General features: G+C 35.4%; 150 protein-coding genes and 2 tRNA genes. 78 read left to right on the top strand and 74 right to left on the bottom strand.

Features of this window, described 5'->3' with window-relative positions:
- Positions 1-144 precede the first annotated feature (144 nt).
- On the bottom strand, positions 145-1,287 hold the full coding sequence (locus tag NCE97_RS14005; protein WP_353779903.1) for an acyl-CoA dehydrogenase: 1,143 nt from the start codon (positions 1,285-1,287) through the stop codon (positions 145-147).
- A 93-nt stretch (positions 1,288-1,380) separates the two neighbouring features.
- On the opposite strand from NCE97_RS14005, the gene NCE97_RS14000 reads away from it, so the two are divergent.
- The 10 genes from NCE97_RS14000 (at position 1,381) to NCE97_RS13955 (ending at position 9,531) form a co-directional block, all read left to right on the top strand.
- Positions 1,381-2,442 carry an anhydro-N-acetylmuramic acid kinase gene (locus tag NCE97_RS14000; RefSeq protein WP_353779902.1) on the top strand — a complete coding sequence of 354 codons (1,062 nt, stop codon included), beginning with the start codon at positions 1,381-1,383 and terminating at the stop codon, positions 2,440-2,442.
- Between the two features lie 75 nt (positions 2,443-2,517).
- On the top strand, positions 2,518-3,744 hold the full coding sequence (locus NCE97_RS13995; protein ID WP_353779901.1) for a Glu/Leu/Phe/Val dehydrogenase dimerization domain-containing protein: 1,227 nt from the start codon (positions 2,518-2,520) through the stop codon (positions 3,742-3,744).
- A 10-nt stretch (positions 3,745-3,754) separates the two neighbouring features.
- Entirely contained in the window at positions 3,755-5,146 is a 1,392-nt protein-coding gene (nhaD, locus tag NCE97_RS13990) for a sodium:proton antiporter NhaD (RefSeq protein WP_353779900.1), read from the top strand.
- Between the two features lie 72 nt (positions 5,147-5,218).
- Positions 5,219-5,914, top strand: a complete 696-nt coding sequence (locus NCE97_RS13985; RefSeq protein ID WP_353779899.1) for a MotA/TolQ/ExbB proton channel family protein — start codon at positions 5,219-5,221, stop codon at positions 5,912-5,914.
- Positions 5,914-6,306, top strand: coding sequence for an ExbD/TolR family protein (locus tag NCE97_RS13980; protein ID WP_353779898.1), 393 nt, complete (start codon positions 5,914-5,916; stop codon positions 6,304-6,306). The genes NCE97_RS13985 and NCE97_RS13980 overlap by 1 nt, the downstream gene beginning before the upstream one ends.
- A gap of 1 nt (position 6,307) precedes the next feature.
- Complete coding sequence (locus NCE97_RS13975; RefSeq protein ID WP_353779897.1) at positions 6,308-7,153, top strand: energy transducer TonB; 846 nt, start codon at positions 6,308-6,310, stop codon at positions 7,151-7,153.
- A 3-nt stretch (positions 7,154-7,156) separates the two neighbouring features.
- Complete coding sequence (locus tag NCE97_RS13970; RefSeq protein WP_353779896.1) at positions 7,157-8,374, top strand: bifunctional folylpolyglutamate synthase/dihydrofolate synthase; 1,218 nt, start codon at positions 7,157-7,159, stop codon at positions 8,372-8,374.
- Between the two features lie 61 nt (positions 8,375-8,435).
- A tRNA-Val gene (locus tag NCE97_RS13965) sits at positions 8,436-8,510 on the top strand.
- Positions 8,511-8,546: 36 nt separating this feature from the next.
- A tRNA-Val gene (locus NCE97_RS13960) sits at positions 8,547-8,621 on the top strand.
- Positions 8,622-8,676: 55 nt separating this feature from the next.
- Positions 8,677-9,531 carry a zinc-dependent peptidase gene (locus NCE97_RS13955; protein WP_353779895.1) on the top strand — a complete coding sequence of 285 codons (855 nt, stop codon included), beginning with the start codon at positions 8,677-8,679 and terminating at the stop codon, positions 9,529-9,531.
- A gap of 26 nt (positions 9,532-9,557) precedes the next feature.
- Here the strand turns inward: NCE97_RS13955 and NCE97_RS13950 are convergent, their stop codons facing one another.
- From NCE97_RS13950 to NCE97_RS13920, 7 genes are all read right to left on the bottom strand, one after another.
- Positions 9,558-10,127, bottom strand: a complete 570-nt coding sequence (locus NCE97_RS13950; RefSeq protein ID WP_353779894.1) for a hypothetical protein — start codon at positions 10,125-10,127, stop codon at positions 9,558-9,560.
- 114 nt (positions 10,128-10,241) lie between these two features.
- On the bottom strand, positions 10,242-11,276 hold the full coding sequence (locus NCE97_RS13945) for a nucleotidyltransferase family protein (protein ID WP_353779893.1): 1,035 nt from the start codon (positions 11,274-11,276) through the stop codon (positions 10,242-10,244).
- Positions 11,277-11,308: 32 nt separating this feature from the next.
- Positions 11,309-12,442: a phosphoenolpyruvate carboxykinase (ATP) gene (locus NCE97_RS13940; protein ID WP_353779892.1), complete on the bottom strand. Its 1,134-nt coding sequence runs from the start codon at positions 12,440-12,442 to the stop codon at positions 11,309-11,311.
- A 19-nt stretch (positions 12,443-12,461) separates the two neighbouring features.
- Positions 12,462-12,623 carry a hypothetical protein gene (locus NCE97_RS13935; protein WP_353779891.1) on the bottom strand — a complete coding sequence of 54 codons (162 nt, stop codon included), beginning with the start codon at positions 12,621-12,623 and terminating at the stop codon, positions 12,462-12,464.
- A 69-nt stretch (positions 12,624-12,692) separates the two neighbouring features.
- Complete coding sequence (locus NCE97_RS13930; protein WP_353779890.1) at positions 12,693-17,174, bottom strand: T9SS type A sorting domain-containing protein; 4,482 nt, start codon at positions 17,172-17,174, stop codon at positions 12,693-12,695.
- A gap of 170 nt (positions 17,175-17,344) precedes the next feature.
- Entirely contained in the window at positions 17,345-19,945 is a 2,601-nt protein-coding gene (locus NCE97_RS13925) for a DUF8693 domain-containing protein (protein WP_353779889.1), read from the bottom strand.
- 206 nt (positions 19,946-20,151) lie between these two features.
- Positions 20,152-23,676: a DUF8693 domain-containing protein gene (locus NCE97_RS13920; RefSeq protein ID WP_353779888.1), complete on the bottom strand. Its 3,525-nt coding sequence runs from the start codon at positions 23,674-23,676 to the stop codon at positions 20,152-20,154.
- Positions 23,677-24,196: 520 nt separating this feature from the next.
- Here NCE97_RS13920 and NCE97_RS13915 point away from each other — a divergent pair.
- The 16 genes from NCE97_RS13915 to NCE97_RS13840 all read left to right on the top strand — a co-directional run bounded on the left by NCE97_RS13915 (position 24,197) and on the right by NCE97_RS13840 (position 44,905).
- Positions 24,197-25,633, top strand: coding sequence for a lipopolysaccharide biosynthesis protein (locus NCE97_RS13915; RefSeq protein ID WP_353779887.1), 1,437 nt, complete (start codon positions 24,197-24,199; stop codon positions 25,631-25,633).
- 26 nt (positions 25,634-25,659) lie between these two features.
- Positions 25,660-26,757 carry a glycosyltransferase family 4 protein gene (locus NCE97_RS13910; protein WP_353779886.1) on the top strand — a complete coding sequence of 366 codons (1,098 nt, stop codon included), beginning with the start codon at positions 25,660-25,662 and terminating at the stop codon, positions 26,755-26,757.
- An 8-nt stretch (positions 26,758-26,765) separates the two neighbouring features.
- A complete protein-coding gene (gene asnB, locus NCE97_RS13905) occupies positions 26,766-28,664 on the top strand; it encodes an asparagine synthase (glutamine-hydrolyzing) (protein ID WP_353779885.1) in 1,899 nt (632 codons plus the stop codon).
- Positions 28,655-30,340, top strand: coding sequence for a glucosamine inositolphosphorylceramide transferase family protein (locus NCE97_RS13900; protein ID WP_353779884.1), 1,686 nt, complete (start codon positions 28,655-28,657; stop codon positions 30,338-30,340). Before asnB (NCE97_RS13905) ends, NCE97_RS13900 begins: the two co-directional genes overlap by 10 nt.
- A gap of 2 nt (positions 30,341-30,342) precedes the next feature.
- Complete coding sequence (locus tag NCE97_RS13895) at positions 30,343-31,437, top strand: glycosyltransferase family 4 protein (protein WP_353779883.1); 1,095 nt, start codon at positions 30,343-30,345, stop codon at positions 31,435-31,437.
- Positions 31,430-32,596 carry a glycosyltransferase family 4 protein gene (locus NCE97_RS13890; RefSeq protein ID WP_353779882.1) on the top strand — a complete coding sequence of 389 codons (1,167 nt, stop codon included), beginning with the start codon at positions 31,430-31,432 and terminating at the stop codon, positions 32,594-32,596. Before NCE97_RS13895 ends, NCE97_RS13890 begins: the two co-directional genes overlap by 8 nt.
- A complete protein-coding gene (locus tag NCE97_RS13885; RefSeq protein WP_353779881.1) occupies positions 32,593-33,051 on the top strand; it encodes an acyltransferase in 459 nt (152 codons plus the stop codon). The genes NCE97_RS13890 and NCE97_RS13885 overlap by 4 nt, the downstream gene beginning before the upstream one ends.
- A complete protein-coding gene (locus NCE97_RS13880; protein ID WP_353779880.1) occupies positions 33,048-34,274 on the top strand; it encodes an O-antigen ligase family protein in 1,227 nt (408 codons plus the stop codon). Before NCE97_RS13885 ends, NCE97_RS13880 begins: the two co-directional genes overlap by 4 nt.
- Positions 34,275-34,279: 5 nt before the next feature.
- Positions 34,280-35,239, top strand: a complete 960-nt coding sequence (locus tag NCE97_RS13875) for an acyltransferase family protein (RefSeq protein WP_353779879.1) — start codon at positions 34,280-34,282, stop codon at positions 35,237-35,239.
- 15 nt (positions 35,240-35,254) lie between these two features.
- On the top strand, positions 35,255-37,393 hold the full coding sequence (locus NCE97_RS13870) for a Gfo/Idh/MocA family oxidoreductase (protein WP_353779878.1): 2,139 nt from the start codon (positions 35,255-35,257) through the stop codon (positions 37,391-37,393).
- Complete coding sequence (locus tag NCE97_RS13865; protein WP_353779877.1) at positions 37,386-38,588, top strand: glycoside hydrolase family protein; 1,203 nt, start codon at positions 37,386-37,388, stop codon at positions 38,586-38,588. The genes NCE97_RS13870 and NCE97_RS13865 overlap by 8 nt, the downstream gene beginning before the upstream one ends.
- On the top strand, positions 38,578-39,276 hold the full coding sequence (locus tag NCE97_RS13860; protein ID WP_353779876.1) for a WecB/TagA/CpsF family glycosyltransferase: 699 nt from the start codon (positions 38,578-38,580) through the stop codon (positions 39,274-39,276). Before NCE97_RS13865 ends, NCE97_RS13860 begins: the two co-directional genes overlap by 11 nt.
- Positions 39,277-39,309: 33 nt before the next feature.
- Positions 39,310-40,404: a non-hydrolyzing UDP-N-acetylglucosamine 2-epimerase gene (gene wecB / locus NCE97_RS13855; RefSeq protein WP_353779875.1), complete on the top strand. Its 1,095-nt coding sequence runs from the start codon at positions 39,310-39,312 to the stop codon at positions 40,402-40,404.
- A gap of 191 nt (positions 40,405-40,595) precedes the next feature.
- Positions 40,596-41,711, top strand: coding sequence for an MraY family glycosyltransferase (locus NCE97_RS13850; RefSeq protein WP_353779874.1), 1,116 nt, complete (start codon positions 40,596-40,598; stop codon positions 41,709-41,711).
- A 75-nt stretch (positions 41,712-41,786) separates the two neighbouring features.
- Positions 41,787-42,554: a polysaccharide biosynthesis/export family protein gene (locus NCE97_RS13845; protein WP_353779873.1), complete on the top strand. Its 768-nt coding sequence runs from the start codon at positions 41,787-41,789 to the stop codon at positions 42,552-42,554.
- Positions 42,555-42,559: 5 nt separating this feature from the next.
- A complete protein-coding gene (locus tag NCE97_RS13840) occupies positions 42,560-44,905 on the top strand; it encodes a GumC family protein (protein ID WP_353779872.1) in 2,346 nt (781 codons plus the stop codon).
- Positions 44,906-44,918: 13 nt separating this feature from the next.
- On the opposite strand, the gene rpe is transcribed toward NCE97_RS13840, so the two are convergent.
- The 3 genes from rpe to NCE97_RS13825 all read right to left on the bottom strand — a co-directional run bounded on the left by rpe (position 44,919) and on the right by NCE97_RS13825 (position 47,704).
- Positions 44,919-45,581 carry a ribulose-phosphate 3-epimerase gene (rpe, locus tag NCE97_RS13835; RefSeq protein ID WP_353779871.1) on the bottom strand — a complete coding sequence of 221 codons (663 nt, stop codon included), beginning with the start codon at positions 45,579-45,581 and terminating at the stop codon, positions 44,919-44,921.
- 166 nt (positions 45,582-45,747) lie between these two features.
- On the bottom strand, positions 45,748-46,611 hold the full coding sequence (locus NCE97_RS13830) for a sigma-70 family RNA polymerase sigma factor (protein WP_094967995.1): 864 nt from the start codon (positions 46,609-46,611) through the stop codon (positions 45,748-45,750).
- 124 nt (positions 46,612-46,735) lie between these two features.
- On the bottom strand, positions 46,736-47,704 hold the full coding sequence (locus NCE97_RS13825) for a hypothetical protein (RefSeq protein WP_353779870.1): 969 nt from the start codon (positions 47,702-47,704) through the stop codon (positions 46,736-46,738).
- Between the two features lie 118 nt (positions 47,705-47,822).
- Between NCE97_RS13825 and NCE97_RS13820 the strand changes: the two genes are divergently transcribed.
- The 3 genes from NCE97_RS13820 to NCE97_RS13810 are packed head-to-tail and all read left to right on the top strand — an operon-like array spanning position 47,823 to position 49,653.
- On the top strand, positions 47,823-48,488 hold the full coding sequence (locus NCE97_RS13820; protein WP_353779869.1) for an LA_2272 family surface repeat-containing protein: 666 nt from the start codon (positions 47,823-47,825) through the stop codon (positions 48,486-48,488).
- Between the two features lie 9 nt (positions 48,489-48,497).
- Positions 48,498-49,025, top strand: coding sequence for a hypothetical protein (locus tag NCE97_RS13815; RefSeq protein WP_353779868.1), 528 nt, complete (start codon positions 48,498-48,500; stop codon positions 49,023-49,025).
- A 4-nt stretch (positions 49,026-49,029) separates the two neighbouring features.
- Complete coding sequence (locus NCE97_RS13810; protein ID WP_353779867.1) at positions 49,030-49,653, top strand: hypothetical protein; 624 nt, start codon at positions 49,030-49,032, stop codon at positions 49,651-49,653.
- Between the two features lie 54 nt (positions 49,654-49,707).
- On the opposite strand, the gene NCE97_RS13805 is transcribed toward NCE97_RS13810, so the two are convergent.
- Complete coding sequence (locus NCE97_RS13805) at positions 49,708-51,966, bottom strand: polyribonucleotide nucleotidyltransferase (protein WP_353779866.1); 2,259 nt, start codon at positions 51,964-51,966, stop codon at positions 49,708-49,710.
- Between the two features lie 188 nt (positions 51,967-52,154).
- The gene (gene rpsO, locus NCE97_RS13800) at positions 52,155-52,424 is read right to left on the bottom strand and encodes a 30S ribosomal protein S15 (RefSeq protein ID WP_353779906.1); all 270 of its coding nucleotides are present in this window, start codon (positions 52,422-52,424) and stop codon (positions 52,155-52,157) included.
- A 181-nt stretch (positions 52,425-52,605) separates the two neighbouring features.
- Between rpsO and NCE97_RS13795 the strand changes: the two genes are divergently transcribed.
- Positions 52,606-53,448, top strand: coding sequence for a hypothetical protein (locus NCE97_RS13795; protein ID WP_353779865.1), 843 nt, complete (start codon positions 52,606-52,608; stop codon positions 53,446-53,448).
- Between the two features lie 62 nt (positions 53,449-53,510).
- Here NCE97_RS13795 and accD read toward each other — a convergent pair whose 3' ends face one another.
- The 3 genes from accD to tamL all read right to left on the bottom strand — a co-directional run bounded on the left by accD (position 53,511) and on the right by tamL (position 58,117).
- Positions 53,511-54,368, bottom strand: a complete 858-nt coding sequence (gene accD / locus NCE97_RS13790) for an acetyl-CoA carboxylase, carboxyltransferase subunit beta (RefSeq protein WP_353779864.1) — start codon at positions 54,366-54,368, stop codon at positions 53,511-53,513.
- A 38-nt stretch (positions 54,369-54,406) separates the two neighbouring features.
- Positions 54,407-55,474, bottom strand: coding sequence for a class II fructose-bisphosphate aldolase (gene fbaA / locus NCE97_RS13785; protein WP_353779863.1), 1,068 nt, complete (start codon positions 55,472-55,474; stop codon positions 54,407-54,409).
- Between the two features lie 108 nt (positions 55,475-55,582).
- Positions 55,583-58,117: a translocation and assembly module lipoprotein TamL gene (tamL, locus tag NCE97_RS13780; protein WP_353779862.1), complete on the bottom strand. Its 2,535-nt coding sequence runs from the start codon at positions 58,115-58,117 to the stop codon at positions 55,583-55,585.
- Positions 58,118-58,232: 115 nt separating this feature from the next.
- Here tamL and NCE97_RS13775 point away from each other — a divergent pair, with 115 nt between their 5' ends.
- Positions 58,233-58,961, top strand: a complete 729-nt coding sequence (locus NCE97_RS13775) for a TrmH family RNA methyltransferase (protein WP_353779861.1) — start codon at positions 58,233-58,235, stop codon at positions 58,959-58,961.
- Here the strand turns inward: NCE97_RS13775 and porT are convergent.
- Positions 58,948-59,661 carry a type IX secretion/gliding motility protein PorT/SprT gene (porT, locus tag NCE97_RS13770; protein ID WP_353779905.1) on the bottom strand — a complete coding sequence of 238 codons (714 nt, stop codon included), beginning with the start codon at positions 59,659-59,661 and terminating at the stop codon, positions 58,948-58,950. The genes NCE97_RS13775 and porT overlap by 14 nt on opposite strands.
- A 7-nt stretch (positions 59,662-59,668) precedes the next feature.
- On the bottom strand, positions 59,669-60,409 hold the full coding sequence (gene ubiE, locus NCE97_RS13765) for a bifunctional demethylmenaquinone methyltransferase/2-methoxy-6-polyprenyl-1,4-benzoquinol methylase UbiE (RefSeq protein WP_353779860.1): 741 nt from the start codon (positions 60,407-60,409) through the stop codon (positions 59,669-59,671).
- 153 nt (positions 60,410-60,562) lie between these two features.
- On the opposite strand from ubiE, the gene trkA reads away from it, so the two are divergent.
- From trkA to NCE97_RS13745, 4 genes are all read left to right on the top strand, one after another.
- Positions 60,563-61,912, top strand: a complete 1,350-nt coding sequence (gene trkA / locus NCE97_RS13760) for a Trk system potassium transporter TrkA (protein WP_353779859.1) — start codon at positions 60,563-60,565, stop codon at positions 61,910-61,912.
- Between the two features lie 3 nt (positions 61,913-61,915).
- The gene (locus NCE97_RS13755; protein WP_353779858.1) at positions 61,916-63,409 is read left to right on the top strand and encodes a TrkH family potassium uptake protein; all 1,494 of its coding nucleotides are present in this window, start codon (positions 61,916-61,918) and stop codon (positions 63,407-63,409) included.
- A gap of 163 nt (positions 63,410-63,572) precedes the next feature.
- Positions 63,573-63,827, top strand: coding sequence for a hypothetical protein (locus tag NCE97_RS13750; protein ID WP_353779857.1), 255 nt, complete (start codon positions 63,573-63,575; stop codon positions 63,825-63,827).
- Positions 63,828-63,930: 103 nt separating this feature from the next.
- Positions 63,931-64,206 carry a hypothetical protein gene (locus tag NCE97_RS13745; RefSeq protein WP_353779856.1) on the top strand — a complete coding sequence of 92 codons (276 nt, stop codon included), beginning with the start codon at positions 63,931-63,933 and terminating at the stop codon, positions 64,204-64,206.
- A 24-nt stretch (positions 64,207-64,230) separates the two neighbouring features.
- Here the strand turns inward: NCE97_RS13745 and NCE97_RS13740 are convergent, their stop codons facing one another.
- Together NCE97_RS13740 and NCE97_RS13735 are read right to left on the bottom strand one after the other, a co-directional pair.
- Positions 64,231-65,415 (bottom strand): pyridoxal phosphate-dependent aminotransferase, encoded by a 1,185-nt coding sequence (locus tag NCE97_RS13740; protein WP_353779855.1) that lies wholly within the window; start codon positions 65,413-65,415, stop codon positions 64,231-64,233.
- Between the two features lie 14 nt (positions 65,416-65,429).
- Positions 65,430-66,533, bottom strand: a complete 1,104-nt coding sequence (locus NCE97_RS13735) for a fatty acid desaturase family protein (protein WP_353779854.1) — start codon at positions 66,531-66,533, stop codon at positions 65,430-65,432.
- A 107-nt stretch (positions 66,534-66,640) separates the two neighbouring features.
- Here NCE97_RS13735 and rsmG point away from each other — a divergent pair, with 107 nt between their 5' ends.
- Positions 66,641-67,270 (top strand): 16S rRNA (guanine(527)-N(7))-methyltransferase RsmG, encoded by a 630-nt coding sequence (rsmG, locus tag NCE97_RS13730; protein WP_353779853.1) that lies wholly within the window; start codon positions 66,641-66,643, stop codon positions 67,268-67,270.
- Positions 67,271-67,307: 37 nt separating this feature from the next.
- On the opposite strand, the gene NCE97_RS13725 is transcribed toward rsmG, so the two are convergent.
- Both NCE97_RS13725 and pruA read right to left on the bottom strand, forming a co-directional pair.
- Positions 67,308-68,948 (bottom strand): T9SS type A sorting domain-containing protein, encoded by a 1,641-nt coding sequence (locus NCE97_RS13725; RefSeq protein ID WP_353779852.1) that lies wholly within the window; start codon positions 68,946-68,948, stop codon positions 67,308-67,310.
- Between the two features lie 108 nt (positions 68,949-69,056).
- Positions 69,057-70,682 carry an L-glutamate gamma-semialdehyde dehydrogenase gene (gene pruA, locus NCE97_RS13720; RefSeq protein WP_353779851.1) on the bottom strand — a complete coding sequence of 542 codons (1,626 nt, stop codon included), beginning with the start codon at positions 70,680-70,682 and terminating at the stop codon, positions 69,057-69,059.
- A gap of 164 nt (positions 70,683-70,846) precedes the next feature.
- Here pruA and NCE97_RS13715 point away from each other — a divergent pair, with 164 nt between their 5' ends.
- On the top strand, positions 70,847-71,875 hold the full coding sequence (locus NCE97_RS13715) for a DUF6695 family protein (protein ID WP_353779850.1): 1,029 nt from the start codon (positions 70,847-70,849) through the stop codon (positions 71,873-71,875).
- On the opposite strand, the gene apaG is transcribed toward NCE97_RS13715, so the two are convergent.
- Positions 71,844-72,230 (bottom strand): Co2+/Mg2+ efflux facilitator ApaG/CorD, encoded by a 387-nt coding sequence (apaG, locus tag NCE97_RS13710; protein WP_353779849.1) that lies wholly within the window; start codon positions 72,228-72,230, stop codon positions 71,844-71,846. The two genes, NCE97_RS13715 and apaG, sit on opposite strands and share 32 nt — an antisense overlap.
- A 100-nt stretch (positions 72,231-72,330) precedes the next feature.
- Positions 72,331-73,689, bottom strand: coding sequence for a pyridoxal phosphate-dependent decarboxylase family protein (locus tag NCE97_RS13705; RefSeq protein ID WP_353779848.1), 1,359 nt, complete (start codon positions 73,687-73,689; stop codon positions 72,331-72,333).
- A 111-nt stretch (positions 73,690-73,800) separates the two neighbouring features.
- Between NCE97_RS13705 and NCE97_RS13700 the strand changes: the two genes are divergently transcribed.
- On the top strand, positions 73,801-74,340 hold the full coding sequence (locus NCE97_RS13700; RefSeq protein ID WP_353779847.1) for a cysteine dioxygenase: 540 nt from the start codon (positions 73,801-73,803) through the stop codon (positions 74,338-74,340).
- Here the strand turns inward: NCE97_RS13700 and NCE97_RS13695 are convergent.
- Positions 74,337-75,584, bottom strand: a complete 1,248-nt coding sequence (locus NCE97_RS13695) for a type IX secretion system plug protein (protein ID WP_353779846.1) — start codon at positions 75,582-75,584, stop codon at positions 74,337-74,339. The genes NCE97_RS13700 and NCE97_RS13695 overlap by 4 nt on opposite strands.
- 168 nt (positions 75,585-75,752) lie before the next feature.
- On the opposite strand from NCE97_RS13695, the gene NCE97_RS13690 reads away from it, so the two are divergent.
- The 7 genes from NCE97_RS13690 (at position 75,753) to NCE97_RS13660 (ending at position 82,843) form a co-directional block, all read left to right on the top strand.
- Entirely contained in the window at positions 75,753-77,105 is a 1,353-nt protein-coding gene (locus NCE97_RS13690; protein ID WP_353779845.1) for a Na(+)-translocating NADH-quinone reductase subunit A, read from the top strand.
- Positions 77,105-78,307 (top strand): NADH:ubiquinone reductase (Na(+)-transporting) subunit B, encoded by a 1,203-nt coding sequence (locus tag NCE97_RS13685; protein ID WP_353779844.1) that lies wholly within the window; start codon positions 77,105-77,107, stop codon positions 78,305-78,307. The genes NCE97_RS13690 and NCE97_RS13685 overlap by 1 nt, the downstream gene beginning before the upstream one ends.
- A 3-nt stretch (positions 78,308-78,310) precedes the next feature.
- Positions 78,311-79,054, top strand: coding sequence for a Na(+)-translocating NADH-quinone reductase subunit C (locus NCE97_RS13680; protein WP_353779843.1), 744 nt, complete (start codon positions 78,311-78,313; stop codon positions 79,052-79,054).
- A 1-nt stretch (position 79,055) separates the two neighbouring features.
- The gene (locus NCE97_RS13675; protein ID WP_353779842.1) at positions 79,056-79,700 is read left to right on the top strand and encodes an NADH:ubiquinone reductase (Na(+)-transporting) subunit D; all 645 of its coding nucleotides are present in this window, start codon (positions 79,056-79,058) and stop codon (positions 79,698-79,700) included.
- A 27-nt stretch (positions 79,701-79,727) separates the two neighbouring features.
- Entirely contained in the window at positions 79,728-80,450 is a 723-nt protein-coding gene (nqrE, locus tag NCE97_RS13670; RefSeq protein WP_353779841.1) for an NADH:ubiquinone reductase (Na(+)-transporting) subunit E, read from the top strand.
- A gap of 1 nt (position 80,451) precedes the next feature.
- A complete protein-coding gene (gene nqrF / locus NCE97_RS13665) occupies positions 80,452-81,762 on the top strand; it encodes an NADH:ubiquinone reductase (Na(+)-transporting) subunit F (protein ID WP_353779840.1) in 1,311 nt (436 codons plus the stop codon).
- Between the two features lie 208 nt (positions 81,763-81,970).
- On the top strand, positions 81,971-82,843 hold the full coding sequence (locus tag NCE97_RS13660) for a DUF4846 domain-containing protein (RefSeq protein WP_353779839.1): 873 nt from the start codon (positions 81,971-81,973) through the stop codon (positions 82,841-82,843).
- Here the strand turns inward: NCE97_RS13660 and NCE97_RS13655 are convergent, their stop codons facing one another.
- Positions 82,844-84,211 carry a flavin monoamine oxidase family protein gene (locus tag NCE97_RS13655; RefSeq protein WP_353779838.1) on the bottom strand — a complete coding sequence of 456 codons (1,368 nt, stop codon included), beginning with the start codon at positions 84,209-84,211 and terminating at the stop codon, positions 82,844-82,846.
- A gap of 120 nt (positions 84,212-84,331) precedes the next feature.
- Between NCE97_RS13655 and NCE97_RS13650 the strand changes: the two genes are divergently transcribed.
- A complete protein-coding gene (locus NCE97_RS13650; RefSeq protein ID WP_353779837.1) occupies positions 84,332-85,393 on the top strand; it encodes a helix-turn-helix domain-containing protein in 1,062 nt (353 codons plus the stop codon).
- Here the strand turns inward: NCE97_RS13650 and NCE97_RS13645 are convergent.
- From NCE97_RS13645 to NCE97_RS13630, 4 genes are all read right to left on the bottom strand, one after another.
- Positions 85,390-85,836 carry a Na(+)-translocating NADH-quinone reductase subunit F gene (locus tag NCE97_RS13645; protein WP_353779836.1) on the bottom strand — a complete coding sequence of 149 codons (447 nt, stop codon included), beginning with the start codon at positions 85,834-85,836 and terminating at the stop codon, positions 85,390-85,392. The genes NCE97_RS13650 and NCE97_RS13645 overlap by 4 nt on opposite strands.
- 49 nt (positions 85,837-85,885) lie before the next feature.
- The gene (locus tag NCE97_RS13640) at positions 85,886-87,301 is read right to left on the bottom strand and encodes an MBOAT family O-acyltransferase (protein ID WP_353779835.1); all 1,416 of its coding nucleotides are present in this window, start codon (positions 87,299-87,301) and stop codon (positions 85,886-85,888) included.
- Positions 87,302-87,303: 2 nt separating this feature from the next.
- Positions 87,304-88,347: a hypothetical protein gene (locus tag NCE97_RS13635; RefSeq protein WP_353779834.1), complete on the bottom strand. Its 1,044-nt coding sequence runs from the start codon at positions 88,345-88,347 to the stop codon at positions 87,304-87,306.
- Between the two features lie 85 nt (positions 88,348-88,432).
- A complete protein-coding gene (locus NCE97_RS13630) occupies positions 88,433-89,872 on the bottom strand; it encodes an SLC13 family permease (RefSeq protein ID WP_353779833.1) in 1,440 nt (479 codons plus the stop codon).
- Between the two features lie 78 nt (positions 89,873-89,950).
- Between NCE97_RS13630 and NCE97_RS13625 the strand changes: the two genes are divergently transcribed.
- The gene (locus NCE97_RS13625) at positions 89,951-90,328 is read left to right on the top strand and encodes a DUF8840 domain-containing protein (protein WP_353779832.1); all 378 of its coding nucleotides are present in this window, start codon (positions 89,951-89,953) and stop codon (positions 90,326-90,328) included.
- A complete protein-coding gene (locus tag NCE97_RS13620; RefSeq protein ID WP_353779831.1) occupies positions 90,329-91,312 on the top strand; it encodes an FAD:protein FMN transferase in 984 nt (327 codons plus the stop codon).
- 52 nt (positions 91,313-91,364) lie between these two features.
- On the opposite strand, the gene NCE97_RS13615 is transcribed toward NCE97_RS13620, so the two are convergent.
- Complete coding sequence (locus tag NCE97_RS13615) at positions 91,365-92,357, bottom strand: T9SS type A sorting domain-containing protein (protein WP_353779830.1); 993 nt, start codon at positions 92,355-92,357, stop codon at positions 91,365-91,367.
- 238 nt (positions 92,358-92,595) lie between these two features.
- Here NCE97_RS13615 and NCE97_RS13610 point away from each other — a divergent pair, with 238 nt between their 5' ends.
- The gene (locus tag NCE97_RS13610) at positions 92,596-93,954 is read left to right on the top strand and encodes a glycosyltransferase family 2 protein (RefSeq protein ID WP_353779829.1); all 1,359 of its coding nucleotides are present in this window, start codon (positions 92,596-92,598) and stop codon (positions 93,952-93,954) included.
- Positions 93,951-94,757, top strand: a complete 807-nt coding sequence (locus tag NCE97_RS13605; protein WP_353779828.1) for a YaiO family outer membrane beta-barrel protein — start codon at positions 93,951-93,953, stop codon at positions 94,755-94,757. Before NCE97_RS13610 ends, NCE97_RS13605 begins: the two co-directional genes overlap by 4 nt.
- A gap of 10 nt (positions 94,758-94,767) precedes the next feature.
- Here the strand turns inward: NCE97_RS13605 and NCE97_RS13600 are convergent, their stop codons facing one another.
- From NCE97_RS13600 to gpmI, 5 genes are read right to left on the bottom strand one after another with little or no spacing between them, the layout of a single operon-like run.
- Entirely contained in the window at positions 94,768-95,535 is a 768-nt protein-coding gene (locus NCE97_RS13600; protein ID WP_353779827.1) for a class I SAM-dependent methyltransferase, read from the bottom strand.
- A gap of 6 nt (positions 95,536-95,541) precedes the next feature.
- Entirely contained in the window at positions 95,542-95,859 is a 318-nt protein-coding gene (locus NCE97_RS13595; protein ID WP_353779826.1) for a cupin domain-containing protein, read from the bottom strand.
- Complete coding sequence (map, locus tag NCE97_RS13590; protein ID WP_353779825.1) at positions 95,859-96,677, bottom strand: type I methionyl aminopeptidase; 819 nt, start codon at positions 96,675-96,677, stop codon at positions 95,859-95,861. The genes NCE97_RS13595 and map overlap by 1 nt, the downstream gene beginning before the upstream one ends.
- Before the next feature lies 1 nt (position 96,678).
- Positions 96,679-97,092 carry a BT0820 family HAD-type phosphatase gene (locus NCE97_RS13585; RefSeq protein ID WP_353779824.1) on the bottom strand — a complete coding sequence of 138 codons (414 nt, stop codon included), beginning with the start codon at positions 97,090-97,092 and terminating at the stop codon, positions 96,679-96,681.
- A 48-nt stretch (positions 97,093-97,140) separates the two neighbouring features.
- On the bottom strand, positions 97,141-98,661 hold the full coding sequence (gpmI, locus tag NCE97_RS13580; RefSeq protein WP_353779823.1) for a 2,3-bisphosphoglycerate-independent phosphoglycerate mutase: 1,521 nt from the start codon (positions 98,659-98,661) through the stop codon (positions 97,141-97,143).
- 261 nt (positions 98,662-98,922) lie between these two features.
- Between gpmI and NCE97_RS13575 the strand changes: the two genes are divergently transcribed.
- A complete protein-coding gene (locus NCE97_RS13575) occupies positions 98,923-99,327 on the top strand; it encodes an ankyrin repeat domain-containing protein (protein ID WP_353779822.1) in 405 nt (134 codons plus the stop codon).
- Between the two features lie 58 nt (positions 99,328-99,385).
- On the opposite strand, the gene NCE97_RS13570 is transcribed toward NCE97_RS13575, so the two are convergent.
- The 8 genes from NCE97_RS13570 to rsfS all read right to left on the bottom strand — a co-directional run bounded on the left by NCE97_RS13570 (position 99,386) and on the right by rsfS (position 106,289).
- The gene (locus tag NCE97_RS13570; RefSeq protein ID WP_353779821.1) at positions 99,386-100,156 is read right to left on the bottom strand and encodes a M48 family metalloprotease; all 771 of its coding nucleotides are present in this window, start codon (positions 100,154-100,156) and stop codon (positions 99,386-99,388) included.
- Positions 100,157-100,211: 55 nt separating this feature from the next.
- Complete coding sequence (locus NCE97_RS13565) at positions 100,212-101,372, bottom strand: M20/M25/M40 family metallo-hydrolase (RefSeq protein WP_353779820.1); 1,161 nt, start codon at positions 101,370-101,372, stop codon at positions 100,212-100,214.
- 56 nt (positions 101,373-101,428) lie between these two features.
- The gene (locus NCE97_RS13560; RefSeq protein WP_353779819.1) at positions 101,429-101,695 is read right to left on the bottom strand and encodes an acyl-CoA-binding protein; all 267 of its coding nucleotides are present in this window, start codon (positions 101,693-101,695) and stop codon (positions 101,429-101,431) included.
- Positions 101,692-102,345: a phosphatidylserine decarboxylase family protein gene (locus tag NCE97_RS13555; RefSeq protein WP_353779818.1), complete on the bottom strand. Its 654-nt coding sequence runs from the start codon at positions 102,343-102,345 to the stop codon at positions 101,692-101,694. Before NCE97_RS13555 ends, NCE97_RS13560 begins: the two co-directional genes overlap by 4 nt.
- The gene (locus NCE97_RS13550) at positions 102,335-103,156 is read right to left on the bottom strand and encodes a phosphatidate cytidylyltransferase (protein ID WP_353779817.1); all 822 of its coding nucleotides are present in this window, start codon (positions 103,154-103,156) and stop codon (positions 102,335-102,337) included. Before NCE97_RS13550 ends, NCE97_RS13555 begins: the two co-directional genes overlap by 11 nt.
- Positions 103,157-103,158: 2 nt before the next feature.
- Positions 103,159-103,764 (bottom strand): LUD domain-containing protein, encoded by a 606-nt coding sequence (locus tag NCE97_RS13545; RefSeq protein WP_353779816.1) that lies wholly within the window; start codon positions 103,762-103,764, stop codon positions 103,159-103,161.
- 118 nt (positions 103,765-103,882) lie between these two features.
- On the bottom strand, positions 103,883-105,907 hold the full coding sequence (ftsH, locus tag NCE97_RS13540) for an ATP-dependent zinc metalloprotease FtsH (RefSeq protein WP_353779815.1): 2,025 nt from the start codon (positions 105,905-105,907) through the stop codon (positions 103,883-103,885).
- Between the two features lie 10 nt (positions 105,908-105,917).
- Positions 105,918-106,289, bottom strand: a complete 372-nt coding sequence (rsfS, locus tag NCE97_RS13535) for a ribosome silencing factor (protein ID WP_353779814.1) — start codon at positions 106,287-106,289, stop codon at positions 105,918-105,920.
- 95 nt (positions 106,290-106,384) lie between these two features.
- Here rsfS and NCE97_RS13530 point away from each other — a divergent pair, with 95 nt between their 5' ends.
- Positions 106,385-107,116: a biotin--[acetyl-CoA-carboxylase] ligase gene (locus NCE97_RS13530; RefSeq protein ID WP_353779813.1), complete on the top strand. Its 732-nt coding sequence runs from the start codon at positions 106,385-106,387 to the stop codon at positions 107,114-107,116.
- Here the strand turns inward: NCE97_RS13530 and NCE97_RS13525 are convergent.
- Both NCE97_RS13525 and pyrE read right to left on the bottom strand, forming a co-directional pair.
- Positions 107,113-107,508 (bottom strand): SRPBCC family protein, encoded by a 396-nt coding sequence (locus NCE97_RS13525; protein WP_353779812.1) that lies wholly within the window; start codon positions 107,506-107,508, stop codon positions 107,113-107,115. The genes NCE97_RS13530 and NCE97_RS13525 overlap by 4 nt on opposite strands.
- A gap of 27 nt (positions 107,509-107,535) precedes the next feature.
- A complete protein-coding gene (pyrE, locus tag NCE97_RS13520) occupies positions 107,536-108,180 on the bottom strand; it encodes an orotate phosphoribosyltransferase (protein ID WP_353779904.1) in 645 nt (214 codons plus the stop codon).
- Between the two features lie 109 nt (positions 108,181-108,289).
- On the opposite strand from pyrE, the gene NCE97_RS13515 reads away from it, so the two are divergent.
- Positions 108,290-108,871: an NUDIX hydrolase gene (locus NCE97_RS13515; RefSeq protein ID WP_353779811.1), complete on the top strand. Its 582-nt coding sequence runs from the start codon at positions 108,290-108,292 to the stop codon at positions 108,869-108,871.
- Positions 108,872-108,874: 3 nt separating this feature from the next.
- Here NCE97_RS13515 and NCE97_RS13510 read toward each other — a convergent pair whose 3' ends face one another.
- A complete protein-coding gene (locus NCE97_RS13510; protein WP_353779810.1) occupies positions 108,875-109,351 on the bottom strand; it encodes a hypothetical protein in 477 nt (158 codons plus the stop codon).
- Positions 109,308-111,041, bottom strand: a complete 1,734-nt coding sequence (locus NCE97_RS13505; RefSeq protein ID WP_353779809.1) for a M14 family metallopeptidase — start codon at positions 111,039-111,041, stop codon at positions 109,308-109,310. The genes NCE97_RS13510 and NCE97_RS13505 overlap by 44 nt, the downstream gene beginning before the upstream one ends.
- A 112-nt stretch (positions 111,042-111,153) precedes the next feature.
- Here NCE97_RS13505 and ctlX point away from each other — a divergent pair, with 112 nt between their 5' ends.
- Positions 111,154-112,089: a citrulline utilization hydrolase CtlX gene (gene ctlX, locus NCE97_RS13500; RefSeq protein WP_353779808.1), complete on the top strand. Its 936-nt coding sequence runs from the start codon at positions 111,154-111,156 to the stop codon at positions 112,087-112,089.
- Here ctlX and NCE97_RS13495 read toward each other — a convergent pair.
- Positions 112,086-112,730 (bottom strand): chromophore lyase CpcT/CpeT, encoded by a 645-nt coding sequence (locus NCE97_RS13495; RefSeq protein WP_353779807.1) that lies wholly within the window; start codon positions 112,728-112,730, stop codon positions 112,086-112,088. The two genes, ctlX and NCE97_RS13495, sit on opposite strands and share 4 nt — an antisense overlap.
- Before the next feature lie 38 nt (positions 112,731-112,768).
- Positions 112,769-114,817 carry an ATP-binding protein gene (locus tag NCE97_RS13490; protein ID WP_353779806.1) on the bottom strand — a complete coding sequence of 683 codons (2,049 nt, stop codon included), beginning with the start codon at positions 114,815-114,817 and terminating at the stop codon, positions 112,769-112,771.
- 475 nt (positions 114,818-115,292) lie between these two features.
- Here NCE97_RS13490 and argS point away from each other — a divergent pair, with 475 nt between their 5' ends.
- Positions 115,293-117,065 (top strand): arginine--tRNA ligase, encoded by a 1,773-nt coding sequence (argS, locus tag NCE97_RS13485; protein WP_353779805.1) that lies wholly within the window; start codon positions 115,293-115,295, stop codon positions 117,063-117,065.
- 4 nt (positions 117,066-117,069) lie between these two features.
- Here argS and NCE97_RS13480 read toward each other — a convergent pair whose 3' ends face one another.
- The 7 genes from NCE97_RS13480 to NCE97_RS13450 all read right to left on the bottom strand — a co-directional run bounded on the left by NCE97_RS13480 (position 117,070) and on the right by NCE97_RS13450 (position 123,725).
- Positions 117,070-117,246, bottom strand: a complete 177-nt coding sequence (locus NCE97_RS13480; protein WP_353779804.1) for a hypothetical protein — start codon at positions 117,244-117,246, stop codon at positions 117,070-117,072.
- Positions 117,247-117,733: 487 nt separating this feature from the next.
- Positions 117,734-118,090 carry an RDD family protein gene (locus NCE97_RS13475; RefSeq protein WP_353779803.1) on the bottom strand — a complete coding sequence of 119 codons (357 nt, stop codon included), beginning with the start codon at positions 118,088-118,090 and terminating at the stop codon, positions 117,734-117,736.
- Positions 118,090-118,638 carry a YfiT family bacillithiol transferase gene (locus NCE97_RS13470; RefSeq protein ID WP_353779802.1) on the bottom strand — a complete coding sequence of 183 codons (549 nt, stop codon included), beginning with the start codon at positions 118,636-118,638 and terminating at the stop codon, positions 118,090-118,092. The genes NCE97_RS13475 and NCE97_RS13470 overlap by 1 nt, the downstream gene beginning before the upstream one ends.
- A gap of 1 nt (position 118,639) precedes the next feature.
- Positions 118,640-119,905 (bottom strand): acyloxyacyl hydrolase, encoded by a 1,266-nt coding sequence (locus tag NCE97_RS13465; protein ID WP_353779801.1) that lies wholly within the window; start codon positions 119,903-119,905, stop codon positions 118,640-118,642.
- Between the two features lie 30 nt (positions 119,906-119,935).
- Complete coding sequence (locus tag NCE97_RS13460) at positions 119,936-122,239, bottom strand: TonB-dependent receptor plug domain-containing protein (protein WP_353779800.1); 2,304 nt, start codon at positions 122,237-122,239, stop codon at positions 119,936-119,938.
- Positions 122,232-123,137: a FecR family protein gene (locus NCE97_RS13455; protein WP_353779799.1), complete on the bottom strand. Its 906-nt coding sequence runs from the start codon at positions 123,135-123,137 to the stop codon at positions 122,232-122,234. The genes NCE97_RS13460 and NCE97_RS13455 overlap by 8 nt, the downstream gene beginning before the upstream one ends.
- A gap of 72 nt (positions 123,138-123,209) precedes the next feature.
- Positions 123,210-123,725 carry an RNA polymerase sigma factor gene (locus tag NCE97_RS13450; protein ID WP_353779798.1) on the bottom strand — a complete coding sequence of 172 codons (516 nt, stop codon included), beginning with the start codon at positions 123,723-123,725 and terminating at the stop codon, positions 123,210-123,212.
- Positions 123,726-123,762: 37 nt separating this feature from the next.
- On the opposite strand from NCE97_RS13450, the gene NCE97_RS13445 reads away from it, so the two are divergent.
- The 5 genes from NCE97_RS13445 (at position 123,763) to NCE97_RS13425 (ending at position 138,107) form a co-directional block, all read left to right on the top strand.
- On the top strand, positions 123,763-126,132 hold the full coding sequence (locus tag NCE97_RS13445; protein WP_353779797.1) for an FIDD domain-containing protein: 2,370 nt from the start codon (positions 123,763-123,765) through the stop codon (positions 126,130-126,132).
- 150 nt (positions 126,133-126,282) lie between these two features.
- Positions 126,283-127,611 (top strand): signal recognition particle protein, encoded by a 1,329-nt coding sequence (ffh, locus tag NCE97_RS13440; RefSeq protein ID WP_353779796.1) that lies wholly within the window; start codon positions 126,283-126,285, stop codon positions 127,609-127,611.
- 59 nt (positions 127,612-127,670) lie between these two features.
- Entirely contained in the window at positions 127,671-128,558 is an 888-nt protein-coding gene (locus NCE97_RS13435; protein WP_353779795.1) for a bifunctional 5,10-methylenetetrahydrofolate dehydrogenase/5,10-methenyltetrahydrofolate cyclohydrolase, read from the top strand.
- Positions 128,559-128,772: 214 nt separating this feature from the next.
- Positions 128,773-137,295 carry a T9SS type A sorting domain-containing protein gene (locus NCE97_RS13430; protein WP_353779794.1) on the top strand — a complete coding sequence of 2,841 codons (8,523 nt, stop codon included), beginning with the start codon at positions 128,773-128,775 and terminating at the stop codon, positions 137,293-137,295.
- Between the two features lie 113 nt (positions 137,296-137,408).
- Positions 137,409-138,107 carry a YwaF family protein gene (locus tag NCE97_RS13425; protein ID WP_353779793.1) on the top strand — a complete coding sequence of 233 codons (699 nt, stop codon included), beginning with the start codon at positions 137,409-137,411 and terminating at the stop codon, positions 138,105-138,107.
- Here NCE97_RS13425 and NCE97_RS13420 read toward each other — a convergent pair.
- The 8 genes from NCE97_RS13420 to NCE97_RS13385 form a co-directional block, all read right to left on the bottom strand.
- Positions 138,100-138,519: a VOC family protein gene (locus tag NCE97_RS13420; protein WP_353779792.1), complete on the bottom strand. Its 420-nt coding sequence runs from the start codon at positions 138,517-138,519 to the stop codon at positions 138,100-138,102. The two genes, NCE97_RS13425 and NCE97_RS13420, sit on opposite strands and share 8 nt — an antisense overlap.
- Before the next feature lie 53 nt (positions 138,520-138,572).
- Positions 138,573-139,148, bottom strand: coding sequence for a hypothetical protein (locus tag NCE97_RS13415; RefSeq protein ID WP_353779791.1), 576 nt, complete (start codon positions 139,146-139,148; stop codon positions 138,573-138,575).
- Between the two features lie 203 nt (positions 139,149-139,351).
- Positions 139,352-140,224, bottom strand: a complete 873-nt coding sequence (locus tag NCE97_RS13410) for a LytR/AlgR family response regulator transcription factor (RefSeq protein WP_353779790.1) — start codon at positions 140,222-140,224, stop codon at positions 139,352-139,354.
- Between the two features lie 5 nt (positions 140,225-140,229).
- Positions 140,230-140,991: a 23S rRNA pseudouridine(2604) synthase RluF gene (gene rluF, locus NCE97_RS13405; RefSeq protein ID WP_353779789.1), complete on the bottom strand. Its 762-nt coding sequence runs from the start codon at positions 140,989-140,991 to the stop codon at positions 140,230-140,232.
- A gap of 17 nt (positions 140,992-141,008) precedes the next feature.
- Positions 141,009-141,836, bottom strand: a complete 828-nt coding sequence (locus NCE97_RS13400) for an alpha/beta fold hydrolase (RefSeq protein WP_353779788.1) — start codon at positions 141,834-141,836, stop codon at positions 141,009-141,011.
- Positions 141,836-142,207 carry a cupin domain-containing protein gene (locus NCE97_RS13395; protein ID WP_353779787.1) on the bottom strand — a complete coding sequence of 124 codons (372 nt, stop codon included), beginning with the start codon at positions 142,205-142,207 and terminating at the stop codon, positions 141,836-141,838. The genes NCE97_RS13400 and NCE97_RS13395 overlap by 1 nt, the downstream gene beginning before the upstream one ends.
- Before the next feature lie 20 nt (positions 142,208-142,227).
- The gene (locus tag NCE97_RS13390) at positions 142,228-142,782 is read right to left on the bottom strand and encodes a hypothetical protein (RefSeq protein ID WP_353779786.1); all 555 of its coding nucleotides are present in this window, start codon (positions 142,780-142,782) and stop codon (positions 142,228-142,230) included.
- 22 nt (positions 142,783-142,804) lie between these two features.
- On the bottom strand, positions 142,805-144,334 hold the full coding sequence (locus tag NCE97_RS13385) for a helicase HerA-like domain-containing protein (protein ID WP_353779785.1): 1,530 nt from the start codon (positions 144,332-144,334) through the stop codon (positions 142,805-142,807).
- 57 nt (positions 144,335-144,391) lie between these two features.
- On the opposite strand from NCE97_RS13385, the gene NCE97_RS13380 reads away from it, so the two are divergent.
- Together NCE97_RS13380 and NCE97_RS13375 are read left to right on the top strand one after the other, a co-directional pair.
- Entirely contained in the window at positions 144,392-144,835 is a 444-nt protein-coding gene (locus NCE97_RS13380; protein ID WP_353779784.1) for a Rid family detoxifying hydrolase, read from the top strand.
- 36 nt (positions 144,836-144,871) lie between these two features.
- Positions 144,872-145,504 carry a 7-carboxy-7-deazaguanine synthase QueE gene (locus tag NCE97_RS13375; RefSeq protein ID WP_353779783.1) on the top strand — a complete coding sequence of 211 codons (633 nt, stop codon included), beginning with the start codon at positions 144,872-144,874 and terminating at the stop codon, positions 145,502-145,504.
- A 73-nt stretch (positions 145,505-145,577) separates the two neighbouring features.
- Here NCE97_RS13375 and NCE97_RS13370 read toward each other — a convergent pair whose 3' ends face one another.
- The gene (locus tag NCE97_RS13370; protein ID WP_353779782.1) at positions 145,578-146,117 is read right to left on the bottom strand and encodes a DUF2911 domain-containing protein; all 540 of its coding nucleotides are present in this window, start codon (positions 146,115-146,117) and stop codon (positions 145,578-145,580) included.
- A 230-nt stretch (positions 146,118-146,347) separates the two neighbouring features.
- Between NCE97_RS13370 and asnB (NCE97_RS13365) the strand changes: the two genes are divergently transcribed.
- The 7 genes from asnB (NCE97_RS13365) (at position 146,348) to NCE97_RS13335 (ending at position 154,839) form a co-directional block, all read left to right on the top strand.
- Positions 146,348-148,018 (top strand): asparagine synthase B, encoded by a 1,671-nt coding sequence (gene asnB, locus NCE97_RS13365; protein WP_353779781.1) that lies wholly within the window; start codon positions 146,348-146,350, stop codon positions 148,016-148,018.
- 210 nt (positions 148,019-148,228) lie between these two features.
- Positions 148,229-148,795, top strand: a complete 567-nt coding sequence (locus tag NCE97_RS13360; protein ID WP_353779780.1) for a magnetosome magnetite crystal formation protein family — start codon at positions 148,229-148,231, stop codon at positions 148,793-148,795.
- 24 nt (positions 148,796-148,819) lie between these two features.
- Positions 148,820-149,524, top strand: a complete 705-nt coding sequence (locus NCE97_RS13355) for a CPBP family intramembrane glutamic endopeptidase (RefSeq protein WP_353779779.1) — start codon at positions 148,820-148,822, stop codon at positions 149,522-149,524.
- A gap of 11 nt (positions 149,525-149,535) precedes the next feature.
- On the top strand, positions 149,536-150,351 hold the full coding sequence (locus NCE97_RS13350; protein ID WP_353779778.1) for a CPBP family intramembrane glutamic endopeptidase: 816 nt from the start codon (positions 149,536-149,538) through the stop codon (positions 150,349-150,351).
- A 253-nt stretch (positions 150,352-150,604) separates the two neighbouring features.
- The gene (gene gyrB / locus NCE97_RS13345) at positions 150,605-152,542 is read left to right on the top strand and encodes a DNA topoisomerase (ATP-hydrolyzing) subunit B (RefSeq protein ID WP_353779777.1); all 1,938 of its coding nucleotides are present in this window, start codon (positions 150,605-150,607) and stop codon (positions 152,540-152,542) included.
- Positions 152,543-152,708: 166 nt separating this feature from the next.
- A complete protein-coding gene (locus tag NCE97_RS13340) occupies positions 152,709-153,755 on the top strand; it encodes a DUF6588 family protein (protein ID WP_353779776.1) in 1,047 nt (348 codons plus the stop codon).
- A 103-nt stretch (positions 153,756-153,858) separates the two neighbouring features.
- Complete coding sequence (locus tag NCE97_RS13335) at positions 153,859-154,839, top strand: PLP-dependent cysteine synthase family protein (protein ID WP_353779775.1); 981 nt, start codon at positions 153,859-153,861, stop codon at positions 154,837-154,839.
- 61 nt (positions 154,840-154,900) lie between these two features.
- Here NCE97_RS13335 and NCE97_RS13330 read toward each other — a convergent pair whose 3' ends face one another.
- A complete protein-coding gene (locus NCE97_RS13330; protein ID WP_353779774.1) occupies positions 154,901-155,401 on the bottom strand; it encodes a hypothetical protein in 501 nt (166 codons plus the stop codon).
- Positions 155,402-155,506: 105 nt separating this feature from the next.
- A complete protein-coding gene (locus tag NCE97_RS13325) occupies positions 155,507-156,361 on the bottom strand; it encodes a helix-turn-helix domain-containing protein (RefSeq protein WP_353779773.1) in 855 nt (284 codons plus the stop codon).
- An 86-nt stretch (positions 156,362-156,447) separates the two neighbouring features.
- Between NCE97_RS13325 and NCE97_RS13320 the strand changes: the two genes are divergently transcribed.
- The 7 genes from NCE97_RS13320 to secDF all read left to right on the top strand — a co-directional run bounded on the left by NCE97_RS13320 (position 156,448) and on the right by secDF (position 165,322).
- Complete coding sequence (locus NCE97_RS13320; protein WP_353779772.1) at positions 156,448-157,257, top strand: AraC family transcriptional regulator; 810 nt, start codon at positions 156,448-156,450, stop codon at positions 157,255-157,257.
- A gap of 59 nt (positions 157,258-157,316) precedes the next feature.
- Positions 157,317-158,636: a YCF48-related protein gene (locus NCE97_RS13315; RefSeq protein ID WP_353779771.1), complete on the top strand. Its 1,320-nt coding sequence runs from the start codon at positions 157,317-157,319 to the stop codon at positions 158,634-158,636.
- Between the two features lie 124 nt (positions 158,637-158,760).
- Positions 158,761-159,687 (top strand): malate dehydrogenase, encoded by a 927-nt coding sequence (mdh, locus tag NCE97_RS13310; RefSeq protein ID WP_353779770.1) that lies wholly within the window; start codon positions 158,761-158,763, stop codon positions 159,685-159,687.
- Positions 159,688-159,704: 17 nt separating this feature from the next.
- On the top strand, positions 159,705-160,367 hold the full coding sequence (locus NCE97_RS13305; RefSeq protein ID WP_353779769.1) for a DUF4412 domain-containing protein: 663 nt from the start codon (positions 159,705-159,707) through the stop codon (positions 160,365-160,367).
- 135 nt (positions 160,368-160,502) lie between these two features.
- Complete coding sequence (locus NCE97_RS13300) at positions 160,503-161,417, top strand: SecDF P1 head subdomain-containing protein (RefSeq protein WP_353779768.1); 915 nt, start codon at positions 160,503-160,505, stop codon at positions 161,415-161,417.
- A 37-nt stretch (positions 161,418-161,454) separates the two neighbouring features.
- Positions 161,455-162,078: a hypothetical protein gene (locus tag NCE97_RS13295; RefSeq protein WP_353779767.1), complete on the top strand. Its 624-nt coding sequence runs from the start codon at positions 161,455-161,457 to the stop codon at positions 162,076-162,078.
- A gap of 232 nt (positions 162,079-162,310) precedes the next feature.
- A complete protein-coding gene (gene secDF, locus NCE97_RS13290; RefSeq protein ID WP_353779766.1) occupies positions 162,311-165,322 on the top strand; it encodes a protein translocase subunit SecDF in 3,012 nt (1,003 codons plus the stop codon).
- A gap of 55 nt (positions 165,323-165,377) precedes the next feature.
- Here secDF and NCE97_RS13285 read toward each other — a convergent pair whose 3' ends face one another.
- From NCE97_RS13285 to folE, 6 genes are all read right to left on the bottom strand, one after another.
- A complete protein-coding gene (locus tag NCE97_RS13285; RefSeq protein ID WP_353779765.1) occupies positions 165,378-166,235 on the bottom strand; it encodes an alpha/beta hydrolase family protein in 858 nt (285 codons plus the stop codon).
- Positions 166,235-166,681 carry a DUF192 domain-containing protein gene (locus NCE97_RS13280; RefSeq protein WP_353779764.1) on the bottom strand — a complete coding sequence of 149 codons (447 nt, stop codon included), beginning with the start codon at positions 166,679-166,681 and terminating at the stop codon, positions 166,235-166,237. The genes NCE97_RS13285 and NCE97_RS13280 overlap by 1 nt, the downstream gene beginning before the upstream one ends.
- A 36-nt stretch (positions 166,682-166,717) precedes the next feature.
- The gene (gene lgt, locus NCE97_RS13275) at positions 166,718-167,539 is read right to left on the bottom strand and encodes a prolipoprotein diacylglyceryl transferase (protein WP_353779763.1); all 822 of its coding nucleotides are present in this window, start codon (positions 167,537-167,539) and stop codon (positions 166,718-166,720) included.
- Positions 167,540-167,608: 69 nt separating this feature from the next.
- On the bottom strand, positions 167,609-167,842 hold the full coding sequence (gene yidD, locus NCE97_RS13270; protein ID WP_353779762.1) for a membrane protein insertion efficiency factor YidD: 234 nt from the start codon (positions 167,840-167,842) through the stop codon (positions 167,609-167,611).
- A gap of 2 nt (positions 167,843-167,844) precedes the next feature.
- Positions 167,845-169,326 (bottom strand): cysteine--tRNA ligase, encoded by a 1,482-nt coding sequence (gene cysS / locus NCE97_RS13265; RefSeq protein WP_353779761.1) that lies wholly within the window; start codon positions 169,324-169,326, stop codon positions 167,845-167,847.
- Positions 169,327-169,378: 52 nt separating this feature from the next.
- Complete coding sequence (gene folE, locus NCE97_RS13260) at positions 169,379-170,056, bottom strand: GTP cyclohydrolase I FolE (protein ID WP_353779760.1); 678 nt, start codon at positions 170,054-170,056, stop codon at positions 169,379-169,381.
- Positions 170,057-170,244: 188 nt separating this feature from the next.
- Here folE and NCE97_RS13255 point away from each other — a divergent pair, with 188 nt between their 5' ends.
- Both NCE97_RS13255 and NCE97_RS13250 read left to right on the top strand, forming a co-directional pair.
- On the top strand, positions 170,245-170,709 hold the full coding sequence (locus NCE97_RS13255; RefSeq protein WP_353779759.1) for a hypothetical protein: 465 nt from the start codon (positions 170,245-170,247) through the stop codon (positions 170,707-170,709).
- Between the two features lie 10 nt (positions 170,710-170,719).
- Positions 170,720-173,537, top strand: a 2,818-nt coding sequence (locus NCE97_RS13250; protein WP_353779758.1) for an FIDD domain-containing protein, incomplete at its 3' end; no start/stop codon positions are given.

Here is a 173,537-nt window from a genome sequence, read left to right as displayed (position 1 = left end):
ATAGTAAGGGTTTTTTGCTTTTTGTATATAATAATATAATGAGTTTTTTATTTGATAACTATATACTGTAATATATGTGGTAGAAACATATAAAAGCCCGGCAATATGCCAGGCTTTTATATATAATGAGAAAAATTAAATTAACTAACCTTTAATCACACCCCTAGAGATTACAATTTTCTGGATTTCAGTTGTTCCTTCATAAATCTGAGTAATCTTAGCATCACGCATTAAACGTTCAACATGATATTCTTTTACAAAACCATTACCGCCGTGAATTTGAACGGCTTCTACAGTTTGTTCCATAGCAACTTTACTTGCATATAATTTTGCCATGGCACTAGACATATCATAGTTGTTGCCTTGATCTTTATCCCAAGCAGCTTTCATAACTAACATTCTGGCAGCTTCAATTTCTGTTACCATATCTGCTAACTTAAAGGCAATTGCCTGGTGGTTGCAAATTTCTGTGCCAAAGGCTTTACGTTCTTTAGAATATTTTAGAGCTAATTCATAAGCACCAGAAGCAATACCAAGAGCTTGAGCTGCAATACCAATTCTACCTCCAGATAAAGTCTTCATAGCGAATTTGAATCCAAATCCATCGTCTCCAATCCTATTTTCTTTAGGAACTTTCACATCATTGAATTGAAGTGTATGTGTATCACTTCCTCTGATTCCAAGCTTATCTTCTTTTGGACCAATATCAAATCCTGGCATACCTTTTTCAACAATAAAAGCATTAATTCCTCTATGCCCTTTTTCTTTATCAGTTTGGGCTATTACTAGATATACATCACTACGACCACCATTAGTAATCCAGTTCTTAGTACCATTAAGTAAGTAATGATCACCCATATCAATGGCTGTAGTTCTCTGTGATGTTGCATCACTACCAGCTTCAGGTTCACTCAAACAAAACGCTCCAATGAATTCTCCAGTAGCTAATTTTGTTAGATATTTTTGTTTTTGCTCTTCAGAACCAAAAGCTTCTAAACCATAGCAAACCAGGGAGTTATTTACTGAAACCATAACAGATGCAGAGGCGTCTATCTTAGAAAGTTCTTCCATAATAAGAACATAGGATATCGCATCCATACCACTTCCACCATATTTTGGATCTACCATTATTCCCATAAATCCTAGCTCTCCCATTTTTCTCACCAATTCATCTGGGAAAGATTGTTTATCATCGCGTTCTATAACTCCTGGAAGAAGTTCTGTTCTTGCAAAATCTCGCGCTGCATCGCGAATCATAATATGTTCTTCAGTTAGTGTAAAATCCATATGGTTTTATTAATTGTTGATTTGTTAAAAAAGAGGCTCAAAGATACGCCTTTGTTGGGATTTTTTCAACAGGATTAACTAATTTTACAGAATATGCTAAATTCTGTGTACAAGGTTATAGGTGTTATGTCTGGTACTTCTCTAGATGGTATTGACCTTGCTTATATAATTTTCACTAAAACAGAACAAAACTGGTTTTTTGATATTCAAAAAAGCGAAACCATATCCTATGATTCTCAATGGAAAGAAGATCTTGAGAAACTCATTTTTTTATCAAAAGATGAATTAGAGGTCTTAGATAATAACTACACGCTTTTACTCGCTAATACTATTAATGCGTTCATAAATAAACATGACCTTACTAATATAGATGCGATATGCTCACATGGTCATACAGCATTACATACCCCAGAGCAAGGATTTACCTATCAGATTGGAAACTTATCCAATTTAGCTGACCAATTAAAACAGACAGTTGTGTGCGATTTTAGAGTACAAGATGTAAAATTAGGAGGTCAGGGAGCGCCTTTGGTTCCAATAGGAGACGAATTGTTGTTTTCGGATCACGACTACTGTTTAAATTTAGGAGGATTTGCCAACATTTCAACTAAAAGAGGAAGAGATAGAATTGCTTATGACATCTGTCCTGTAAATATTGTAATGAATCATTACACAAAGCAAATTGGGCTAGAATATGATGACAAAGGTAGCTTAGCCTCGTCTGGAGAGATAAATGAACAACTACTCAATCAATTGAATGCACTAGAGTTTTACAAGGAATCTTTCCCGAAATCATTAGGACTAGAGTGGGTTACAGATTATATTTTTCCAATTACGAATTCCTATGAATTATCTGTAAAAGATATACTGAGAACTTTTGTGGAACATATTGCTTATCAGATTTCAAATGTTATTGAAGACAATAAAAAAGTATTAATAACTGGAGGAGGCGCTTACAATGAGTTTTTAATTCGCAGAATAGAAACACTTTCAAGTTCAGAAATTAGTATTCCAGATAAATCTATAGTAGAATATAAAGAAGCTCTGATTTTTGGTTTATTGGGTGTGTTAAAATTGCGAAATGAAACCAATTGTTTGAGTAGTGTAACTGGCGCAAAACACGACCATAGTACAGGTGTAATATTTCAACCTTAAAAATATCGTAAATTTAACTTTAGCCTATCAGAGTTTTTTATATTTGTTACTATCCTAAAACCAACTAACTAATAGATGAAAGATCTCCTTACGAAGTATGAAAATAAAGAACCCGAAATAGTTTTTAATTGGAAAGACCCTGAAACAGATGCAGAGGGATGGACTGTTATTAATTCTTTGAGAGGAGGCGCTGCTGGAGGCGGAACCAGAATGCGTAAAGGTCTGGATATGAATGAAGTATTGTCTTTAGCTAAGACTATGGAAGTAAAATTCACAGTATCAGGACCAGCTATTGGAGGTGCAAAATCGGGAATAAACTTTGATCCAAAAGACCCAAGAAAGAAAGGCGTTTTAGAACGTTGGTATAACGCTGTTTCTCCATTATTAAAAAGTTATTACGGAACAGGTGGAGACTTAAATGTTGATGAAATACATGAAGTAATCCCGATAACTGAAGAAAGTGGTGTATGGCATCCTCAAGAAGGTGTATTTACAGGGCACTTCAAACCTACCGAAGCAGATAAAATCAATCGTATAGGGCAACTTAGACAAGGTGTTATAAAAGTGATTGAAAACCCTAATTATTCACCAGACGTTAATAGAAAGTATACAGTAGCTGACATGATTACGGGTTATGGTGTTGCTGAAGCTGTAAGACATTATTACGAAATCTATGATGGATCAGTAGAAGGCAAACGTGCTATTGTTCAAGGGTTTGGTAATGTAGGTGCCGCAGCCGCATTTTATTTGGCTCAAATGGGAGCTAAGGTAGTCGGGATTATTGATATCGTAGGAGGCTTAATAAAAGAAGAAGGCTTTTCTTTTGAAGAGATAACCGAATTGTATCTTAAGAAATCTGGGAATAATCTCAATGCGGATAACTTGATTCCTTTTTCTGAAATCAATGAAAGAATTTGGTCTTTAGAAACTGAGATTTTTGCACCTTGTGCTGCTTCTAGGTTAATTACCCAAGAACAAATAGATAAGATGATAGATACTGGTTTAGAGGTCATCTCTTGCGGAGCCAATGTGCCTTTTGCTGATAAGGAGATTTTCTTTGGGCCAATAATGGAGCACACTGACAAGAAAGTGAGTCTAATACCAGACTTTATATCCAACTGTGGAATGGCAAGAGTATTTGCTTATTTTATGGAGCAGCGTGTGCAAATGACTGACGATGCCATTTTTGAAGACACTTCTAATACGATAAAAGAAGCTATTCAAAAAGTATATAATAAAAATCAATCCTTAAAAGGAATAAGCGAAACCGCTTTCGAAATTGCATTAAAACAACTTATATAATTAACACTATATGGAAACTGTAATTATTCTTGTATTTGCTTTTGGCTATTTGGCCATTACTTTGGAACATAGTATAAAGATTGACAAGCTTATTCCAGCTTTAGTAATGATGGCTATTAGTTGGGCTTTAATTTCTTTAGGAATAGACAGTTTCCCGCAATGGTTTGATTCAGCAAAGCATAGTCTGCTAGAGAATTTTGGAGCCCTTGGACATGAGGATAAAATGCACCTCATGGAAGAAACTTTATTGCACCATCTAGGTAAGACTGCAGAGATATTGGTATTCCTTTTGGGAGCCATGACCATAGTTGAAATCATTGATTACTTTGATGGATTTTCAACCATTAAAAGAGCAGTAAACTTTAATAGTAGACGAAAGTTACTTTGGTTGTTTTCGATTTTAGCATTTATTCTATCGGCTATCATTGATAACTTAACTGCTACAATCGTATTAATATCGATACTTCAAAAAATAGTTAAAGAACGAGATATTCGTATATGGTATGCAGGTTTAATAATCATTGCTGCCAATGCTGGAGGAGCTTGGTCACCAATTGGAGATGTAACGACTACTATGTTATGGATTGGAAATAAAGTGTCTACAGGTAACCTATTCTTGTATTTGTTCATTCCTTCAGTGTTATGTATGGTAGTGCCTACAGTTATTGCTTCTTTCTTGCCACAGTTTAAAGGAGAATTAGAGCTTCAGAGTGATGGAGATAAACCAAAAAACAAGTTTAGCTCTACAATGTTATTTTTAGGATTAGGTGCTATTGTATTTGTTCCGTTTTTCAAAGTAATAACACATTTACCTCCTTATGTAGGTATGATGTTATCGCTAGGAGTTGTAGCCGTTTTTGCTGAAATATATAGTAACTCTAAATTTAGTATCACAAGCATTGATAATGAAGAAAGTGCGGCACATGCAAGTCATAGTCCGGTACATCATTCACTATCTAAAATAGAATTGCCAAGTATTTTATTTTTCTTAGGAATTTTAATGGCTGTAGCAGCTCTAGAATCTCTTGGTATTTTATTTGGATTTGCTAATTCTTTACAGGATACTATGCCAATGGTAGGTACTGAGCTAGACGGAACAGCAGTTTCAGATTTAGTAGTCATCTTACTTGGAGTTGGTTCAGCAATTATTGATAATGTACCATTAGTAGCTGCAAGTTTGGGAATGTTTTCTGAGCCATTAGATAATCCTTTATGGCATTTCATAGCCTACTCTGCAGGAACTGGAGGAAGTATGCTTATTATCGGTTCTGCAGCTGGAGTTGTTGCAATGGGAATGGAGAAGATTGATTTCTTTTGGTATTTAAAAAAGATATCATGGTTAGCATTAGTTGGGTTCCTTGCAGGAGCAGGAGCATTTGTAATAATGAGAGCCATCTTATAGCGTTGCATATACTTAACCATCAAAAGCAACGTTATTACAATAGCTAAAAATTAATCATTAACATATTAAAATATGATGTTACTTAGTAATATTCAGGAAGGTGCTGAATTATTATCTGAAGAAGAATCTGTTGAAAAAACACTTTCTATAATAGAATTAATTAGTAGTGGAGGTACAGCAGGAATGTTCATTATTGCACTTTTGTTTGTGCTTTTGGTTGTAGCCATCTATATATATTTTGAACGTCTTTTTGCAATAAAAGCTGCTTCAAAAGTAGATGCTAACTTCATGAACCAGATTAAAGATCACGTTAGTAATGGTAAAATAGACTCTGCCCAAATGCTTTGTGCACAGGTAAATTCACCTGTATCAAGATTAATTAGTAAGGGCATTACTAGAATAGGAAAACCATTAGAAGATATCAATACAGCTATCGAAAATGCTGGGCGTTTAGAAGTTTATGGCCTTGAAAAGAATGTGAGTATTTTGGCAACAATTTCTGGTGCTGCACCAATGATAGGATTTCTTGGTACGGTAATTGGAATGATATTATCAATATTTGAATTGGCCAATGCAGGCGGAACAATTCAAATAGATGTTTTAGCTAGTGGTTTATATACCGCTATGACTACAACAGTAGGAGGACTAGTTGTTGGTATTGTTGGTTACATCGCTTATAACCATTTAGTTGTAAGAACTAATAAAGTGGTTTACCAGATGGAAGCAAACTCATTAGAGTTTCTAGATCATTTAAATGAGCCGATATAATGAACATTAGAGGAAGAAATAAAGTCACTCCAGAATTTAATATGTCGTCAATGACAGACATAGTATTTCTGTTATTGATCTTCTTTATGTTAGCCTCTACCTTGGTAACAACAAATGCAATAGACATTATATTACCAAAGGCAAGCGGAAAGACAGAGAATAAAAGATCTGTTGCTGTAAGTATCAAAAAAGATCTAACATATTATATAGATCAAAAACGAGTAGGTCTAAGTGTATTAGAAGGAGAGCTAATAAGTGCTTTAGCAAGTCAGGATCAACCTACTATAGTATTGAGAGCTGAAAAATCTGTACCTGTGGATAATGTCGTAAAGGTTATGGATATAGCAAATAGAAATAAATTTAAAGTCATTTTGGCTGTAAAGCCTAACTAAAATGAAATATTTTAAAACCATACACGAAAAAAACTCTGCCAAACTCACTGGTTTAATTGCCGTGATTTTGCTGCTGTTGTTTTTTGTAGTAGGGATGAACTATCTAGATCCTCCTGAAGAGTATGGTGTTGCGGTAAATTTTGGAACGACAGATTTTGGGAGCGGGAGTAAGCCTTTGAGTCAGCCAAAAAAGGCACCAGTTACTAAAACTGTTGAAGAATCTAAGCCGCAAGAAACAAAATCTGAACCTACTGAATCTTCTAAGGCTGAAGACGTAATTACTCAAGAAACAGCAGAATCTATTGCAATAAAGAAGCAAAAAGAAGCTGAAGCCAGAGCTAAAGCAGAAGCAGAGCGTATAGAGCGAGAAAAGCGTGAAGCAGAAGAACGTAAGAAAAGAGAAGAAGAAGAGAAAAAGAAAAACCTCGATAACCTCATAGGAGGCGTTAAGAATTCTAATAGCAACGATGATGGAGGCGAAGGTCCAGACAGTGAGCCTGGTAATAAAGGTCAGTTGGATGGTGATCCATATGCACCAAGTTATTTTGGAGGTTCAGGTCCTGGTAAAGGAGGCGTTGGCTATGGACTCAATGGAAGAGGGAGACCAACGAAGCAAATCTTTAGACAAGAGTGTAATGAGTTTGGGTTAGTAGTAGTGCGTATCGAAGTAAACAATCAAGGAAAAGTTATTAAAGCTGAACCTGGAGTTAGAGGAACAACGAATACGCATCCTTGCTTGCTAGCACCTGCAAAAAAAATAGCTTTGTCACACAAATGGCCTTCGGATCCTAAAGCACCTGCTAGGCAAGTCGGGTTTGTAAGTATTAATTTTGATGTTAGTCAATAACTGATGACCTATACGGAAACTGTAAACTGGATGTTTAAGCAGTTGCCTATGTATCAAAATCAAGGTAAATCTGCATACAAAGCAAATCTTGATAACACAATTCTTCTAGCTAATTATCTTGAAAACCCACATCGAAACTTCAAATCAGTTCATGTAGGTGGAACAAACGGAAAAGGTTCTACAAGTCATATGATTGCTTCTATTTTACAAGAAGCTGGTTATACTGTTGGCTTATACACATCACCACATCTTAAGGATTTTAGAGAGCGTATCAAGATTAATGGTATTAATATTAGTAAGCAGTTTGTAATAAGCTTTATAAAAAAGCATAAGTCATTTTTTGAAGCCAATGCTTTGTCATTCTTTGAAATGACTGTAGGAATGGCTTTCGAATATTTCTCGAAGAAAAATGTTGATATAGCTATTATTGAAGTAGGTTTGGGAGGACGATTAGATTCAACCAATATTATTACACCAGAGGTTTCTGTAATTACTAATATAGGTTTAGATCATACTCAGTTTCTTGGAAATACCCTCGAGGCTATTGCTAAAGAAAAGGCTGGGATTATCAAACCAAATATTCCCGTTGTTATAGGTGAAACTCAGAAAGAAACGAAGCAAGTTTTTATAGAATATTCAGAAATGAATAAATCACCTATAGAATTTGCTGATGTTTCTGAAAATGAGGTTTATGATACAGACCTTAAGGGTAAATATCAAAAGCTTAATGTCAATACAGCGGTTTCAGCAATCAAACATTTAAAACAGAAAGAGTTTAGCATTACAAAGCAAAACATTGAAGAAGGCTTGAAGAACGTAGTAAAAAACACTGGTTTGCTTGGACGTTGGCAAATACTTCAGGAAGAGCCAAAAATAATTTGCGATACAGCACATAACAAAGAAGGGCTAAAACTGGTTATGAGTCAGCTTAGATCCGAAGTTTATGATAACCTTCATATCGTCATAGGCGTAGTAAAAGACAAAGATCTATCAACCATAATTCCATTATTACCAAAAGATGCAGTTTATTATTGTTGCAAACCATCTGTTGAAAGAGGGTTAGATGCTACGAGTCTAACGCAAGCATTAAAAGATTATAACTTAAAAGCAAAGCACTTTTCTAATGTTAGAGAGGCTTTTATTATGGCCAAAAATAATGCTGAGTCAAATGATTTAATCTATGTAGGAGGCAGTACATTCACGGTGGCAGAAATATTATGATTTTTTCAGCAAAAAGTTTTTGAGGTATCAAAAACTAATTTATATTTGCAATCCAATTCGAGGGCGCGTAGCTCAGTTGGTTCAGAGCACTTGGTTTACACCCAAGGGGTCAGGGGTTCGAATCCCTTCGCGCCCACAAGAGCTTCTCAAATAGAGAAGCTTTTTTTATTTAGGACTGTTAGCTCAGTTGGTTTAGAGCGCTGCCTTGACAGGGCAGAGGTCACTGGTTCGAATCCAGTACAGTCCACATCGATAACAGGAAGCTAAGTTTAGCTTCCTTTTTTTATCTTTATATAATGATAATGATTATCTACGCTCTTATACAAGAAGAGCAATCCATTAGCCCAACAGCCCGAATTATATTGCTCTTAGCCTTTTTTCTAGGAATAGGATTTATTATAATTAGCAGATTCTACACCTTTTTTGAACAACTACACGCTAAGAAACATCGGAAACCTTTTTTTAGAGCATTTCCTTTTTTCAGAAGAAAGCTAGATGCGTCGCAAAAGCGAGTACTTGATAGAGAGTTTACGTTTTATCAAAAGCTTAACGATAAGCAAAAACTACTTTTTGAGCACCGCGTAGCTAGTTTTATTAATGATAAGACATTTGTAGGGAGAGACAATCTTACTGTAGATGGTAAGATGAAAGTACTTATAGCATCTACTGCTGTAATGCTTACGTTTGGTTATAGGGATTATATTATCAAAATAATATCTACTATCATAATATATCCTGAAGCGTTTTATTCAAACACAAATAGAGAGCTCCACAAGGGAGAATTTAATCCACATCTTGGAGTCTTAGCACTGTCTTGGAAGGACTTTGTTGAGGGTTATGATATCAGTAATGATAACTTAAACCTTGGAGTTCACGAATTTGCTCATGCTATTCACTTAGAAAGCATACACAGACCAGGAATAAATGCAATTATTTTTAGCGAAAGCTTTATAGAACTAACAGAGTACTTGGATCGTCATGAGGGAGTTAAGGACAAATTAATTGCCTCTCGCTATTTCAGAGAGTATGCCTATACTAACCAATATGAATTTGTAGCTGTAGTTATCGAAAACTTTATAGAAACGCCACTAGAATTTAGGCAACAGTTTCCCGTTGTTTTCAAAAGTGTAAAACAAATGCTAAACTTTCAATTATAACTTAGGGTAATACTTTGACTATTTATTTAATCAAAGTTATAAACTAACTCTACAAAGTGTTGGAAATGGTTAGATAAGAAGAACGTATCTCCTTGACCAAAAGCAAATTTACCCATAGATTTTAGAGCAATTCCCCAGCTGTCATCAAACCAAATAATAGCATCCAAGCCTACGTTTCCAGTAGTATTCATACCTTGCCCTTCGATTGTAAAAATACCTACACCACCAGAAAGTGCTAAATCAAACCAATCTGATCTTCGAGGGAAAATGTAATCATCAAAATACCATTTAACTTTGGTATTGGTAGAAAAGTAAAATAGATCTGTACCCAATTCAGCATTTCCATCAATTTTATTACCATCGTTAAATTGATTAATACTTATTGATTGCTCAATAGAGAAAGGCTTAGTCCAGTTATGTTCCAGACTAATACTGATTGGAATCCCAAAAGCCCAATCTTCAGGGCTATTAAATGGAGAGTTTTTACCGTTACTGTTCACTGTATTTACGCCGAAGCCTAAAGTCCAGTCTCCTCGATCTCTTTGGGCAGTAACTATCAAGGAGCAAAACAAAAATAATAAGGTTAATTTTTTCATAGGTTTAAGTCAATGTTGGACCAAAGGTAAACTTTGATTTATTATAATGCAAATTAAAAGTAAATCTAATTAAAATACCCAATTTGTGTTAAAAAATATTAGAATTACTAGTCATTAAAAGCGGATTTTACTACTCAAGAGACGATTTCGATATGATTTATTAGAGATTATCAATAAGAATCTATCAAAATATACTCTAACCATTCTAAAACCATTTAACCAGTTATGCCATAAGCCGTTAAATATCCTATTGTTGGTCTTAAACAAAAAGAGGAATCTGTAAATTTTATGTTTTATAGTTAAAAAAGAGTAAGTAAAGTCTTTAAAAAAAATGCTTGCTAGTGCGAAGTAATTCTTAAAAGTCTTATTTGAAACTTCACTAATTACGTGATGATGCTTTTTTACAATAGAGACGCTGTCATAAATGTTTTTCAATGAAATAGAATTATAGTAAGCACCAAGGTCATCATACTGATAGCTAAGTATGTTATGCCTCAAAAGATAGATTTCGTTAGGAGTTGGGTGACCGTTCGAATATACTTTATTTGAAAGAATATCATCTTCATTAAGAATTAGATTAATAGAGGATTTCAATACCTTCTTATGTATTTCTACCGCTCCTAAAGCAGATTCTGGTAATAATCTGGGCAAATGTTTTTGTTCTATATAATCAAAGCTCAAAGACTTTTCTAAAGGTTTATAGCCAGACTTAATCAATAAATCTTGAGCAATATGAGCTTGATCTTCTTTGACCAAAATATCAATGTCCCCAATCATGCGCTCAGCAATATCTTCATAATAACCACCTATTATTAAAGCCAAACCTTTAAGGAAGACATAATCAATTTTAGCAGCATTAAATGTTGAAGCTATTTGATAGGCTTCGTTTACTAAGGATTCGTTCCTATTTCGATTTATTTGGGTAATTTCATGTAAAAAACTTTGTAGGTCTTTTGGCAAGAAATCTAATAGATTTTTAGAGTTAAGACGGCAGTAAATGGCAGGTAAAACCAAATGGTCACTTCCTATTTTAACAAGATTGTTCCAATCCATTTTTTCACTCAGAATAGTAGTTTTGAGGGCTTCAGAATTAGAATCAAAACTGAGAATGTCTGCTATGACCTGATATGTTTCTTTTTTACTAGACATCAAGATTATACAAAGTGAAGATACAATTTATTCTAACTAAAAACCTCTTTCAAGATATCACCAACATCCTTATTATTACTGTAGGTTATTTTGTAACAATCTATTGTCTCTAGCCAATCTAAAAATCGCTTGGCATTATCTGGTTTTGGAGATAGCCAAGATTCTGGGATTAAAAATTTCAAAACCTCTTCCTTTGGAATAATTTCTAAATTGGTTTTTTCACCATCTCTATAATTGATCCAAAGTATGGTATTGCATGAATAACAATGTTTGTCAATATAATCTCTAGAAGGTAAATACCTTATTTTACCTTTAGAAGGATTAAGATTGTGGGTGTTATATGTATCCAGATCCGAAAAATAGTCTTTAAGTACATTATAGCTGCCTTCTTTTATAGAAATCCCAGCAGGATAACTATAAATATTAAGATTTTCAGACAATAAAGCCGAAATATCGTCGGCGACAAGTTTATAGCCATTATGCATGGATAATGCAGCGAAAGTACTTTTTCCACTTCCAGAATTCCCTACAAGCAGGACAGCTTTTTTACCATCACTAATCGTAGAGCCATGAAAAGTTCCAATCCAATCTTCTTCATATTTATGATGCAAAAAATTGATTAGAAGCATAGCAAACTTCCCTTGGATCATGTGGTAATCTCGTTGGGGATATTGTATTATGAGCTCATCGTCTTGATATAATGAGAGTTTATTGTCTAAATGATCGATACTAAATACAATGGTTGAAGGTGTAAACTCACTTTTAATACACAAATGCTCTAATAAAGGGTGGATTAGTAATTTTACTTTATCTGAAGCATAATTTATTCTGAAAACTTTTTTGTTATAACGATAAAGCTCAGAAGGGTAAAATTCTTTAGAACATGTGGTGTTTATTGTTTTTTGACCTTCATTCGATTCTTTAAGACTATTTTCATTTAATAATTGCTGAAAGTCATAAAAGTAATGCTTGGCAGAAGAAGAAGAAATATTATGGTAATTAATTGACTTTTCAATGAACTCAATTTCAGAGTTGCTCTGAAGAAAGAGATCAAAGATTACCGCGAGAATATTATCAAGGAGTATATAATTATTGGTGTTTTCAAACCATACAATGGTTAAGTCTCCAATTTTACGGATATATTTTGGAGCCTGTAATTTATTCAAACCAAGTTATTTATACAACTTAATCAAATGGATTTCCTCCTGGATCAGGAGGCGAAGAAGCTTGTGCCTTATGTGGGTTTAATACTAAAAATGTACCCGCTGCAGTTAATGCAGCGTATTTACCCATTTTTTTCAGCGCTTCTTTACGCGTAATGGTATTCTGTTTGGAGCTTTTGTTCATGGTTTAATTATCACTATGAATGTCCAAAAATAATAAAATTATTTATTTTCAAGCAAAATTAAGTAAAGATTACTTTAAAATAACCTTTTTAGTCATTTTAAAGTAATCATTATTAACCACTACAATATATACTCCAGAACTTAGTTGATTTGTATCAATACTCTGAGAAATATTGCCAGAAGCCAAGTATTTACTAGTAATTAGGCGTCCATGAAGGTCGTATAGAGAAGCTACAGAATCCGTGTTCAATTGTCCTTCAATAACAATTTCTTTGGTTTGGTTTTTGGTGAAAATATTTAAAGTGTCAAAATTATTCTCGTTAATAGACAATGCATCTTCACTAAAGCGTAAGAAGAAACGACCAGTTCCACTCAAATTAGTGCTAGGACTTAGTATATAGTCTCCATCGTTTAATAAGAAAGCAGTACTATTTTGAGTATCGTCTAAGTAAACATTGACAGTGTCTGGTAAACTAGATTCAGCAATAGAAATAGCAAACTGCTCTCCTTGATTTGCATGTATACCTAAAGGAATAACAACATCTGCAAGGTCAATAGTATTCAAAGACTGTAAGGCAATTGCTTTACCTTGATTATCTTCCACTAAATGTGAATAGATTGAAAAATCTGGGGTTTCGTTACTAAAGTTTGTTGCATCGTAACCAGGATCTAGACCTAAACTTGAATTATCATTAAAATAAAATTCTGTTTTGAACAGTTTAGTATCACTAGTCATTTCTAATTTTAAGTACTGACTATCTTCATTAGAAGATCTGCCTAATATGAAATCATCAGTGCCAGAAACACGTTGCATTGCAGGAGTGAAAGATATATTTCCAGATGCAACACCGGCTGCAACAAACAATCCTTGTCCAGGAGCTAAGTTTGCCGCTGCATTAGCATTTGCAAAGTTAATAATCGTCCAGCCATCGGTTGCAGAACCGTCATAGCCATAGATTGCTACAGCACTCAAATCTAAAAGTCCGCTATTTTGTGTAAGGAAATCTTCCGGATTTAGATAAGTTGTAAAAGGATTACCTATGGCGTTCCAAATGCTAGTATCCATGTCGATAGCAACATCGACAGTAGTTGTTTCTAAATCACCATCAAAAGTAAATGTAGAGTTATCGGTAGATCCTGTTCTGTAACCAGTTCCAGCGGTTAAAATATGGCTGTCATCTGAAGTCGAGAAATTTAAATATTCAGGAACGCTATTGTCAAAAGGACCAAATAAAAATGCTGGAGAACCACCAATATTTCCTGAAGGTATATTACTATTTGCAGCTCTAAACACTCCAAAAGTCTGGCTAGAATTTGTAACAGGAGGTGAAATAAGATCATTAGACCCTGTTGAAGACCCACCTGGAGCAAATACATTTACATGTCTATTATATGTGGCACTACCTGTTGCAGTTCCATCAACTTTTAGAACAGCATAATTCTGAGAAGTAGAATTCATTGTAATAGTACTTCCTATATTAGAATAATTACCTCCAACTGTCAAACTCTTTGTTGGATCTATATTTAAAGCAGCTCCATTCAATAAAGAAAGATTGAACCCTATGTTAAAGTCTTCGTCAGTTGTATTTCCAGGAGGGTTGCTTAAATCTAAAGTGGCATTATCAATGATAACATTATCAGGTACTCCAGCACCAATTGTAGCACCAACTCCCCATTCATTAAAGCGATTATAGGTGCCAGAAATATCTTTATACTCCAGTGTAGAACCAAAACCATAAGTTGGGATAATATCTGTAAATCCACCCTCATTTAGTGAGAGACTACCATCTAATGTAAAAGTTCCAGGTCCAGTGATGCCGCTAAATGTAAATAATGAGAAACCTGAAGGGATTACCAAAGAACCATTTATTGTCATTGTCTGGCGATTAGTATAATTAATATCCTGAGTAATATTATTATTGATAGTAACTTCATCACCTTCTAACGGCGGATTACCATTTACCCAAGACGCATCATCTGTCCAGTTACCATCAGAGGCTGATGGCGCTCTACCACCCTTTTTATGACTGGAAGCTTGGTAGAATGTATTTATATCTACTAAAAGATACTCTGGATTTATTAATGCATTAAGATCATAATCACTATCGCCAAAAAATTCGTTAGAGCGGAATGCATTACTAGAGTTTAAGTAAGTAGCAAGGAATTTACAACTTTCGGCACCAGGGGATGTGTTAATATCAGAAAAATCAAGGACCATACTATAAACACTTGCAATAGCTGTACCTGTAGGGCTTAAACTTGCGCTAGAAACAAATATATGAGATCCACCTTCTACTATTTCGAATACACCTGCAAAGTTTTGGTCTACTGCGATTGCAAAATCAGCCTCGAAGCCTGGAGGGAAATTGAGTATTGATCTATTAGTGCCATCAAAACCAGAAACAGCACGTCTGCCAGCATCAGCAGTGTCTGTTAATCCTGCAGTTGAAGTAACACCACCTGGTTGACTATCAATATAGATAACCATATGATCGTTAAAATCACCAGTTCCTTTAATGAAATCTATATCTAGTGTTGGTCCAGAGAATGCAGAAACCTCAAGGTCTCCCTCGCCTACTGCGCCACCAAAACCGTTGGAGTCGTTTCCTTCATATACAATTGAAGGTAAGAATCCAGTAATTTTAAAGTTATCAAAACCTGAATAACCAGTTGAACCATTGTCACGTATTTGTAATTGCAGGCTCACTGTACTGATTACATTTGGTACATTGATAGACACTGTACCATTTCCGTTCGCAGGATCTACACCTCCGTCTACGAGAAATTCTACCCCTTGTCCTATTCCGTCAAAGAATATTTCATACCTAGCGTCGTCATTATTGGCATTGTAACCAATAACTTCCCAATCAAATGATACCACAACATTGTTGTATAAGCTTATATCTACTGGGTCAAAGGTTGTCGTAGCAAAGCCACTAGTTCCGTTCCCCTCATCATCTAAATCATTTTCACCTAAAATATTACCACTCATGTTAGCAAATGTGATTGGTGCCGCAAGACCTATGTCTATGAGACCAAAATAGCCGTCTATCCCCCAGCTATTATCAAAGAAAGCGACATCACTTGCATTTGGCCAATTTGGTGTTGAGCCATCAAAGTCTTGAATAGCAATACATGTTGGTAATACAATAACGTCGAATGGATCACTTATAATTGGAGGTAGTAGAGTATCATCAGCAGTTAAGGTGAGGCCTACTCCTAGTGCTGTGTGAGTTACAGTAGTAAATGTAGCTACACCGCTTACTGCGGCTTCTATAACTGGAGACGTACTTAAAGTACCAGTTGATGTAATGCCTACGTTTTGATTGTAATCTGTATCTAGATTTCCATTGGCATCTAGAGCTTGTACGCCTAAACTTGGTATCGGAACATTTAATCCAACCAGTGGTGGTGGTTGTGGCAGAAATTGTAATTCGGTTGCAATAACATCAATAGGCATTTGAGGACCTAAGACTGGTGCTAAAAACGGATCTGCAAAACCAGAACCAGTAGGGTCAGCTAGGAAACCAGCTCCAGGCTGTGGGATTTCCATTTGCATAATACCTCCGTCTGCAATATTGTTTGGATTTAAAAATACACCTAAAAGAAATTCTAAAGAATTACCATCTGGTACTGGAATAGGAAGCCCAAAATCTAAAATAAGCTCCGTATCCAATATGGTTAGAGTAGGTGTATATATATTAAGATTTCCATCAATCAAAGTAACTCCCTGTATAAAATCTGTCCAATCAGCAGTGTTATTTGGACCAGGAATAAAGCGCATTCTGGTGACATTGGTGGGTAATCCATCCGCAGTACCTTGATCTGCAATATCAAAACCGATGATATCAAAAGCAGTACCGCTGGTTGTCGCATTCGCTGCTGTAATTGTAGATGAAGTAACTTGCCCAGAAGTAGGACCTACTACTTGCGTATCGGTATCATTAGATGCAACAGCATTAACGTTCCCGATCAATCGTATTCCGGGGTCAGCAATACCTAAAGCACCTGCCCAGCCAGGAACACCTTCTACATCAAATGTACCACCGCCAGACGATGCACCCCAAGCGTAAAGCCTGAATGTAATTGTACCTGCAGTACCAGAATTGATACTTAGTGAATTAAAATTAAAAGCAGCACCAGAACTACCTACAGTTTGAGCCCCAGTAATATCAATACCTGCAGTTGCAAAATTATCTAGACTGTAAAATATTTGCCAGTTCCCTGGGCCACTATTACTTCTATCCAATCGTATATCAAATTCAGTCAATACGATTTCAAACCCTGAATCAGCTGTAATTGACCATGTTAAATACTCATCATTGGTGTTAGCATCCGCAAAGGTAGAAGACCAACCGTTAGAATTGTAATCTGATCCCGTAGATTGGGAAATACCTGAACCTCTGGTTAATCCAGTAGCAGATATATTAGCCACTGTCCCTGTAGCTGTAGGTCCAGCACCATTAGCTCTGTCTATTGTAGTAATATCAGATTGCCCAAATGTAAATGCAAAAAATGATAAGAATGAAAGGAAAAAGTAGAATTTTTTCATGCTAAAGGGGTGTTGTGAATTAAAATTTGAGCATCAAATATAACAAACAAGATTGGATTTTTTTAAGTTGAAGTTTAAGAAACTGTAAATTAATTTGTTCTGTATTAGGTTTTAACAAAAAAAAGCGCCTCCTAAATGGAAGCGCTTTTTTTTTGGCTTGGTTTATAAGACTATTTCAAAATTACTTTTTTAGTTGTTCTGAAATTATTATTAGAAATTACAACAACATACACGCCACTGCTTAGCCCGTCCGTACCAATGCTATGTGAGATATTGCCGGTAGACAAGGTATTGTCCGTGATTAATCGTCCATTAAGGTCATAAAGAGATGCAACAGATTCTGCATTGAGTTGCCCCTCAATGACAATCTCCTTGGTCTGGTTTCTGGTGAAGATATTTAGAGCATCAACATTGTTTTCAGGAATGCTCAGTGCATCTTCGCTAAAGCGCAAGAAGAAACGTCCCGTACCATTTAGAGTTGTGCTAGGAGTTAATATAAAATCTCCATCATTTAACAAGAACGATGTACTGTTTTGGGTATCGTCCAAGTATACATTGGTAGTACTCGGTAAGGTAGACTCATCAATAGAGATCGTGAACTGTTCTCCTTGGCTTGCATGAATACCCAAAGGCACCACAACATTAGAAAGGGCATCGATGTTTAGGGATTGCATTGCGATGATGTCTCCTTCATTGTTCTCCACTAAATGCGAATAGATGGAAAATGCAGGAGCTTCATTATTGAAGTTTATGGCATCATAACCAGGATCTAATCCCAAACTCGAATTATTATTGAAATAAAACTCAGTAACAAATCGCTTATCAGTAGCGGTCATTTCCAATTTTAAGTAGTGGTTGGTTGCATTAGCAGCTCTACCGGCGATAAAATCATCACCACCAGATGAACGTCGCATAGCAGGTGTAAATGTAATATTGCCTGCTGCTTCTGCAGAAACGAAGAATCCTTGTCCAGGGGCTAAGTTTGTCGCAGTATTTGCATTATTGAAGTTTATTATAGTAAATCCATCTGTTGCAGCACCATCATAACCATAAATACCTGAGGCATTTTCATCAAGAAGCGAAGCATTTTGTGTTAAGAAATCTCCAGCGTTGATATAAGCAGTATATGGGTTCCCAATTAAATTCCAAGGGCTACCTGCACCAATAGTTATAGGAACATTGACGTTAGAGAATAATATATCACCTTGAAAAGTGAATGGAGCGTTATCGGTTGAGGCTGTTCTATAGCCAACACCAGCTGTTAAAACATCACTATCGTTTGCTGTAGTATAGTTGACATATTCTGGGATACTATTATCGAAATGACCAAACAAAAATGCTGGAGAGCCTCCTATCGTCCCAGAAGGAAGATTGCTATTAGCAGTTCTAAATGCACCAAAAGTTTGGCTCGCATTGGTTACTGGTGGTGAAATAAGGTCGTTAGACCCTGTAGTAGATCCGCCAGAAGCAATAGTATTAACATGTCTACTATAGGTGTTTGTGCCTCCAAAAGAGATTCCACTATCAATTAACAGACTAGCATAGTTTTGGGAGTCAGATTGCATTGTAAGATTACCAGCATTGGTTAAATTGCCATTAACAGTTAGGCTTTTGGTTGGTTCTATGATTAAATCGCCACCAGAAGGAATAGTGAGCAAATCGCACAAGAAGTCTTCGTCGGCATTATCGGCTGCGGGAGGATTGCTCAAATAAAAGTCACGAGCTCCAATACTTACAGAAGAAGGACCGCCAGGTTGACCAACAGTAGTATTTGGTAGCCATTCGTTACCGGGACCACTTACGGAAGTACCAAAGTACCTTAAGATTCCATTTGTTGCATACGTTGGAGATATTGAGGTAGAGCTACCGTCATTTAATTGCAAAGCACCACCGTCTCCTACAGTTATAGTTCCTGTACCAGTTATCTCAAACCCAGTATCTAAAGCTAGTGTGTTTGAGGATGTAATTTCAATTGTATTATCTAATGTCACATTAGTATCTAAGGTAACGTTGTTGCTAATGGTAATCTTGTCACTCACAAAAGGTGGGTTACCATTAAGCCAAGTGGCATTATTGGACCAATTGCCATCAGCTTGAGAAGGTGCCTCGCCTCCTTGAAACCCAGTAGAAGCTTGAAAGTAGGTTTGCATATCCACTGTTGTAAAACCTGGATTTGGTAACGCATCTCCATCATAAATGGTACGCCCTATAAACTCATTGGATATGTCGGTAAAAAAACCTACAGCACTCGCTACAAATTTCAAGTCTGATAAATTTGATAAATTAATATCCATATCATTAACGCTAAAGTTATGAGAAGCAGCGAATTGATCATTGAAAGGATTAAGCCCTGGATCGGCAACGAAGGGTAAGCTAGAGTTTTCTACAAGTTCGTATACAGCCGCATCATTAAATATTATTACAATAGCATAGTCTGGTTCAAAACCAGTAGGGAAATTAAGAGTTGATCTTAGTGAGCCGTTGAATCTAGAAATAGCACGAGTCCGAGGAATAGAAGCGTCTGTTAAGTTTGCAGTAGATGTAATGCCACCTGGTTTACTATCGAGATAAAGTACAATATATTTATTGAATACACCAGATCCTGATCCCTTAGAGAAAGTGAAATCTACTGTTGCGCCTCCATCACTGATGGTTATACTACCGTTTCCTAAGGTTCCATCTAATCCAGTGGAACCGTTACCATTAAAAGTCTGTGCAGATACAGAACAACATATCATACAGACCCATAAATAAATGTAAAAATGTTTCATTTTAGGTTAAATTTTTTGGGTGAAAAAAAATGTATGATAAAAAAGGTGGTATCTAGACGGAATCTAGTAAGAAAGATTAATGAGGCAAATATAATAAAAATATTGTGTAGAGAACATGTTACTTTTATTTTAATAGTTTCTGACTTAATGAGCAAACAAAAAGCGCATCCAAAGGGATGCGCTTTTTGTTTTAAAAAAGTTGACTGTTATCTGAGTATAAGCTTTTCTGTTTTTACAGTATTATTACTACTGATAGTCGTAATATATACTCCAGAAGTTAAGTGCGCTACATCTACAAACTGAGACGTTACATTGCTTTCTAAAGATGTAGACATCACCTGTCTTCCCTGGATATCATATAAGGTAAATGTAGCTGTATCATTTAACGAACCTTTTATATAGACACGCTTCGGATTGGCTGTGCTGTAAACCTGTAAACTAGTAAATTCATTATCAATAACAGATAGAGCTTCTGCTTCAAATCTCAAGAAGAAGCGACCTGTACCAATGAGTTGAGTGTTTGGTGTAAGGGTATAGTCACCATCGTTGAGTAAGGTAAATGTATTGGTAACGGTATCTTCTAGATATACGTTGATACCCTGAGGTATCGTGGACTGTGATATACTAATGCTTAATTGTTGACCTTGAGTCGCATTAACACCGATCGGAATAACAACATTGTTATTTACATCGTTGTTGTGTATTGCTTGTACAGCCATATCCTTCCCTTCATTGTTGTCTACTAAATGAGAGAAGATAGAAAATGCAGGTGCAATATCACCAAATGTAGCTGCATCGTAACCGAAGTCTAGTCCTGTTGAGGCATTATCACTGAGGTAAATGGTAGTGTTGTAAGACTCCATATTACTGCTAAGGTTTAATGTCACAAAACTAGTGTTGTTTGCGATGCCTTGTCTACCTACAATAAAGTCATCAGAACTACCAATAGCTCTCATACTTGGTGTGAAGGATACAGTTCCGCCTCCTGAAACAGAGGCTACCAAGAAACCTTGGCCTGGCGTTACTACAGCTCCTGGGTTAGCATCTGAATATGCGAGATTCCAAATAGTCCAGCCATCAGAGGCGTCGCCATCATAGCCATAAATACCTGTGGCGGCAGGCTCGAATTGAGCGCTATTAGTCGCTAAAAAGTCTGAAAGACTCAAGTATGATGGATACGGGTTTCCTACTAAATTCCATTCAGGGTTAGTAGGGCCTGTCGTAACAATAGGCACGTCTACATTACCATTGTTAGCTTCTCCTGTAAACGTAAAGTTTAAATCATCTGTAGATGCTGCTCTATATCCTGTACCAGCATTTAATGTAGCGGTTTCAGTATTTGAGTATAGCAAATAGGTGTCTGTAGCTTTATCGAAAGGGCCAAACAAAAATTGTGTGTCTGTATCGTTACTAACAATATTACTATTGTTTGCCAAGAAATCTGTAAAGCTTTCGCCAGAAACTGGAGGCGCAATAAGATCATTACCACCTGTATTAGTGTTGACATGACGGTTGTAGATTACATCACCAACGATATTTCCATCTACAATTAAACTTGAATATTCATCTGAATCAGAGTTCAATACGACACTTTCATCAGTGGCAACTAGATTTCCGTTAACTGTTAATGACGTTGCTTTCTCTATATCAATTCCAGCTGAATTTACTACAAAAATATCATTGATAATCACATCACTGTTAACAGAATAAGTACCATTGATAACCAGTGCATCATCGGATCCTGTGCTCCCGTCTGGTTCATTTGGCGACCATACGGCATCTTTATATATAAGACCATCGAATGTAGTGGAGAGCATAAAGTTGTCGAATCCAGAATATCCTGTAAGACCATTGTTTCGCACTCTTATTTCTAGAGCTACAGTCGATACCGAATTTGGAATATTGATTGATATTGTACCTTCATCATCTTCAATAGGTCCGTTTCCATCTAGAAGAAATACTCTTGGCTCATTAGATCCATCATATATTAAACGATATTGTGCGTCATCTGCATTTCTGTCATAACCTTGAATATCCCAGTCAAAAGACAAAACAACATCGTCGTAGTTACTAATGTCTACTGTGTCGAAAGTGATTGTTGCCCAACCTGGTGCACCACCGCCTTCATCATCTAAGTCATTTTCACCTAAAATATTTCCAGAGAAACCTCCAAAATCTAATGGTGTTGCTGATGCGAAATCAATAATACCATAGTAGCCATCGGTTCCCCAGCCATTATCAAAGAATGGTGTGTCATTAGTATAAGTCCATTCTGGGGTAGAGCCATCAAAATCTTGTATAGCAATAACAATTAATGGGCCAACAACGTCAAAAACGGTACTAGTGCCTGTGACTAAACCTGTTGAATCTGCATTTAAAGTAATCCCAATATCCTGTACTGAAAATGCTAAATTATTGAAGGTTGCTTCACCATTTGATGCGGAAGCAGAAGTTGTTGCGCTAGCATCGAATGTGCCAGTTGTTGTGATATCTATAGACCCAGTAAAATCCAAATCTACATTACCATTAAGATCAACAGCGATAACTTTAACACTAGGCTTAATGGCTTCGAATTGATTTACATCTGTAGGCTCAACTGAGAAATCTAATTCAGTTGCAGTAACTTCGATCCTGTTATCATCTCCTGCAATTGAAGTATTAGCTCCGCCTGCATCGAATTCTGCAAAGGAAGAACCAGAGGCTACATCGGCAGTAGCAGAATCTATAGTAAGTTGTATTTGTTCATTGTCTTCAACAGCAGTATTGAATGTGGCATAAACATCAAAAGTTTTGGTGCTTCCATCACTTGCTGAAAGTCCAGTTAAACCATTAAAGGATACGCTTGATGATACTGAAGTTATTTCATTGATATTAGTGGAACCATCAAAGATTGCAATAGCAGCCAAATACTCTGACCCTGTTATCGAAAATTCGATATCAGTAAGAATAGTACTTAGTGCATCTGCATCTGTAAGGTCGTCTCCACCATCTTGGATTACAAATTCTCCAATCTTTATAGCATTAACGTCTGTAAGTCCAGAGGTAGAAGTGTACATCGTGTAGTCAATGTTGTCTGGTTCGTCAAAAGTAGATTCAACAATATTGGATTCAATACTGTTTGGAGCTGTAGTTGTAACTGTTCCCCAGAGTCTCAAACCAGGGCTATCAATTCCAAAATCTGACCAAGCATTTCTTCTGGTAATTCTAAACCAACCATTACTAGTGGTTGCTCCCCAAGCATAGAGCCTAAAGGTTATAGTGCCACCAGACCCAGATACTATACTAAGACCATTAAAGTTAAAATTTGTTGCTGTGGTTGAAGCAGATTGAATTGATGTTACAGCAATTCCGGGTGTTGTAAACTTATCTAGGCTATAGAATATTTGCCAGTTGGCAGGGCCGTTTTTGATACGCGATCTGATATCAATTTCGGTGATTTCAATACTATTAATAGCACTTGCAGATACATTCCATTCAATGTATTCGTTATTAGTAACAGCTTCGGCTTGCGAAGTAGCATCCCATTGAGAACTAGTAAAATTTTGGCTATTAGTTGCCAAAACTACACCAGAACCTCTGGTAAGACCAGTTGATGAGATTTCGGGCGGGTTTCCAGTATCTGTTGGACCAACTATGTTGGCTCTGTCTACAGTTACGATTACAGATTGACTAGAGCTAACAGCAATGCATAGCAAAGCCAGTAGCACCAGTAGGGGGTACTTTTTATTCATAACATTAGCAATTATCTCTTACGAGCGTTTATTAATTCTGAGGGTGATCCAAATGTAGGAAAATGAGGTAGTTAGCAAAAAAAACTAGTTGTATGGTTTATAAAATGGGAAGAAAGAACGCTTTTATGCTTAATTCACTACTTTATAATAGAATATTTTATAAGATTAACAGTGGTTTTTTGTAGGGAATAACTGATTTTAACAATGTTATATTGATTATTTATGAAGTAATTTTTGAATTAGGGTCTTTAAAGATGAAATTGATTTTTTTAGTCTTTAGAATTGGTTAGTTTTGCCTCGACAATTTAAAATTATTCAACATAAAACAGCCATGTGCATAAAAGCTATATGTGTAACATTACTGTTTTAGGTATTAGGGATTTACGTATGAAATAGAAAAATTGTTATCGCTAATTAATCCAAACATTTATTGTAAAGAGAGATGATATAAGAATTGCAAAGAGAGATAGTAACAACATATTTTCTTAATTCTTATTAGATTATTTAAATTTTAATTTCATTGCACGATTTAAAATCCAAGACTGTAAAAGGAGGTTTTTTTCTGACAATAACTAGTGTTCTAAACCAGGTTGTTGCCATAGTTTTAAATATTGTCTTGGCTAGACTATTACTAGCAGAAGATTTTGGTATTGTTGCTTTATCAACAACGTATATAGGATTTATAGCCGTATTCACGAATATAAGTTTTGGTTCCTCGGTTATCCATTTTGCCGACATGAATAAAAACCAAATTTCTACATTATACTGGTTGGATTTAATGACCAAGGTGTTTTCATTTTTAATAGTATTTTTTACAGCTCAATTTGTAGCTGACTACTATGAAAAGCCTGAGTTAACCAATATTATTAGAGCGACTTCTCTTTTCATTTTATTGTATCCTTTCTTTATTGTACAACATAAAATTTTAGAACGCGATTTAAAGTTCAATATTACGAGTAAAATAATAGTTATTGCAACAGTTTTAAGTGCTGTGGTTGCTATTGTTGGTGCTTTTTGCGGTTTAGGTGTTTATGCTTTGGTTTTACAAGTTTTGAGCCTTACTTTTTTTAGATTAATATTTACTCTAAAGTACTGTAAATGGAGACCTAATTTTTACTTCAAGTTTAATGAGGTGCGAGAGATGTTTTGGTATTCATTGAAATATGACTTAGGTAATGGATTTCAGTATATCACCAGAAATATAGATTATCTAATTATGGGGAAATTGTTTTCATCTAAAATAATTGGATATTATGCTTTTTCTTATAACATAATGTATACTCCTGTGAAAAGAGTCTCTAATGTGTTTAATGATATACTTTTTCCATCACTCTCTAAAGTAAAAGATGATTTACAGAAGATGAAGATTGGATATTTTAAGTCCAAACAATTGGTAGCTATGATTGTTTTCCCTGTAATGACTCTTGTTGCATTAAATGCTGAGTTAATCATTGAATTTGTTTTTGGGTCAAAGTGGTTAGAAGCTGTTCCAATTATACGAATTTTGTGTTTTGCAGGCGCATTTCAGTCTATTACGCAATTTACAAGTGCTGTATTTGCCAGTCTTGGTAAACCAGAAATCACTACCTACATTTCTGTCGTTAGGACAATAATGACTATTGCAGCTATAGTTATAGGATCATTTTACGGAATACTTACAGTAGTGTGGTTATTGCTTATAAGTAAAATAGTAGATTGGATATTAACTCATATCCTATTGAGGCTGTATTTGAAGTTTGACTTGAGAGATTTTTGGAAATACTTAAAAGGAATCTTAGTATGTGTGTTATTCCTTTTTATGTTGGAATACGTATTTACATTTAGTCAGTTTACAGAATTGCACATAAATGCAACGCTTAAGTTAGTTTTTGAAACACTTCTAGCATTTTTAATCACCATGTTATTTTATAAGTCTATTATAATTGACCTGTATAAAACCATAAGAAAAAAAGTATAAATAGATGGATAAAACAACCAATATCTATGAAGATTTTACATTGTATAAATAGTCCAAGTGTAGGAGGTTTGGAGCGCACAACTATTGAGTTGGCGATTCAGCAAACCAAAAAAGGTATTGATACCAGTATTATGGTTGATCGTGTTGAAGGAGAATACTACGATTATTTAGTCGAAAACAATGTGCCTTTGATTATTTCAAATATTAAAGGAGGTTTTGATTTTAATCCAAAAACCTACAATCGTCTAAAGAAAATTTTTGATGACTTTGATATTGTTCATCAATACAATTTTTCTCCAATACGAGCATATGCTTCTTATAGAAGTAAGGCAGCTAAAGTATACACGATTTGTGGTTTATCTAAAGGTGTAAGAAAGGAGAATGCAATAAAGTATTTTACAAGAGAAACCTTGAAGAAATGGTTTTTACATAAAGTAGATGCTTTAGTGACAAAATCTAGACACCTGATAGAAAAATCTAAAGAACATTATGGTTTAAAGCATATCAATATTAGCATAGTATCCAACGGGTCAACTTTAGATAAGCAGCTTGCTGAGTTGAAGAAAAAGAGTGCCAATGAAGAGTTTACAATTGGTTTGGTTTCTAGATTCATCCCAAGAAAACGTGTGGATAGATTACTAGATGGGTTTAAGATGTTTTTAGATAAAGGAGGTAAAGGGCAAGTGCTTTTAGTAGGAGATGGACCGTCCATGCCAGATATTAAAAAACAAATCGAATATCTTGAGATAAAAGATTATATTAAACTACCTGGATATCAGTCTGAAATGGCTCAGTTTTATGAAGTTTTTGATATCGTAGTACACCCCAGCGACGATGAAGGAACAGGTAATGTCGCAATAGAATCCTATTTATTTGGGAAACCGGTAATTGCGTTTAGTGATTCAGGAGGGTTTAAGGAAGTTTTGGAACCTATTGAGCCCGAAAATATAGTTAACACAAATGAAGAGCTATCAGAAAGGTTGCTTTTTTACTATAAAAACAAAGATTTAATTTTTGATGAGTCTCAAAAAAGACGCAACTATGCAAAGGAAAATTTCAGTATTGAAAGCATGGAAAAAAACTATCGTAATATATACAATCAAATAGTAAACGAAAAAAATTAGAAAAGAGCATGTGTGGTATAAGTGGAATATTTCGGTTGTCATCAACTAATCTGGATTTATGTAAATCAGTAACAGATATGAATAAAGCGATGGAACATCGCGGCCCAGATGATAAAGGAATTTGGGAGAATAGTCAAGGAAATTTATGTATGGGGCAGACAAGATTGAGCATCATAGACCTTTCCCAAGCTGGACATCAGCCAATGATTGATACTGCGACAAAGAATGTGATTACTTATAATGGAGAGGTTTTCAACTTCAAGATTCTCAATAATGAATATTTGAAACAAGAAGAATTCTTTTCTAATTCGGATACCGAGACCATATTAAAGCTTTATAAAAAGTATGGTCTAGATATGATAGCAAAATTGAATGGAATGTTTGCTTTTGCAATTTGGGATGAAGCTAGGCAGGAATTAATATTAGCCAGAGATCGTTCAGGAAAAAAACCACTCTATTATACCGAAATGAACGGGTGCTTTATGTTTTCATCAGAACTTAAAGCTCTTTTTAAATTACCTTGGATTACTAAGGAACTAGATGAAAAGGTATTGTATGATTTCTTAACATTCAATACAGTTTCTACTCCTAATACTATGTTTAAGGGTATATCTAAGTTCAAACCTGGCTACTATATGGTGGTTAACAAGGATGGTATACAAAAGTATGAGTCCTTCAATGACTTAAAATATAGAAAACTCAACTTCTCAACCGAAAATGAGTTGGCAGATATGGTGTACGATAAGCTTGAAGAATCTGTAGGCTTACGAATGATCTCAGATGTTCCAGTTGGAGCTTTTTTAAGTGGAGGTGTAGATTCTTCTGCTATTGTTGCTTTAATGCGTAATAATACGCAAAATGAAATTAAAACCTTTACGATTGGTTTTGAAAATCAGCCAGATTATAACGAATTAAAATATGCTGAAAAAATAGCATCTCGCTACAATACCAATCATTTTATAAAAACAGTTACACCAAACGATCTTTTAGATTTCATACCTAAGGTAACTGATATTTATGACGAACCTCAAGCAGATACTACAGCAATCCCAATTTACTTTATATCTCAATTAGCTCAAGAAGAGAATATTAAAGTTGTGCTCAATGGGGATGGTCCAGATGAGCTTTTTAGTGGATATAGCAACTATGAGCGCTATGTTAAAATGTATCAGTACTATAAAGTAGCCAACAATGCACCAAAATTTTTGAAACAAGTATCTAAGCAAGTTGCCGATGCTATTTATCCAGGGAAACCACTTTCCGAAATGGCAAATCGATTAGTAAAAGGAGAAGATTTTTATTGGCCAGGTGCAGGAGGTATGAAAGAGGGAGCAAAGCACAAACTACTGTCTAGTGAGTTTAAAGATAGAGTGAACGGGCACTCATCTTATGAGTATGTCAAAAGATTGAAGGAAGACTACAATAAGTTTTTAGATGGTAATAAATTTGATTATATAAACTGGCTCTGTTATTCAGGTTATAGGCAAGCTGTTACAGAACGATTCTTGTTTAGGGCAGATAGATTGGGTATGGCCAATTCTATAGAAGCACGCAGCCCTTTTTTAAATCATGAAATGGTTCAGTTAGCACTTTCGATACCTGGAGAGTACAAAATCAAAAATGGAGTTAATAAATACATTCTCAAAAAAGCATTAGAGCGTATATTGCCTGATGACATTTTATACCGAAAAAAGATGGGATTTTGTTTGCCAATTAGAGAGTGGGCAAGCGAAACCATATACAATGGAGTGAAGGATGAGGTTGTGCAATTCAATAAAGAAACCAATCTATTTAATCTTGAAATGGTAAATTCGCAACTTCAGTTATTAAAGGACGGAAATACACAATACACAAACTCCGTATGGACAATTTACTTTTTGATTAATTGGTATAAAAAATGGCTGTAAAGGATAAAAGTGTGAAAGATAAAATCAAAGTAGGAATCCTAGTTAATTCTCTCATTCTTGAGGAATGGAAAAGAGAAATTATTAAAGAGATAAACGCATCCTCTTATGCTGAGGTTGTACTGTTTATAAAAAGAAAGGAACCGAATCCACTGACAAAATCCGAAAAGCTTTGGAAGTATAGAGGCAGTATATTTTATAAAATAATAGAAACACTTGACGCTTTCTTGTCAAAAAAGCTTACCAAAAAGCACGTAAATGCTTTTGCTAAAAAAGATTATAGAGACAGTAATGTTCCTGTTATTGAAGTAGAGCCAAAGACGACTAAGTTTAGTGATATAATAGTTGATGAAGATCTAGATAAGATCAAAGATTATGATTTAGATATAATTTTAAGGTTCGGATTTCGAATTTTAAAAGGAGGAATATTAAATAGCGTCTCAAAGCAGGGAGTTTGGTCTTTTCATCATGGTGATAATAAAGTAAACAGAGGAGGCCCACCAGGTTTTTGGGAAGTCTTGCAAGGATGGAAAGAAACAGGGTGCATCTTACAAAGATTGTCAGAAGATTTGGATGGCGGATATGTGTTGAACAGAACATGGGTTGCCACATATAAATATAATATTCGTGAAAATAAAAACAGGATATACTGGAGAGCAATAAAGATAATCCCGAGGCTCTTAAAAGAACTACATGAAGAAGGAACAGATGTATTCTATAGTAATAAAAAAGTGTTAAATCCTGCAAATGATTTTTATACCAGAAAAATATACAAAGCACCTGGCAATTGGCAAGGATTACTTTTACTGATTAAATACATAAGGATAGTAGTTGCACAGATTATAGATGTTACTTTTTACAAGGATCAATGGTTTTTACTTTATAGAAAAGGTAAACAAACTCCTGAAACCTCATTCAGGAGAATGAAGAAAATAACCTCAAAAAAGTCAATGTTTTGGGCCGATCCTTTTCTTGTACATGAAAATAATAGAGACTATATTTTTGTAGAAGAATATGATTGGTCTATTAGCAAAGGACACATTTCTGTTTTAGATATCGTTGATAATAAGGTTGATAAAATAACCAAGGTAATTGATAATGATTATCATTTTTCATATCCATTTATTTTTCAATATGAAGGCGATTACTATATGATACCTGAGACTGCTTCAAACAGAACAATTGAACTCTATAAATGTGATAACTTTCCGTATGAATGGTCTTTTCAAAAGAATCTTTTTGAAAACATTGCTGCTGTGGATACCACACTCTTTTATCATAATGAATTATGGTGGCTATTTACGTCTGTAGACGAAACTGCTAAAAGTACGAAGCATGATGAGCTGTTTGTGTTTTATGCAACGAATCCTATAACTGGGAACTGGACACCTCATAAGAAGAACCCTGTGATTACAGATGCAAAAGTGGCCAGGCCTGCAGGAAATTTATTTGTTTCTGATGGTAAGATGTTTAGGCCATCACAAAATTGTACAGGAATTTATGGATCATCAATCAATATCAATGAGATAAAAGTTTTGACTAAAGACGAATACAAAGAACAGTTGATCGATAATCTAAAACCAGATTGGGATAAGAAATTAAGAGGAATTCATACCATTAATTTCAATGAAAAGATAACTGTTTTAGATGGATTTGAAAAAGTATCTAAGTTTTTCTAAAGATGAAAAAAAAACAGATTCTCTGGATTCTACCGAACTATAACTTTTACAATATTCAAAGACTGAATTTATTGCACTCCTTTTTTGATATTCTGGTTATGGCTGGGAAGCAAAATGATAAACTTGGTTTTAAAACAGGTAAAGTAGTTTCCAAATCTGAGGTTATCTATGTCGATAAACACAAAAAAGAATTCTGGAGATCCCTTAAGGTCATAAAACTAATATTAAAGAATTTGAAGGATAAGGACTTTGTTTACCTAGCCGTAGAAAACAAGAACCTTGTCATATTACTTGTGCTATTATTTTACAGGCGTTTAAAGAGTTTAAAATTCAAGATATTTTCATACAACCATATGTATTTAAAGTCTGGTAATAAATATGTAGCGAAAATTAACAAGCTGCTTACTAGGTTTTATTTTAACAAACTGGATATTATCATTTTTTATACTCAGAAAAGTTGCGAAACTGCTCTTGAGCAAAAGATAATAAGCCCAGAGAAAGCATTTTGGGCAAATAATACGATTGACACAAATGAAGTGAAGAAATATTATGAATTTATTCCGCCACCTGCAAACCCAAGCATATTATTTATAGGCCGCCTTATCCCATCTAAAAGAGTTGGTGATTTGATTAAATATTTTGATTCACTAAAGTCAGTCATTCCAAAATTGAAATTAGAGATCATAGGAGATGGACCAGACAAAAATATAGTTGAAGAAGCTGCATCTAAAGATGAAAATATTACATGGCATGGAGCCATAATTGATGAACAATACATAGCCCCAATAATGGCTAGAAATAGTATAGTCTTTATTCCAGGTCTCTCAGGTTTATCTATTAACCACGCTTTTGCTTATGGTAGGCCTTATATTACTTTGATAGCAGATAAGCATGGGCCAGAGATTAGTTACATTACCCAAGGTGAAAACGGGTATGTGCTAAATAATAAATTCCAAGAAAATATTGATAAAATTACAGACCTATTAAACAATAATGAAAAGCTACTAGAGTTTAGCCTGAAGGCGAAATCTAAAGGAGAAGATTTATCTGTTGAAAAATGGGTGCAACAAGTAAAACATATTCTGCAAAGTGCATAAACAAAGACCAAAGATATTATTTATAGGACCTGCGCCACCACCATACTCAGGTCCTGAGTTAAGTATGCAACAGTTCTTGGAGTCAAAAACTCTGAATGAAGCTTTTGAAATCAAGTTTTTGAAAACTAATTTTAGGAAAGACAACACGAAAAAAGGAAAAGTAGATGTTTCTATGATTTCTTATTTCTTTATTTTCTTTTTTAAATTAATTAAGCTGTTGTTTACAAATCGTATACAATGTGTTTATTACCCAATAACACCAACTCAAGTAGGTTGGCTAGGAAGAGATATATGGGTGATACTACTAAGTAAGTTACGAGGAACAAAGGTTGTTATTCATTTAAGAGGTAGTCATTTTAAACTCAACTTTCAGCAGTTCAAAGGAGTTGTTAAATCTTTAATAGGGTTTAGTTTGAGACGAGTAGATAATGCTATTGTTCAGGCAGAATACTTAAGAGATCAATTTGAGCCTTATGTTAAGCATTCAAAAACAGCTGTTCTTTACCAAGCTATGGATATTGATCAATATTCATTTGATAAATCCGTAAATGTAGAACAAGGTAAAATATTAGTAATTGGACATATGACAAAAGCCAAGGGGTATACCGATATCCTAAAAATAATTCCTGAGATTTGTCAAGAATTCCCTTATGTTAAGTTTTATTTTGCAGGAAATATGCGCAAAGGTGAGCGAGGTGTGTTTTATAATCAATATACTGGAGAGCGAATTACTTATGAAGATCCTTTTGAAGCCGAAGATAGAATTCTACAATCAGTTTATAAAGGGAATTATGTAAACCTTGGAATTATTACTGGGCAAGACAAAATAAAACATTTACAGACAACAGATATATTTTTAACAGCTTCTTATTCTGAAGGATTTTCGAGATCTTTGTTGGAATCCATGTCTGTTGGAAAGCCTATATTGTTTACGCCAGTAGGCGCACATCGCGAAGTGTTTAAAGATGAGATACATGGATACTCATTTAGACCAGGAGAATTAAAAGAGTTTAAAACAGCATTGAGAAAAATATTGTCAGATAAGCAAAAAAGAAATGAAATGGGATATCGTAACAGACAATACGTAGTCAATGAGTTTTCTATTGAAAAAATATCTGAAAATTTTAAAGAAATCATTTCAAATACATTGGCTTCATGAAAATAATTATTAGGAAAATGGTACATTATCTGGGAAATATTCTTAGGTTTTTTCAATTGACATTTTTGAGAGCTTCAGGAGCCAAAATAGGAAAGAATACTATGATTAGCTTAGGGGCTAAGATAGATGTAAGACGGGGTAAAATATCTATAGGAGATCATTGTCTAATTACACACGGTTGTTATATTTTATCACACGATGGAGCAGCACATGTTATTAACCCAGAAGATGATGGTACTGGATATGTAACTATTGGAGATCATGTTTTTATTGGTGTTAATACTGTAGTAATGAGGAATGTTACTATTGGGAATCATGCAATAATAGGAGCAGGGTCTGTAGTAAACAAAGATATACCTGAAGGTGCAGTAGCCGCAGGTAACCCAATCAAAATTATAAAACAACTAGAACCACCATATAGGGCTCTACCCAAAGTGATTAAAGACGTATCATGATTATAATTCCACTAATAATCATTTTAGTGATTTTCTTAATAAGAATTCAAAAAGGGATGTTCGCAGCACTCCTACTAGTAGTTGCGACAAAATCCATTATTGATGCGTTTTGGGAATATAGGGTAGGACCACTCTCTTTTAGTTCTTTTGGAGGGATTATAATTCCATTAATCTTCTTTCCAGTTCTAAAAAAACAGAAAATTTTTCCGAATTTTTGGAAGAAAAACTCTTACCTGTTATTAGCGGCTTTATCTCTAGGTTTCATCTTTGCATTGCCAATAAAACCTTTAGAAACCATTGAGCTAATGCTTATTGTCATAAATATCTTTTTCGCATTTTACATAATTCCTTATTTGGTTAGAGATTCAAAAAAATTGAAACAGTTATTATTGGCTATCATCATTAGTGGAGTTTTTCCTATTGTAGTAAGCTTATATCAATTTCAAACAGGCGTAGTTTTTCAAGAGAGAGAAACGGTAGGACTTACTAGATATGTTGGGTTCTACCATGATGCTTTTCCTGTACGATTTTATGGACTCTTTACATTATTTTCAATCATAGCTTTTTTTCATTTATTTAAACCGAAGAATAAAATCTTTTCCTATGGACTTATGCTCGTTGGCTTAGGTGCTTTGTTTTCTGTCTACTTAGTATTTAGTAAAGCAGCTGTTGCTATCATCGGACTTTGGGTTATTCTAATATTAATATTTTCTAGATTAAGATTTAGAGCAGCATTTACTATTATGGCTGTAGTTATTGTTTTAGGATTAGTTTTTGGGGACACACTTTTCTCAAATATTGAACAACTCTTTAGTAAAGAAGTAGGATATCAAACAGGAGAGATAAAAGATGCAAGATTTACCTTGGCAGGTAGAGGATACATTTGGCAAGATTATTGGCAGTTTTGGGCTACAGAACAAGCAACCCTTTTTCAATGGTTTGGAGATGGCATCGGAAGACCATCTCATAATGAATATTTTAGAATTCTTCTGTTAAACGGTATTGTTGGATTATTTTTCTTTTTAGTTTACTTGTTTTCTACAGTTAAAATTGTTTTTAAGTCTAACAAGAAAGTGAAAGTACTTTGTTTTATGCTAATGGGAATGTATTTAATAGATTGTATTGGTTTAGATACAGGGTATTATTACTATTATAATATATTACTTTGGGGTATAATAGGATTATTTGTTACTCGGAAAGAATCTTTTTTTTATCAATCCTAAACGCTGTGCATAGAAAAAGATTGATTGATATAGACATAGCCGTCGGAATTACTATAATTCTAGTAGTTTATGGACATTTACAGTTTACTGAAGACATGACGTCAATGTACTTAGTGTCTAGAGACATAGTCTATAAATTTCATATGCCTTTATTTATGTTCCTTTCAGGGTTTTTAATGTCGTATACCTATAAACCATTAATATCTTCGGAAGACTATAAAAGGTTTATTAAAAAAAAGGCAATTAAGTTTTTACCGCCTTATATTTTATTCTCTATCATTTTTATTGTTCTAGAAGGTGTTTTGAATCGTTCAACAAGAGAGGGGATTTTACAAGACTTTATAGATATGCTACTATACCCATCAAAGTCTCCAGCTGGCTTTTTATGGTATATTTATGTCTTATTTCAGTTCTACATCATCCTTCCTTTGTTGATGAAATTAGCCAACAATAAAATTCACATCCTTTTATTAATCGCTATAGGATTACAATTCTTCAAAGAAGTAGAACTATTCAATATTAATTTGTTTTCTTTTTATTTTTTGTTTGTTGTGTTAGGTATAATTGCCACCAAATATTTAGATCAATATTATAAACTCATCTCTAGGTTTGGAATTTTGTTTGTAGTGTTATTTGTAACCGCAATTGTTTTTAGCTTTTATTATGGAATCAATAAACTAAGTTTAGGATTATTGTCAATACCTACTATGGGTTTTATGTCTATAATGATAGAAAAAACAAGGCTCAAGGATCATCTAGGAAAGATAGGGAGACATTCCTTCTATATATATTTAATGAACACTTTAGTTATGGGAGCATTATATGTCGTTTTTACTAAATATTTAAAGTTTGAATTATCTCCTTTTTTACTAGTTATTTTTCTTATATCAGGAGTATATTTGCCAATGATAATTTATAATAGAATTATAAAAAGAAATAAACTTTTAAATAAAATAATCCAATAAACATTCAGGATTGAAATGCAGCAACTTACACAAAAGTTAGGATCAGGACAAATGGTAATTCAAGAGATACCATATCCACAGGTAGGAAAAGGAATGATTGTTGTCAAAAATCACTACTCTATTATTAGTGCAGGTACAGAAGGTTCAACTGTACAAGCAGCACGAAAAAGCCTTATAGGAAAAGCTAAAGAGCGACCACAACAAGTAAAGCAAGTTATAGATACCCTAAAAAAACAAGGGCCAGTTCAGACGTATAGAGCTGTTATGAAAAAGCTAGATGCTTACTCACCACTAGGATATAGCTGTGCTGGAGAAGTAATAGAGGTAGGAGATGACGTCACTGAGTTCCAAATAGGAGATAAAGTAGCATGTGCAGGTGCTGGATATGCTAATCATGCTGAGATTGTTTCCGTACCAATAAATTTATGTGTAAAACTAGATGAAGATTCTAGTCTAAAAGACGCTGCCTATAATACACTTGGAGCAATTTCTATGCAAGGAGTAAGGCAAGCCGATATGAGACTTGGGGAAACTTGTGTCATTATTGGTTTAGGATTACTAGGACAATTAGCAGCTTTGATTTTGAAAGCTTCTGGAGTCAATGTAATAGGGATTGATGTATCTGAAAATGCAATAAACCAAGCTGTAGAAAATAATGTTGTAGATTTTGGATGGACACGTAACACTCCTGGAATTGAAGAAAAAATTAATACTGCTACTAAGGGTGTAGGAGCAGATGCAATAATAATTGCTGCAGCGACCTCGAGTACCGACCCAATAAATTTTGCAGGATCCATAGCCAGAAAAAAAGGTAAAGTAGTTATACTTGGAGCAGTACCAACAGGTTTTGATAGAGATCCTTATTGGTATAGAAAAGAGTTAGAACTCAAAATGGCTTGCTCTTACGGTCCAGGGCGTTATGATCTTAATTACGAAGAAAAAGGTATAGATTATCCTGTAGCCTATGTTCGCTGGACAGAGAAACGTAATATGCAAGCGTTTCAAGAACTTCTGTCAAAAAATCGAATCGATATTGGTTACTTAACCACACACGAATTTGCCTTTGATGATGCACCAAAAGCATTTGATTTAGTTGTTAACAGAACAGAACCCTTTACTGGAATTGCACTAAAATATAATATAGATAAAGCACAAAACAAAGAGGCGATTACCACTTCAGAAGATACCAAGTTGGGTAAAATCAATGTTTCTTTTATTGGAGCAGGGAGTTATGCGCAAGGTAATCTACTTCCTAACATACCAGAGTCTGATGAGGTAAAACGTATAGGTGTACTTACGAATACTGGTACTACTTCCAAGCGTGTAGCTGAAAAGTTTAAGTTTCAATTTTGTGCAACACAAGAAGCAGATATACTCAGTGATAAAACAAATACTCTATTCATTGCAACCCGACATGATTCTCATGGGGAATATGTCCTCAAGGGATTAGAATCCAATAAACATGTGTTTGTAGAAAAACCACTATGCTTGCTCGAAAGTGAGTTAGAAGATATTATCAAAGCTCAAAAAACTTCAGGTAAGTCTGTAATGGTAGGATTTAACAGACGATTTTCTCCTTTAACTAAAAAGATAAAATCTACCTTAGGAGATGGTCCTATGAGTATGATTTACAGAATTAATGCAGGAGCAATACCAAGAGATACGTGGATTCAAGATATGGAGATAGGAGGAGGAAGAATTCTAGGAGAAGTATGTCACTTCATAGATTACCTAACTTATCTTAACGGAAGCTTACCGATGAAAGTTTCAGCAAATGCATTACCAGATCCACATGGATTAAATGATACCGTAAATATTTTGATTCAGTTTGAAAATGGTTCCACAGGAACTATTGGTTATTATGCCAATGGTTCTAAATCTTTAGCGAAAGAATATGTCGAAGTATATGCTTCTGGTACCACAGCCATACTTAGTGATTTTAAAGAACTAAAGATTTATGGTAAAGGAAAGCCATTTAAAAAGAAACTAATCAACCAGAACAAAGGGCAGAAAGAAATGGTAGAGTCCTTTATCAATGGCTTACTCAATGAAGCAAAGGCACCAATTAGTTTTGAGGATATTGTTGCAGTTGCTAAAGCTTCTTTTAAAGTACTGGAATCAATAACAGAAGGAGGTCAACAGATTGATGTCTAATTTCGAAGAAAACTTTTTAAGGCTAAAAAAATACTGTGAGCAAGAACAGTTCAAAGGATGGGATCCTTATGATGGATTAAACTCTAAAGTATTTAGAGCACTGCCTCTTAAACAATGGGATTTAGCTAGGTTAGCCTGGATTCAAGGATTTAAAAGAAGTCCTATAAATTTTAGAAGCCTACTGGCAGTTCCAAAAGAATATAATGCAAAAGGTATAGGGCTATTTTTATCTGGCTATTGCAATTTGTATAAAGTGGCAAAAGCAGGCAATGAATCTTTTGGTAATTCAGAAGATATTTTAAAACAAGTTGAAGAATTAGCAGAGTTATTATTATCGCTTCAAACTAAGGGATATTCTGGAGCGTGCTGGGGATATAATTTCGATTGGCAAGCCAGACGGTTATTTTTGTTTCCAAAAGAAACACCTACAGTTGTAGCAACAACATTTTGTGCCGAGGCTTTGTTTGAAGCTTATGAAATAACCAAGAACAAAAATTATTTGGATGCAGCATTAAGTGCAGCGGAATTCATAATGAAGGATCTGTCCAGAACACCTCATAAAAGTGGCTTTTTGTTTTCTTACAGTCCTTTAGATGGAAATAATACAGTATTTAACGCATCATTATTAGGAGCAAAACTGCTGAGTATAGCTTATAAGTATTCTAGTAATGAGACATATCTTCAAACTGCAAGAGAAGCGGTTTTGGCTGCATGTGAATCTCAAGAGCAAGATGGCTCTTGGGTGTATGGACTTCTACCAGTACAATCTTGGATCGATAGTTTTCACACAGGCTATAATTTGGAAGCCATTCAAATATATCAATCTATTTCTGGTGATCAATCATTTCAATCTAATATTGAAAAAGGATTAGATTTTTATATTGAACATTTTTTTGAAGATAATGGCATGCCTAAATATTATCATAATAAGACATACCCAATAGATATTCATTGCCCAGGGCAGTTATTTGTAACGCTAAGCAAACTAGGAGTTCATACAAATCACAAGGATTCAGCTAATCGCGTATTACAATGGACATTGGATAATATGCAAGATAAAAAAGGGTATTTTTATTATCAATTAAAAAAAGGTATAAGCTCCAAGATACCTTATATGCGTTGGAGTAATGCCTTTATGTTTAATGCCATGTCATTTTATTTTCTTGAAACCCAAAATCTGAAAGATGGACTATAAATTGCTTAATGGAGTAAAGACCTACGCACCTTCATCAAGGAAACAACTAATAGAATTTGCTTTTGAGAATCAAAGCATTCTTGTTGCAGTAAACGCAGAAAAAATTCTTCATGCTACAGATGAAAGCAGAAATTTAATCAATAGGAATGTAGGCTATCCAGATGGCATTGGAGCAGTATGGGCACTAAAGAAGAAAGGAGACAAAACTGTAGTAAAAACTCCAGGATGCGAATTATGGTTGGATATAGTTTCGGCTTACCAAGAGGATAAGACATTTTATTTTGTAGGCGGCAAGCAAGAAGTAATTGAAGCTACTATAGACAAGCTAAAATTTGAATTCAAGAATATTAGAATTAGCAATTTTAGAAATGGTTATATAAAGACCAAAGAAGAGGAGCTAGCATTGATTGAAGATATTAAAACCCATAAACCAGATGTAGTTTTTGTAGCCATGGGATCACCAAAACAAGAATTATTAATGGAACGTATACAGAAAGAACATTCTGCATTATACCAAGGTTTGGGAGGAAGTTTCGACGTCTACACAGGAAATGTGAAAAGAGCTCCAAAATGGTGGGTGAAAAATAACTTGGAGTGGGCATACCGCTTAATTAATCAGCCATCAAGGATAAAACGACAAATACACTTAGTCCGATTTTTTGCCAATTTGCATCTTAATCGGTATTAAAATGCAATCTTTGTAAAAATTATAAACATTAACATGTATAAAGTTACCATTGTAGCAGGAGCGAGACCAAATTTTATGAAGATAGCTCCAATCATTCATGAAATTGAGCGTGTTAAAGCAGAAGGAGCGCAAATTGATTTTCGCTTAGTGCATACAGGTCAACACTATGACAAAAATATGTCTGGAAGCTTTTTTGAACAGCTTCAAATCCCAAAACCTCATGTAAACTTAGAATCCAGCGGAGGAAGTCAAGCTGAACAGACAGCCAGCATCATGATTAGGTTTGAGCAAGATTTAATTGAAAATCCTGCAGATCTGGTCCTAGTGGTTGGTGATGTAACTTCAACAATGGCTTGCGCTATAACAGCTCAAAAGCTAAATGTCAAAGTTGCACATGTCGAAGCTGGAATACGTTCTGGTGATTGGACTATGCCAGAAGAGATTAACCGAATGGTGACAGATAGTATAACCAATTATTTCTTTACTACCTCTGAGCTTGCAAACGATAATTTGAAAAAATCTGGTGTTTCCGATGACAAGATTTATTATGTTGGAAATACGATGATAGACACACTTGTTAAGCAACGTCCTAATTTTTTGCAGCCTTCTATTTGGGATGAATTAAATCTATCCAAAAAGAATTATATAGTTATGACATTGCATAGACCTGCAAATGTCGATGAGGAACATGTCTTAAAGGAATTGATTGATGAAATTGTACAGAATACAAAAGACTTACCGTTAATCTTTCCTGTGCACCCAAGAACAGCAAAAATTTTAGATAGGCTAGGGATAAATCATGCTAGGTTGCATAAAGTTCCGCCGTTAAGTTATTTAGAATTCAATTATTTGGTTGAACATTCAAAAGCAGTTATTACAGACTCTGGAGGGATTACTGAAGAGACAACTGTAATGAGAGTGCCTTGTCTTACGCTAAGAGATAATACAGAACGTCCCGAAACTATTTCATTAGGCACCAATGAACTGGTTGGAACTAACCCCAAAAATATAAAACCGTTTTTGGATAAGTTGTTTTCTGATGATTGGAAAAAAGGTAGTGATATACCGCTTTGGGATGGCAGAACTGCTCATAGAATTGTCGATGAATTGCTTAAATTATCCGATTAAGAATAATTTTACTATCTTTAAAAACCCAAACCATAAATGATATTTAAAACCTATTCCCCTTTAAGTATTTGTTAAGTTAGCTATTAATATGTGGTTTGTTAATAGAAAATGGCGATATTTGCATAAAATATTAATAATTAACTAACTGAAATACTGTATTTTAAGTAAAGTGTTTCTCAATTGTTGCCCCCATGATACAATTTTTACAAAACTTCTCACCTGAAGATCATTTAGTTATATGGTTAATTGGAGCTTTCCTTATGGCTTTTTTTATATCATATTCTACTTTTCCTACCATACTTTATGTTACTAAGCAAAAACATTTATTTGATGAGCCAGATAATCGAAGCATGCATTCATCCAAAGTTCCTACTCTGGGAGGGATAGGAATCTTTTTTAGTTTAGTAGTCGTTATTACTATAGTTGGAGCTTTATTAAATACCAAAATACTATTGTTAGTACTCGGAGCTCAAACAATTCTTTTCTTTTTAGGTCTAAAAGATGATTTAACAGTGCTATCTGCTAGAAAAAAGTTTTTTGGTCAATTACTAGCCGCTTTGCTATTGATTATTTTTACGGATACTAGGATAATTGGCTTTTCTAAAATACTGGATGTAGATATTTTGCCTTATTGGGTGTCAGTTATTTTCACATTGTTTGTGTATATATTAATTGTCAATGCATACAATTTAATAGATGGCATTGATGGTTTAGCAGGGACAATAGGTCTTTTAGCTAGCGGTGTTTTTGTATTACTGTTCGTTAAAGCTGAGGAGTATAGTTTAGCAACAGTTGCGGTGGCATTAATGGGTGCATTAATTGCATTTTTGAGGCTTAATTTCTCAAGTAAGAATAAAATATTTATGGGAGATACAGGGTCAATGATAGTAGGGTTTTTGTTAGCCTTTTTTACCATAAGTTTTATATATAAGGCTCAGACCGATGTGTTAGCCCAATATCACAAGGCTGCACCAGCATTGGCTTTAGCTATACTATTTTATCCTTTGATGGATACATTTAGAGTCTTTTTTATCAGAATTTTTATTTTAAAAGTAAGTCCATTTAAAGCAGACAAAAATCATATACACCATAGATTTATTGATCATGGCTTCAGTCATTTATCAACAACATTGATAATAGTTTTACTCAACTTACTTATTATTTTTATTGCTTTTAATTGTCTAGGATGGAATCTCAACACACAAATTTTTGCGCTTTTGGGCTATGGAAGTGTATTATATTGCCTTCCTTTTTTAGCAAAGAAAAAGCTTGTAAGTAAGCCCTTTAGTAGAGAGTTAAAAGTATAGTATATTTTAATAGTTAAGCAAGCTTTGTTCTTGTTTATATTGAAGTTATATTTGCGTCAAATCAAATAGGATTTAATGAATAGAAATATAGCGTTTATTTGCTTGTCCTTGTTCTTAGTTTTCTCTTCTTGTACTTCAAAAAAAGAAATACTGTATATGCAGGACGCTGAGAAATACAACAATACCGAGTTAGAGTATTCACAGTCAGTAATACAACCCAACGATATTTTAAGAATAAGAGTTGAGACTTTAATACCAGAAGCTGCTCTGGCCTACAATAAATCTTCTAATTTTAATATGCAGGCTAATGATCTAGAATTAATGAAACTAGACGGATACCTAGTTTCAGAAGAGAATACCATTAAGTTTCCTGTTCTAGGAGAAATTTCTGTAGAGGGAAATACTACTCAAGGGTTAGAGGAAAAACTGAAAAAACTATTAGTTGATGGAGGGCATTTGGTTGATCCTACAGTTTATGTAAGGATAATTAATTCAAAATTCACAATAATTGGAGAAGTTAATTCACCTGGTACATACAATTTTACCGAGCAAACAATCACTATACTTCAAGCTTTGGGATATGCAAATGACCTTACTATTAACGGTAAAAGAGAAGATATATTAGTGATTAGAGAAACTAACGGTGTCCGTAATATTTCTCATATGGATCTTACTTCTGCAGATTTATTCAATAGTCCATATTACTTAATAAAACCAAATGATGTTATAGTCGTTAATCCAAATGACACCAAGGTGAAATCTGCTGGCTTCATTGGAGAAGTAGGGACAATATTAACTATTGCTTCACTAGCATTAAGTGTTACAATACTACTCACACGTTAGAACTTATGAATAAACCACAAAATAACGACATGAGTAATTTTTTGGAAGACAATGAGAGTATAGATTTTGCTCTTGAAGCAAAAAAATACTTAAGGTTTTGGCCTTGGTTTGCTATAGCTTTATTTGTATGTCTGGTAGGTGCTTATGTTTATTTACGTTATGCTACACCGATTTATCAGACAACTGCCAAGATTAAAATTTTGGATGAGTCTGAAGGACTGGAGCTTCCTACTTCGGCTTTTGTATTCAAAAGAGTTAATATAAATCTGGAAAATGAAATCGAGATATTAAAATCTTATTTAATACTAGAGAGAGTAGTTCAGAAGCTAAATCTTAATGCCAATATATTTGAAGAAGGTAGGATTAGAACATCTAGAGTGAAAGAACCTCCTTTTCAGTTTGAACAACTTATAAAGAGCGATAATATTAATAGAGCTCTTAATTTTGAAGTTGAAGTAAATAAGACTGGGTTTGAAATCTTAGATGTAAAGAATGATAAAACATTTTCAGTTCCAAATCACAATACCTATTTACTAGATCACAATCTTCCATTTGAGATTAGAATATCAGGAGAGGATCAACTTTCTAGAGTTTTGGGTAAAAAGTTTTTAATAAAGCTAAATACAGTTAAGTCTGAAGTCCTAAAATTAAAGTCATCTATCAAGATTGAGGCTATAGGAGAGCAAAGTGATTTATTACAGCTGACATTAAAAGGGCAAAGTAAAAAGAGGACTGAGCAAATTATTAATACCCTAATCAATATTTTTGATCAAGATGGTATTAATGATAGACAATTAGTTTCCAAAAGGACATTAGACTTTATTGATGAGAGATTTGTCTTTTTAGCAAAAGAACTAGATTCAATTGAAATTGATAAAAAGGATTTTAAGCAAGATAATAATATTGTTGACCTAGTTAGTGATGCTCAAATAGGACTAGAGCAAAGGGCTCAATCCGATGAGCAGGTGTTTAACATAGAACGCCAAATTGAATTAACATCATTATTGCAAGAAACGCTTAATGATGAATCAAAAAATAGTAAGCTACTTCCAGCCAACATTGGCTTAGAAAATAATAACATAAATGCAATTATCTCTGAATACAATATTGCTGTTCTTGACTTAGAAAAGTTAGTTGCTAGTGCAGGAAATAATAATCCATCAGTTAAATTACTAGAGTCAAAAATAACTACTCTAAGGTTCAATCTTGATCGATCTCTTATAGCTTATGATAAGCAATTGAAATCGTCTGAAAACCAATTGGTGAATAGGAATCAAAGATTTAAAGGACGAGTTTCAAGTATCCCACAAAAGGAAAAACTCCTAAGAGCTATAGAAAGGCAACAAAAAATAAAAGAAAGTCTGTATTTATTATTGTTGCAAAAACGCGAAGAAGCTGCGATTAATCTGGCGATTACAGAGCCTTCAATCAAGGTTGTGGAATTTGCTTTATCTGGTATAGGCCCAATATCACCTAAAACTAAAATCATTTATTCTGGAGCAATATTAGCCGGACTCCTTTTGCCTTTTGCGATACTTTATTTAATGTTTATGTTAGATACAAAGCTGCATAGTAAAGAAGATATAAGTAAGCTGAAATCTTCAATACCTATTGTAGGAGAAATTCCAAGTATTAAAAGTAAAGGTTCAAAGATTTTTGAAGACCCTAATGATAGAAGTATTTTGGCAGAATCCTTTAGGATTTTGAGTTCAAACGTAAATTACATGCTTCCAACATCTAAGGATACAAAAGGAAAAATTATTTATTGTACTTCAACAATTAAGGGTGAAGGAAAAACTTATGTAAGTGTAAATTTATCTCTGGCGTTATCTAGTATAAACAAGAAAGTACTCCTTATAGGTTCGGATCTTAGAAATCCACAAGTTCATACGTATATGGATATTGATAAATCTCAAGAAGGGTTAACGAATTATTTGCACGATAAATCAGTAAACTGGAGAGATATACTAATTAAAGGATTTGATCTTCATGCTAATCATCATACAATAATTTCTGGTCCAATTCCACCAAATCCAGCACATCTATTAACAAACGGAAGGTTTAATGAGTTGATTGAAGAAGCAAAAGAAGAGTATGATTATGTTATTGTCGACACAGCACCTACCATATTAGTTACAGATACAATGCTTATTTCTCAGCTTGCAGATACAACAATATTTATTACTAGAGCTAATTTTACACAGAAGAACTTACTGAATTTCTCTAAAGAGCTTAGTGAATCTGGTAAGCTAAAGAATATGGCTTATGTACTCAATGGTGTTGGCGCAAGTAAGTCCTATAATTATAGCTATAACTATGGTTATGGATACGGCTATGGAAGTAAGGAATAAGAAGCTTTAAACACTAAGAGTTTACTAAAGCTTTGAGGTCTTTAATAGTTTGTAATTGATCTTCACTTCTAAAAATGTAGCTGCCCGATACTAAAACATCGGCACCAGCATCGATAAGAGCTTTGGCATTTTTGTTTGTAACACCGCCATCAATTTCAATCAAAGTATCTAAACCTTGATCATCTATCATTTTGCGAAGTTTCTTGATTCTATTGTAAGTCATCTCTTCAAACTTTTGACCACCAAACCCAGGGTTGATAGACATAAGTAATACCATATAACATTTGGGAAGAATATCTTCTAAAACAGAAACAGGAGTCGTTAGGTTTAATACAACACCAGCCTTGCATCCAGCATTTTCAATTTGAGATAATGTTCTATGCAAATGCACTGTAGACTCATAATGTACAGTAATAATATCTGCCCCAACATTTTTGAATTCTTCAATATAGCGCTCAGGTTTTTCAATCATTAAGTGAACATCCAATGGTTTGGTAGCATGCTGTTTTATAGCCTTTATTACAGGCATACCATAAGAAATGTTTGGCACAAAATGACCATCCATAACATCGATATGAAACCAATCGGCATCACTCTGATTAACCATTTTCACATCGCGTTGTAAATTGCCAAAATCGGCCGCTAAGATTGAAGGAGCAATAAGTTTAGAAGACATAGTTAGTTTTAGTTTTGGCAAAGATAATTAAAAGTCTTTCCTTTTTTAAAAGAGATTTTAAGATAAAAACAAACCCCCGGTAATCAGCCGGGGGTTCTTTCATCAATCAAAAAACGAACAGTTATGTGTAACTGTTGTAACGTTTATTTAGGTCGTAAAAGCGTTACTAACCTAAATATGTTTTTAATATTTTACTTCTAGACGTATGTTTTAATCTACGAATAGCTTTTTCTTTAATTTGTCTTACACGCTCTCTGGTTAAATCAAACGTCTCTCCAATTTCTTCTAAAGTCATTGGGTGTTGATTACCTAAACCAAAGTAAAGACGAATAACATCAGCTTCACGAGGTGTTAGAGTCTCAAGAGCACGCTCTATTTCAGTACGTAGAGATTCATGTAATAAATCTTTGTCTGGGTTTGGAGACTCACCACTACGTAAAACGTCGTATAGGTTAGAATCTTCACCCTCAACTAATGGAGCATCCATAGATACATGACGACCAGAGTTCTTCATAGACTCTTTAACGTCGTTGATTGTCATATCCAACTCTTTTGCAATTTCCTCTGCACTAGGTGGACGCTCATGACTTTGCTCTAAAAAGGCAAAAGTCTTATTAATTTTATTTATAGATCCAATCTTATTTAATGGTAAACGTACAATACGAGATTGCTCAGCTAATGCTTGCAAGATCGACTGACGAATCCACCAAACAGCGTAAGATATAAATTTAAAACCACGTGTCTCATCAAAACGTTGAGCAGCTTTAATCAAACCAAGATTACCTTCATTAATTAAATCTGGTAATGTTAAGCCTTGGTTCTGATATTGCTTTGCAACAGATACAACGAAACGTAAATTGGCTTTGGTCAACTTCTCTAAAGCAATTTGATCACCAGCTTTAATACGCTGTGCCAACTCTACTTCTTCATCGGCTGTAATCAAATCTACTTTACCAATTTCTTGAAGATATTTATCTAAAGAAGCAGTTTCTCTATTCGTAACCTGCTTCGTGATTTTCAGTTGTCTCATGTAATATGTTTACTATTTAATTTAAGGCAGAACAATTAGGTGTTCTGTTATTATACGTAATAAGTCGCAAAAATGTTACAAAAATTTAATAAATATTAAAAAATAATTTCATATGGCATAATTTTTATTCAAAGTCTAATGTTTGTGAGGCTTCGATGAGTTGGCTTAAAGCACTAATTTTCAATATTATCTTGTTAAAAAAAGTGCGTTGTTCTTTTTCTCCAGCTGTATTCAACAATTTTGAACTTTGTAATTGTTTGTTCAAAAAAGATTCAGCTTGGGTACATGTCAGCTTATCTTGAGTTTGATAATAAGACAGTACAGTAAAAGGTACAAAAAGTGATTTTTGAGTTGAAGTTTTTATGAGCACATTATTATTCATCAAAAGAAGCTCATTATAGTATAGTTGATAATTGTCTCTGTTGCTTTTTACTTTTTTTGAAACTGAGTGTACTAATGACTTAAGATTGCCGCATATTTTTAAAGCTGAATCAGAATTCATCAAACCAGCCTGAAAGTAAAAGTTAATTTGCTTTAAGGTGCTGTTTATAGTTGTGATGTCCCAAATTTCAACAATGTTTAGATCACTGTATAATTTTTGAAGCGCTTTGGAAGCCTCTATAGTTGTTGTTTTTGGAGCATATTGCTCAAAAGAAAGCGTATCAAAACCTGAATCGAGAAGCTTTAACCATACATACATCTTGAAGCGACTCAGAATATCATCACCAATTGTATAGAAAAGGGGTAAGTCTTTTGCAGAATATATCACAGAACTGTCCTTTTGTTGTACTAGCCCTTTTAGAGAATTGTAAGAAGCTAGAAAATAATCCTTCAAACTCTCTTCGTCAACAACCATTTTGGTTTTTTCAACAGAAATATAATTCTCACTAGTGGTTTCAAACAACTTATCTAAAGATAGATTGAAATATTTTGAAAGTAGAATGCCCTCTTCTAACGAAAACTTACTCTTTAGACTTGTTCTTCTATGTGCAGCGTCATAGCTGATGTCCAAAGCGGTGGCAATAGCTTCATTTAAGGAGTGTCCATCAGGTAATTCTTTCTGCAAATTGTCTAGAAATGTTGATTGTAGCATAAAGTGAAGTTATATTTAATTTGTGAAAATCACAAATAATATTTTTAGAAGTAATGGTTAATACAATTATAAATGTGATTATAGCAATAGTTTTGAATAGAATTTTAAACGTATTATCATGAAAAATTATTTGTTACTAATCCTAATGTTATTAGTCCAGATACCAGTTGTCGGACAAGATGTAAAGGATACTATTTATGTGAATAAGGTAAACTTTAAAGATGTTAAATTCACCCAAAACACAACAATCATTGAGCGTAATGTTTTTGCATTTTCACCTTCAAAAGCAAACAAAATTAATGGGCTCAACTTGAACTATTGGTATGACGAATCTAGTGCTACCATGACCAACGGAATAGAACTTGGACTAAATCCCTTAGGTGTGTTTTTTCCTTTCTTAACAGTAATACATTCAATACCTCCATTCATACATGACCCTAATACCTACAAACAATCTTATGTGGATGATATGGTGTTTGATAAGGTCAATGGTATACGTGTTGGAATTTCATTTTTAGAGCCAGCTATTATCAATGGGATTGAACTCAATCTTACTGGAGGGTTTGATACTAAAGTTAACGGGTTATCCATGTCTCCAATAATTCATAAGCACATGATGGTTAATGGTGTCGGGATAGCTTTATTAGGAAACTTTGATACACAGGTCAATGGCATTCAAATAGGATTATTCAACAAGTGTAGTAACCTCAGAGGCTTGCAATTTGGGCTATGGAATAAAAATTCAAAGCGATCATTGCCTTTTGTTAACTGGAATTTTAAATAAGAACTAATTATGAAAACGATAGTGTATTTAATTCTAGGATTACTACTCTGCAATTGTGGAGGAATTCCAAAATACAAAGATGGAAATCAAAGATTTTTGACAAATCCCAAGCTTATTGAAGGCGAGTACAATAACTATAATAATGATAGTTTGAAATTGCGTGGAAATTCAATAAACAGTAAGATAAATTGGAGGAAAAAGCGATTAGACACGACAAGATATACATCAGTTAAAATTAAAATATTAAATGAAAAACAGCTGAGATTTGATTTTATAAAGAATGATTCGACATTGAAAAGTCAAACATTTAAATATAGGCTTAGGAAAGATGGTTTTATAAAGTTGAGAAATAATAATCTTCAAGTCGTTGGAGTGCCTTGGCTATTTGGAGGGTATAAAAATGTTATGTATGATTTGGGTCTTACGAAAACTGATGATTTAATCTTACATGGATATAGTGAAGAAGCTGCAGCTGTAATGGTAGCCCTTTTTGCTGGAAGACGATACGATATTAAAAACATATATAAAAGAAGATAATAAGATGATACCTATTAGAATATTTACATTACTACTCTTAGCTTTTGTATGTACTAGTTGTGGCGTTTCGTTCTCTAAGAAAGAATTCCGAAAAGATTATGTAAAGCTCACAGAAAGTAACATTAATCAATTAAATGGTGAGTATCTATTTTATCCATCAAAACGATATGGAAAGCCATCTAAGAATAAAAGAGCATCGGATATTCGATATGCAAATCTGTATCAGGAAATCGTAAATGAAAGCTATAACAATAAAAAGCAGTTTGACTCAGCAAGATCAGACCGCAATGTGTATAAAGTGAAATTGGACCTTATCAATAAACAATTAATAAAATTGCAGGTTTATGAAAATGATTCCATAATAAGAGACACGATGTTAGTAGGGAAGTTAAAGAAAGGCATGTTTTATTTAGATAATAAGTACTTTAAATGCCATGGTGTGCCATACATTTTTGGAGGTTGTCAAAGTAGTAAAAGACGAATTGGGCTTTCCAAAAATAAAACTCTAATTGTTAATGAAGCTGCGAGTAATGAAGGTGCTTTATTAATCGTTTTAGCAGCAGGGTATTCGTATAATGCGTCTTATGAATATAGTAGAGCAGTGGACGTGTCATCCTTTTATAATTAAAAATAAAAAACCGCTTCAATTGAAGCGGTTTTTTGTTCTTATGATAATTGAAGATTAGTTATCCCCATTATTATTATTTTGATCACCTCTCGGTTTTCTATCATCTCTACGATTGTCGCGGTTTCTGTTGTCTCTTCCACGATTATCGCGATTTCCGCCTCTATTGTTATTGTTTCTTGGACGATCTTCCCAACCTTCAGGTTTTGGTAAGATAGCTTTTCTAGATACTTTCTCTTTTCTGGTTCTTGGGTCTACCCCGAAGTATTTTACATCGATAACATCACCAATGTTAACAACATCAGTAACGTTGTTTGTACGTTCCCAAGCCAATTCACTAACATGAAGCAATACCTCGTTACCAGGAGCTTCAGTATATTCTACAACAGCACCAAAGTCTAGTATCTTGATAACTTTTACTTCATATACGCTACCTTTTTCAGGCTTGAAACACAGCGAATCAATTTTAGCTAATACAGCATCAATACCAGCTTGATCAGTACCAAGGATTTCTACAATACCTTCTTCAGTTACAGGATCTTCATTGATAACAATTGTAGTTCCTGTTTCTTTTTGTAATTCTTGAATCACTTTTCCACCAGGACCAATAAATGCTCCAATAAGATCATTTGGTAAAGTTGCGTTAACCATTTTTGGTGCATGTGGTTTAACATCTGCATTTGGTTGTGCGATTGTATCTGTAAGCTTTTCTAAGATGTGTAAACGTCCATCTCTAGCTTGCTTAAGTGCATTCACTAAGATTTCATACGATAAACCTTTAATCTTGATATCCATTTGGCAAGCCGTAATACCGTCAGCAGTACCAGTAACCTTAAAGTCCATATCACCTAAGTGATCTTCATCTCCAAGAATATCTGAAAGTACAGCATAACGCTCACCATCTGAGATCAATCCCATTGCGATACCAGACACAGGCTTCTTTAATTGGACACCAGCATCCATTAATGCCATAGTACCAGAACATACAGTAGCCATAGACGAAGAACCGTTAGATTCTAATACTTCTGACACCACACGAACAGTATATGGACAATCATCAGGAATCATCCCTTTTAAAGCACGCTGTGCTAAGTTTCCGTGTCCAACCTCACGACGAGACGTTCCTCTAAGAGGTCTTGCCTCACCAGTTGAGAAAGGAGGGAAGTTATAATGTAAGTAGAAGGTTTCTTCACCTTGCATTGTTGGTAAATCAATTACATTAGCTTCTCTAGATGTTCCTAGAGTTACAGTTGCTAATGCTTGAGTTTCTCCTCTTGTAAAGATTGAAGAACCATGTGTAGATGGTAAGTAGTCTACTTCGCACCAGATTGGTCTGATGTCTGTAGTTTTTCTTCCATCTAGACGTAAACCTTCGTTTAGTGTTAAATCTCTTACTGCCGATTTGTGAGCTTTACCAAAGTACTTATGGATTAGTTTCCCAAGTTCTTCTTGCTCTTCTTCTGTAAACGATTCGAAGACTTCTTCTTTTAATTCGCTGAACGCTAAACCACGTTCTTGCTTAGAAGAACCACTTTTAGCAATGGCGTAAGCTTTGTCATACACCATATCATGAATCTTCTTGTTAAGATCTTCATCTTCTACTTCTGGATCGTATTCTCTGGTTTCTTTCTTACCGAAAGCTTCAGCTAGTTTTACTTGAGCCTCACACTGAACTTTAATAGCGTCGTGTGCAAACTTAATTGCATCAGCCATTTCTTCTTCAGAAATCTCATCCATTTCACCTTCTACCATCATTACAGAATCTGCAGAAGCTCCAATCATCATATCGATATCAGCTTCTTCTAATTGAGCGAAACTTGGATTGATAACGAATTCACCATCAATACGTGCCACACGAACTTCAGAAATTGGAGTTTCAAAAGGAATGTCACTCAATTGAATTGCTGTTGAAGCAGCTAAACCTGCTAATGCATCTGGCATTACATTTTCATCGTGAGACATTAACTGAATCATCACCTGAGTTTCTGCGTGGTAATCCTTAGGGAATAACGGACGCAATACTCTATCTACTAAACGCATCGTAAGGATTTCTTCGTTACTTGGTCTTGCTTCACGCTTAAAGAAACCACCTGGATAACGACCAGCGGCAGCAAATTTTTCTCTATAGTCTACCGTTAATGGTAAGAAATCTACATCTGCAGCATGATAGTTAGATACTACAGTACATAACAACATGGCATTACCCATTTGTACAACAACCGAACCATGTGCTTGTTTGGCCAGTTTACCTGTTTCGATGGAAATCTCTCTTCCATCGCTGAGAGTGATTACCTCTCTAAAAGTTTTTGGAATCATAAAATTTTAATTCTATTTCCGATCGTTTTTTTACACATCGGAATACTGTTAAACATTGGTAGTTGTGTTGTTGTAGTTGTTGTTGTGAACCAATGAAAAACTATAGTAGCTTCTTTAATAACCTGCATTTTATCCTCTTTGCATGAGCTTATATAAAAACAAAAAGAGGCTCGGAAGCCTCTTTTAAATTATTTTCTTAAACCTAATTCTTTAACTATGGCACGATATCTTAAGATATCTTTCTTAGTTAAGTAATCTAGTAATGCGCGACGCTTACCTACTAATTTTACTAACGAACGCTCAGTGTTATAATCTTTACGATTCTTTTTTAAGTGCTCAGTTAAGTGGTTAATTCTGTAAGTGAATAACGCAATTTGTCCTTCAGCAGAACCGGTATCATTCTTTCCTTTACCGTGTTTTGTGAAGATTTCTTCTTTTGTTTCTTTAGATAAATACATTCTAATATTATTGTAAATGATTGTTATGTACTTTGAAAGATTTTCTTTCAAGCGGCAAAGATAATCATTTTTTGTGATTTACAAGGAATTGTGAGGTTTCTTTGATTTTTTCCATTCCCATTTTAAACCTTTTCCAACTACTTCGGTCTTAACATCATATTAACAAATAAAATAATTAGTAATGAAAACAATTAAAGTTACAACAAAGCTATTGTCAATGCTTGTGGTTTTAGGCTTGACGTTTACAGGATGTAGTGACAACGAATCTGTTGAGCCAGAAGCAGAGTTACAAGATGTTACTGAGATGAGACTAGCGGCCGAGATCGATGAAGCTTCGGGGACTATGGATGACATTGCCATCGAAATCTATGAAAGACAGGAGCAAAGCGAACTTGGACGCACAGAACCAAACTTTGGTATGCCAGATTGTGTTACCATTACGGTGGTATTTGAGCAAAACTTCAGAGAAGTAACGATCGACTTCGGAACGGAAGGGTGTTATATTAATGAGAACCTACTCAAAGGAAAAATTATCTTATCATGGGAGCGAAACCCAGAAGCGCAACAAGTATTTATTTCTAAGAGCTTAGAAGACTTCTACTTCAACAACAAAAACATCTTAGGAAGCAAAACAATACTGAAACAATTATCCAATGATAACGGAAACCCTCAATTTACTCATGAACTTAGCCTAACTGTCATCTGGCCAAATGGCGCACAAGCATCTCGCGAAGGGACTAAGATTAGAGAATGGATCGAAGGGTTTGGTAGCGGAATCTTTAGTGATAATGTATTTAAAGTCACAGGAAACTGGACGTCTACGTTTGTAAATGGCAATACACATACTTACGAAGTAATGACGCCTCTAAGAAGAGAAGTGATTTGCTACTACTTTGTTAGCGGTAGTGTTGATGTGCAACGCACTAACTTCGGAGGATTGTTTGATTACGGAGAAGGGAATTGTGATAACCAAGCCACATTTACGTTCAATAATGGCGAGACAGTTGATATAACACTTAATTAGTTTTGAGTTATTTTTTGGTTGGTTTTTAATGAAAAAGCCTCAGGATTTCCTGAGGCTTTTTTTTATGCTCTTAACGGTTGATTTGTAATCAAATCGATATACTGATTGATCTTGTTCTTAAGATTTTTTCTATGAGAAATAAAATCTAAGAATCCATGTTCTAGTAAGAATTCAGCGGTTTGGAATCCTTCAGGGAGTTCCTGCCCAGTCGTGTCTCTTACAACACGTGGTCCTGCAAAACCAATTAATGCTCCTGGCTCACTAATATTAATGTCTCCCAACATTGCAAATGATGCTGTAGTACCTCCTGTAGTAGGATCGGTACAAAGAGATATGTAAGGAATTTTGGCTTCTGCCAGTTGCGCTATTTTAGCTGAGGTTTTTGCCAACTGCATTAAGGATAATGCAGCTTCCATCATTCTGGCACCACCAGATTTTGAGATCATTACAAAAGGCATCTCATGTTTTAGTGCATAGTCAGCAGCTCTGGCAATTTTCTCGCCTACAACGCTTCCCATGGAACCACCGATAAAACTAAAATCCATACAAGCAATGACGAGGTCTTTGCCTTTAGATTTTCCAACTCCTGTACGAACTGCATCTTTGAGTTTTGTTTTTTCTTGAGCGGCTTTTAAACGATCTGGATATTTTTTATTGTCCTCAAATTTTAATGGATCTTTAGACGTAAGATTAGCATCGAGTTCTTTGAACTCTCCATCATCGAATAAGATTTCAAAATACTCTTTACTCCCTATTCTTACATGATAACCATCCTCTGGGCTAACATAGAAGTTCTTTTCGAGTTCTTCCGTGTCGATTATTTTTCCGGTAGGAGACTTATACCAAAGACCTTTTGGTGTGTCTTTTTTCTCCTCGGTAGAGGTTGTTATTCCTTTAGTCTTTCTTTTAAACCAAGCCATATTGTTGGATTATTTTTTTAGTTAGTTAGAATGCAAAGTTATAAAGTATTTACATTATTTAAATCCTCAAATGCTTTTTTGAGTCTTTCAATGAATGCATTCTCTGCTTCACGCAACCATTTTCTTGGGTCGTAGTACTTTTTATTTGGTACGTCGTCACCATCAGGATTTCCGATTTGAGACTTAAGATATTCCGATTTGTCATTGAAGTAATCTCTAACACCACTCATAAATGCATACTGCATATCGGTATCGATATTCATCTTAATTACACCATATCCAATAGCTTCTCTGATTTCTTCAAGTGTAGAACCAGAACCACCGTGGAATACAAAATCGATATGGTTGTGACCTACATTATATTTTTCAGAAATGTACTCTTGTGAGTTCTTCAAAATCTTTGGTGTCAGCTTTACATTTCCTGGCTTGTATACACCGTGAACATTACCAAAAGCAGCAGCTACAGTAAATTGATCACTAACCTTACTTAACTCTTCGTAAGCATAGGCAACTTCTTCTGGTTGTGTATATAATTTTGAATCGTCAACGTCTGTATTATCTACACCATCTTCTTCACCACCAGTAATACCTAATTCTATCTCTAGAGTCATGCCCATTTTGCTCATGCGCTCTAAGTACTGCTTGCAGATTTCAATATTCTCCTCTATTGGCTCTTCAGAAAGATCGATCATGTGAGAGCTATAAAGTGGCTTACCAGTTTCTTTAAAATGTTGCTCACTAGCATCCAATAAACCGTCAATCCAAGGCAGTAATTTTTTCGCACAGTGATCTGTATGCAATATCACAGGAACACCATAAGCTTCTGCCATAAGGTGAACATGTTTTGCTCCTGCAACAGAACCTGCAATAGCAGCTTTTTGATCTTCATTACTTAGTCCTTTACCAGCATTGAACTGTGCACCACCATTAGAAAACTGAACGATAACAGGTGCATTCAAAGCTTTTGCAGTCTCTAGCACACCATTGATAGAGTTAGATCCAACAACGTTTACTGCTGGAAGTGCAAATCCTTTTTCTTTAGCCAATTTGAAGATTTCCTGAACCTCTCTACCTGTAGCTACACCTGGTTTTATATTGTGACTCATTTTGTTTGGTTTTAGTATGAATTTAGAGGGTTCAAAAATAAGGTTTTTTCATAAGGAAAAATAGATCCTTTTGAAAGAAATATAGCTAACAAATGTTAGCATGTTTTGCTAGAAAGGATAGTTGATACCGATATTATAAACGGCATTTCTGAAATTGTAATCGTTGAGCCAGCGATTGCCCAATTCGTAGGACGGATCGTAGGTCTTGAAACCGATATCGAAACGTACTATAAAAAACCTGAAATCGTACCTCAATCCAAAACCAGACCCAATGGCAATATCTTGAAGCGAGTTGAAACCACTAAACGTTGCTGCTTCATCTTCAACATCATCTAAAACATTCCAAATGTTTCCTGCATCGACAAATAAAGCACCTTTAAGGCTTCCAAAAATATTGAAACGCTGCTCAGCACTAAGATGAATCTTGAGGTTTGCTTCATTAAATTCATTCGCATTTACTGAGCTTCCAGGACCTAAGTTATAAGCTGTCCAGGCTCTGTTATCGTTTGGTCCACCTCCAAAGAAACTTTTTGCAAACGGAATGTTATCCGAGTTGCCATAAGGAATCGCAATACCAAAATAACTTCGCAATGCGAACACACTGTTTCGTCCCAGATCCCAATATTTAATATAATCTACTTCACCTTTAGCATACTGAGAAAAGGCAACACCAAAAATCTTGTAACGATCATCAGCGTTTTTATCTAAGTTGAAAACATTAGCAATGTTCGATAACAGATTTCCCGCAAACTCTAATCTGAATTTGAATGTAGAATAGTCATTATCAAAGATGCTTTCTTTTCGATCTTTGACATAGTTAAAGCTCGAAGCGAAAATAAGGTTGTCTTCCGTCAGTCTATCTTTTCGTTGATTGATACTCGTTACAGCAACTATATCATCAGTAGTAGGATTGAGAGTTGTGTTTGGGTCGAGAACATCATTGATAAACATATCTGCACCATCAGGAATGCTCAATGTTTCATCCTCCGGAATATAGTCTAGATCTCTGGCAATATCTACAAGTCGATTAAATGAATTGTTATAGACATTGAAATAATTGCTCGTATTTAGATTTTTTACATATTGAACATTAAAGAGATCTAATGTATTGGTAACTTTTTCTGAAGGAAACCAATTGTAACTAATCGATCCAGAGAACGTTTGCTTGTCTAGACCAATATTTCTTTGACTTGTAGCAGCTAGATTAATTCTTGTACTTGGTGACATAAACTTAGGAATGATCTTTTCCGTATTAAACGGGAAGAACATACGTGGTATCGTTAACTTAGCTGTTGCACCAAGCTCATTGATATCGAAGAAGGGATCATCCGATTCGCCACCATCTTTTGAAGCACCAATAGTATATATTCCAGAAATGTCCAGAGTTTCAGCACCTCTAAAAATATTCCTGGTAATCAGTCCAATACTTCCAGAGAATCCGACAGTTTGAATATTACTTTGAGAGATGTTGAATTCGAATCCTAAATCATATTTCTTCTTTGGAGATAAAAAGATGTTAGCGGTTAGTGTTGAATCTTCTTCATTCTCTACGTATCTAATTTCAGGATATCTAAATGTTTGTAACTGACTCAACGACTTATACGTTCTCGTTCTATCAATATCTCTGAATAGACTCCCTTTTTCAATAAATATAGCATCAGTCAGGGCATTTGGTCTATACTTCAATTTGTCATAGCTGTACAAGTTGTAATTGTCGTACGTGGTACTATCAGTTATCGCATTGTTTCGATTTTCGAAACGATAATCGGTGAAGATGTTTACATCCTTAATCGTATAGGGTTTGAATGGGACTCTATTAGTAGAATCACCATATCTAATAGAGCGATCTGCAATATTAAGTTTTGTGTTTACTTTTTTATCAGTTCCAATCGTGTCGATTTCAAAGGTTACATAGTCCTGCGCAAAATGATAGATTCCCGAGTTTCGCATATGTTCGTTGATACGCTCACGCTCTTTGGTATAATTATCTTCTTCGAATTGCTCGCCAGTTTTTAATAAAGACTGTGCTTCAATAGAATTATATAACGAATCAATAACAGGTGAAGCTATCGTTTTGGTTATGGAATCTAGCATATATGGTGTGCCACGGTCTACAGAATAATCTATTGTAGCACGTTGGTTATCCTGTAAATTGATGCTATAATCTGCCTTAGCATCAAACCAACCTTTTTTAAAGAAATATCGCCTTAGCTGATTTGCCGATTTTTTAGTTTTTTCTTCATCAACAACTACAGGAGCTTCGCCAGTACGTTTTAGCCAAGCATTGAATTTTTTACGAGATCGTAGATACGCGTCTAACTGTTTTTTTGACAATAGCCTTGTCTTACGTCTTACTTTCAGGGTGTCGCTTAGTATTTTGGCATTGAGAATAGAATCAATATTCGGTCTCGCTAGATTGTATACATTGAGACGAACAGGAACTCCTAATAATGGAATCTTAGAATTAGGTTTCTGTACAAGGATATTGTTTATGGTTTCGGAGTTTTCCTTTTTCCCGTCAACAGTAACTTTGTTTTCAGTAAGTAAATGTTCATCAGCCTTAATTCGTTTTATTGGATTACAAGAACTAGAGAACACAACTATAATTGTAAGTGCGAGTATGTAAACAGAGTTATGTTTCAAATATATAGGTAACAATTACATCAAACTAAAGCAAAAGCACAAGATTCTAAAGTATAACAAAAATTAGTCCAAAAAGGTTTACTTTGTACTATACAACAAAAGTAAAGACATTTTAATGTTATCAAAGAATCAGCTAAAATTAATTAAAAGTTTAGCGCTGAAAAAATATAGGACTCAGCATCGTTTATTTACGGTTGAAGGTATAAAAGGGATTACCGAGTTTTTGAATTCAGACTATACCTTACATCATTTATACACAACCAAAGCCATCTTTGATACTGAAAACTACACATTAATTTCGGAGACTGATCTTAAAAAAATAAGCAGCTTAAAATCACCAAATACTGCTTTAGCCATATTCGAAATTCCTGAACCTAAGCCTGTAAAATTAGATGGTTTAATAGTTGCTTTAGATAATGTTAGAGACCCAGGGAATCTAGGGACAATCATCAGGCTTTGCGATTGGTTTGGAATACCAGAACTAGTTTGTAATCTGGAAGCAGTTGATTGTTACAACTCAAAAGTGGTACAGTCTACTATGGGATCTTTAACTCGTGTTAATGTCTCTTATCTCGATCTCGAAGCTTTTATTGATGAGCATAGTATCACCTCTTTTGGAACCTTTATGGATGGTGAGAATGTTTATCAAAAACAATTACCAAAGAGTGGGATTATTGTGTTAGGAAATGAAGCGAACGGAATTTCAGGAACCTTAGAAAAGATAATTGATGAGCGAATAGCAATTCCCAGATTTGGAACACTAAAAGCTACCGAAAGTCTAAATGTAGCTACAGCTACAGCAATAATTTTGAGTGAATTTAAAAGAGGATCTACTGAAAGGTAAAGTTGATAAAAATACCTCGTGTCTTCATTCTGTTGACATTGCCAGTCCATGGACTATTTGGATCCACATCTCTAACGATTTCATCATTAAATGCGAAAACACCTCGTATTGAAGGCGTGAACTTAAACCAGAACAAATAAAAATCTACACCAAAACCTAATTCGTAGAAATACATGTTACGTTTAGATCTAAACTCGCCAGCACTATTATCATCTGGGTTTTTTTCGTTACTCGATAAATTCAAAGCAGTCGATACACCACCAACGATAAATGGTTTGAAGTTATTTAATCGTTTCGTAGAAACCTTCAAAAGAAGCGGGAAGTGTATATACGTTGCTTTAACCTCTCTTAGTAAATCAGAGTCATTAAACTCTAAACCTTGAAAATAAGACTCATCATATACAAGGTTTCTTTGCGTAATGTAAAGTCCAGGCTCAAAGCGAAGATCTAAATGATCATTAATACGTAGATTGGAAATAAGCCCAACATTAAAACCAAGAGTGGTTTCTGTAAGGATATCTTCCAAATCCTGCTCGTACTGAAACTTATAATCATAACTATTAAAACCAAGGAAAAATCCCCATGACCAACGTTTTTTGTCAAAGTTTTCATTGTTTTTAATACGCTCTTTACTAAATAGTTGTGCAGAAGCTGTTTGTCCAGCAATGAGCAGCGCTAATATGATAAGTAGTTTCTTCATTGATATCTTAAGCATTAAGGGCTTTTGACGCTTTATAAATACTTGCCACACCAAATGTTTGCGGCATATCTTCGACATCTATAAACCCAATTTGGCGCAAAATATTGTTCAAAGCTTCACCAAAAGGGAATACTGAGGCAGAATCACCTAAATATTTATAAGCACTCTTGTCCTTAGAAAACAGTTTGCCAATATTAGGCAAAATATATTTGGTGTAAAAGTTATATCCCTGTTTGAAAGGCGTTTTCGTAGGATTTGAAGTTTCCAAAATCACAAAAATACCATTAGGTTTAAGTACTCGAAGTATTTCTGAAAGCCCTTTTTCTAGGTTTTCAAAGTTGCGAATTCCAAAAGCTACAGTAATGGCATCAAAGCTATTATCTTCAAAAGGGAGGTTTTCAGAATCTCCAATAATCATTTGAATAGTGTCTTGCAGGTTTTGCTTTTCTATTTTCTCGCGACCGACCTCTAACATTCCTTCACTAATGTCGAGACCAACGATAGAATTTGCAGCAGATTTAGATAAGTTTATAGCCAAATCTCCAGTTCCAGTGGCAATATCTAATATGGTTTCTGGATTGGTTGCTGAGACAATATCAACAACTTTTTTTCGCCATTTCACATCTATTCCAAAAGAAATAACACGATTTAATCCATCGTATTCCTTTGAAATATTATCAAACATTTGAGCAACTTGTTGTTTTTTATTCAAGTCACTGTCTTTATAAGGCTTTACTTTTGAGGACATTCAAAATTTTTGACAAATATAGGATATTGCTTCTGCAATAAGTAATTTGCCAATGCAATTTTAAGCAAAGGGGAAACGCACTCTAAGAGCCGAAAATGTGCTATATTTGCCTGTTTTTCCGCTTTGTTTATTGCAAAGCGCAAATTTTTTTAGATGAAAATCATTATAGCTGGTGCTGGAGAGGTGGGGTTTCATTTGGCAAAGTTACTGTCTTTTGAATCCCAGGAAATAACGCTAATAGATACCAATAAGCATAGTCTAAGCTATGCAAACGACCATTTAGATATTAAAGTAATGAGAGGTGATACCACCTCTTTATCACTTTTAGAGGAAGCACGAATTCAGGATACTGAATTGTTTATTGCGGTTACCTCTTCTGAGACTACGAATATTACGGCTTGCGTTCTTGCAAAGCAATTGGGTGCTAAACGTACTGTTGCTAGAATCGCTAATACTGAGTTTATTGAGCACAAAGATGCGGTTGGATTTTCCAAGTTTGGAATTGATGAATTGATTTCGCCCGAATCTTTAGCGGCTTCAGAAATTGAATTACTACTTAATCAGTATGGGTTTAATGAAAGTTACGAGTTTGAAGAAGGTGCGTTAACCATGCTTAGTTTAAAGCTTTCTCGTACGGCATCTTTCGTAGACAAGACTGTAAAAGAAGCAGCCGAGATTTTTCCAGAGCTGCATTTTATTCCTATTGCAATACAGCGATTTGGGACTCAGTATACCATAATTCCTAGAGGAGACACTCAGTTTAAGGAAGGAGATAAGGTAGTATTTATCACTTCAAAAGGAGGTGATGATGAATTGCTGGAACTATCGGGAACCGTTAAGAGTGAGATTAAGAATGTAATGATTCTTGGTGGTAGTAAGATAGGTCTCAAAACTGCAAAAGACTTGTGTAAAGGTAAGTTCAATGTGAAGCTTATTGAGAGTAACAAAGATATAGCCTTCGACCTCGCAGACGATTTGCCAAATGCTTTAGTGATTCATGGAGATGGTCGCAATGCTGAGTTACTTGAAGAAGAAAGCATAAAGAACATGGACGCTTTTATCTCAGTTACCGGAAATTCTGAAACGAATATAATGTCTTGCTTAGTTGCAAAATCTAAAGGCGTTAGAAAAACTATAGCATTGGTTGAAAATATGGACTATTACCAGCTTTCAGAATCTATAGGTATCGATACCTTAATTAATAAGAAACTATTAGCGGCTAATAATATTTTTAGGTATGTGAGACGCGGAAAGGTTGTAGCCATGACTAAGTTGAACAACATGAACGCCGAGTTACTCGAGTTTGAAGTTATCAATACGTCATCTATAGCCAACAAGATGATTAAGGATATAAAATTCCCAAGGTCGGCGATTATTGGAGGTGTTATCCGAGACGAAGAAGGATTGATTCCTCTTGGAAGCTTTAAGATTGAAGTAGGAGATCGCGTAGTGGTATGTTGCTTACCTAGATCTATTTCAGAAGTAGAAAAGTATTTTTACTAATCGATGAGACTCAACTACAAAATTATCTTTCATTTTTTAGGATTGCTTTTGCTGTTCAACGGCGGCTTTATGCTATTTGCAGCATTGTTTAGCCTTATTTATCAAGATGGAGTAACGATGCAGTTAGTACTTTCTGGTTTAATGGTGCTTCTCATTGGTATTTTTGTAATGGTAGCTACAAGAAAGCATAGAAAGGAGATGAACAAGCGCGAAGGGTATATTGTAGTGACCTTCGGCTGGCTTATTATGGCACTGTCTGGAACCATTCCTTATATGCTTACTGAAGCCATACCCGTTTTTTCAAATGCTTTTTTTGAAACCATGTCTGGTTATACCACGACAGGTGCTACTATTCTTAGTGATATTGAAAGCTTACCGAAAGGTGTTCTGTTTTGGAGAAGTATCACACATTGGATTGGTGGTATGGGAATCATTGTATTGGCAGTTGCTATTTTACCATTATTAGGTATTGGAGGAATGCAGTTGTTTGCAGCAGAAGCTCCAGGGCCAAATGCAGACAAGTTGCATCCTAGAATAACAGATACTGCAAAGCGTTTATGGTTGATCTATTTTGGATATACTGCTGCGGAAACCATATTACTGAAAGTAGCTGGAATGTCCTTCTTTGATGCTATTAATCATGCGATGTGTACTCTATCTACAGGAGGATTTTCTACTAAAAATGCGAGTGTAGCACACTGGAATGGACAGCCTATAATTCAATATATCATTATTGTTTTCATGTTCTTAGCTGGGACTAATTTTGTATTGAGCTATTTTGTGTTCAAAGGAAAAGTACAGAAGGTACTGAGAGATGAAGAGTTTAAATTATATGCCAAATTTATTGCTGTCTTTACGATAATAGCATCACTGATTATTTACTTCAATACCGATCCTTCGACATCTACTGTAGACCATCCGATGGTTTGGGGAGAGCTAGAAAGTTCTATAAGGCACGGATTATTCCAAGTGCTTGCCGTAGTAACCACTACAGGTTTTGTAACAGCAGATTTTACGGCATGGACGCCATTCTTGGTAATCTTCTTCTTCGGGTTGATGTTCCTGGGAGGTTCTTCTGGAAGTACATCTGGAGGTGTTAAGGTGGTTAGACATCTTATATTGATAAAGAATGGATTCTTGGAATTCAAACGTGCGTTGCATCCCAATGCTATATTGCCAGTGCGTTATAATCAAAAGTCCATTTCTGGAGGTATTGTATTCAATGTTCTAGGTTTTTTCATTCTGTATATGCTTTCCTTTATAGTTGGTGCATTGGTGTTTTCTATGTTTCAAATAGATTTTGAATCGGCTATCGGTTTATCAGCATCAAGTTTAGGGAATGTTGGTCCTGCTTTAGGAGATTTTGGACCAGTGAATAATTACGCAGCGTTACCTTACGCAGGAAAATTATGGGCTGCTTTTTTGATGCTTTTAGGTAGGTTAGAATTGTTTACCGTACTTATTTTATTGACACCTTTCTTCTGGAAAAACAGATAATTTTTACGATTTTTTTCAAAATATTGAATTTTGAAATTTCTTAGAATCCATGAGCCTTCCCAGAAATTTATACCTTGGTTTTTAATGGTTTAGTGCAAATATCGCTGTAACATTTTTGCGCTATATGCGTCATATCTGTGTAACCAATTAAAAAAAACCAATCATGGAATTAGTATTATCAGCAACAGATTTAGATCCTTTACCTAAACGTAAATCGGTATCAAACGTTATTAAACCAGAAGGTATTTTAAACTCTAACTACAAGCAAGTAGTTAAGGAAAACTTCAACAAGAAATCGTCTCAATCCATTTTCGGAATTAGACAACGCATCAAAAGCAGACGTTACCAATTTACTCCAGGTATAGATGTTATCCTAAAAGTGTCTGTGTTCGTAATTGCATTAGCCGTAATTTTTTAGAAACGGTATCTAGAACTCCTTTTACTTCAAAAAGTATAAGTGTAATCAATAAGCTTGATCTTATTGGGTGGTAGTGTATTGTCTAACTTTTAATTTGAATGTTATGCATAGTGCTGGAATGAGAGCTATTTTGAAGAATAACAGAAACCTTCTAAGAAAGAATAGAAGAGGGTTTAAGGAGAATTATGAGGCAAAATATGTATTCAAAGGAAAGGCTAAACGAAAGTTTGAAAGCAATGCACCAGAATTACACGAAAGGACGATTGCACTAATAGGTGAGCGTATAAGAAGAGAAAATCGACGAATACTCTATAAAACAATCCTTGTATTTGCCTTATTGGTGTCTGTAATCGTAGGAGTGATCCTATACTATCTATAAAAAAAGCACTCATTTGAGTGCTTTCTAGTTTAATATATTTTTAATGCGTTTAATGGCATCAATAATTTGTTCGTTAGAAGCCGCATAGGATATTCGTATACAATCAGGGTTTCCAAAAGCGTCACCAGTTACAGTAGCCACATGTGCTTCTTCCAATAAGAACATAGAAAAGTCCGTGGCATTATGTATCGTTTTGCCTTTTATAGTTTTTCCAAAGTAATATGAAATGTCTGGGAATACGTAAAACGCACCTTCAGGTTCATTGGTTTTAAAACCATTAATGTCCTTAAGTAGATCCAGAATCAAAGCTCTACGAGATTTGAATTCATCAATCATGTATTGCACTTTAGAAGGAGGCGCATTTAAAGCTGTAATCACTGCACGTTGAGCAATACAATTGGCACCACTCGTAATCTGACCTTGCATTTTGTTACAAGCTCTGGCGATCCATTCAGGAGCACCTATATAACCAATCCTCCAACCAGTCATTGCAAATGCTTTTGAGACACCATTCACTGTAACAGTACGATCGTACATATCATCGAATTGAGCCATACTAACATGGCCTCCTATAAAATTGATATGCTCGTAGATTTCGTCAGAAACCACATAGATATTCGGATATTCTTGTAAAACATCTGCTAATGCTCGCAATTCTTTTCTACTATAAACCGATCCACTTGGATTGCAAGGAGAGCTTAACCAAAGCATTTTAGTTCTAGGTGTTATAGCACTTCTAAGTTGCTCGGCGGTCATCTTAAAATCAGTATCGATAGAAGTTTCAACCTGCACTGGAGTACCTTCGGCTAGCTTTATCATTTCAGCGTAGCTCACCCAAAAAGGACAAGGCAAAATGACTTCGTCTCCCTTATTGATCATAACCATAGCCACATTAGCCAGAGATTGCTTTGCGCCAGTAGACACAACAATTTGAGGTAATGTGTAATCTAGATTATTATCCCTTTTGAATTTTGTAATGATGGCTTCTTTGAGTTCAACATAACCATCTACAGGAGTGTACGAATTGTAATTGTCATTGATGGCTTGTATAGCAGCATCTTTAATGAAATCGGGAGTATTAAAATCGGGTTCACCAAGGCTTAAGCCTATAATATCCTTTCCTTCAGCTCGTAACTCTCTAGCTTTAGCCGCCATAGCTAAAGTCTGAGAAGTCGATAGATTATTTATTCTATCAGATAGTTGGTTCATTGATCAAAACGTAATTAAGCCTGTAAGGCTGCTGGTTTCATTCCCATTTCTTTCAAAAATCTGAAATGAGCTGCAATTGCTTTTCGAGTTGATTTGTATTCTTTATATGGAAGATTAAACTCTTTAGCGGTTTCCTTAACAATTTTAGAAATCTTAGTATAATGAATATGGCTTATGTGTGGAAAAATATGATGCTCCACTTGGTGATTTAAACCTCCAGTAAACCAATTCACGATTCTATTATTTGTAGCGAAATTCACAGTAGTTTTTAACTGATGTATAGCCCATGTATTTTTCATGACACCATCTTCTTCTGGCAAATGCATCTCAGCTTCATCCATAACGTGAGCCAATTGAAATACTACACTAAGTATAAGACCAGCCGTGTAATGCATTATAAAGAACCCAAGTAATATTTTCCACCAAGCAATGTCCAAAATCAACATTGGTAGCACAATCCAAATTCCAACATAGATTATTTTAGAAATAACTAATTTACTCCAGTTCCAAACAGGATTAGGGAATTTGCCATAAGAGAGCTTACGCTTCATGTAGCGCGTCATCTGCTGCCAATCTGTAGTAATAGCCCAGTTTATCGTTAACAATCCGTATAGTAAGATTGAATAGTAATGCTGAAATTTGTGATGCCACATCCACTTCGAATGTTGCGTAAAACGTAAGATTCGACCAGCTTCAAGGTCTTCATCATGACCATGAATGTTTGTATAAGTATGGTGGAGAACATTATGCTGTACTTTCCAGTTGTAAACGTTTCCAGCTAAAATATATATGCTACTTCCCATTAAACGGTTAATCCATTCTTTGTTGGAATACGAACCATGATTACCATCGTGCATTACATTCATACCAACTCCAGCCATTCCAATCCCCATTACGATTGTCATTAACAATTGTACCCAACCAGGTATGTCTAAGGTTAGAATGAGGAAATATGGAGCTAAGAATAAGGAAAACATTATGACGGTTTTGAGCCATAGTTTCCAGTTCCCTGTACGCTTAATGTTATTTTCTTTGAAATAGGAGTTTACACGCTTATTCAAGGTTTTGAAGAACTTTGCTGAGTCAACTCTCGAAAATGCTAAAGCCTGTCTTGACATAGTGAAAAATTAAAGGTGTAAATATAAATAATAAAATAAGGCAAAGGGTTAAGTCTTTGCTAAAATAATCCACACTAATTTGGCTATTTTTGTTGAAAATTTTGAAAATGGATATCATCCTGAAATATTTCCCAAACCTCACAAATACTCAGATAGAACAGTTTAAGTTGCTAGAAGATTTGTATCAAGACTGGAATCTAAAGATTAACGTTGTCTCCAGAAAGGATATTGATGAGCTGTATATACGACATGTATTACATTCATTAGCAATTGCAAAGGTTATACAATTTAAGGATGGAAGCTCTATTATGGATGTAGGTACTGGTGGAGGTTTTCCAGGTGTACCGCTTGCGATTCTTTTTCCTGAATGCCAATTTCATTTGGTAGACAGCATTGCAAAAAAGCTTAAAGTAGTTAATGAAGTTGTTGATGGTTTAGGAATAGAAAATGTGAGAACAACCCATTCGAGAGTAGAAGATATTGATGAGCAATACGATTTTATTGTGAGTAGAGCTGTGGCAGCCATGCCGACTTTTGTGCATTGGGTTAAAGGAAAAATTGCCAAAAAACAAAACCATGATTTAAAGAATGGGATACTGTATTTGAAGGGTGGTGATTTGACAGAAGAGTTACAATCCTATACTACCGCAACCATTTATAATCTAAGCGATTTTTATTCTGAAGATTTTTTCGATACAAAAAAGGTGGTGCATCTTCCACTAAAATATAAAGGCTGAACAAACGTTCAGCCTTTTTTATACTATTTAACTTGAATTATTTTACTGCTACTTTAGTAATAAAGTTGAATCCTTGATCATTAGTAATGCTGAAAATATAAATACCAGATTGCATATTTACAGGAATACTAGTTCTATTACTAAGATTCATAGTGTTTGAATATACAACTTTACCTGTAAGATCAACCAAGCGAATTTGAGCATTGTCTATAGGTTGCTCATTAAGTACAACAATCTCATTCTTAATTGGGTTTTTTTCCAATTTTATTGTGTTTTCAGCAAATGTGCTAACACTCAATGGGGGAGATGTAATTTCCGTATAAGCAAAGTTTACATTACCAGGCGTTAAAGAAATGTGAGGCTCATTATTATCTGGAATATATGTAGCTGCAAATGGGCTCGATGCTAAAACAGGTGCAGCATACCAATTAGGCTCTGGGATTGATAAAGCACTTAATGTTGGAATAAAATCAAAATATTGGATCCCTAGATTATTTACGAAGTCAGTTAAAATAGGATCGCTTCCATCATCAATATTAGTAATATCAAACTGCCCTCCTGGAGCACTGTCTAATCCATCAGAAACAGCTGGTGATTCTGCAGATGCAGTATAAGAAAAAATGGTTGTCCACCCGGGAAAAGGAACAATATTAATTTGTACTTCAACACTCGTTACGGTATTTGTGTTGCCTGCTGCAGGTGTGAAATTTAAGTTGATAACAGCTCTTGTGTCAAAACCAGCAAAGTTTCCAAGATCAACAATGGCATTGTTCATGAAAGACATGCCTGGAGTTCCATTTGTGGCTTGAAGACCGCTTCCATTAATCATAGCAACATTACGGCAATCTTGAGGAAACCCTTTTGTATTTAACTCGTTTTGGAAAGCATCTCTAAAATCTGGAGCCCCAATAGGCAGAGTAAGGCTAGGGTCTTGCAAAAAATTTGATCCTCCTTGTAAATGTCCTAAATAATGATCGACCAGCATTTGTTTTGCTGCAGGGCTGTTAAGTAAACCATTAACGGCAGGCTCAAGAGTTGTTACGGGTGCATCATCATTATTCACTAAAAAATTCAATAAATATTGTAATCCTATAGGAACATTTGCTCCATAATGAGGTGAGTCAAAAGAAATAAACAAGCGAGTTTCGTGATCAACTAAGTCTTCCTCCATATCTCTTAATGCATATCGAGAAATTAAGCCCCCCATACTTGGTCCAATAACTACGTTTTCTTCAGAGCCTACTTTAGAAGCATTAATGATATCAATTAAATTTCTAAGAGTGTAAGCATTACGCTGAATAAAATCTACCCCTCCATTAATAGTGTAACTATTGTCAGAAGCACTCATATATACTGGAAAGTTCAGAATAACAATATCAAAACCTTCGTCACGAATATCTTCTCCAAAGTTTTCAGCACCTAAGTAGTTGAAAATGTCAGGAATTTTCCTTCCATCATCAGGATCGAACCCATCTACAAAAAAGACAGGTTTATCTAGAACACCATCTACATTATCGTAGTAGATTTTGTATTCACCAGTCCCAAGGTGAGGCATAGCTTCTCCAAACCCTTGATATGTAAGAACTGAGTTAATAGGTGTTATAGCACTTTCACTTCCAGGTTGGGCAAATAATAAAAAAGGAAGAAGGCTAAAAATTAAAAAGTAATTTATTTTCATAGAAATTGATTTTCAGGTTTCTACATAAAAGTACAAAAAATAGAGCGTTGTAAAGCAAAAAAGCCTCAAACTTAACGTTTGAGGCTCAATTATAATGATTGCTTAATCTTATCCCAAGAAAGGATAGCGATAGTCTGTTGGAGTCACAAAGGTTTCTTTAATTAATCTTGGTGAAACCCAACGTAATAAGTTTTGAGCAGAACCTGCTTTATCATTGGTTCCAGAAGCTCTGGCACCACCAAAAGGCTGTTGCCCTACAACTGCACCGGTTGGTTTGTCATTGATATAGAAGTTGCCAGCAGAATTCTCTAAAGCTTTAGTAGCTTCATTAACAGCATATCTATCAGTAGCTAGTATAGCACCTGTAAGTGCATACTCACTAGTTTCATCAACTAATTTTAAAGTTTCAGAATAGTCATCATCTTCATAGACGTAAATAGTAATTACTGGTCCGAATAACTCAGTACACATTGTTGTGTATTTAGGACTTGTAGTAACAATCACAGTTGGCTCAATAAAGTAACCTTTTGATTTGTCATAGTTACCACCTGCGATAATCTCTGCATCACTATCTTGTTTAGCTTGATCAATATAAGATGCCAATTTATCAAAAGACCCCTCATGAATTACGGCAGTGATGAAATTGCTCATATCTTCTGGAGAACCCATTTTGAACGAATTGATATCATCAACAAGATATTGTTTTACATCACTCCAAATTCCTTTAGGAATGTATGCCCTAGATGCTGCACTACACTTTTGCCCTTGGAATTCGAAAGCACCACGAGCAATGGCTGTTGCAACTTGCTTAGCATTAGCCGACTTGTGAGCAACAATAAAGTCTTTTCCACCAGTTTCACCTACAATTCTTGGGTAGGTATTATAGTTGTGGATGTTGTTTCCTATTTTTTTCCAAAGTTCTTTAAAGATGAATGTAGAACCAGTAAAGTGTAGTCCCGAGAATTCAGGATGCTCAAGAACAGTATCTGTAATCATTACAGGATCTCCCATAACCATATTGATAACACCATCTGGTACACCAGCTTCTCTAAATACATCCATGATTACTTTTGCAGAATAAACTTGGCTGTCACTAGGTTTCCAGATTACAACATTACCCATTAGTGCCATACATGATGGTAAGTTACCAGATATAGCGGTAAAGTTAAAAGGCGTTACGGCATAAGTAAATCCTTCTAATGGACGGTATTCTACACGGTTCCAAGCATCACTTGTACTTTCTGGTTGCTCCATGTAGATGTCAGTCATAAACTGCACATTGAATCGTAAAAAGTCGATAAACTCACAAGCAGCATCAATTTCTGCTTGGTGAATCGTTTTAGATTGTGCGATCATTGTAGCCGCATTAATCTTTGCTCTGTAAGGTCCAGCAATTAATTCAGCAGCTTTTAAGAAAATACCTGCCCTTTGTTCCCAAGGCATTTGAGACCAAGATTTTCTAGCTTCTAAAGCACTTGCTATAGCATCTTCTATATGCGATTTTTCAGCAAGGTGATATTCACCTACAATATGCTGGTGATCGTGTGGAGGAGACATGGTTCTGGTATTTCCAGATTTTATATCTTTTCCATTGATATGTAATGGTACTTCTGTATTACTATTGAATTGCTTTTTGTATTCAGCAAGAACTGCTTCACGTTCAGGTGATCCAGGTGCATAACCTTTTACAGGTTCGTTAACCGCTACTGGTACATTGAAGAATCCTTTTCCCATGTCTTTAGTTATGTTTTATATGGTTAAAAATTGAGCACAAATTTACGACTTTTTTAGAGGATATCGATATTTTACATTTTATGATTTTACAGGGATAAAATGATATTTTTTTGTAAGTTTCAGGACATAAACAGACTGAAAAATATCTCATTGATTTCTGACAATTGAAAAATAATGCTTTCATACTAACATTAGCTTACCCAGAAACTGTTGTAATGCATGCAAGAGAATGGTATTCACCATTGCTCAAATATGTTGGTATAGGTAACAAAACACACGTTAGGGCAGGGCATGCAGCACTCGTTTTAATTGATAAGGATAGTGGTGTTTTAGAATATCATGATTTTGGGAGATATATTACCTCGGAACCACACGGAAGAGTGAGAGATAAAAGCACCGATCCTGAATTGGATTTTCCTCTTAAAGCTAAAATTGATAAGGATACCATTTCTAATCTAGATGAGGTTTTAAAGTTTTTGGGAACTAACGCCAAGCTAACCCATGGAGAAGGTAAATTAATCGCTTCTGTATGTAGTGCTATAAATTATGATGTTGCGAGAGCCACAATAGATGATTTTAAAGCCAAAGGTTTTATGCGTTATGGAGCGTTTATTAAAGGTGCGAGTAATTGTGCACGTTTTGTGACATCGGTTTTGATTGATGCTGTTACAGATAAGAACATGAAGAAACGTTTGGTGAAATCGACTCGATTTACACCAAGCACGATAGGTAATGTTATACTTTCTGATACTGAAGATTTTATATATGAAGTGTCTGAAGATGGAAAGATTTCTCGATTCGACTCTTCGGTAAGAAAGACTAATATAAAATGCTTTTTAGATCGTTTGAAGGATCATGAAGCTAATTTTGAAGGCGCCTTGGAACCAAAGCACAATAGTATTAAAGCACATCATGCACAATGGTTGCCTGGTGTTGGAGTTGGTGCTTGGTTTGAGTTGCATGATTTGGGAACAAACGATCGTTACCGATTTAGACGAATTTCACCTTACGGCGATATTGATATTGATGCTGAATATACAATCGATGATTTGAGTTTCGATATTAATGGCAGCTACACATTTATGCACAATTCAAATTGCGAATTTTTCCACGTCGAACAGAATGGAAGTGAATATAAGTTTGAATTTGATAGGTTGACGATTAATTCAGTGCAAAAGGAGCGCTCAGCTTAAACGAAGGAATAATTACCTTAAACTTATTTGTAGTGGTAAAGTTTACCATATTATAGTGACCTTGCATGGCACCAAAAGGTGAAGTCAATAGACATCCAGAATTGTAAGTGTGGGATTCACCGGGTTTTAGTACAGGTTTTTTACCGATTACACCTTCTCCTTCAATAATGTCTACATTATTCAAAGCGTCTAAAACTTTCCAATATCTAGAATTAAGTTGTACAGAATCTTTACTTTGGTTTTCAATAGTCACTTTATATCCAAAAGCAAAATGCACTTTATAATTTTTATAAAATGTGCCTTCGAATGATGTTTCTACAGAAATTTTTATTCCACTTGTGACTTGCTGTACCATCTACAAAATCAAATAAGTATGCTAAAATAACATATTTTTAAATACGAGAATCAAATTTCGGATTAACGATAGAATTTTTAACATAAAAGGAACTTTATCCTCAATTTTGGCGCTCTACAAAGGATTCTAGCCTTTTAAAGAAGTTTATAATGTCTTCCTCTTCCAAGATAGAATTTATTGTTACTAGTCTAACGAATTCTTCACCCTTAAAATTGCCATAACCCACCATAAGTTCTGCATTGTCGTATAATGCAGTGCAAAGATCTCTCGACGGAATATCCTTATAACTAAAGCAAACAGAGATAGAATCATCAAAGCTATATATCTGATAATCACTATTGGATCTAATATAATTTCTGGCAACATCTGCTAAATGAAACTGCTTGTCAACCAAATTTTCTAAGCCTTTGGTGCCGATAGATTTCCACAGAGTCCAAAGCTTTAAAGCATCATTTCTACGACCACATTGTAGTGAGGTTTTTCCAAGATTAAAATCATCTCCATCGGTTTGGTATAGATACTCTGCTTCATTAGAAAGAGAGTCATAAAGGTGTTTCTTGTCCTTCACAACAATAATTGAGCAGGTTAGAGGCGTGCCAAGCATTTTGTGCGCATTCACACTGAATGAATCCGTAAGCTCAATACCATCAAGTAGATACTTATATCTTTTGCTAAACACAACAGAACCACAATATGCACCATCAACATGAAGCCATAGGTTATGATCTCTACATACTTTGCTTATGCTTGTTACATCATCAAAAGCACCAAGGACAGTAGTGCCAGCTGTTGCATTAACAAAAAAAGGAAGAAATCCGTTTGCAATATCTTCTTCGACTTGCTTTCTGAGTTCGTCAACAATCATCACGCCTTTATCATCAGCTTTAATCTGTCTTACATGATCTCTACCAAGACCCAAAAATGAAGCGTTTTTTGCAATGGAGTAATGTGAGGTTTCGGACGTATATAGTGTAAGTGGTTTGGTAACACCTTTATATCTTACATTAGGATCAATACGATCTCTGGCCATCAACATTGCCATGTAATTACTCATGGAACCACCTGGAGCAAAAGTACCATCGCTATTCTCATCGTAGCCTATAAGATTGCAAATAGCTCTAAGAACTGTTTTTTCAATACCTACCTGCGGACCAGCCACCTTGTAGGTGTACATACTATTATTAAAAAGTACAGCTAATAAATCTCCAAGCGCAGCACGACCTAATCTACCACCAAATAACTGATTAAAGAATGATTTGGAAGCTGTTTTGGGTGTGTACTTTACAATCTCTTTCAGGTTGTTTTTGAAAGTTTCATCCAAAGTAGGATCGTCATTCAGGCTCAAATCTAATCGACTGTAAAGCTCATTTGTGGGGATTGGTTTTGCAACCGGATTTGCGGTTTCTTCTTCTAAGAGTTGTTCCGCAAGTTCTATAAAAAGTTTTAGGTCATTGTGCATAAAACCTTAAGATGAAAATTAGTATTAATGACTTGTGTAAAATTATTCTTATTTTCGCTGATATCTAAATATTTCTCTTTTAATATTATAACAACGAAACCTTAGTCGATTTTGAATTCTTTACTTACAGTACAAGATTTAGTAAACAAATTAATTGAGTCTCCGAAGACAGAGTATACCTCAATATTAGAGCAGTTGAAGGATTGCGAGACGCTCTTTTCTGAGTTCGAAAGTTGGTCTGAGAAAAAGTATACCCGAAATTGCATTTACCGATGTGATGACTTTGAATTGATTTTATTGTGTTGGGAAGAAGGTCAGAAAACATCAATCCATAATCATGGAGGAGAAGAATGTTGGTTGTATGTCTTAAATGGAAAAGTCGTAGAGCACAATTTTATTCAAAATAGTGACGAAAGTCTTACACTAGTTAATACTGAAACTCTAAACGCTCGTCAGGTATCTTATATTAACGATAGAATAGGATTGCATCGATTGGGTAATGGTTCTACAGGAAGAACAATGAGTTTGCATCTTTACGCCAAACCAATAGAACGATGTGACTTTTATTGTGAAGACAGCGAAAAGTTCGTAAATAAAGAACTTAAGTACGATACTTTTAAAGAGATTGAACAAACTTCGGTTCAGTCCTAGTTGGAAATATTTACTGAGTTTCCTTCTCCGAAACCAATCAGGCGATCGAACCTAGCGCCAATATCCCTGTAATATACTAAGACTTTGTAGTTGTTTTCCGTTTGCCAATAGTTGCCACTAATAGCGCCTTCATCAATGTTGCCATCAGCATCTACGATCACATACTTATAATTATAAAACCCTTGTTTTAGCTTCATAGTGCATTCATAATTATTTGTGTCTGGATTAAAGGCTAGTTTAGTCTCTTCTGTAATTGCATAATTATTGAAATTACCATAAACATGAATACTTTCACCTGCTTTCAAATCGGGATATAAAAGAGAAAAGTGAATCATAGCATAATCAGCTTCTACTCTTGGATCTCTATCCAGCACATTAACTAAAAAGTTTCCATTAATATCTGGATTATAGGTATATGGTTGCTCACTTCTGTTTATGTCCAAAAACAGATAGTTGTGATAAATATCTTGTAAATCAGTAAACTGTACACCAACATTTGCAGCTCTAATATCCTTGTTTTCAAAGAACATAAATTCATTACCAGCCCAAAAGCTAGATTCCGTATTGTAACGATAAATCAGTTCGTTGCCAAGAGTATATTGAGGTCTTAGATTAGAAATAACAGTGTTGAGGTTATTATTCTGAATAATTACAGTTTTTATATTCTCCATCGGATTGATGAAGTTGATGCTATTGGTAGACACTACATAGTCCACAGACTGCTTTTCGTTAACAAAGCGAACATCTCTAGAACGCTTAATGGAAACACCAACATTGACTAGGTCTTCGTAGATCATAAATTTTCTACTGAACATCAATTCATCATAATCATCATAAATGGAAATAATATAGTTACCGCTTTTCAGTAAACCTCTTGTTTGCTGATTCGGGATTTTGAGCATATAATGTGAATAGATTTGATAGGTATTGAACGAATTCTCATAATTAAAAATTCGCTGATTATCCATGCCTCTCAAGTATTCACCCTTTACCAAGTTGGATTTAGTCCAATCAAAATTATAATGTTCAATGACGTAATAGAAATCTTCCTCATTACCATTAACGGCATCAAACTCCAAATACAAAGGTTCTCCTAGTCTAATAACAGGAAGCTGTCCCTCATTGGTGGTACCTCTAAAGGTTATGGTCTTGATAAAATCTGGAGGATTAACTTCTTGTACTTGAGCTAAACCGATTAATGGAAATAGCGCAAAACACAAAAAATGTTTAATGTTTTTAATCATTTATAGTGTTGATTTGTGGTAAAGATAAACAAAATCCATGCCTAAAGAGGAAGTCTTATTTAGAATTAATATAAATAGATGATATGCCCTGTTGTAGACGTTTCATTTCGTGTTTTTAATTTGTAAATTTGCACGGATTTTTAGACAACTAATTACAATCATTTACATATGTCCAACGACATTAAAATTAAAAAAGGTCTGAACATAAATCTTGTAGGTGAAGCTGAAAAGTCGATAGAGAATGCGATTATCAGTAACTTTTACACCATCAGACCTGAAGATTTTCACAGTATTATTCCAAAAATGGTTACTAAAGTTGGTTCTAAATTAAAGGCAGGTGAAACTGTTTTTTATGATAAGAACGACGAGAATGTAAAATTTGTTTCGCCTGTTTCTGGTGAAATCATTGAGATTAATCGTGGTGAAAAGCGTAGAATTTTAGAGATTAAAATTCAAGCAGATAAAGAACAAACTTACCAAGATCATGGTAAGCTAGATGCAAGTTCAGCTTCAAAAGAGGACATACAAGCAAAGCTTCTAAGCTCTGGTTGTTGGCCATTTATCAAGCAACGTCCATACGATGTTATTGCTAAACCAAATTCAACTCCTAAAGCTATTTTCATTTCTGGTTATGCCAGTGCACCACTAGCTGCTGATTTAGACTTTGCACTTCAAGGAAAAGAGGCAGAGATAAAGGAAGCAGTTACCGCATTATCAAAGCTTACTGACGGAAAAGTTAGAATAGGCGTTGGCTCTAACAATTCGCCTCTGGCAGGATTGAACAATGCAATTACGCACAGAGTATCTGGGCCACATCCTTCAGGAAATGTAGGAACTTTGATCAATAAATTAGATCCAGTAAATAAAGGAGAAGTTGTTTGGACAGTTAATGCTCAGGACTTAGTAATCATTGGAGAATTATTATTAACTGGTAAGTTCAATGCTGAGCGCGTAGTAGCGTTAGCAGGTTCAGAAGTTAAGAAGCCACGTTATTTCAGAACTAAGATAGGCGCTGAGGTAGCCACAATGATCTATGATAATGGTATTGAAAAAGATGCCAATGCTAGAATTATTTCTGGAAATGTGTTAACTGGAAAGCAAGTAAAACCAGATGGAAATTTAGATTACTACAGCAATGTGATTACTATAATTCCTGAAGGTGATGATTACGAATTTTTCGGTTGGAACAAACCAATCTTCAATAAAATATCAACATCAAGAGCATTAACATTCTCTTGGATGAAGCCAAAGAAGAAATACGATCTCAACACCAATACAAATGGTGAGCATCGTGCTTTTGTAACTACAGGAACTTACGAAGAAGTATTTCCTTTAGATATATACCCAATGCAAATCTTGAAGGCTTGTATGTACAAGGATTTAGATGAAATGGAAGCTTTAGGAATGTACGAAGTTGCTCCAGAAGATTTTGCGTTGACAGAATTTGTATGTGTGTCTAAACAACCACACCAAAAAATAATAAGAGACGGTTTAGACTTAATGCTTAAAGAGATAGGATAATGGGTTTAAAACAAAATTTACATAAGCTAAAAGAAAAGTATAAAGGCACTAAGATGGCGCCTGCATTTAATGCATTGCACACGTTTTTATACTTGCCAAATGAGACCACTCATGGCGGCACTCATATCAAAGTAGCAGATGATCTAAAGCGTACCATGAATACAGTGATCATGGCTATGGTGCCATGTTTGATTTTTGGAATGTTCAATGCGGGATATCAACATTATGCTGCATTTGGTACACCAGTAGACTTTTTGTCTTGGGATGCATTCTATATCGGAATGATTAAGATATTACCATTAGTTGTAGTGTCTTATGGTGTTGGTCTTGCTATCGAATTCGTATTCGCAGTGATCAAAGGGCACGAAGTAGAAGAAGGATACTTAGTTACTGGAATGCTTGTGCCACTAATTGTTCCTGTAGATACTCCATTATGGATGCTTGCAGTTGCTGTAGCATTTGGAGTTGTAATCGGGAAAGAAGTTTTTGGAGGTACAGGGATGAATATCCTTAATCCAGCATTAACGATTAGAGCATTCTTATTCTTTGCCTATCCTACTTGGATGTCTGGAGATAAAGTATGGGTACATGGTGCAGTAGAGCGTGCTAACGATATTGCAGCAGGAGCAAAAGAATTAGATGCAGTTTCAGGAGAAACTATTTTAGGAGCGTATGCACAAGGACAAGATGTCACCTATAGTACTATGGATATGTTTATGGGATATATACCTGGTTCAGTAGGGGAAACGTCTACCTTATTAATATTGTTAGGAGGATTGTTCTTAATCTTCGCTAAGATTGGAAGTTGGAGAATCATGTTGTCTTCTGTATTAGGAGCACTAGCAATGGGATTAATCTTCAACGGAGTTGTAAGTGCAGAATGGATTTCAGAAAGTAGTAAATTCTACACGCTAATGAGTACAGAGTTCTGGCAACACCTAATTATTGGTGGTTTTGCCTTTGGTACTGTATTTATGGCAACAGATCCTGTAACAGCGTCACAAACAAACAAAGGAAAATGGATATATGGATTCTTGGTTGGATTTATTTCAATATTGATTCGTGTATTTAACCCTGCATATCCAGAAGGTGTAATGTTAGCAATTCTATTAATGAATGTGTTTGCACCAACTATTGACCACTACGTGGTTCAAGGGAACGTGAAAAAACGAATGAAACGTCTAAAAGCTAAAGTAGCCTAAGTTATGAGTAACAGGACAGATTCAAACTTATATACAGTACTATTTGCCATAGGAATGGTAGTAGTCGTAGGTACGTTGTTGGCATTTACAGCATCGTCACTAAAAGATAGAATTACAGAGAATAAGCGTTTAGAAAAACAACAGAACATTCTTTACGCAATGGGTGTTAATGAAAATGATGAAAGTAGTGCAACCTTTGTATCTACAGAAAAAGCACCAGAATTATTCGAACAATATATCAAGAAGCAATTAGTCATCACCAACGGTACCAATGTTGAAGAAGATGACAAAGCATATTTGATTGAAGTAAAGAAAGAACAAGCTAGAGCCAAAGATGGAGAAGAAAGACGTTTGCCATTATTTGTTGGAGAAAAAGATGGCGAAACCTATTACATCGCTCCAATTAGAGGAAAAGGACTTTGGGATGCGATTTGGGCTTATGTAGCTATGGATAAAAATATGGTGGTACAAGGTGCTTACTTTGACCACAAAGGAGAGACACCAGGTCTTGGTGCTAACATTAAAGAGCGTTTCTTTATGGACGACTTTATTGGAGAGCACTTAATGAAGGATGGTGTTTTTAAAGGCATTAATGTTTCTAAGAGTAATGCCGACCCAACAAACATAGATAAAGTAGATAACGAGGTTGATGCTATTGCTGGAGCAACAATTACTGGTGATGGTGTTGCTGCCATGATCAAGAAAGATTTGGCATTATATGTACCTTATTTTAAAACCTTAAATTAATATGGGCTTACTTTCAAAAAAAGACGCAGCACTAATAAAAGATCCTTTAGCGGATAATAACCCAATTACGATTCAGGTATTAGGTATTTGTTCTGCTTTAGCGATTACTGCACAGTTGAAAGCTTCGATTGTAATGGCAATATCTGTATTGTTTGTAATGGGAGTTGGAAACGTGGTGATTTCAGCAATAAGAAATATCATTCCATCAAAAATTAGAATTATCGTTCAGCTTACAGTTGTAGCGGCATTGGTAATTATCGTTGATCAGGTACTAAAAGCCTTCGCTTACGAATTGAGTAAGGAACTTTCTGTTTTCGTAGGATTGATTATTACGAACTGTATTATTATGGGACGTTTCGAAGCCTTTGCGCTTGGTAATGGTTTATGGAGATCGTTCCTAGATGGTATAGGAAACGCCTTAGGTTATGGTGTTATCTTAATCATCGTAGGATTCTTTAGAGAGCTTTTAGGTTCTGGTACATTACTAGGTATTAAGGTTCTTGGAGACCCAATTGCAAAGACTGGGTTATACAGTATTGGATATGAAAACAACGGGTTCATGTTATTGTCACCAATGGCATTGATCGTCGTAGGAGTTATCATCTGGATACAGAGACATAGAAATAAAGCATTAATCGAAGACTAAGCGCTTAGCGTTTCAAGACTATAGACTATGGAACATATAGAATTATTTTTCAAATCAATATTTATAGATAACATGGTATTTGCCACGTTCCTTGGAATGTGTTCTTACCTAGCAGTATCTAAGAAAGTAAGTACAGCTGTAGGTTTGGGGGCTGCGGTAATCTTCGTATTAGCGATCACTGTACCATTAAACTGGTTGTTAGACCAATATATATTAAGAGAAGGCGCGTTAGTTTGGTTAGGCCCTGAGTATGCGGATTATGACCTAAGCTTCTTATCCTTCATTATGTTTATTGCTACTATTGCAACAATGGTACAGTTGGTAGAAATTATTGTAGAGAAGTTTTCACCTTCATTATATAACTCATTAGGGATCTTCTTACCGCTTATTGCTGTAAACTGTGCAATCCTAGGAGGTTCATTATTTATGCAATCTAGAGAAATCGCTACACTTGGTTTAGCATTCAACTATGGTATTGCTTCAGGAATCGGATGGTTCTTAGCCATTTTAGCAATTGCAGCGATTCGTGAAAAAATCAGATACTCTAACGTTCCTGCGCCACTCAGAGGATTAGGAATTACATTCATTATCACTGGTCTTATGGCTATTGGTTTCATGAGTTTTGGAGGAATGTTAACTGGTGGAGATGATGAAGCTCAAAAGGAAGAAGAGACTGTAAAAGTTGAAGAGAAGGAAGACGATAAAGAGACTAAAACATTAGCTGATAACACAACTAAAGTAATCGAATAACATGATATTAGCAGCAAGCACAACAGGAGTAATCATAGCAACAGTAGCAGCATTTTTGCTAGTAACGTTGCTATTGGTTGCATTGTTATTATTTGTAAAGCAAAAGCTTTCACCATCTGGTCCTGTGAAGATTAAGATCAATGGTGAACGTGAGATAGAAGTAGCTTCGGGAGGAACGTTATTAACGACTTTAGGAGCACAAAAGATATTTTTACCATCTGCTTGTGGTGGTGGTGGAACATGTATTCAGTGTGAATGTCATGTATTATCCGGAGGTGGTGAAGCGCTTCCAACAGAAACACCTCACTTTACACGTAAAGAGTTACAACACGGAGCACGTTTATCTTGCCAGGTGAAGGTAAAGCAAGATATGGAGATTACCATTCCTGAAGAAGTATTCGGAATTAAGAAGTGGGAAGCTACCGTTGTTAGAAATTATAATGTAGCATCATTTATTAAGGAGTTTGTTGTTGAGATTCCAGAAGATATGGGTTACAAAGCAGGAGGTTATATTCAGATTGAAATTCCTGAATGCGAAATAAAATACTCAGATATTGATATTACTGCTCACCCAGAAGAGCATGAAACACCAGATAAGTTTCAGGCAGAATGGGATAAGTTTGGGCTTTGGCCTTTAGTAATGAAGAATACTGAACCAGTAGAGCGTGCATATTCGATGGCTTCTTACCCTGCAGAAGGAAGAGAAATTATGTTGAATGTTCGTATTGCTACACCACCTTGGGATAGAAATAAAAATGCTTGGATGGATGTAAATCCAGGTATAGCATCTTCATACATATTTGCTCAAAAGCCAGGAGACAAAGTAACGATTTCTGGACCTTATGGAGAATTCTTCATCAATGAGTCTGAAAGCGAAATGCTTTATGTTGGTGGTGGAGCAGGAATGGCACCAATGCGTTCGCACTTATACCACTTGTTCAGAACCATTAAGACAGGTCGTAAAGTAACATACTGGTATGGTGGACGTTCTAAGCGAGAGCTGTTCTACATTGAGCACTTTAGAAAATTAGAAAGAGACTTCCCTAACTTCAAATTCTACATGGCATTATCAGAACCATTAGAAGAAGATAACTGGAAAGTTAAAACAGATATCAATGATGAAGCTGGAGATGGATTTGTTGGATTTATTCACAATTGTGTGATCGATAATTACCTGAACCATCACGAGACACCAGAAGACATAGAATTATATTTCTGTGGACCTCCATTAATGAACAAAGCAGTTCAGAAAATGGGAGAGGATTTTGGTATTCCAGATGAACACATCAGATTCGACGACTTCGGAGGATAATATTCCTGCGAAGGCAGGAATCTGTTAAATAATACTTCAAACCAGCTCTAGTTTTAGTGCTGGTTTTTTGTTTTTAATATTCCCACTGATTTGATGATTTATTGCATACTAAAGTGGCAAAGCAAATTTCAGAATAGATAAGATTCCTGTTTTCACAGGAATTATTAAAACCCAATACGAAAGTGTTGGGTTTTTTCGTTTTAGTGCTATGAAAAAACTATTACTCTTCTTACTATTCTTAGTAGCGGTCTATTTTGTAGCCATTCAAATTAAACCAGTTAAAGACGTCTCGCAAGCAATTACTAACAGCGTATTAAAGCCTAAAGAGTATGTCAATAAAGAAGGACTTACCGTAAAGAGTAGGATAAAAATACCAGATGGATTTACAAGAGTAGACTATGAAGACGGTTCATTTCAGGAGTATATAAGAAACTATAAATTGAAACCCTATGGAGCCAAAGTGATTAATTATGATGGTAGCCATTATTTTAATCAGATAGGACATTTTGGAATTTTAGAAATCCCTGTGCCTAAGAATGGGTTACAGCAATGTGCGGATGCATTGATTAGGATTCGAAGCGAATACTTGTGGGACAACAATAGAAAAGATGAAATTGGCTTCAATTTTACTAGCGGCCATTATTGCTCATGGAAAAAATATGCAGAAGGTTATAGGCCTAAAGTAAAAGGAAGCAAAGTAACATTTCATAAAACAGCAAGAGCAAATAACTCAAAAGAAAACTTTTATAAGTACTTAAATCTTATTTACATGTATTCTGGGACTATTTCGCTCTATAGTGAACTTCCCAAAATTAATGATACCAATAAGCTAGATGTTGGTGACATGCTCATTATAGGAGGTTCGCCAGGTCATGTCGTTATGATTGCTGATGTTATAAAAAATGAAGCAGGAGAAAAGCGCTTTACATTGCTGCAAGGCAATACTCCTGCTCAAAGTGTTCATTTGCTCAAAAATCTTGAAGACAGTTCTATGTCTCCATGGTATGATTTGGGGCTCAATACTAGAATTGATATTCCAGGATATACATTTTACAAATCTAAATATGTTCGCTTTAAATAATTAAAATGAGTTCATAACATTTATAGCTTCGCGCTCACCAGTTTCCAAAGCACCTTGTACTGTTGAGTTATGACCATTTTGATGTGTAGCTTCACCAGCGAAAAATACTTTGTTGTTAATTGGCTCAGCTAATACTTCTCTTGCATTTCCCATACCAACTGTTGCATAAGAATAGGCTCCACCAACAAAAGGCTCTTTAGCCCAGTCTTGCATAATGTATTCGCCAGTATAATTTGCTGTTGCTTGTCCGTTGTAAATCAGATCTAGCTCAGCTAGGATAGCAGCTATGGCATCCGATTCTTCCATGTCACTCAACTCTTGTGCGTTAGTTCCGGTAACGAAAAGCCCTAGTATTGGAACACTGGAAGGTTTTCCGTGACCAGCATCATAATAATAAGGTCCTACACTTCCTCCAGATATGTTTTGATCTTCAAAGAAGTTTGTATTGAACTTTAAGTAAACCTTCATGCCAGCTTCCATGCCTATGGCATTTATTGCTTGCTGCTTGTTACTGCTAAGTGCAGGAACAAATTCTATGTATTCAGCTTGAAGTATTTTTAAAGGAACCGTTACAATCACTCTGTCGGCTTCATAAGTATTACCGCCAGCCGTAACAATGATTTTATCATTAGTGTAATCTATTTTGGTAACAGGAGCGTTGAGAATGATGTTTTCTTCTATTTGAGGCACCAAAGTATTGTGGATAAGGTCAAAATAAGTTTGGTTTTTGAATTTATAATCGTTTTCACCAGAGGACCAGTTTTGCTCTCCAGCAATCGCATTTGGTACACTGACATTATCAGCAGAGCCGCCAACGCCATTAACAGATGCTTCTAACATTGGGTATGAGCTTTCGTCATATCCATTAGCGATTGCCCAATTTTTTAAAGATTGATCGGTGTCTCCCAGAGCATCAAACATCATGTAGCCGAGAAGTGGATAGAACGTTTCAGGAATTTCCTCTTCAGTATAAACTTGATTGTTATACCAAAAGTAATCATCTGATTGATCTTGATAAATGTCGATGCCTTGCGAGGTAGCCCATTGATGTGTTAGAGCTTGATTCCCATGAATCCATTCTGCTCCCATATCTAGCGGAAAGTCTGTAAAGGTTGAATTCTTTTTTAAGCGACCACCAACAGTATTTGAGGCCTCAAGTATTGTAAAATCTATATTGTTGTCATTTAATATTTTTCCTGCGTGTAACCCTGAAGCACCAGCTCCTATCACAATCACTTTGGCGTTATCTGGAACATTAGCACTGTTATTGTCATCATTTTTATTACAGGATTTAAATAATGAGCCAAAAATTACCATTAGTATTGTACAAGCCATTAGTTTCATATTATTTCTTTTTTTTAACTGCATTTTATTTACTTTTAGTTGCAAATAAAGTGTACCCCTGTCGATGAATAGTATATATACCACACCTTTAGTGTCGATTCATGAATTAGGACGTGTCAAAACAAAAAATGTGTAATATAGAGTATGGATATTCTTGCGATTATAGAAATTATTGCCATTGTTGTTTTGATAGGTTTTTTGGTTTTTAAACCAAAGCATAAAACATCTGACTTCTACCTTACTTTATCGTTGGTGTTGATATTGGTTTTAAGTATAGAAGAGTTTTTTGGGTTTGCTATTATTGATGCCGAAGAGGCATATATCACTACCTCGCATTTGCCAACAGTTTTAGGGTTTACCTTACTGGGACCAATGATTTATTTTCACATTAAGCATATCGTAAAGAATGAAAAAATTCCTTACAAATATGTCCACTTAGGATTGCCCATTATCAATGGAGTTATACTCACATTGATTTTAGCATTGTATGATAATCTCAATGTTCAAAACATCCTATTTTACCTCCAAGTTTTCTTTATAGTGTTATCATCAGTTGTCTATGGAATTTATATGATAACCTTTTATCAAAAATTATCATTCATAACCAATGCTTTAGGATCTAATATTAAACTATGGATAAGAGTAATTATTAGTGTTTATCTAGCTTATGCTGCTATAAATTTTTTATCCATGGCACTTTGGAATGTGGATATTATTGATGAATACGTTGTGTTATGGATGATTTCTGTGATTATCTCAACTACTATTACAATTATCATGTTTTATTTTGCTTTTAAGTGCGGTATTGTTAGCACAAGTAGAGAAACACTAGACGATACTATTGATAGTGAATCTAAAAAATGGGAAACCCTATTCAGTAAGATCAACGAAACTGTTACTAATGAGCACTTGTATTTAAACCCTCAAATAACCATAAATGATATTGCTAAAACTTTAAATAGTAATAATAGGTACATTTCTAAAGCTGTGAATGTTGGTTTTGGAGATTCTTTTACGAATTATATTAACTCGCTACGCCTTCAATTGTTTAAAGAAAAGTTATTAGAAACGAGTAATGCACATCTTAGCATTGATGCTATTTCTTTGGAGTGTGGATTTAACTCCAAATCGGCATTTAATAGATTCTTTAAAAAGGTTGAAGGGATCACACCTTCAGAATTCAGGATGAAGTATAAAGTGGATTAAAGTTCAACTAAATTAACTGTTCTTTGCTTAGTAAATAAGCTAGAGTAATCCATGATATTTCTAATACCGTCTAGCTGGCAAAGAAATTCTATTACCGCCTTTAGACCATTAAAAAGGACATCTTTGCTTTCAGGATATTCAGGTCTAATACCTTTGTGATGTAATGGTAAAGAATACCCACAGCCTTTCAAAAATTCAGCTTCTATTTGAAGTAATTCCATAGGTGTATAACCATTGAAACGCTTGTCAAATTTTTGATTTACCAATCCGACATAATTCAATTGTAAAGAGCCATGCTTGTCAGATAAGTTTTTCCAAGAATCTGTATTGTCCAAAATATTCCCAACAGCACATTGTTTAGAACATTCAGGGTTTAGATGATTGTTATGAAAAGCTGTGTATAGCTTTTGGATGGCATTATCGAAACGAGCAGTGGTCTTCATAACAAATCCTTTTTCTTTTAAAGATACAAAAGAATTTAATCATGATTCTTTAGAATTGAAAATAAATGAACTGTTCACCACTACCTTGCGATATTAATATCAAGAACACAAGTATTGCCCAAAAAACACCCAAAACAACTGGTGATGTCTTTTTTGAAACCTCTTTCATAGAGGTGTTTCGCATTATCCAGTGACAGATGAAAAGAATCGTAATGACTACGCCCACTTTTATGACTTCAAAAGTTTGTAATACTTTAGTACCTTCATCATTCATAAAAAACATAGACGTTATCATGTTCTTAGCAGTGCTAAATTCTCTAGCTCTAAAGAACACCCAAGTGATGTTTACACAAGTATAAGTGAGTAGAGCTAATAATATGCCTTGAATCCCAACAGTTTTTACGTTAACCTTTCCTCTAAATTGGCGTTCAATTACTAAATACAATCCATGCAATGCACCCCAAATCACAAAGGTCCACGCAGCTCCATGCCAAAGACCACCCAAAAGCATGGTAAGCATTAAGGCAATGTAGAGTCTTACAATACCGTGTCTATTACCACCTAAAGGAATATAGAGATAATCTCGCAACCAGCTAGAGAGTGAAATGTGCCAACGTTTCCAGAGGTCGGAAAAGCCAATGGCCGCATAGGGATATTTAAAGTTATCTGGGAGTACAATCCCAAGCATTAGAGCTATACCAATAGCACAGGTTGAATACCCAGCAAAATCAAAGAAAATTTGTCCAGAGAACGCTAAGGTTCCCATCCATGCATCTGTAGCATGCAATATATCTTTGGCACCAAAAACAGTATCCGCACTGCTCGATAGCAAAGTATCTGCCATCACAACTTTTTGAAATAACCCAATAGTCAATAAAAAGGCTCCCCATAAAAACTGATTCATTGTGGCTTTTTTGGGTTCGTAAAATTGAGTCACCAATTCCTTAGCTCTTACAATTGGACCAGCAACTAATTGTGGGAAGAACGTCACGTACAAGGCAAAATCTAAAAATGTTCGAGCACGTTCTGTCTTTCTATTGTACATGTCAATGGTATAAGACATGGTTTGAAACGTGTAAAATGAAATACCCATTGGAAGAATAATGTCCATAGGTTTCGCCTCGAAATTAATTCCAATAGCATTCACCAAATTGGTAAAGTTTTCTAACAAAAAGTCTCCATATTTGAAGAACCCGAGAAAACCTAGATTGACAGCTAAGCTTAATAGTAACCAAAGCTTACGCTTCTTTTGATCAGTTAAAACAGCTAGTTTTTTTCCAGCGGTCCAGTCGACCATTGTTGAAATCCATAACAGAATGACCAAAGGTGGATTCCACATGGCATAAAACAAATAACTAGCCATTAGCAACATGAATTTTTTCTGTTGCCATTTGAAAATTGGGCTATAATACAGTACCAAAACTATAGCCAGAAATACGAAGAAACTTAATGAGTTAAACAGCATGATTAATCGGCTTTAGTAGTTGGTAAAACATTATCGTTGAGCATTATCTTCACCAATTCTTTTGTGAAAGTATCCGCATTCTCAGCAGATAGGTGAGACCATTCTGGACAGCAATCTATAGTTTTTAATTGCTCATAGTCTTGATAATGATAACCAGGTGAATTGACTACAGTCAATAAACTGTCATAAAAGCGTTCTCTTGGTAAGAACATCGCTTCACCTTGTTCAAAAAACCCAGAAGATGGTGATCTTACAAAAATGATTTTCCCACCACGGGCTTTAAATGTTTTAGCATCTTGTTCAAAAAAAGCGGTTGTGCTGTTTTTATCTGGCGGCGGATTTTCACCACCCAAAATAAACTTCCAAGCCTTTTTAATCTTGTTGGCGGCAACAGTATCTGTAGAAGTTTCAACAGTCATTCTTACATTGCGATCTCTTCTCACGCTTCCAAATTCAAAAAACTCAGGATATCGAGGTCTACCAGTTCTGTTATTGATCTCTACATTATTGAGTAAAGTTTTCAAGTCTACATTATCGTCCAAAACTTCGCCATGAGTTGCTATAAACACAAAGTTTTCCTGTAGAGGAATCGATAACCAGTGATTAAACCGTTCGGACAAAGTCCTTTTATGAAAATAATCTACACGGGATTGTGGCCACTCAATAGGTGAGGCTTTGGGGTAAGTTGTTGAGAAAAACAAACCGGGAGTTACACCAACGATGACAGTGCCTTTAAAATCAGTATTGTTCACAATATCATGGAAAACAGGAAGAGGTGAACTTCCGACATTAGCCAGTTGTATTGGTTTTACACCTGTTAGTTTTTCAAACTCATCTAGTTGAATATTGAACATCACTCGAGACGATCCTACTATAATAATATCATCTGAGGTTAGTTTATCCACTTTTGCCCTAGAGGCTGCAAAGAGATATTTGTCGTCATCTACAGTAGGAACTCGACCTTGTGATCGCCAATAAAATTCCCATGAGGTTATAAAAATAAGGGTTAGGACTAGAGCAATAATTGCTGAAGTTTTAAGATTCATATGCTTACAATTGTAAACAGATCAAGCTTGGGGAGTAGTTTGGTTGGTTGTTAGATTTTCAGCTTAAAGGTACAATTTTGTATGATTAAAACACTAATGGTATAAAAAACTTAAACATAAGAATGAGCAGAGCCACTGCGATAAAGTTAAGAATAATCCCAGCTCTGGCCATTTCCTTCACCTTTATATAACCACTGGCAAAGACGATAGCATTTGGTGGTGTGGCCATCGGTAACATGAAAGCACAACTACTTGCTATAGTGACAGGGATTAATAGATACAGCATGTTAATTCCTAGCCCAATAGCTATACCAGCGACTACTGGAGCAAGTACAGCTACTAGTGCTACATTGCTCATCAACTCTGTCATAAAGAGCATTAGTACAATCAAAAGTGACGCCGTCAATAAGATGCTAATGTTGCTTCCAGCTATTCCATTAGCAACCATATCTACGATACCAGTACTAGACATGCCTTTGGCTAATGCTAAACCGCCACCAAATAAAATTAGAATTCCCCAGGCTAGTTTTTGGGTGTCATTCCATTGTAGTATGAAATTCCCAGATTTTAGATTATGCGGAATTACAAATAATGCTAACGCTCCAAAAATACTAATCATAGTATCCGTTAAATTCAATCCTGGTATAAGTGAATTAATCAATGACCTAAATATCCATAAGAATACAATAACTCCAAAAGTGATTAGTACTTGTCGCTCTTTGGGTGAAATAGATCCAAGTTTTTGTAATTCGTCATCAATGACATCAGCAGAGGTTCTAAACTCTAAACCATTATTTGGGAATAACCATTTTACCAAAACAAAATAGATAATCGTAATCAGCACAGCTGAAAATGGGAAGCCTATGAGCATCCATTTATAAAACGAGATTTCTGTGTTGTATTCATTTTCTAGTAAGCCAATTAATACTGAGTTTGGAGGTGTTCCAATAACAGTAGCAATTCCTCCGGCGTTAGCAGAAAATGCTATCCCTAGCATAATACTTAGTGCAAAGTTTTTGTCCTTTTTGGTAAAGCCATCTTCGTCGTCAATTAGTAATCGTATCACAGACAATGCAATAGGAAGCATCACTACTGTACTCGCCGTATTGCTAATCCACATGCTCATAAAGGCTGTGGCAATCATAAACCCAAGTATGACTCGGTTTGGTGTAGTGCCAGTACGTTTTACAATGGTTAAAGCAATGCGTTTGTGAAGATTAACCTTTTCAAGCGCTAATGCTAAAACAAAACCACCAAAGAACAGGAACACAATCGGGCTTCCATAGTTAGCACCAACATCTCCCATTGGCATTACTTTAAAAAGTGGAAATAGTAGCAATGGCAATAAAGATGTTACAGAAATAGAAACAGCTTCGGTAATCCACCAACAGACCATCCAAAGTGCAGTTGCGATGACTGTGTCTGCAGTTTCAGAAATAATTTGAATCGATGAAAATTGAAGGATTGCAAATAATAAAGGTCCCAAAAACAGACCTAATTTTTTTGAAGTAGGATAGTCTTTCATTTGAAGTAAAAATAGAAATTTAATTCGGAAATATCTGCGCCACGCAATACCTTTGCAAACAAGATTATTATTTATTTAATGTCAAAAGCACTCACCAAGCAAGAGTTACACAATCTTGCCATGAATCATGTTGGGAAAGACCTTGAACAGCGAGGTTTCGAATTCGTGGCAATAAATAGTCAGTTAAAGAAGCATCCACAATTTGTATGTATCGATAAGAACAATCAGTACTTCTTTGTTATTGTAAGAGCTGTAATGTTACCAGAAAATCCAAATAATTATGATGTGGTTTGGATGGAAACTTTCAAACAACATGCTAGAGACAAGGATGTTAAGGTGCTTTATGCAGGTGTTGGATTGGGGAATCCTAATGGAGAAGATTTGCCAGTTTATCTGAATGAAGATTATTTGATCGAATATAATGGCATTCAAGTCATTGAAACGAATTTGAATTAGATGAGACAGTTTTTAATAGGATTCTTAGCATTAGGATTGTTGTGGTCATGTAAGTCAGAACCAAAGAATACAAAAAATTCAAAGATTGGAGGTGCAGTATTTGGGACTACGTATTCTGTAATTTATGATTCTGCTGTAGATTATGAAAAGCAGTTTGATAGCTTATTCTATGTCATTAATAAATCCATGTCTACTTATATTCCAGATTCTGATATTTCTAAGTTGAACAGGAATGAAAATAATGTCATTGACAGTCATTTTAAAAAGGTTTTAGAATCATCATATTCTATTTTTGATAAAACTGAAGGTGCTTTCGATCCTACAATTGGTGCTGTGGTTAATGCTTGGAGCTTTGGTCCTGAGGGTAGAATAGTTGATCTTGATAGTCTAAAGATTGATAGCTTGATGCACTCTGTTGGATTAAAAAAAGTAAAGCGAATAGAACATACTGTCGTAAAACCAGAAGGTACCTTTATAGATTTTAATGCTATTGCTAAAGGTTATGCTGTAGATGTTGTTGCTGAGTTTTTAGAGTCTAAATCTATTGAGAATTATCTGGTAGAGATAGGAGGGGAGATAAGATGTAAGGGATATAATGCCGAAAAGCAATCGTCATGGACTGTAGGTATAGACAAGCCTAATTTTGATGGTAGTCAATCGGTGTTGAAGGCAATTAATTTGGAAGATGCTGCGATGGCAACTTCCGGAACCTATAGAAAATTCAAAGTGGATGAGCAGGGTAATCGCTTTGCACATATTATTGATACAAAAACTGGTTATCCTTCTAAAACCAATGTACTCAGCGTCTCAGTAATTGCTTCGGAATGTATGGTGGCTGATGCTTATGCTACGGCATTTCAAGCTATGGGGATAGAAAAAGTTATGGCGCTTTTAAAGAACAATTCAGAAGTAAAAGTATTCTTTGTATTTGAAAATGAAAACAACGAGTTAGAGACTTTAGCCTTGAATGGTTTTCCAGAATGAATATAAAATAAAAAAGGGAACTTGCTCCTAGTTCCCTTTTTATTAACTTCTACTATTTACTAATAATAAACTTTCCTTGATAAGTTTTTCCGACATCATCTATTAACCTGTAGAAGTAGATGCCATTAGATAGTTTAGAGCCATCATAAATAAAATCTCTACCATGAGGTCTTCTTAAATGCTGTTCGTTAACAAGAACACCTCTCATATCATAGACTTTTATACTTAAACTACTAATGTCGTTTGTTGAAGCAAATGAGGTTTGGGTTGAAAATGGATTAGGATAATTAACCATTTGCGTATTTAAAGGTTGTGATAAAGTATCTTCTCTTTTTTGAGTAAACGCAACATCATCAACTTTTAAGGTAAATGGTGCGTAATCTACTTGATTTCCTTTTATTGAAAACAGAATTGTCTTGATGTTACTTATGCTTATTGAGTTATCAAAAGATTCAAAATCAGTAAATGGGATTGAATAGAATGTCGCTTCATCGTTCGCTACGATAGTGTAAGATAATCTGTTGTCCCAAGACACTCCTTCTGGTAAAATAATGACTTCAACATCTCTGCTAGTATTGATAGAGAACTCTAAGTTTTCGTACTCTGAAACATCTAGTGATAAGTCTCCAGGCATGATATGTCTGAATAGGTTCATAGTTCCTTTAACTTGTCCAGAAACTATAGGATTTCTCTCAACATGGTATGTGTTATCTTTATATTCAACGTTTTTTTGAGCGACTTCATAATTATCTATGGTAGCGTCACTAGAGTCATAATCTAAAGCCCAAGGACCATCAGCTAAATACAGTAAATCTGGTATTGGTTGAGAATCGACTGCTAATGAGATGCCTACATCGAAAAGGTTATCGATATCTAGTTCGATGGTTTCTGTTAGTTCGCCAGATAAAGATTGTGTAACATTAAACCCTTCTCTATCTTCGGTTTCAGTAGCTGCAATTGTGCCATAGAATATTGCTTCTTCTGCACCAATAGTATTGGTAATGGTTAGATTTAATTTCCCGTTCGAATAATAACCAGATTTCACATAGACTTTTGGTATTCTGTTTTCTTCAGGGCTACTTAATAAGGGCTTTTGAGTTTCTAACTTAGATATTATAAAGACTTCAATATGTATTTGTCAAATGAAATTGAAAACATTGAGAAAGATTATGGTCACACTATTTTAACTCTTAACTCTTAGTATTATGTATATAGGTCAAAAAATATTCGAATTTTACTTTTACTTTTTTACGGCATATAGCGTTTCAATATTTATACTCTACATGAGCATAATGTTTGTTTCTCTAAGAGACATTAGGAGGTATTTCAGACGTAATAGTTATATCAATTATGTGAGCATTTTGTCTTCACCTTTTGCACCTTCAATTTCAATACTTGCACCAATGTATAATGAAGAAAAGAATGCTATTTCCTCAATACGATCGCTACTATCAAATCATTATGTGAACTACAATATCATTATCATTAATGATGGTAGCACCGACAGTACATTAGAGCTACTGATTAGTACATTCTCTTTAAAGAAAATTGAACACACAATAAACCAGAAGATTGAAACTAAAAAAGTAAAAGCCATTTACAAATCAACCAATGGAGCCTATGAAAAATTAATAGTAATAGATAAAGAGCAAGGCGGAAAGTCTGATGCCTTAAATGCAGGCTTGAATTTTTCTGAGAGTGATTACGTTTTAAGCATTGATGGTGATTGTATTCTGGCAGAAGACTCGTTACAGAAAATGATAAAACCGTTCATGGAATATACTGATAAAACAGTAGTGGCATCAGGTGGAGTAGTAAGAATTGCCAATGGTTGTGAAATAAAAGATGGGCGCTTAGTAGAGAAGAGATTGCCAACCCCATTTGTGTTGAGGTTTCAGATACTAGAATATCTGCGATCATTTCTATTAGCAAGGGTTGGCTGGACGCGTTGTAAGGGTCTGATGCATATTACTGGAGCTTTTGGAATTTTTGAACTAGAGAAAGCTATTATTGTTGGAGGTTATAATAAAGACACTTTGGGGGAAGACATGGATATCATTGTCAAAATCCAAAGATACATGTACGAAACCAAGCAAAAATTTAAAGTAGCATACATCCCTGATCCATTGTGCTGGACAGAAGCACCGTCAGATTATAAGAGTCTCTCTAGGCAGAGAAAACGTTGGACGCGTGGAAATATAAAAACGCTATGGGATCACAGAAAGATATTTTTTAATCCTAAATACGGATTAATGGGTATGCTTGGCTATCCTGTTTGGATACTTTATGAGCGTTTTGGGCCGATTATAGAACTTATAGGTATTGTCTACTTTATATGTGCTTCTTATTTGGGTCATGTCAACTGGCTATATACTATTTCATTTTTAATAGCTACATATCTATTTGCAATAATGTACTCGCTTTTGGCAATATTGACTGAAGAAGTAACCTATCATCAGTATAAGAAAAAAGGGGATTTAACCAAGTTAATACTTACAATATTTATGGAGCCTTTTACATATCATGTTTTTCTCCTATACCCAGCTTTACTTGGAAATATTGCGCAATTATTTAAGTTCAAAAAGAAGTGGGGGAGAATTGAAAGAGAAGGATTTCAAACTACAAATATTGGTCAGCTATGAAGAAATTAAATTCGTTACTATATCTAGTCTTCCTATGCTTTTGCACGACATTGACGGCACAAGATGACATTATCTTATATAAGGTAGATTCATTAAGAAATCATAATGCCATAAGTCTCAATTATTGGCTAGATACGTTCAGCGAAGTATATAAGCCAAGACACTTCACATCACTAGATTATAAGAAAAAAATAAAAGCAGGAGCCTTTATTGCTCGATTAAATTATGTGAATCGATTTAACATGGAAGACTATTCTTTTGAAATAGAAGCCTATCCAAAAATAAACGATAAAATGTACGCCCTTGTTAATTATGCTGGCTCCTTTAATAATACATTGTTACCAAAAAACCGATTTGGTTTGGAGCTTTTTCATATCATATTTAAAACTTACGAAGCCTCTTTCGGTTACCGATACTTAAAATTTGATAGTCGGGAGAATAACATCTATACAGTGTCATTGGGTAAATATTATAAACACTACTGGTTCAATTTTAGAACTTACATAACCACTAGTAATGGAAGCACTTCGTATTCGCACAATGCAATAGCAAGATATTATTTTAATGGTTCGCCAATGACTCACTTGTCATTCAATATTGCATATGGAACCTATTTCGAGCAATTGAACTTAGGCGATGTTTTCGGAGATTCGTTTGGACTAGAAGCCAATAGCCAGTTGAGGTTAAGTAACAAGCTATTCTTAAGGCTTGCATTATCATATAGAAGGGAGGAAATTTTATTTTCACCAGATGATTACCTTAGCAGATATTCATTTAAGTTTGGGTTGAAGAATATCTTTTAGATCGGAGATATTAATCTTTATGAACCACAGGAATTATTTCGCCTTTAGCCAAGCAGTACTTTTCAATATCGTCTTCAGAAAGTTTTGAAGTATAGTCTACTTCTTCAACCTTAAAACCAATAAAGCGAAGCTTATCAAAATAGTCGCGACCATAAATACGAACATGGTCGTATTGTCCAAAGATTTTTGCACGCTCTTTTTTGTCAGTGATGCTATCATCTTCAAATGTAACCTCACGTTTTAGATCTTGAGGTATTTGAAAGATTCCCCAACCGCCGGGTTTCATAACACGAAACAATTCTTGCATAGCTTTTGTGTCATCAGGAATGTGTTCCAAAACATGATTGCAGAGTATGATATCAAAGCTATTATCCTTGAAAGGAAGGTCGCAAATATCTGCTTTGACATCTGCTAATGGTGAATTGAGATCGGTAGTTGTATAGTCGAGATTTTTCATTGACATGAAACGCTTGTAGAAAGCTTGTTCAGGTGCAAAGTGAAGTACTTTTTTTTCAGCTGAAAAAAAATCAGTCTCATGTTTTAAATACAACCACAATAAACGATGACGTTCCAATGAGAGTGTAGAAGGGGATAGGACATTATTCCGTTGATTACCATAACCATATGGTAGAAAAGACCTGAAACTTTTTCCGTCTATTGGATCAGTAAACGTTGAGCCTTTTAAGAAAAGTGCTAACATGGGTCGAACAACATAACTCAACCTTATGAGAATAGGTCTCGGAATTACATTGAGTATTATTTTGAAAATACGTTTCAAGAGTGATTACTTGTAGTCCTCTCTTACTGGAGCAAAAATGTCTATAATTTTACAATCTGTAAGAGCTCTTCCAGAGTGGATTGCATTAGATGGAATTACCATAACACCTCCCGATTCGCAAACTGTAGATTTTCCTTCGATAGTGAGCTCGAATTTCCCTTCAGTAACAATAGCTATCTGTTCGTGTGCATGAGAATGTTCAGGTAAAAGAGCACCTTCATCAATATTCCAATGGGCAGTAGTCATATTATTACCATGCACAAATCGTACATTAAAACCAGGGATGAGTTCATTCTGAGGAATATTTGAAAGTCGAGTATACATTATAAAACCAATTGATTCTGTCTGAATTCTTGCTCTTCGTCACTTTCGATTCCAAGAGCTTCGTAGATATAGCCAAACGTTGATAATAATTCTGGCTTACCATTAACGATGGCAACATCGTGTTCAAAATGTGCACTAGGTTGCTTATCCAAAGTTGTAATAGTCCAACCATCTTTGTGTTGTTTGATGCGTTGTGTTCCCATATTTATCATAGGCTCAATGGCTACAACTTGCCCTTCAATGAACTTTTTACCACGACCACGACGTCCATAATTTGGCATTTCTGGGTCTTCGTGCATTTTGCGTCCAAGACCATGACCTACTAATTCTCTAACGACACCATAACCATGAGCTTCGCAGTATTTTTGTATAGCAAAACCAACATCTCCAACACGGTTTCCAATTTTGTATTCTCTAATACCTACATAAAGAGACTCTTTAGTAATCTTTAGCAATTTTTCAGTTTCAGCATCAATCTCGCCAACAGGGAATGTGTAAGCATGATCACCATAAAAACCATTGAGTATGGCACCACAATCTATACTGATAATATCACCTTCTTCGAGAGGCGTATCATTAGGAATACCATGAACAACCTGCTCATTTGGGCTAACGCAAAGCGTATTAGGGAAGTCATATAACCCTAAGAAACCAGGAATTGCACCTTGGTCTCTAATATACTCTTCAGCAATTTTATCTAGCTGAAGTGTAGTGACCCCGGGTTTTACTTCCTTAGCCAAGATGCCCAGTGTTCTGGAAACAACCAAAGCACTTTCTCGCATTAACTCTATTTCTTCTAATGTTTTGGCTATAATCATGCTATCGTTTTAAAAATGAAAACAATCCTTTTCGTTGAGGTCTTTTGGCAATATCTAAATCTTTGTTCGATATCTTTTGATAGATTTCTCCCCAGCCCAATACGCCACCAAGATTTCTATCATCGATAAATAGGTCTGCGTATATCTTTCTGCTCTTAGAATTGTCGAATTGCTCCTCAGGAAAACTATGGTTTACAGCATAAAACTCGATACCGTTATCTCTACAGAAATCTACAGCTTCTTGCAACCTTACATCACAACGATACGTCCATAAGATTAATCGATGACCATCTTCTTCTAAACGCTTTAAAGTTTCGAAAGCGAATATCCTTGGCTTACCAATTTTTGGGTAAGCATCTTCTACGATAGTACCATCGAAATCTACTGCTATTATTAGTCTATCCTGAAAATTCATGCTTAGTTTTTACGTTGGCAAAAGTACGATAAATATATGGATTCTAATTTATTCGATTAGAGACTTACAAGTCATAGCTTCAGGCTGTTCTACACCCATTAGTTTTAATATTGTTGGTGCAATATCACCAAGAATGCCATCGTTTATTTGCTTCAATTCCTTATCAATAAGAATAATTGGAACTGGGTTTGTCGTGTGCGCAGTATGAGGCGACCCATCAGGATTAATCATTGTCTCGCAATTTCCATGATCAGCAATAAGTATCGTAGTATATCCATTGTCTAGGGCAGCGTTAACAACATCTTTTGTACATTCATCTACAGCCTCGCAAGCTTTGATCGCAGCTTCCATAACACCTGTATGACCTACCATATCTCCATTGGCAAAGTTTAAACATACAAAATCAACATCACCTTTATGTAATTCAGGAATTAGAGCATCTCTCAATTCGTAAGCGCTCATCTCAGGTTTAAGATCGTAAGTGGCTACCTTTGGAGAATTTCTAAGGATGCGCGTTTCGCCTTCAAAAGGCTCTTCTTCACCACCCGAAAAGAAAAAAGTAACATGGGGATATTTTTCGGTTTCAGCAATTCTTATTTGCGTTTTTCCATGATTAGCCAAGACTTCCCCAAGTGTATTATTTAGATTTTCCTTTTTGAAAACAATATTGATGTTCTTAAAGGTGTCATCGTAATTAGTCATGGTTACATAATGCAGGTCTAGCTTATGCATGTTTTGTTCATGAAAGTCTTTTTGAGATAATGCTTCTGTAAGTTGACGACCTCGATCTGTTCTAAAATTGAAAAAGACAACAACATCACCATCTTTGATTTTTGCTGTTGGCTGTTTAGAATCATTAACCATCACTATCGGTTTGATGAATTCATCTGTAATATCTTCTTCGTAACTATTTTCAATGGATTTTAAAGCATTGGTAGATTGTTCTCCAATGCCATTAACAATGGCATCATATGCTAATTTTATACGTTCCCAACGTTTGTCTCTATCCATAGCATAGTAGCGACCAGTGACTGTGGCCAATTTTCCGTTAACTTTTTCCAGATGGTCTTCTAATTCTGAAATAAAACCATAACCAGATTTAGGATCTACATCGCGACCATCAGTAAATGCATGAACATAAAGTTGATCCAGACCATATTCATTAGCAGTATCTAACAAACCAAAAAGATGATTGATATGCGAATGCACACCACCATCACTCACTAATCCCAAAAAATGGATAGGTTTTGAATTCGTCTTTGCATACTTGAAAGCTTCAATTAAAGTGCTTTCTTGAGCTAGTGTTTTATTTTGAACAGCTAAATTTATTTTGGCTAGGTCTTGGTACACGATTCTACCTGCTCCAAGATTCATGTGTCCAACTTCACTATTTCCCATTTGGCCTTCGGGTAAACCAACATGCAGTCCATCGGTTCGTAAACTGGCATTTGGGTAAGTGTCGTAAAGTGAATCTATAAATGGCGTATTAGCATGGTCTATTGCAGAGACAGACGGATCTGGAGAGGTTCCCCAACCGTCAAGGATCATCAAAATAACTTTTTTATTCATGTGCCTTAGTTAGGGTTTCAAAGATAAGTCATTATATGACTATATAATATTTTAAGAAATCAAAATATGGTAGATTACATCTTTCTTAAGGAAGCTTTTCCATAATCTTACTGAGTATCTGTGTATTAATATAGTATTAACAGATTTGTTTAGAAAGCGTTAAATAAATGTTATTTATAGTTTTTTAGTGTAACACTTATGGAAATATGTCGTCTCTTTAATGTAATCAAAAAACAAATCAATTAATTTAAATCTTTCATCATGAAAAAAACAGCAGTAATTATTGCATTAGCATTAGGGTTTTCAGTAAGCTCTGTAAATGCTACTAACAACTTTGAAACTATTGACAACCTAGAAGTTACAACTTCTATTGCAAAAGTAAAGGTGAATCCTTTTTGTACTTCAATTGCTAAAGGAGACATCGACACAGTAAAAAAACTTATCGAGCTTGGTTCAGACGTAAACCAAAAGTCTAATGGAATGACACCATTACAATATGCAGCTAAATTTAACAGAGTAGAAATTATGAAACTCTTAATTAAGCATGGTGCAAAAGTTGGTGTAAGATCTGATAAAGGAATGACTGCTATGAAATATGCGAAAATGTCTAACGCTAAAGAAGCAGTAGCTTTATTAAAAGAATTAAGTAAGAAGAAAAAATCTTAAATGCCTGATTAAACTAAGGCAATTATTTGAGTTGGTTAGTTAGAAGAATGCGTCCTTTTTAGGACGCATTTTTGTATTTTCTAATGGCTTCTTTTATTTTTTCAATTCTGTTTTCAGGATCTGGATGTGTACTTTGAAACTCCGGTACACGATTTGGGCCAGCCGCCGCTTTTAAAATCTGCATTACGCCAATTAAGGCTTCAGGATCGTAACCAGCATCGATCATAAATTTCACACCAAGCTCATCACTTTCCAGTTCATCTCCACGACCATTTTTCAATAATGTCTGTTGACCTATTCCATTAACCAGCCCGCCCATATCGGCTCCAACAGATGCTCCTGTAGATACGGTACGCCAAAACTCAGTTTCACCAATACGTTCTGCAGAATGTTTACCTAAGACATGACCAATTTCGTGACCTAGAACTCCTGCTAATTGATCTTCACTTTCTAATTTAGAGAATAGGGCATAAGTGATAAAGATTTGTCCTCCAGGTAAAGCAAAAGCATTGATTGTATTTGGATCTGCGAGTAAATGAAACTCATATTTGTATGGTGTTTGCTTAGCTATACTATTATTTACAAGCTTGTTTCCTACATTGTCAACTAAAGCCTGCCAACGATTGTCTGGATGTAAACCACCATGTTGTCTTGCCATTTGCGGAGCACTTTGTAGCCCAATAGCTATCTCCTGATCTGGCGTCATTGTAATGGTTTGTGTTCTGCCTGTGTAAGGATTTTTTTCTTGCTGACTGCATTTTTTGAAGAATGCAAACGCAACAATGGCCAACCCGATAAGAAGGCGAATTTTTAAATTTTTTCCTCTCATTAGTTCTAAGGATTAATGAATCTTAAAATTACAAAGTTCTATTAATATCTTAAAATTAATGGATTACAATTTTCTTGTTCAGACTTTTAGAACCAGAACTCACATTGACGACATAAATGCCTTTGCTTAGACTTGCCGTGCTAATACTGTTGAATTGATTTTCCAAGGAAGTACTGTTTAATACAATCTTACCCAATGTGTCAGAGATGTACATAGAAGGCGTTTCTGGTGCAGGTGTTTCAAAATCTATGTGAAGCGTATTGGTTGAGGTATCGTTGTAGATTTTAAGCTCATCATTTGTAAATTGAGGTGTAGACAGCGCTTCTGTGCCAATTGCAAAATGTAATGCTGCACCAAGTGATCCTTTGGTTACCTCAGTTAGATAACTGACGTCCATATTGGCCAGAGTATCATTTGGTGAATGTGCATAAGGCGATTGATTCTTTTCGAACAATCCAGTAATCACTTCACCATTATTTTCAAAAGGAATATAATCCGATCCGTAAGCAAAAGAAATTTCAGTGTTAAGGTTTGAATATAGCTCCATACAATTAGCTAACTGTATGGTAGCTTCAGTCGAAGCTGCGTTATTAGTTGGAGGGCTACTTCTGTCTTCTTCGCAGACAATAGTATCATTGACTTGCCCACTAACGCCACCAACTTCATCAATATTGAATACTAAAGAGATGTTTAAATTTTGAGGATTAACCGTATTGTTTACATAATAACTACTTCCCCAAAGGCCATCTTCTTCTCCACTAAAATGAATGAACTTAATAGAATATTCAGTGTCAACATCTTTCAGAAGTCTTGCTAATTCCAGAATGAGGACTGTACCACTTCCATTATCGTTAGCTCCTGGTCCATTAATGGTGTCGTAATGACCATCGATGATCAGGAATGTATTAGGATAAACCGTGCCTGTTTTAGTGATAATGATATTATTACTAGTACCACTAGCATAAGTGAACTCTTGTAGCTCTACATTAGTATACCCTAAATTTTGATAACGTTGTACAATCCAATTCTCGGCATTGGTTAGAGCATTAGTTCCTACTTCCTTAACTCCAAAATTCTCAAAAGTCGTAAGATCATTCAGAATATTTGTATAGGATACGTTATCTACTAAAGAGCCATAAAAAGCATCGAAAGTTTGAGCGTTTACCGTACACGAAAATAGCGCGCACAGCAAAGCAGCGATAGAATTAGTCTTCATAAAAATAGCAATTGCACTATAAATATAAGACTTTGAAAATAAATGCTAAGATTTACCTATTTCCTATAGAGGAAGTAGTTGTTTACGAGGTCGATATAAATTCGTTTGGCCTCATCTACGCTAACATTTTTTACCTGAAAAAGGGCATTGGTTTTGAAGGCATTAATCATGGGTTTTCGGCTGCTAGGCCTTCCGTAATTGTTAGTCGCTTTTTTATAGTAGGCGTAAAGGCGTAATAAAAAATCGGCAGGAAAAGGGCCTTCAAGCGCATTGATTCGCTCTACGGCATCTTGAAATTCTTTATCTAGTTCTTCAGAAGTCATGGCATTTCTGCAATAATACTTTCTCCGCCTCTTACTTTTTGGTTAAGGTCTACTTTAATCTTTGCATCTAAAGGTAAGAACAAATCCACTCTAGAGCCAAACTTAATGAATCCAGAATCCGCACCTTGTACAACTTTGGTTTCTGGGACTGCATAATTTACGATACGCTTGGCCAGCGCACCTGCAATTTGTCTGTATAGAATTTTTCCTGAGTTTTGGTTTTCTACTACAACAGTAGTACGTTCGTTTTCTTCACTGGCTTTAGGGTGCCAAGCCACAAGATATTTTCCGGGATGATATTTACTGAATGCAATCTCGCCACCAATTGGATACCTTGTAACATGTACGTTTATTGGAGACATAAAGACAGAAACTTGTAAACGCTTATCATTAAAATATTCTGGCTCAAAAACCTCTTCAATAACAACAACTTTACCATCTACAGGAGATAATGCATGGTTGTCGTTGATTACAGTTTTTCTCTTGGGATTTCTGAAGAATTGAAGAATAAGAATGAAGAATACCAATGCCAAAACCATTAATCCAGTTCTTAACCAATAAATGGTAACAAATTCATCTACCAAGAACAATAATCCAACGGTAAATACCATTGAAAAGAAAATTATTTTATGACCTTCTTTATGAAACATAATCAATAAATCTTAAAAATACATATACAAATGGTGCCGCAAATATTATACTATCGAGGCGATCTAGAAGGCCTCCGTGTCCTGGCATAATAACACCACTATCTTTAACTTCTGCTTGACGCTTAAATTTGGATTCTATCAAGTCTCCCAGTGTACCAAAAACGCTCACAATAATAGCTAAAATAAGCCACTTGGTGAAATCTAATGTCTCTGTAAAGGTAGCAATAAAATAGCTAGCGATACATGCAAAAAAGAGACCACCTAGGAACCCTTCTACTGTCTTTTTTGGAGAAACTCTAGGGAACAGTTTTTGCTTACCAAAATTCTTGCCGATTAGATATGCAAAAGAATCATTTACCCATACCAAAATGAAACATCCAAGAAGTAGATACGGAGTAAAGGTTCTATTGAAATGTGCTATAAGAATTAAGAATACAAATCCGCTTGTAAGGTAACATGTTGTAATGATGAAACGCTTAGTGTTGAAAAGGGGAATTCGCTTTTCTGAAAACAAATCTTTAATCAAGAATAGTAACACAAAAATCGTTATCACTTGAAGGATCTGTACTGCTTCACTAAAACCATTTTCGTAGCCTATAAGTTCATCCCAGAACCCAAAGCAAACATAGAGTATCAAAAAGATGATGTAAGGGACTATACTTTTGAGATGAATAAGTTTGTTGAATTCCATCAAACTGATGATTCCAAAAACAAAAAACACTCCAATGAGAACATAAGACCATTTGAGTGATATTAGTAATAAGCTTACATATATGGCTCCAGATATAGCTCTAGTAGCAAGTTCTTTCATGTTTAAAGATCTTCTAAGAGCAGTAAATATAAGTTTTTTGAACTACTTCCGTAAGTGAGAAAGTCTTTATTGTCTTCACTTTTGAAATGCTTTATCGTAGTGATATTCGTAGGTATTTTGGCTTTGTTTTTAGCTTTGATACCTTTTAACCCTTCACCAATATTTTCTACAAATTGGCTAGTTGTAGCATAGATGATGAAGTTTATTGGTAATTCTTTGAGTTTTTTCTCTGCAATTTGATTGGAACAAATTAATAATGAACCATCATCAGAAATTAAGTATTCGCAAGTGGATAAGAAGAAAGTGCCTTGAGGTATTGATTTAGTTACTTTGAGATTGGCGTCTTTGAATAAGTCTTCTAGTCGTTCGTCTAGTAAAAGTGCATCTTTGTCATTCCACTTATTCTCCTCGAGAATATTACCCAAACTTTGATGAACCTCTCCCATGTTTTCACAATACAGAAATTTCCCTCCATTGGCTTTAAAATTTATTGTAAATCTTTCGTCAATTGGGAGCTTAACTTCTGGCATGTATTTGCCACGTTCTTCGTTTTTTATGTTTTCTTCGGAATTGTCTTTAAGTCCAAAGATTTTACGAAATAGGCTCATTTATAAGGTAACTATTAATCTGGGTTCTTCTGCAATTTACCAAATATAAAAAAACTTAAACGAACACGGGGTTTATTTAAGTTTTTTCTAAGAGTATATCGATGAGTTACAGCATTAATTATTCCTCTACTGTATCCTCTTGTGTTTTTTGCTTAAGATCGAATTCTTTAACAGGATCTTCGTTTTCTTCTTTTTGGGCTTCAGATTTATCTTTATCAAATGGTCGTTCACCAAAGATTTTTTCCAAATTGTCTTTAAAGATTACTTCTTTTTCCAAAAGAACTTCTGCAAGCTCGGTAAGCTTATCTTTATTATCTGCCAAAATCTTTAACGCACGCTGATATTGCTCTTCAATAATATCTGAAATCTCTTTATCAATTAGTTCTGCAGTTTGCTCACTGTAAGGCTTTGTAAAACCGCCATATTCAGATTGCCCAGAAGAGTCGTAGTATGTGAGGTTACCTACTTTATCACTCAAACCATAGATAGTAACCATAGCTCTAGCTTGCTTTGTAACTTTTTCCAAATCGCTAAGCGCCCCTGTAGAAATTTTATCGAAAATTACTTTTTCTGCAGCTCTACCACCTAATGCAGCACACATTTCATCAAGCATTTGTTCTGGTCGAACAATTAAGCGTTCTTCAGGTAAATACCAAGCAGCACCTAGAGAACGTCCACGAGGAACGATAGTAACTTTTACCAGAGGGGCAGCATGCTCTAGCATCCAGCTTACAGTGGCATGACCAGCTTCATGAAATGCAACAGCGCGTTTCTCTTCAGGTGTTATAATTTTATTTTTCTTTTCTAATCCTCCTACAATTCTATCAACAGCATCCAAGAAGTCTTGTTTGTTTACTGCTTTCTTATTGTTTCTAGCAGCAATTAAAGCCGCTTCGTTACATACATTGGCAATGTCAGCTCCAGAGAAACCTGGTGTTTGTTTAGCTAAGAAATCTACGTCTAGGTTGTCGGCCTTTTTCAAAGGCTTTAAATGAACTTCAAAAATCTCTTTTCGCTCTCTAACGTCTGGAAGATCTACAAAAATTTGACGATCAAAACGACCAGCACGCATTAAGGCTTTGTCGAGGACATCTGCTCGGTTTGTTGCTGCTAATACAATGACATTTGTATTCGTGCCAAAGCCGTCCATTTCAGTTAATAACTGGTTCAATGTATTTTCACGTTCATCATTAGAACCAGAGAAATTGTTTTTACCTCTTGCTCTACCTATCGCATCAATCTCATCAATGAAAATGATAGAAGGTGATTTTTCTTTGGCTTGCTTAAAGAGGTCACGTACTCTAGAAGCACCAACACCTACGAACATTTCAACAAAATCTGAACCAGATAATGAGAAGAAAGGTACTTTAGCTTCACCTGCTACTGCTTTGGCAAGAAGCGTTTTACCAGTTCCTGGAGGGCCAACAAGTAGCGCACCTTTTGGAATCTTTCCACCTAATGATGTGTATTTTTCAGGATTTTTAAGGAAATCTACAATCTCTTGGACTTCTTCTTTTGCACCTTCGAGTCCGGCTACATCTTTGAAAGATGTTTTGGTATCCGACTTTTCGTCAAACAGCTTTGCTCTAGATTTACCAATATTGAATATTTGTCCACCTGCACCTCCACTAGCACCAGAAGACATACGCCTCATAATGAATATCCAAACACCTATAATCAATACAAAAGGGAGGAGGGTAAGTAATAAATCGCCCCATACATTTTGATCTGTATCGAAGGTTAACTCTGTGTCGAGGTTTTTGTCTCCAATGACTTTGTTGACTTCATTTTCGAAATTTTGTAGGTCTCCAAACTCAAACGTATAGTTTGGTATTGCAGATACTGTAGGGATTAAGCTCTTAGATTTGGCATTTTTATGTTTATCCTTCTCTAAGGCTTCTTTTGATAAAAAGACATTGGCAACGTGAGTGTTTCTTATAATCTCAAGTTTAGCTACATCTCCATCTTCAAGATACTCCATGAATTGCGCAGGAGACGTTCGCTTTACGCTAGAGCCTCCAAACCCGCCAGAAACGATTTGTATTCCAAGGAAGATTGCAATCACAATACCATAAATCCAATAAGGACTTATTTTTGGTTTCTTGTTTAAATTCTTGTTATTGTTATTATTATCGTTTGCCATTAATGTTTTTTTAGTAACTAGTTTCTATAACGGTTGTTTTGGCATCTCCCCAAAGACTTTCAATATCATAAAACTCTCTGATATGCTTCTGAAATACATGAACTACGACATTAACGTAATCCATAAGAACCCATTCGGCATTATCATTACCTTCAATGTGCCATGGCTTATCTTTTAGTTCTTTGCTAACTTTTTTCTGGACGGAATTAACAATGGCGTTTACTTGGGTGTTGGAAGTTCCTTCGCATATTATGAAATAATCACAAACCGTGTTTTCTATTTCTCTTAAATCTAAAATATTAATTTCTTGTCCTTTTACATCTTCAATGCCGCTCAAAATCACTGATATCAGTTGATCCGCATTCGGTTTTTCTTTCGTCATTAAATTGATTTAAATTTGTACAAAGTTATTACTTTTTTAATTCTTAAAGCGCTTTATTTGTCTTAAGAAAGTTATAAAAACTCTTTTGTTGTTATATGCAAATAATCAAACTTGATGCCATTGACTCTACGAATACCTACCTAAGGCAGTTAAGTGTTGCAAAAGCATTGAAAGATTTCACTGTTGTTAGTGCTCAATATCAGAAAGAAGGTCGTGGACAAATGGGTACTACCTGGCAGTCTCAACCTTCCAAAAACCTTATGTTTAGTGTGTTTAAGGATGTTTCGTTCCTGAAAGTAAATCAGAACTATGCGATAAGTATGGTCGTGGCATTGGCACTGATGAAGACATTGAAATTATTTTCGATAAAAAAAGTACAGATAAAATGGCCTAACGACATTTTGTCAGAACAAAAGAAAGTGGGCGGCATACTCATTGAAAATATTTTGAAGCAAAACACTTTGAAAGCTTCGATTATAGGTGTCGGACTGAATGTGAACCAAACGGAATTCACAGATTTGCCTCAAGCGTCATCTTTGCGCTTAATTTCTGGTAAGAATCATGATTTAGATGAAATACTTTTTGCGTTTATACAACAACTCAAGGAAGGCTTTCAAAATATGAAAGCGCAATCATTTCTTGATTTGAAGCGAGATTATGAAACCAATTTATTTAGAAAAAATAAACCTTCAACATTCAAAGACGCTGAAGGCAATACGTTCACTGGTATTATTAAGGGTGTAACCGATTCTGGAAGACTTAGAGTATTAGTTGAAGATGATATCATCAAAGAATACGAGCACAAAACCATTACGCTCCTATACTAGACCGCAGTTTTCATACTTGTAACTAAAGTTTCAATAAACTTACCAATAGGTCCTTTGATCATCATAGCCATCATAGGATTAAAGTCTCCCGAAAAAACCAACTGTACATCACTACCATTGTCACCAGAGGCTTGGATGTTTGCTGTTAGAGAAAAGTCTAGTTTGCCTCCAGCTGCACCAAGTACAATCTTGTTTGGTGCTTCTGCTTCTTTCTTTTTTAGTACTATTTCTGGCATACCCTTTAATGCAAATAAGAAGGTGTCTTCTTCAAGGACTTCGAACTTACTAATGTTTTCTGGCATTAAGGATTCAAAATTCTTAACATCAGATAAAAAATCAAATACCTCTTGAGGTGATTTATTGAGTGTTACTTTAGGAGATTCTAAATTCATGTAATAATATTTTATGTAAGCACTATATCAATTAGCGTTCCATTCGCTAGGATTGGCATTCCAAAGTGCTAAAATGTCTTGTTCTTTCTCAGTAATATAGTTGGTGTCTAAAGCTTGTTCTAGTAAATTTTCATAATTGCTAAGAGTATGTAATGTTACTTCTTCTGTATCAAAATTATTTGAAGCGACTGCAAACCCATAAGAAAAGATAGCAACCATACCTTTAACATTCACTTCAGTTTCACGGAGTGCTTTTACAGCATTGAGACTACTTTTTCCTGTGCTGATTAGATCCTCTACTACGACTACATTTTGTCCTTTTTGTATGAAGCCTTCAATTTGGTTTTGACGGCCATGTTTCTTTGGCTCTGGTCTTACATACACAAAAGGTAATCCCATATATTCTGCAACTAGCATACCTATCCCTATTGCTCCAGTGGCAACACCAGCAATAACATCTGGTTTTCCATACTGGTTTTCAATATGTTTTGCCATTTGCTCACGGATATAATTTCTAATAACAGGAAATGATAATACTATTCTGTTATCACAATAGATTGGCGATTGCCAACCAGATGCCCAAGTAAAAGGTTCGTTTGGCTGTAATTTTATAGCATTGATTTGTAATAAAAGTTCAGCCGTTTTTTTTGCAGTGTCTTTGTCGAAAATCATGCCGCAAAAATAAAGCATTTTTAAGGATTGGAGAATTAGAATAAAATTAATTTTCGACATGAAGCACTCCAATAAAAAATGATATTTTTACAATGTCATTGAAACCATTATGTACAAAGTTTTTGTTGGCGACAAGCCCATCATTCTTACTACCAAGGTAGAGAAGGAAACCTATTTTAAGAATTACTTACTGGAGACAGTAACTCTGGGTAAACTAATTAAGTTACTTAATAATACTGGCTTACAAGAAATAAGACTTATACATGAAGATAAGGATAAGCTTCTTAAGCTTTTTCTGAAGAAGTTGCCAAATGTTATTGCAGGTGGAGGTAAGGTGAGAAACAAGAAAGGTGAGATTTTGTTTATCTACCGTAATAACAAGTGGGATTTACCAAAAGGTAAGGCAGAGCGTAGAGAGACCATTGATAAAACTGCTATAAGAGAAGTGGAAGAGGAGACAGGTGTCACTGGGCTCAGCATTGTAAAACCGCTAGAACGAACATACCATATCTTCAAAAGGAATGGCAGGCATAAAATAAAAGTTACTTACTGGTTCGAAATGAAAACAGATTTTGAAGGAGAATTATTTCCTCAAGAAGCTGAAGGTATTACCAAAGTAAAATGGCTTAATGATGACCAAAGCCAAAAGGCATTAGAGAATAGTTACGCAAATATTAAACTATTGGTTTAATAATTACTCTTTGGCTTTTTCAACTTTTTCCCATGTACCCCAAATCTCATCTAATCGCTGTTTGAATTCCTCAGCATTTTTTGACTTTTTTATTTTATCAAAAAGTGTGTGCATTTCACCACGAAGATTGGGATAATTGTTGGTAACTAATGTCATTTTATCCCATGCAGTAATATGATCTTCGAAAGCAACTCTAAAGTCATCAGGACAAGTAGAGAAATCCATTAGCTTCATTGCTTTAACGTACGCATTTATAGTTTCAGAAAGCGATATTTTTTCACTTTGATGGTTGCGGATAGTGCCTAGAGAATCATCTTTTTTCAAGATTAATGATATACAGTCTTCTTCGGGAAGTTCTACGGTTTCGCTTTTCTTTTTGCATTGTAAGAACATAAAAGCGATAATGATTAATGCTAATGTTTTAGTCTTCATAATTCTAAGGTATTCTATAAACAGGATATTGTAAATGGGCTTTCTCATAGTTGTCACTTTTTTTATGTAACCAATCTAATTGCGCAAACCAATTCTTTGCAAATTCGGGATCTAGTGACTTTTTCAAATTAAAATCTATTTGCAATTTAGGATTTCTTCTCAGAAGTTCGGCAGCTTTGTCCTCCCAAACATAAGGTGAGAATCCTTCTTTTTGTTGAAGAATGGTATCAAAGAAATTCCAGTTAAAGAAAGAATCTGGTGCTTGAGGCTCTAGAGTTTCAAGCAAATACCTAACTGCTTTTTGGTCAGTATCAATGATGTAATCTCCTTTTCTGAATATCAGGGTTTGGCTTTCTGTTGTCACATTAGTATTATAATGTGGATAATGACCTTCATAAGCACTTTGCCTGGTTTTATAGTCGGAAATCTTATAGGATTGTATAGTGAATGACGAGTCTTTTTCAAGCATAGTCATTTCAACATTATTGAGCTTTAAAAGATCAATAACATTATGCCATCCTTGTGGAATTATATAACCATTTGGGATTGTAACTTGTGTTTTTGGTACAAAGTAATTTTGATAGTTTACGTCTTTAGTAAATGGTTTGCTTCTATCAAACTTAAGTCGATCCGCTCCTGTGAGTGCACTAGGAATCATTTCACCTTCATAGCCCTTAAATTGTAGTTTGGAGACTTGCGTGGTATCTATTGTCCAGTCTAAGGTGTAACTTGCGCCTTGTTTTAAATTATTAAAAGCGCTATTTCTAAGCTCCTTAATAATAGCATTGTCTTCCTCTACAATTTCTATCATACTTTTCATGAGTTCATAAGTCCCTTCAACACGATCTTTATATGGTTTTAGCATATGTGTTTCGACCATCATGCCCAAAGTATTAAACAGTGTGGTATATCCTGTTGAGTAGCGTGGATAATCCATAAACTGTGTAAATCCTTGCTCTGGAGTGCGATTGAAAACATTGACATAAGGTGTAATGTCCCAATTCTTTGATTCCAGCTTTTGTTCTAGTTTAGGCATCATTTCGGTATGTAAATAATTCCCTAATTCACCTCCAAGTTTATTATGCTGAGTAAAAAGGTGTGTCAATACATATTGATAGTCCGCGCCATTACTTACATGATTATCTATAAACACATCTGGCTGAACCTTATGAAAAATTTGAGCAAACGTTTTTGCGTTTTCAGTATCTGATTTTACAAAATCTCTATTGAGGTCATAGTTTCTCGCATTACCTCTAAAACCATAAGACACTGGACCATTTTGATTGGTTCTTGTTGTGGAGTTTCTATTCAAGCTTCCGCCAATATTATAAATAGGAATAGTAGTGAGAACAGTGCTTTTTGACATCTCAATCTTACCTTCTGCTATATCTCTAAATAGCATCATAGTTGCATCAATACCATCTGATTCACCAGGATGAATCCCGTTATTGATAAGCAGGACTCTTTTATTACTTCTAATGTTTTCAAAATCGAAGTTTCCATCAGGGTTTAATGTAACAAGATGTAATGGATTTCCAGAATCGGTTGTGCCGATAGCTTTAATGTCTATTTCTGAATAGGCTTCTGCTAATTTGTTATAATAGGCGATGGTCTGTTCGTATGTAGCCGTTTCTGTACCATTACTTTTTTCAAAAACAGTTGTGAAATCAAAGTCTGTACTCTTAGTATCGGTATTGCAAGAAAGAAGTAGTAATGATAAGGCTAATAGTTTTTTCATATTGGTTAGTTATATGCTTTTCAAACTTAATTAAAAACCAATTAAAAGTGATTAGATTTAACTTTAGATTAAATACTAAAAACCCTAATTTTGTGTTCCACAAACTTCAGATATGCAACAAACAACCAACACAATACTCATGGTACGTCCTGTAAACTTTAGGATGAACGAACAAACTGCTGTAAATAATTATTACCAGAAGGTATTAGATGGGCTTTTGCCTGAAACCGTTAATACTAAAGCACAACAAGAGTTTGATGCTTATGTAGACAAACTGAGAGGTATTGGTGTTAATGTCGTTGTGGTAAACGATACTGAAGAGTTTGATACACCAGATTCTGTTTTTCCTAATAACTGGATTTCATTTCATGAAAATGGTACTGTAGGCTTATATCCTATGTATGCTGAAAATCGTAGATTAGAAAGACGTGAAGATGTATTGGAGCAATTGGAAGCTGATGGTTATATCATAAATCATGTACTCGATTATACCAGTGCTGAGGAGGAAGATGTATTCTTGGAAGGTACTGGAAGCTTACTTCTAGATCGTGTAAACCGTAAAGCTTATTGTGCTTTATCGCCTAGAGCTGATGAGAGTCTGTTCATTGAGTTTTGTGAAGATTTCGATTATTTTCCTGTGATCTTTACTGCCAACCAAACTGTAGGTGATGAGCGAAAGGCCATATATCATACTAATGTAATGATGTGCCTCGCTGAAAATTTTGCAGTGATATGTTTAGATTCTATAGATGATAAAAAAGAACGTAAGAACGTTATTAAACATCTAAAAGAAGATGGAAAAGAAATCGTTGACATTACCGAAGCTCAAGTGAATAACTTCGCCGGAAATATGCTTCAGGTCAAAGGGACTAACGATAAGCGTTACTTAATTATGAGTCAGGCAGCATATGATAGTTTAACAGCAAAGCAGATTTCTCAGATTGAAAAACACTGTGATATTCTATCGAGTTCTCTAGATACTATTGAAGCTTGCGGAGGCGGAAGCGCTCGTTGTATGATGGCAGAAGTATTTCTGCCTAAAGCTTAATCGAGTTTATTAAAAATATAGCCACCTTTTTCGGCACCCCAAACATGGTTGCCCTCGGCATCAAAACCTCTATCCCAAGAGATAATTTTGTCACCCATAACTTCTACCTCACTTCTTGCATAAGAAGCTCCTCTTAGTGTGCTCTCGCAAGTATTGTCTCCTGTTTTTCCTGCAAAGTAATCTTTGTCCATACGTTTTAAGACAACTTCACAGCCTTTTCTTATCGCTAAATCAGATTTGGAAATAGAATCAAAAGCGCCTGGAGTTTTCCATTTGCCAATCCAGAGTGAATCAGTTGGTAGACTATATACAGCAGAGCTAAACATACTGTCATTTAGTCTGGTAACTTCATAAACACGTTGTCTGTAAGGACGGTCTTGCATACTGTTTAGAGCTTGTTCAACATAAAGAAAGTTTCCTTTACCCTCCCAAATTGGGTACATGTGAAGCGAAATATTGTAGTAAGAAGAATCTACTTTTGCTTGCACCTCAGAATTGAAAGATCCTTGCATAAGTGCAAAAAGTTCTTTGAGTTCTGTGTCAACTTTTGGTTCTTCGGTTGTAGTTTCTGCTTGCTTAGTGTCTTTTTTACAGCTTACAATGGCAAATGCCATACATAGAATAATGAAGTAACGTGTCATATTTAGTCAGGTTGTTGTTTGGCTAAATATACAAAAGTTTATGAAGCAGGAGGAGCTTTTGGAAGCTCTACGAAGAATTTACTGCCAACACCTATCTGGCTCTCTACCCAGATACGACCTTTATTGAGTTCTACAAGCTCTTTACAAATCGTTAATCCTAGTCCTGTGCCTTTTTCATTTTTTGTCCCAATTGTAGTAAAGGCTTCATTACCGAAGAGCTTATCAATGTTTTCTTTTGAAATACCAACGCCAGTATCTTCAACACAGAATATTATATTTCCGTTTACTTCCTGGCTAGATACAGTGATGACGTCACCAACTCTACTAAACTTCACAGCATTAGTAATAAGGTTTTGTATGACGATTTCAATCATACTTCTATCAGCATAAACAAAATCACTTTGAGATTCGTCGATAAGTACAATACGTTTTTGCTCAACTTTCTGTTCAACTAAAGCAATTTTAGTCTCAAAAACATCTTTAATATTGAAGAGTTCTGGTTTAGATTCCAGATTTTGCATTTGTGACTTGGACCAATTCAATAAGTTGAATAGAAGTAATGATGCATTATCTGCATTTTCACTAAGCTCAGGAATAAGCTTATAGAACTCTTTTTTGGTAATACTATCTTCTTTCAAGAGATCTATAAATGCCTTTATAGATGAAATAGAATCTTTAAGGTCATGAGATACAATAGAAAAAAGTCTGTCTTTAACTTTATTGATTTCTTCAAGATTGGTAACCTGTTCTAGATATGTATCATTTTCCTTTTGAAGAATTCGTCTTTCAGATTCAAGATTCTTAGTATGCTCTTTCTCTCTCTGACGCCTAGCGTTATTGACTAAGAACACTACAATAGTCAAAGCTAGTAAACCGACAAGAGCATAGGCCAACCACTTTAGCTTATCAATCCTTTCAGAAATATTTTTGTCTGTGTTTTTGTTTTCGACAGCAGTCTCTTCTTCGATAGGTTCTTCTAAGTCATTTGGATCAACATCTAAAGCAAGTTTTGGTTGTTTAGCTTTATCGAGTTCAGTTTTGAGATCATAATATTTGTTTTGCCAGAAGAATGCATTTTGGAAGAATCCTTTGGTTGAATCTAACTTTACGTGAAGTTTATAATTCTTCAATAACTCATCCTTATTATCGATTTGCAAAGCAATATTATAAGCTTCATTCAGTTGCCCTTCTGCAGTACGGTAGTTTCGACGTTGCAAGTTGAGGTTACCAATAGAGTTTAGCGATCTAAGGATTCCGTCTTTGTTATCTACTCTTCGATTGTATCTCAAACCTTGAATGAGATATTCTGCGGCCTTATCAAATTCTCTAAATTGAAGATATTCATCTCCAATTCGTGGTAGTACTTCACCTCGAAGTGTCTGATCCGTATCAGGATCGAGCAATGCCAGAACTTTTTCGTAGTATTCAATGGCTTTACGATGCTCTTTTCGCATGGAATACAACTGCGCAATATTCTTGATTGAAATTTTTATACCTGTACTATCTTCAAGTTGTTCTCTAACCTCAAGTGCTTTGATGTTGAATTCAAGTGCTTTGTCAATCTGGTCGGTATTGTAGTAGGCCTCAGCAAGATTGTTGTAGGCTTTGCTTAATTCACCTTTCAGATCCCGATCTTCAAAAATTTCAATGGCAGATAATGAACTTCTGAGTCCCACCAAATAGTTGCCGCGCTTTATTTCTATAAGTCCAATGCTATTATTCACTTTGGCTATGCCAAGTGTGTCACTCAATTGTTGAAAGAATTTTTTAGACTTGGTGTAATTATCTATGGCATTGTAATAATCGTCCCTAGCTGTATAAATCAATGCTTTGTAGTAGTTTGCCTCGGCATTCCCTTTGGTGTAGTTAAGGGTTTTAGATAATCTTTGTGTTTGGTCTATATGTTTTAAAGCACGCTTGTAATCTTCAATGTTGTAAAGCGCTTCTATAAGTTTTATGGAGGTGTCTACCTTGGCAGAATCTGTGTTTTGGTAGGCCAATTCGATCATAAGATCGTCTATCTCTTCACTTTGTGAGTAAGTGAACAGGGAAAAGAAGATGACAGTTATGATTAATAACTGCTTCATCTTTTTGGTTTGGTCGATTCAATTGCAATGTAGTTGTGTTTAAATTTAGCCTTGAGGGAGAGGTATAGTCCTAACACAAAAAACAATAACAATAGTGTTAATGTGATTTCAGTGAGTTTCATCAACATTTGGGACATTGATTAATAGCCTACCAAAATTGACGAAAAGGTCAGTAAAACCCTAATTTATAGGTTTTATTGCCAAAAAAATAGACGAAATGGTTGCTGTGTTCGATTAAAAAAAAAGTATTTCGACAAACGGTATAAAATCATGGAAAAACTACACTTTTATCGATGAAATGCATAATATTTATAACTAATTAATAATCAATAATTTAAATATTTTAAAAATACAATTTAAAGAAGATTTAATAAGTTAAGACTGAACCAGAAATAGAGGTGTATTATCCATATATACGCATCAAAAGTTACAGTAAAAGTTGCTATCTTTGGCGTTTCAAAAAAACCATAGATTTATGAGTCTTCAAGACCTTTTGTCTCAACATGTAAAAGCTGCTGTAGCCAATAGTTTTAGTGCAGAATTAGATACTGTAGAATTTCAAGCCACGCGCAAGGAATTTGCAGGAGATATTACTGTCGTAGTGTTCCCAATGTTACGCGTTGTAAAAGGCAACCCTGTGGTTATTGGTGAGACCATAGGACAATACCTTCTGGATAATGTTGAAGACGTCAAAGCATTTAATGTTGTAAAGGGATTCTTGAATATTGAAATCTCTGATGTTTACTATCTGAAGTTTTTCAATACCATAAAGGATGATGTAGCTTATGGCTATGATCTCGGAGGCAAGGATGAAGCTACAATGGTGGAGTATTCATCACCAAATACAAACAAGCCTCTACATTTAGGACATATTAGGAATGTATTGTTGGGCTATAGTGTTGCTGAAATCTTAAAAGCTTCTGGTAGAAAAGTATACAAGACACAAATCATTAACGATAGAGGAATTCATATATGCAAAAGTATGTTAGCTTGGAAGCGTTATGGAAATGGCGAAACTCCTGAAAGCACTGGGTTAAAAGGCGATAAACTTGTTGGAAATTATTATGTGAAGTTTGACAAGGAGTACAAAGCAGAAATAGAAACATTAATTGCTGAAGGTCAAACAGAGGAAGATGCAAAAAAGAATGCGCCAATACTCTTAGAGGCTCAAGAAATGCTTAGAAAATGGGAATCTGGTGATGAACAAATCGTAGCATTGTGGAAGAAGATGAACCAATGGGTTTATGACGGTTTTGAAGTAACTTATAAGGCTATAGGAGTTGATTTTGATTCTTACTATTACGAAAGCAATACTTACTTATTAGGAAAAGAATTTATTGCTGAAGGGCTTAAATCTGGAGTGTTCTATAAAAAGGAAGATGGCTCGGTTTGGTGTGATCTTACTGATGAAGGTCTGGATGAAAAGATTGTACTTAGAGCAGACGGAACAGCCGTATATATGACCCAAGACATTGGAACTGCAATACAGCGTGTAAAAGACCATCCAGATATTAATGGTATGGTTTATACAGTTGGTAATGAACAGGATTATCACTTTAAAGTATTGTTCTTAATTCTGAAAAAACTTGGTTTCGATTGGGCTAAGAATCTACATCATTTGAGCTACGGCATGGTAGATTTGCCAAGCGGAAAAATGAAGAGTAGAGAAGGTACTGTTGTCGATGCCGATGATTTAGTTGATGAAATGGCAAAAACAGCCGAAGAGATTTCAAAAGAGTTAGGTAAACTTGATGGTTATTCTGAGGAAGAAAAGAAGGAGTTGTATAGGACTATTGGTTTAGGGGCTTTAAAGTATTATATTCTTAAAGTGGATCCAAAAAAACGAATTCTTTTCGATCCTAAGGAATCTATAGATTTTCAAGGGAATACAGGCCCTTTTATTCAGTATACTTATGCAAGAATTCAATCCATTTTAAGAAAAGCTGATTTCGATTATACTAAAGGTGTTGAAGTTTCTATGCATGAAAAAGAAAAGGAATTGCTTAAGCAAATTAAGCTATTCCCAGAAGTACTTCAGCAGTCTGCAAAAGAGTATAGCCCAGCATTAGTTGCCAATTATACCTATGATTTGGTGAAGTTGTATAATTCATTTTTTCAGAATGTATCTATTCTTGGGGCAGAAACTCAAGATGAAAAAATCTTTAGAGTACAGCTTTCACAAACCGTTGGAAATACAATCAAAAATGCTTTTGCAGTTTTAGGTATTGGTGTGCCAGAAAGAATGTAGTGTTTTAAAACAATTCCTTAATATCATCTTCCTCTTCATCCTCTTTTTTTTGCTCTACTTGCTCAATGAGGTGTTTAGGTAAATTATCTTTTCTGTATGTGGTTATGGGAAATGGCATTACACAAGCCAAGGCAATTAATAGCACTAATGCGAGTAATCGCAGTCCTTTTTTTATAGTCATAATAAATGCATTGCAACACTCTGAAATAGAATGTCTGATTAATACTTAGGTGAAAAAGTCAATGCGAATTATGACGCAGTTTCAGAAGGGTATAGGAGTGAATATTCTGAGTGAAGTTTTATGGAGTGTTGCTTTACGAAATTGTAACTGTCTTGATAGTGATTGAAAGTAATAGCTTGCCTTTCATTATGAAGATTTATAACACTATTAAAGCAAAATGCATAGTGATTAAGAAGACTTGTGGAGCGTTCAACCTTAAGATTTGAAATGTTATAAGCCCTTGAATCTTTTTTAGAGGGTTGAATCCACTCCGATTGATTTGGAACTCTAAGCTGATGCGTGTGAGGAACAGAATAAGACGCTAGGCTAAATGTAAGTAAGATGCCTAGAATGAAAAAATACCTTATGTTGTTGATTCTCATATCAAAATGAAAGTCAAGAATCTTGCCAAGACACAAGTAATGTCATAACGACATATTGATATTGACTATTCTAATTTCAGTTTGGTGGAAGACATAAGGTCGTGAAGCCCAAGTTCGTAACCCATAAGGTAGGATATGGTATCAAATGGCATAATTCTCCAAAACGATCTTAAGAATATTCTAAAAGTACCAGCTTTAGAACCGTTCAAATGCACAACTTTAGTATTAGTAAATAGTTTGCCAATAGTTTTTCCGGTAGTAGCTTCAAAAGCAAAATAATAAACAAATACAAAGAGATAGAATAAGCTTATTCCTATGTCGAAAGCTTGAAGAGCGAAAACAACAACAAACCAGCAAAAGAATATTATTAAATAATCAATCAAATAATTGGCAACTCTTATGGACTTATCAATAGAATTCATCAATTAAAAGCACCTTTATGATCCAAGGCTTGTTTAACATGAGCTAGGTGATGATTACTGTGCCATGCATAAACGCCTATGGTTTCCTCCAGACTATATCGCTTACCATATTCTGGATGAATAAATTCTCGTTTTAAGTCAGTATCGGATAGATTTCGAAGTAGCTTGCTCAATTTTGCATGCAATCCAGTAAGCAAACTCAAGGTGTCTGAAAGATCATCATCATTACAATCAATTAAGGTTGCCCAACGATCTTCAAAATAAGGTCTTATTGTAGGCGAGTCTTCAGTTAAAGCAAGCTTAAATCGTATAATACTATTTATATGGCTGTCTGCACAGTGATGAACAACCTGCTTTATAGTCCAACCGTCGGGTCTGTACTTCCAGTTGAGTTGTTCTGTAGTTAAACCTGCGGTAGTATCTTTTATGCGTTGCGGGAATTGTTCTATGTCAGAAATCCATTTTTCAATGTTTGTAGTAGAAATAACTTCTGGTTTTTCAAATTCACCAATAGGGTATTTTAATTGCTGTAGTTCTGAAGCTGTCATTCTATTTGGTTTTTTCTTTTAGTGGTAAACGATAGACGTAACCAAGGCTCAACTCGGTAAAGTCTGCCTGCCCTAAGTTGGCATTGATGTGGGCACCAATAAAAATATTATGTTTTGGAGACTTATCATTTGTAATGAAATAATATTTTAATCCTAAGCGGCTAGAGATAGTCCGTTTGATTTCATAATACCAGTCGAGTTCACCTAAAACAACAATAGTTTCACCCTGAGGATTTACAAAGTCATAACCTTGATTAAGTATCCAATCAATCTTATAGAAAGGTTTAGAAATGTTGATGCCTATATCGAATTCTACTCCAAAATGACTGAGTAATAACTCTGCTGTTCCGAACAATCCATAGGCTGAGGCATAGCCAAAAGGATTTTCTTTGAAAATTGGATAATCAGATACTACCAATTCGCCATCAGATTTTATGTAATCATAATAGTGTTCATAAAATCTATAGTACAATCCTCCTCCAAATTTGAAGGTTTTGTTATGAATTCTACCTACAGACACTGCTACGGAATACACCTCTTTTTTATTATTGAATATTTCGGAAAGTACGTTTTGTCCCAACCCAGCTTTGAACGAGAAATAGGTTTGACGAGTCGAAGTCTTCTCTATTTCCGGTTTTGGTTGATGGATTTCAGGTGAAGTTTTAATAAATGCAGAAACGCTAGCCAAAAACGAATTCAACCCCTGATTTGGTAATCTTGTATGTCCATTAGAATGGTGTACATAGCCCAACCCAAAACGCCAATCTATAGATTCTTTTTTAAAAACATCATAATAGAAAAAAGATCGAAACGACCAGTTGAGATCTGTTGTAATGGCTTCATTAAATGGATTGGTAACAGGATCAAATTTTGTGTCTGTATAGGATAATCCAATTCCAGCATTAATATGAAGTCTATTCGATAAATCATATTCCATAAATGGCATAATCGTGTAAGCTCTACCGACTTTTTCTGTATTACCAAAATCGTACACACTAGCAGATATACCAGTTTTTGGAAAATTGAGCCATTTTGCCCAAACCCTTTCTTGGGTTAGATTATACCTCCCAAGTCCAAATGTAAACCCAGTTTGTAAGTTGGTTTTTGGAAATCCCTCATTGGGCTCAGTAGCTTTACCTACTAATATTTCTGGATGAAAATAATGAGACGTGTTTTCCTGAAACTGCTGATTTTGTGCAGGAAGATAACTAAAGCCTATAAAACATAGGAATAGAATTAATAGCTTAGATGGTCGGTTTGGTTGCAAATCTGTAAAATGCGTTTCCCAAATATAAGATTAAAATCTTACTCTAAAATTGATGTTGGGTGTAAATCCTAAAGATTGGTTTTCGATAGGAATAACCTCATCATCACTGTTTACAGTATAATACCTATTGATGATATTCTCTCTGTCAAAAAGATTCAAAATAGAAACACCAGCTAGAGCATCTATATTCTTGTTCATTTTGAAACTATAAGTTGCAGATAAATCAGTTCTTAGATAATCTGAAAGACTTTCACTATTAGGTTCATCATAATTAATCAAAGTGCCAATATTTGGATTTGAAGCTAAGGGAGGCGTTACTGGTTTTCCGGAATGCCAATTAACACCAAGCGCTATCTTTAAGTTGTCATAATTATAAGTGCCAGCAAATGTAGCAGAATGTCTTATGTCATTATTGTTAGGGAAGGGAATGGCATCGTTTAAATCTTCAAACTCGTATTCATTTTTACTGTAAGAATAGCTCAACCATGTACTAAAGTTCTGAAATTGCTTATTAACTAAAACATCGATACCGGCAACTTGATACTTTCCTGATGCTGTAACAAACTGAAATTGGTTCTGAAATCCTTGACTTCTGGTACTAATACCATCGACGTTTTTTATAAAAGGCTCTACACTTATCAATAGCTTCTTTTTATTGTAATGCAATCCAACAGAAAATTGTTGACTTTCTATTAGAGGAATTTCTTCACCATTAGATTGTAACCATCGACGCTTCTCTATACCTAAGAAATCTTGTTGTAGATCAATAACCTGACTAATGGATTGACTTTTGAATTCTCCCAAAATTTCCATTCGCCAGGAGTCATTTAATTTCTGACTAAAAGCCAAACGAGGTTCCGTATAGAATAGTGAGAACTGTTCAATAAAGTTGGTTCTCAAACCAATTCGGGCATAAGTTGTTTTATTTTTTGAAGTAAATTCTGCTTCACCATAAATAGCGTGAGTCCTGGTAAAATCTTTCGATAGACTCCTAAAGTTTGGTAAGTTGACGACTTCCAGATTGCTAACACCAACTTCATTAAATTGATATCCAGCGGAGATATTGAGGCGCTCATCAAGAGCTCTAGTCATATTAAAACGAACACCCAAATCTTCAACTTCATTTTCTTGTAAAAGACGTTGACTATTACTGAGATCGAGATTAATACCTTTCAAATCATATGTGGAATAATAAACCTGTAATGAAGTTCTGAAGGATTTATTCCAATATTTAGAGTACTTGGCACCAAAGGCCAAACTAGATTGAGTCAAATCACTATCCGACTCTTGAGATACGGAATTGGCTAGTGAGGTTTCACTATAATTCAAATCGTTAAAGATGGAAATGAAATTCACACGAAGCTGATCAGTTTTGGAGATATCATAAAGCAATTTTGCACTAGTATCATAGAAGTTAAAGCGTTCAGAATTCGATAAGACTGATCCACTATTGTTGTTAAAGTTTGAATCCTCAAAAATGCGCTCAAAATATTGATCATAGGTTGGAGAGTTGACAATGTCTGTTATCGATTTGCGTGCCGAGAGCTGCATTTCTATTTTTTTTGAAAGCGGTATTTTGATGTAACCATCAGCATTAATCAGATTAATGCCAAGTCCGGCTCCAAAAGTTTGATCCAACTCGTTACTGTTCTGCATGTCTATGACTCCAGAAACGCCATCACCATAGTAGACACTAGTTCCATTTTTTGCAACATCTATTTTCTTAGTAAGATATGGGTTGAATGCAGAGATCATTCCGAAGAAGTGACCAGATTGGTACATCTTAATGCCATCCCAAAGAATTAAGTTCTCATCATGTGTGCCACCTCGTATGTTGATGTTTGAAGTAAGTTCATCTACACTCAGAACACCAGGTAAAGCCTGTATGGTCTGTAGTACATCTGGTTCTAGAAGTCCTGGTAAGATCCCAAATTTTTGAGGTTCTATCGTAATTGTATTAGTGAGCTTCTTTGATATTCCAGTGGTTAAATAGTTAGTGATTACAACTTCCTCCAGACTTTGTATTTTAAATGAACCATCATCAGATCTACCTCTAATAGCAATAAAACGATCATTTAGTATTGTAAACTGAAGGTCGGTTTTATCCCTAAGAAATCTTATAGCTTCTTCTAGAGAAAAGTTGCTGTCTGGTGCTTCAATAGTAATATTATCTATCTGATCATCTGCATAAGAAAAGCTTACGTTGTAACGAATCTCTATGAGTTCTAGCACTTTAGATAATGGGAATACTGTCTTAGTAGTATCTTGGGCAACACTATTGCCAAGACCTAAATAAAAAAGAATGAGTAGAAAAAGACATAATCTCTTAACCACGTGTTAGGATAATGCTGTTATCTGTTTTTTGATAACCCAAATTTAGTGGTAATGTGATAGATTTTAAGGCAATATCAAGATTATTATGCGTAAAACGTCCAGTAAATAATAATTCTGCGTCTATAAGACTTTGGTCAAAGGCCACAGAAACATCATATTGTCGTTCTAATTCCGCAATAACTTCACTAAAAGGAATACTTCTAAAGGAGCTTTCGTTTGTTATCCAGGTAGGTTGCTGATTGTTTTCTTTTTCATTAACAATTCGTTTCCCATTTACTATTAGAAATGTATCTCCAGGATATAATTTGGTTTTCTCGTTGTCGTATGTAACAGCAACCAACCCTTCATAACAGATAACTTCAAAAATATTATTACGTTGTCTTACATTAAATTCTGTACCAAGAACACTTACAATACCAGCACTCGTGTTAACACTAAATGTCTCACCTTTGGCAACTTTAAAAAATGCTTCACCTTCTAGAAGTAATGATCGTTCTTCATCCCAATCATTCTCATTATAAGTCATACTAGACTCAGCATTTAGTTGTACCTCGGATTGATCTGGTAAAAAGACAGAAGTCTTTTGAGCAATGTCAGTGTTGATTTTAGTGTCTAAAGTTGTCGTGTAATAGTAAGCACTAAAACAGATTACTAAAACTGCTGCAATCCTCATAAGAGGCTTAAAGAAGTTTATTGATTTAGTCGAATTTTCTGTATCGAGTTTAGATAATACAATATCCAACTCTTCAGAAGTGTTATACTCTGGAGCCTTGAACTCTGCCAATCCGTTAGATAATTTCATCAATGCATCATAATCTTCAAGCTGCTTGAAAGCTTCAAGTTCATTGGCATTGAGGTTATTATCTAACCATTTTTGTATGAGGTCTTCTCTGTTCATGATTGTATTATCACCTATATAACAGTTAAGTTGCTTATTTTCCTACCCCTTTCGAGATTATTTTTTTTCATATTATAAACCTTCAATGTCTTCACGCAATTTTTTTAATGCACCATAGATGCGTTTTTCAACCGCTTTTGTAGAAATATTAAGGATTTCAGCTATCTCTTTAAAGCGTTTTCCTTCAACCCTATTCAAAAGAAAAGCAACGCGTTGTGCTTCGGTTAAATTGGCAATTGCCGTGTCTAATTTTTGTTTGAATTCCTTTTCTCGCAATGCATACTCAGGAGACTCATGCGTTATAGATTTGGGCTGACTTTTTTGATGTCTCAGTACCACTTTTTGATGAGCAACCTCATTTAGCATTAAATTATTAGCAGTGGTGAACAAAAAACTTTTAGCCTTATTTGGTGGTACTTTTCCGCAGTTTTGCCACAACTTTATAAAGGCATCTTGCACTTTATCCTTTGGGTTGAGATCAGCGCCAAACTTATAATACAAGAAATCATGAAGATCCTTTGCATGCTTTTTAAAAAAGGCTTCAAAAAGGCTTTTATCACAAATATTATTATGAAGATCTTTTGGCATTGAGAGGTTGTTGTCGGCTAAATTAAAAATAAAATTGATGGTAGGAAAAACAAAGAATGAGATGTTTTATGATAAAAACAACTTTAAAATTGAAGCTATGAAACCTACCCCAAAGCTTTTATCACTAATTGCCTTTTTTGCCCTATTAGTGTTTACATCTTGTCAAGATGAAGCTACAGAAACTACTGAGACCCAAACTCAGGAAACAATTGCCCCAGATTCTCAAATTGCAACAGTTATGGCGTATGCCTCTGCCAATTATGGAGGCGCAGATAATATACTAGATAATTCTAGCTGTATCTCTGTAAACTTACCAGTTACCATTATTGCAAACGGAATTACAATTACTATTGAAACTTTAGAAGATCTTGCACTTATTGAAGAGATTTTTGAGGAATTTGATAACGATGAAGATATCCTAGAATTTTTATTTCCAATCACAGTTATCTTAAACGATTATACCCAAGTAACGATTGAAAATTTGGATGATCTTGAAGCATTTATAGATGAATGTACTGATGAACCAGATGTTATTGAATGTATAGATTTTCAATATCCTATATCATTTTCAATATTCAATACAGAGTTCGATATTGTAGATACAGTAGTCATAGAAGATGACGAAGCATTGTATGAATTCTTGGAAAGTTTAGATGATGAAGACAATGGCGTAGTATTAGCCAGTCTCAATTATCCTGTAACTCTTGTCTATGCAAATGGTGAAACTATTGAAGTAAGTAATAATACCGAATTAGTTGAAGCTATTGAAGCAGCAGAAGAAGATTGTGAAGATATTAATGAATGTGACATAACACCTGAAGGATTAGAAGAAATACTGCTGTCATGCTATTTTGAAGCAGATATTTATAATGCAAACAACGAAATTGAAGATGTTAACCATGTTAATTTCACTCAAAGTGGAGAGGTGATCGTAAATGGTGATCCAGCTGTAACGGATGTTGGAGAATGGGATATCATTGAGTCTGATGAAGGTCCTGTACTCGTAATTGCTGGACTACAAACCTTTACATTATTAAACGCTACATGGCAGTTGCTAGACTGTGATGATGAAGAGCTGAAATTTACTAACGGCGAAAATACTTTAGAATTAGAATGCGATGACGATAATGAAGTAGATTGTTCTGCTCAAGAAGTAGCAATGTACTTGCAAGAGTGTCATTGGTATGCAGGTACAAATCTATTTGATAATGTTATTGGAGATCAATTCTATTTCTATCCAAATGGAGAAGTCATAGTTAGCAATCCTGAAACCGATTATGAAATAGTTGGCTATTGGGAAGTATCACTAACTGACGAAGGTGTATTTGTAACCTTAGAAATCCAAGATCCTTATGATGTCATTTCTTTGACATGGGAAGTGTATGAATGTGATGAAGATCGAATCAAATTAATTGATGATGATAATTACTTGGTTTTTGAACGCGATTGTGAAGAAACTTCAGATTGTGAACAAGGCGAAGTCAGGGAGCAACTGGTGAGTTGCGCTCAAGTGCCGACATTAAACGAATGGACGCCATCCTTTACAACATTCATGTTCAATGATGATAATACATTCTTTACATTATACGAAGGAGATCTGCCGTACAATGGAGTTTGGGATATCTTCTCAGACGGCGGTAATGTTTATATACTAATTACAGTAGAAGGATTGGGAGATTTTAATGGAACATGGTTAGTTATTGATTGTGGAGAAGAAGGTATTGTTTTAAAACAAGGTCAGGATATATTAGTGCTAGAATGTGCTGAAGATAATGGCAATCCTTTAGAATGTTTCGGTAACTATGGGCTTTCAGTATGTGATGAAGATGATGGTACTACTGATGGTTTTGGTGTTTTTGACCTAGAATTAATATTCTCTAACTGTCCGTTCGACAATGTAGAATACAATTTCTACTTAACAATAGATGATGCGGAGAATGAGATGAACCCGCTTACTAACCCATTTGTAAATACAGTTAATCCTCAAACTATTTACTCAAGAGTATCATTAGCTGGCAACCCATCAGTGTTTGAAATATTTTCGCACGATTTAGTTGTTGAAAGTTGTTACGAAGGCTGTACAGAACAACAAGTAGACGAATACTTGTTAGAATGTTGGTGGCAAGTTGCTAATTACAATGGTAGCAATAACTTATTGAGTTTTTACCTAGTTTTCGAACCAGATCAAGCCTTGCTTATAGAGGGCGAAGGAATGAATATAGATGCCAGCTGGTCTACATCTCAAATCAGCGATGGTGTTGTTTTAATACTATATAATATAGCTGGTCCAAACATTCAAGCCATTACAGGAGAATGGTTGGTTGTAGAATGCCAGGAGGATAGATTAGAGCTTGTGTCTTTGGCAAATAATGAAGATTTCATTGTGCTAGAACGTACATGCGATTAATCCATTGAACGATAACCGCTAAACTTAAGTTTTAAGTTAATAATTAAGGGTTGCATGCCATAGCAACCCTTTTTTATTTTATAGGCCTTCAAGCTTTATAAATACGTATCAAATCCTTAAATTTGCGTCTTTTAAAATAGACAGAGAACTATGTTCAATAATTTAAGTGAAAAGTTAGATAAAGCCCTACACGTCCTCAAAGGCCACGGCAGTATTACAGAAGTTAATGTTGCAGAGACTTTGAAAGAAGTACGTAGAGCGCTTTTAGATGCCGATGTCAATTTCAAGATAGCAAAAGAATTTACCAATAAAGTAAAAGAAAAAGCACTTGGACAAGATGTGTTAACAACCTTACAGCCAGGTCAATTAATGGTTAAGATTGTTAAGGATGAATTGACCGAACTTATGGGAGGTGATGCTGAAGGGATTAATCTATCAGCCACTCCAAGTGTAATTTTAATGTCTGGTTTACAAGGTTCTGGTAAAACAACATTTTCTGGGAAATTAGCCAATTACTTAAAAAACAAGAAAACCAAAAAACCATTACTTGTAGCCTGTGATGTTTATCGCCCTGCTGCAATTGATCAATTGCATGTTGTAGGAGATCAAATCGGTGTAGAGGTGTTTAGCGACAGAGGCAATAACGACCCAGTAGCAATTTCTCAAGCTGGTATTGCTCATGCAAAAGCAAATGGTCATAATGTTGTTATCATAGATACCGCTGGTCGTTTGGCTGTAGATGAGGCAATGATGAATGAAATTTCTAACATTCATAAAGCTATAAATCCTCAGGAGACCTTATTTGTTGTAGACTCTATGACAGGTCAGGATGCTGTAAATACAGCTAAAGCCTTTAACGATGTACTTAATTTTGATGGTGTTATCCTTACCAAATTAGATGGTGATACCAGAGGTGGTGCCGCAATATCGATTAAATCGGTTGTAAACAAGCCTATTAAGTTTATTGGTACAGGTGAAAAGATGGAAGCTATTGATGTGTTCTATCCTTCACGTATGGCAGATCGTATCCTTGGTATGGGAGACGTTGTTTCTCTTGTAGAACGTGCTCAAGAGCAGTTCGATGAAGCCGAGGCTAGAAAACTTCAGAAGAAAATTGCAAAGAATCAGTTTGGATTTGATGATTTCTTGAAGCAGATTCAGCAGATCAAGAAAATGGGTAACATGAAAGACCTTATCGGTATGATCCCTGGAGCCGGAAAGATGATGAAGGATATCGATATTGACGATGATGCATTCAAAGGTATAGAGGCGATCATCCATTCTATGACACCAAAAGAAAGAGCAAACCCGTCCATAATAAACGCAAGCAGAAAGAAACGCATTGGTAAAGGATCTGGAACTTCGGTGCAAGAAGTGAATCAATTACTGAAGCAATTCAACCAAATGAGCAAGATGATGAAGATGATGCAAGGCGGAGGCGGAAAACGTATGATGCAAATGATGAAAAACATGAGGTAACAACTCATGTTTTTTTGTTTAAAAACGAAACTATTAACAACTCATAATATACAACTACAATGACAATTCTAGACGGAAAGAAAATAAGCAACGATATTAAAAATGAAATTGCTGAACACGTAAAAGAAATGAAAGCTAATGGCGAAAAAGTGCCACACCTAGCTGCCGTTATTGTAGGAAACGATGGAGCAAGTTTAACCTATGTTGGAAGTAAGGTTAGAGCCTGTGAACGCGTGGGCTTTGAATCTACCTTAATACAATTGTCCAATACGACCAGCGAAGTTGAGTTATTAGATAAAATCCATGAGTTAAATGACGACCCAGAGATTGATGGTTTCATAGTACAATTACCGTTGCCAAAACAAATCAATACCCAAAAAGTATTGATGGCGGTACACCCAGATAAAGATGTCGACGGATTCCATCCCACCAACTTTGGGAAAATGGCATTAGACATGTCAACATTTATTCCGGCAACACCTTTTGGTATTTTAGAATTACTAGACCGTTATGGTGTGGAGACCAAAGGAAAGCACACTGTGGTTATTGGTCGTTCACATATCGTTGGTAGACCAATGAGTATATTAATGGGACGTAAAGGGTTTCCAGGGAATTCAACAGTGACATTGACACATAGCCATACTAAAAATATTACTCAAATTACATCACAAGCAGACATCATAATTACTGCACTTGGAGTGCCTGGATTCCTCAAAGCAGAAATGGTTAAAGATGATGTTGTTATCATCGATGTAGGGATTACCAGAGTGCCTAACGAAGATTCTCCGAAGGGCTATATAATTACTGGGGATGTTGATTTTGAGAATGTAAGTAAGAAAGCTAGTTTCATCACACCAGTACCAGGTGGAGTGGGACCTATGACTATAGCAATGTTACTTAAAAACACACTTTTAGCGAGAGAGTATCACAACCTTAATAAGAATTAACTTACACTAAGCGTCTATTTATCAAATATTTAAGTTTTATAGCATGACTTATGTGCTTCAAACTATTTTTTTGTAAATTAGTAAGACGATTTTCCCTACACTCATTATTTAATAGCAACATATATATATATCAGGTTGATTAATAGCGTGATCAACCAAGTCTGCTCTTAAATGAGTGCCTATAATGTTTGGTTTTAACTAAAAATCATTCATTATGAATTCTCTTGCTATTTACCCATGTCAACTGTGTTGTTACATTACAGACAACCTATTATCATTACCTAAAGTCAAAAAGCAATTACTGCTATTTTTGACTTTTTTGTTTTTTATAGTAGCTTCAAGTGCACAAACCACAATTTGGTCAGAAGATTTTGAATCTTCTTCTAATGGTGATACTACTGGGACTGGTACACCAAATACAGTTACTACTTGGAGCACAAACAATGGCGATTTTGATGTAAATCAATCCGGATCTAACAAAAGATTGAGCGGTATAGATTTAAACCCAGGCACCAGAAGCTGGACTACAACTGCTATAGATATATCATCTTATAGCGGAGTGAAGGTTTCTCTGGATGTTTTTGAAGAAGGAGATACGGAATCTGATGATTTCCTAAGAGCTCAATATAGCTTTGATGGGACTAATTGGATAAACTTTTTTAATGAGACCGCAAATTTCGGAAGTACAACGGCAGTTTCACCGACACTAAGCGGAACGAATCTCTACCTAAGAGTTCAAGCTGAAAATAGTACTACAAATGAGCGACATGGTTTTGATAATGTTCTAGTGAGGAGTACACCTTATGCTAGTGACTTCTTTTGCGACCAATGTAATTCTTGCCCAGCAGTTAATTCATCACCGAATCCAGATTTAGGTGTAAGCTGTCAGCAAGAGCTCGATGTAACCATAGTCATTGATGAATCGGGTTCTTTAGGAAGTGATGAAAATAATGTAAAAGCAGGAGTTTTAGCATTCTTACAAGAGCTATCATGTACACCAGTACGAGTAGCCATAATCGAGTTTAGCTCAACAGCACGATATGTAGTTAGTGACTATACTGCAGTGGATGCCACATTAATATCCAATATGACTGGTTATTTTGATGGTGTAGCTTTTAATGGACAAACTTACAACGCTACTGGTTCCACCAACTGGCAAGCCGCTATGATTTTAGCAGATGGTGTGCCAACTCCAGCAGACTTATTATTAGTCTTTACAGATGGTGTGCCAACCTCATATTCTCCAGATGAAACCGATCCAGGAGGAAGTTCTAACACCTGTGGTAGTGGTAATACGACCCAGCCAGTTGAGCTTTATAATCCAGTACAACTTACCAATAAAATTAAAGGAGAAGGAACTCATATTTTTGCACTTGGTGTAGGAGGTGGAGTAGATGTAAGTCAATTGCAAGCTATCTCTGGTCCAACGGCATATAATCCTGCCGGTTCTGGCGATGAAACTAGAATTATCACAGCAGATTATGTGGTAGATCCTAACATAGATAATCTTGCCAATTGTTTTGCTACAATTGCTAACGATATATGTCCTTTAGTAGCCAGTTTAGAAGGCTCGACAATTTGTGAAAACGATTCGGATGGTACTATTACAGTCGGAATATCTCCTGGTGCTGAAGCACCATATACAATAACAGTTACAGGCGGAAGTTTAATTAATCCATTAGTAATTGTCACAAATAATCTTAATGAAGTTATCCCTAACCTTGGTGTTGGCAATTATACTGTAGAGGTAGAAGCTAGTGGTGATTGTTTTGGAACATTTACAGATTCAGTCGCAGTGCTTGGAGAAGTTTGCTGTACACCAGCGGCCACTTGTGATCTTCAACCTATAGATGATGAAAGTTGTGAAGTACCAGATGCATTCACTGATCCAGCAGATGTATTTAGTGGTATAGAATCATGCGGAGATCCTGTAACTATGGATCATGAAGATGTAGGAGATACCGATATCTGTGGTGATGGTGACGGTGCTGAATTTACGAGAACCTATACCTTATATTTTGATGGACAAGAATTTGCGACTTGCGAGCAAATAATTATAATAAATGCTCCAGAACTGAGTTTAGAAGGCTCTTGCCCTTCTGATCCAAACTTGGATGGTTGCTCTAGTCAAGATGATATTAATTCTGCACTGGCAGATTGGTTATCTGATTTGCAAAGTAACTTTAGTGCTTCTGGAGGTTGTAATGCTTCAGTAGAGTTTTCACCAGACTTTAATAGTATAAGTGTTCCAACGCCTTGTAATACTCAAGCGCAAACTGTAGAGGTTTCTGTGAAAGCAGTTGATGATTGTGGTGAGACAAGTGAAGTAGTATGTACGTTCACAGTCAATCCATATTCAGACGATTTATCATTAAGCCCAAAGCCTGCTGACGTAACTACACAAGCATGTGTTGATCCAGCAGATGAGTTTGATGCATGGATTTCAGCGTTAAATGGTATGACAGCTTCAGGAGGTTGTAATGCTGAGGTAGAATATTCAGTAGACCCAAATACATTATCTCTTTTAGATGGATATTGTAATTTGAATGAGCAAGTGATATCTGTTGATATAAGAGCAACAGATGACTGTACAGAAACATCTCCAGTTACAGCAACGTTTACAGTACCAGCATATTCCAACGATTTAGCATTAAGTGCAGACTGTCCAGGAGACCCACAATTAACAGGTTGTGCAACTTCTCAGGAAATTAATGATGCATGGAATAATTGGATTAATGGTCTTAATGCGATTTCAGCGACTGGAGGTTGTAATGCATTTGTAGAATATTCAATACCAATAAATGAATTAGTAAAACCAAATACATGTGGTGATCAAGAACAAGTAGTTTCTATAATGATTAATGCGAAGGACGATTGTGGAGATACAGAACCTATTGAATGTACATTTACTGTTGGGCCGTATGAAAATACACTTGCGATCTCAGAGTGTCCTTCAGATCCAAATCTAGACGGTTGTTCAACTCAGGCAGAGATTGATGCTGCTTGGAATACATGGATTTCTGGATTGCAAGCGATGACTGCTAATGGATCTTGTGGATCAGCTATAGTGAATTTCAATCCAGCAATTAATTCACTTCAAAAACCAAGTGAATGTGGTAATGGAGTACAGCAAGTATCTGTTGATATTGATGCAAATGATCTTTGTGGGCAAGTTGGTGGAGTAACCTGTACGTTTACGGTCAATCCAGCTCCTATTTTAGCAATCAATGAAGTGCCAAATGTGTCTTATAACGCTTGCGATCTAGGCTCACAAGATGCAATAGATCAAGCGTATGCAGACTGGATAGCTCTATTTGGATTCACAGGAGGTTGTAACCCATCTGGGGAGTTTACAGTGCCTTCAATTGTTGATCAAGTGCCAGAATTCTGTTCAGGTGCTAATACAAGAACTGCAACTTATGCAGTTTCTGACTTATGTGATTCAGGAGAAGAAACAGCGACATTTGAGCTTATTAGATTTGATGAAGTAGAAGTTATGTGTCCAGACAATGTTGAATTGCCTGCAGGTACAAGTGAACAAGATATCATTGATGCTTATAATCTATGGGTGTCAGGGTTTGGCTTTACAGGAGGTTGTCAGGTAGAAGATATTTCTGGTCCAATTCCAGAACTGCCACCATTCGATTGTGGTACTAGGATTGAACTATCGCATGATGTAACAATCAATGATGCTTGTGGCAATTATAACTGTTCTTCAGAATTTGTTGTTCTTGGAGAGGAGTCATTAGAGATAACGTGTCCAGATCCAGTAAACCTAGATGCTTGTACAAGTGAAGGCGACATAGTAGCGGCTTACAATGCTTGGGTAGCTGGATTTAGTGTTGATGGAGGTATTAATGCAACATCGAACATAGGAGACATTCCACAATTGCCAGATTATGTATGTGGAGCAGCTGTAAGTCTATCATTTACATTAGAAGCATCCGATGATTGTGACATTGATGAGTGTAGCTCTACATTTGATGTAGCTGCACCAGCGCCATTAGAATTAGTGGGACACTGTGACTTTTTAAACGATATAGATGGATGTTCTACTCAGGAAGAGATTAATGAAGCTTTTGGAAATTGGAAGACAGGAGTATTGTCAAACTTTAATGCCGTTGGAGGCTGTAACCCTGAGGTGGAGTATTCAACCGATGTTTCAAGCTTACAAGCACCATCAAAGTGTGCAGACCAAGATCAAGTCATTAGTGTTATGGTCAATGCTGCTGACGATTGTGGTAAGACCCAGGCTATAGAATGTACGTTTACACTAAGAGCTTTCGTTTCAACATTAGAATTGAATGAAGTAGAAGACGAATCATATCCAGCATGTGATTTTGCGACTCAAGAGGAATTGAGTACAGCTTTCCAAAACTTCTTGAATAAGTTTGGGTTCTCAGGAGGATGTGATGCAAATGGAGGATTTGATGACCAGTACAGTGAGCCAGTCTTATGTGTAGGAGGAAATGTAGAGGTTAGCTATACCGTTCAAGATCTGTGCGAAGAGCAGACAGAAACTGCAAACTTCACCATTGTACCATCTGAGCAATTGATGGTCGACTGTCCAACAGGAGTGGTACTAGATGCTTCATCAACAGAACAGGAGATTTTAGATGCTTATAATTTATGGATACAAGGCTTCACAAAGAGTGGAGGTTGTGATCCTACAGATAATATAGATACTTTACCAGAACTTCCAGAATTTGAATGTGGAACTGAAGTAGATCTTAGTTTCGATTATACAGCATTTGATCGTTGTAATCCAAATGGCGTAAGTTGTAATTCAACATTCTTTGTGCCAGGAATTACTGGACTGAGCGTTAAATGCCCAGATCCAGTAGACTTGGATGCTTGTACAAGCGAAGGTGACATAGTAGCAGCTTACAATGCTTGGGTATCTGGTTTTGAAGTGAATGATGGAGACAATCCAACTTCGAACATAGGAGACATTCCTGAATTACCAGAATATGTTTGTGGTGAACCAATCGATTTACAGTTCACGTTGACAGCATTTGATGATTGTAATCCAAATGGTGTGTTTTGTTCGTCAAGTTTCAAGTTGGCAGCGCCAGAGCTATTGGAATTAGAAGGACACTGTGACTTTTTAAACGATATAGATGGATGTTCCACTCAGGAAGAGATTAATGAAGCCTTTGGAAATTGGAAGACAGGAGTATTGTCAAACTTTAATGCCGTTGGAGGCTGTAACCCTGAGGTGGAGTATTCAACCGATGTTTCAAGCTTACAAGCACCATCAAAGTGTGCAGACCAAGATCAAGTCATTAGTGTTATGGTCAATGCTGCTGACGATTGTGGTAAGACCCAGGCTATAGAATGTACGTTTACACTAAGAGCTTTCGTTTCAACATTAGAATTGAATGAAGTAGAAGACGAATCATATCCAGCATGTGATTATGCTACACAAGATGAATTGAATAGTGCATTCTCTACTTTCTTGAGTCAATTTGGATTCTCTGGAGGATGTGATGCAAGCGGGGATTTTGATGGTCAGTACGAAGCACCGGACCTATGTACAGGAGGAAATGTAGAGGTTAGCTATACCGTTCAAGATCTGTGCGAAGAGCAGACAGAAACTGCAAACTTCACCATTGTACCATCTGAGCAATTGATGGTAGATTGCCCAACAGGAGTGGTTCTAGATGCTTCATCTTCAGAACAGGAGATTTTAGATGCTTATAATTTATGGATACAAGGCTTTACTAAGAGTGGAGGCTGTAACCCAACAGATAATTTAAATCAGATTCCATCACTTCCAGAATTTGAATGTGGAACTGAAGTAGATCTTAGTTTCGATTATACAGCATTTGATCGTTGTAATCCAAATGGTGTAAGTTGTAATTCAACATTCTTCGTGCCAGGAATTACAGGACTGAGCGTTAAATGCCCAGATCCAGTAGACCTAAATGCTTGTACAAGCGAAGGCGATATAGTAGCAGCTTACAATGCATGGGTATCTGGTTTTGAAGTGAATGATGGAGATAATCCTACCTCGAACATAGGAGACATTCCTGAATTACCAGAATATGTTTGTGGTGAACCAATCGATTTACAGTTCACGTTGACAGCATTTGATGATTGTAATCCAAATGGCGTGTCTTGTTCGTCAAGTTTCAAGTTGGCTGCACCAGACCCATTAGAATTGGTAGGGGAATGTCCAGGTAATAATGTGTTAGATGGTTGTTCATCAGATGCTGAAATAGGACTAGCATTTAATGATTGGATCACAGGCTTGGCGAATAACTTCAGTGCTACTGGAGGCTGTAACCCAGAGGTTGAATACTCTGCAGATATTTTCAATCTTCAACCACCTACGCAATGTGCAGATCAAAGTCAGGTAATCAGCGTCATGGTTAATGCTGCTGACGATTGTGGTAAAACACAAGCTATAGAATGTACATTTACAGTAAGAGCTTACTCTTCTACATTACAAATCGAAGAGGTAGATGATGAGTCGTATGAATCGTGTGAATTTGCTACACAAGACGAGTTAGAAGATGCATTCTACAATCTCATGAATAAGTTTGGATTTACAGGTGGTTGTGATGCTTTAGGAGGTTTTGATGATCAGTATGAAGCACCAGACTTATGCGAAGGAGGCACTGTAGAATTTAGTTATACTGTAGTTGATCTATGTGAAGAACTCACAGAGACTGCAAGCTTTACAGTAGAACCATCTGATCCATTGACTGTGGATTGTCCGGTAGATGTGTCTTTAGGTGATGATCAAACGCTCCAGCAAATACAAGATGCTTATAATGCATGGGCAGCTGGATTTACAAAATCTGGAGGTTGTGAGCCTGCTGATAATTTAGGAGAGTTACCACCACTTCCGCCATACGAATGTGATACAGACATAAGCATAAGCTTTACATACACGGCATTTGATCGTTGTAATCCAAATGGCGTAAGTTGTACATCTACGTTTGAAGTAGATGGTAAAGAATCTGTAAGCGCAGGCGATGATGGAAGCCTTACCCTGTGTTCTAATGACCAGAATAGCTATAATCTCTACGATCAATTAACCAATGCAGATCTGGGAGGAGTATGGACAGGACCAGATAATCAACCAACGGACGGTATATTTGAAGTTGGAGATCTTGAAGGTGTTTATCAATATACAGTACAAGGTGAAGCGCCATGTCCAGATGATACGGCTACGGTAACTGTCGTGGTTAATACTAATGTTGAAGCTGGGGATAATGGAACTTTAGAAGTCTGTGAAGATGATGAAGGAAGCTACGATTTATTTAATCAGTTAGTATTAGCTGATGGAGGCGGATCTTGGACAGGACCAGACGACCAGCCATCTGACGGAATCTTTGAAGTAGGTGACTTAGAAGGTGTATATACATATACTGTACTTGCTGAAGAACCTTGTGAAGACAAGAGTGCTACAGTTACAGTTACTGTAGAACCACTTCCAACAATTCAAGCAGGAGATCCTGAATGTAATGAGTCGGATGACTTTGGAACGTATTCTGTCAATGTTACTACTAGCGAAGGTATTGTCACTAGTGACTTTGGAACGCCTGTGCAAAATAACGAGGTATCATGGACGATTAATGATATACCGAATGGTCAAGATGTAACGATAACTACAACAACAGCATCTGGATGTGATAGCTCTATTACAGTTGAAGCACCAGAATGTATTTGTATAGAGCTAGACTTATCTTATACAGATGTAACTTGTATTGGTGAAAATGATGGTACCATAGTAGTAGACTTTGTTACCGAAGGTGCCACAGTTACAATAAATGGCCAGCCTTATGTTGAAGGTATGCTTTATGGTCCTGGAGACTATGAAATTGTTGCCTTCTTTGAAGGTAATGATGATGATAGATGTATCATAGAAGAAACAATAACAATTGATGAGCCAGACGAAGTGTTCATAGCAGTTTCTTCGACAGATGTTACCTGTAATGGGGCAGATGATGGTACCATTACAATAGACTTTGTTAGTGAAGGTGCTATATATACCATCAAGAAGAATGGTGTTGGAAACGACCTGAGCGGTCAATCAGAATTTGAGCCAGGATACTATGCTGTGCATGCCTTTTTGCCAGATGTAGAGGTTCAAACGATTAGTACAAATGGAGAAGCTTCAAGAGTTGTTGACCCTTGTACCTATACAGTTGTTGTTCAAATTAAGGAACCTAAAGAGCTAGAGTGTAATATAGATCCTTATTTCCCATCTGGTAAAATGGAATGTGGAGAAAATAATAGTTTGAATGCTTTAGTTACTGGTGGTACAGAACCGTACTCATACTCTTGGGCAGTTCATGAAAACCTAACCTGGGATATTCTTTCTGATGATGACTTGTCTGAAATAGAAATTTGGCCAGGAATGGGTTGGGCAATTTATGAGCTTACCGTGACTGATGCCAATGGTTGTGTAACAACGTGCAACATAAGTTTGTTTAACAAGTGTAAGAAATCTATCAAGGATTACAATAGAATGGCACCAACAATGTCATTATATCCAAATCCTGTTAAGGATAAATTAAATATACAGTTTGAGACTAAAGTCAATTCTGATGTTACAATAGAAGTATTTGATTTGGTTGGTTCTAGAGCATATCAAAAGACGTATAAGTCGTTTAGCGATAATAATATAAGTGTAGACTTTGCGAACTTTAGAAGTAATGTGTATTATGTGAAGATCACAACTAAAAATGGTACAACTATTAGAAAAGTGCTGTTAGATAAATAGCATTAAGGCTATTGATTTAATAGCAACTATCACCATCCTTGTTCCTCTACCAGGCGAGGGTGGTGTTTTTGTTTTTAACCCTATTTGTAAGTTTAGCCATATATTTGTGTGATATGGATAGAGTTCAGATAGGAAGTTTAGAACACCTAATTCCAATTGTATTAGCACTAATAGGAGGTGCAATCTTCATTTGGGCTTCTAGACGCTTCCTTACTAAGAAAGAACAATATCGGGCTGTACATTTCTTGGCCATATTGATTTCTTTAGCCCTCATTGCTTTCCATTTATATTACATAATTATAGGAGACTACAATTATAGAACAGATTTACCACTATTTCTCTGTAGTTTTCTGGGATTGATCATTCCGTTTTTTACGCACTACAGAAAGTTTTGGATGTATGAAATTTTATTGTTCTGGATAGTAGCAGGGACAAGTCAAGGCGTTATAACACCAGATATTTCTGAAGGCTTCCCAAGCTTGGATTATTTCAGGTATTGGATAGTACATCTTGGTCTGCTTACCGTTATCCTCTATGCGACTTTCGTATACCCTATGCGACCAACAATAAAGAGTGTGTTTAAGTCAATATTAATGTTCCAGCTGTATGTGGTCATCATGCTAATTGTCAATAAAATGCTTGGTTCTAATTACTCATACCTTAATCATAAGCCAGACTCAGCATCTCTACTGGATTATTTTGGAGAATGGCCCTATTATCTTCTAGTAGTTCAGCTTTTACTGATTCCAATTTTTCTATTGATATACTTGCCCTTTTTCCTTTGGAAGAAGAAAAAATCCAGAGTTATTTAGCAAAGATTTGATCTGTGTTTTTGAAGGCTTTAAACTCTAGCGCATTACCAGAAGGATCTTTAAAGAACATGGTGTATTGCTCACCAACTTCATTTTTAAATCTCACATAAGGTTCTATGATGAATTGAATTCCTTTGGTTTTTAAAACTTTTGAAAATGTTTCAAATTGCTCCCATTCTAGAATGACTCCAAAGTGAGGCACAGGAACATCTTTCCCATCCACAGGATTAGTATGCTCGGAAATCGAATCTTTTGGTTTGTAATGAATAACTAATTGATGTCCAAAGAAATTGAAATCTACCCAATGATCACTGCTTCGACCTTCTTTACATCCTAATACATCTCTGTAAAACGTTCGGCATAATTCAACATCATCTACAGGTATGGCTAAATGAAAAGGCGATAAAGGCATGGAAACATCAGATAATTAAATTCCCAATAAAAATACTGACTAATTTCTATTCTTTAACGCCTTTTACAATCAATTTTCCAGGTCGGATAAACGATCTGCTCAGTTTTGTCTACCCAATCTCCAATCCATTTATAACCACTTTTAGACATGTCATAAAATGTAATCCTGTAATAGCCTTCCATGCCGTTTGGAGCCTTTTGGTCTCTGTAAAGTATGATTTTACCATCTTCAGTTTTATTGCCTTCCCATGTTGGTAGCGTAGTAGATTTTGATATAGAAGAATAATAATGCACATACCACTTACTACTGTCTGCAATAAATTGTCTGATGCTTCCAGAATGCTTCCCATCTGCCTTAAGCGTTTCATCTTGCACGGCAAAACCATTCATGATGTATTTCCAACGCCAAATCATATCCACAGGCTCTGCCCATGAACCATCTTGTTTTCTTGAAACAGATGAGCAATTACATTCACCGATTAAGGGTTGAAAATCTTTGACCTGTTCTGGAGCTTCAGGATTGGCTTTGCCAAAAGGATAGTCTTTCGAAGCTTCATAATCATATTGCGCGTTGGCAATATTTAAAACAAAACTCGAAAAAATAAAGAGAGTTATAATTCTACTGTTCATTATTGATGAAATTTTATTTGAAGCCGTTTTAAGAGGAACTAATTGGCGTAAATCAATTAATCTATGTGATTGGCTTTGCTCCTCATGAAACGACATCTTAATTAGTTAGTTTCTCAAATCAATGAAAAAAAACGTGAGACATCAATACATTTGCAGAGAGTGGATGCTTATTTGCAGTAAGCTTAGTTAAGGAAATTATAATGCTAAGATAGGTAGCTGCGCACCAGTTTTAAATAACTTTTAGAAACAGGTATTCTCATATCATCTTTTAAGACTAGCGAAGGACTTTCAGATAAATCTAATTCTTTAGTCATGTGCATATTTACAATTGCTTTTCTATGCACACGCATAAAATTATTATCCAATTTTTCATTCAAAGCCTTTAGAGTACTTCGCATGGAATAAGTTTGTTCATTAGTGGTGTGAACTTTAACACAATAGTCATCAGCTTCAATCCAGGTAATGTCCTCAACAGGAATTATTTTGCGCTTATTTCCAATCTTTATATTCAGAATAGAGGCTCTATCATCTATTTTTTTGTTTAATTGATCATACAATTCAACATTAGTTCTTTTTAAATCCGCCAAGTCTTGTACCTCTACCTGAAGTTGTTCATTGATAAGGTATAAGTGTGTAATAACTAAAATGGCAATATAACCAAGTGTATAAATAGGTGCTTTTTGAAACGTGAAAAATGGCATGTTGTCCACAAATAATGACGCAAAATTTAGAGGGAACCCTCCAATAAAAACTTGAGTTATAGATATTATTAAAATGTTCAAAAAGACTAGGCTTATTATCAGAATGGTATATCTAATAACAGTCGCAAAGGAGAGCCCGTTTTGAGTTACATTCCGATTTACGTAGGTTATAATAAAGCCAGATAGTATCATCCATATCAACCATCTATAGGATTGGTTCTTTAAGATTCCTAGAAAAGTGGCTTCATCAGATAAGTCAAATCGTCTGATGTAATATAATTGCTGTAAGGTTTCAAAAGTAATAGCAAGTACTAGTATTGCCACTATGAATATGGCAATCTGTTTCTTTCTTAATATTGAAAAAAGCACTTTCATTTTTATTAGCGCCTATTTTGTCTCCTTCTTTCTAATTTAGGCTGAAACGTTTTAGAAGAATCTGAAATTAGTTCATTTAAAGTTTTAAGTTCTTCCGCAGTAAGTTCTCTATACTTTCCAACAGGCACATCTAACTTAATGTTCATAATGCGAACACGTTTCAGTCTCGTTACCTCATAGTCTAAGTATTCGCACATACGACGTATTTGTCTATTCAATCCTTGAGTTAATATGATTCTGAACTCATATTTACTTAGTTTTTCAACCTTACATTTTTTGGTTACTGTGTCTAGTATAGGAACACCATTAGACATACGTTGAATGAATGTTTGAGAAATAGGCTTATCAACAGTTACAATGTATTCCTTTTCATGATTGTTACTAGCGCGAAGAATTTTATTGACTATATCACCATCATCAGTAAGTAAAATCAAGCCTTCGCTAGGTTTATCCAAACGACCAATTGGGAATATACGCTTGTGGTAGTTTACGAAATCAATAATATTGTTTTTCTCTACTCTAGTGTCTGTTGTGCAAACTATCCCAACAGGCTTGTTAAGGGCTAAATAAACAAACTCTTTCTTTTGGTTTACAATGAGTTCGCCATCAACCTTTATGACATCATCAGGTGAAACTTTCAAACCCATTTCAGGTAGAGAACCGTTGACGGTAATTCTGCCAGCATCAATAAGTCGGTCTGCTTCTCGTCGTGAGCAATAACCAACTTCGCTTAGATATTTGTTTAGTCTTACCAATCCTTCACTCATAGTACAAAGCTACAATTTTAAGCGTTGATAAAATCCAGCATATGATTAGTAACTTCTTTTTGCTTGAGACCATGACCATTGCCTTTGGTTGATACTAAAGAAGCTTTAGGGTAATTTTTTTCATAAAGCAGCGCATCTTCATAAGGAATAACTTCATCTTCAGTATCGTGAATCACTAAAACCTCAGAAGTTATTTCTTTTGAAAACTTTGAGCCCGAAAAATGAGATGGTGGATACTGAAACTTTTTTTCAATGTATCGATCTATAGCACCTTTAACTCTGTTGTTATAACTCATTAATTCTGAATACCGATCCAAGACACCAACAAATTCTGAAGGTGAACCAAGTGTAATTAACTTCTTTAGAGATTTATTTTGATATTTACTTTGGAAGAATACCGTTGCCATGCCACCAACCGAATGTCCAATAATGATTTCTGGATCAAATTTGTTGGCTACGACATTAATAAACTCAGAATAGAGAATAGCATTAAACTGCTTCCCTGACGATTTACCATGCGCAGGTGCATCTAGAGCGATAATATTATAGTCAGAAGCTATCAATTGATTGATTAAAAACTTCCAACGTGCCGAATTGCTTTCCCACCCATGTACCAAAAGAATGGTTTTACCTTCACCAGGCCATCGGTAGGTCATAATTTCATACTCATCATAATCAATACCTTCTTGATAAGCCTTGGACAAATACTCGTCATCATGCTCGTTTAATTTTCCTTTCCTAGGCGTAGCAAAAAGATTGAGTGCTTTTTCTGCCGCATATTCTGTTGAAATAAAACTAAGCAGGTTTATGTACGAGCCAATGGTTTTAATGATGAGGTTTTTCATTAAGCATCCTCTCTATTTACAGCATCAATCGAAAATGCCGGAAGACAAATAGCTAAATATTCACAATCTTCAATGAAAGGGTTAGAATATTGAACTCTGGTGTTTTTTTGGATTTTTATCGACTGACCTGCTTCCAACACAACAGTGTCTCCATCAACAATAAATTGTTTTTTTCCTCTGATAACAAAAGTATACTCATCAAAATCAGGAGTTTGGAAAGGTTCGCTCCAACCAGCGGGAGCAATCATATGTGCAATACTAATGTCTGCATTACCGTCACTAGCTAAACCAAAATGTTCCTTAATGGTTTTGCCATCATCTGTTGGGACTATAAATGGCGAATCCTGGATGAAATACTTTTTCTGTTTCATGTTGAAGTGTTTTACGAGAATTACCAGTGTAGCATAAAATACTTAATCTTAGCACCATCTGGGATTTGAATAGGATCTATTTTAATATTCATGTCAAATCTCAAACTAGCAGGTAGCTCTTTCTTATCTATGGTAAACGAAGCATTGATTTCATTTACGGAAACCACAATACTATTAATGAGGTTGCTGATTTTATTGATTTTATAGTTGTCTTCAATATCCTTAAAAGTGCTCAACTTGGAGACTAATTTTTCGGTTTTATAACGGTCATCTTCAATTCTTACCGAAGTGATTACTGCAGTAGAATCTAATGCCTCGCTAGGTGTTAGCGTTAACAGCTTTTTTCCACCCTTTTCGTAGATTTCTATATTGTTTATATCACCTGTAAATTCATCACCACCAATGTATTTAGAGATAGAATCGTTAGGGAAAACCATCTCAAGGTCTTTTACTTGAGTAGAATCAGTAAGTAAGCCAACATGGTGTTTAGAAATTTCAAAGGGGTTTTGTTCTTTTTTGCTACAACTGAGTACCAATAAAAAACTTAGCAATAGGTAAAAAAATGATTTTGTCATGATAGATATTAAGGATTCAGGTTTATTTCAGCATTTTAGTTAAGATACCCAATACGCTTCGTATTACGGTTGGGCTACTTAGTACTTTTACAATCGGGTTTTGTCTTGTGCTTCTACGTCTTTCTTTACGTTTGGTTTCAGCTTTTTTTATAGCCTCTTCTTCTTTACGAGCTTTCTCTTTAGCTTCTTCAGCCTCAGCAATTTCAATTTTCTTGTTAAGCATCTCGTAAGCACTCTCTCTGTCAACTTCTTCGTTGTATTTTCTGGTTAATTTTGAAGTTGATAAAAGTTGACTCAACTCTTGAGGTGTTAAAATATCCATGCGGCTCATTGGAGCACGCATCATGGTAGCAGCGAGAGGTGTAGGTTTACCTTTTTCATTTAATGCTGAAACTAAAGCTTCGCCAATTCCTAAGGAGGTTAATACTTCAGCAGTATCATAGTAATCCGTGTCTGGATAATTTTCAGCAGTAAGCTTGATGGCTTTACGGTCTTTAGCTGTGAAAGCTCTAAGGGCGTGCTGAACCTTTAATCCTAACTGGCTCAATACTTCTGGTGGTACATCGGTTGGGTTTTGTGTAACAAAATAAAGTCCAACGCCTTTACTTCGGATAAGCTTTACGATACTTTCAATCTGATCCAAAAGTGCATCAGAAGCTTCATTAAAAATAAGATGAGCCTCATCAATAAACATTACTAGTTCTGGTCGTCCACTATCACCTTGTTCAGGGAATGTAGAATAAATCTCAGCAAGAAGACTCAGCATAAATGTTGAGAATAACTTGGGCTTATCTTGAATATCGGTAAGTCTTATAATATTGATATAACCTCTTCCGTCCCTGTCTACTCTCAATAAGTCATCAACATCAAATGACGTTTCACCAAAAAACACATCACCACCTTGCTGCTCTAGTTCAACTAACTTTCTTAAGATTGCACCAGTTGACGCCGTAGAGATACGACCATATTCCTGTTCAAATTCTTTCTTTCCTTCGCCTGTCGCATATTGAAGGATTTTTTTGAAGTCTTTAATATCTAGTAAAGGCAATTTATTATCATCACAGTATTTAAAGATCACAGAGATAATTCCAGCTTGTGTTTCTGTAACTCCAAGTATTCTTGAAATTAAAACAGGTCCAAATTCACTTATCGTTGCTCTTAGGCGTACACCATCTTGTTCAGATAAGGACATAACTTCTACAGGGAAAGATTTTGCCTCAAACGGAAGGCCAATCTTTTCCATGCGCTCGTCAATCTTTGGATGTCCAGGGCTAGGTTGGGCTAATCCACTAAGATCACCTTTAATATCCATAAGCAATACTGGCACACCTTGTTCAGATAGATTTTCAGCTAAAACTTGTAAAGTTTTCGTTTTTCCGGTTCCTGTAGCACCAGCAATTAAGCCATGTCTGTTCATGGTTTTGAGTGGTACATTAACATAAGCATTCTGTAAAGTTTCGCCATCTAACATGGCCGAGCCTAGTGTTATGTAGTCTCCTTTGCTTGTATTGCCTTCAGTAATATGATTGAAAAAAGCGTCCTGTCTATCCATTCTTAGAAATTTTGAGTAAAAATAACTTAATTTTAATCAAGTTTAAAATTCAATATCATGAATAAAGTTAAGTGTTTTCTTTTGTGTTTGCTTGTCTTTACAGTAGTTTCTTGTAATGAAAAGTCCGAAATTATTTTTCATAAATCTCATGAACCGAGTCGACAAAGTATACCATTTAGTGATGCTGTTGAAACTGAAGATTTTTTGTTTTTGACAGGACAAATAGGAAAGGACCATAGTACAGGAAAATTGGTTGAAGGGGGTATTGCAGCAGAAACAATTCAAACTATAGAAAATATAGAAGCTGTGTTAAAGCACCACAGCCTTTCTTTGGACAATGTTGTAAAGTGTACAGTAATTCTAAGCGATATCAATGATTTTAAAGCGTTCAATACTGAATACATAAAATATTTCACAAAAAAACCAGCCAGAACTACGTTTGCAGCAGCAGGTCTTGCTGCTAATGCTAAGATTGAGATAGAAGTAATTGCTGCCAAATAGTATGAGCTCTGGTCTTTTAAAGTATCTTTGCTGCTTATGACAAGAAGAGAACGACAAGAATTAATAGATAAAGGAGAATTGCTTCCTTTAATGGAAGCGTTCTATACGATACAGGGAGAAGGCTATCATAAGGGAACTGCAGCATATTTTGCTAGGATTGGCGGCTGTGATGTAGGTTGCCATTGGTGCGACGTTAAAGAAAGTTGGTTGGCAGAATTACATCCACCGACAGAAGCAACAAAAATTGCTGAGGATGCAGCACAGTACTCAAACACAATTGTGATTACTGGAGGAGAACCTTTAATGTGGGACATGAATCCGTTAACGAGTTTACTCAAGGAAAAAGGTCTTAAAACACATATCGAAACCTCTGGAGCATATACCTTATCTGGTCATTGGGATTGGGTTTGCCTTTCACCAAAAAAAACTAAGTTACCTACGGAAGAAGTCTATAAAGTTGCAGATGAGTTGAAGGTAATCGTCTATAATAAAGACGACTTTAGATTTGCTGAAGAACAAGCAGCACATGTATCTGAAGATTGTATTCTTTATCTACAACCCGAATGGAGTAAGCGAGATAAGATGATGCCGCAAATTGTGGATTATGTTATGGCTAACCCAAGATGGAAAGTCTCACTACAAACACATAAGTATTTAAATATACCATAACAATAAAAAGCCCTGAAAATTCAGGGCTTTTGTCTGCCTAATTACTAAGTAATTATTTTGAACAGATTAGTTACTATTTAGATAAGGGAACGGCAACTCTAGTTGTATCCCATCCTAGGTGCATCGTTACACCATCTTTTACTTCTTCAAAAGCAATAGAGAATGCTTCAAGAGATTCTCCTCCTTTAGATATTGGCGCTTTTACTCTTACGACATCATTAGCTTTATTATAAGAATAGGCTCCCCAAACATTTAAGTCGCTACTCAAAATAATTTCCCACTCTCTTTCTCCTGGTACAGTAAATAAAGAGTAAGTTCCTGCTTTAACAGTTTTACCACCAAGCTTCATGTCTGCATAAAAAATGATTTCAGCAGCTTCATTTGCACCAGTACGCCATACTTTTCCATTTGGAGCAAGTTTGTCTAAAGAGCGTCCTTTTAGTTGAGGTCTGCTGTAAATAACTTTAATAAGTTTATTCGATGTTCTGTAACTGCTAGGATAGGCAGCAACATCCATTGGGCTTTTATCTAGCCCAGCAAAATTTTGAGCTTCAACAGTAAAACTCGTTACTAATGCTAAAGCAAAAAGCCATAAAAGTTTTGAGATTTTCATAATGTCTGATATTAGTGATTGAAAGATTAAACTAGAAGTTGTAGACGTAATGATAAAGTATAGTTTACAGATTAGAAGTTAAAGTCTTCTTAAAACACTGATTGGCTTTTAATTATTATTAAAAGTGAATTTTATAGTTTCAAATTATAGCTAATATTGATATTTATGTTTTTATTATGAAAGCTTAAATTCATATTTGTATCAGAATTAAAAACTATAAAAGAAAAATTATGTGCGGAATTGTATGTGCGTTTGATTTAAAACAAAAGAGTGAAACATTAAGACCACAGCTACTAGAGATGGCGAAAAAGATTCGTCACCGTGGACCAGATTGGAGTGGGATATATTCTGATGAGAAAACAGTAATGGCTCACGAGCGATTAGCGATTGTTGATCCAGCCTCGGGGAAGCAACCATTGTTCTCTGAAGATAGAAAATTGATTCTGGCTGCTAATGGCGAAATATACAACCATAGAGAATTACGTTCTCAATTTGAAGGAACTTACCAGTTCCAAACCCAAAGCGATTGTGAAGTTATCCTTGCACTTTATAAAGAAAAAGGCGTTGACTTTTTAGATGACTTAAATGGAATTTTTGGTTTCGCAATCTATGATGTTGAAAAGGATGAATATTTGATTGCAAGAGACCATATGGGAATTATTCCATTATACATTGGTTGGGATAAATTCGGAACATTTTATGTCGCTTCAGAATTAAAAGCACTTGAAGGCGTATGTACAAAGATTGAATTATTTCCTCCAGGACATTATTTGAGTAGTAAAGATGGTGAGTTTGTACAATGGTACAAAAGAGATTGGGCCGATTTTGAAGCAGTAAAAGATAACGAAACTAGCATTATAGAATTACAGCAAGCACTAGAAGATGCAGTACATAGGCAACTGATGAGTGATGTGCCATATGGTGTATTATTATCAGGTGGATTAGACTCTTCAGTAACATCTGCAATCGCTAAAAAATATTCTCAGATGCGTATCGAAGCAGATGATAAAGAACAAGCATGGTGGCCACAATTGCACAGTTTTTCTGTTGGATTAGAAGGCTCTCCAGACTTAGCTGCAGCACAAAAAGTAGCGGATCATATTGGTACTGTTCATCATGAAATTAAGTTCACCATTCAAGAAGGATTAGATGCCATTAAAGATGTAATCTATCAGCTAGAAACATATGATATTACCACAGTAAGAGCGAGTACACCAATGTACCTAATGGCTAGAGTCATTAAATCAATGGGAATAAAAATGGTACTGTCTGGTGAAGGAGCAGATGAACTGTTTGGGGGATATTTATACTTCCACAAGGCACCAAGTGCCGAAGAGTTTCATGATGAGACAGTTCGAAAGTTGAGCAAGTTACATATGTACGATTGCTTAAGAGCAAACAAAAGTTTAGCAGCATGGGGAATCGAAGGACGTGTGCCATTCTTAGATAAAGAATTCATGGATGTTGCTATGCGCATCAACCCAAAAGATAAAATGATTACTGAAGAACGTATGGAAAAATGGGTGATCAGAAAAGCCTTTGAAGAGTATTTACCAGAAAGTGTAGCATGGAGACAGAAAGAACAATTTAGTGATGGTGTAGGTTACAGCTGGATCGATACGCTTAAAGATATCGTGGAGCAGGAAGTCAGTGACGAGCAAATGGCGAATGCACATTTCCGTTTTCCAATTCAAACACCACAAAACAAAGAAGAATATTATTACAGAACCATTTTTGAATCGCACTTCCCAAGTGATGCAGCAGCGCAAAGCGTACCACAAGAACCAAGTGTCGCTTGCAGTACCAAGATTGCCTTAGAATGGGACGAAGCTTTCAAAAACATGAACGATCCAAGTGGACGCGCAGTTGCAAAGGTCCATGAAGATGCATATACATCATAGATATGTAGTTTTTTTTATTTTTTTAGTTCTTTAAAAGACCAGCAACAGCTGGTCTTTTTATTATGCCTAATTACAAATCAAAAATGATATATTTGTTGAAAATCATCTCGAAACCCTTGCAAAACCTGCAAATGACAGATAGGTGACATTTAAATGGCGTGAGAAAAACCACGATTACCCTTTAGATTTGTACCAACAAAATGTTACAAAATGAAACAGCAAACACTTAAAGAAAATTTAGTGTATCAACGAAAGTTGAAAGGGTATACACAAGAAGAACTTTCAGAAAAAACTACTGTTGGTGTACGCACAATTCAACGTATTGAAAAGGGTGAGGTAAAACCACATCTACAAACCATAAAATTATTGGCCGTAGGATTAGATATCGAAGTAGAAGATCTAATTGTACTCAATGATCCTAAGGAAGAAACCGTAAAGCGCAAATGGATGCTAATGATACATGGCTCACCCTTTTTTGGGTTGTTTATTCCATTCGCAAATGTGCTCATCCCGTTGTTTGTATGGATTAGTAAAGCAGAAGACAATAAAGTCTATGATGCACATGGTAGAGCAGTAGTTAATTTTCATAGCACATTAAATCTATTAATAATAGTATCCTTACTATTGTTTTTCATAATTCCAGGATACAACTATTTTGTTACTGGAGCAGTATTTCTATATGGGATAATAATGAGTATTGTAAATCTGTCGTCAGCATTAAGCAAGCAAACTTGTAGTTATCCGTTATCAATTCCTTTTTTAAAGCCTAGGGCTTAAACCACATTTAATTTTTTTAGAAACATGTTAGGACTATTAGTAATAATGGTAGTCTCTTGGCTGCTATTGCATTTTATTGAGAAAAAAAATATAGACGTATTAGGTATTATTCCTAATGTTAGTAGAGTAAGTCAGTTCATAATAGGATTTTTAATTATGACCATCATTGTCTTGCTTAACATCTATATAGAAACCATTATTTTAAAGGCAGAATGGAGGCTGAATGCTATTGAATACACTTCTGTTTTTAATGCTTTTGTATATCATCTGAGGTCTGCACTAACGGAAGATTTAGTATTTCGAGGAGCGATTCTCTATATCCTCATCAGACGAATAGGAGCGACAAAGGCCATTATTATATCTGCTATTGTATTTGGAGCATACCATTGGTTCTCCTATGGAATTATTGGAGAAAGAATTATTCTTTTAGCATATGTCTTCTTAATTACCGGATTAACAGGATATGTCTGGGCATATAGTTTTCATAAGACAAAATCTATTATGTTACCTCTCGGATTCCATTTAGGATACAACTTAATCATGTCCTGTTTTTTTGAAGCGCAGCCTTATGGAGAACTCATAATGAGTCAGATGTCAAAAGTTGATTTGATTGGGTGGAACGATTTCTACCTCACAATGTTTAAAGGATTATTTCCTCCTGTAGTGACTTTAGTTTGTGTGAAACTATTGCTTAAGACGAGATTGTATCTACAGCCAGAAAACGATTAACCATGAGGATTTTGCTGAAAAAATACCCAATAGCATCAAGATATGTTTTGGCAATTGTTTTGTTTGCAATAGTACTGTTCGTAAGTGGTATGATAAACAGAGGAGTTTTAAAGCAGTACTTCCCATATTTACCATGCATCCTTTTATCTGTAATTACATGGATACTTTATAAAACCGAAAAAAGATCATTAAAAGCTATTGGGCTAAATTTTAATCTAAAAAACATATCCTTATTTGCTCTGGGAACTTTAATAGGAATTTTGGCTCTCTTTGGTGCCAAGTACTTAAGAGCTTTATACCTAGGAGAAACATTTGAGGTCAGTACATCTATAAACCAAACAACTATTCTTTTGGCGTTTTACTACATATTACCTCAAGTAGCTACTGAAGAACTATTATTTAGAGGTTATCTATTCAAGAAAACTATTGAGATTTCAAATGTAGTAGTAGCCAATATTATTTTTTCAATTTTGTTTACGTTGATTCATGTATTAGATGAAAACGTACTGAACAATAAAGGAATGCTAATTTTACTCTTGATATCAATTCCTGTTGGCCACCTATTGTTTGCAACAGCCTTGCTAAAATCTAAAACCATTTTTCTTGCAATCGGACTACATTTGGGCAATAACTGGGCGACTAGACATTTAATAATTAATAGTAATTCAGGAGATAGTATTTTTTATATCGAGAACATAGCTAGATTTGATTCTTGGACTCCATTCATCATCTTCATTTTCATTTTTAATGGGTTCTTTTTATTTGTCACATTCTTAATTTGGAAGTGGGATAAAATTTCAAATTCTATCACTAGAAAGTTCAAATAAAGCGTTTTAAGCTGTCTTTGATTTTTTCGTTTCAGCCTGAAATAAAAAAAACAGTTGAAATTCATTTTAAAGTGCTTTTTAGACGTTTTAAGCCGTTTTTTTATTTTTTAATTTTTGTTAATAAATATGTGATAAATTGCTTAAAACGCTTTAAAATGCGTTTTTATAATCGTATCTTTGTATATAACTAAAAAGGATGCTTCTAAGCGTCTTTTTTTTGTAAGAACAAGAATTAAAAAAATAATCTAAATAGATGAGCGAAGAAAATAAAAAACAGTATTCCGCGGATAGTATCCAAGCACTAGAAGGAATGGAGCACGTACGTATGCGTCCTTCCATGTATATTGGAGATGTAGGTGTTCGTGGTTTGCACCATTTAGTATACGAAGTTGTCGATAACTCTATAGATGAAGCCTTAGCAGGACACTGTGATAATATTACAGTAACGATTAATGAGGATAATTCCATAACAACTGAAGATGATGGTCGTGGAATCCCTGTTGGAATGCACAAAAAGGAAGGCGTATCTGCACTTGAAGTTGTAATGACCAAGATTGGAGCAGGAGGTAAGTTCGATAAAGATTCGTATAAAGTATCTGGTGGATTGCATGGTGTAGGTGTAAGTTGTGTGAATGCATTATCAGAGCACTTAAAAGCTACAGTACATAGAGATGGTAAAATTTGGGAGCAAGAATATGAGCGAGGAAAAACACAATACCCTGTAAAAACTGTAGGAGATTCTGATAAAACAGGAACAATTGTAACCTTTAAACCAGATCCTCAGATTTTTACGCAAACGCTAGAATATAACTACGATACCTTAGCGAGTCGTATGCGAGAGCTAGCATATCTTAACAAAGGGATTACAGTTCATTTAATTGATAAACGACATAAAAAAGAAGACGGCTCTTTTGAAGGTGAAACATTCCACTCTGAAAATGGATTACCTGAATTCGTGAAGTTCTTGGATGGAAACAGAGAACCATTAATGAAAGACGTTATTGCTTTTGAAGGTGAAAAGAATGGAATTCCTGTTGAAGTGGCAATGGTATATAATACCTCTTATGCTGAAAACCTACATTCTTATGTAAACAACATTAATACACACGAAGGAGGAACACACTTATCTGGTTTCCGTCGTGGATTAACACATACATTAAAGAAATATGCTGACAACTCAGGAATGTTAGACAAATTAAAGTTCGATATTTCTGGAGATGATTTCCGCGAAGGATTAACAGCTATTGTATCTGTAAAAGTTGCAGAGCCTCAGTTCGAAGGACAAACAAAAACAAAACTTGGTAACAGAGAAGTATCAGCTTCAGTAAGTCAGGCTGTGTCTGAGATGCTAACTGATTACCTAGAAGAACACCCAGACGATGCTAAGACAATTGTTCAAAAAGTAATCTTAGCTGCTCAAGCACGTCACGCTGCTCAAAAAGCACGTGAGATGGTACAGCGTAAGACAGTGATGAGCATTGGAGGCTTGCCAGGAAAGTTAAGTGATTGTTCAGAGCAAGATCCTGCTAAATGTGAAGTATTCTTAGTAGAGGGAGATTCTGCAGGTGGTACAGCAAAACAAGGTAGAGATAGAGCATTCCAAGCTATTTTACCATTACGTGGTAAAATCCTTAATGTTGAAAAAGCCATGCAGCACAAAGTGTTCGAAAATGAAGAGATCAAAAACATTTTTACAGCACTTGGTGTTACTATTGGTACAGAAGAAGACAGTAAGGCATTAAATCTTTCAAAATTAAGATACCATAAGATTGTGATTATGTGTGATGCCGATATTGATGGTAGTCACATTGCAACATTGATTTTGACATTCTTCTTTAGATACATGAAGGAACTTATAGAAAATGGCCACGTATATATAGCGACGCCACCATTATACTTAGTGAAGAAAGGTTCTAAAAAACAATATGCATGGAACGATGAAGAACGCGATGGTATTGTAGAAAGTATGGGAGGAAGCGCAAGCATACAACGTTACAAAGGTCTTGGAGAGATGAATGCTGAGCAGCTTTGGGATACAACGATGAATCCAGAATTCAGAACGTTACGTCAAGTAAATATTGATAATGGAGGAGAAGCAGATCGTATCTTCTCAATGCTTATGGGAGATGAGGTTCCACCACGTAGAGAATTCATTGAAAAGAATGCAATCTATGCAAACATTGATGCTTAGACATTATAAATTGATTTGAAAAAAGCACCCTTTCGAGGGTGCTTTTTTTATGAATTTTCTTTCAATAGTGTTAATATTAATATCGATTAAGTGTATTTTTTATCGTTAAAATGCATTTTAATTCATTTTTTTACTATGTTTACAACGAAATTAACCTGCAAAAATTATGAAGAAGTTACTCCTTATTTTGCTTTTGGGACTCGTTGGAAGACAGTCTTTTAGCCAAGAACTCGAAACTATTATTCTAGCGGCAGACGATGCTAGTAAACTTACTGAGAATTACATTAACCCAGTAATGAATGGATTAATGTATAGCATGAATGGTGGTTGGTATACGACCGCTAAGACGCATAAGAAGTTTGGTTTTGATATTACTATTAATGCAAATGCATCATTTGTTCCAAGTAAAGATGAACTATTCGCATTTGTTCCAAGTGACTACTCTTTTATCTCATTACCAAACGGAGAAACCCAGCTGCCTACTGTGATGAGTGACCAAGATACAGCAACAGATGTTGAAGTAAGAATCCCAAATGGAGACGGAACCTTCAACGTGGCAACCTTTGAAATGCCTGGAGGAATTACAGACGATCTACCTATAAATGCAGTGCCGACACCTATGGTACAAGCAGGATTGGGATTACCTTTCAAAACCGATGTGAAACTTCGATTTGTGCCCAAAATTAGTTTTGATGATAATGTAGATGCAGGCCTGGTTGGACTAGGGCTTCAACATGATATCATGCAATACTTAGGGCCACTAGATAAATTACCTTTAAACATTTCAGTTTTGGCTGCATTCACAACCATGAATGTAACATACCAGATTGAAGACGAAGACGCTCTAGACAATGTTGCAGTAACTAATGGAGAAGTAGAATTCAAAATGAATACTTGGACACTTCAAGCATTAGCATCTTTAGATTTCAAAATCATAACGCTTTATGGTGGATTTGGATATAACAGTGGAAACTCAACCATTAAAATGAAAGGAACTTACAACCTTACCTATGACTTGGAAGACAGCAACGGAAACGTTATTGGTTCGGCTAGTGATTCAATCACAAACCCAATCAATTTAGACTTTGATGCTAGTGGTGCAAGAGCGACTTTAGGAGCGAGACTGAACATAGGATTCTTCAAAATTTTTGCAGATTATACACTACAAGAATATAATACAGCGACAGCAGGTATTGCATTCAGCTTCAGATAGATTATAACTTAGAGACCCAAATACTGAAACACTCAATTTTCTTTATGAATTTTGAGTGTTTTCTTTTTTAGATTTAATTACTTTTGCAACGCAAAATAAGACTATGGATTACGCAAAGAATATACTCGAAACCATTGGTAATACACCTTTAGTAAAAATCAATAAACTTGCTGAAGAATTACCTTGTTTGGTATTAGCTAAATACGAAACATTCAATCCTGGGAACTCTGTAAAGGACAGAATGGCACTCAAGATGATTGAAGATGCAGAAGCAGACGGAAGGCTAAAGCCAGGAGGAACAATTATCGAAGGAACTTCGGGGAATACAGGAATGGGCTTAGCACTTGCAGCCATTGTAAAAGGTTATAAGTGTATCTTCGTGATTAGCGACAAGCAGTCTAAAGAGAAAATGGATATTCTAAGAGCTGTAGGCGCTGAGGTTATTGTATGTCCTACAGACGTTGAACCAGATGATCCAAGAAGTTACTATTCAGTATCAAAACGATTGGGAGAAGAAACTCCAAATTCTTGGTACGTAAACCAATACGATAATCCAAGTAATGCTAAAGCACATTACGAAAGCACAGGGCCAGAAATTTGGAAGCAAACAGATGGTAAGGTGACTCACTTTGTCGTTGGTGTTGGTACAGGCGGAACAATTTCTGGAGTTGGTAAATATTTAAAGGAACAGAACCCAGATATTAAGGTTTGGGGAATTGACACCTACGGAAGTGTTTTCAAAAAATATCATGAGACAGGAATCTTTGATGAAAAGGAGATTTACCCATATGTTACCGAAGGTATAGGTGAAGATATCTTACCTGAAAATGTAGATTTCAGTATTATAGATGGGTTCATGAAGGTTACTGACAAAGATGCGGCAGTGTATACACAAAAACTTGCTAAGGACGAAGGTATGTTTCTTGGAAATAGTGCTGGTGCAGCAATAAAAGGTCTTTTACAGTTGAAAGAACATTTCACTAAAGATGATGTAGTGGTTGTGTTATTCCATGACCACGGAAGTCGTTACGTAGGTAAGATGTTTAATAACGACTGGATGAGAGAAATGGGATATATAGATTAACAATTAATATCATACAATAAAAAAACCAGGATAAGCATCCTGGTTTTTTTATGCTCTAATTTTAAAGTGTGATTACCAAAGAAGCATCGACACCATTCAAAGACACGCTAACTCTATACTCAGACTTAGGAGTTTTATTTTTCACGAAAGTGAACTTAAGTTTAGTGTTTACGATTTCCCAATTAGGAAATTTTCGAGCTACTTCTTGTCTTACTGTTAGAGGTAAAGGAATATCAAAATAAGTTTCATTAGTACTTAGCAACTCTCCTTCACTATTAAATTTAGCAATGATTTTATTTCTACCTTCAACAACAGAGATGTTATAATAAGACGGCTCACTGTCATTATAAACACTTAAATCCTTAATGTTGATGGAATTTACTTTGTGTCTAAGTTTTTCTACAACTCTAGAGTCGTTAAGCGATTTGAAAGGATATTCAAAGTCTGAATTTGTTTCCGTCAGAGTAATGTCTAGACTATCAAAAGAAGTTAATTCTACAGAGTCTTGAGCGATTGTGATGTTAAAGAACAACAATGTGAATAAAGCAATAAAAGATTTCATAATAATTGTATTTAAAGATTATGAAGCAAAATTCAGCCAATAAGCCTACTTAGGATTTTCTCTAAAGCCCAAAACATATTCTAAAAAGCCCAAAGCTTTAAATCTCTAAGAATTTCTGTACTCTAAAGGTGTTTTGTTGTACTTCTGTTTGAATAATTTATTGTAATGCGAAGGATTTTTGAAGCCACTCTCATAGGCAACTTCATTGACATTGAGTTGAGAATTCTTTAATAAGGAGAGCGAATATTCCAACCTTTTGTGCTTTAACCAATTGGCAGGACTGTCATTAAATAAAGTTTTGAAGTCTCTCTTGAATCCAGATAAGCTTTTACCACAAAGTTTGGCAAAATCTTCAATCTGGAGGTCATGCTGAAAATTTTTGAGCATTAAAAATTCCAATTCAGACTTAGAATTAGAATTAAGCGTTTTTAAGTAACTAACCAACTCACCATTGTGCTTGTCTAATAATATGTTGAAGAGTAATTCTTTAAATTTTAATTCTACTAGTTCCTTTGGAATATCTTCTTGTTGTAAATAATTAAAGGTCGAAAGCACTAAGGATTGAAAGGATTCTGTAGTATTGATTTTAAAAATATGAGGATGTTCTTGTTCAGTAGAATGATTACCAAACATTGATTCGTGTTCAATAATAAATTTTCGAATGAAACTATCTGAAATAAAAAAGAGCATCACACAGTATTCAACTTCAAAATACTGCTTCGTTGAATACACACCTTTTCGTATAAATAAAGCATCGCCTCCTTCAATAGAATAAGTTTTGTCATAAGAATACCAATCTTTTCTACCGCTAATCACGTAGGTGATCATGTTAGTTTCTGACCACAACTGAAACTCTTCAGAATTGATAGGACACTTATATTCTACAATAAGGTAATCATCTCCTATAACCTTATTGTATCTAGGATGATTCTTGAAATACGTATAGAGGTCGACAATCATTACAGTGATTATTGAGTTTAAGTTATGTTTTTTTCAAGTAATCTCAAATTTTAAAGGCTTAACAATTTCATTTATCTTTAAAGCATATGAAGTTTGAGCAATACCATCCATCAGAAGCTTTTCAAAATATAATAGCCTATTATTGGACGTTAAAAACGACCGAGAAAGACTTCAATGTTTCCAAGTATAGGTTTGTCCCAGATGGCTATGTCGACTGGGTATTTCACCTTGGTACGCCATGGCAATGCAACTTTTCTGGTAAAGATTCTAATGCTGCAACAGATCGTTTTCATGTTTTTGGACAAATAAAAAACTATGTCGATTTAGATATTTCTCAAGGAGCGATACATGTTTTTGGAGTTAAATTTTATCCTTGGGCAGTCAATCAATTTTGGAAGATAGACATGCACTACCTTACAGATCAAAGCGTCGACTTAGAAAGCTTAGAGCTGAAGCAAATAAAAACACTGAGTGATAAGATAATCAATGCTAAAACCTTGACTAGTCGAATAAAAGCTGTAGAAAAGTATTTATTGAAGCATTGCTCGACAAATCAAAATGAAACACTACAAACCGTTTTTAATCGTTTTGATCATAATACTAGTGATTTAAATTTGAATAATCTAAATGTCAGCAAACGTCGACTTGAACAAAGATTTAAAACTGAAATCGGTATTTCGCCACATCATTACAACAAGATTATTAGAATTAATAACATTATTGACAACCTGAAGCAAAATCAAGAAGATACACTTACCCAGTTAGCCTTAGCACATGGGTTTTACGATCAGTCGCATTGCATAAAAGATTTCAAAATGTTTACAGGTTATAGCCCGAAACAATTCCTGAAGTCCATTAATCCAGATGGCGATATTTTGAATTTAGTAGCAAACTAGCATTTCGTTTTTTTACTATTTCTAAAGGTTTTTGATCGATACTTTTGAGCTAAAAAATTATGTTAGCGCTTCAATCACCACGACCTTTTATCTTAGGAAAGCTTATTGTTTTAATTACATTTTTATCAACATTCAATGGCTATTCGCAATCATGGCAAACGCTCAATGCTAACACCTTTAGTTGGCGTTTCGAAGATATGCACTTTGTAGACCCAGATATAGGTTGGGTTGTTGATGGAGGAGGTCAAATACTAAAGACTACAAATGGAGGACAAAACTGGACTCAGCAATTTTATGATTCTGATTTATACTTTAGAAGCGTAGAGTTTTATAATGATCAAGTAGGTGTCGCCGGAACTCTAGCTAATGGAAACCCAACTGCTCAGCTACTTAGAACCACAGATGGAGGGCAAAACTGGGAAGACATTACATCTAATTTTCCTGCTAATGTACTAGGAATTTGTGGGATATCTTTTGCTAGCGAAAATACCATCTTCATTACAGGCGTGTTTTATGGACAAGCGTACATTATGAAATCTACAGATCAGGGAGATAATTGGACGTATCAGAGTATGGCATCATTAGCCAATGGATTGGTGGATGTTTATTTTAAAGATGAAAACAATGGCTGGGCTGTTGGTCAGAGTGCGCAGGGAACTGGATTGAGAGCAGTCATTTTAGGAACTACAAATGGTGGTGCCAATTGGAATGTATTAGCAACAGCAAATCACAATAACCAGAGAGCCTGGAAGATTCAACAGCTAAATGACGATGTGTTTTATGTCTCCATTGAAGAGTTTGAACCAAGTCCTCAGTATTATAAATCCACAGATGGAGGACAAAACTGGAATTTAGAGAATGTCGTAACCACCAATACCTCTGGAACTATGCAAGGCATAGGCTTTCTCACAGAAGATATAGGCTGGATTGGTGGCTTTAACCAGCTATTTTACGAGACTTTAGATGGAGGACAAACCTGGGAGTATAAACCAAGTGTGGGTTCTAGTTTTAACCGTTTTCAGAGAGTAAATGATACACTAATGTATAGCTCTGGAACTAATGTATATAGATATGCCGATGCTTCACTAAGCATAGAAGAGTTTGAAATCAACCAGCCAAAAGGACATACCATAACTATAGATGGTAAAGTTCCTGTTGAAGGCAATACAGATATCATGGTCAATCTCGTAAATAACACCTTTGCAGAATTGAGTGTTTATGACATTAATGGGAAACGAGTCCAGACGATTAGTAGAGGTATGAAATCCAGCGGAGATCACCATATTTCATGGGAAACTTCGTCGCTAACACCTGGTGCGTATTTTCTTGTTTTATATACCTATCATGGCTATGAATCTATCAAGGTGATAGTCAGATAATAACTTCTTAGTTTTTAATATTGCCATTTCCGTAATAATCTTTACGTCAAGCGTTTTTATTGGTGCTAATTATTCGTAATTTTGCGACTCTTTATTTTATTCAACATTAAAAAATAATATTTAAATGAAAGTTACAGTAGTTGGTGCAGGAGCAGTAGGTGCAAGTTGTGCTGAATATATTGCCATTAAGAATTTTGCTTCAGAAGTAGTTTTATTAGACATTAAAGAAGGTTATGCAGAAGGTAAAGCCATGGATTTAATGCAAACCGCTTCATTAAATGGATTTGACACTAAAATCACAGGAAGTACTAGCGATTATTCTAAAACTGCAAATAGTGATATTTGTGTAATTACTTCAGGAATTCCTAGAAAACCAGGAATGACACGCGAAGAGTTAATTGGTATCAATGCTGGTATTGTGAAGTCTGTATCTTCAAGTTTAATAGAACATTCCCCAAATACAATTATTATCGTAGTTAGTAATCCAATGGATACCATGACATATTTGGTACACAAAACTACTGGATTACCAAAACATAGAATCATAGGAATGGGAGGAGCATTAGACTCTGCACGTTTCAAATATAGATTAGCAGAAGCCCTTAGTGCACCAATTAGCGATGTAGATGGCATGGTAATTGGAGGACATAGTGACAAAGGCATGGTGCCTTTAACACGTTTGGCGACAAGAAATTCTGTGCCAGTATCTGCTTTTATTTCGGATGAACGTTTAAACCAAGTAAAAGAAGATACTAAAGTAGGTGGAGCTACATTAACAAAGTTATTAGGAACATCTGCTTGGTATGCACCAGGAGCTGCAGTGAGCGGGTTAGTGCAGGCAATAGCTTGTGACCAAAAGAAGATTTTCCCTTGTTCTGCATTATTAGATGGAGAATATGGATTATCAGATCTTTGTATTGGTGTTCCTGTTGTTCTTGGTAGAGGAGGAATAGAGAAAATCGTTGAGATCGAACTTAACGATGCTGAACAAGCGCACATGGCAGAAAGTGCTGCTGGAGTTCAGAAGACAAACGGGTTATTAGAAATTTAAACTTTAAATATTATTACATGAAAAAGCTATTTTTTGCATTGTTCTTAACCTTAGGGCTAACAGCAGTAGCACAAGAAAACATTACCGAAGGAAAAGTTACACTAAAGCAAACTATGTCTAGCGACAACGAACAAGTCAATGCACAATTGGCAATGGTTGGAGAAATGAGTACAGTAACTTATTTCAAAGGGAATAAGTCTAGAACCGAAGTGTCATCTGCAATGACAGGAAGCAATGTTACTATCGTTGATAATGATGCTAAAAAAGGAATCGTATTAATGGATAATCCAATGATGGGTAAATCCTATACAGAAATAGACCTTAATAATATTTCTGAAGAAGATTTTGATAAAGTTAAGGTTGAAAAAATCGATGAGACCAAAACAATTCTAGGCTATAAATGTCAAGGTTATAAATTGAGTATGGAAGAGCAAGGTGTGAACATGAATATGATTCTTTTTTCTACCGAAGCTTTAAAAATCGCTACAGACAAGACTAAGTTTGGAGAAAAAGTTAAAGGCTTTCCTCTATTCATGGAAATAAAAGTAAACCAAATGGGTTCTATGATGACTATCATCACTGAAGCTACAGGAATCGATAAAGAAGTTGTGGCAGACGATATGTTTAACTTAACCCCTCCTAAAGGATTCGAAAAGATTACACCAGATGGTGTAGATTAATACTCCTTAGAGTTAAATAAAATTTAAAAGCAGCTGATCACTGAGCGGAGTCGAAGTGCAGCTGCTTTTTTGTTTAGATAATTCCAAGAGTATCTTGAAAGAATTTATCTATATTAAAACCCAAAATAGAATTAAATGAAAAGAATAGCATTGCTCAGTCTTTTATTACTTTTTTCGTGTGGAAATTTTAGCCAAAACAAAGAAGGTGTCAAAATCGTTTGTGCTTTTGCTGATGAAACCTCAATAAGCATAGAAGAGAAGAACAGCACAGTAGAAACAATAAAAGAGAGATTGAGTAGGTTTAGTGATGATTATGAAGTAAAACTGAGTGAGAACAATCAGATAGTTGTTGAATATTATGGTGAGTACAATGAAAGTAATTTGATTCAAATCATAACAAATGAAGGTAAATTAGATTTCTGGTTTTGCTTGAAAAAAGATGACGTAATTCCCATACTAGCTCAGACTCAAGCTAGCTTTAACGAGAATGGCGATGATGATCCTTTGATGCAAATCGAAAGTCTAAAAGTTTCATATGTAGGGATATTCGATCTGGCAGTAAAAGACACTTTAAAAATGAATACCTTTTTAAATAAAGTAAAAATAGAAGAGTCCACTGCAAAAGAATTAGAAGGAATCAAATTTTTATACGGAATACCAGACGAATCAGGTAATATTACCTTATATGCTTTAGAAACAAGTGGAAGACAAAGAGCATTAGTCAATGAGAGTCACATTGTAAATGCAATGCAGAATTACAATTATATAGGAAAACCATGTGTGGCAATAGAAATGAATGAAGAAGGCGCTCAGAGGTGGGAATTGATGACAGGAAGAGCATATCAAGAACAGCGTAACATAGCTATAACCTTAAATAATGTTGTTTTTTCAGCACCAGGAGTATCTGTAGGTCCAATAGAAGGGGGAAGGAGTGAGATTTCTGGAAATTTCACATTAGAAGAAGCACAATCTATTTCTACAGTTTTAAAATCTAAACGCAGTATCCCAGTGCTCAAGCTGCTAGAAGTTAAGTTAATAAAGCGAGAATAAACACCAGATAATACTATATTTTACTATATTTGGCGTCGTGAAAATCCGCTGGAGTCACATATCGTTTATAATACTTCTATTTGTTTTAGGAGCTATTCATCAACAACAAGTCGTTGTTCCAAATCAGGAAATTGTTTTACAATTCAATGATGATGAGGTTTCTAATGAAGAAGCACAACAAACTATACTAAAAGTTCAAGAGCAATTAACAGCACTTGGAGCTGATAATATTAGTGTTGTTAGAGGTGATGATGGAAACCTGAAAATAAGCTACTACAGTAACTCCGAAGTCATTGCTGTTAAAGAGGCACTGTCTGATAATAGTTTATTAGCTAATACTTCGGATGACAATAATGGTCATTCAGAGATACCACTTTCCTCTTCTGACGATCAGATTAGTTACAATCTAGATGTCTATGAAATCCATCAATCTACTAATCTAGATGGATTCAATGGGAAACTATTTTTAGAATCTCAACCAGAAAATGATCGCTCTACATCAACAAGTCTCAGTGGTATTTCAAACACTAACGGTTACAGGTTGAAGTTTTTCGATGAAGCAACTACTCTAAAAACTCAAGAAACTATTGTCTTAGCTATAGACAATAAATTATATCAGATACCTGAAGTTAGAGCAGGACCTTCACATATCGGAGCTTAAATTATTAAAGCTAGGAGTTTTAATAGAACTATTCTATAAACTAGTATTGCGCTCTAAAGCTTATTCCGAAAACTCAAATACTACACAATAAAAAACTAAAGTTTAGTTTCCAATATTAACATAAGCGATATAGTAGCTGTGTTAGTCGTTTAAACATAAAAAAATAATTGTCAAATCGAGGGTAAATGATATATTTGCTCGTTTTTAAAAAATTTGACCAAAATATAATACAATGCAAAACAAAGGATTAGTAAAATTGTTTGCCTTATTGTTTGGACTGGTAAGTATTTACCAATTGTCATTCACATTCAAGGCCAACAGTATTGAGGATGAAGCAAAGGTATATGCTGAGAACAAATTTCCAGAGGATATTACTGAGTCTAATAATGAAGAAATTCGTTACCTAGATTCATTGTCTACGAAAGAAGTCTACGACTTAGGACTAAAGAACTTTACATTCAAAGAAGTTAAGGAAAATGCCATGAACTTAGGTCTTGACCTTAAGGGTGGTATCAATGCAATTATTGAAATTTCTGTAAAAGATATCCTTAAAGGATTAGCAAACCAAAGTAAAGACCCTATTTTCAATCAGGCTTTGGCTGATGCAACAGAAATACAAAAAGACGCTCAAGAATCTTACTTGGAGTCGTTCTTTAAGGCTTTTGATGCTATTAAAGGAGACACTAAGTTAGCCTCTCCAGATATTTTCGCTAATCGCTCACTAAGTGATGAGGTTACTATCGATATGACTGATGAGCAAGTGCAGCGCGTTATCGAAGTAAAGATCGATGAAACCATTCAATCTGCTTTCGAAGTATTACGTAAACGTATCGACCAGTTTGGAGTTACACAACCAAACATTCAACGTTTAGGAAATTCAGGAAGAATCCTAATCGAATTACCAGGTGTTAAGGACAAGCAAAGAGCTATAGACTTAATTACTAAGACTGCACAGTTACAGTTCTGGGATGTATTTAAGGCTGATGAGATTGCAGGTTACTTAATTCAAGTAAATCAAAGATTAGTAGAAGCTAATAAAGCAGATGATGAAACCGAAGAAGTTACAGAAGAAGTAGATTCTACTGACACGACAGAAAATACAATTGATAATCTTACAGGTCAAATAGAATCTGATTCTACAAACATTGAAGATGTAAATCCATTGAAGATTGCTGGTTTTGGTGGTGGTCCTGTGATTGCTGTTTTTGAATCTAAAGATCAGGAAGAAGTATTAAAGCAATTAAACGACCCAGCAAACAGAGCTTTACTTCCTGCTGACCAACGTTTTGTGAGGTTTGCTTTTGGCCTACCAGTATTTAATGCAGAAGCTAACATAGAAACTGTAGACTTATACGCAATAAAGAATAACAGAACTGGAGTTCCAGAATTAAGCGGTGCCGTTATTACTGATGCGAGACAATCTTACAGCCAGGTGGGACAACCATCTGTAAGTATGCAAATGAATGCAAAAGGCGCTAAAACTTGGGAAGATATGACCAGAAGAGCTTATGAAACTCAAGGTTATATTGCTATTGTTTTAGATAAAACAGTATACTCTGCTCCAGGTGTTTCTAATGGGCCTATTTCTGGTGGTAACTCAGAAATCTCTGGAAACTTCACAGTAAATGAAGCGCTAGATTTAGCAACTGTACTTAGAGCAGGTAAATTACCTGCATCTGCGGATATTGTACAAGCAGATGAAGTTGGTCCATCTTTAGGACAAGAAGCTATCGATAGTGGAATGATGTCTTTCCTTATCGCATTAGGATTAGTACTTATCTGGATGATATTCTACTATGGTAAAGCAGGTATTTTTGCTGATATCGCTTTATTATTAAACATCCTATTGATTTTCGGAGTACTTTCAGGTTTAGGAGCAGTATTAACATTACCAGGTATTGCAGGTATCGTATTAACAATCGGTATTTCGGTGGATGCCAACGTACTTATCTTTGAACGTATACGGGAAGAACTCGCAAAAGGTAAAGACCAAAAGTCATCAATTAAAGATGGTTTTGCCAATGCATTATCTTCAATCTTGGATGCCAACATTACAACAGGTCTTACGGCAATCATCCTATTCGTATTCGGTACAGGACCAATCAAAGGTTTTGCAACTACATTATTAATAGGTATTGTTACCTCATTATTTACTGCAATTTTCATTACCAGACTATTAGTGGACTGGTATGCAGACCGAGGAGGGAAGTTAGAGTTCTCTACAGCCTTAACAAAAGGATTGTTCAGAAACATCAATATCGACTTCTTAAGCAAACGTAAAGTAGCTTACATCATATCTGGTATATTGATTTTAGCAAGTTTAGGATCATTATTCACTAAAGGATTAGACCAAGGTATCGACTTCGTTGGAGGTAGAACATATCAAGTAAGATTTGAAAATAGCGTTAGCACAGAAGAAGTTAAGGGTGCTGTAAATGCTGTATTCGGAAGTGCAGAAGTAAAGACTATCGGTTCTGATAATCAATTGAAAATCTCTACGAAGTTTAGAGTAGATGAAAACTCTGCTGAAGCTGATGAAGAAATCCAAACGGCGTTATTCGAATCTCTAAAACCATTCTTACCAGCAAACATGACGTATGATCAATTTGTTGACGGATCGGGAGATGCTAAGATTGGTAAAATGTATTCAGGAAAAGTGAGTCCAACGATAGCGGATGATATCAAGCAATCTTCTATTTGGGCAATTCTAGGATCATTAGTCGTAGTATTCTTATACATCTTGGCGCGATTCAAGAGATGGCAATTCTCTCTTGGTGCAGTAGCCGCAGTATTCCACGATGTACTTATAGTATTAGGAATCTTCTCATTGACATGGAGTTTTATGCCATTTAGCATGGAGATTGACCAAGCATTTATTGCAGCGATATTAACGGTGATTGGTTACTCACTGAATGATACCGTGGTAGTGTTCGATAGAATTAGAGAATTCTTGAATGAGCATACCAAGTGGGATTTTGGTAGAACAATCAATGCCTCGCTAAATAGTACATTGAGTCGTACATTAAACACGTCTCTGACTACATTAGTGGTGTTATTGGCGATGTTCATCTTAGGTGCAGATTCATTAAGAGGATTCTTATTTGGATTGATCGTTGGTGTTATTGTTGGTACATACTCATCTATGTTTATAGCTACACCAATAATGTACGATACAGCTCGCAAAGGTGATGCAGCTGAGTCTTTAAAAGATAAAGTAAAAGAAGAGGATTTAGTTGAAGCTTAATCTTTTAATAATATACTGAATTAAAAAAGCCTTTCAATTTTGAAAGGCTTTTTTGTTATAAATTATTTTCAATCCACTCCTCGGTCATTTTCCATAAAGACTCTTTGAAGGTCTCTCTGAAGAATCCAAAATGACCAACATTAGGAATCGCTAAGTCTTTAGGAATAATATGGCTTCTATCTATAGGAGCATTGCTAAACTGGAGAGCCAGCCAATCCACAGCCGTTTTTGGAGCGTACTCATCTCTAGGAAAACTTAAAACAAGCATTGGGTTATCATATTTTGAAAACGCTAAACTATCTGAGTCAAATTCGCTCAACATATAGTTCTCGTGCTGAGCCCAGCGACGCCATTGATAGGTCATTTGTTTTGGTAAGTTTTCAAAAAGTCCCATCGTTTTCGCAGGAAAATAACCAAATATAGGCGTCAAGGCAGGAATAAAAACATTCCAAAAGATTTGCATCTTTAATCGCTCAAAGCCTTTCCAATGTTTCCAATAACCACTTTGAGATGCAACGGTAATAATTAAATCTACCTGATCTAAGTTCTTATTGAATGGTAAGATCTGCCCACCAATGCTATGCGTCATTAAAATAATCTTATGACTAGGCTGTCGAGTTTTTGCGAAGGCAATCATTGAAGCCTGATCATTTTCGCCCCAAGATTTTAGATCGACATTATTTCGTTTTAAAGGTGTAAGATTAGAGGCGCCAATTCCCGAATAATCAAACGTATAAACCGTATAACCAATTGTAGAAAAGTGAGCTGCTAATTTTGAATAGTAGCGTTGCAGAACGCCTGTAGCAGAAGATATAACAAGACTCTTACCATTAGAGCTTAAAGGATAAAACACAGTGGCTCCAATGTTGTAACCAAGATTGGTTTCAACAAGATAAGTACTTGGTTTAATCATTAGAATTTAGTGTATGCTATACTATCTCCTTCAATAAGGTTCCATTGGTCGGATAATCCACCATTAATTTCGAGTACATACTTAGCAGGTTTCTCAGAAGGCAAAGAGGTTTCATCGAGAGGTTTTGCATCTTTCTGAAAACTAACGATTTTGCCAGTCGAGCTGATGTAAATAATATCCAAAGCAATCTTGGTGTTTTTCATGTAGAAACTTCTAGGCTGCTCATTAGGAAATACGAAAAGCATACCTTGGTCATTTCCCATACTATTGCGATACATTAAGCCAGTCTGCGTTTCGTATTCATTGTCAGCAATTTCGATTGCTATAGTTTTTACAATTGAATCTTTTTTGAAAATATTCAATTCACCTTCTTTTTTAAAGGAAATTTCAACAGGTTTTACAGTCTTAGCCTTTTCTTTTTTACATGAAAAACTAAGGACAGACATAAAGCCAACTAAAAAAAACAACTTCAAAAAACGCATCTAAGCTCTAGATTTTGGTTTGTATATAAACATGAAGTAAAGACCAAGTAGTATAAATGGAATACTTAGCCATTGTCCGGTATTGAGTACCCAATCAGATCTTTCATCTACCTGTGCTTCCTTAACAAATTCTACGAAGAAACGAACAGTCCAAAGTAGTAAAAGGAAAAACCCAAATAAGAAGCCTTCTTGTTGTCTCTTTTTAGTTTTCCAGTAGGTATATAATAGAATCAAGAAGACTATTACATAACAACCAGCTTCATAAAGTTGCGCTGGGTGTCTAGCAAAATCCTCACCAAGTTTTTTAAAAACAACACCAAAATCTGACCCTGTTGGCTTTCCTATGATTTCAGAATTAATAAAGTTTCCAAGTCTAACAAACACAGCACCTAAAGCCACTGGAACAACCACGCGATCTAACACCCAGAGGAGTGTTTTTTTAAGAACCTTTTTGTTGTACAAGTACATGGCAATTATCATCCCAATAGCTGCACCATGACTCGCTAAACCTTGAAAGCCTGTAAACTTGAAACCACCTTTGAAACTAAATGGAAGAAATATACTAAAGAAATCTTCTTTAAAAAGTTCTGGTTGGTAGAAAATCACATGACCCATTCTGGCACCAATCATAATCCCTAAAACCGAATAAATGAATAACGAATCCAAAGACTCTTGCGTTTGCCCTTCTTTCTTATAAATACGTTTCATAACAATGAGGCCAATCACAAAAGCCACTATCCACATCATGCTATAATAGTGGAGCGTAAAAAAGCCTAAATCAATACCTTTATCTGGGTTCCAAGGAAACTTTAAGAAGTGCATAGTAGAATTAATTTCTTCGATGTAAATATACTATTTTGAAAAGGAAGTGCTTTAAGCATTAACGGATTTTTAGGCATCTTTTTCCGGTACAGGATCATAGCCACTCCCTCCCCAAGGATGACAACTAAAAATACGTTTTACAGCTAATTTTCCACCTTTCCATAAACCGTGTTTTTTAAGTGCTTCAACCGAATAATGGGAACAGGTTGGTTGATATCGACAAGTCGCTGGCAAAATCGGAGAAATTAAAGTTTGATAAACTTTAATGAGAAATAAAAAAGGCGCTATGAGAATGGATTTCATTCTTAATTGGTCGTAAAAGTAGTACCGTCTTTACCATCCTGAAGCTGAATCCCAGCCGCAGCAAGATCATCTCTAATTTTATCAGACAATGCAAAATCTTTATTAGCTCTCGCTTCTTGCCTTAATTGAATTAACAGGTTTACAGCATCAGATAATTTATCTGTGCCAGATTCTGTTTTCGTAACATTCACTAAGCCTAGTACATCAAAAACAAACGCATTTATTTTTGATTTGAAAAGCTCAAGATCGCCTTCAGTAATTGAAGCTGAACCATCCTTAATTTGGTTAATAAACTTTACGGCATCAAATAATTTAGCTATAAGAATTGGTGTATTAAAATCATCATTTAATGCATCATAGCCGCTTTGCACCCATTCTTCAATATTAATTGAAGAAGTATCACCGGTTTTTAATTCATCCAGGATATTAATAGCATCCATAAGCCTATAAAACCCTTTTTCACTAGCCAATAAGCCATCATTAGTAAAGTCTAAGATGCTTCTGTAATGCGCTTGTAGCATAAAGAAGCGCGCCACACTAGGAGCATAAGCTTTGGTAATATGAGGATTATCACCTGTAAATATTTGATTAGGAAGAATGTAATTCCCCGTAGACTTAGACATTTTCTTACCATTCATAATCAACATATTGGCATGCATCCAATAGTTTACCGGCGAATGACCATTGCAAGCTTCAGCCTGAGCAATTTCACACTCATGATGTGGAAATTTAAGATCCATTCCACCACCATGAATATCGAAATTTTCGCCAAGATACTTCGTACTCATTGCAGTACATTCTAGATGCCAACCAGGAAACCCATCACCCCAAGGTGAAGGCCAACGCATTATATGATTGTCTTCAGCTTTTTTCCAAAGCGCAAAATCCTGAGGATTTTTCTTGTCACTTTGACCATCCAAAGTTCTGGTGTTATGAATCAGGTCTTCAACATTACGTTTACTTAAAATACCATAAGACTTACTCTGGTTGTATTTAATGACATCAAAATAAACCGATCCATTTACCTCATAAGCTAAGCCATTATCAATAATGGTTTTAATGATTTCAATCTGCTCAATCATATGGCCAGTGGCAGTAGGTTCTATACTTGGTGGTAGAAAATTGAATTTATTCAGGATATTATGAAAATCAACAGTATAACGTTGAACCACCTCCATAGGTTCAATCTGCTCTAATCGAGCTTTTTCACCAATTTTGTCTTTACCTGCATCACCATCATCTGTAAGATGACCAGCATCTGTAATGTTCCTAACAAAACGCACCTTGTAATCCAAGTGTTTGAAGTAACGAAAAATCATATCAAACGACATGAATGTTCTAACGTTTCCTAAATGGACATTACTATAAACCGTTGGACCACATACATACATACCAACATAGCCTTCAGTAATAGGATTGAATTGCTCTTTTTCTCCAGTGAGAGAATTGTATATTTTAATCTGTTGGTTTTTGTAAGTCTGCATCGTTACTTTGTGTTAATAGAACAAAACTAATTAACTAATAGCAAACGACAAACTAAAATTGGGTATCTAATTTTATGTAGTCCAAGAACTCTCTTCGAGTTTCTTTTTCTTTGAATTTTCCGCCAAATTCAGAAGTCACAGTGCTACTATCTACATCTCTAATTCCTCGCGAATTTACGCAGAGGTGTTTAGCATCAATAACACAAGCAACATCTTCGGTACCCAAAACCTCTTGGAGTTCTTTTACGATCTGTATCGTTAAACGTTCTTGAACCTGAGGGCGCTTTGCGTAATAGTCAACAATACGATTCATCTTAGAAAGCCCTACGACAGTACCATTAGAAATATAAGCAACGTGAGCTTTACCAACAATTGGAAGTAAATGATGTTCACAAGTAGAATAGACAGTGATGTTTTTTTCTACCAGCATCTCTCCATACTTGTACTTATTCTCAAAAGTAGAAGCAGAAGGCTTCTTATCTGGTCTTAAACCACCAAATATCTCTTTCACAAACATTTTTGCAACGCGACTAGGAGTGCCTTTAAGACTATCATCAGTTAAATCTAATCCTAATGTCTCTAAAATATGGCGTACATCATCCTTTATGATGTCTATCTTTTCGTCGGTTGTAAGCTTAAAAGCATCATTACGCATTGGCGTATCACTAGATGTTCCAATATGATCATTACCAATGGCTTCGAAATCTTCTATGTTATGTTTCATTTTCATATAAAGCTAAAAATCCGCTTAACCTGTAAGCGGACTGCAAAGATAAGCAATTAAAAAGTCATGGAATAGGTAGGAGTTTTTAAATTTAACTTGTTCTATAGATGAACTGTTATTATCATAGATAAACGAACAGTTCGATTAGTGAATTTTTTTTAAATTTCAAGCTTATAAATTTAACTCACATTGCTATGATCAACAAGGTCTTCATCTTATTGTTTATTGGTATGCTTATGACCAATATATCATTCTCCCAATCTCAACCAAAGAAAGTACATTCTACTCATGTAAATTATGGCAATAACATTGATGCTCCACTCACTCAGAAAGAGCTTTCCCAAATCACAGAAGTTTATGGAAGTGAAGCAGAAAAATATGTTCTCAATATCCCTCAAAGGCTTAAGGATATAAAGCATATTTTAAGAAATAGAGTACATATTGTTGAATATCCAGGTAAGGACTTATCTTCTTTCAAGAAATTATCTCAAGTACCATTGTTCAATGAGTACAATAAAAGCCTTAAACGAGATTTAGTTGTTGATAAGAACAACTTTAATCCTCTCAAGTATCAATTCCAATTTTTCTCTAAAGAATCTTACAAAATTAGGGTTGACAATACGCAATATCTTATCATAATTAATTCTCAGTTCGATTAAAAAAAGCACTATGAAGCGATTTATACTATCAGCCGTCTTAATAGCATTATCACTAGTAGCATTTTCTCAAGATATAAATATGCAAAACGGTACATTCAATCAATGTACCGATGTATTTTATGATTCAGGAGGACAAAATGGTAATTACTCTAGTGATGAAAACCTTTCATTAACAATTTGTCCAATAAATGTAGGAGATCAAATTCAATTAGATTTCACAGAGTTTAGTACTCAGTTAAATCAAGATGTGATGACTATCTATGATGGGCCAGATAATACAGCACCTTCATTAGGTAGTTTTTCTGGAGTTGCAGGTCCTGGAACCGTACAGGCAAATAACCCCTCAGGTTGTTTAACTATAGAGTTTGTCTCCAACGGCTCTGGAACGACAACAGGTTGGGCAGCAAATATCGCTTGTGCCACACCATGTCAGACCATTACAGCCAACTTCGATAGTTCTGTGCCAGCAGCTGACGCTTCAAATACAATTAATGCGGACGTTAACGAACAGATAACATTCAACGGTAGTGGTACTTTTTCTGTAGACGGAACAGGAGCAACTTACGAATGGGATTTTGGCAATGGAGATACCGCATTTGGGCAATCAGTAGATTATATTTATACCATTGCAGGTATTTATACAGTAAATCTTACGATCACAGATACAAATCCGCAAGGATGTTCCAGTACAAATACGATAAACGTCACAGTTATAGTAGGAGCTTCAACACCTGGTAATCCTTTTGTTGATGCAGGAGATGATGTCACAGTAGATTGTGCTGGCGGATGTGTAGATTTATCTGCAGAATTTTTAGATATAGGTGAAACAAATACCTATACAGTAACTCAGATACCATTTGTACCACCATTTGAGTTTAATGGATTAACCAACTCACTGAATCCTAATATTGATGATGCATGGTCTTCAGTTGAAAACTTACCTTTTGATTTTTGCTTTTTTACCAATATTGAAACACAATTCCAGGTTGGATCCAATGGTGTAATTCGTTTTGATGTCAATGCTGGTGATACAGGAAACGGTTGGGCATTTAGTGAAAACCTACCAAACAATACCAACGATACATTAGGAGAAGCCAATGTATTTACACCTTGTCATGATATTGACCCATCTGTAGGTACTACAGAAGAAATAGCTTGGGAGATCATTGGAACAGCACCAAATAGGGTGTTAGCAGTATCTTTCTTTAACGTACCATATTTCTCTTGTAATAATCTTGTGGCCACGCATATGGCTGTATTCTATGAGACAACTAACGTTATAGATATTTATATAAAAGATAAACCTACATGTAATACGTGGAATTCAGGAAATGCAGTAGTAGGAATTCAAAACGATGCTGGTACTACAGCTTTTGTGCCACCAGGGAGAAATACTTCAGATTCACCTTGGACAACTACAGATGAAGCTTGGCGTTTTACACCAGCTGGACCTAGTATAGTAGACTTTGCTTGGTTAGATGCAGCGGATAACGTGTTGAGTACAGATCCTAATTTCCAAGTTTGTCCAACAGATCCATCAACAACATATACAGCACGGGTAGTATATACAAACTGTAATGGAGATACAGTTGAAGTAACTGATGATGTTACAATCACTACTACCAGTGCATTCTCAGTAGATATTGGTCCAGATATGGATCTTTGTGAAGGAGATGCAGATATAGTCTTAGATGCGGATATTGGCTCAGCAACGGCAACATACCAATGGTACTTAGATGCAATACCATTAGGAGGGGAAACCAACCCAACACTCACAGTAAGTTCACCAAACTCAGGAACATATTTAGTAGAAGTTACTGATGTAGGCTGTTTGGAAACAGATGAAGCAGTTATTACATTCCACCCTAATCCTGTGGTTAATGTTGTAACGGATTACCAACTCTGTGATGATGCGGTTATTGATGGCTTTACAGAATTTGACTTGTCAACAAAAGATGCTGAAGCAATTGGTGTACAGACAGATGTAAATGTCACATATCATACCAGCCAAACGGATGCGGATGCAGGTGCGAACGCAGTTGGGCCATTGTTTACCAATACAGTTAATCCTCAAACAATTTATATTAGAATTGAGAACAGTAACAATACAAATTGTTATGTAACATCTACATTTGATTTAATCGTTGGTTCAGGAATTACACCAGTACAACCAGATGATATGGTTCAATGTGATGACCCAAGTGGAGATAACACAGAAACTTTCGATTTATCTACACAAACAGCAATAATTCTTGGAGGTTCTACAGGATTTACAGTTACTTATCATGAAACACAAACAGATGCAGATTCTGGGATTAACCCTTTGCCAACGCTTTATGATAATACATCAAACCCTCAAACAATTTATGTTAGGATTGAAAATGATATGAATGCAAATTGTTTTGAAACGATTAGTTTTCAATTAATTCTCAATCCAGCACCAGATGCAATTTTACCAACACCACTTGAAGAATGTGATGATACAACTGCTGATGGGTTTACAAGTTTTAATCTTTCTGAAAAAACCAATGAAATAATAAATGGGCAGGCCGATGTAGTTATAAGCTATCACGAAACAGCGCTAGATGCTCAAAATAATATAAATCCACTAGCAGATGGGTATATAAACATAGTGCCTTTTAATCAGGTGATTTTTGTTAGAATAGAAAATACAGTTACAGGATGTATCAATTTTACCATTCTAACCCTACAAGTAAATCCAAATCCAGTTGCTACCGTACCAACCCCATTAGAAGCGTGCGACGACGATTCAGATGGTTTTGTCGAGTTCGACCTGAGCCTTCGGGATCTGGAGGTGATTGGCGCCG

Origin of the sequence: Winogradskyella sp. 3972H.M.0a.05, from assembly GCF_040493455.1 — a bacterium.
Lineage (GTDB): Bacteria > Bacteroidota > Bacteroidia > Flavobacteriales > Flavobacteriaceae > Microcosmobacter.
This window is presented reverse-complemented; position numbering and strand designations above follow the sequence as displayed.

Coding starts and splice junctions, on each gene's coding strand:
- NCE97_RS14005 (WP_353779903.1), bottom strand. CDS start 1,287: ATGGATTTTACACTAACTGAAGAACATATTATGATTCGCGATGCAGCG.
- NCE97_RS14000 (WP_353779902.1), top strand. CDS start 1,381: ATGCTAAATTCTGTGTACAAGGTTATAGGTGTTATGTCTGGTACTTCT.
- NCE97_RS13995 (WP_353779901.1), top strand. CDS start 2,518: ATGAAAGATCTCCTTACGAAGTATGAAAATAAAGAACCCGAAATAGTT.
- nhaD (WP_353779900.1), top strand. CDS start 3,755: ATGGAAACTGTAATTATTCTTGTATTTGCTTTTGGCTATTTGGCCATT.
- NCE97_RS13985 (WP_353779899.1), top strand. CDS start 5,219: ATGATGTTACTTAGTAATATTCAGGAAGGTGCTGAATTATTATCTGAA.
- NCE97_RS13980 (WP_353779898.1), top strand. CDS start 5,914: ATGAACATTAGAGGAAGAAATAAAGTCACTCCAGAATTTAATATGTCG.
- NCE97_RS13975 (WP_353779897.1), top strand. CDS start 6,308: ATGAAATATTTTAAAACCATACACGAAAAAAACTCTGCCAAACTCACT.
- NCE97_RS13970 (WP_353779896.1), top strand. CDS start 7,157: ATGACCTATACGGAAACTGTAAACTGGATGTTTAAGCAGTTGCCTATG.
- NCE97_RS13955 (WP_353779895.1), top strand. CDS start 8,677: ATGATTATCTACGCTCTTATACAAGAAGAGCAATCCATTAGCCCAACA.
- NCE97_RS13950 (WP_353779894.1), bottom strand. CDS start 10,127: ATGAAAAAATTAACCTTATTATTTTTGTTTTGCTCCTTGATAGTTACT.
- NCE97_RS13945 (WP_353779893.1), bottom strand. CDS start 11,276: ATGTCTAGTAAAAAAGAAACATATCAGGTCATAGCAGACATTCTCAGT.
- NCE97_RS13935 (WP_353779891.1), bottom strand. CDS start 12,623: ATGAACAAAAGCTCCAAACAGAATACCATTACGCGTAAAGAAGCGCTG.
- NCE97_RS13930 (WP_353779890.1), bottom strand. CDS start 17,174: ATGAAAAAATTCTACTTTTTCCTTTCATTCTTATCATTTTTTGCATTT.
- NCE97_RS13925 (WP_353779889.1), bottom strand. CDS start 19,945: ATGAAACATTTTTACATTTATTTATGGGTCTGTATGATATGTTGTTCT.
- NCE97_RS13920 (WP_353779888.1), bottom strand. CDS start 23,676: ATGAATAAAAAGTACCCCCTACTGGTGCTACTGGCTTTGCTATGCATT.
- NCE97_RS13910 (WP_353779886.1), top strand. CDS start 25,660: ATGAAGATTTTACATTGTATAAATAGTCCAAGTGTAGGAGGTTTGGAG.
- asnB (WP_353779885.1), top strand. CDS start 26,766: ATGTGTGGTATAAGTGGAATATTTCGGTTGTCATCAACTAATCTGGAT.
- NCE97_RS13900 (WP_353779884.1), top strand. CDS start 28,655: ATGGCTGTAAAGGATAAAAGTGTGAAAGATAAAATCAAAGTAGGAATC.
- NCE97_RS13895 (WP_353779883.1), top strand. CDS start 30,343: ATGAAAAAAAAACAGATTCTCTGGATTCTACCGAACTATAACTTTTAC.
- NCE97_RS13885 (WP_353779881.1), top strand. CDS start 32,593: ATGAAAATAATTATTAGGAAAATGGTACATTATCTGGGAAATATTCTT.
- NCE97_RS13880 (WP_353779880.1), top strand. CDS start 33,048: ATGATTATAATTCCACTAATAATCATTTTAGTGATTTTCTTAATAAGA.
- NCE97_RS13870 (WP_353779878.1), top strand. CDS start 35,255: ATGCAGCAACTTACACAAAAGTTAGGATCAGGACAAATGGTAATTCAA.
- NCE97_RS13865 (WP_353779877.1), top strand. CDS start 37,386: ATGTCTAATTTCGAAGAAAACTTTTTAAGGCTAAAAAAATACTGTGAG.
- NCE97_RS13860 (WP_353779876.1), top strand. CDS start 38,578: ATGGACTATAAATTGCTTAATGGAGTAAAGACCTACGCACCTTCATCA.
- wecB (WP_353779875.1), top strand. CDS start 39,310: ATGTATAAAGTTACCATTGTAGCAGGAGCGAGACCAAATTTTATGAAG.
- NCE97_RS13850 (WP_353779874.1), top strand. CDS start 40,596: ATGATACAATTTTTACAAAACTTCTCACCTGAAGATCATTTAGTTATA.
- NCE97_RS13845 (WP_353779873.1), top strand. CDS start 41,787: ATGAATAGAAATATAGCGTTTATTTGCTTGTCCTTGTTCTTAGTTTTC.
- NCE97_RS13840 (WP_353779872.1), top strand. CDS start 42,560: ATGAATAAACCACAAAATAACGACATGAGTAATTTTTTGGAAGACAAT.
- rpe (WP_353779871.1), bottom strand. CDS start 45,581: ATGTCTTCTAAACTTATTGCTCCTTCAATCTTAGCGGCCGATTTTGGC.
- NCE97_RS13830 (WP_094967995.1), bottom strand. CDS start 46,611: ATGAGACAACTGAAAATCACGAAGCAGGTTACGAATAGAGAAACTGCT.
- NCE97_RS13825 (WP_353779870.1), bottom strand. CDS start 47,704: ATGCTACAATCAACATTTCTAGACAATTTGCAGAAAGAATTACCTGAT.
- NCE97_RS13820 (WP_353779869.1), top strand. CDS start 47,823: ATGAAAAATTATTTGTTACTAATCCTAATGTTATTAGTCCAGATACCA.
- NCE97_RS13815 (WP_353779868.1), top strand. CDS start 48,498: ATGAAAACGATAGTGTATTTAATTCTAGGATTACTACTCTGCAATTGT.
- NCE97_RS13810 (WP_353779867.1), top strand. CDS start 49,030: ATGATACCTATTAGAATATTTACATTACTACTCTTAGCTTTTGTATGT.
- NCE97_RS13805 (WP_353779866.1), bottom strand. CDS start 51,966: ATGATTCCAAAAACTTTTAGAGAGGTAATCACTCTCAGCGATGGAAGA.
- rpsO (WP_353779906.1), bottom strand. CDS start 52,424: ATGTATTTATCTAAAGAAACAAAAGAAGAAATCTTCACAAAACACGGT.
- NCE97_RS13795 (WP_353779865.1), top strand. CDS start 52,606: ATGAAAACAATTAAAGTTACAACAAAGCTATTGTCAATGCTTGTGGTT.
- accD (WP_353779864.1), bottom strand. CDS start 54,368: ATGGCTTGGTTTAAAAGAAAGACTAAAGGAATAACAACCTCTACCGAG.
- fbaA (WP_353779863.1), bottom strand. CDS start 55,474: ATGAGTCACAATATAAAACCAGGTGTAGCTACAGGTAGAGAGGTTCAG.
- NCE97_RS13775 (WP_353779861.1), top strand. CDS start 58,233: ATGTTATCAAAGAATCAGCTAAAATTAATTAAAAGTTTAGCGCTGAAA.
- porT (WP_353779905.1), bottom strand. CDS start 59,661: ATGAAGAAACTACTTATCATATTAGCGCTGCTCATTGCTGGACAAACA.
- ubiE (WP_353779860.1), bottom strand. CDS start 60,409: ATGTCCTCAAAAGTAAAGCCTTATAAAGACAGTGACTTGAATAAAAAA.
- trkA (WP_353779859.1), top strand. CDS start 60,563: ATGAAAATCATTATAGCTGGTGCTGGAGAGGTGGGGTTTCATTTGGCA.
- NCE97_RS13755 (WP_353779858.1), top strand. CDS start 61,916: ATGAGACTCAACTACAAAATTATCTTTCATTTTTTAGGATTGCTTTTG.
- NCE97_RS13750 (WP_353779857.1), top strand. CDS start 63,573: ATGGAATTAGTATTATCAGCAACAGATTTAGATCCTTTACCTAAACGT.
- NCE97_RS13745 (WP_353779856.1), top strand. CDS start 63,931: ATGCATAGTGCTGGAATGAGAGCTATTTTGAAGAATAACAGAAACCTT.
- NCE97_RS13740 (WP_353779855.1), bottom strand. CDS start 65,415: ATGAACCAACTATCTGATAGAATAAATAATCTATCGACTTCTCAGACT.
- NCE97_RS13735 (WP_353779854.1), bottom strand. CDS start 66,533: ATGTCAAGACAGGCTTTAGCATTTTCGAGAGTTGACTCAGCAAAGTTC.
- rsmG (WP_353779853.1), top strand. CDS start 66,641: ATGGATATCATCCTGAAATATTTCCCAAACCTCACAAATACTCAGATA.
- NCE97_RS13725 (WP_353779852.1), bottom strand. CDS start 68,948: ATGAAAATAAATTACTTTTTAATTTTTAGCCTTCTTCCTTTTTTATTA.
- pruA (WP_353779851.1), bottom strand. CDS start 70,682: ATGGGAAAAGGATTCTTCAATGTACCAGTAGCGGTTAACGAACCTGTA.
- apaG (WP_353779849.1), bottom strand. CDS start 72,230: ATGGTACAGCAAGTCACAAGTGGAATAAAAATTTCTGTAGAAACATCA.
- NCE97_RS13705 (WP_353779848.1), bottom strand. CDS start 73,689: ATGCACAATGACCTAAAACTTTTTATAGAACTTGCGGAACAACTCTTA.
- NCE97_RS13695 (WP_353779846.1), bottom strand. CDS start 75,584: ATGATTAAAAACATTAAACATTTTTTGTGTTTTGCGCTATTTCCATTA.
- NCE97_RS13690 (WP_353779845.1), top strand. CDS start 75,753: ATGTCCAACGACATTAAAATTAAAAAAGGTCTGAACATAAATCTTGTA.
- NCE97_RS13685 (WP_353779844.1), top strand. CDS start 77,105: ATGGGTTTAAAACAAAATTTACATAAGCTAAAAGAAAAGTATAAAGGC.
- NCE97_RS13680 (WP_353779843.1), top strand. CDS start 78,311: ATGAGTAACAGGACAGATTCAAACTTATATACAGTACTATTTGCCATA.
- NCE97_RS13675 (WP_353779842.1), top strand. CDS start 79,056: ATGGGCTTACTTTCAAAAAAAGACGCAGCACTAATAAAAGATCCTTTA.
- nqrE (WP_353779841.1), top strand. CDS start 79,728: ATGGAACATATAGAATTATTTTTCAAATCAATATTTATAGATAACATG.
- nqrF (WP_353779840.1), top strand. CDS start 80,452: ATGATATTAGCAGCAAGCACAACAGGAGTAATCATAGCAACAGTAGCA.
- NCE97_RS13660 (WP_353779839.1), top strand. CDS start 81,971: ATGAAAAAACTATTACTCTTCTTACTATTCTTAGTAGCGGTCTATTTT.
- NCE97_RS13655 (WP_353779838.1), bottom strand. CDS start 84,211: ATGCAGTTAAAAAAAAGAAATAATATGAAACTAATGGCTTGTACAATA.
- NCE97_RS13650 (WP_353779837.1), top strand. CDS start 84,332: ATGGATATTCTTGCGATTATAGAAATTATTGCCATTGTTGTTTTGATA.
- NCE97_RS13645 (WP_353779836.1), bottom strand. CDS start 85,836: ATGAAGACCACTGCTCGTTTCGATAATGCCATCCAAAAGCTATACACA.
- NCE97_RS13640 (WP_353779835.1), bottom strand. CDS start 87,301: ATGCTGTTTAACTCATTAAGTTTCTTCGTATTTCTGGCTATAGTTTTG.
- NCE97_RS13635 (WP_353779834.1), bottom strand. CDS start 88,347: ATGAATCTTAAAACTTCAGCAATTATTGCTCTAGTCCTAACCCTTATT.
- NCE97_RS13630 (WP_353779833.1), bottom strand. CDS start 89,872: ATGAAAGACTATCCTACTTCAAAAAAATTAGGTCTGTTTTTGGGACCT.
- NCE97_RS13625 (WP_353779832.1), top strand. CDS start 89,951: ATGTCAAAAGCACTCACCAAGCAAGAGTTACACAATCTTGCCATGAAT.
- NCE97_RS13620 (WP_353779831.1), top strand. CDS start 90,329: ATGAGACAGTTTTTAATAGGATTCTTAGCATTAGGATTGTTGTGGTCA.
- NCE97_RS13610 (WP_353779829.1), top strand. CDS start 92,596: ATGAGCATAATGTTTGTTTCTCTAAGAGACATTAGGAGGTATTTCAGA.
- NCE97_RS13605 (WP_353779828.1), top strand. CDS start 93,951: ATGAAGAAATTAAATTCGTTACTATATCTAGTCTTCCTATGCTTTTGC.
- NCE97_RS13595 (WP_353779826.1), bottom strand. CDS start 95,859: ATGTATACTCGACTTTCAAATATTCCTCAGAATGAACTCATCCCTGGT.
- map (WP_353779825.1), bottom strand. CDS start 96,677: ATGATTATAGCCAAAACATTAGAAGAAATAGAGTTAATGCGAGAAAGT.
- NCE97_RS13585 (WP_353779824.1), bottom strand. CDS start 97,092: ATGAATTTTCAGGATAGACTAATAATAGCAGTAGATTTCGATGGTACT.
- gpmI (WP_353779823.1), bottom strand. CDS start 98,661: ATGAATAAAAAAGTTATTTTGATGATCCTTGACGGTTGGGGAACCTCT.
- NCE97_RS13575 (WP_353779822.1), top strand. CDS start 98,923: ATGAAAAAAACAGCAGTAATTATTGCATTAGCATTAGGGTTTTCAGTA.
- NCE97_RS13570 (WP_353779821.1), bottom strand. CDS start 100,156: ATGAGAGGAAAAAATTTAAAAATTCGCCTTCTTATCGGGTTGGCCATT.
- NCE97_RS13565 (WP_353779820.1), bottom strand. CDS start 101,372: ATGAAGACTAATTCTATCGCTGCTTTGCTGTGCGCGCTATTTTCGTGT.
- NCE97_RS13560 (WP_353779819.1), bottom strand. CDS start 101,695: ATGACTTCTGAAGAACTAGATAAAGAATTTCAAGATGCCGTAGAGCGA.
- NCE97_RS13555 (WP_353779818.1), bottom strand. CDS start 102,345: ATGTTTCATAAAGAAGGTCATAAAATAATTTTCTTTTCAATGGTATTT.
- NCE97_RS13550 (WP_353779817.1), bottom strand. CDS start 103,156: ATGAAAGAACTTGCTACTAGAGCTATATCTGGAGCCATATATGTAAGC.
- NCE97_RS13545 (WP_353779816.1), bottom strand. CDS start 103,764: ATGAGCCTATTTCGTAAAATCTTTGGACTTAAAGACAATTCCGAAGAA.
- ftsH (WP_353779815.1), bottom strand. CDS start 105,907: ATGGCAAACGATAATAATAACAATAACAAGAATTTAAACAAGAAACCA.
- rsfS (WP_353779814.1), bottom strand. CDS start 106,289: ATGACGAAAGAAAAACCGAATGCGGATCAACTGATATCAGTGATTTTG.
- NCE97_RS13530 (WP_353779813.1), top strand. CDS start 106,385: ATGCAAATAATCAAACTTGATGCCATTGACTCTACGAATACCTACCTA.
- NCE97_RS13525 (WP_353779812.1), bottom strand. CDS start 107,508: ATGAATTTAGAATCTCCTAAAGTAACACTCAATAAATCACCTCAAGAG.
- pyrE (WP_353779904.1), bottom strand. CDS start 108,180: ATGATTTTCGACAAAGACACTGCAAAAAAAACGGCTGAACTTTTATTA.
- NCE97_RS13515 (WP_353779811.1), top strand. CDS start 108,290: ATGTACAAAGTTTTTGTTGGCGACAAGCCCATCATTCTTACTACCAAG.
- NCE97_RS13510 (WP_353779810.1), bottom strand. CDS start 109,351: ATGAGAAAGCCCATTTACAATATCCTGTTTATAGAATACCTTAGAATT.
- NCE97_RS13505 (WP_353779809.1), bottom strand. CDS start 111,041: ATGAAAAAACTATTAGCCTTATCATTACTACTTCTTTCTTGCAATACC.
- ctlX (WP_353779808.1), top strand. CDS start 111,154: ATGCAACAAACAACCAACACAATACTCATGGTACGTCCTGTAAACTTT.
- NCE97_RS13495 (WP_353779807.1), bottom strand. CDS start 112,730: ATGACACGTTACTTCATTATTCTATGTATGGCATTTGCCATTGTAAGC.
- NCE97_RS13490 (WP_353779806.1), bottom strand. CDS start 114,817: ATGAAGCAGTTATTAATCATAACTGTCATCTTCTTTTCCCTGTTCACT.
- argS (WP_353779805.1), top strand. CDS start 115,293: ATGAGTCTTCAAGACCTTTTGTCTCAACATGTAAAAGCTGCTGTAGCC.
- NCE97_RS13480 (WP_353779804.1), bottom strand. CDS start 117,246: ATGACTATAAAAAAAGGACTGCGATTACTCGCATTAGTGCTATTAATT.
- NCE97_RS13475 (WP_353779803.1), bottom strand. CDS start 118,090: ATGAATTCTATTGATAAGTCCATAAGAGTTGCCAATTATTTGATTGAT.
- NCE97_RS13470 (WP_353779802.1), bottom strand. CDS start 118,638: ATGACAGCTTCAGAACTACAGCAATTAAAATACCCTATTGGTGAATTT.
- NCE97_RS13455 (WP_353779799.1), bottom strand. CDS start 123,137: ATGAACAGAGAAGACCTCATACAAAAATGGTTAGATAATAACCTCAAT.
- NCE97_RS13450 (WP_353779798.1), bottom strand. CDS start 123,725: ATGCCAAAAGATCTTCATAATAATATTTGTGATAAAAGCCTTTTTGAA.
- NCE97_RS13445 (WP_353779797.1), top strand. CDS start 123,763: ATGGTAGGAAAAACAAAGAATGAGATGTTTTATGATAAAAACAACTTT.
- ffh (WP_353779796.1), top strand. CDS start 126,283: ATGTTCAATAATTTAAGTGAAAAGTTAGATAAAGCCCTACACGTCCTC.
- NCE97_RS13435 (WP_353779795.1), top strand. CDS start 127,671: ATGACAATTCTAGACGGAAAGAAAATAAGCAACGATATTAAAAATGAA.
- NCE97_RS13430 (WP_353779794.1), top strand. CDS start 128,773: ATGAATTCTCTTGCTATTTACCCATGTCAACTGTGTTGTTACATTACA.
- NCE97_RS13425 (WP_353779793.1), top strand. CDS start 137,409: ATGGATAGAGTTCAGATAGGAAGTTTAGAACACCTAATTCCAATTGTA.
- NCE97_RS13420 (WP_353779792.1), bottom strand. CDS start 138,519: ATGCCTTTATCGCCTTTTCATTTAGCCATACCTGTAGATGATGTTGAA.
- NCE97_RS13415 (WP_353779791.1), bottom strand. CDS start 139,148: ATGAACAGTAGAATTATAACTCTCTTTATTTTTTCGAGTTTTGTTTTA.
- NCE97_RS13410 (WP_353779790.1), bottom strand. CDS start 140,224: ATGAAAGTGCTTTTTTCAATATTAAGAAAGAAACAGATTGCCATATTC.
- rluF (WP_353779789.1), bottom strand. CDS start 140,991: ATGAGTGAAGGATTGGTAAGACTAAACAAATATCTAAGCGAAGTTGGT.
- NCE97_RS13400 (WP_353779788.1), bottom strand. CDS start 141,836: ATGAAAAACCTCATCATTAAAACCATTGGCTCGTACATAAACCTGCTT.
- NCE97_RS13395 (WP_353779787.1), bottom strand. CDS start 142,207: ATGAAACAGAAAAAGTATTTCATCCAGGATTCGCCATTTATAGTCCCA.
- NCE97_RS13390 (WP_353779786.1), bottom strand. CDS start 142,782: ATGACAAAATCATTTTTTTACCTATTGCTAAGTTTTTTATTGGTACTC.
- NCE97_RS13385 (WP_353779785.1), bottom strand. CDS start 144,334: ATGGATAGACAGGACGCTTTTTTCAATCATATTACTGAAGGCAATACA.
- NCE97_RS13380 (WP_353779784.1), top strand. CDS start 144,392: ATGAATAAAGTTAAGTGTTTTCTTTTGTGTTTGCTTGTCTTTACAGTA.
- NCE97_RS13375 (WP_353779783.1), top strand. CDS start 144,872: ATGACAAGAAGAGAACGACAAGAATTAATAGATAAAGGAGAATTGCTT.
- NCE97_RS13370 (WP_353779782.1), bottom strand. CDS start 146,117: ATGAAAATCTCAAAACTTTTATGGCTTTTTGCTTTAGCATTAGTAACG.
- asnB (WP_353779781.1), top strand. CDS start 146,348: ATGTGCGGAATTGTATGTGCGTTTGATTTAAAACAAAAGAGTGAAACA.
- NCE97_RS13360 (WP_353779780.1), top strand. CDS start 148,229: ATGAAACAGCAAACACTTAAAGAAAATTTAGTGTATCAACGAAAGTTG.
- NCE97_RS13355 (WP_353779779.1), top strand. CDS start 148,820: ATGTTAGGACTATTAGTAATAATGGTAGTCTCTTGGCTGCTATTGCAT.
- gyrB (WP_353779777.1), top strand. CDS start 150,605: ATGAGCGAAGAAAATAAAAAACAGTATTCCGCGGATAGTATCCAAGCA.
- NCE97_RS13340 (WP_353779776.1), top strand. CDS start 152,709: ATGAAGAAGTTACTCCTTATTTTGCTTTTGGGACTCGTTGGAAGACAG.
- NCE97_RS13335 (WP_353779775.1), top strand. CDS start 153,859: ATGGATTACGCAAAGAATATACTCGAAACCATTGGTAATACACCTTTA.
- NCE97_RS13330 (WP_353779774.1), bottom strand. CDS start 155,401: ATGAAATCTTTTATTGCTTTATTCACATTGTTGTTCTTTAACATCACA.
- NCE97_RS13325 (WP_353779773.1), bottom strand. CDS start 156,361: ATGATTGTCGACCTCTATACGTATTTCAAGAATCATCCTAGATACAAT.
- NCE97_RS13320 (WP_353779772.1), top strand. CDS start 156,448: ATGAAGTTTGAGCAATACCATCCATCAGAAGCTTTTCAAAATATAATA.
- NCE97_RS13315 (WP_353779771.1), top strand. CDS start 157,317: ATGTTAGCGCTTCAATCACCACGACCTTTTATCTTAGGAAAGCTTATT.
- mdh (WP_353779770.1), top strand. CDS start 158,761: ATGAAAGTTACAGTAGTTGGTGCAGGAGCAGTAGGTGCAAGTTGTGCT.
- NCE97_RS13305 (WP_353779769.1), top strand. CDS start 159,705: ATGAAAAAGCTATTTTTTGCATTGTTCTTAACCTTAGGGCTAACAGCA.
- NCE97_RS13300 (WP_353779768.1), top strand. CDS start 160,503: ATGAAAAGAATAGCATTGCTCAGTCTTTTATTACTTTTTTCGTGTGGA.
- secDF (WP_353779766.1), top strand. CDS start 162,311: ATGCAAAACAAAGGATTAGTAAAATTGTTTGCCTTATTGTTTGGACTG.
- NCE97_RS13285 (WP_353779765.1), bottom strand. CDS start 166,235: ATGATTAAACCAAGTACTTATCTTGTTGAAACCAATCTTGGTTACAAC.
- NCE97_RS13280 (WP_353779764.1), bottom strand. CDS start 166,681: ATGTCTGTCCTTAGTTTTTCATGTAAAAAAGAAAAGGCTAAGACTGTA.
- lgt (WP_353779763.1), bottom strand. CDS start 167,539: ATGCACTTCTTAAAGTTTCCTTGGAACCCAGATAAAGGTATTGATTTA.
- yidD (WP_353779762.1), bottom strand. CDS start 167,842: ATGAAATCCATTCTCATAGCGCCTTTTTTATTTCTCATTAAAGTTTAT.
- cysS (WP_353779761.1), bottom strand. CDS start 169,326: ATGCAGACTTACAAAAACCAACAGATTAAAATATACAATTCTCTCACT.
- folE (WP_353779760.1), bottom strand. CDS start 170,056: ATGAAAATGAAACATAACATAGAAGATTTCGAAGCCATTGGTAATGAT.
- NCE97_RS13255 (WP_353779759.1), top strand. CDS start 170,245: ATGATCAACAAGGTCTTCATCTTATTGTTTATTGGTATGCTTATGACC.